This window comes from Rhizobium sp. CB2179 (assembly GCF_057653455.1).
The window spans coordinates 514,597-741,928 of record NZ_JBYGKR010000002.1 but is presented as its reverse complement, the minus strand read 5'-3'; the positions used below and the strand labels follow the sequence as shown (position 1 = coordinate 741,928).

Sequence of the window (227,332 nt, the reverse complement as noted above, 5' to 3'; positions counted from 1 at the left end):
CACCGCCCCACCGGCATCCACGATCTTCAGCATCAATTCCATGCTCGCCCTCCCCAGAGCATGATGCCGAAAAGCGTGAGCGATTTTCGGCATCATGCTCTAACTCTTTAATTCTAGAACAGGATTCAGATTTTTAAGCCGACCCGGCCTGAAATCATCCTGTTCTAGACGATCCGCAATCTCAGCAGCCTGCCGGCAAACGGCAGGCGCAACCGGTAGATTTTCTCGGGCCAGGCCGATCTCAGCCGGGCGTCCTCCACGACGATCTCGTCGATTTCGATCTCGCCGGCGCCCTCGACGAAAATGCTGCCGAGATCGGCGAGATCGATCCTGTCCGGGCCGACGGTCGGCGCCAGGCATGTCATCAGCGACAGGACCGCCGGCTTGCCGCCGTCATAGGTGTCGACGATCTCGACATGGCGGCCGCGCAGCAGGGAAACGACGCGCCGATAGCTGTGCAACTGCGCTTCGGGGGGATAGGCGTCTGAAATATCGAGCGCTATGCGCGCGCTCCCTTCGTCAAACCCGACCTCGACATCGCGCGCGCCAAAAGCTTCGCCGGCCGACTGCATGACGCCTGCAAATGTCGGCAGGTTGTGGAACGCCGACTGCATCGTCCATATCTCGTAGCGCCGCGCCGAAAAGGTTTTTGCGGTATAGGTCTCGACGCCGACATCGATCAGGAACGGACGTCCCCTCTTGTAGAGCGTCACGCTCCCGACATCGTTGTGATTGTGGCCCTCGCCATTGTTACCGCCCTTGACGGCAAGCGAAAACTGCTCGTCGCGGGCGATGAACAGGCCGATGCCGGGATAGAAGATATCGCGCTGAGATGCAGGATGCGGCGGGGCGGCAGCGGGAAGCGTCGGGCCGGCCAGCAGTTCCTGCACGCGATACCAGAGGTTCCATTCCCCGGGCATATGCGAATTGTTGGAAGCGGCTCTGTCGGCTGCGGCGAACTCAGCCAGCATCTCAGAGCCGACCGCCTGTCCGAACAGGTATTCCCGCGCGCTGCAGGGTTCGACCACCGCGGAGGAATCCGCGAAATTGAAATAGTAGCGGCCGGCCACATGCATATGGGCAATATATTCGGCTATGTTGCGGATCTTCGGCTGCTGCCAGACCCCGGCGAACGGGCCGGGCGCCACGGCGTCCAGGATGGTCAACGCACCATGCAGGCAGAGCGCGGCGTGGCGGTAATAGAGCACGCCCTCCTCGCAGGCGCCGTCCTCGGCATAGTCCTTCAGGAAGGCGTCGAGGCTGCCGAGCGCCTTTTTGACGACGGCGTGACGCGTGGGCTGATCTGTTTTCAGCGAGAAAACCGTCAACAGGACGTTCTGGCTTATCCATGCCGTCCAGTTGTTCATCCGCTCTTCGCCGCGGCCCATCCACCAGAAATGCCGGCCGAGATAGGGCGAGAGGATTCGGATCTCGATCTCGCGCTCCACGCGTGCCGTAATCTCGGGGCTGATGCCGTCGAGTTCGTCGCGAAACAATGCGACGACGGTGGCAAGCAGGGCGGCTGTTTCGGCGGCGAAGAGATCGACGACAGGCTGCGAATTGTCGGGAAGCGGCAGGCGCGCGCCGCTTCGTTCATAGGCGTTATGCGCCGGCAGCTGCCAGCCGCTCTCCTCCGCGATCAGGAAGATACCGTCGACGATCTTCGGCAGGAACCGCGCCTTGCCTTCAATGAGTTCACCGAGCACCAGATTGTTCAGCATCCGCCGCCGCGTGAAATAAAGCTCCTCGAAGCGCGCGCGGTTGCCGGTTTCGGTGAACTCCCGGTAATCCGAGGCCGCAATCAGCGGCCAGGCGCGCGCAACCGTCTCTTCGGCCTCGCCAATGACCAGTTCCCGTAGCGCTTGCGGCACAGTGCTCCATCTGAGGCGATCGGAGCCGACCGCCCCGGGCGTGAAATCGCCCAGCACATCCGGCAGCTCCCCTGAAATCTCGCTGAACATGTCCCTCCCCGTACCGGAAAAGCATCGATGGCCGTTTGGTCTGCATGCTCACCTATCATATGTATTTTTCACTTTCCATAGAATTCGTATGATCTATTCAGAACTTGTTTGACCAATACCGGATATGTGCTATGTCGTTGCGGGAGGAAGAGGAGGCATCGGTGTCCCTATCGAATTCGGTCATCGCGACGGATGGCGCTCTGGCAACCTCCGGCCGGAAGGTCGCGGTTTTGTCCAAGCGCCAGCGCAGGATCCGCAGCGCGCTCGTCGCCTATTCCTTCATTGCGCCGAATTTCCTCGGCTTTGCCGTCTTCACGCTCGGCCCGATCCTGTTCGCCTTCGTGCTCGCCTTCATGCATTGGGACGGCTCGAATGCGATCACATTCGCCGGGCTGGATAATTTCTGGCGGCTCTTCGACGACAAGGCCTTTATCGCGGCGTTCTGGAACACGGTGATCTATACGGTCGCTTCCGTGCCGGCGACGCTCATCTGCGCGCTCGGCCTCGCCGTTCTCCTCAATCAAAAGATCGCGGGGCGCGATTTCTTCCGCACGGCAATGTTCTTCCCCTATGTCGCCTCGCTGGTGGCCGTCGCGGTCGTCTGGAACATGATCTTCAATCCCGAGATGGGACCGGTGAACATGATCCTCTACACGCTCGGCCTCGATCCCAAGAACATGCCGGGATGGGCTGCCGATCGCCACTGGGCGATGGTGACGGTGATCCTCTTCGGCATCTGGAAGAACATGGGCTATTACATGGTCATCTATCTGGCCGGCCTGCAGGGCATCAATTCGGAGCTCTATGAGGCCGCCGATCTTGATGGCGCCAATTCCTGGCAGAAGTTCATCCATGTCACCGTGCCGCAGCTCGGGCCGACGACCTTCTTCGTCACAGTGATGCTGACGATCCAGTCCTTCAAGGTGTTCGACCAGATCTACATGATCACCCAGGGCGGGCCTGGCACCTCGACGCTCGTCCTCGTTTACCACATCTACAACGAGGCCTTCATTTCCTGGGATCTCGGCTATTCCAGCATGGTCGCGCTGGTGCTGTTCTTCCTCGTGCTCGCGGTCACCGTCTTTCAGTTCCGGCGCCAGAGGGAGGACGGCGAATGAAGATCGCAGGACGCAAGGTGACCGTCAGATCCGTCGCGATCTACGCCATCGTCATCGCCGTCACGCTCATCATGCTGATGCCGTTTGCCTGGATGCTTTCGGCATCGCTGAAGCTCAGCCGCGACGTGTTCGCCTTCCCGATCGAGTGGATACCGTCCGAGCCGCAATGGCATAACTACGTCGATATCTGGACGAAGATCCCGCTCGCGCTCTTCATCTACAACACGTCGAAGCTGACGATCATCGTCACGCTGCTGCAGCTTTTGACCTCCAGCTTTGCGGCTTACGCCTTCGCCAAGCTGAATTTCCCCTACAAGAACACCCTGTTTCTCGGTTACATCGCCACCATCGCCATGCCCTGGCAGGTCTATATGGTGCCGCAATTCCTGCTGATGCGTGAATTCGGCCTCAACAACACCCATCTGGCGCTGATCTGCCTGCAGGCCTTCACCGCCTTCGGTGTCTTCCTGATGCGGCAGTTCTACATGTCGATCCCGACCGAGCTCTGCGAGGCGGCTCGCATCGACGGCATGAACGAGTACCAGATCTGGGCGCGTATCATGCTGCCGCTGTCGAAGCCCGCACTCTCGACGCTGACGATCTTCACTTTCGTCACCACCTGGAACGATTTTCTCGGGCCGATGATCTACCTGACCAAGACCGAGCTGAAGACCGTCCAGATCGGCCTGCGCATGTTCATCTCGCAATATTCGGCCGAATACGGGCTCATCATGGCAGCCTCCGTTGTCGCCCTCATTCCGGTTCTCGTCGTATTCCTCTCTCTCCAGCGTTTCTTCGTCGAGGGCATAGCCTCGACGGGACTGAAGGGTTAAATCCATGAACGCCGTCTCGTCCGTCGCCCCACAGCCGATCACCGATCCGGAGGTCAAAGCCGCGCTCGATCTTGCAGTCGAGCAGATCGGGCGCAACCTCCCCCAATTCACCCATGCCTCGCAGAACCATTCGAGCATCGGAAATTTCTATCCCGCGGTGGCGAACGACCAATGGACCGCCGGTTTCTGGCCCGGCGAGCTGTGGCTCGCTTTCGAGCATAGCGGCGAGGCGGTTTTCCGCGATGCCGCGCAGATCCAGGTCCAGTCGTTCCTGCATCGGATCGTGAACCGCATCGAGACCGATCATCACGACATGGGCTTTCTCTATTCGCCCTCCTGCATCGCCGCCTGGAAGCTCGTCGGAGATGAAGACGGCCGCAGGGCCGCCATCCTGGCCGCCGACCAGCTGATCGAGCGTTTCCAGCCCATCGGCCAGTTCATCCAGGCCTGGGGCCGCAAGGGGGTGGCGGAAGAATACCGCTACATCATCGACTGCCTCTTGAACCTGCCGCTTCTCTACTGGGCAAGCCGCGAGACCGGCGATCCGAAATACCGCGAGATCGCGCTCATTCACGCCCGCACAACGCTTGCCAACTCGGTGCGGCCGGATGACTCTACCTATCACACCTTCTACATGGACCCGATCACCGGAGCGCCGGTGCGCGGCGCCACCAAACAGGGTTACAAAGACGATAGCGCCTGGGCGCGCGGACAGGCCTGGGCAATCGCTGGAATGGCCTTGTCCTATCGCTATGAACGGCTCGAGGAATATCGCCAAACCTTCGACCGGCTGCTCGCCTTCTATCTCAAACGGCTCCCGGCCGACATGGTGCCTTATTGGGACCTCGTCTTTTCGGACGGCGACGGCGAGCCGCGCGACAGTTCGTCGGCATCGATCACCGCTTGCGGCCTTCTGGAAATGGCCGATCTCGTCGAGCCGGAACCGGCAACACGCTATCGCACGCTGGCGCGGCGCATGATGAAGAGCCTTGCGGAACACTATGCGGTCAAGGACCCCACGATCTCGAACGGCCTGGTGCTGCACGCCACCTATTCGAAGAAATCGCCGTTCAACACCTGCCGCGGCGAGGGCGTCGATGAATGCGTCTCCTGGGGAGATTATTATTACATGGAAGCTTTGACGCGCCTTTCGCGCAACTGGTCTTCCTATTGGTGAATTCAGGAGAACTCGATGGCCAGCATTTCGCTTAAAGAGCTGAACAAGAGCTACGGTGCGCTCACCGTCGTCCACGACATCGACCTTGAGATCGCAGACAAGGAATTCATCATTCTGGTCGGCCCGTCGGGCTGCGGCAAATCGACGACGCTACGGATGATCGCCGGCCTCGAGGAAATATCGGGAGGAGAGCTCAAGATCGGCGGCGACGTCATGAACGACGTCCCTTCCAAGGATCGGGATATCGCGATGGTGTTCCAGAATTATGCGCTCTATCCGCATATGACCGTCTACAAGAACATGGCTTTCGGGTTGCAGCTCAGGAAGGTGTCGCGCGACTTCATCGATGCCCAGGTGCAGGACGCCGCCAGGATCCTCGACATCAGCCATCTCCTGAACCGCAAGCCGAAGGCGCTTTCGGGCGGGCAGCGCCAGCGCGTCGCGCTCGGCCGCGCCATGGTGCGCAATCCGGCCGTCTTCCTTCTCGACGAGCCGCTTTCCAATCTCGACGCCAAGCTGCGCGGCACGATGCGCTCGGAAATCACCAAGCTGCACAAGCGCCTCAACGCCACCTTCATCTACGTCACCCATGACCAGGTCGAGGCTATGACCATGGCGGACCGGATCGTCGTCATGAAGGACGGGCACATCCAGCAGGTGGATACGCCGCAGAACCTCTATGACCGCCCCGTCAACATGTTCGTTGCCGGCTTCATCGGCGCGCCGCAGATGAACATGCTGCCCTCGACCATTCTGCGCCGGGGCGACAGCTACGTCGCCGTCTTCGACGGCCGGGAACTGCCGCTGCCTGCCCATTTCGACAAAAGCAGGATCGCCCCCTACGAGGGCCGCGAACTGGTGCTTGGCATCCGTCCGGAGAATTTCCACGAGCTGCCGCCGGCCGACATCGCGCCCGAGAACCTGGCGCCTCTCAAGGCGGTCGTCGAACTTGCCGAACCGATGGGATCGGAAGTGCACCTGAACATGGTAGCAGGCGGTCGCAATCTGATCGCCCGCGTCTCGCCGCGCTACCGGCCTGATATCGGCGAGGAGGCGGTGCTGGTCGCCGATATGACCAATGCGCAGTTGTTCGACAATGAAACGGAACGCTCGATTCTATACTGAGACGCCTGCGGGAGACGGCTATGCAGTGGTTGCGGGACATGTGGACGAGGGAGGGACCGGGCATTCCGAAGGATGCGCCGAAGAGGACCGGCCTTGCCCTGTTCGCCGAGATCCTCGTCCGTGAATGGTGGGAGATGGTCAAGCTGAACATCCTCTTCATCCTGGCTGGCCTCTTCGTCGTGACGCTGCCGGCAGCGCTCGCCGCCATGGCCCGGGTCTCGGTGGCCCTCGTGGAAGATCGCAACACCTATCTGCTGCGCGACTTCACGGAAGCCTTTCTGCGCTACTTCTGGCGCGCCACCGGCTGGGGCCTGGCGCTGGCGGGCGCTCTCGCAGTCTGCCTCTATGCGATCGCCACCTATGGCGCCGGCGCACGCGACAATCTGTTGCTGAGCGCACCGCTGACGATCGCCCTCGTCGCCACCGCCTTCGTTGCGGTCCTCGCCTGCCATCTCTTCGTTTTGATGGTGATGCGCGATCTGCCGGCTCTGAGGCTGCTGCGCCTCGCCGCCCTCGCCTCCATTGTCCGTCCTTTCCCGGCGCTCGCCGCACTCGCCTTTGCCGCCAGCCTCTGGCTGGCGCACATCCTCTTCTATCCGGTTTCGGTGTTCATGCCGGCAACCTTCAATTTTTCACTCGGAATGTTCGCCGTCGCATTCGGCGTCCATCGGGCGGCGGTGACGGTTCTAGACCTGCCAAACGAAACACGGCCGCACCGCGAACCGCATAGACGAGACGCTTCATAAAATAACTGATCCAGAGATGATCCAGGGAAGGAGAACGGGAATGTATTTGGATAAATTCGGGGGGACGGTGAAACTTGCCGTGGCAGGATTCACCTTGGCGGCGATGACGACCGGGGCAGCGTTTGCCCAGGACGCCGTGACGCTCAAATGGGCTTTGTGGGATTGGGACAAGACCGCCTATTACAAGCCTCTGATCGAGGCCTATCAGGCCAAACACCCCAACGTGAAGTTCGAGCCGATGGACCTCGGCTCGCAAGACTATCAGCAGATGATCTCGACGCAGCTGACCGGCGGCTCCAAGGACATCGACATCGTCACCATCAAGGATGTGCCGGGCTACACCAATCTGGTGCGCGCCGGTAACATCGCCGATCTCAGCGGCTTCGTTAAGGATCAGAAGATCGACTCGGCTCCCTTTGGCGGCCTGATCGAGGAACTGACCATCGATGGCAAGATCTACTCCCTGCCGTTCCGCTCCGACTTCTGGGTCGTCTATTACAACAAGGATATATTCGACAAAGCAGGCGTCCCCTACCCCACCAATGACATGACCTGGGCGCAGTTCGACGAGACCGCCGAGAAGCTTTCGGGCGGCATGGGCACCAACAAGACCTATGGCGCGCTTCTGCATACCTGGCGGTCAACCGTTCAATTGCCTGCCATCCTCGACGGAAAACACACGCTTGTCGACGGCGACTACGGCTTCCTGAAGCCCTGGTACGAGAGGGCGCTGACCCTGCAGAAGGATGGCGCGATTCCCTCCTATGCCTTCCTGAAGACGTCGAACACACATTATTCGGCGCTCTTCTTCAATGGCACGATCGGCATGCTGCCGATGGGAACCTGGTTCGTCGGCACCCAGATCACCAAGGTGAAATCGGGTGAATCGAAGAGCAGGAACTGGGGCATCGTCAAGTTCCCGCATCCCGACGGTGTGGCAACCGGCACGACCGCTGCGCAGATTTCCGGCCTGGCGGTCAACGCCAATTCCGACCACAAGGATGCCGCGCTCGATTTCATCAAGTTTGTCACCGGTCCTGAGGGCGCAGCAGTTATCGCGTCGACGGGCACCTTCCCTGCGCTCAAGACGGATGATGTCAGCGCCAAGATCGCGGCAACACCCGGATTTCCTGAGGATGCGGCCAGCAAGGAGGCGCTGAAGCCGTCGAAAACCTATCTGGAGATGGCGGTCAACCCGAACGCCGCCAAGATCGAGGTCGTGCTCAACCGGGTGCATGACGCGATCATGACTGACAGCACCTCCGTCGATGACGGGCTGAAGGAAATGACCGAAGGCGTGAAGGCGATCAAGTAGGCGTCCAGAAATGTCGACGGCCGCGGGCAATATCTGCCCGCGGCCGATCCTGTTTTCCGTGAATTTCGAGCCTGACAATGATATATCATCCCGCCCGGGCCAATCCGCTTTTCGGCAATCCCCTGAAGACACGCGACGACCTCGCCAAGGCCGTCACCGATCTCTTCGAGCCGCTGCTGCCGTATTTTTCCGAAGGCGGCGCCCGTGTGCGCCTCGGCGCAGCCGGCGCGATCTTCGATCGGGCGGCGGCGGATCTGGAGGGATTTGCGCGGCCGCTCTGGGGGATCGTTCCGCTCGTTGCCGGCGGCGGCGCGTTCCCGCATTGGGATCTCTATCGCCGCGGGCTGGCAAACGGCACCAATCCTGCTCATCCCGAATATTGGGGCGATCTTGCCGATCGCAATCAGCGGCTGGTCGAGCTCGCCGCGGTCGGCTTCGCCCTGGCGCTTGTGCCCGAGCACATCTGGGAACCGCTCAACGACAGCGAGAAGAAGACGGTCGCTGCCTATCTTCTTCGAGCGCGCGAGTTGGAATTCATCGACAATAACTGGAAATTCTTCCGTGTGCTCATCGATCTCGGGTTGGAACGCGTGGGCGTGGCGTTCGATCACTGGAAAACCCTCGCCTATCTCGACGAACTGGAGGCCTTCGACCTCGGAGAAGGCTGGTATCGCGACGGGCCGGTTCGGCGGGTCGATCATTACATTCCCTTTGCCATGCATTTCTACGGAATGATCTATGCCGTCCTGGCCAAGGGCGACGAGGCGCGCAAGGATCGCTTCCGCGATCGCGCCGAGATCTTCGCCAGCGATATCCGCCACTGGTTCGGCCCGGATGGGGCAGCCCTTGCCTTCGGCCGCAGCCAGACCTACCGCTTCGCGGCGGGAGGTTTCTGGGGCGCGCTTGCCTTTGCCGGTGTCGAAGCCCTGCCCTGGGCCGAGATCAAGGGCTATTACATGCGCCATATCCGCTGGTGGGCGGCGATGCCGATTGCCGATCGCGACGGCGTTCTTTCGGTCGGCTATGGCTATCCGAACCTCTTCATGAGCGAGAGCTACAACTCTCCCGGCTCGCCCTATTGGGCGCTGAAATTCTTCCTGCCGCTCGCCCTTCCGGGGGATCATCCCTTCTGGGCGGCCGAGGAGGCGTCGCAGCCGGAATTTCCGGAGCCGGTTGCGTTGAAGCCGGCGGGAATGGTCGCCATGCACACGCCGGGAAACGTGGTCGTGCTCTCCTCAGGGCAGCAGCACGACAAGATGCTCGGTGCAAACGAGAAATATTCGAAATTCGTCTATTCCACCCGCTACGCCTTCAACGTCGAAGCCGACGACCGGAATTTCTCCGCCGCAAGCTTCGACGGCATGCTCGGCCTCTCCGACGACGGCGTCCATTTCCGCATGCGCGAAACCCTCGAAGAGGCGTTGATCGCAGGCGACCTGCTCTATTCGCGCTGGCGCCCCTGGAGCGATGTCACTATCGAAACCTGGCTGCTTCCTGAAAATCCGTGGCACATCCGCATTCACCGCATCGCCACGCCACGCACACTCAGCACCATCGAGGGCGGTTTTGCGATCGAGCGCGCGGATTTCAATGCCGACCGCTCCGATGCAAGGGATGGCCGGGCTGTCTGGTACGGGCAGACCGACGTCAGCGCCATCGTCGATCTATCGCCCAATCCAAGGGCCGGCCATGCGATGAGCCCGATCCCGAACACCAATCTCATCCACGCCAAGACCCTACTGCCGCAGCTGCGCGGCAACATCGGCGCAGGCACCATCGTGCTGGTGACCGCCGCGATGGCCCTGCCCAGCCGTGAGAACTGGGCAAAAGCGCTCGATAATCCGCCAGCCCGTCCCCGCCTCGACGAGGTAGAGCGGCTCTTCCGCGAGAAAGGCGTACAGGTGCCGGCATTCGCCCTCGGGATGTAGCTTGGAGGCACCGGCTTCCGGGTTTCGACCGCGGGCCAGACGGTTGATTATCGTGCGGTGAACTCGAACCGGTATGCTTCACCAATGCGCTGCGCCAGCTGGGCCATTTGATCGTCAGGGATCTGCAGAACCCCGTGCTCCGCCATCAGTGCATGGTATTGCTGCTTTTCAAGAGGCACACCTGAGGGCAAGGGAACGACATGAAAATGCAGGTGGCTGTTGGCTTGTTGGCTGCCGAGCGAAAGCACATAAATTCGCTCGGCGTCGAACACACTTTTGAGGGCGCGCGACAAGACATGCACCTTCTCCTGAAGTCGAAGATATTCATCCGTCGACATGTCCCGCGCCAGATCCTCACGGTGCTCCTTCGGACAGACGAGGCAATAGCCCGGTAGAGTGGGATATTTGCTCAGGAAAATGATCGTCTCGTGGTCTTCAAAAACGCGATGATGATAGAAGGCCGGGTCGTTCCTGACCAAGCTGCAGATAAAGCATGGTGTTGTTCCGATGTCGTGCACATAGGCCTCGAGATCAAATGGTTGGCGTTCGATGATTCTGAACCTCTCCAATGGCGGTCGCAAACTTCCGGAATTTTGGCGCGGCAACCCGGCTGAAGAACATAATATTTTCGGATTACTCAATAGTTATATTTACATCTTCAACTAATGAATAAGAAAAACCCACTCTTCACAACATTGCTGTAATGAAATCCGGCAAAGCGCAGCAGCATACTCAGCTTTCAGTTTCCGAAATCTTGGGAGGAGGACGCAATGCCTACCATAATGATCTGTCACGACGTTAACGACACGAAACACTGGCTCGCTTCACCAATCCGCAAACAAGTATTGGAACCCAACGGCGTCACGAACATTCGCACGTTTACGGACCCTCAAAACTCCAACCGCGTCGGCTTGGTCATGGACGTTGCAGACATGGAAAAGTTGATGGCCTTCATGCAGACCAAGGCAGCGGCAGATGCGATGGCGAGTGATGGCGTCTTGCCCGAAACCATGATGTTCCTCGTTCAATCGTAACACACGTCTTAACGAGTCTTGGAAATGCAACGCGGGAGGATGACATGACGACATTATTCGTGCGGCACGAGGTCTCCGACTACGCCGCTTGGCGCAAGATATATGATACCTTTTCGCCGGTGCAGAAGGCCAATGGGGTGACGGCGCAGGCCGTTTATCGAGCAATCGACAACCCGAACGATATTACCGTCACCCACGAGTTCGCCACGCTTGAAGCGGCGCAAGCATTCAGCAAGCTGGACGAATTGAAGACGGCGATGCGCACGGGAGGCGTGCTCGGCGCGCCGACGGTGTGGTTTACCAACAAGGCGTGACCGCTCTCAGTGCATGACATGCAGGCGGGTAGTGTGCGCTCGGCCGATTGCCGACCTTGATGGCAATGGCTAGCGACTGCAAATTTGTCCGAGTTCCTATTATCCGCTCCTGATGTCGCGCAAGAGATCCAGGCCGCGCTGGTATTTTTCCGTTTTCTTGCCGCTCTGTTCGGCCTGCCGGAGATTGTCTTCAAGATCGGCCTGTTTGACGGACAGGGCCAGCGGGTTTGATGCCGCACGTCTGACGAAGTCGTCATCCGGCTCATCTGGCCGCCGTGTCAAAGCATTCACCGCGGAGATGATCGCCGGCGGAAAGCCTTCTTCTCTCAGCCTGTCGAGCGTCCACCCGCTGCCCTTCTCGACCACATCATGAATGTAGGCGACCGTTCGTGTCTCGTCGCCGGAAACCAGAAGCGCTACCCGCTGGCAGTGCTCGAAGAATGGCCGGCCGGTCTTGTCCGCCTGGCCTTTATGGGCCGTAAGAGCGATCTGGATGGCATGGTCGAGATGCTGCATGGCGATCACGGCCCTTCGGTCTTCTTCACTTTCCGCCGGAAAGGCTTTTCGCCCGTCGTCATCTCGACGTCAGGGACCGGAGCCACGGCTGTTTGAACCGGCCTCGCTCGTGGCCGATCGAAGTCGCCGCTCTCACCGGCGCCTTGAAGCAGCGCCGCATCGTCCCTGTCGTCTTCATCGAGCAGGTCCTGCAGCGTCTCATGCTCATCCTCGCCGGCCAGTTCGTCGCAGGCTTGCAGCCAATGGCGCTCGTCAGCGCCATCGGGGTGGCCCTCGGCCTCCCAGATTTCGTAGGCGCGCTGGCGTATCTGCTCGTGCTTGTCTATGGCCATGATCTCCTCCAAGCGCATTAGGATGAGCCCTCCGAAGAGCGGCCCGGCCGCCTTTCAGGGCGTGTTGATGGTTGGAAGAAAATCCTCCACCTGTTTGCGTTGATCCTTTGGAAGCGTCTCCACCCGTTCCTTCCAGAACCGTTCGGCCTCCGGCGGGTCCTCATCCCATTGGCGGACATCGGTGATATTGTCGTCGATCTTGGAGCGGCGGTGGCCGCCGAGCCTGAGATATTCCCTTGCAAGCTTCAGGCTTGGGGTTTCCGTGCCGCTATTGCGATCTAATGCCGTCCTCGCGTTGCGCCGGGCAGTTTCCAATGCCCTTTTGCGATCGGTCTCGGCCCGTTCTGTATCGGCGGACCGCGCGTCGTCTGTGCCGCTCTCAGGCGGCACGCTGGATTTGAAAGTCGTCATGGATCACCTTTCGATATTGTGATCCAATAACCTTCGCAGGCAGTGAGAGTTCCGCGTGAGTGGTGATTGATTTGAGCGGGCGATCCAGGCGGGGCCACGCCGCCGGCAGTCAATGGACAGCCATGCTCACCATCCGATAGGGGTGCACGGCTTCGAATTGCGAGATCATCGCCGCTGCCTGCTGCAATACCAACTCGGCATTCTCAGGATCGTCACGGGCGAGTTCATCGGCATTGACGCGGATCGCTTCAGCCATGTTGTTGGAGAGTGCCGCAAAATGCGTATTTCCTTCGACAAAGGCCTCGCGCGCCGTGTCCTCCAGCGTACGAGCGATATCGACGAGGATTTCCTCGCGTTCCTCGATACTGAGGTCTTTGATGATATTGGTCTTCTCTTCCATGTCACTCACTCCAAAAAGACGTGGGACGATGACCGAGCTTAAGAAAGCCTCGATCACCAAAGATTTGGGAATGCCGAAATCCGGATTCAAGCCTCAATCCTGCTCGAACTCGCCTCCGGCACCACGCCGTCGCCTTCATTATTCGAACGCGGGCGCCGATTTTCTGTTCCCTGCCGAGCGTTGGCACTCACCGGCAGAGAGTGCCAATTTTTCTTCCATCACCTCTTGAATTGTAGAATCATCGAACCAAATCATTCTCGCAAGGCGCGCGCGCGAGCACCCGCCCGCATTGGTCAGTCGGTCCGGTTAGAACAGGATGACTTTAGGCCTGCTCGGCCTAAAATCTGAATCCTGTTCTAATCTAAGAGTTAGAGCTTGATGTCGTCCGAAAACCGCGCACACTTTTCGGCATCATTCTCCAAGGGAACAACGTCATCACTGTTTGTCGATGGAGGAAAGACATGTCGTTCCGACCGCTTCATGACCGCATTCTCGTCCACCGGGTCGATTCAGAGGAAAAGACCAAGGGCGGCATCATCATTCCCGACACCGCCAAGGAAAAACCGCAGGAAGGCGAGGTCATCGCCGTTGGCCCTGGCGCGCGCAACGACGCCGGCCAGATCCAGGCGCTCGACGTCAAGCCCGGCGATCGCATCCTGTTCGGCAAATGGTCGGGCACCGAGATCAAGATCAATGGCGAAGACCTGCTGATCATGAAGGAAAGCGACGTGATGGGCATCATCGAACCGCAAGGTGAAAAGAAGCAGGCCGCCTGAGATCTGCGGACATCAGTCAAGGCCGGAGCGCTTCAGCTTTTCATGGAAACGCAGAATCGCTCCAACCTTTAATTTCTGACGCAATCCGAAAGGAATCCGCGTCGTACTTTTCCTGGAACTCTGGCCGCCTATGAAGGAGTGAGGACATGGCTGCTAAAGAAATCAAATTCAGCACCGAAGCCCGCGAGAAGATGCTGCGTGGCGTCGACATCCTGGCCAACGCCGTGAAGGCGACCCTCGGCCCGAAAGGCCGCAACGTCGTGATCGAACGATCTTTCGGCGCCCCGCGCATCACCAAGGACGGCGTTTCGGTTGCCAAGGAAATCGAACTCGAAGACAAGTTCGAGAACATGGGCGCCCAGATGGTCCGCGAAGTCGCCTCGAAGACCAGCGACATCGCCGGCGACGGCACCACGACGGCAACGGTACTGGCCCAGGCGATCGTCAAGGAGGGCGCCAAGGCGGTTACCTCAGGCATGAACCCGATGGACCTGAAACGCGGCATCGATCTTGCGGTCGGCGCCATCGTCGCGGAACTGAAGGCCAATGCCCGAAAGATCTCCAACAATTCCGAAATCGCCCAGGTCGGCACGATCTCCGCCAATGGCGATGCCGAAATCGGCCGCTTTTTGGCGGAAGCCATGGAAAGGGTCGGCAATGATGGCGTCATCACCGTTGAAGAAGCCAAGACCGCCGAAACGGAACTCGAAGTCGTCGAAGGCATGCAGTTCGACCGCGGCTATCTCAGCCCCTACTTCGTCACCAATGCCGACAAGATGCGGGTCGAGTTTGAAGACCCTTATATCCTCATCCATGAGAAGAAGCTCTCGAACCTGCAGCCGATGCTGCCGGTTCTCGAAGCTGTCGTCCAATCCAGCAAGCCGCTGCTCATCATCGCTGAAGACGTCGAAGGCGAAGCCCTGGCAACGCTCGTCGTCAACAAGCTGCGCGGCGGCCTGAAGATCGCCGCCGTCAAGGCTCCTGGCTTCGGTGACCGCCGCAAGGCAATGCTCGAAGACATCGCCATCCTGACCGCCGGCACCGTCATCTCCGAAGATCTCGGCATCAAGCTCGAATCCGTCACGCTCGATATGCTCGGCCGGGCCAAGAAGGTTTCGATCGAGAAGGAAAACACCACGATCGTCGATGGGTCAGGCGCCAAGTCCGACATCGAAGGCCGCGTTGCCCAGATCAGGGCCCAGATCGAAGAAACCACGTCGGACTATGACCGCGAGAAGCTGCAGGAACGTCTTGCCAAGCTCGCCGGCGGCGTTGCCGTCATCCGTGTCGGCGGCTCGACGGAAGTCGAAGTGAAGGAAAAGAAGGACCGCGTCGACGACGCGCTTCATGCAACCCGCGCTGCCGTTCAGGAAGGCATTCTGCCTGGTGGCGGCGTGGCGCTGCTGCGCGCCGTCAAGGCGCTCGACAATGTCAAAACCGCCAATGGCGACCAGCGCGTCGGCGTCGACATCGTTCGCCGCGCAGTCGAGGCACCGGCTCGCCAGATCGCCGAAAACGCCGGAGCGGAAGGCTCGGTCATCGTCGGCAAGCTGCGCGAGAAAAGCGAGTTCTCCTACGGCTGGAACGCTCAGACGGGCGAATATGGCGACCTCTATGCGCAGGGCGTCATCGATCCGGCCAAGGTGGTTCGCACCGCGCTGCAGGATGCGGCCTCCATCGCCGGTCTTCTCGTCACGACGGAAGCTATGATCGCCGAGAAACCCAAGAAGGACGCGCCACCGCCAATGCCCGCCGGCCCCGGTATGGACTTCTAAGGCGCTTGCCGGCCCGCCGGCCTCGCTGGGCGGGCCTTATCTGAGGGAATAGAGATGGTTCAAACGATCAAAACCCGATCGCAGGCACCGCTGGACTCCCGCGATCTCGAAATCTGCCAGCGGGTCTTCGACAAGATCAGATCCGAGTACCAGCTGGAAAAGGACAGCGACGAAGCCGAACGAACGGCGAGCATCATCATCGAGCTTTACCGGCAGGGCGTGCGTGACCCCGATCACCTGCAGTCGATGGTCGAGGCGGCCCGCGGCCTCTTCGAAACGAGCGAACGGTAGGAAATGCCGCGCCTGCGTAGTAAGCCGCGCGGAACAGAGATGTGATGGTGTTAGCGCGGATGCCCTCCGGAGGATTTACCCCGAAGAACGGTCATCTGCTCCTGCTGCACTTCATTTTCATCGTTCAAAATGGCTCGCCAAAGCCTGTTGCCGAGGCGAAGCGACACCCGTTTCGTCCCCTCGTGTTCAGCCGTGCCGATTTCCACGGAGCTGACGACGGAGCCATGGCGAATGTGGCGGCGAAGATCGGCGAGCGACAGCCCAAACCGCTGCGCCAGTTCGGATGATTCCAGGATGAAATCACCATTTGAATCGCGCTCGATCAGCACCGACTTTTTCTCCAGCTTCGTCCCACGCCGACCGCTCAGGCCACCGCCGGAATTGCATTGTCTTCCTTTGGCAGCAGCCGCGCTACTGCGCTCAGCAGATCCGTTTGCGATATCAGGCCGAGGATGCGGTAATCGTCGTCGACGATGATGACGGCATGCGTGCGGCCGTCCGTCAGAACGGGCAATAGCGACAGAGCGGCATCGGAAGGTCTGGCCACCGCCGGCCTCGAGATCGCATGCGCGATGGTCTCGGTGCTCATCGACAATTCCCGCAAGCCGACAGCGCCGACGAGGCGGCCTTCGGGGTCCTTAACCGGCAGCGTGCGGATATTATGCTTCAAGAGCAGATGCCGTGCGGCATCCGGTTCCGAAGCTTCGCCAATGGCGATCACGTCACGCGACATGATATCGGCACAGCTGATCTTGTCGGTTGAGCGGATCGCCGCTTGCAACTCAACCTGCTGCAGCAGCCGGCCGAGGTCTGCCCGGTCGATATCGAAGGTTTCGTCAAGCGCTTCGAGGGCCGCGTCGACATCCTCCTCGCGAAAACCCACCCGCACCGCCGATGGCAGGTCGATCGTCTGATGGGTGTTCTCCACGGGTTTCGGAACGACGTGCGGATAATTCCGCTTGGAAAGCTTGTGGAACAGCAGGCCAAGGCCGACGAGAATGCAGGAGTTCAAGGCGACGGGCACGAAGGGAAAGAGAAATCCCCAACCGGCAACGACAGGGCCGCCGAGCACGGCGGTCAGTGCGGCGGCGCCTCCTGGCGGATGAAGGCACCGCGTGAAGGACATCGCGCCGATGGCAAGCGAAACGCCGACACCGGTCGCGATGATCGGATCACGAATGAAATAGGCGGCAATGATCCCCATCAGAGCGGAAATCGTATTGCCGCCGATGATCGACCATGGCTGCGCCAGCGGGCTTGCAGGCACCGCGAAAAGAAGCACTGCGGACGCCCCCATCGGCGCGACGATCAAGGGAAGATGCGGCCCCTGCCCGAACAGATAGCCGCTGATGACGCCGGTGAAACCAATGGCCAGCAAAGCGCCGAGACATGCAATCAATCGCTCTCGTAGAGTCGCTCCCGCCAATATGGGTGAGAACAAACGGAAGCGGCGGAGGCGGCTCGATCCCACCTTCGGGGAAACGGGATACTGCATGACAAGACCAATTTTAAGCGAGGATTATCTGGCGGCGAAGGAGAGGGGCGTGCGAACTAGTTTGTTGTCAGCCTGACATCTCTGCCCTTTGTCGCGCTGAGAACTTCGTGGAACGCGTTGAACGCGCTGGGGCGATCATTCTTGCGATAGACGAGCAGCGTCTCGACAGCACCGAGCTGATGGGTCTGGACCGGTGTCGGCCAGTGCATGAGGTCAAGGACCGATCGGGGCATGACACCCGCCGTGTTCCCGGTCGCAACGCTCGCCAGGATCGCGTGGTATGAACCGAGTTCGCTCGTCGGCAGCGCGCTCGATTTACGCGCCCAGTTTTCGGCGATCCTGCGATAGGTGCAGCCAGGCTCCAAAGCGGCGAGCGACCCGACACGCAGGTCGGCGGCGGATTTGATGGAGGGATGCCCGGATGGCAACACGATCAACAGGTCTTCGACGAAGGTCAGCTCCATTTCGAGCGCCTTGAGTTCGGCATCGAAGCTCGAGTCTTCCTCGCGCATCGTCTTCGGCAGGCGGGCAATCAGCGCACAATCCAGCGCATCAGAGAGAACATCGCGGGTCAGATCGCGGGACGCCCCCATCGTCAGCTGAAGCGACACATCGGGCCACATCTGATTGAATTGCATCAGCGCCGCCGGCAGCCTGCTTGCCGCCGTGCTCTCCATAGTGCCGACCCGCAACGTCCCCGATGGGGCGAGAGGCCGCACGGCCTGGCGCGCTTCGAGCGCAAGCGCCATAAGCCGGTTGGCATAGGCGAAAAACGTCTCCCCCTCCCGCGTCAACGTCATCTTCTTGCCATCACGGCTGAAGAGGGAAACGCCGAGGTCCTCCTCCAGTTGCTGGATGCGCGTCGTCACATTCGATGGCACCCGCCCTACGGCCTTGGCAGCCTTCGTCACGCTGCGGTCGCTGACAACGGCGAGGAATATCTCGATCGATGAAAGGTCCAATGAAAAGATCTCGTTTCCGGAATTAAGACGACAGATAATTCTCTATATAAAAATCATTGCTCCAGCTCAAGCCGGTTTCGGCATTGGACGAGAAACATGAGCCCAAGCAGACGAGCGATTGCCGAAAAAAGGGTCGCGACGCCGAGGAAATAGCCATGCAAGCCGCGACATTGCCTCTATCGGACGACGTTTTGAGGGTTTGAGGCTGGCATGAGGTTTGCATGCATAGGGCTATCTGCGGATCGATCGGCGACGTCCTATGTTGCAACTTGTCTTGACCTGTCTTCTTCTGAGCGTCGCTTCAGGCTTGAGCATGCGCCGTTTTTTAATGCCGTACTTCCCAGGCGGCGATCTCGCCCAGAAATCCGCCCCCGTGACCATCGTCGCCAACGCCGTCTTTCTGGCAGCAATCGCTTTCACCGTCTCCGATCAGGAGCTTTGGGCAAAATCCGTCATCCTGATGCTCGGCCTTGCGCTGGCGGCGATGTTCGACGATGCGAGACCCAGGCTGACAATCGCCCTCTCCGCCGTCAGTTTGGCGGCCTATCTCGGGCTACGTGCGATCACCTGAGGCATCCCGCTTTCACGGGATAATGCAGTCCTGTTGGCGGTACCGAAGCCCTTATCGAGACGCTGCATCCAGAGACGAAAGTCATTCGTCAGCAGCACCACATCGTACAGCCATTCCGTGCGCAAAAGCTCCCAACGACTTGCTTCCGCATTCTCGAGCAAGGCGTGAACTCTTTGCCGCAGTTTTTCGAAAGCCTCATCACGAGGGAAGGGCGTGGGGCAGCGCGTTGCGGGATGAAGTCGGTTTTCCATAAAGCTCGCTCCTCGACAATCGGGCGATCTTGATAATATCGTATTACGACCTATTATCAAGATAACCTGAGTGAGAGCGTCACGGCTTGGCGCAGAGAGAGCAATATTCCTGGATTTCCGCCACGGCGGCTGAAGCCCTCCCTCTGGCGAGAGAGATTTCAGGCCACGCGAAAAACAATCTCTATTGAAGAATAGTACCGCACTGTTATTCTCTAACGTTGAACACGGATTGAGGGGCGACGAACAGAAAAGAAACGCTCCATGAGTGACGATGCCATGAAAAACAATGCCGATGGCTTTTCCTCACCGGCCTGCTTCATTCATGAGGTTGATCCGGCTTACATGGGGCTCGAACCGGAGCCCGAAGTCGTCCGGGAGTGGCGGAAGGAACAACGCCGTCGCCTGATAGACTGCCGGACGCTGCTCGGCGCGAATGAGCGCGAGCAACGAACATCTCTTATCCGTCATCATCTGGATCGGCTGCTGCCGAAGATCGCCGGCCGCAGTGTAAGCCTCTACTGGCCGTCTCTGGGCGAGCCGGACCTCCGCGGCTGGATGCAGTCTGCGGCAGCTTGCGGCGCCACTTGCCTGTTGCCGGTGGTGACGGAAAAAAGGAAGCCCCTCAGCTTCCGCTCGTGGTGCGTCGGCGAAGAACTGACACGGGGCATCCTGAACATCCCGGTTCCGCTTCAAGGCGAAGAGCGCCGGCCCGATATCGTCATCGCCCCGGTCGTCGGATTCGATGCGCAATGTTACCGGCTCGGTTTCGGAGGCGGTTATTTCGATCGAACGCTGGCCGCTCTCCATCCCCGGCCTTTCGCGATCGGCGTTGGTTTCGACTTCCAGGAGATCGAGACCATCCGTCCTCAGGACCATGACATCCCGATGGATGCGATCGTAACCGACGTCGAAATCCGCTTTCGCAAAGGCAACGGCTCCGTTGCCGCGCGGATGTTCCAGGATTAGCCGATGATGAGGAGATGAGCGATGATCATGGACGGGAAACCGGCACGAAAGATCTGGTCGCAGTGGTATGCGTGGCATCCTGTCTTGCCGATCGATGACTCGGTGTTCTGGCTCGAGACAGTGTATCGGCGGGAAAGCCCGGAGGGTTTCTGGCAATACCGCTCGTTCCGGCCCGAACTCGAACGCCAGCAGGCTCTGACCTGCCTCCCCGTCTGTCCCGGCGCCTAATCCACGCGAAGGCCGGTTTGCGTCGGGCGCCCGTGCGGGTTTGCGTCAACCGAGTGCCTGGCTGACGAGTGCATAGGTCTTCGGCTCGGGCGCAGTTGCGCGTCCGGCAACCGGAAGCCAAGCGCCACCGAGCGACATGGTCGTCACGATATCGTAGACAGGAAGACCGCAGCGGGAGAGGAAATCGGAAAAGGCTCCGCCCTGCTCGCGTGTATCGAGGCGCAGGAACGCACCTGCGCGTTCGGCCGCATGCGGGCGGACGACGGCGATCGCGTCGGCGTCACTGCGCGCCACAACAGGACCGATGACATGGCCACGCCCGAACCGCCGGCAAAGCGAGAAAGCCTCGATCCGGCCCGCGCGGGTCAACACGATGCCCTTGGAATTCGCCATGAGCCGGGCCAACAGCAGTTTGCGATCCGTGCCGAAAGCCACACAATCCAATTCGGCGATCGCTTCCAGATCGCCAGCCTCCACTGCCCGTATTGCGGCACCGGACGGCAGCTCTACATCCGGCGGCGACATCGCTTCGCCTTGGCATTGAAAGACCAGCGCCTCCCGAACAAAGTTCAAGGACCGATAAAGGCGGCGCGCTGCGCGCGTCGCATTCAGCCCGAGGTTCCGCCCGGCGACCTGAGTAAGCGCGTGTCCCATCAGCCATTGCCCGGCGCCATTGGTTTGAAGACGCGGCGAGGTGATGACCATACCGACCGTGGCAAATTGCGCGTCATAGGGAAACCACATGGCAGAGCCCAGGATACGGCCGATTTCATCGATCGCCACGATGCCCTGGCCGAACTCCCGCAGGAACTGCCAATCCTCGCCGCGATGCGGCCAGGCGACGGTCATCGAAAGTGCGTGCAACTGGTCGAGAGCAACGCTGTCGATCCCGGCGATATGCGTCTCGAAACTATCGACGAACCTGGATTCGGATATCAGTTCACTCACTCCCGCCCTCCTGCCGCATTGGCCAAGTCTGCGCCCGGAAACTTCTCCGTCCAGACTAGAACAGATCGTTCGATACAATTCACTGGTGAAGCCTGCGCAAACACAACAATCGACCAAATCCCGATGCGCTTTCGGCAAGTAACGCCTGCGTCTCCCGCTAGACTCATTGACAGATCCAGCGGCCGGAGTCGCTGTTCACTGTGAGAGCCCGGAAATGTCACCCCCCTCAGTCCAGTTGCAAACACCTCTAACATCTCGCTGGGCCGAATTGTCGTTTCCGCCGGCGGCATGGCCGCCGTCTCGGCAAGCGACATGTTTGTGAGGTCGCCGATGCAGGCCATTGAAATTCTCGAAAGGCTCGTCGGCTTCCCCTCCGTCGTCGGCACGCCGAACGGCGAGATCGTGGCGTGGATCCGGCACTACCTGCAAAGCCACGGCGCCGTCGTCACCGAGCTTCCCGGCCCGGAGGGCGACCGGTCGAACCTCTTCGCCACGATCGGCCCGAAGGAAACGCCGGGCTATATTCTCTCCGGCCATATGGACGTGGTTCCCGCCGCTGGAGGCGGCTGGACCAGCGATCCGTTCCGATTGCGGGCTGAAGCAGACATCCTCTACGGTCGCGGCGCTACCGACATGAAAGGCTTCCTTGCCGCCGTTCTCGCGGCCGTTCCGGCGCTGGTGGCCTCACCGCTTCGCCAGCCCGTCCACCTTGCCTTTTCCTATGACGAGGAGGCCGGCTGCCGCGGCGTGCCGCACATGATCGCGCGCCTGCCGGAGCTCTGTGCAACCCCGCTTGGCGCGATCATCGGCGAGCCGAGCGGCATGCGGGCAATCCGCGCCCACAAGGGCAAGGCCGCCGCCCGACTGACGGTCAGGGGCCGGTCCGGCCATTCCTCGCGTCCGGACCAGGGACTGAACGCAATCCATGCCATCACCGATATTCTGGCTTGCGCTCGCGCCGAAGCCGAACGGCTCACGCGCGGCCCGTATGAGCCTGTCTTCGAACCGCCCTACTCCTCGCTTCAGGTCGGCACGCTGAAGGGCGGCCAGGCGGTCAACATCATTCCCGACAGCTGCGAGGCCGAGTTCGAAGCGCGGGCTATTTCCGGCGTCGATCCGATTACGTTGCTGGCGCCACTGCGGGCATCGGCCGAGGGACTATCGCAGCTTGGCTTCCAGATAGACTGGCGCGAACTCAGCGCCTATCCGGCGCTTTCGCTTGCCGCCGATGCGCCGCTTGCGGCCCTGCTTAGCGAACTGACCGGCATCGAGCCGCTCGCCGCCGTCAGCTACGGCACCGAGGCCGGACTTTTCCAGCGCGCTGGTATCGATGCGATCATCTGCGGACCGGGCGACATCGGCCGCGCCCACAAGCCGGACGAATTCATCCTCACCGGCGAACTGCTCGCCTGCCAGGCGATGGTCGAGGCGCTTGGCCGCCGCTGCGCCTGATGACATCGGATCAAGGAGCCGACGCCATGACCTTCCTCTTCAATTCCGATGCGAAGCGCGGCGCGATATTCGCCGAAGCCTTCGCGCGCGAACTGCCCGACATTGCCTTCTCCATGGATCCCAAGTCGGTCAAACCCGACGCCGTACGCTTCCTCATCACCTGGAACGTACCGGAGGATCTCGCCCGCTATCGCAATCTCGAAATCCTGTTTTCGATCGGCGCCGGCATCGACCAGTTCCATATCGATGCGGTGCCGGCGTCGGTGAAGGTGGTGCGCATGGTCGAAGACGGCATCGTCAGGATGATGCAGGAATATGTGACGCTGGCGGTGCTTGCGCTCCATCGCGACTTGCCGGCCTATCTCGACCAGCAGCGGCGCCGGACCTGGCAGACGATCGCTTCCAGGCAGGCCTCGGAACGCCGCATCGGCGTGCTTGGCCTCGGCATGCTTGGGAGCGCCGTGCTCGAACGGTTGCAGCCCTTCGGCTTTCCGCTTTCGGGATGGAGCCGCAGCCCCCGCGAGATCGACGGCATCCGATGCCTGAGCGGCCGCGACGGTCTCGATATTCTGCTTGCAACCACCGACATTCTCGTCTGCCTGCTGCCGCTGACGGTTGAGACGCGGGGCTTCCTGAATGCCGAACTCTTCGCCGGACTGCCGGCCGGCGCCGCACTCGTCCATGTCGGCCGCGGCCCTCAGCTCGACCATCAGGCGCTCATTGACGCGCTCGATGCTGGGCATCTCTTCGGCGCCGTCGTCGACGTCACCGATCCGGAACCGCTTCCCGCGGATCACGCCTTCTGGAACCATCCGAAGATCCTGCTGACGCCGCACATTGCGAGCGTCACCCAGCCTGAAACCGCGGCAGTGGCCGTCATCGGCAACATCAAACGGCACCAAGCGGGCCTCGATCCGATCGGCCTGGTCGATCGCAACCGCGGCTACTGAGTTCTCAACCTAGGAAAGCAAAATCATGTTCCTCCTCAAGACGATCGACACCGACCCATCCTTCGCGCCGCGCGAATCCGGCCCCCTCCCCGAACGGTTGATCTCGGGCAGTCCTGCCTTCAAGACCTGGGCGCAGGACGCTGCCCGCGGCGAGACCGTTCATAGCGGCGTCTGGGAAGCGACACCCGGCGAGACGCGCTCGATCAAGGGCGAGACCTTCGAGTTCTGCCATATCCTTTCCGGCCTGGTCGAACTCACTCCGGAAGGCGGTGAACCGGTGGTCTACAAGGCCGGCGACAGCTTCGTCATGAAGCCGGGCTTTGTTGGCGTCTGGAAGACGATCGAGACGGTGCGCAAGATCTACGTCACCGTGTCGTGATGCCGACGCCGTAGATTTGACTGCCGCAGCGACGAAAACGCAATTTTTCGCCGCTGCGGCATCCCCGGTCGACGCATGCTGCTCGCCTTCGCCAGTTAGGCTTGTCTCAGCCCACCCCGAGGACATGCGATGACACTCAGCTTCGATCCGAACACGATTTCCCTGCCCGTCGGACATTTCATCGGCGGCCGGCTGGTTCCGGCCGAAGCCGTCATCGATATGCATCGTCCATCCGACGGCAAGGCCTATGCCGGCTGCCCGCTGGCCGACGAGGCCCTTGTCGACCAGGCTGTCGAAACCGCCAGAACCGCATTGAAGACGAGCAATTGGGGTGGCGTACGGCCGCGTGAGCGCACCGTGGCGATGCAGCGCTGGGCGGACCTGATCGAAGCAGAGGCGGAGACCCTCGCCAGGCTCGAGGCGCTCTCCTCGACACGGCCCATCGGTCATCTTGTTGCTGGCGATATCGCCGTCACCGCCGAACAGATCCGTTTCTTTGCCGAATTCGCCGACAAGGAAGGCGGCGACCTCGTCCCGACCGACGACGCAAATTTCGGCATGATCATGACGGAACCCTATGGCGTCGTCGGCGCCATCACACCCTGGAATTTTCCCTTGTCCATGGCCGGCTGGAAGCTCGGCCCGGCGCTGGCGGCGGGCAATGCGGTGGTGCTGAAACCATCGGAAATGACGCCGTTTTCGACGCTCTATCTCGCCGAACTTTCGGTGCGGGCCGGCCTGCCGGCCGGTCTCGTCAACATCGTGCTCGGCGACGGCCCGACCACCGGAAATGCGATCACCGGACATCCAGGCATCTCCAAGGTCAGTTTCACCGGTTCGACCGCGGCCGGCTCGGCGATCATGACCAATATCGCCCGCACCGGTGTCAAGCCGATGACGCTCGAACTCGGCGGCAAGAGCCCGCAGCTGGTTTTCGCCGATGCCGATCTCGAGCTTGCGGCGGGCGCAATCGCCGGCAGCATTCTCTCCAACGCCGGTCAGGCCTGCGTTTGCGGATCCCGCCTCATCGTCGAGGCGAAGGTGGCGGACGCGCTGGCAGCCGCACTTATCGAGAGGCTGGCGGCCATCCGCCCCGGCCCCACCTGGGACGAGGCGACCGATTATTCGCCGGTCATCTCCGAACGACAGATCGCCCGCATGGACGGCATCATCCGTGCCGCTATCGACGACGGCGCCGAATGCCTCACCGGTGGCCGCCGGCTCGACCGCGAAGGTTATTTCTACGCACCGACCCTGATTTCGGGCGTGACCGCAACATCGCCGGCGGTTCTTGAGGAAATTTTTGGACCGGTGCTGACCATTCAGACCTTCGAGGACGAGGAGGAGGCGCTGAGGCTCGCCGACCATCCGGCCTATGGGCTTGCCGCCGGCCTCTTCACCCGCGATCTCTCGCGTGCCATCCGCGTGACCCGCCGCCTTCAGGCCGGCACCATCTGGGTCAATCGCTACGGCCGTTCACGCGACCATATCCTGCCGACCGGCGGCTATAAGCAGTCCGGCATCGGCAAGGATCTCGGCCGCGATGCCTATCTCGCCAACCGCAAGAGCAAGAGTGTGCTCATCAGCCTGTGAGGACCTGCGATGAAAACCTACAAGATCGCCCTTCTGCCCGGAGACGGCATCGGCCGCGACGTGACGGCAGCAGCCTGGGCCGTGCTTGAAAAAACAGCTCGCCTGAACGGATTTTCTCTTGATGCAACCAGCTATCCCTGGTCCTGCGACTACTATCTGGAGAACGGCAGCATGATGCCCGCCGATGGCATCGAGACGCTCCGGTCCTTCGATGCCATCCTGCTCGGCGCCGTCGGCTGGCCTCGTAAAGTGCCGGATTCGGTGTCGCTGCATGGGCTTCTGCTGCCGATCCGCAAGGCTTTCGTGCAATATGCCAATATCCGCCCGCACCGGCTGCTGCCGGGTGTGCAGGGGCCGTTGCGATCCGATGGTTTCGACATCCTCTGCATTCGTGAAAATACCGAAGGCGAATATTCCGGCGCCGGTGGCCGCGTCCACCAGGGCACCGACAATGAAGTGGCGGTCGAGACCTCGATCTTCACCCGCACGGGGGTCGAGCGCATCCTGCGTTTCGGCTTCGAGCAGGCGCGGACGCGACGCGGCAAGCTTGCCTCGGTGACGAAGTCCAACGCACAGAAATATTCGATGGTCTTCTGGGACGAAATCACCCAGAAGCTTTCAGCGGAATATCCCGATATCGAGGTGACCAGCTACCATATCGACGCCATGGCTGCGCGTATGGTCATGGCGCCTGATAGTCTCGACGTCGTGGTCGCCTCCAACCTGTTCGGCGATATCCTGACCGACCTCGGCGCCGCCATCCAGGGCGGGCTTGGCTTTGCCGCCTCCGCCAACATCAATCCCGATCGCTCGGCGCCGTCGATGTTCGAACCCGTCCACGGCTCCGCACCCGATATCGCCGAACTCGGCATCGCCAATCCAATCGCCGCCATCTGGTCGGGCGCGATGATGCTGGAGCACTTGGGAGAAACGGCTGCCGCCGCAAGGGTGATGGCATCAATCGAAGCGACGACGGCACGCGGCATCGGCGCAATTCCCGGCAAGGACAAGACCGACACGATCACGGCATCGGTGCTTTCGGCACTCGGCTGATCAATGGAGAACAGAATGAACGGATTAAGGGATAGCAGTCTGCTTCGTGAGCTGGGGCTGATCGACGGAGAATGGCGCGGGGCGGAAACCGGGCGCACGATCGAGGTGATCGATCCGGCGACGCAACATGTGCTGGGCACGGTGCCTGACATGGACGGAGCCGATACGAGGGCGGCGATCGCGGCGGCGGAAAAGGCCTTCGGTCCATGGCGCGCAAAGACCAATGCCGAGCGCGGCGCATTGCTGGAAGCCTGGCATGATCTGATGCTCGACAATATCGAGGATCTGGCGCTGATCCTCACCCGTGAGCAGGGCAAGCCCCTCACGGAAGCGCGTGGCGAAATCCGCTACGGCGCCTCGTTCATCAAATGGTTTTCCGAGGAGGCGCGCCGTATCGGCGGGACGACCATTCCCTCGCCAACGACGGACCGACGGATCGTCGTTCTGAAGGAGCCCGTCGGCGTATCGGCGATAATCACGCCGTGGAATTTTCCGAATGCGATGATCACCCGCAAGGTCGGGCCGGCGCTCGCAGCAGGCTGCACCGTCGTCGTCAAGCCATCGGACCTCACCCCTTATTCGGCGCTGGCGCTCGGCGTATTGGCGGAGCGCGCCGGCATCCCCAAGGGCGTGATCAATATCGTCACCGGCATGCCGGCCGGCATCGGCGACGAACTGATGGCGAACCAGACCGTTCGCAAGATCTCTTTCACCGGCTCAACCCGAGTCGGCTCGCTGCTGATGCGCGGCGCGGCCGACAACATCAAGCGGCTCAGCCTCGAACTCGGCGGCAACGCGCCCTTCATCGTCTTCGACGATGCCGATCTTGATCTGGCCGTGGAAGGCGCAGTTGCCTCGAAATTCCGCAATGGCGGGCAGACCTGCGTCTGCGCCAACCGGCTTCTCGTCCAGTCCGGCGTCTATGAGGCCTTTGCCGCCAAACTTTCCGCGCGCGTATCGGCCATGAAGGTCGGGGCCGGCACGGATGCAGGCACGGATATCGGGCCGATGATCAACAAGGCGGCGATCGACAAGATCAAGCGTCATGTCGACGATGCGGTGGAAAAGGGAGCAAGCATCCTCGCCACCGCAGATTCCGTGCCTGAAGGCGACCAATATGCGGTGCCGATGGTACTCGGCGGTGCGACGACCGAGATGCAGCTTGCCAGCGAAGAGACCTTCGGACCCGTTGCCCCGCTTTTCCGTTTCGACCACGAGGAAGAGGCGATCCGCATTGCCAACGCCACGCCCTTCGGGCTTGCGGCCTATTTCTACACCGGGAGCCTGAAACGCTCCTGGCGTGTCGCCGAAGCCCTCGAATTCGGGATGGTCGGCCTGAACACAGGGGCGATCTCGACCGAGGTGGCTCCCTTCGGCGGCGTCAAACAATCCGGTCTTGGCCGCGAGGGCGCGCAGTGCGGCATCGAGGAATATCTCGAAATGAAGAGCTTCCACATCGGCGGTCTCGCCTAACTACAGGAAAACAAAAGAGCGCCGGGACATCATCCCGGCGCTGGATGATCGGGAGCCACGGTCGATGCTCCCGCTGGAGCAACACCGACACATCGTTCTAAGTACTCCGCAGCCTTTGGCGGATGCCCGCAAAATTACGGTGCCCAAACAACATTTCTTTGACGCTGCTTTGACGGCAGGATGCTACGGCCGGTTTGCGAAGTTACGCAGAGGGATTTCAACCGGTTATGCTTCAGTTCGATCATCGCCATAGCATAGATTTACATTTCGCAATCCCGGTTTCCCTTCCCGGTTGCTTGCCAGGAGCCGAAGTTGTGGCAGACTGGCCCCTGGATGCCAGGTTTTCCGGCCGCCAAACGAGCGTATCGGAGGCAGCGGGGGCGGGGCCGGTGGATCGCATGAACAAGGAGCAATATCCGTTTCGGATGTTCCTGCTCGGGCCCTTTGCCCTTGTGGACGCCGGGGGGCGGTCGGTTGCTCCGAAATCCAAAAAGGCACAGGCTCTTTTGGCAATGCTTGCATTGTCCACCCGGGGCTCGCGCTCGAGAATCTGGCTTAGGGACAAGTTATGGAGCGATCGCTCCGACGACCAGGCGGCAGCCAGTCTACGCCAGGCGCTTTTGGACATTCATAAGAGTCTGGGGCCGGCACGTGATCTCTTGATTGCGGATAAGAATACCGTTTGGCTGGATATGGACCGACTGGCGCTCGATACCGACCTGGTGGTTCGGACGGAGCGGTCTGCGGATCAAGTCACCGACGAATTGCTCGAAGGTATCGACATCCGCGATCCTGAATTCGAGGACTGGTTGGCGCTGGAAAGGCAAAACTGGTATCGCCGTCTCGATGAAGGACAAGTCCACGACGTCTTCGAGCCGCGACAGCAGCCGAGCCGCGATATCGCCAAACATTCCGCCCTGCTGCCGTTAACTGGCGCCCCGGATACGTCGAGAACAGGCAAACCACCCGTGGATATCGCCAGCAGGGGTCCCTCTGGGCGGCGGGTTGGCGGTGACTGGCGATGGATGATGGCTCTTCTGTCCCCCATCGTGGTGGGTGCCGGCGAGGGCGGGCAAATTGCTGCGACACGGTTCCAAAACCTCATTGCAAAAGCCATCATCGATGGGCTGGGCTTTGGCGTCACCGACCTCTCGTTCACCTCGCCGCATATTGAAGAGAGTGAACAGCAAATCAGCCTTCCCCTATGCCTTCAGCTTCGCCTGACGTTTGATGGTGACATGGTGCTGATCGAACTGGTGATGAAGCACCTGATCAACAACCGCATTCATTGGCTGGGAAGTCAGGCAATCAACCGCACGCAGTTCGAGCGCGGCGAGTTCGGCATCGCCGCTGCGCTGATCAGCCAGGCAGTCGATCAACTGGCCTATTTCGAGGAGATCCAGGCAACCGACAGCAGATTGTCGCAAGACGGTCTCCTGATCGACGCCGTCAATGCGATCTTTCGGCTGTCGCGCGACGACCTCGACAACGCGGAACGGCGCCTGGAAGAACAGATCCAGTATCAGCCGCGATCATCGACTTTTGCCTGGCTGTCATTCATTCGGACTTTCCAGGTCGGCCAGCGTTTCAACGCGCTGGATGCCCATCTGATCGAGGAAGCCCAGGCCTATGCACGCAAGGCGCTGGAACTCGATCCGCAGAATTCCGTGTCGCTCGCGCTCGTCGGCCACGTCCATTCGTTCCTGTTCGGCGAATACGACTATGCGGCCAACCTGTTCGAAAAATCGATCTGCCTGAATCCGGCCCTGCCGCTCGGTTGGGACCTCTACGCGATGCTGCACTGCTATGCAGGCCAGCCCGACAAGGCGGTGGCGATGGCGCGTTGGGTACAAGAGCTCGGCGTCTACAGCCCGCATAAATATTACTTCGATACGACCAAATGCATTGCGGCAGCGCTTGCAGGCGATCATGCCGCAGCCATATCTGCAGGCGAAGAAGCCCTGCGGGCACGGCCGAACTTCAACAGCCTGCTGCGCTATCTTGCCTCCAGTCATGCCCATTCCAACGATCTCGGCGGCGCGCGGCATTACCTGCAGCGTCTTGAGGCAGTCGAGGGCGGTTTCTCCATCGACGCCTTCCGCGGCAGCGGCTATCCGCTGCTTGACACAGGCGGCGGGCAGATCCTGATCGACGGCCTGCTCAAGGCCGGCGCCAAGCTGCGCTGAACCCCGGACAATTCTTCACATCATCGCGCAAGGAGGCTGCCATGGAAGCGGACACTGCCCACGAATCGCAATCAAAATTAGTTTTATTTCTAAACAGTTATAAATTCAGGATTGAGCCGGATACGGTCCTTCCATGCGAACCCAGGGACGATACCGGTGCTGATCCTCTCGCCGGTGCGTCGCCGGCTGCACCGGATGCAGCCTCCGAACCTGCGCTGCTCCCCGGCACCGGTGAAGATGCAGCGCTTCTGGCCGGGCCGATGATGGCGACGATGGCCGTAGCCTCGGTTCTCAACAAGAGCGTGGCGAACAAGTCGGTGCTCAACAAGGCGTCGCTGAACAAAAACAAGAACAAAAATAAGAACAAGAACAAGAACAAGTCGACGATGGACGGCGGCAGCCTCGGCGTGTCGCAGCTTATCCCCTCCTTCGAGCTGCGCAGGCTGCACCAGCAGCCGTCACGCAACGCCTATACCGCGGCGCGGCGCTTCACCTGGGAAATGCTGGATATACTTCCGCCACCCGGCCCGGATTATACCCGCCTCGAAACGACGGTACTGCTCTCTATGCAACGCCGCGACCGCGAACGCATGCGGCGCCTGCCCGATATTCAAATCGAGTCGACCATCTCCGTGGGGGAATTCACCCGCGCATTGTATATCGAGGATCTCGGCGGTTTTGAGCAGACGGAAGGCCTTTTTCAGGCGATCCTGACGGCCTGCGAATATGTCGGACTGATCTACAAGAGCCAGTTCAACCGGCAGCGGCCAAACCAGTTCGAGCCCCTGCTGCGGCCGTTGCTGGCCGTGCCCGTCCACGAGTCCTATCCCAGCAACCATTCGTTCCAGTGCTTTTCGATCGCCTTCGCGTTCTCAACAATCCTGCCGGAACATCCGGCCACCGACGAGCTTGCCCGCATCGCCCAGAACGTCGCCGAAAATCGCGAATGGGCCGGCCTGCACTATCCGAGCGACACGCAGGCGGGGCGAGATCTCGCCCGACGCTTCGCTCCCTACCTCCACGACGCGTTCGGTCCTTTGTTCGCGGCCGTACACGACGAATGGGTCTGAATTCTCCAGCTGCTGCTCAACAGGGTGACAACCATGACGGATCAAACACAAATGCCTGAGCCCTCGCCGATCAACTACTATTACCTCTGGCACCTGACTGCTCTTGGCGTAGTCGACGCGGAATACGGATCGGCTCCACCGGCGCCTCCAGCGCCCGATGCGAGCTCCGCACGCGCGCTCTCCGATCCCCTCATCACCGGCACGGTCTGGGATGCCATCGCTTCCGCCGGCCCGCTGCGACCCGCGCGGGTCGCGCTGATCGATGTCGGCGTATCTCCGGATCATCCCAATCTGGCAACCCGGCTTGACCGGGAGGCGTCAATCGATTTGACGACCCATCGTTACGGCGCACGCGTGCTCGAAATTCTCGAGACGACCACATCCTTCGACCGCGAGGAAAGGCATGCCTTCTTTGCCGGGCTCGACATCGCTCCGCTCGGCAATATCGGCCTTTCGAACGACGACCGGGACTATCTCGGTGATCTGGTTGCCGAATACGCCGCGTCGGAGGGTGTTCTCCGGCGGCTCTACAATCCGGAATCGCTGTTTGCGTCGCATGGTACTTGTTGCGCTGGGCTGATCGTCGGCGAACCCGCCGTTGTTGCGGAAGAAGGCACGCCAAGCCTTCCGCCGGAAGGAGCCTTCTACGGGAATGGCGACGAGCTGCGCACGAGCGGCAATCGCAACGTCATCCCCTATTTCGGCGTTGATCCTTTCTCAAGGCTCATCTCGATCAGAACCTCCTTCGAAGACGATGTCAGGCAGTTCATTGCTGCCTTCCTTTATGCCTATCTTCAGAAAGCAGACGTGATCGTCTTGCCGCGCGGTCTGCCTGACCCGAAACACAGTATCGTTGACCCGAAGAACGAACTGAAGGCCGACCTGGAATTATGGAAAAACCAGGATGCCGCCAATCTGTTCACGCGCATTGCCGTTGCGGATCAGGGTGGGCCTGAACTGGAGCCGAAGGCAGCGCAGAAAGGCTCTAATCCCGATCGCCCATGGCATGTCCTCAAACAACTCATCCTCGCCATCAGCCGGCACATCCCGATCGTCTGCGCCGCAGGAAACAGTGGCGAGAGCCAGCTGATCTATCCGGCTAGTCTTGCCGCCGACAACAACGGCATCATTGCAGTTGGAGCCGTTACCGTCGAAGGTTTCCGTTCGGGCTACAGCAATTACGGCGAAGGATTGACGGTTGTCTCCCCCTCTGACGACGGGGAGGTCTTCAACAGGCATCAGTTGCGCCTCGACCGGCTTTCTCCATTTGCCGCGCAGCACGACTACAGCGCTTTTCGAACGCGGGAATACTACTATTCGCACTTCTCGCTGCTGACGACGGACCTGCCGGGGATTTTCGGTTATAATCATGGCTCCGATCCGTGGTCGGCCATCGTGCCGTTCGGTACCAATCCGGGCATCGGGGGCGGATACTACACCCCCTTCGGGGGCACATCAGGCGCGTCGGCGCAGGTGGGCGGGTTATGCGCTCTGATACAGCGGGCCCACAAAAGCCGCCACAATCCCGGTGACCGCCTCTCGGGGCCTCAAGTCAAGTCAATTCTGAAAGCCGCCTCTCGCCTGGACGCCATTGTCGCACCCGGAACGAGACAACTGACGGCAGATTGCATGAACGCCGAAAGCGAGGACGCTCTCGACGCGGTCTATTTCTTCGGGTCGGGCCTGCCGAATGCGCGGGCGGCGGTTGAGGCCGCTCTGGCGATCTGACTGCTGCGGCTGCGTTATCCAGAATTCTAAGCCTCCTCGATCTTGGAGGCTTTTTCTTTGTTTACGTCATTTTTACGGATTTTTAACGCCAAACTGGCGGGCCAATGACGCCCTTGGGGAATAGTGCCTCTCAACCGACGACGCGCAACGTTCCGATGCCGGGCAAAGCCGTCCCGAACTCCGGCATTTTTGCCCGAGATGCAACCTTGATCCGCCCGAAGAAAAACTCTCGGAGGCTGCCGATGTCCGCGTCCCGCATACAACAGTTGGCAGATGAGGCGCGCCTCCTGCTCAAGCGCAATCCCCTGATGGCAAGTTCCGTCTCCCTCCAGCGCGTGGCAACACGCAACCTTTTGAAGCGACGCTTCCAATATGGCCGCACGCTTGCGGCGGCTTCGAAGCTCGCCGGTTGTTCGGCTGGGGTAGAGGCACTGTCAGGCTATTTCCCCGACCTTGCAGATGGCCGATACACTCGCCTGCCGGAGCTTCCGCCAGCGGTTGCCGGACCGGTCCGCGCCGACCCTTACCGTTCATCCGTACTTGCGGCCTGGATGGATGCGCTCGCGCGCAGTCTGGAATGGCAGGCAGCCCGCCCCGATGTGCAGGTTGTCGGCCGCTATCTGCAGCCGGATCTGATCGCATCGGATCTTGAACTCGAACGCCAGACAGCGTGCCGGCTCTCTTGCGGCATCGGCCTCATGCACATCGAAAGTCCGGCGCGTAGCCGTATCATGCAAGCCCTCCTGCGCCGATGCATGCCGGACTATCCCCGGCCCGGCTTTCCGATCTCCGACGATGCGCAATTGGATCGAATCGCCGACCATCTGGAGAAGGCCTTCGCATTGATCGCGGACTTGGACGAGTATGGCCATCAGCGTCTGATCGCCGGCCTGCACACGCTTTACGTTGGCGTGCGGCGCGAACCGCAGTGCTCCTTTTCGAGTTCGAACGAATTGCCGGGCAGCGCGCTCATCGTCCTTTCCAGCGAGAGATTACGCGCCGGCGATCATGCCGCGACAGCGGCCCAACTGCTTCATGAGGCGGGGAATATCCTGCTCGGGTTCTATACGACCTCGGCGGCGGCATCCCTGCCCGCCGAGTTCCAATATGTTTCCCCATACAAGAAGGACCTACAGACGCTCGAGAGCATCCTGCATACGGCCTACACCATTCCCTGGGAGTGCGCCTTGCGCATGGCATGCCTATCCACCGAGGCGGATCCTAAGCGCCGCTCCCGGAAAGCGGCATTCATAATCGCCTATGCCGCGCGGCAAGTCCCGCTTATCGACATCGCTCGGAAAGGGATCGAACGTCTCGGCGGCGATGTCCTCCTCGACCTCCCAGACATCGCCGCCATTCCTTCCTGGAGTAGTCGGATCTTGTTCCTCGTCAGCCAGTTGCTTGCCGAAGAACCCATTGCGCACCGGCAGGCGCATCTTGCCGAGCGCCAGCGAGTTCTCGATCGCCAAGCCTGGGATATCGGACAGATGCTGCTGCGCGGCAAGGAGCCGATCGATCCTCGGATGGGCCGGCGAGAGATCGATGACAGCGGCGACAATGTCAGCCTGTGGTACGACGGCAAATTCCACGTGATTGTGAAGACACCCGATTATGCGATGGGCGAGGATTACGGTCACTACGCCGCGACGATCCGCGGAGTTGCGCCCCGCGAGATGGAGGCGATGTGATGGTCAATTATCGGTCCAAACGATTATCGGCGGCTGCCAGCGTATCCGTCGACTTCCCGAACCTTGTCACCCACAGCCTGGGGCGGGGCGGCCGGGGGGCTCTGTTCACCGGCAATAGTGCCGATTCTGTCGAGGAACAGAGCCCCCATGTTACCAGGCCTGCATTCGTCGTCTCGTTGGAGGCTCCAGATATGCCGGCGACGGACGAATATGATCCCGCCGCAGTCGATCATCACGACCCCTTCCTGGCGCCTCTTTGCCATCGGCAACGCGACATCGCACTGTTTGGCGACATCGACTTCGTCATCATCGGATGCGGCGGCTTGGGCTCGCAGATCGCCATCCAGCTCGCGGCCCTCGGCGCGCGTCGTTTCCTTCTCGTGGATGCGGATCGTATCGATGAGAACGACTTGAACCATCTCCCATGGGCATGCGAGGCTGATCTCGGCCGGCTGAAGACGGACAGGCTGGCGACCCATCTGGCCGCGGGTTTCTCGGCCACTGTCTTCGCGCTGCCGGAATTTGCGGAAGGCGCCTCGGCGCTGCGGTTAATCGCAAACTACGCCAATAACCCGTTCCTCATCCTCGCCGGCGGCGATTCTCGTCCAACCCAAGATCTCCTGTCAGCCTGCCTGGCATTGGAAGCCGGCCTGCCGCCTCATCTGCATCTGGGCCGCTCTGCAAACTATTGCATGGCAGGGCCTTTGGCCTTGGTGCATGAGGACGCATGTTCCGTCTGCCATTGCGCTACCCAAGTCACGGCCGACGACGGCTTACGCGCGCCGCAGGCTACCGTCGACAGCCCATTGGTCGCCGGCCTTGCCGTGTCGCAGATTGTCCAAAAATGCCTTTCGAGACACTCGCTCGCCCGGGGACGCCAATGGATATTGGACCTCAAAGGCGACCAGGCCAAGCTGCGCTCTCTCCAAAGAACCCGAATGTAAGGTATGTCCATGATCGCGCTATTTTCCTCGGAATATCATTGCTCCGTTGGGGCAACTGCCGGAAAGAACGATGAGCTGACGATAACCGAAGCTCTTGGTGATCCACTGATCGCCATGGTGATGCGCGCGGATGGCGTAACCTCCGAAGAATTCAAGCGACTTCTTGAGGCGGCAGCCCGCGAGCTAAAAGCCAAGCTTGCTTCCCACCAAAGGGAAGAAAGGCGACGTGATTGTCGAAACGACACCGAAGATGGTTGACGAGCATGTGTGGCCAATCCCGGTCCGAAACCATGGCCCGGCATTGGCACTGGCCGTCCCGCGGAGTTCAGGGGGCAATGAGATTCGATATGTTCAAAAGTTTCCCAACGATAATTCTGGTTTTTGCGGAAGGGAAAGATCGCAAGGTGATCCATACCGCTCGCGAGGCTGCCCAACTGTTGCTGAAGGAATGGCCCACCGACGACGGTGAGGAATTTCTCACGGCGGTGAGCATCTGTTTGGAGGTCCTTACCGGAGAGAGCGAGCCTGAGAAATTGCATGAGGCAATCGTCCGCGCCGCATATGAGGCGGGTATTGCAGCGATCACGACTGATAACCGCCTTGGGATTTTCAGGATTTATCCCGTCAGCGAGGCCAGGTAGTTAACCGCCGCGCGGGCGCTCATCGCAATCCTAGAACAGTGGCAATCGGACTGATCCGGCCCGTTACTGGAAGCGATCGAGCGTCTTGTAATAGAGCCCGACGAGCGGCAGGAACCACGGCTTGCCGAAATGGCCGGGGACGGCGGGCCAGTCGAGCCCCTTGATCGGATTAAGGTCGGCCTTGCCGAGGATGGCGTCGGCCATGATCATGCCGAGATGGGTGGAGAGCTGGGCGCCGTGGCCGGAATAGCCCATGGCATACCAGACACCGTCGACATAGCCGGCGCGCGGATAGCGGTCCTTCGTCATGTCGACGAGCCCGCCCCAGCAATAGTCGATTTCGACGCCGGCAAGCTGCGGGAAGATTTCAGCAAGGCTGGCGCGCAGAATATCGCCGCTCCTTGCGTCCGAGCGCTGATCCGACGTGGCGGAAAATCGCGCACGGCCGCCGAAGATCAGCCGTTTGTCCGGCGATAGCCGGAAATAATTACCGATGTTCATCGACGTCACGCAGGTCCGGTTGCCCGGCATCGTAGCGGCGATTTCGGCGTCGGTCAGCGGACGGGTGGCGATCAGAAAGCTGCCGACGGAAATAATCCGGCGGCGGAAATAATTAAAAAGCGACGGCGTATAGGCGCCTGTCGCGACCAGCACGTGGTCTGCGGTGACGGTACCGCGTGCCGTCGTCAGGCTGTGGCGGCCGTTGCCCTGCCGGTGGGCGGTCACGGCCGCCTTTTCGAAGATGGTCGCGCCGTGACGCGCGGCCGCCGTGGCGAGCCCCACGACATAGCAGCCCATATGCATCATCGCGCTTTTCTTCGAGAGCATGGCGCCATGGAAGGGCGACCCAACCTCGCTTTTCAGGTCACTCGCCGTCAGAAGTGCCGTGTCGGGATCGACTTCTCTGTGAACAGCCTCGAAATTGCGGGCAATGGCGTCGAAATGCTGCGGCTTGGAGGCAAGCTTCAGCTTGCCGGCGCGGCGGAAACTGCAATCGATCTCCTCTTCGGCGATAATCGCCTCGATCGTGTCGATGGAATCGTCGAACGCCTTGTAGAGGGCGACGGCCCGCTCCACGCCGAGTGCTGATTTGGCAGACAGGAAACTGTGGGCGAGCCCGTTGTTGAGATGGCCGCCATTGCGCCCCGATGCCCCCCAGCCGACCCGTTCAGCCTCCAGCACGACGACCTTGACGCCGGCCTTTGCAAGCTGGCGCGCCGCGGCAAGCCCGGTGAAGCCGGCGCCGATGATGGCGACGTCATAATGTCCTTCGACGGGGCCCTGAGCGCCGCCGGCAAAGGCTGGTGCCGTGTCGTGCCAGTAGGATTCGAACCACATCCGCGTCTCTCCGTCAGAGCCCGACGACGCCAGGCAGGCCCGAGATATCGGGAATTTCGACATAGCCGTAATAGGGATTGGCCGGCTCGTGGCCACGATTGACCCAAACCTTGTTCTTGATGCCGAGGTCGTGGGCCGACATCAGGTCATAGCGGAAGGAGGACGAGCAATGCAGCACGTCTTCCGGCCCGCAGCCCAGCATATCGAGCATATATTCGAAGCCCTTGAAGCGTGGCTTGTAGGACTGCGCCTGCTCGGCGGTATAGACCGCGTGGAAGGGCGCGCCCAGTTTTTCAACGTTCGACATGATCTGCGAATTCATGGCGTTGGAGAGGATGACCAAGGGGATTTCCTTGGCGACCTTGGCGAGACCGGCCGGGACGTCTGAATGTGGCCCCCAGGTCGGAACCCGCTCATAGACCATCCGGGCGGCTTCGTCGCGAAATGTCACGCCGTTGCGCTTGCATGTCCGCTCGAGCGAATTGTGCACCACCTCGGCATAGGGTTTCCAGTCGCCCATGATCTCGTCGAGGCGATAGGCAGCGAAATTCTTGATGAACTCCGCCATGCGTGGCTCGTCGAGCTCTTCGCCGTAGAGATCGCGTGCCGCCTCCGCCATCTGAAAGTTGGTCAGCGTGCCGTAGCAGTCGAAGGTGATGTATTTCGGACGGAACGTCGTCATTTGAGTATCCTTGAGCGATCGGAACTGGGGACGTGTCACAATCATAGGGACCGCTTCACCCACAGCTCGCCTGAATTGCCGCCATCGGAAGCAGAATCTATCGTATCGAAAGCAGGGTTTGGCAGAAGGTTGTGCGCCTGCCCGCCGTCAACGGCCGGCGGAGTGACGCCTTCAATCGCCGTCGTGATCATCATCGTGATGCGACGGAAGGTCGAGGCCGAAGGTGTTGACGAGATCGGCCACCTGCGCCGGGCTGAGGAAACGGGGATTGAGGTTGCGCAACAGCAGATAGAGCTTCGCCGTTTCCTCCAGTTCCTCGGTCGCAAAGACCGCCGCTTCCAGGCTGTCGCCGGCAACAACAGGTCCGTGATTGGCCAGAAGCACTGACGAATACTTGCCCGCCAGTCCGCGGATCGCGTCGGCCACCGCCGGATCGCCGGGACGATAATAGGGCACCAGCGCGGTTTCGCCGGCGCGCATCAGATAATACGGCGTCATCGGCGGCAGGGCGGCGCGCGGATCGATCTCCGGCAGCATGGTCAGTGCCACCGCGTGGGTGGAGTGAAGATGGACGATGGCGCGGGCACTGCCGCGCGTATCATAGAGGGCAGTGTGTAGCGGGATCTCCTTGGTCGGCTTGTCGCCGGACAGGAGCCTGCCTTCGGCATCGAGCCTGGAGATCCGTGCCGGGTCGAGAAAGCCGAGCGAGGCGTTGGTCGGCGTGACCAGCCAGCCGCCATCCTCCAGCCGCAACGATATGTTGCCCGATGAACCAGGCGTCAGCCCGCGCTCGAACAGCGAGCGGCCGTATCGGCAGATTTCCTCACGCAGGCGCGCGTCGGACATGACAGTTCCTCCAATATTACGCGGTTGCCCCTTCGATCAGTTCAAAGCCGAGATCGACGGCCTGCGGCGGCGCATTCGTGACGACCAACTGCGCGGCCATCTGTCCGGTCGCGACACGCGGCGTTCGGATGGTCGATAAGGGTTGCGGTGTTGCCCGGCCGATATCGAGGCCGTTATAGCCGAAAATGGCGAGCTTCGAGGGGATCGCTATCCCCTCGGCCAGACAATGAAAATAGCCGCCCAGCGCCATGTCGTCGTTGGAGAAATAAACCGCATCGAGATCCCTCGTCCGGGCAAGCAGCCGCTCCAGCCCCAGCCTGCCGTTTTCCACGGATGAAGCGCCGGCGAGAATTTCACGGGCGACGAGCGGGGCGTCATGCGCGCCGAGCGTTTCACAAAAGCTGGAAAAACGCTTGCCGGCACGGGTATCGCGGTTCAGGTCGTGACCGACATAGCCGATCCGGCGATACCCCCGCTTGAGCAGGAAGGCAGCGCTCTCCCGCCCGGCCGCGCGGTTCGAGAAGCCGACGGCGATATCGAGAGCATCACCGTCCAGATCCAGCAGTTCGACGACCCGGCACCCGCTGGCGCGCAGCATCTTCACCGTGCCCTCGCTATGCTCGCACCCCGCCAGCATGACCGCCGCCGGCCGCCAGGCAAGCATCGCAGCGGCGAGCGCTTCTTCCTTGCCCGGATCATAGTCGGTCACCGAGAAAACCGCCTGATACCGGTTTTCCTCCAGAACGGCACTGGCACCGCGCAGCACATCGGGAAAGACGATGTTGGACAAAGAGGGAATGACGAAGGCGACAAGACGCGAACCGGTGGAGGCAAGCGTTCCCGCGATCCGGTTCGGCACATAGCCCAGTTGCTCGACGGCGGCCATCACCCGCTCGCGCGTCTTGTCGGAAAACGAACCATGGTTGCGCAGCACGCGCGACACCGTGCTCTCGCCGACACCGGCGGTTTCCGCGACTTCGGCAAGCGTTACCGTCGGCTGATGTTTGAATTCCATCACTACGTCTGACCCAGCTTGCGGCCTGGTTGCCCGGCCTGTCCGCCGATGGCCACTTCCCCATCACCTGTTTCATCGCTCCCGACAAGAAGCAAGACTTTTTTGGCAGCGCTACCATTTGGAGTTGGCAACGCTGCCAAAATGCTCTAATGAAATTGGCAGCGCTGCCAACGTGCGACTGACGTACCTTCTGCCCTCCCAGACCTGACACCCGGAGGCGCAGACCTTTTCTCACAAGACTGGAGAACCTGCTCATGCCACCGCTTGCTGAAAACTCGGGCTCGGCCGTTCTCGCAGCCGTCATCGGTCTTGGCTCCATGGGGCTTGGAATGGCCCGGTCGATGAAGCGCGCAGGTCTCGACGTCGTTGGATATGACATCATGCCGGCGGCAGTAGACCGCTTCATCGCCGACGGCGGACGTGGGGCGGCGACCCCTGCCGCTGCGGCAAAGGACGCCGACATTGTCGTCTCCGTGGTCGTCAACGGCGCGCAGACCGAGGCCGTGATGTTCGGGCCTCAAGGCGTCGCGAGCACAATGAAGCCCGGCGCCGTCTTCATCTCGTCGGCCACCATGGATCCCGCCGTCGCGCGCGATCTGGCCGGGCGGGTGGAGGCTCTCGGCCTGCATTACCTCGACGCGCCGATTTCAGGCGGCGCGGCCAAGGCGGCGCGGGGCGAACTGACGATCATGGCCTCCGGCTCCAGACAGGCCTTCGACACCGCGCGTCCGGGTCTCGATGCCATGGCCGCCAAGGTCTACGAGCTTGGCGACGAGGCCGGAAAAGGTGCTGCCTTCAAGATGATCAACCAGCTTCTCGCCGGCGTCCACATCGCGGCCGCCTGCGAGGCGATAACCTTTGCCGCCAAGCAGGGCCTCGACCTCGACAAGGTCTATGAGGTGATCACCGCGTCGGCCGGCAATTCCTGGATGTTCGAAAACCGCGTGCCGCATGTGCTGGCCGGAGACTATACTCCGCTCAGCAGCATCGAGATTTTCGTCAAGGATCTCGGTATCGTCCAAGACATGGCCCGCTCCGAGCGTTACCCGGTACCGCTCGCGGCAGCAGCCTTGCAGATGTATCTTGCCGCCTCCGGGGCGGGCATGGGCCGTGACGACGATTCCTCGCTCGCGCGGCTCTACGCCAAGCTTTCGGGCGCTGAATTGCCCGGTTCCACCAAAGGGCTGCAGAGCCTGTAAAAGGAACGCTCGACATGCCGGTTTTCGCCGCCAACCTGACGATGATGTTCAACGAATGGGCGTTCCTCGACCGCTTCGACGCCGCAGCCGATGCAGGCTTTGCCGCCGTCGAATACCTCTTTCCCTATGAAGCCGCGCCCGAGGCGATCGCCGAACGGCTTGACCGCAACAATCTGCAGCAGGCCCTCTTCAATCTGCCGCCAGGCGACTGGGCATCCGGCGAGCGGGGCATCGCGGCCCTTCCCGGACGCTTCGATGCGCTGAAAGCCGATGTCGAGCGGGCATTGGACTATGCGGAGGCGACCGGGGTCAGACGGTTGCACCTGATGGCAGGCATCGCCGACCATCATGACGAAGGCGCCTCCTCCTGTTATCGGCGCTCCGTCACCTATGCTGCAGAGCGGCTTGCGGAAAAGGGCATCGACCTGCTGCTCGAGCCGATCAACGCGCGAAACATGCCGGGATATTTCCTCAACGACTTCGCCGCCGCCGAACGGCTGATTGCCGAATGCGGTCTGCCGAACCTGAAACTGCAGTTCGACATCTATCACCGTCAGATCATCCATGGCGACGTCACCATGGCATTGCGACGCCTGCTGCCGATCACCGGCCATATCCAGATCGCCAGTGTGCCGTCACGCAATGAGCCTGATGGGGAGGAACTGAACTATCCCTATCTGTTCGGCGAAATCGACCGCCTCGGTTATGACGGTTTCGTCGGCTGTGAATACGTCCCGCGCGGCCACACATTGGACGGCCTTGGCTGGTTCAAACCTTTTGCACGGAGCTAGACGATGGCTATTTTCCTTGGATCAATCGCTGACGACTATACGGGCGCCTCCGACCTCGCCAACACGCTGACCAAGAACGGTCTGCGCACGGTGCAGACCGTCGGCATTCCTGATCCGTCGCTGGCACTACCGGATGTCGACGCCGTGGTCGTTTCCCTGAAGATCCGCTCCGTCCCTGCCTCGGACGCCGTGACGGCGGCGGCGAGCGCCGAGCGATGGCTGCGCCAGCGGGGTGCCGGCCATGTGCTCTACAAGATCTGCTCGACCTTCGATTCCACCGATGCCGGCAATATCGGTCCGGTCACCGAAGCCTTGAGGGAGGCGGCGGGCGGCGGCGTCGTGCTGGTAACACCCGCCTTTCCGGAAACGGGACGCACCGTCTATCTTGGCCATCTCTTCGTCGGCGGACAGCCGCTGAACGAAAGCCCGCTCAAGGACCACCCCCTCAATCCGATGCATGACGCCAATCTCGTGCGGGTTCTCACCCGACAATCGCGCAACGCTGTCGGACTGGTCGATCTCACGACCATCGCGGCCGGACCCGGCGCCGTCAAGGCGAGGCTCGATGACCTGCGCATGGCAGGCGTCACCGCTGTTATCGCCGATGCGATTTTCGAACGCGATCTGGAAACGCTCGGCGAGATTGCGTTGGAAATGCCGGTGTCCACCGGTGCGTCCGGCCTCGGCCTCGGCCTTGCCCGCGCGCTCGTCCGCTCCGGTCGGATTTCCTCCGGCGGTGCAACGACGACGGACGCCATTCGCCCGGTGGGCGGGCTTTCCGCGATCGTTGCCGGCAGTTGCTCCAAGGCGACGCTCCGCCAGCTCGACATCGCCGAACGGTCGATGCCCGTCCTGCGGCTCGACCCGGAGCGGCTGCTTGCCGGTCCGGATGAAATCGCCGCGGCGATTTCCTGGGCCGGAGACCGCATCTCCGCCGGCCCCGTCGTCATCGCCGCGAGTGCTGCGCCTGCAACCGTGTCTCGGCTGCAATCGCTCCATGGACGAGAGGCATCCGGCCACGCGATCGAGACCGCGACATCGATCATCACAGCCGAACTGGTGGAGAGAGGCGTGCGGCGCCTTGTGGTCGCCGGCGGCGAAACCTCGGGCGCGGCCGTCGACCGGCTCGCCATTCCGGCTTTTCTGATCGGCCCGGAGATTGCGCCCGGCGTGCCGGTGCTGCGCACGATCGGCAATGCCCAGGGCGACATGCTTCTGGCGTTGAAATCAGGAAACTTCGGAGGCGAGGATTTCTTCACGGCAGCGCTGGCGATGATGCACTGACAGACCCGGGATCCGATGAATATCGGTCGGTTCTAGCATAAGATGCGGCGGCCGATGATAGCAAAGCCATAAGATACTGCTTGAACCACGGCCTTCAGACGATCTGCCCGCCGGCGCTCCGGCAGACTGGCGGGCACGACATGAAGGACGCCCCCATGCAAGCAAGTCAGATCGAAATCGTCCCGTTCGGCCCCGACCATCTGGAAGCCGCCGTCGCGCTCTCAAGACAGGCGGGCTGGCCGCATCGGACGGAAGACTGGCAGCTGGCGCTCGCCTTGAGCGACGGGATGGTTGCGGTCGAGGGTGGAAGGGTCGTCGGCACCGTACTCGTCACGCCTTACAAGGAAGATTGTGCGACGATCAATATGGTCATCGTCGACGAGACGATGCGCGGCGGGGGTCTCGGCCGGAAACTCATGGACGCCGCATTGCTGGCCGCGGGAGACCGGCCGCTGAGGCTGGTGGCGACGACGGCAGGTCTGCCGCTCTACCAGAAGCTTGGTTTCCACGAGACGGGAACCGTGGCGCAACATCAGGGCCTTGCCGGCGACATCGCCGCGCCGGCGCAAACGCAAGCCGCCACCGACGCCGACCTCCCGGCTATCGCGGCACTCGATCGCCGTGCCTTCGGCGCCGACCGCGAAGGGTTGCTCTCTTATTTCGCCAGGATCGGCGAATTCGCCGTCATTCGTCGCGATGGCCGCGTCTCCGGCTTCGCGTGCCTGCGTCCCTTCGGCCGCGGCGAAGTGATCGGACCCGTGGTGGCCGCCGACCTCGACGAGGCCAGGAAACTCATCGAACATTTCATCGCCAGGCGGCCCGGACGGTTCCTCAGGGTCGACACCACGGCCGAGACCGGGCTTTCGCCATGGCTCGCCGAACAGGGGCTCGCCCATGTCGGCGGTGGGATCACGATGAAAAAGCCGTTCGTCCACCACGCCGCCGACCCGGCCATCACCACCTTTGCCCTCGCCAGCCAGGCACTCGGCTGATCCGGAGATCTCCATGTACAGCAACTCCCTCATCGAACTCGATCGCGCCCACCTCATTCATCCGGTTGCCTCCTACCGCGGCCACGAAAAGCTTGGCGTGCGCGTGCTGGCCTCGGCCAAGGGCGCGACGGTCACCGACGCCTCCGGCAAGCAGTTGATCGACGGCTTCGCCGGCCTCTGGTGCGTCAATGCCGGTTACGGCCACGAGAGCATCGTCGAGGCGGCAGCCCGGCAGATGCGCGAGCTTCCCTATGCGACGGCCTATTTCGGCCTCGGCTCCGAGCCTGCGATCCGGCTGGCAGGCGAGCTCGCCGACCGTGCGCCGGGCGATCTCAACCATGTCTATTTCACGCTCGGCGGCTCCGATGCGGTGGACAGCACGATCCGCTTCATCCGCTACTACTGGCATGCCCGTGGGCAACCTCAGCGCGATCAGTTCATCTCCGTCGAACAGGGCTATCACGGCTCCTCGACGGTCGGCGCGGGTTTGACCGCGCTGCCTGCCTTCCATGCCGGTTTCGGTCTACCCTTCGATTGGCAGCATAAAATTCCGTCTCACTACGCCTATCGCAACCCGGCTGGCGACAATCCGCAGGCAATCATCGACGCCTCGCTTGCGGCGCTGAAAAGCAAGGTCGAGGCGATCGGGCCGGAACGCGTCGCCGCCTTCTATGTCGAGCCCATCCAGGGCTCGGGCGGCGTTCTGGTGCCGCCGAAAGGCTGGATAAAAGCCATGCGCGAATTCTGCCGCGCGCACGACATCCTTTTCGTGGCGGACGAGGTGATCACCGGCTTTGGCCGCACCGGCCCGCTTTTTGCCTGCAGCGAGGATGAGATCGTGCCCGATTTCATGACGACCGCCAAGGGCCTCACCTCCGGCTACGTCCCCATGGGCGCCGTCTTGATGGCCGATCACGTCTATGAAACGATTGCCGAGGGCGCGGGTGCCGCCGCCGTCGGCCATGGCTATACCTATTCGGCCCATCCCGTTAGCGCCGCGGTCGGCCTCGAAGTCCTGAAGCTTTATGAAAACGGCCTTCTCGAAAACGGCGTCAGGGCCGGCGCACGGCTGATGCGGGGCCTGGAATCGCTGAGGGATCATCCGCTCGTCGGCGATGTCCGCGGCCGCGGCATGCTGGCCGCCGTCGAACTCGTGGTCGACAAGGTGAACAAGACGCCGTTGCCGGCATCCGCCGAACCCTCCCGCCGCATCTTCGATCGCGCCTGGGAGAACGGCCTCGTCATCCGCGCCTTCGGCAATGGTGTGCTTGGCTATGCTCCGCCGCTCTGCTGCACCGAAACGGAGATCGACGCGATCGTCGAGCGCACCCGCATCACGTTGGATGAGACGCTGGAGGACCCGGATGTGCGTCGGGCGCTGCAGGCCTGAGAATATCGCGAAACGGTCAGATTCGGTATTTTGTGCCGCCTCATGCCGCCTATTCGGCGAATCCGGTGCGGTGCAGGTGACACACTGAAGTCAACGAAAGGCCTGGATCCCGGCAAATGCTGGCCTTCGATACAAGAGCGGGACAATGACCCCGCCAGCGGAACAGAATTTTCTTCTTCGAGAACCGCGCTCCCATCGGGGCCGAACACTGGGGAATTCACGTGAGCAAGAGCCTTCCGGAATTCAAATACATGACCTTCGATGTCGTCGGTACGCTCATCGACTTCGAAGGCGGCCTCAAGGCCTGCCTCGCCGAGATCGCGGCCGAGGCGGGGACTGAAATCGACGGCGAGCAGGCGCTTGGCCTCTACCGCGCAGCCCGCTACTCCAAGGATGCCGACCTTTTCCCCGACGACCTCGTGCGCGTCTACCTCGCGATCGCCCCGAAGCTCGGCCTGCCCGCCGTTCAAAAATATGGCGAACGGCTGCGGGATTCGGCCAAGGGCTGGAAGGGTTTTGCAGACAGCGCCGCAGCGCTGGCCAGTCTTGCTAGGGATTACCGCCTCGTTGCGATGACCAACGCCCGCCGCTGGGCATTCGATTTCTTCGAGAAGGAACTCGGCAATCCCTTTTATGCCGGCTTCACCGCGGATGATACCGGGACCGAGAAACCCGATCCCGCATTCTTCGAGAAGGTATTCGACTACGTCGCCTCGGAAGGACATTCGAAGGACGACATCCTGCATGTCGCCCAGAGCCAGTACCACGACATCGGGATTTCCAGGAAACTCGGGCTGACCAATTGCTGGATCGAGCGGCGACATGCTGAGAAGGGTTACGGCGGCACGATCGAACCGGCCGAGTTCACCAAACCCGATTACCATTTCACCTCCATGGCCGGCCTTGCCGATGCCGTGGCTGCCGCCCGCGCCTGACTTTGAAAGCAGATCGGGGCCGCCCGCAACGGGCTGCCCGCCACACAAGAAAAGGGGAATGAGATGAACGACAAGATCACCAATTGGACCAGATCCGACGACGCCATGGTCGAAAGCGCCATCCGTCGTGGCGCCACTCGTCGCGAGTTGCTGCATATGATGCTTGCGGGCGGCGTGGCCCTGTCTGCCGGCGGGCTCGTGCTTGGCCGCGCTGGCAAGGCGCTCGCCGCCACGCCCGTTTCCGGCGGCTCGCTCAAGGCGGCCGGCTGGTCGTCCTCGACGGCCGATACGCTCGACCCCGCCAAGGCGTCGCTCTCCACCGACTATGTCCGGTGCTGCTCCTTCTATAACCGCCTCACCTTCCTCGACAAATCAGGCACGCCGCAGATGGAGCTTGCCGAAGCGATCGAGTCCAAGGATGCGAAGACCTGGACGGTCAAGCTGAAGAACGGCGTTACTTTCCATGACGGCAAGCCGCTGACCGCCGATGACGTGGTTTTCTCGCTGAAGCGCCATCTCGACCCATCCGTCGGCTCGAAGGTCGCCAAGATCGCCGCCCAGATGACCGGCTTCAAGGCGGTCGACAAACAGACCGTCGAGATCACGCTCGCCAGCCCGAATGCCGACCTGCCGACCATTCTGTCGATGCATCATTTCATGATCGTCGCCGACGGCACGACCGATTTCACCAAAGCCAACGGCACCGGCGCCTTCGTCAAGGAAGTCTTCGAGCCGGGCGTTCGCTCGGTCGGCATCAAGAACAAGAATTACTGGAAATCCGGCCCGAACGTCGATTCCTTCGAATACTTCGCCATCAGCGACGACAATGCCCGCGTCAACGCGCTGCTTTCGGGCGATATCCACCTCGCGGCCTCGATCAATCCGCGCTCGATGCGCCTTGTCGAGACCCAGGGAGACGGCTTCACATTGTCGAAGACCACCTCCGGCAACTACACCAATCTCAACATGCGACTGGATATGGAGCCCGGCAACAAGCGGGATTTCGTCGAGGGCATGAAGTATCTCGTCAACCGCGAACAGATCGTCAAAGCGGCGCTGCGCGGTCTCGGCGAAGTTGGCAACGATCAACCCGTTTCGCCTGCGAACTTCTATCATGACGCAGAGCTGAAAGCGCGGGCCTTCGATCCCGACAAGGCGAAGTTCCACTTCGACAAGGCCGGCGTTCTCGGCCAATCCATCCCGATCATCGCCTCCGATGCGGCGGCTTCCTCGATCGACATGGCCATGATCATCCAGGCCGCCGGCGCCGAAATCGGCATGAAGCTCGACGTCCAGCGGGTACCTTCCGACGGTTACTGGGACAATTACTGGCTCAAGGCGCCGATCCACTTCGGCAATATCAACCCGCGTCCGACCCCTGATATCCTCTTCTCCCTGCTCTACACCTCGGACGCTCCGTGGAACGAAAGCCAGTACAAGTCGGAGAAGTTCGACAAGATGCTGATCGAGGCGCGCGGCTCTCTCGATCAAGACAAGCGCAAGACGATCTATAACGAGATGCAGGGCATGGTCGCTCAGGAAGCTGGTACTATCATTCCCGCCTATATCTCGAACGTCGATGCCACGACGGTCAAGCTCAAGGGTCTCGAAGCCAACCCGCTTGGCGGCCAGATGGGATATGCTTTCGCGGAATATGTCTGGCTTGAAGCCTGATACGGCAAAGGAGACTGGGGCTGCAGCCGCGCCCCAGTTCCTCCATCTTCATTGATGGAACCCAACTCGAACGCAGAGGGAAGACGCCCGTGAACCGCCAGGTCTTATCCCTTGTACTGAGCAGATTGTTCGTCGCCGTGATCACCCTGGTGATCGTCTCCTTCGCCGTCTTCTTCGCGACAACGCTGTTGCCGGGAGATACGGCGACGATCCTGCTCGGCCAAGCCGCCACGCCGGAAGCCGTCGAAGGCCTGCGCAAGGCCATGCATCTAGACGAACCGGCGCTCTTTCGTTTCCTGCGCTGGATCGTCGGATTGCTGCAGGGCGATCTCGGCACGTCCTATGCCAACGAAATGCCGGTCGCCGCTCTCATTGCGGGCCGCTTCGTCAATACGCTGAAACTTGCCGGCGTCACCGCGCTGTTCTCCGTGCCGATTGCGCTGACGCTCGGGATCACGGCGGCGATGATGAGAGGCACCCTTTACGACCGGATCGTCACCGTGATCACCATCGGCGTCATCTCCGTGCCGGAGTTCATGGTCGCGACCTCCGCCGCGCTCATCTTCGCCGTCTATCTGAAATGGCTGCCGGCGCTGTCTTTCGCCAATGAGGTCCACAGTCTGACCGATCTGTTGCGCGTCTATGCCATGCCGGTGATCACCCTCACCTTCGTCGTCTCGGCCCAGATGATCCGCATGACGCGCGCGGCTGTAATCGAGACGCTCAACACACCCTATGTCGAGATGGCATTGCTCAAGGGCGCTTCCCGCCCGCGCATCGTTTTTCGCCATGCACTGCCGAATGCGCTCGGCCCGATCGTCAATGCCGTTGCGCTTTCGCTGTCCTATTTGCTTGGAGGCGTCATCATCGTCGAGACCATTTTCAACTATCCCGGTATCGCCAAGCTGATGCTGGATGCCGTCGCCACCCGCGACCTGCCGCTGATCCAGAGCTGCGCGATGATTTTCTGCCTGGGTTATCTGCTCCTGATCACCATCGCCGATATCATCGCCATCCTTTCCAATCCGAGGCTCCGATGACCATGACCAGTTCCGAAACCACCTCCGGCCGGCTGTCCGGAACCCGGTTTGGCTATCGCTTCAACATCGTCGGCGCGATTGGCTTCACTGTGATCCTCTCATGGGCGCTCGTTGCGATCTTCGCGCCATGGGTCATCCCCTACCCCGTCGGCGAGATTATCGATCTCGACTATTTCGGCCCGATGAGTCGGGAACTCTGGCTCGGCTCCGATTATCTCGGCCGCGACATGCTCTCGCGGATTCTGATGGGCGCGCGCTATACAGTCGGCATCTCGCTCGCTGCGGTAACGATCGCCTGCTTCAGCGGCGTCGTGCTCGGCATGATCGCAGCGGTCGCCGGCGGCTGGCTGGACACGATCCTCAGCCGCTTCCTCGACGCCCTCAACTCCATCCCGAGCAAGTTGTTCGGCCTGGTGGTCGTCGCTGCCGTCGGCTCGTCGGTCCCGGTGCTGATCATGACGCTGTCGGTGATCTACATCCCAGGCGCTTATCGCTTCGCCCGGGCGCTCGCCGTCAACATCAATGCGATGGATTTCATCACGGTCGCGCGCATCCGCGGCGAAAGCACCCTCTATCTCATTCGCTCGGAAATCCTGCCCAACATCGTCGGGCCGGTGCTTGCCGATCTCGGCATCCGCTTCGTCTTCATCGTTCTGCTGCTCTCCGGGCTTTCCTTCCTCGGCCTTGGCGTCCAGCCGCCCTATGCCGATTGGGGTGCGCTCGTACGTGAGAACATCGGCGGCCTGCCATTCGGTGCGCCGGCGGTGATGTTTCCCTCGCTTGCCATCGCCAGCCTGACGATCAGCGTCAACCTGCTGATCGACAACCTGCCGCAGAAAATTCGCGACCGGAGCACGTCATGAGCAATTTCATCGAAATCCGTGACCTGAAGGTCGAAGCCACCACCGATTCCGGCCGGCGTGTCGAAATCATCAAAGGTGTCAGCCTCGATGTTGCCGAGGGCGAGATCGTCGCGCTGATCGGCGAGAGCGGCTCGGGCAAGACTACCATCGCCCTGACCCTGATGGGCCACACCCGTGCGGGCTGTCGTATCTCCGGCGGCAGCGTTTCGGTCGGCGGCAAGGACATGGTCACGCTGAGCGAGAAGCAGCGCGCCAAGGTGCGTGGCACCGAAGTCGCCTATGTCCCGCAATCGGCGGCTGCCGCCTTCAACCCGGCCACATCGATCATGGACCAGGTGATCGAAGTCACGCGTATTCACCACCTGATGTCGCCGGACCAGGCGCGCACCCGGGCCGTCGAGCTCTTCCGGGCGCTGTCCCTGCCGGAACCCGAGACGATCGGCAGCCGTTACCCGCACCAGGTTTCCGGCGGCCAGCTGCAACGTCTGGCGGCCGCCATGGCGCTGATCGGCGACCCGACCCTCGTCATCTTCGACGAGCCGACGACGGCGCTCGACGTCACGACCCAGATCGAAGTGCTGCGCGCTTTCAAATCGGTCATGAAAAAGGGCGGTATCGCTGGCGTTTATGTCTCGCACGACCTTGCCGTCGTCGCGCAGATCGCCGACCGCATCGTGGTGTTGAAAGGCGGAGAGACCCAGGAAACCGGCACCACCGACGAAATCCTCAACAACGCCAAGCACCCCTATACCAGGGAGCTGCTCGCAGCCTTCGAACCGAAACCGCGCGGCGCAACTGGCCTCGCCGAACCCGCGACGGCTCCCCTGCTGAGCATCGAAGATCTTGTCGCGGGCTATGGGCAGCGCCAGGCTGATGGCCTGCCGCTCGTTCGCGCGGTCGAGCATGTGAGCCTGAAGGTGGAAAAAGGCCGTAATCTCGGCATTATCGGCGAATCCGGTTGCGGCAAGTCGACGCTCGCCCGCACAATCGCCGGCATCCTGCCGGCGGCCGTCGGCAAGATCGTCTTCGACGGCACGGAACTGCATCGCAACGCGCGCGAGCGTTCGCGTGATGAGTTGCGCGAGATGCAGATCGTCTTCCAATACGCCGATACCGCACTCAACCCGGCAAAATCGGTAGAGGACATTCTCGACAGACCTTTGGTCTTTTACCACCGCATGGATCGAAAGGCGCGGAACGCCCGGATCGATCAACTGCTCGACATGGTACGCCTGCCCCGCAACCTGCGCCATCGCCGGCCGGGCGAACTCTCGGGCGGCCAGAAGCAACGTGTCAACTTCGCCCGGGCACTCGCCGCCGATCCGAAGCTGATCCTCTGCGACGAGATTACCTCAGCGCTCGACACGGTGGTCGCCGCCGCGGTCATCGACCTGCTCAAAGAATTGCAGCGCGAACTCGGCCTCTCCTACATCTTCATCAGCCATGACCTCTCGGTGGTGGAGGCGATCTGCGACGAGATCGTCGTGATGTATGGCGGCCGCAAGGTCGAGGAAATCACATCCCTGACGGTGAAGGCACCGCAACATCCCTATTCGCAACTGCTGTTCTCATCGGTGCCGACGCTCGATCCGGCCTGGCTCGACGGGCTCCAGCAGGATCCGGAACTGGTGCGGGCCTACTGCCGGCATTGAGCGCCGATTCTACTGCAAAATTTCTCAGGTCGGATTTGCTTCAAGAAATTAGGCAGCAAACTGCTCTGCCCTCCTCGAAACCAAGAGTTGGGCGCTGCCAGATCAAGCGTCCACCGGGTCAGGTCGTGCTGGAAAGCCTCGACTCCGCGGCAGGAGCCCAGCAAGTGGCAGCGAACATGGCTTTGGAAGGTAAGGCCGAAATTTTGTCGCAAGTCCTTCCAACCAGTAGAAGCTTATCCTTATGGGGAGAACAACCTGCGACAGCGAGAACCTGTATCCGCGCAGGACTGATGAGTGACGCAAAAACTGCGCACTTTTGCTGAAAGGCTCTAATGCGGAAATAAGGTGGTGAGCGGCATGTGGGCCTTGATAATCGGCGATTTCAGGACAACGAAGCTGAAATATTTGTCGATGCCGACGTCCAGGTCGGTCAGCCGCTCCATGATCGTCTGGTATTCGTCTATCCCGGCAGTGACGAATTTCAGCATATAATCGTAGCCGCCCGAAACCAGGTGGCATTCGATCACCTGGTCGACCTTCTCGATCGCCGCCAGGAAGCGGGCGAAGTCGATCTGCCGGTGGTTTTTCAGGGTGATCTCGGTGAACACGGTCAGCGTCTGCCCCAGTTTGCTGACGTTGATCTGAGCCGAATAACCTTCGATATATCCCTCCGACTGCAGCTTCTTCACCCGCATCAGGCAGGGGCTTGGCGAAAGATTGACCAGTTCGGCGAGTTCCACATTGGTGACGCGGCCGTTCTTCTGCAGTTCGTAGAGAATTTTTACGTCGATCCGGTCGAGTTTCATCTCACACGCCCTCATTTGCTCGAGATCGCCAATCACGCAGCAGATTATGCTGCTGCTTGCCGGCACCAACCTTAACACATGACGTTGGCCTGTCGATCGCGTTGCAGGACAGGCCGAAGCACAAACGACTGCTGGCATGCTCCCGACACGGAATCTTCTGCTGCCACCAACCGATCTCCGGCAAAGCCGTGGCGTCGGATCCGCTACACTACGCTTAAAACGGAGACTCTCCCATGCCCGCACCGCTCAATCGCGTCGACACCACGCCGGAACTGCCTTCCACCGCTGATGTCGTGGTCATCGGCGGCGGCATCGTCGGCGTTTTCACGGCCTATTATCTCGCCCGGCGCGGATTGAAGGTGGCCCTCGTCGAGAAGGGTCTGATCGGCGCCGAACAATCGAGCCGCAACTGGGGCTGGTGCCGCCAGCAGAACCGCGACGCCCGCGAACTGCCGATGTCGACGAAGAGCCTCGACCTTTGGGAGCGCTTCGCCACTGAGACCGGGGAGGATACCGGGTTCCGTCGTTGCGGTCTTTTCTATCTCAGCAACAGCGACGAGGAACTGTCCGGTTGGGCCCGCTGGCGCGATTTCGCCCGCTCGGTCGGCGTCACGACGCATATGCTGAACAGCGCCGAGGCAACCGAACGCGGGCATGCCACCGGCACTTCATGGAAAGGCGGGGTGTTTTCGCCGACCGACGGCACCGCCGATCCGGCGAGCGCTGCACCGGCCGTCGCGCGTGCGATCCTGAAACTCGGCGGCACGGTGCATCAGTCCTGCGCGGCCAGAGGCCTCGACGTCGAAGGCGGCCGGCTCTCGGGCGTCGTCACCGAGCATGGCACGATCCGGACAAAGATCGCCGTCCTCGCCGGTGGTGCCTGGGCCTCCTCCTTCTGTCGTCAGCTCGGCATTCGATTTCCGCAAGCCTCGATACGCTCCTCGATCCTCGCCGTATCTCCAGGCGCGAGCGGCCTGCCGGATGCGCTGCATACATCAGCCGTTTCGGTAACGCGGCGCCGCGATGGTGGTCACACGCTCGCGATCAGCGGCCGCGCCCGTGTCGATCCGACGCCACAGCAGTTCCGCTTCGCGCGGCAATTCCTGCCGATGTTCGCCCGGCGCTGGCGCAGTCTCGCACCAGGCGGGCTGGAGGGCTTTCGCTCCGGCCACGAATCTCTGGCCCGCTGGCGGCTCGACAGACCGACGCCAATGGAGCGCATGCGAATCCTCGACCCGACGGTCGACGAGGCCACCATCGCGCTTACGCGTGCGCGGGCGCTCGAGCTTCTCCCTGCCTTGAAGAAAACCGCCATCAGCGCGACTTGGGCCGGCTATGTCGACAGCACGCCCGACGGCGTACCAGGGATCGGCGAGATCGCCACCTTGCCCGGTTTCATCCTCGCTGCCGGCTTCAGCGGCCACGGCTTCGGCATCGGGCCTGGCGCCGGTCATCTGATTGCCGATATCGTCACCGGCGATGAGCCGATCGTTGATCCGAGACCCTACCACCCCGACCGCTTCGGTGGATCCGCCTGGGGCAAAGTGGCCGATTTTTAGGACACGGTCGGCCTTTGCGCGGCGTTCGACGACGCGGATCGGCACGACTTTGGTACCGGCCATAGGAGCCGATGCGTCGCGCTTCGATCGCCACGATCACGAAAAACCGGCGGTCAAGGGAAGGTGTGTCGCTTCGGTTCCTCACTGGCATTATTAGCAATCAAGGCGCGCAATGCTGCCGCCACAGGCGTGCCGAGGACAGCGAGATCGCGCACCGTGCTCATGTGATTGCCGTCTGCGACCTGCGATGCCCGCACGTCAAGCCCTTGGGCGGCAAGAATGCCCCTGAAGGCATTTGCCTGAATTTTGAACGGACCAGTTTCCTGTTCGCCGGTCATGATGGCGACACGCGTTGCAGGATCGTGCTCATGACGCATGGGCGTAAACCGTCGCACCTCCTCGTCGCTCAGGGCGATCTCGTCCCGCAGGAAAGACGTCTGCAGGGGTTCCAGATCGTATAGCCCGCCAAGCAGGAAAGCAGCGAAGACCCCCGAAGGCGCTGAGCGATGAAAGAGAAAGGTTGCAAGATGTGCACCGGCGGAGTGGCCGCTGACGGAAAACCGCTTTGACGTGGCGCCAAAACGATCGGCATGCGCCAGCAGAAAAGCCTTGGCCTTCAGGACCTGACCAACCAGGGCGTCCATTCTCGCCGTGGGCATCAACGAATAATCGACGATGGCTGCGACCGCGCCGGCGCCGGTGATCGTTTCAGCGACGCAGGAATAGTCCTCCTTGGAAAACATCCGCCAATAGCCGCCATGGATGAACATGTGGATCGGCATGTCCGAGCCGGCGCTGTTTGGCAGGAAGATATCGAGCGTCTCGCCAGGCCTATCCCCGTAGGCGATGTTGGCCTCCATGGCGACAGTGCGCCGCGTTGCAAGGCTGCGAGCTCGGATATCGTCAACGATCGCGTCGAAATCTGCGACATGGTCACGAATGCGGAACGGATCGGCGGCCACAGGTTCCTCCCTCAGAAACTTGTCGCAATGTACTTGGCTTCCATGAACTCGGCGATACCGTGATGCTGCCCTCCTTCACGTCCAAGGCCGCTCTGTTTCACACCGCCAAAGGGGGCAGCGGGATCGGAGACCAGTCCACGATTGAGCGCGATCATGCCGGCCTCGACCTTGGAGGCGACGCGCATGCCGCGGCCAATGTCGCGGGTATAGATGTAGGCGGCGAGGCCATATTCGGTATCGTTGGCGGCAGCGATGACCTCTGCCTCAGTCTCGAAACGGTAGAGCGGCGCGACGGGACCGAAAATCTCCTCACAGCCCATTTCCGCGGCCGAGGAAACATCGACAAGCACCGTCGGCGGATAAAAGAAGCCGCGTCCTGCCACTGTTCGTCCGCCGCAGAGGGCGCGCGCGCCGCGCGAAATGGCGTCCTCAACAAGGCGCTCGATCTTGCCCACCGCCTTGCGCGTGATCATCGGACCGCATTCCGTATCCGCATCCACGCCCGGGCCCACATTGAGGGCGGCCATGCGTCGGGTAAATTTTTCCGCGAAGGCGTCGTGGATACCTGACTGAACATAAATGCGGTTTGCAGCCGTGCACGCCTCACCCGCATTGCGCATTTTCGCGACCATCAGACCCTCGATCGCCGCGTCGATGTCCGCATCGTCGAAAACGATGAACGGCGCGTTGCCGCCAAGTTCCATGGAGCAGGAGATGACATTTTTCGCCGCTTCCGCCAGAAGGGTACGGCCGACACCCGTCGAGCCTGTGAAGGAAAGTTTTCGCACGCGCGGGTCGGCCAGCATGGCGGCGATGACGGGGCCTGGCGTCGATGTTGTCATCACGTTCACGACGCCCGGCGGCACGCCAGCCTCCTCGTAGAGAGCCGCAAGCGCATAGGCCGTCAGCGGCGTCTCGCTCGCCGGCTTCAAGATGACGGTGCAACCTGCGGCAAGGGCAGGCGCGATCTTGCGGGTCGCCATCGCGGCCGGGAAGTTCCACGGTGTGATGAGAACGCAGATGCCGATAGGCTGGTAATCGACGACGATGCGGTTTCCACCGGCCGGGGCAATGCCGAACTCACCAGAAATGCGCACCGCCTCCTCGGCGTTCCACCGAAAGAACTCCGCCGCATAGGCCACCTCGCCGCGCGCGTCGCGCAACGCCTTCCCGTTCTCGAGCGAAATGAGCCTGGCAAGCGTTTCGGAGCGCTCCACCATAAGTTCGAAGCAGCGGCGCAGGATCTCGGAACGCTTTCTCGGCGGCGTCTCGCGCCAGCTTTCCGCGGCGCTTGCGGCGGCCTCCACGGCCGCTGTCGCATCCGCAAGGGTCGCATCCGGCACGGCGGCAATGACGGCCTCGGTCGAGGGGTCGATCACCTCGATCCGACCCTCGCCCGCCGCAGGCCGCCAGGCGCCGCCAATATAGAGGCCGCGGGAGAACGAGTGGAGCCCGAAGGGATCGTGGTCTGGATGCGCAGAATGCTGGTTGACGTTCATGATGGTTTCCCAGGTCAGAGGGCGGAAGCGGCCAGGTCGCCGTCATAGGCGGCCCGCACGAGGCCGCGCATGGCGGCCGCATCGAAGGAGCGTGGATTATTCTTGATCAGCCGGCCGATGCCGAGCGCCTGCTCTGCGGCCCAGTCGATCCGGTCTTCCGGCAGTCCGAGCCCAGCAAGCGTCGGCGCGATGCCGATCGCGGCGAAGAGGCGGCTCACCTCGCCGATCGCGGCATCGGCGAGCGTCTCGTCGTCCTCCACTCCGGTCGGATCGAGGCCGAGCGCCCTACCGACAATGGCGATGTCCGCGCCCGCGACGCGGCGATTATATGTCATCACATAGGGCAGCATGGTCGCAACCCCGAGGCCGTGCGGCGTATGGGTCAAGGCGCCGACCGGATATTGCACGGCATGGGCCGCAGCAGTACCCGCCGTTCCGAAGGCGCAGCCGGCTGCGAGCGCGCCCATCATCACATCGGCGCGCGCATCGATGTCGGCGCCGTCGACGAAGGCCTTTTCCAGGCTCCGGCTGAGGAGCCGGATGGCATGCAGCGCGAACTGGTCGGAGAGATCGCTCTTGCCGATGAAGACATGCTGTTGCGCGAGTTCTGGATCGCCGGGGCGGCGCATGGCGGTGAAGGCTTCGATGGCATGCGTCAACGCATCCGCACCGGCAATCGCCGTAAGCCCGGGCGGGCAGGATAAGGTCAGTTCCGGGTCGCAGATCGCCGCTGCGGCGATGAGATATGGGCTGGAAATGCCAACCTTCAGGGTACGGTCAGGATCGGAAACAACCGCGACCGGCGTCACTTCGGAGCCTGTGCCTGCCGTCGTCGGCACGGCGATGACCGGCAGGATGGGCGCCGGCACCTTGAACTCACCGTAGTAATCGGCGAGCGCGCCGCCGTGAGCGAGCAGGAGCGAAGCGCATTTCGCCATGTCGAGGCAGCTGCCGCCACCGATGCCGATCACCATATCGGGCTCAAAGCCGCGCGCGGCCTCAACGCAAACCGCGACAGTTTTTTGCGGCACGTCCGGCAGCGTCTGGTCATGAACCAGCACGACAATGCCGGCTGCTTCAAGCGCGGCGATCATTTCCGCGAAGACCGGTGTTGCGGAAAAACGCGCATCCGTGCAGACGAGTGCGCGCCGGCCGGTTCTGCTGGCGACGCTCGCGAGCGCATGGCGCTGGCCGACGCCAAACAGAATTTCCCGCGGCAGCCTCAAGGCGGCAAACAGGCTCATGATCTTTGTCCCTCGAAGGCCAGAATGCGGGGGTGCGAAAGCGCGTTGAGGTCTTCCCACAGGCGCTGGTCGATCTCGAACCCGTTGCGGCTTGCCGCCGCTCGCCGCCGGCGGGCACGGTCGCCCGGGACGAGAACCGGTTTGCCGGCGCTGGCGGGTGGTGAAGCGCGCACGGCATCGAGATAGGTCGACAGTCGCGCCGGCAATCCCGGCGCCAGACTGGGCTCGATCAAGATGAAGACGTCGCCCTTGTTGCATGGCGACTGGCTGTCGAGCGTGCCGCGCGCATCCGGCGCGAGCGCCGAGCCGGCAAGAGCTGCCACCAGCAGCTCCATGGCGATGCCGAGCCCGTAACCCTTGGCGTCGCCGAAGGGCGCAATCGCGCCGGCCTTCGCACGCCCCGGATCGGTCGTCGGGTTACCGGCCGCATCGCGCGCCCATCCCTCGGGAATGGGCCTGCCGGTCGCCGCGTGATGATGGATGCTGCCCATCGGCACGAGGCTGGTGGCCAGGTCAAGCACGAGCGGTTCCTCGGCCGTCGGCACGGCGATAGCGATGGGATTGGTGCCGAGCATGGCCCGGGTACCGCCGAAGGGATGGACCAGCGCCTCGCTCGACGAGAGCGCGATGCCGACGAAACCCATTGCGGCGATGGCCTCCACATAATGCGCGAGCATGCCGAGATGGTTGGCGTTGCGCACGGCGACAAGGCCGATGCCAAGATCCGCAATGTGAGGCGATAGCCGCTCGATCGCGGCCATGGCGACGACGGGGCCAAGTCCCGACGCCCCTTCAACCTCCAGCACCGCATCCGCGCGCCAGCGCTGTGTGCCTTTCGTCTGCGGGTCAATGACCCCGGCCTCGATCCGTTCGACCAGCCGCGGAAGCCGGTACAGGCCATGCGACGGGTGCCCCTTCATCTCCGCCGTCACCAGGACGCGAGCCTGCAGGGCCGCATGGTCACGCGGTGCGCCATGCTCTTCGAGCAGTCGGGTGGCAAGCGCAAGCGCTGCCGCTTCGGATAGACGCATGATTTTTCCTCCCTATATTAAATCGTATAGGATATAGGATTGTCTTGGCCGCAGCATCGTGCTAGCGATTGGACCTGTCAAGAGGCAAGGCAGCGGATGATTTCGACGAGACCGAAGGAACCCTCAACGGGCACAACCCAGATACCGCGCGCCAACAGCCTGGCGGGCGACGTCTACGAGGCAATTTTCAACCAGCTCATGTCGTTGAAGATTGCGCCGGGGACGCGCATCACGGTCGACAACCTGGTCAAGGAGTTCAACGTCTCCCATACGCCGATCCGCGAAGCCCTCGGCCGGCTTGAAGGCGAAGGCCTCGTCGTCAAGCAGCATCTCGTTGGCTATCGTGCCGCGCCGCAGATCACGCGCCACCGTTTCGACGAGCTCTATGAACTGCGTCTGCTGTTGGAACCTGCCGGCGCTGCGAAGGCAGCCGAGACGATGAACGACGAAAAGCTGGCCATTCTCACCGAGGCCGCGGGCGTGATGACACGCAGCGACAACAGGGACGAACGAGCGAACTATTCGGCCTTCGCGCGCCAGGACGCCATCTTTCACGACCGGATCATGGAATTTGCCGGCAACGAGTTGATCCGCGAGATGCTGACATTCCAGCACACGCATTTCCACATCTTCCGCCTGATGTTTCATCGCCGCGTCACCGAGGAGGCGCTCGCCGAGCATCAGACGCTGCTCGATGCCTTTGCGGCGCGCGACCCGGGCGCGGCTGCGAACGCAATGCGCATTCATATCGAACATTCGCGCGACCGGCTGTTGCCGGCATTCGACGAAGTCTGAGCAACCGCGCCGGGCAAGGACGAGCCTGCCCGACCTGACAACGAGGAGGAGAACCCATGCCAGGCAAGAAAATCCTGATGCTCACCGGCGATTTCACCGAGGAGTACGAAATCTTCGTCTATCAGCAGGCGATGGAGGCGGTCGGCCACACGGTGCACGTCGTGTGCCCGGACAAGAAGGCCGGCGACATCCTCAGGACGTCGCTGCACGATTTCGAGGGAGACCAGACCTACACCGAAAAACTCGGGCACAACGTCACCATCAACAAGACGTTTTCCGAGGCCGAGAACCAGCTCGACCAGTATCATGCCGTCTACTGCGCCGGCGGGCGCGGACCGGAATATATCCGCACCGACAAGCGGGTGCAGGCAATGGTGCGTCATTTCCACGAGCAGAAGAAGCCGATCTTCACCATCTGCCACGGGGTTCAGATCCTGATCGCGGTCGACGGTGTCGTTCGCGGCAAGAAGGTGGGTGCACTTGGGGCCTGCGAACCCGAAGTCACCCTGGCGGGCGGGACCTATATCGACCTCTCGCCAACCGAAGCCTATGTCGATGGCACGATGGTTTCGGCCAAGGGCTGGACGGCGCTCGCCGCCTTTATCCGCGAATGCCTGAAGGTGCTGGGAACGGAGATTCACCACACCTGAGACGACGGACCAAATAACAGAAGGCCCGGCAGGTGACATCTGCCGGGCCTTGTTTGCGGTTGGGCCAGCAATCACGCTCCGCCGCGGTTCCAGCCGCGGCCACGCTCGCCGAACATTTCATAGCCGCCATCGGTGATGGCGAGCGTATCCTCCAACTTGATGAATCCGCGCTTTGGGTGAAGCATCGTCGTCTCGACCGAGATCACGCTCCCGGCTTCCAGCGGCTTGTCGGCATCGATGCCATCATAGGTGACGGGGTGGTTCGTCATGAGGAATGGCGCTTCGTGGGCGATGAGGCCCATGCCATGGCAGAAAAAGTCGGTGAAGGCCGCTGACGGCGAGGCCTTGAGCTCGGCCTCCGCTGCCACGATCATCTCCCTGCCCGCAGCCCCTGCCCTGACCTTGGCGAAGGCCGCTTGCTGGATGCATTCGACTTCGGCCAGAAGATCCTCCAGCTCCGCATCCGGCTCGCCGAGCACACCCATGCGGCACAGGTCACCGATATATCCGTGATAGTTGCCGCCGGAATCGATCGACAGGATCTCACCCTCGACCCAGGCTTGCGGCGAGCCCGCGCGGTTGTGGCTGGAGCCGAGCGTCAGCAGGCAATATTCGAAGTGCAGGCCGCGGTTCGTTTCCTCCCGGCGCAGCTGCTCGATGATCTCCATCTTCGTCGAACCGGCGCGGGCCGCCGCGACCGTCGCCAGCATCGAGTCGGTGATCAGTTCGGAGGCGCGTCTCAGCTTTGCCAGTTCATCCGGCGTCTTGACCGCCCTTAACCGCTCCAACACATGCGTGGCATCGACAAATCGGGCGCCATCCAGCCGATCGGCAAGCAGGTCGCGGGCGTCGGATGGCAGGAAGGCTGGCTCGATGCCAATGCGCCCACCGGTCTTGCCGATTTTCTTCAGGTGCTCGACGGCGAGCCCGGCGGCATCCTGCGTGCCCCAGGTCGCCGTATGCACGGCGGGCGTCCAGAACGGATTATTCTGGTGTTCTGCGCCCTCCATGCGGTTGCCCACATAGGCGGAGTGATCGGGCGCGCCTTTCTCATAAATCACCATCGGCAGATACCGGCTATGCCCGATCGCATCCATGGCCGCGAAGAAGATGAACTTGTAGCCGCCCATGAGATATTGCGTGTTGTGTTTGGAGGTGGCGACAATGACGTCGATACCGGCTTCCTCCATGAGACGGTCGAGCTTGGCCGTATCGAACGGCGTCACGGCGGCCTGCCTTGTTTGCCCTGCATTGTCGTTCATTGTCTTTCCTCCCAGAAAATGGATGCGACGCCTCAAAAGCCCGGCGGCAGCAGGCGGAAGTCCGGCAAGTCGCGAAGCGCAAGCTCCGGCCCCGCCGGTGAGTAGACCACGAAGAGGAGCATTGGCCCGCCGCCAGTGTTCTTCGTCGAATGGAAGCGACTTTCGGGAACATAGATCGTGCAGCCGCTGGCGACCTTCCTCGTGATCGGATTACCCGTCTCGTCCTCGACCATTTGCTCGCCCTCGCCGGAAATCACAAAAATGATTTCCTCCGCGCCAGGATGATTGTGGCGGGAATGGCCTTCGCCGCTTGGCAGTTCGACGACACCGCCCGAAAAGCGACTGGCGCCGTTGACCTCGGGCGCCACGGTCAGCGACAGCTTGCCCCAGTCGAAGCCGAAGGCGCTCACATCCTTAGGATAGATGAAGTACTTGTCCTTTACCATGAAACGGCCTCCTCCACGTCCTTGCTCAGACGACCGCGCCGATGGCGAGCGCCTTGAAATCTTCCGTCTGCTTACGAATTGCCGCCTCTGCCGGCAGACGCTCCATCGAGCTTGCGCCATAAAAGCCGTGGCAGCCAGGGCAACGCTCGAGAACGTAGCGCGCATCCTCCGGCATGGAGATCGGCCCGCCATGGCAGAGCACAATGACATCGTCGCGCACGGAACGCGCTGCCTTGGCGATCGCGGTGATCTCATCGATGCAGTCATCGAGCGACTTGCCGGAGGTGGCGCCGATCGTGCCGCCGGTTGTCACGCCCATATGCGCCACAATGATGTCGGCGCCGGCGACCGTCATGGCGACAGCCTCGCTCTCGTTGAAGACATAGGGCGTCGTCAGCAGGTCGAGCCCGTGGGCGGTGGCGATCATCTCGACCTCCAGATTGTAGCTCATGCCTGTCTCCTCGAAACTCTGCCGCATCCGGCCGTCGAAGAGGCCGATTGTGGGGAAGTTCTGTACGCCGGAAAAGCCCATTGCCTTGAGGTCGGCGAGGAAGCGCGGCATCAGCACGAAGGGGTCCGTGCCATTGACGCCGGCGAGTACCGGCGTCTTTTTCACGACCGGCAACATTTCGAGCGCCATGTCCTTGACGATCTCGTTGGCATTGCCATAGGCGAGCAGTCCGGCCGCCGAACCGCGCCCCGCCATGCGGTAGCGCCCGGAATTGTAGATAATGATGAGATCGATGCCGCCTGCCTCCTCGGCCTTGGCGGAGATGCCCGTGCCGGCCCCGCCCCCGACGATCGGCACGCCGGCTGCGATCATGCCGTGAAATTTTTCGAGGATGGTGTTGCGCGGTATGACTGGCATCGATTTGTCTCTCAGGGGTTGGCGATGTCACGATAGGCCGCGACGGCGGCCTCGGCGAAATCTGGGTCGTTGATATGGAGCGGCAGGCGAATAATACGTCGCGACGCCGTCGGCTTCACCGTCGCCTCGAGCGCGGCGAAAAGCGCGGCGTCGGCTTGCGGATCGAAGAACGCACCGCCTTCGATGTCGAGGGCCGAAACACCCTTTTCGGGAATGAGGAAGCGTAGGGGGCCGTGGCAGAGATTGAGCTTGTCGCCGATCCAGCGACCAATCTGCGCGCATTCGGCCAGCGTCGTGCGCATCAAGGTGACGTTCGGGTTGTGCTGGTAAAACAGCCGACCGGAATAACGCTCCGGAACGGTCTCCGGCGCCCAGAAGTTCACCATGTCGAGCGCACCAACCGAACCGATATAGGGCAAGCCTTTGCGAGCAATGGCGCCGAAACGGTCCGAGGTGGCCGGCAGGACGCCGCCGAAAAGCAGGTCGCAGACCTCGGTCGTCGTGATGTCGAGCACGCCAGAGATGAGCTCGCTGTCGGCAAGCTTCTCCATCGCCCGCCCGCCCGTGCCTGTGGCGTGGAAGACCAGGCAATCATAATCTGCTCGGAGGCGCTCGACCATGGCCGATACGGCAGGTGTGGTAACGCCGAACATGGTAAGCCCGAGGGCCGGCTTGGATGCAGTCACCTCAGCCGGGCGGTGGGTCATGGCGGTGATCGCCTGAGCGGCGTTGTGAAGGATGACGCGGCTCAGCCGGTTCAGGCCCGCCATGTCCGTGACCGAAGGCATCATCACGATGTCTGAAACATCGACAAAGGGAGCCACATCGCCGGATGCGAGCGTCGATACCATGATCTTTGGCAGACCGAGCGGCAATTGGCGCATGCCTGCGGTAATGATCGAAGTGCCTCCGCCTCCACCTATACCGATGACGCCGGCGATGTCCTGGCGCTCCACAAGGAAGCGCGCGAAAGCAATGCCCATCGCCGCGACCGCACTTCCGCGGTCCCCGCTGGCAAGAACGGCTCCAGCCCCGTCCGGATGGCACGCCGCCACTGCGTCGGCCTTCACATCGACGGCGGTCGCAGGCTCGCCTATGCCGACGTCAACGCGGACAACACCGCCGCCCGCCGCTTCGATGCAAGCGGCAAGATAGGCAAGCTCCTCGCCCTTCGTGTCGGCCGTGCCGACCACGTAGATCTGCTTCATTTCCCCTCCGAGACCGGGTGGATTTCCTCCCGGCATATCTCACGTTGGGACAAAGCGACGGGCCCTTGCAAATTTGTGAGACGTGCGTATCATAAAGACATGGATGTCTCACGTCAACAGAACGAAACAGCCAGGACCGAGCGAGGCCCGCGTGCCCGAACGCGAAAACTGATGCTTGAAACGGCTACGCGGCTCATGCAGTCCGGCATCACGCCGTCGGTAAGTGAAGTCGCCGAGGCAGCCGAAGTCTCGCGTGCGACGGCCTACCGTTACTTTCCGAGCCAGGCCGTGCTCGTGCATGCCGTGGTGGATGAGGCTCTGGGGCCGATACTCAGTTGGTCATCGGATAGTCCGGACGCACGCACTCGCGTTGCCGACCTCTTGGCGACTGCAATGCCGCGCATCGACGAGTTCGAGGCCACCTTCAAGGCGGCGCTGAAACTTTCGCTGGACCAGTGGGCGCAGCGCCAGGCGGGCACGCTCGGCAACGAGCCGCTGTTCAAGCGCGGCCACCGGGTCGACCTGCTGAAGAGCGTCACGGCCCCCCTGCAGGGCACTGTGCCGCCCGAATCCCGGGAACGCCTTGCACAGGCGCTTTCGCTTGTCTTCGGCGTCGAGGTGCTGATCGTATTGAAGGATATATGGGGCCTGACCTCGGAAGGCGCGCAGTCTGTTGCCGAGTGGGCCGCCAGGGCTCTTGTCGATACCGCATTACGGCAGGCAGAGAGCGGGGCGTAACGTGGCGCGCCCAGACTTGGCGCACAAACTGGTTAGACCAGTGGCAGTAATATGTTCTTGTATTGTGGTCCGGATCGGCGATGATGAATGTGAGGCGGCCCGCCACGACTGCGTCGGCAGGCCAGGAATTACAGGGGAATGACAGCGAAAGCCTGAAGACGAGCCTTTGACGAGAGGTCTCCCAGGTTGCGCTTGACGATAATGGCATTTGGTAATACCAGATCAAGTTAATGACATTCAGGCTTGAGATCTGAAACGAGCTAGGGGTCGAGGAGGACCCCCAGCACGAACACCACCCAGGAGGATCGGGAAGCCAGATCGGGAGGCCCGCGATGAAGCGGGAGGCGTGCATAAATGGGAGGAAACGTTATGCGCAAAACTATGACCGGTCTGTTGGCCGGTGTCGGATTGATGTGGGCGTGCGGAACATCCGCACAGGCCCAGGAACTGACCATCTTCTGGGCCGAGTGGGATCCGGCAAACTACCTTCAGGAACTCGTCAACGAATACGAGGCTCAAACCGGCGTCAAGGTCACGGTCGAGACCACACCGTGGGCCGACTTCCAGACCAAGGCCTTCACCGAGTTCAACGCCAAGGGTTCAGCCTATGACATGGTCGTCGGCGACAGTCAGTGGATCGGGGCAGCGTCAGAAGCCGGCCATTACGTCGATCTGACCGACTTCTTCACCAAGCACAATCTGACCCAGGTGATGGCCCCGGCAACGGTGAAATACTACGCCGAATATCCGTCGAACTCGAAAAAGTACTGGTCGGTTCCGGCCGAAGGCGACGCCGTCGGCTGGTCCTACCGCAAGGACTGGTTCGAAGACCCCAAGGAGATGGAGGCGTTCAAGGCCAAATACGGCTACGATCTCGCACCGCCGAAGACATGGGCCGAGATGCGTGACATCGCCGAGTTCTTCCACCGTCCAGACCAGAAGCGATACGGAATCGCCATCTACACCGACAACTCTTATGACGGTCTCGTCATGGGTGTCGAGAACGCGATCTTCTCGTTTGGAGGCGAACTCGGCGACTACCAGAGCTACAAGGTCGACGGCATCATCAATTCCGAGAAGAACGTCAAGGCGCTCGAGCTTTATCGCGAGCTCTACGGCTTTACGCCACCGGGCTGGGCCAAGTCCTTCTTCGTCGAGAACAACCAGGCGATCACTGAGAACCTGGCGGCGATGAGCATGAACTACTTCGCCTTCTTCCCGGCCCTGGTGAACGAGGCGTCCAACCCGAACGCCAAGGTTACCGGCTTCTTTGCCAATCCGGCGGGCCCGAACGGCGAGCAATTCGCAGCGCTCGGCGGCCAAGGCATATCGGTCATCTCCTACTCAAAAAACCAGGAAGAGGCGATGAAATTCCTCGAATGGTTCATCAAGGACGAGACCCAGAAGCGCTGGGCCGAACTCGGCGGCTATACGGCAAGCGCCAAGGTGCTTGAATCGCCGGAGTTTCAGAACGCGACACCCTATAACAAGGCCTTCTACGAGACGATGTTCAAGGTGAAGGACTTCTGGGCAACGCCTGAATATGCCGAACTGCTGATCCAGATGAACCAGCGCATTTATCCCTTCGTCACTGCCGGCCAAGGCACGGCGAAGGAAGCGCTCGAATCCCTGGCAGCGGACTGGAACGCGACGTTCGCGAAATACGGACGCCACAAGTAGCAAGCGCGCTCAGCGGAGGGGCCGCGGCCCCTCCCATTTCATTCTGCATCTCCGCGTTGAAGGCGCGGCTCAAGAGGGCGCGGCGCCCGGAATTCACTTCGCGCATCGTGATGCCGTTCCGGCATCCGGCGCCGAACTCTCGGAGGAGGAGAGGATTGGCCACCGCAGTCATGACATCGCTGGACACGAAATCGCGTGCCGCATCCCGCGGCATGAGCGACATCCGGATTCGCAATCTCTTCATCATTCCGACGATCCTGTTCCTGATCGTCTTCAACATCTTTCCGCTGATCTATTCGCTCGGCTATTCCTTCACCGACTTTCGCGCTTCGTCGAACGCGCCGGCCAACTTCGTCGGCCTGCAGAACTACCGCGAGTTGCTGAACGATCCTTTCATCTGGTCGAATTTCGCCATCACCGCGAAATATGTGATCGTCTCTGTGACGGGGCAGGTGATCGTCGGCTTCGGCACCGCGATGCTGCTCAACCGCGATATCCCGCTGAAGGGTCTTTTGACGACGCTGCTGTTGCTGCCGATGATGCTCTCGATGGCAGTGGTCGGCCTCTTCTGGAAGCTGCTCTACGACCCGTCCTTCGGCATCATCAACTACGCACTCGGCCTCGGCTCCTTCGAGTGGCTGTCGAATCCGGACATGGCGCTCTATGCGGTCGCAATCACGGACATCTGGATGTGGTCGCCCTTCGTGATGCTGCTGTCGCTTGCCGGCCTTTCGGCCGTGCCAAAGCATCTCTACGAGGCAGCGGCGATCGACCGGGCGGGGCCGTTTTATACATTCTTCCGCATCACGCTGCCGCTGGTGGCGCCGATCCTGATGATCGCAATCATCTTCCGCACGATGGAGGCCTTCAAGACCTTCGACCTCGCGTACATCCTGACCAGCCAACCGACGACCGAGGTGATCTCCATCCGGCTCTACAAGATGGCCTTCCAGGAATGGCAGACTGGGCGCTCCTGCGCACTCGCCTACATCGTCCTGATCATGGTTCTCGCCATCACCAACATCTACGTCAAGTACCTCAACAAAGTGAAGGAGCGCTGAGATGGCTGCCGTCCAAACCCGCTCCGAACGCGCGCTGAACCGGGTGGCGATCGCCGCCGTACTGGTCATCACGCTGATCTTCCTGGCGCCGATCTATTGGATCACCTCGACGGCCTTCAAGCCGCGCAACCTTGCCACCACCATTCCGCCGACGGTGCTCTTCGAGCCGGAACTCTCGCCCTTCGTGAAGCTCTTCACCAAGCGCTCGCAACTGCGCGGGGCGCCGAGCCCTGAAGAATATGCCGCCGCCCCCTGGTGGGAGCGGATGGTGTTCGACGGCGGCGAGAAGATCGTTCGCTCCGGCCGCGGCGAGGTGCAGCCCTCCGGCTATCCGAACCGCTTCATGAACTCGCTGATCGTCGCCATCACGTCCACGGTGCTGGCCGTCGGCATGGGAACCTTCACAGCCTACGGCTTCTCGCGCTTCAAAGTGAAGGGGGAGGCAGACCTTCTCTTCTTCATCCTGTCGACGCGCATGCTGCCGCCCGTCGTCGTGGCAATCCCGATGTTCCTCATGTACCGCGTCGTCGGCCTCAACGACACGCATTGGGGCCTCATCATCCTCTACACCGCCTTCAACCTTTCCTTTTCCGTCTGGCTGATGAAGGGCTTCATCGACGAGATCCCGAAGGAATACGAGGAGGCCGCGCTCGTCGACGGCTACACGCGGATGGAGGCCTTTTTCAAGATCGTCATCCCGGAAGCAGCGACCGGAATCGCCGCGACCGCGGTCTTCTGCTTCATCACGGCCTGGAACGAATATGCATTTGCGCTAATTATGACCAACCGACGCGCGCAAACGGCTCCACCCTTCATCCCGAGCCAGGTCGGCTCAGGCCTGCCGGATTGGACGGTCATTGCGGCCGGCACGTTCCTGTTCCTGCTACCGGTCGCCATCTTCACCTTCCTGCTCAGGAACCATCTCCTGCGCGGCATGAGCTTCGGAGCGATCCGCAAATGACTTTCCGCGCCTTGAACCAGAAATATCTCGAACCCGCTTCACAGTATCTGATGATCCTCGGCATTATCGCGCTCTGCCAGCCCTGGAACCTGTTTCTGCATCGCTACGGCATGACGATGACGCTCGTCGGACTGATCGCCTTCATGGTGACGACCAAAATCCCGCGGGACGCGCAACCAGACGAAGGCAACCATTCATGACGCAGATCGAACTTCGCGGAATTCAGAAATATTTCGGTGCCGTCCAGGTCATCAAAGACCTTAATCTCGCCATCGCCGACAATGAATTCATCGTGCTCCTTGGACAATCGGGCTGCGGAAAGACGACGACATTGCGCGCCGTCGCGGGGCTGGAAACGATCGACGAAGGCGACATTCTGATCGACGGGCAGCCGGTGCAGCATATCAAGGCGTCCGGCAGGGACATCGCCATGGTGTTCCAATCCTTCTCGCTCTATCCGCACATGACGGTCTACGAGAACATCGCCTTCCCGCTCCGCGCTACCCGGATGAGCCGTGCCGATGTCGATGCGTCGGTCCGCGAGATCGCCGGTGTGCTGCGCATCGCCGGTCTGCTGGCCCGCAAGCCTTCGGCGCTGTCAGGCGGCGACATGCAGCGGGTCGCAATCGGCCGTGCGCTGGTGCGGCGGCCAAAGGCCATGCTGATGGACGAGCCGATCGGTGCGCTCGACGCGAAGCTGCGCGAGGAGATGCGGGCGGAAATCAAGCGTTTGCATATCAAGCAGGGTTCAACCACCATCTACGTGACGCATGACCAGGTGGAGGCCATGTCGCTCGCCGACCGCATCGTCATCATGCACGAGGGCATCCTTCAGCAGGTCGGCACGCCGGAAGAGGTTTACGCGCAACCCGCCAACACGTTCGTCGCCCAGTTCGTCGGAAGCCCGGTCATGAACATGGCGCCGGCGACTATAAGCGAAACGGGCAGCCATACCAGCGTGCAGATTGGCGACGGGACGACTGGCTTCGAGTTCCCCGCCGTGCTGGCCAACCGCCTCTCTGACGCAAGAGCCGAGAACGGCAAGCTGACACTCGGGGTCCGGCCCGAGGGCGTGCTTGTTTCACGGGAGGCCCGCGAGGGCTTCATGCCGGTCGAGGCGCATATCATCGAGCCTCTCGGCTCGCACGACATCGTGGACCTGAAGGTCGGTCGCCAGATGATCAGGGCACGCACCAAGAGCGGTTTCGTGCCTGGTCCCGGCGAAGCCGTCTGGGCGCGCATCGACCCCGCCCAGGCACATTTCTTCAACACCGCGACCGGCTCGTCGCTGGGGATCAGACTCTGATGGCGCATATCGAACTCAAGGGCATCACCAAGACCTTCGGCAACCACACGGCGCTGAAAAACCTGAACATCGACATTGCTGACGGCGAGTTCTTCGTGCTGCTCGGGCAGACCGGCGCCGGCAAGACGACGACGCTGCGCCTGATCGCCGGTCTCGAAAAGCCGACCGCAGGCCAGGTCTTCATCGACGGGCAGGACGTTGCCGACTGGGGTGCCGCGGAGCGCGATGTGGCCCTTGTGCTCCAGCAATATTCACTTTACCCGCGCTATACGGTACGGGAGAACCTGGAATTTCCATTGAAATCCCGTATCCGTCGCGTTGAGCCCGGAGAAATCAAGGAGCGCGTCGACCGCGTTGCAAAGACCCTGCGCATCGAGCATCTGCTCGACCGCAAGACGGACCGGCTGTCGGGAGGCGAGATGCAGCGCGTATCGATCGGCCGGGCCATCGTGCGCAAACCGCGGGTCTTCTTGATGGACGAACCGCTTTCGGCGCTCGACGCGAAGCTTCGCGAAGCACTTCGCACCGAGCTGAAAAACCTGCAGATGAACCTCGGCGCGACCTTCCTCTTCGTCACTCACGACCAGATAGAGGCCATGTCGATGGGCGACAAGATCGGCGTCCTGAACAATGGTCAACTGGTGCAGACGGGTACGCCGCAGGAGATCTACGGAAACCCGGTCAACACCTTCGTCGCGCGCGCGGTCGGCTCGCCGCCGATGAACCTGATCGCCGGCACGCTTGCCGGCGGCGAAGCAGTGGCGAGCGAGGGCTACCGGCTGCCCCTCGGGAAAGGACACGGGATCGCGACAGACGGTCGCCCGCTCACCTTCGGCATCCGTCCCGAGGACATTTTTCTCGACAGCGGCGCGCCCGGCGAAGCACGGGTCCACGACGTGGAAAATCACGGTGTCGAAAAGATCGTGACGCTGCGCACCGGCGAGAGGTTCATCCACGCGACCGTGCCGACACAGACGGCGCTTCGGATCGAGGATGAGGTTCGCTTTTCGTGGAATCCGGAAAAGGTCGTGCTGTTTGACGCCGGAAGCGGTGTAAGCCTGCGGCACGCGGGCTGACCTGATCGGTCCGAAGGATGCCAGCGGCCTCGGCGGCACGGCAGGGGCAGCGAGCGTTTCGAGTTGTCGCGACGAGGCGCTATGCGGGAAAGCGCCGGCGGTAGTGTTCTACCACTTCGGGATTGCACAAATTGACGGGCAAGTCGCCCTTGATGACGCGCAGGGCTTCGCTCGCCGCGCCTGTTCCCATGCGCATCATGCTCTCTTCCGTCAGACCAGCCAGATGCGGCGTGACGATGACGTTGTCAAAGCCGAAATAGGGATGGTCGAGCGGCAGCGGCTGCGTTGCGAAGACGTCGAGCGCGGCTCCGCCGACGCGACCATCGCGCAGCGCCTCGACCAACGCCGCATCATCGATCACCGGGCCGCGCGAGACGTTGACCAGAATGGCCGCGGGCTTCATGCGCCGGATGCGACCGGCGTTGAGCAAGCCGGTCGTCTCCGGCGTCAGCGGGCAGCAGAGCACCACGATGTCGGCCGTCGCTACAAGCTCATCGATCGTCAGGAAACGCACGCCGTCCGGCACGCTTTCCGGCGACCGGCTCGTGACCACCACCTCCAAGCCGAAGCCGAACTTCGCGATCTTGAAGATCGCCTTGCCGACATTGCCCATGCCGACGATGCCGATGGTGCGGCCGGCGAGGTCGACGGCCGCGTCCGATCGGGCGCGGCCCGCCACCCAGCCGTTCTGACGCAGTTCGCGGTCCATCAGGCGGAAGCGCCGAAGCAGGGCCAGTGTCACAAGGAAGACGTGCTCGGCGACAGTCGAGGCATTGGCGCCCGGGACATTGGCGACAAGCACGCCGGCGCGGGTCGCTGCATCCATCGGCACCATGTCGAGCCCGGCACCATGGCGGATCGCCGCGCGAAGCGCCGGCGCATCCTCGAAGAAGGCCGGCGGGATCGGCGCTCGTATGACGAGGATGCCCGCGCCGCGGCCTTCTCGCAGCAATGTTTCGGGATCGGGCGCGGAAGCGACGCGCAGATCACCCGCAGCCTCGAGCATGGACCTGGCCGCAGGGTGCAGGGGATGTGTGGAAAAGATGAAGCTCATCGGCCCTCCCCGCCGGTTACGCCTATCAAGCTGCCGTCGCTGGACCGCCGATAAGGCCCTTCCAATAGCTTTCCGCACCTTGAAGATGCGCGCTCATCAGCGCCTGGGCGAGATTGCCGTCTCGGGCAAGCAGCGCCTCGTAGATGCGGATATGCTCCTCATGCGAGCGCCGGCTGCGGGCGGCGTCGGCAAAATAGATCGGCAGGCGGTGCTCGCCCATGACGTAATAGACGCTGCACACCCGATGGAAGACGCTATTTTTGGTGGCCCGGACGATCTCCAAATGAAAATCCCGGTCCTCGCGCGCCAGCCCCTCGCCGGCGGCAAGCTTCGCCTCCGACGCGGCGAGGATATCGCGCAAGTGCTGGTAATTCTCCTCCGTCGCCCGATTGCATGCGAGTTCCGCGGCCTTGATCTCATGGATCTTGCGAAGCTCCACGGTCTCGTAGATCAGGATAGGGTCAAGTGGCACGCCGGCGCGGGCAAAGAGTGCCATTGCCTCCACGCTCGCCTCCGTGGTCGTCAGATAAATACCCGACTTGGCCCGGCGCTCGACGATGCGCATTGCCTCAAGAATGGCCAGTGCCTCGCGAACCTGGCCCCGGCTGACGCCGAAATGCTCCGCAAGCTCTCGCTCCGAAGGCGTACGGCCGTTGCCGCTCGAGTTCGAGAACAGGTGGGCTGCGAGATCGGAGAGGAGGGAGTTTTCTTTCATCGTCACTGTCTTTGCGCGTGAGTCTCCAGGACCCGCTGATTGATCGTGAAGCCCAGGCCAGGCCTGTCCGGGATCTCTACCATACCGTCCTTCACCGACACAGTGTCCTCGACAAGATCGTGGATCATCGGATTGGCGCCGAGCGAATATTCGATGATGAAGCTTGCCGGAGAGGCCGCGCACAAGTGCAGGCCGGAGAAGAAGCAGGGCGCGCCGGCCCATAGATGCGGCGCGAAACGGAGGTTGAAGGCGCTGGCGAGCGAACTGATGCGCATCGCCTCCGTAATGCCGCCGCAGAAGGCGGGATCCGGCTGGAATATGTCGGCGGCCCGAAGCATGGCAAGATCTCGGAAAGCGAAACGCGTCGCCTCGCTCTCGCCCGCAGCGATCGGCACGTTCCCAGCCGCGCGCACCTCCGCCATGCCCGGCTTGTCATCCGCTATCACCGGCTCCTCGAACCAGGCGAGGTCGCAATCGGCGACCATCTGGATGAAGCGCTTTGCCTCCGCAACAGTATAAGTGCCGTGCGCATCGACCATCAGGTCGACGTCGGGGCCGATTGCCTTGCGAGCCGCCCGCACGCGCGATGCCGAGACATGCAGCGCACGATCCATCGCACCGACACGCATCTTGACCGACTTGAAACCACCGGCCGCGACATAGGACCGGAGCTGTTCGCCGATCCGGTCCACGCTCTCCCAACCGCCCGAGGCATAGGCGGGCAACCTGTCCGCCTTGCGCCCACCCAGCAGCTTCCAGACGGGGACGCCGAGCGACTTGCCGAGAATGTCCCAGAGCGCTATGTCGACCGCGCTGATCGCCGCGACGGAAAGGCCGCGCCGCGCGATCTCGGGCATGGCGTGACCCGAACTCGCCGCCGTCTCGTGGCGTACGCCGTTATAGAGCATCTCCCAAATGGTGGAGATGTCGGCGGGATCGCGGTCGATGAGCTTCGGCCCAATCTCGTGATTGAGCATGTGGACCAGCGTGCCATAGGTGCCCGAACTGCCCGCGGCATTCTTGCCCTCTCCCCAGCCAACGATGCCGTCGTCCGTTTCGATCCGCAGGATCGCACTATCGAAGGTCGTCAGACGGCCGAAGTCGCTGCGGTGCTGACGGCTCGCCTCGATGGGAATTTTAATCCACCAGGCCTCTACGGTCTTGATGCGCATGTCTCGGATCCCCTGCCCCTCACGGCCCGCGAGCCGCAGGGCATTTGTCTTTCCGTTCGTTACTTGATCAGCGGCAGGATCGTCTCGGCGGTGATCCGCATCTGATCGTCGTAGAACTTCTCAGTGAGAAGACTCGAGCCGTGGTCCTGGATAAATTTCAGTTGCTCCGGGGGAATATCGACGGGGTTGCGCTCGACCATGTCCGGATATTTTGAGGCCGGCGTGCGGTCGACCGGAGCGACGAATTCGTTGGTGACGGCGCCGTCGTACCCGATCTCCTTCAGCGTGCCGATGATCTTCGGCCAGTCGAGCTGTCCGAGGCCGGCGGCAAAACGATTGTTATCGGCGACGTGGAAATCGAACAGGCGCTTTCCAGCGAGCCGGATCGCTTCATACATGTCTTCCTCCTCGATGTTCAGGTGGAAGGCATCAAGGCAAACCCCGCATTCGGGGCTGACGGCATCGGCGAGCGCCAGCGCTTGGGCGGCACGGTTGAAGAAATAGGTCTCGAAACGGTTGAGTGGCTCGACGGCAATGCGCACGCCCCTCTTCTGAGCATGGGCAAAACACTCCTTGGTAGCGTCCACCACCCATGTCCACTCTTCCTCCTCGGTGCCATCCGGCACCACCTTGCCGACGGTCGCCGGCACTAGGGTGACGATCTCGCCCTCGAGTTCGCTGACCATGGTGATGACGCTCTTGACATAGTCCACCGACCTGGCGCGCTGGCCTTCATCCCTGGCGGCAAGATTGCGCTCGCCGAGCGTCAGCGTAACGGCGCCCCAGCAGCGGATGCCATGCTCTTTCAGCAGCGCCCGCGTCTCGTTGACGTCGTACTGCGCCGGCTCGCCGGATATCTCGATGCTTTCGTAGCCATATTTCTTGATGCGCTTCAGCGTGACGGCGAGCGGCTCGGCCCGCATCCAGTTATGTGTCGAAAGATGCATGAGGTCCTCCCAGATAGTTGCAGCACGGTCCACCGCCAATCGGGCGGCCAAATGTTGTGTTATCGTTGGCCGCTCTCGCCATCCTCGGCAATCTGGTTTGGCCAATTCTCGTTATTTTAAAGCTCTAGCTCAATTCTTGAACCTCTGCAAGACGGAGCCAGAAGGTCGATATTTCTTTAGCCGGTCGGTATTTAATCTCGAATTTCTCGCTTACGTACGAATCCGGCACCCCAAGCGCGTAATAAACTGGCTTGACCAGATTCGAAGATTTGGTATGACCAGATCTGGAAAAGTGATAGGACGTTGAAAGCATCTCGGAGTGGCCGCAGGCCAAGTGGAGGGGAGATGAAGATCGGCATGTGCATGTTCCTCTGGACGACAAGTGTCGGCCGGAAACACGAGGCACTGTTACGCGATATCAAGGACACGGGGTTTGACGGTGTCGAGATCCCGATCTTTTCGGGCACACCCGACGACTACCATCGGCTGGCGGACATACTTGACCGGATCGGCCTGGAACGGACCGCCGTTTCCGCCATGGGCGATCCGCAGATGAACCTGATCGCCGCCGACAACGCGACCCGCAGGCGCGGCATCGACTACATGAAATGGGCCATCGACTGCAGCGATGCGCTCGGCGCGACGATGCTGAGCGGCCCGCTACATTCGACGCTCGGCAAATTTTCCGGCAGCGGGCCGAGCGCCGCGGAACTCAAGCGCTCGGTTTACTCGCAACGCGCGATCGGCGATCATGCAGCAAAGCATGGCATCACGATCGGGCTTGAGGCGCTGAACCGCTTCGAATGCTACCTGTTCAACACGATGGACGATCTTGCGGCCCATATCGACGCGGTCGGACATCCGCATATCCGCGCCATGTACGACACGTTCCACAGCAATATCGAAGAAGCCGATCCCATTGGCGCGTTCATGCGAAACAGTGACCGCATCGTGCATGTCCACATTTCGGAGAACGACCGCGGCGTACCCGGGCGCGGCAACATTCCCTGGGCGGAGACGTTCCGGGCGCTACGCGCGAGCGGCTATGATGGGTGGCTGACAATCGAGGCCTTCGGTCGGGCACTCAAGGAACTCGCCGCCGCGACAAAGGTCTGGCGCGACTTTTCCGAGACACCGGAAGCGGTCTATCGCGAAGGCTACCGCCATATCCGCGATGGATGGCACGCGGCGGCATGAATACCAACCGATTCTCGCCGCGGTCGATCAGGGAACCATCGGGCTGAACGCTGCACTGGCAGGCCACGCCTTACGCCTGAGCAATCACCTTCTGCCTGCTCTCATCGAGCGGCCCGATTCCCTTGCAAATCGAAGAGATTTCCGAAGGCGTCCGCTCAGGAGACATCCCGTCAGGAAACCAGGGACATCGGCGGGCGGGCGGCGGGCGATGCCTTGCGGATATCGGTGGTCTGAAAGTGGGAGATTCTTTCGTTCAACACTTCCACCTGATGCCGGAGCCGATGAATCTCCGAGGTGTTTTCCTCCACCATGGCGGCATTGTGCTGGGTGATGTGTTCGACATCACGAACGGCATTGTTGACCTCGTCGATCCCCTTGTATTGCGTGGTCGTCGAAGACGAGATGACTTGCACCAGCCCATTGATCGAGGTGAAGTGTTCCATGATGGATGAAAGCGCCTGGCCGGTCTCCTCGACGAGTTGGACGCCTATGCCGACCTGCGATGCGTCTTGTTACTCAGCTGATGGCAATAAGGCTTGCATTGCCGCCGGCAGCCGCCGTGTTAATCGACATCGACACCTCCTCCAGCAGCCAATTCAAGCAATAGGCTTCGGGATCGCCCGCAATTCCTCGGTCGTCGCGGTGTGGACCAGCAGAAGCGCTCTGGCAGGGGAGCGATGAAGCTCAAACCCCAACGCTGAGGATGCAAGCCCAGAGTCTCTGAGAGGTAGCTTGAGCCTCCTCGAAATCCCTGGTCCGACCCAAACATCTACATCCCAAGCCCCAAGGACTTGCCCCGCTTCAGCGACCGCTTCAACTCCATCTGCCGGGTGAGCTCCGCACGATGACTGCGGTCGGCAAGGCGAGCAACCTCGCGGATACGCTCGACGTCACCATCCCGATCGGGTCCCACTCGCTTCAGCTGATCCGCGAGATCTGCGGGATCGGCGCGACCGAAGCGCGTTTCGATCGCAGTAGCGATGTCCTTCGCCTCGGCAAGCGCTTGACGGCCCTCCGGTGTCCCGGCCAGTCGTTCGACGAACTTTGCCTTGTCGCTATAGGGGAGATCGTCGAGCTGGCGCAGCAGCGCTTCGCTCCGGCGGCTCGGCCCCAGAACCTCGACGACGTCCTGCTTTTCCCGCTTCCAGCGCTCCGAGCCGCATTCGGCCTCAAGGCGACGCTGCCAGCTGTTGGCGGATTGGCGAACATGTGAAGCCAGCGCATCGATCCGCGAAAGCGCGTGTTTGCGTTCAGCGTTGTCTCCGAACAGGCCTGTCTTGCCGGCGAGCGCACCGATCGTCTCGGGCGAAGTGCTGAGTTGACTGGCGAGCGCGACCGGATCTGCATTCTCATCCAGGATGCGGCCGCGCAACACGTCCATTGCCGCTGGCGCGTCGTTGAACACCTGCGGCGCAAGCTGCTTTGCCGCGGCCCAATCTCGTTCGAATGCCGGCATTGCCCTTGACCGTCCGACCGCTTCGACGCTCATCGCATAGGTCTTAACCGCCGCAACGAGCACGCGGCGTTCATCGCGACGTCCATCGACATTGGGGTCCTGGTGCGAAGAGCCGCCATCGGCGATGCTGCGGGCTGCGTGCGGCCGCGGTTCTTGCATTGGCTTGGGAACCGCCGTGTCCGGAATGGGCTGTATCCCTTTGCTGATTTCGTGAGATGCGACATCACTCTCGCCCTGCCCCCGGCGATCCTCCATGCCGCGCCGATTGGCGAAGTCATGGGTATAGTCAAGCGTCGTCTCCTTGACGCCTGAGCGGCTCAGTGTCTCTGTCAGGGATCGCTCCGTCTTGAACGCATCGAGCCCCGCATAAAGCTGCACCTCCTCACGATGACGGGTCATCGCCACATAGGTCAGATGCCGGTCCATCGTCGTCGAAGCGAGAACAAAACTCCGGTCGACGGTAGCGCCTTGCGTCTTGTGGATCGTCGTCGCGTAGCCGTGATCAAAGGATTGGTAACGATTGACCGGTACGGTCACCTGGCGTTGCCCATCTTGCGTCTGCGCCTTGCCGTCAAGCCGAACCTGTATTGCGTCCGGTTGGACGGCGATCACCTCGCCCAGCATGCCATTCTTGACGCCGAGATCACGATCGTTCTCCAGGAAGACGATGCGATCGCCGCGTGCGAAGGATCGCTTCCCATTGTTGGTCTGGTAGGTGAGTTCCTCACCACGATCATCCGAGGTGCCGGTGCTTCTTGAGAGCTCACCGCGCTCCTGCAACCGAGCACGAATGCCGGCATTGATCGCAGCCACATCTATCCGCCGATGGGCCATCGCAATGCGCGTGTCGTTGGGATTGGCCGATCGGTCAGCGACGTAATCGGCAATGATCGCCTTCAGGGTTTCAGCGCGATCCGTCTTCAGATGAAGGTTGCCATGTGCCTCGTAGGCAGCAAGCCCGTCGGCAGTCCGATGCGAGGCGAAGTCGATCGAAGCCTGCTTTTGCCAATCAGTTCTTTGCCGTCGGACTTCCGACAGTTGCGCATGGCCGACGGCTTCGGCGATTGCCCGAAACGGCGCGCCCGCTCCGATCGCCTGAAGCTGTTCATGGTCACCGACCAGGACGAGCTTGGCGCCGGCCCGTTTGACCTCGTCGACGAAGCGGGCAAGCTGACGACTGCCGACCATGCCGCCCTCGTCGATGACGAACACGTCACGAGCATTCAGCCGACCGCGATCGGCCTGCCAGGAGTATTCCCACGACGCCAAGGTGCGGCTCGATATGCCGGACGATTGCTCCAGGCCTTCCGCGGCCTTGCCGGCCAACGCCGCACCATGAACGCGATAACCTTGCGCTTCCCAGGCGTGCCGGGCAGCCGCCAGCATCGTGCTCTTGCCGGCACCGGCAAAGCCGATCACCACGGCGATCTGACCGGGACCCGTGACATGCTCGATCGCCTGGCGCTGTTCCGCCGACAGCCCCTGCCCCGGTGAAGGATTTCCCGCCTGGATCGATCTGTCCTGATCGGCGATTGCAGCATCGACATAGCGCTTCGCCACAGCGTGGTTTTGGCGCGTCTTCATCGCAACAGTGGCTGTTGCCATCGCACCCTCGATCGCCACCATCTCGACCGTCGAATAGCGTGCCTCGCCGTCACGACCGCGAAGGCTTGAACTGTCGGGTCTCAGCTCGACGAGGGCTTTTGACGCCATCACCGATGCAAAGGCGTTCTGGAAGGTCTGCGGATCGTCATTGATAGTGCGATGCAGAGCCCTGGCAATGTCATAACGGCTGAAGACGCTCTTCTCGTTGGTAATCAGCTTCAATATCTCTTCGGGTCGCCGGCGAATGATCTCGGCATTGCGATCGGCCGATTGCGGTGAGATGCGCACGCGCGACACTGCCCCACCCTGGCGATTGATCTGAGTGGCATGCACACCGACATGTTCGCTCGGCTCGATCGTGATCCCGGCTTCCAGATGCGAACGGTTGTCGATACGGATATCGAGGCCTGCCCTCTCAAGGTGCGTGTTGGCAAGATGCTCCCAGGCCTGTCTGAGATCCTTCAGCTGCAGCTGCGATGGCGGCAGGTGATTGGCGAGAAGCCATCTGTTCTCCCGCTCAAGCAACGTCTTGTCGCCAAGACCGGTTTCCCTCACCTCACGCGTCGTCATCATCAGATGCGCATGGCTGTTTCTGATATCGCTTCCCTCACCCGGCCGATGGATCGCGAAGTCGACGGCAGCGCCATAACGATTGGCGAGATCTTCGGCAAAGGCCCGCGTCAGCACCAGTCGCTGGTCGGAACTCAATTCGTGCGGCAGCGCGATTTCGAATTCCCGGGCAATCCGGGCGTCACTGCGTTTCTCGGCACGCTCGGCAGCATTCCACAAGGCCGATCGCTTCATCGCCCAATAGGAGGAAGACCCAGTCGGCAAGACGATCTCGGCATGCTCGACACCTTTCCTGTTGCTAAAATCATGGGTCAGCCCATCACGCTCGTTCGTCAGCCGCTCAGCCGCACGATAGGCGGCGGACGCCACGGCACTGCGGCCACCGCTGCGGGCGATCGGCTTCATGCTGAGATGATAGATCGCCATCGCTTGTCCCCTTGGTTAGCGGGCTGCCGGCCCGCGCTTTGAGTTGCCCGGCAACTCGTAAGTGCGCCCTTGTGCCGTCGTCGCTTGGCTCCTTCGGGCACTGGTGGGAGCACGCGGCAATCTCCCGATGACCTCGTAAGCCGTTCAGCCGGTTGCTTCCACGCGCAGATTTGCGGGTTTCGAAGCGCCGCTCTTCGAGACAACTTCGATCTAGGCACGCCGGCGGCTCTGATCATCCGTTCATCGCCGCGGCCAATGGCTGAACAGGAACACGGGAGAAGATCATCGTGGCACGCAAAACCATCGGCGAGCGGCTGGCGCAGCTCGAAGCCCAGCGCAAGACATTGCAGATCCGTCTCGGCAAGCAGGAGCGCGCCATCGACACCCGCCGCAAGGTGTTGATCGGCGCACTGGTGCTGCATCGGCTGGAGAATGATCGCGATGTGCAGATCGGCGCAGGACTGGCAGCCTGGCTCAGATCGGAACTGCCAAAGTTCCTCACCCGCGATGGCGACCGGGATCTGTTCGACGATCTGCTCGAACCACGGCCGCACGACCCGTCTATCAGCAATATCGGCAACGGGAGCGCGGCATCATGATCCATGCCAACCAGATTAAAATCGCTCTCCGGAACATGATGCGCATGGCGGCCCGCGATCCGCTCTGGGCGATCGTCGCGTTCATCAGCTTTCCGCTTCGATATGCCAAGTCGTTCCTGAAGGGTGCGGTCGGCTATGTCATCGTCATCGTCACCGGCTACTTCGGGATCGACTACCTCAGACGCGTGATCCTTGGCAGCAGCAGAGGTGACGTCATCTGGCATGTCGGCGATTGGGTGGTGATGGCCTTTGCCATCGTGCTGCTTATCCGGTTTTTGTCGGTACCGTTGATCACCCAGCGACGACACGCATGGGTCGGCGCGCTTTGCCGGCCGCAGAGAGATTGCGCCGCTCACCAAGGCAGAAGGCGGACTGCTGATCGGCCGTGCGAACAACTCCGGCCGGCTTCTTCGCTATAGCGGACCGGCTCATCTTCTGACCATGGCGCCGACGCGCAGCGGCAAGGGTGTCGGCACCATCATCCCCAACCTTCTGACCGCCGACCGCTCGATCATCTGCATCGATCCGAAAGGCGAGAATGCGATCATCGCCGGTGATGCACGAGAGAACTTCGGGCCGGTTCATATTCTCGATCCGTTCGGCATCACCGGCAGACCTTCGGCTGCCTTCAATCCGATGGGCGGCGTTGATCCAGACAGCGTCGATGTCGCCGATGATGCAACGACACTAGCCGACGCACTGGTGTTCGACGAACCTGGTCTTTCAGGTGACGCCCATTGGAACGAGGAAGCCAAGGCACTGATCGCGGGATTGCTGCTGCACGTGATCGCCAGCCAGCCAGACGACAGGCGCACGCTGACCACGCTCAGGCATTTGCTGACGCTGGCGCCGGCGGCATTCCAGAATCTGCTTCATGAGATGCAGGGGAATGATGCGGTCAATGGATTGATTGCGCGTGCCGCCAATCGTCATCTCGGCAAGTCGGACCGTGAAGCCAGCGGCGTGCTGTCGGCAGCCCAACGACACACGCATTTCCTCGACAGCCCGCGCATGACCGGGGTGCTGGGGCGATCGGATTTTCGGTTCAGTGACCTCAAGGCAGACAAGGCGACCGTGTTCCTGGTCTTGCCGCCGGACAGGCTTGCCGCCTACTCGCGTTGGCTGCGTCTGCTGGTGGCCCAGAGCCTGACCGAGATGGCGCGAACGCCACCCTCGCCGCATCCATCCACGCTGCCGGTTCTCTATCTGCTCGACGAGTTTGCCGCCCTTGGTCATCTGGCGCCGATCGAACGGGCCATGGGATTGATGGCAGGTTACGGTGTGCAACTCTGGCCGATCATCCAGGACATTCATCAGCTGCGCGCCACCTATGGCCAGCGTGCCGGCACGTTTTTATCCAACGCCGGCGTGCTGCAGGTGTTCGGCGTCAACGATCACGACAGCGCCCGTCTGGTCTCCGATCTGCTTGGCCAGGAGACGGTCGTCTTCAACACGGCGGCACGCGCGCTCGATTCGGAAAAGACCGGCCTCTCCTTTGCCGAGCAGCATGTCGGCCGGCCGCTGCTGACGCCCGACGAAGTGCGCAACATGCATGCCAACACCGAGCTGTTGTTCATCGCAGGCCAGCGGCCGATCGTTGCGACAAAGTTGCGCTATTATGCCGATCCGGAATTCGCCGGATTGTTCGGCAAGCAGGACAGATAAGCCAGGAGAGATAAGGCCGGAGCGACATGCGGTTCACATCACCCCGATGAATCGATCGGGCCCAACCGATTCACAAATGTCGTTGGACGCCGCCGCCTGGTCTTTGCGATTCTGCCGGCATGACAGTTCAGCCCTATCGTCTCTACATCGAACGCATCGATCCATCGAAGAACATGGCCCGCTTTTATGCGCTGTCGATCGAGCCGAACCTCTTCGGCGGGACATCGCTGGTGCGCAGCTGGGGACGCATCGGCAGTCGCGGGCAGCAGAAGATCCATGTCTTCGACAGCGAGGCAAAAGCCGTCGATCTCCTGCTCAGCCTTTTGCGCAGGAAGCGATCGAGAGGCTACCTTCCGCTGCAGTGATCGACATCCGCATCTCTCATGCCTGAGTGAAGGAAGGGACGGTTGAGTGAAGGAAGAGACGGCTTACGCCGCCTCCTCCTCATCGAGTTCCGGCTGCAGGGAATGCAGATAGTCGACGGCGCGCTGCGCATGTGCTGCCGCCGAGAAGATGGCGCGCTTGTCGTTGGCCAGAACCTTCAGCCAGCTATCGAGATAGCTGGCGTGGTCGGGACGCGGTTCAAGCTCTGGAACGATGCCGAGATCGGCGCAGAGAAACGCGCTGCCGAGTTCGGCAATCAGCTCCTCGCGGGCGCGTTCGCTCCGGTCTTTCGCGTAGCGGCTGAGATCGCGATCAAGCCGTCGCGGTGCGGCGGTCCAGTGCGTCATCTCGTGGCTGAGGATGGCGACGTAAGACGCATCGTCCCTGAAGGCATCCAGGCATGGCATCTGGATGTAGTCACGCTGAGCGGCATAATAGGCAGCCGACCCTCCATGCCGGATCAGCGCGCCGGTATTGGCAAAGAAGCGGCCGGCATCGCCAATGCGGCTCATCGGATCCTGGTGAGGTGCGATGTCGTCAAAGCGCCCGTTAAGACCGGCGATCTGATCGGTGTTGAACACCGTGTAGGCCTTGAGGAATGGAACATCCTGTTCGATCTCGCTGCCCGTGTCTGTCGCCTCGGTGCGGATGAACGAACTGGCAAAGACCACGGTCGTGCCGGTTTCGCCCTTGCGCACCGCGCCACCGAGTTCGATGGCCTGGCGAAACGTCATCCAGCGTGATGAGGCAAAGCCACGGGCGATGGCTTGCGACCACAGCAGCAGGACGTTGATCCCGGAATAGGGCTGGCCGTTGTGGCGCAGTGGCCGGCCGACCTCACTTGCCGCATGTCCCGTCGTCCAGGGTTTGGTCCATGGCCGCACGCCGCCTTCGAGATCGGCGATGATCGTGTTGGTGATGCGGCTGTGGATATCGGATCGTTGATTGGATTGCTGCCTGCTCATGTTGGAACCTCCGTCTCGAGGTCGCGGCCATCGCGACCTGCTACGGCGGTCCGAAAGCCGGGCTGCAAGCGCTGCCTGCACCCCGCGGGGCCGAAACGCAGTGGAGGACGGCAAAGCCGTTGCCGGCGGCGCGAGCCTGGCAGGACCAAAAGCCGGGGCAGGACGCGATGGCCGCAATCTAAGTGGAAGGTTTTGACGGAGGCAGACGTGGCAGATCCCGCGAGGCGGCATCACGTCGCTCGCGTCACCGCTGAACCGCGGCGCAGATCGCTTACTTGCCCGGCCGCGCCAGTGAGCGGGCGATATCGACGATGTCGTCGCGCGAGGCGGTTGGATCGTCCTTGCTCCAGGCAACACCAAGCCCGATCCTGAAGTCGATGCCTCTGACCGCCTTCAGCTCGAACGCCCGGTTCGGCAGGCCCTCGGTCCATTCCGGCGCAAAGCCGATGCCAAGGCCTGCCGAGACCAGCGACACCAGCGAATAGGTGTCGTCGCAGCTATAGGCGATGTTGCGGGTCAGATCGTATTCCTCGAACTTCTCGTTGAAGTACCGCTCTGTGTAGGAGAGGTTCTTGCGATTGAAGGCGATGATCTTCTCCCCGCGCAGGTCGTCGATGACGATCTCCGCCTGTTCCGCCAGCCGGTTGGTACGGGAAACCGCCAGCAGATACCGCTCATGGGCGATCGAGGAGAAGCGCAGCGAGCCGATGTTTTCCACCGGCCGGATGAAGCCGAGATTGATCTGGCCGTTTTCCAGGCCGCGGATGATGTCGCCGGTATTGCCGCTGGAAATATGGATACGGATATCCGGGTACTTGCGGGCGATCTTTCCAAGGAACGCCGGCAGCACGCCGGTGGTCGCCGGATAGACGGTGCCGATCCTGATCTGCCTTATCGTCTTGCCGGCCACCGCCCTGGTGATCTCGGCGGACAGATCGACCTCGCTGAGGATGCCGACGCAGCGCTCGTGGAAGATCTCCCCTGCCCGCGTCAGTTCCACCCGTCTGGTCGAGCGGATGAACAGCGCGCAGCCGAGCTCCCGTTCAAGCGCCTGCACATGGTTGGACAACGCAGGCTGGGCGATGCGCACCTTGGCGGCCGCCCGGCCGAAATGCAGTTCCTCGGCCACCGCGACGAAGTAGGAGAGCTGGCGTAATTCCATGCAGATTTTCTTTCGATCTTCGCGCCGTCGTCCACCCAGAATATCTTTTTTCGTATAGAATAGCCAGTTATTTAATTTTCATCGTAATGATCAGGTGGGCAGATGACGCCCCGTGATCTGCTAGCTTGGAATGTAAAGAAACTTCGAGTTAATCGCGGGTTGTCTCAAGAGCGCCTGGCGCTCGAAGCAGGACTAGAGCGCGTCTCAATTTCTCAAATTGAGCGGAAGCGGGTAAATCTCGGGATCGATTCTCTCGGAAAGATCGCGAGCGTCCTCGGATGCGACATTCTTGAACTGTTCGTCAAACCGGCGATGGGCGAGCAACAACCGCAGAATTTACGGCGTGGCCGCCGCTCGCTTTAAAATCCAGTGGCGCGGCAGATGCTATCCTTTAGCTCCCCAGATTCAAATTTGAGCGTCTTGAGAAACGAACCGGCGACCTTCACCCTACCCTGTGCGACCGCCATCCTATGCTGCTCCCACGCCTAGTTTTTGAGGTGTAAGCAGATTTATGGAACTGCCACGAAACGTCTATCGATTCTGGCCCGACAACGAGGACGGCATCGTCATGCCATTCCATGCTGTCGAAGATCCGAGCGTTCTTTATTCAGTTTTGAACTGATCGGGTTTCCGTAACCTTCTTCAGGTTTGCGGGTGCATCCGGATTGTGACCTCGCGAACGTGACCAGGCTTCGACGAACACGTAAAATGGCAGAATCAGCACCAGTGCATCGGTGATTGCGTGGCCGGTCTCGACGAAGGGGAGCGGCTTTGCCTTTGTCCCAAGTGTCGACGTGATGTGGACGAAAGCGCCTTTGGCAACCAGTTCGTCAGCCACGGCTGCTATGGAACCCTCCGCAGCATCGCGAGCAGCAAGCGCCAGTATCGGGAAACGCGTGCCGACGATTGCGAGCGGTCCGTGCAGGACTTCGGCCGCGGAAAAGGCTTCGGCATGAATCCCGGTCGTTTCCTTGAACTTCAATGCCGCTTCGTTGGCGATCGCCAACCCCGGGCCGCGACCCAGCACGTAGATGGATTCGGCTTCATCGGCGTCGGCGGCAAATTCCCGCCAATCAAGTTTCGCAGCGGCGGCAAAGTGCCTCGGTAAATCCGCCACCGCCCGCTTAAGCGCAGAATCCCCGGTCCACTCAGCCAGCACCGCAAGGCCTGCGACGACGGAGTTCACATAAGACTTGGTGGCGGCGACCGCATTTTCCGGACCGGCTAGAATGTTGAGGGAATGTTTGCAGGCGTTCGCAAGCGGTGAGGGGAGCGTGTTCGTCAGAGCGATCGATGTGGCGCCCGCGCGCGTGGCTGTTTCCGCCAGGGCGACAATGTCGGGGCTTTTTCCAGATTGCGAGATCGCGATGGCTGCGCCGCGACCAAGTTTGAGCTCGGTGCCGGTGCCGGTGGCGAAGTTGCCGCGCTGCTACGACAAGGTTGAGAACTACACCGACCTGCCGGAAATCTTTGTGAAGCAGATCGAGCACTTCTTTTCGCACTACAAAGATCTGGAGCCCGGCAAGTGGGTGAAGATAGCCAGCTGGCAGGACGTCAATGTCGCAAAGAAGATGATTAGCGATGCGGTCGGCCGCTACAATTCGCAAACGTAATCGCCAATCGAAAGAGCCAAATAAGGTGGCGCCCAGTCTTTGCGCGGCCTTGGACCGGAGGCAACCTCATTATGGTTCCATAAGTATGCTTACGCCACATTCGCATGTAAGGGTGTGGGTTCAAGGATGAAGTGCGACTTGCAATAGAGAACAACGGTTTATCCTTGCAAGGAACGAGACATGAAGCGCACCTACTCCCAGATTGATATCGATGAACGCCGCAAGATTGCCCGCTGGCGCACGGCTGGGATCAGCGTTGACGTGATCGCCGAGAAGCTGCACCGACATCCTCAACCATTTTCCGTGAGCTGCGCCGCAATACGTTTGAGGATCGTGAGATGCCGGACCTCCACGGTTACTACTGCGTGATGGCCAATGACATGGCGCGAGAACGGCGTGCCAAGCTGCGCAAACTTGCCCGGTTCGCGCAGCTCCGCCAGTCGGTGATCGAGCGCATCATGCATGGCTGGTCGCCGCAACAGATCGCCGGCCGATTGCAGCTTGAGCGCCATCCGATCTCCGTCAGCCATGAGACGATCTATAAGTTCGCCTATTCCTCGGACGGTCACGCCATCAAACTGTGGCGACACCTGCAGGAGCATCGTGCCAGACGCCGGCCGCGGCACGCCAGACGCCGCCATGGCAAGCGGTTCACCCCGGATGTCAACATTCTCTACCGGCCAGACGCCGTCGCCGAGCGAAAACAGTTCGGGCACTGGGAGTGCGATCTCATCCAGTTTCGCAAGAAGTTCGGCAAGGCCAACGTGACGTCACTGGTCGAGCGGGTCAGTCGCTTTGCCATTTTCCTGCGCAACAATGACCGGCAATCGAGGCCGGTGATGGACGGCCTGATCCAGGTGCTACAATCCCTGCCCCACCTCGCCCGTCGCTCGATCACCTTCGATCGTGGCACGGAGTTCACCGACTGGCCTTACCTGCAGGCCAGCATCGGAGCGCAGACATGGTTTTGCGATCCGCAATCCCCGTGGCAGAAGGGCACTGTCGAGAACACCAATAGACGGGGCCAGGAAATGGCTTTCGAGAGAGGTCGATCCACTGTCTCTCGGCGACCGCGATCTCACCGAGATCTGCAACCGCCTGAACGCAACGCAAATGCCTCGGCTACAAAACGCCGGCAGAAGTCTTTCGCCAGAAACTTCTCGCCCAAATCAGGCGCACCGGTTAGCCTCTCAAAACCCGCAAGTCACGGTCCGCCATTAACTCACAACGGCAGAAAGTCGCGCTCGTCGAAGCTGTATGTCATGGCTCAAATTGGATTTGGCATCACGGACACGTCGCTGCCTATTTTGCGACACCGTCCTATCAAAGCATCAGCAGCGTCAGCTTGTCGATCTAGCGCACCAACTCAATCTACAGGCTCTTAAATCTGTGTGACTTAGCGCGCGGGCTAAAAGTCTTCGTTATCCACATGCTCGTAAGTTCTCGATCCCCTACCCCGACACAGCGATAATTCACTTCTATTGTGTTATCCATGTCCATTGATTTTCTACAAGGAATTCACTTGCGTGGCCATGCGTTCCTAGGTGAGGAACTAATCGATCCACCTAAAATGTTGGGATTGTCTAGCAAGACGGAGAACCCATCCGACTGCTTGGGCGGTTGATAAGGGAACATGACCATTAAGGCTTTACGAACCGCCAACTGCCGAATCTTGTTGCTAAACATTTACCGCTGTCTGACTAATACATAAAAAATTTCAATGTTACTAAGTAATTCGGCGGCAGCTAAAATACAAAATCAGACGCTAGTGCGGCAATCCAGAATATCAAAAAATATATTATCCTCATATATTGATCTGTGGCGAGCCGCCGTCTAGATCTGGTCAACACGCGGCGCGGGGGCCTACCCCGGTCAGCGAAGGGAGGCTTAGATGAACCGACGTGACAACATGCACACCGACAAAGCCAGAATCGATCGGCCAGAGATGAAGGACGGCCTTCTCGTTGGAGAACGTGACCGCGACCTCTTGCCCGTGGCATTGAACTCAGCGGCCAGAGAATACGATAAAAGCCAACTGGGGCTGTAATACAGGCCGCCCATTTTCGCTCGAGCCAAAATTCGTGCCGGCATAGGGGCCAAATAGTTCAGCCTTGAATTCGGAACGACGCCCGATATGAACGAATAAGCTCCTGTAGGGTCCTTAAAGGACATCGACAGAGGAAAACTATCAAATGCGGTGTTGCAAGAACGAGCCCCCACGTCGCGGGGTCGATTCAAATTTTGACATTGAACCAGAACCTGCAAAGGCCGATATTGCCTACGATGCTATTCGACGATTGCTCCACAGTTACGGTCGTGTGCCGGAGCAACATCTCAGGGAACAGGATCTGGCGTCTAAGCTCGATATTGGTCGAACCCCAGTTCGCGAAGCACTTCAACGGCTAGCAGCGGAAGGAAAGATCCAATACATCCCTCAAAGAGGTTTTTTCACGAGACCGATGTCAGAAAATACACTGTTGGATTTTTACGTTGTTGGACGCGAGACCCTCATTTCGGCCTTAAATCGAATGCGGCCGCAGGTACCAGAGAGCTGGAGCGTGTCGGACAAATTGTCCCCTGACGAACTCGCCTTAAGGGCAGAAGCGATCTTCTCTAAAATCGCCGAGGAAGCGGCCAATTGTGAGGCCTGCAAAATCGTCCACCGATTCTGTTTTTGTACTCACCCTCTACGAATGGAAATAACCGCGTCCGATCTTCGGCCCGCGTTTGTCAAAAGTCTCGGAAGACTAAGTGCCGCAATGTCTGAACTAGGCATGGCAACGGACCGGGCGCAGTCCGCGTTGATGAACCACCTTGATCTAGAACAGGGTGCCGTCTCAAGGATCGTACAAGAGGTGAACGAACGTGGACTAACAGGATTTTCTCGCCCCGCGTGAGTCTTGTGATCGCATACCGAAGCCCCAAGCCGAGAATTCAATCGACGCCGCTCTGTGGTTTCGAAAGCCCCTCGTAAAGACGATCTCGCAGTTGAGGCGATTTTGGGTGATCGTACTCCGGCAAGCCGGAGGAGCGGGGAGAAAACCTCACTGCTGCAATGCTGCCAGAAGAGTAAAGCGGTCAGATCCTGCGACGGTTCGAGAACATCTTGGCGGACCTTCACTGCCCCTGTGGTCCCCAATCTTACTCCCGTTCGATGCAGAGCTCCGCATAGCCTTCGACGATGACCTGTTCGCCTCACAACTAAGCTGCAGCCACGCCGATGCGGGTTTTCGTGGCCGCGGTCTTCACAAGATCAGCCATCATCTCCTCGCCGGGCTGAAGGCGAACATGATCACAGCCCCTCCCCGACGTTGAAGGTCACGCCCCTCGGCTTAAGCAAAGTCAAAGATGGCCCCGCATAGCCCCGTTGGCGACGGCTCGGCGGTGTACTTCGCGAATGTCCTCTTCCGCAAGCCACGAAATCATCTGGGCGCTCGACTGCGGCCTGCGGTTCCTGCGAAAAGTGTTGATCTGCATCTTCGTGTTTGTCGTTTCAGTGTAGCCATCAGACTGGCGTCCAAGCCCCTTCACGAATGAAACAACCTCGCACATAGTGGGAAAACGCTGGCCTAGTTTGACTTGGATCAAGAGGCCAGCACCGGCTTCATGACAGTCCTGGCGCAAGTACCAGAAAGCCGGCCGGAAAACGGCCGTCTGTGCACTGAGGACGATATCATGAATTACACAACGGAAACGATGGTGATCACGGTCGCGGCGTTTCTGGCGCTGCTAGGAGCTGCATTCGGGCATGACCACCTCTTTGCAGTCCACATGGGTATTCTTTGCTTCTGCCTGTTCGCGGGTGCTGCGCTGCTGATCAGCAAGGTTGATTTTTCACCTGCAGCCCACAGGCGGAAAGTCGATGTCTCGGGCTATTTCGACGAGGTGATCCGATACGGCTTGATCGCCACCGTGTTTTGGGGCGTGGTCGGCTTTCTGGTTGGCGTGATCATCGCGCTGCAATTGGCTTTCCCGGACCTCAATGTAGCGCCTTACCTTAATTTCGGCCGTCTTCGACCGGTGCACACCTCCGCCGTAATCTTCGCCTTCGGCGGCAATGCGCTCATCATGACCTCATTCTACGTGGTTCAGCGAACGTGCCATGCACGCCTTTTCGGAGGCAGCTTGGCCTGGTTCGTCTTCTGGGGCTACCAGCTCTTCATCGTGATGGCTGCGACCGGCTACGTGCTCGGCATCACCCAAGCCCGTGAGTACGCTGAACCTGAGTGGTACGTCGATCTGTGGCTGACGATCGTCTGGGTCGCCTACCTCGCCGTGTATCTTGGTACGATCCTGAAGCGCAAAGAGCCGCATATCTACGTAGCAAACTGGTTCTACCTCGCCTTCATCGTCACCATCGCGATGCTGCACGTAGTGAACAACCTTGCGGTTCCCGCCTCGTTCCTGGGGTCCAAGAGCTATTCTGCCTTCTCAGGCGTCCAAGACGCGCTGACCCAATGGTGGTACGGCCACAACGCCGTCGGCTTTTTCCTGACCGCCGGCTTCCTGGGCATGATGTACTACTTCGTGCCGAAGCAGGCCAACCGACCCGTTTATTCATACCGGCTCTCGATCATCCACTTCTGGGCGCTGATATTCATGTACATCTGGGCCGGCCCGCATCATCTGCATTACACGGCACTGCCCGACTGGGCCCAGACGCTTGGAATGGTTTTCTCGATCATGCTCTGGATGCCCTCCTGGGGCGGCATGATCAACGGTCTCATGACCCTTTCAGGTGCCTGGGACAAGATCCGCACCGATCCGATCATCCGTATGATGATCGTCGCCATCGCCTTTTACGGCATGTCAACCTTCGAAGGCCCGATGATGTCGGTGAAGACAGTCAATTCGCTCAGCCACTATACCGAATGGACGATCGGTCACGTGCATTCCGGCGCACTCGGCTGGGTTGGAATGATCACCTTCGGGGCGATCTACTTCCTGACGCCGAAGCTATGGGGACGCGAGCGTCTCTATAGCCTGCGGATGGTCAACTGGCACTTCTGGCTCGCAACTCTCGGGATCGTCGTCTACGCAGCCGTGCTTTGGGTTGCGGGGATCCAGCAGGGGCTGATGTGGCGCGAGTACAATTCCCAAGGCTTCCTCGTCTTTTCCTTCGCGGAGACGGTCGCGGCGATGATTCCCTATTACGTGCTGCGCGCTGTGGGCGGGACACTCTATCTGGCGGGCGGTCTCGTCATGGCCTGGAACGTGTTCATGACGATCCGCGGCCGCGTGCGCAACGAGGCTGCAATCCCAACCACTTTCGTGCCCCAAGCACAGCCCGCCGAGTGAGGTGAGACATGGCATCGATATTGGATAAACATAAGGTCCTGGAGAAGAACGCGACCCTTCTTCTCGTCGGCTCGCTGCTCGTCGCGAGCATCGGCGGCATCGTCGAAATCGCACCGCTGTTCTACCTGCAGAACACGATTGAAAAAGTGGAAGGCATGCGGCCGTATACGCCGCTCGAGCTGGCCGGACGAAACATATACATCCGCGAAGGCTGCTATCTCTGCCACAGCCAGATGATCAGGCCGTTCCGCGACGAGGTCGAACGTTACGGCCATTACTCGCTCGCCGCCGAGTCCATGTACGATCATCCTTTCCAGTGGGGATCCAAGCGAACCGGACCGGATCTGGCCCGTGTCGGCGCACGCTACTCCAACGAATGGCATGTCCAGCATCTCGCGGATCCACGGGCAGTCGTGCCGGAGTCGATCATGCCAAGTTACGCCTTCCTCAAAGAACAGAGGGTGACGGTCAAGGACGTGGGAATGGACCTGAAGGCCAACGAGGATGTGGGCGTGCCTTATAACGACGACATGCTGGCGAACGCAGAGGCCGACATTAAGGCCCAGGCCGATCCGAACGCAGATACGACGGCGCTGCTCGCCCGCTATCCGAAGGCGAAGACCGGCGATTTCGACGGCGATCCTGCTGCGCTGACCGAAATGGATGCCTTGGTGTCCTACCTGCAGATGCTCGGAACATTGGTCGATTTCTCGACCTACGACGATGCGACCGGCTACCGATGAGGTGATCCATGGAAACCTACACTGCAATGAGACACTTCGCCGACAGCTGGGGCCTCCTGGCAATGGCGGCATTCTTCGTCGGCGTCGTTGTGTTCACCCTTCGCCCAGGCAGCAAGCAGACGGCGAAAGAGGCCGCCGATATTCCCCTAAAGGAAGATTGAGATGTCGGAAAAAGATATCGACGAATTTAGCGGCGTCGAAACGACCGGACATGAATGGGACGGCATCCGCGAACTCAACAATCCGATGCCCCGCTGGTGGGTATGGACCTTCTACGCCACAATTGTCTGGGCGTTGGGCTATGCAATCGCATATCCCGCGATCCCGATGATTACCGACGCCACGAAGGGCATGCTGGGCTTTTCCAGCCGCGCCGAGCTGCAGCAGAACCTGGATCATGCCAAGGCATCGCAGACGACGCTTCATGATCTGATCGCCGCCAAGACGGTACACGAGATCGATTCCGATTCTGCCCTTCGCGAATTTGCGATCGCCGGCGGCGCATCTGCATTCAAGGTGAACTGCGCGACATGCCATGGCTCGGGAGCAAGCGGCGGCCCGGGATTTCCGAACCTCAACGACGACGACTGGCTATGGGGCGGAGACCTGGATGCCATCCAGGCGACGATCGCGCAGGGGATTCGTTTCGACGGGGATACGGACACTCATGCGTCCGAGATGCCGCCGTTTGCCGATGTTCTGGATCCCCTCCAAACAAGGCAGGTCGCGGCTTACGTCTGGGGACTGACCAATACACCGTCGGACCCCGGTCTCGCAGAGGCCGGAAAACAGGTCTTCGTCGATAACTGTGCCGCATGTCACGGTGACGACGCCAAAGGAAAAGCCGAAATGGGCGCGCCGGATCTCGCCGATGCGATCTGGCTGAAGGCACGCGGCGAGGATGCGATCATCCGTCAGGTGGCCGCTCCCAAGCATGGCGTCATGCCTGCCTGGGCAGGGCGTCTCGGCGATACGACGGTCAAGGAACTTACCATTTTCGTGCATTCGCTTGGCGGCGGGACGTGAGGAGAAAAGCCATGGCAGTTCACGGCCACAACCCGATCCTCGATCTCTATTGCACGCCGCGCGCCACCATACGATCGCGTGTGTCGGCGCATGCCAAGACGATGCCCCGTCACTCCGAGCAGGACGATCCGACAAAGATCGGCAATTCGACGGTAAGTTTGACCTGTGTCAAGGACCACAAGCAGACGCGCCGTTAGTCCTTAGCTCGTCGAGGATGTCCCAACCGTACCTCTCCTCGGCAGCTCCTGCAGGCCACGCCCTCTGTCCAGGGCGTGGCCTGTTCCTTTTTCAGGAAGATCACTTTCCCACGCCATCGCATTTGGGCATTTCTTGATCTGCATCAAGGAACTGATGTCCCGCAGGTGGGAAAAGGGGAGGTCAAAATCGGACAGAGCCATGAATCTCTCTAGTGCCCCATATCCCAACGACATAAAGCGCGTCGGCGTCGAGCCCGTCAATGCACGCCGTAACAGGCAGCCCCGCTATGCCCCCCGGAAGAAGATTTTTCCCAAGCGCGCCGAGGGGAGGTTTCGCCGGTTCAAGTGGATCGTCATGCTGATTACGCTCGGCATCTACTATCTCGCGCCATGGGTTCGCTGGGATCGCGGTCCGTACGCGCCTGACCAGGCAATCCTCATCGACCTGTGTTCACGGCGCTTCTTCTTTTTCTTCATCGAAATCTGGCCCCAGGAATTTTATTATGTAGCGGGCCTCCTCGTCATGGCGGGGTTCGGCCTGTTTCTCGTCACTTCCGCGGTTGGCCGCGCATGGTGCGGCTACGCTTGTCCGCAAACCGTCTGGGTTGATCTTTTTCTCGTCGTCGAACGTGCGATCGAAGGCGATCGAAACGCGCGAATGAAGCTTGATGCTGGTCCCATGAGCTTTGCCAAGCTGAGGAAGCGTGTCGTCAAACACTCGATCTGGTTGCTGATCGGCGTCGTCACGGGCGGAGCGTGGATCTTTTATTTTGCCGACGCGCCGAGCCTGTTTGTTTCGCTGTTCACCGGCCCCGCTCCTGCAGCCGCCTACACCACCGTCGCCATCCTTACCGCGACGACCTATGTGCTCGGCGGTCTCATGCGAGAGCAGGTGTGCACCTATATGTGCCCATGGCCACGCATCCAGGGTGCGATGCTCGACGAAAATTCTCTCGTCGTCACATACAATGACTGGCGGGGCGAGCAGCGGTCGCGTCACGCCAAGAAGGCTTTGGTCAATGGCCTATCGGTCGGGGATTGCGTGGATTGCAATGCCTGCGTGGCGGTGTGTCCGATGGGAATCGACATTCGCGACGGACAGCAGATGGAGTGCATCACATGCGCGCTCTGCATCGACGCCTGCGACGGTGTCATGGACAAGCTCGGAAAGCCCCGCGGCCTGATCGCCTACGCCACGCTGAGCGAATACTCGAGCAACATGTCGGTTGCCACGGATGAAGGACGAACGGCCGTCCAGCCGTCCAGGGTTCGAAACGAGGATGGGACCTTCGTTCCGGCGATCCGGCACTTCGACTGGCGTATTATCTATCGTCCGAGAACCGTGTTTTACGCAGTCGCCTGGGCGTCGGTCGGCGTGGCCATGCTCGTCCATCTCACCTTTCGGGAGCGCCTTGAACTCAACGTCGTTCACGACCGAAACCCCCAATATGTTCTGGAAAGCGACGGCTCTCTCAGGAATGGCTACACGCTTCGTGTCCTGAACATGGTGCCGACGCCGAGGGATGTGAACATAAGCCTGGTCGGGCTGGAGGGGGCGACGATGCGCATCCCCGAGTTCGGCAAGGAAGACGCTCGCAGCTTTACAGTCCATGCCGAACCCGACGCGGCCACGACGCTCAAGGTCTTCGTTACACGCAAGCCTACCGGAGCCGCGATCAATGAATTTCTGTTCGTTATCGAAGATACCGATCATGCCGATCGGGCAACCTACCGCGCGGCGTTCAATGCACCGGGAGACATCAAATGAAGACCTCCGCTCAAGGTTTTACAGGCCTGCACATGCTGCTTGCGACCTCGGCATTCTTTGGCGTGGTGATCGCGGTGAACGTCACCATGGCCTTCTATGCCTCCTCCAGCTGGAGCGGTCTGGTCGTGGAAAACACCTATGTCGCCAGTCAGGAGTTCAACCGCAAAGCGGCGGCGATGAAGGCAATGGCCGCTTCCGGCATCGAGGGCAACCTCTCCATAAAGGGGCACGAGATCCGCTACGACATTCACGACAAGAGAGGATCGCCTGCGATCGTCGACGACGTCGTTCTGAATTTCAAACGGCCCGTCGGAGACCACGAGGACTTCCTCCTTACGCTCAAGAAGGCAGCCGCGGGGCGGTTCGAAGCGGAACATGATCTAGCCGAAGGTGACTGGATCGTCGAGGCCATCTCGCGCAACGGCGGCGTGGTCGTCATGCATGAGGCAAAACGCATCGATAGCGCGGAGTTGGACCAATGACCTGCTGTACCATGGACGCGGAAAGCGTGCTTGCCCTCAGCACGACATCATTCAGTGCCGAAGAGGTCCGTCTTGCCAGTCAGCCGCTCGGCGAGGGATTGCGTCAGCTGGACCTGAGTGTTCCCGACGTTCACTGCGGTGGCTGCATTTCGGCCATAGAAAGGGCGCTGCTGACACTTCCCTTCGTCAAGACGGCGCGCGTCAATCTCACGGCTCGAAGGGTGACCTGCGTCTACCAGGAGGAGATCGAGACGCATGCCGCCGATCCGTCCGAGATCCTCGCAGCGATCAACTCGGCCGGATATCGCGCGCATCTCTTCACGCCTTCAGCTCCCGAGAACGACAAGACCAGAAATCAGCTTCTCCTCGCGATCGGCGTTTCCGGTTTTGCGGCCGCCAACATCATGTTGCTCTCCGTATCGGTCTGGTCGGGTGCAGATGCCGCGACGCGCGATATGTTTCATTGGATCTCGGCGATGATAGCAGCGCCCGCGCTGGTTTATGCGGGGCGCTTCTTCTTCAAATCGGCCTGGAATGCGCTGCGGCACGGGCGCACCAACATGGACGTTCCGATCTCACTCGCCGTGTCGCTCTCCTATGCCGTTTCCTTGTGGGAGACCGTCCATCACGGCGAGCATGCGTGGTTCGACGCTTCGGTCTCGCTGCTCTTCTTCCTGCTGATCGGCAGAACCCTCGATCATATCATGCGGGAAAAGGCTCGGGCAGCGATCAACGGACTCGCACGGCTGGCCCCGCGCGGAGCATTGCTGATCAATCCGGACGGGTCGCGACGCTACATTGCGGTAGAAGAGATCGCGGCGGGGGATGAAATCTCGATAGCCGCAGGCGAATGGGTTCCCGTCGATGGCATAGTCGTCAGCGGAGAAAGCGACCTGGACCTCTCCATCGTCACCGGCGAGAGCAGCCCCGTCGCCGTCGCCAGCGACAGCGAAGTGAGTTCCGGGGCGATGAATCTGACCGGCTCGCTCGTGTTGCGGGCGACGAGAATTGCCAAGAATTCACTTCTCTCGGAGATCATCGGCCTCATGGAAGCCGCTGAGGGCGGAAGAGCTCGCTATCGCAGGATCGCCGATCGCGCTGCGACACTCTATTCGCCGGTCGTGCATCTGCTGGCGTTGGTCTCCTTCCTTGCCTGGGGCTTCCTGGGCGGAGACTGGAAACAGGCCATGCTGGTCGCCGTAGCGGTCCTGATCATCACCTGCCCATGCGCATTGGGTCTTGCCGTGCCCGTGGTCCAGGTCGTCGCCGCGGGGGAGCTTTTCCGTAAGGGCATCATGGTGAAGGACGGCTCAGCACTCGAAAGACTGGCTGAGACCGACACCGTGGCCTTTGACAAGACGGGCACTTTGACGATGGGCAGTTCGCGCCTTGTCAGAGTGGATGCCATGGACGAGAGCGCCACTGCAATCGCCGGTGGATTGGCAGCGCATTCACGGCATCCTCTTTCTCGGGCTCTGGTGCGGGACACCGAAACTGCCCCCATCTCCTTCGACAGGGTCACGGAAATCCCCGGCGGGGGACTGGAAGCCAGGAACGGAGCGGATATCTATCGCTTGGGCAACGCGGCGTTTGCCTGCGGAACCAGCTTCGTGCCCCGCACCGCCGACAGTCCGTTCTCGGAAGTGGTCCTGTCGAAGAATGGCGTCGATCTTGCCCGCTTCTTCTTCGATGACACGCTTCATCCGGGTGCGTGCGAGGCCATCGACCGGCTCGATGCAGCCGGCCTTGAAACGCTGATCTTGTCGGGCGACAGGCAGACCGTCGTCGACAATACGGCGCATGCCCTGGGTATCGACAGGGCTTTGGGCTCTCTGACGCCGAAACAGAAGGTCGAGGAATGCCAGAGGCTGAATGGCGAAGGTCGTCGCGTGCTCATGGTTGGCGACGGGATCAACGACGCCCCGGCGCTTGCTGCCGCGCATGTCTCGATGGCGCCCGCCACGGCCTCCGATATCGGCAGACAGGCGGCCGACCTCGTCTTCTTCAACGATCGCCTTGACGCTGTTCCGGAAGCGATCGCCGTTGCGCGACGATCCGCCAGCCTCATCCGGCAGAACTTCGCTCTCGCCATTGGCTACAACGTTCTGGCGGTGCCGATCGCCATCGCCGGATTGGCGACGCCGCTGATAGCGGCGGTGGCAATGTCGACATCTTCGATCATCGTCGTGACCAACGCACTGCGGCTGAACGCCCTCAGCAAGCGTCCGGGTATGCACACTCGAGGAGGGATCGGCAGGAGTGCGGAGGTCAAAGCCGCATGAACATGTTGATCTATCTCATACCGATCGCGCTACTGATGGGAGGAATAGGACTCCTGGCATTCCTTTGGTCGCTGAAGAGCGGCCAGTATGACGACCTTCAAGGCGCCGCCTGGCGAATCCTCGCCGAGGACGAAACCGATCAACGAGAACCCTGACCGCACACTGGGTCCAAACACGAAAGGAAGATGGATGCTTGCGAAAAATTCTGTACTTCTGCAGTCTGAACTGTTCGCTGGTTTGGATCAGGCGACTGCGGAGCAATTCACCGCAACGGCTGAGCTTCGAACCTTCGCCGCTGACGAGAAGATCATAACCGAGGGTCAGCAGGCATCGTTCGTCTACTGCGTCATGAACGGGTTTGTCCGACTTTCAAAATCGGAATCCGCCGGGCGCGAGGCGGATATCTGCGTGTGCGAGCCGGGCGACACCTTTGGGGAATATCTCCTCGTGGGGGGCGACTCCTATGCCTATAGCGCGCGGTCCGCCGACGGGGCCGAGGTCGCGCTGTTTGCGGTTACGGACTTGCAGGCGTTCGCCGCGCAATATCCGGTCGTACATCGGAACGTCATGCGCATCATGGTCAGGCACCTGCTCGGCGCGATGGATTGTATTGCGGGAGATCGGTTGTTGACGGCCGCGCAACGGGTGGCAAGCTATCTCATAAGCCGCTGCTCCGCATCGACGACCACCACACGGATCACGTTCCGTATTCCTTATCGGAAGAGAATCCTAGCCGGCAAACTGGGATTGGCACCGGAAGCCCTTTCCCGCGCATTTGCGGCGCTTGCGGCGTCGGGCGTCAAAGTCAGAGGCAAGGCCGTCCTAATCGACAGCGTCGATCTGCTTCGCGAGGCGTGCTAACCTTAACTAACCGGCACAAGATATCCGAGATGAGGCTCAAGCAGAAACGCCTCATGAAAATCGGAAGGCTGCTTGATTTCGATCGATCCCGCCTCTGACACATCTCAGCGATCATAGATCCAGCGTCCGATCACACCCATGCACCCCGCATGACACATTGCCGCCCTCGCAATATGATGCGGGCATTGGGTCTGTGAGGGGTGCCGACTATTGATGGTCACGCAATCCGTCCACTCAGCTGCCTGGAGACGGCTCTGTTTGTTTGTCACGATCAATTTCTCGCGCAGCTTTCCCCGCTAACCGTCGTCCCTGGAACTGGTTCCGTCTAACTGCCGTCGGAACAGAATGAGAGTCACTGGCGTTCGATTTTGTTGCTGATCTCATTTTGAGCCACCGAATTAACATTGGACGGAGGATTGCCAGGACGAGCCGTACCACAAGGGGTTTTGATTTCACCCGAAAGGTACTGGCCGCTATTGCACGGCAGCATGTCGACATCGAGAAAATCGCTCGACTTCAGGGAGTTCTGATACGCTATTACTTCTTTCATGGACAACGGCGTCGAAAAGATCGTCACTCCCTCAAAGCCCGGCAGTGCCTCTACTGGCTCGATCATGGGCGAGCTCTGCCCGGGCACCGCGGCCGCGCCAATAACCCATGGCCCAACCGAGCCGAAAGTGACGGATTTCGGCCGGCCGGTTGGCGTACCAGAGCTGTAGGCAGAATGCGGGAAACCGCTGTCGAGCACTGCCTCATCCCATTGGTAAGCTGTAAACACCAAAAGATAGGTATATGGCGCGAAACGGTCGATGCGAAGTTTGCCGTCTGGAGTGAAGGTGTAGTAAATCCACTCTGTGCCGGAGAATGCGCCTGTTGGCCCCACAACGTTCATATCCCACGGCTTTTGCCACCACGCAGTATCCGCCCTTCCACTTTGAAGCGGCTTTTTGCAAAAGACCACTTTTGACCATTGGCGTTAGGCGTGGCACCTAACGCGAAGGATAGGTAGGCGCCGTTCGAAGTTGAACTGAGTAGCGACAGCGCGCTACCGCCGTTAGGAACGGGATTATCTCGGGTTTTTTCCACCAAAAGGACTGTGAATCCTCGGTCCGGTCTGATCGATGCGGGTTGACTGGTCTCGACTGATCCGTGCGGTGGAAAGTTGAAAGAAGTCTTGTTGGTATAAAAGTCAAATGCCTGCCTCGTATTTTCAGGCACTGGATAATCCAATCCTGCCGCCGAGTCGTGTATGTACACCTTTGGATATTGCCCGAAAATCGGCACGACCTTCGGTGTGAGGGTCTGAGATACTTTGCCGGATGCGCTTCTAAGACAATTGGCTTCATCGATGCATGATGCTGATTGGCCCACGCCAGCAGCAAGACAACCCACCGCAGAAAACAGTAGGAAGATTCTTTTGCCATAATTCATAAAACAATCCTTTGTGGACGCGTTGGTCTCGCCTTAGCGGCTGAGTTTGGTTGTGTTGCGGCGCCCCATCTGGCGCAGCATGTCGCCGATTACGTCGGGTAAATCGGTGGTGATGAGATTCGTACGATTGACGATCGCCATCTCCGGATCACCTCGGTAATCGGGAACGATACCTCCTTGCGCGGTCGACCTAGGATCGGTGTTATGCTCGAAGCAGCATTTGCCAGCGCTGTTGGCAACCCCCTCTGGATAGTAGTTACTTTCATGATAGGTGGCGAAGCCCTGCTTCTGGTCGGTATAGTCGAAATACGCCTGAAGACCGTCGCCCTTGTAGAATTGGTTCATCTCGAATTGAATGAAAAACGGCGCCACATTCCATTGATCGTAGATTGAGTCCTCGTGCGGATCATAGTTGGAATCCTTCACGTTCTGGTCATCCGGGTTCTCGACAATAATCAGCCCACCAATGAGGTCGGGGTCGTAGGTCGTCCGATTCAAGACCGTGCCGACATCCACTGCATCCTTCGCTTTGAGTTTGAATACGACGGCTTTGCTGAGTTTCAGCGTTCGCCTTGGTCGCGAGAATTGTCAAGGCAATGTTGCATGAGCTCGATGGGATTGACCTTGCCCCGTTGAAATAATCCATTTTGAAGTAAGCTCTGGCCCATTTGAGAGGACCAGAGGATGAAGCGCAATCGTTTCACAGACGAACAGATCATCGGCATATTGAAGGAGCACGAGGCAGGCACGCCGGTCTCGGAGCTTTGCCGCAAGCATGGCGTCAGCGATGCCAGCATCTATAAATGGAAGGCCAAGTTCGGCGGCATGGAGGTGTCCGAGGCCAAGCGGCTGAAGACGCTTGAGGACGAGAACACGAAGCTGAAGCGGCTTCTGGCGGATGCGATGCTCGACAATGCTGCCTTGAAAGACCTTTTGGGAAAGAAGTGGTGACGCCCGCGGCCAAGCGGAAAGCTGTCGCGCATCTGATGAGCCATCATGAGATGAGCGAACGGCGGGCGTGTAAAGCCATTGGTTTTTGCCGAATGACGGTCCGTTACGAGACCAGGCGCGACGATGATCATGAGCTTCGCGAGCGAATGAAGGCGTTGGCGCATGAACGTCGCCGCTTCGGATATCGACGCATTCATGTGCTGCTCCGGCGGGAGGGTCACCTCGTGAACCACAAGCGGCTCTTCCGGCTCTATCGGGAGGAGAAACTGACGGTGCGCAAGCGCGGCGGTCGCAAGCGAGCGATAGGCACGCGAGCGCCGATGCTGGTGCCGATGGTGGCCAATGATCGTTGGTCGCTAGACTTCGTGTCGGATCAGTTCACCGATGGGCGCAGGTTGCGGATTCTGACCGTCGTCGATGATTGCACGAGGGAGTGCCTGGCGCTCGTCGCCGATACATCGCTTTCCGGTCTTCGCGTCGCACGGGAGCTTGACCGGATTATCGAGGAGCGCGGCAAGCCGAGGATGATCGTCAGCGACAACGGCAGCGAGTCACCAGCAACGCGATCCTGCAATGGGCGGACCGGACCAAAGTTGACTGGCATTACATTGCGCCTGGCAAGCCTATCCAGAACGCTTTTATCGAAAGCTTCAACGGGCGGCTGCGACACGAGTTCTTGAATGAAACTCTGTTCTCGTCGCTTGCTCACGCCCGGTCCGCGCTTTCAAACTGGCGTAGCGATTACAACAATCAACGCCCGCATTCAGGCCTTGGTTGGCTGACACCGGCCGAATTCGCTCAGACACTCAACCCGCGACGTGATGCGGTGCTGCGCAGCCGAAATGGCTCCGCACCGCAACCCGCCGCTACCGAACCAACAACAGCAACCAAAAACCGCTGGAGCGAACTCAAGACTGGATAAAACTTGGGGGCAAGGTCAGGATCGGTCGGGTCCTGATCATCGACCGCCGCCTTGACATCCACGATCATCACGTAACCACGACCATCGTCGGAAACAAATTGGGCGAGTAGATCGAGCGCGGCAGAGAACGTCAGGAACTTAGCCTTGTGCCCCTGCGAATCCGTAAAAACGCGACCATGCCGGTCCCTTAGATCCGTCCGGCTCAATTGAGAAAAGTTTTGGTTATATAAAAAACCGCTTCCAGTTGACACGCGGTCAATCCTGTAGTCGTGAGATAGAACGACTTCTTTGTCCGCAGTGAAGCGGGCGTCGACTTCCACGCTCTCGATTTGCGAATTCCAGGCGTCTTGCAAGGCGTAGGCAGAATTCTCTGGATAGATCTCCCAGGATCCGCGGTGTGCAGATAAGATGACCAGGTCATCGTCGGGTTCCGGCACCTTAAACATGTTTCTCGTAATCGCACTTACAAGATATGGTGAAGGCTTTACCGGCAGCAGAGCCGCTGCTTCGGCACTAGATGAAACGCCGAAGGCAAAAAAAGAAGTCAATATGAGCGATGCTCGCAGACACGACCGGCCGCAGAGGTGGCCAAAACGCCAGGAGCTAGAATGAAGAGTCGCTGACGCTGCTACGTTGTTGCTGGATTGCATAAAGACTCAGAACCTTTCGATGATAATGTTCGTCAGCTCGCTACGTCGTACCTCTTACACCTGCGGCTTTTTTGCAGCACAAGCATCTCAGCAATGGCTAAGCTGGTGGGAACGGAAGCAGGGTGAATGCCATGGCAGCGACAAGGGACAGTGAGCCAGCGCCTCGGTCGCCGCTGGCGTTTATGGCTGCAACAGCAACATCAAGATGGTCCATAAAATTGGATCACACCAAAGGGGTCGCAATATCGCGTTATCAACGCTGTGGCGTAGGGGTTTTTCAGTCAAGTGGACTCTCCGGCAGAACCTTCGTCATCAAATCTGCTGCGCCGAACGGTGTTTGGACGTAGTTAATTGCCTGCCAGCCACTCTTTTCGTAAAGAACGCGCGCGTCCTCTGTTACCAAGTAGAGGCTTTTGCAACCGAGACGCGATGCCTCCTGCTCCAGCCGCTTAATCAACAACGCGGCTATTCCTTTATTGCGGTGGAATGGATGGACATACAGCGACTTAAGCCATGGAGATAGATTGGATTTTCCGTCGAAGTCACGATCAGCTAACGTGATCATTCCTACGGGCACCGCGTTTTCAATGGCAATAAGTGTTAGCGGCATTGAACCGCTCGTTGCGGCTTCAAACTCACGTCGCGTTTGTTCATATGAGCCATACGATTGACAACCCCATTGTCCGAAGGCCCAGCTTGTGCAAACGGAAAGGAAATTCGGAAATCCTTCTAGGTAATCTATCGTCACCGGAGTTTCAGCTGTCATAGTGTCTCCATGTCTTTAGCGGTCCGAGCAAACAAGCGCGGATAGTCAAATGACGAGCCCGTGCACTACCCTAGTGCTATCGCACGCACCATGAATCTGGACAGTGATACCGGGGCTCAAACGGATCGCTTGCGCGCAATTGGTGATCACAAACGAGCCAAGATTTGTGGCAGTGCCGCCATGTCATTAAACAGCTTTATCGCACCTGCTTCTGCCAGTTTTTCTCCATGCCCAGGTAGGCAATGGGAGCCACCAACAAAGCCAATCACCGTCATCCCCGCAGCCACCGCCGCCTGGGTTCCCGCAACGCTATCTTCAATAACAAGACAACTGCCAGCTGGTTTCTTCATATTCTGTGCAGCAAACAAAAAGAGATCCGGAGCCGGCTTCCCACGAGCAACTTGCGAAGCGCTGAAGACATGGGGCCAAAAAAACTTGTGTAGGTCTGTGACTATGAGTGCCAAGCAGAGCTTTGTAGTGTCACTGTTCGACGCGACGCACTTCTTCAAATTGATAGCTTGCAACGCTTGCCGAACGCCGCTGGTCGCGCGCAGATCACGCGCGTAACGATTTGCGATTTCGGCCATAACGCTTTCATGGTGATCCTCTGGTAGGCGGAGGCCCCGCTCGGATTCTATGACTGAATAACTCTGCTGGTCAGTCATTCCCACGAAACGATCATTATACTCTTCAGCGGATATGATATAGCCACACTTCGCCAACGCTTCGATGTGCACCGCGGTTGCGATAAGCTCGCTATCGACGAGGACCCCGTCGCAGTCGAAGATCAATAATTCCGGTTTTTTTGAGAAAGACATACAAGGGGCCTCGTCGTAGAAATGGCTTTGAGTTTTGTCCCAGTGCTGCTTAGATGTTTGCCCATTGAGCAGAGTGTGCTTAAAACCTGTGGGGTAGACTATTGCGGCCCGGGGAATTGTCGCGACGCGTGGTGCTCAGCTGGGAATTGCTCCAGCTGCGATCTCCGGCCCCTGCTTATGAAGAGCACTCCAAACCTTGTGAAAAGCATCTGCGTAAAGATGCATCAACTCGCCACCATTTGGCGGTGCGATCTCGGAGACGTAGAACATCGTATCCAATATTTTCACGGTGTGTGGAAAATCGGCGGCGTTCCACTTGTTGCGAATTTCCGGGAGATATTCAAAAACGGGCTTCGTGAGCCAAACGCAGATAGGCACACCTTCGGCCTGCAGCGATTTGACGACGAAATCCCTTGCAGCCGGACCTGGCGGAAAGCCAAGCACCTCAGGTTCAATCCGCAAAGGAAAGTTGAGCATCGAATGGTCGCGGTCTGACGGGTCGAAAAGCGGAAGTATACCCGCAAGGTCGCTGATCATCTCCCATAACAGATTGCTATTGTCTCTTCGAATTTCGAGTTGCGCATCCATCTCTGTGACCCGCAGCTTCGCAATAGATGAAGAGAATACGTTGGGCCGGTAATTGTACCCTTGGGAAAGAGGTGAAAATATTCGCGCTCCGCTGCGAGACGAGCTTGACAGCGATACGCGATCAACATGTGCAATTAGGTCGTCGTCCTCCGTTATCACAAATCCCAACTCGCCGGCCCCAAGGTGTTTAGCGCCGTTTCCGGAAAGAGCGAGTGCGTCTGCATCAAGATGAGAGCCGCCGACGATTGCTTTCGCGGCTGCGATCGACTGGCAGATGTCGTCGATCACTGCAATTCCTTGATCACGCGCAGCATGCCTTCCATCGGGGACGAGAACATTGTTCCCGAAAAGGTGGGTGATCAGAACCGCAGCGACGTTGGGGTTGAACCTCTCAGCGGCCGCCTGCTGATCAATCCCGGCTACGCTCATGTCGACATCGACGAAGACGGGTTCAAGTCCATTGATTGTAATTGGTCCTACCGCTCCCGGCCAATTCAGTGCCGCGGTAACAACTTGCTCCCCGCGCTCCTTGAAGTAGTCGAGTTCAATGTGAATGGCCGCCGTTCCGCTGCCGACAGCCCGCACTTGCCACTTTCCAATCCACCTTGCAAGATTTTGCTCCAGATCGCTGACAATTGGATGATTGACGCGGTGATATTTCCCACTATCCACAACTCCGCGAAGCGCATCCAAGTGCTTTTTCTCTGCCGCGGGCCAAGGTATGACGCGTCCCAGAGGGATCACGGGCTTCCCACCGAAAATGGCGAGCTTCTCGACTGCGCAAGCACCTTGCGCGGTGCGCGTTTTGCGCTCTGGTGCACCAAATCCGCTCATTGCATTGTCCAATCATCGTTCATTGAAATGCTGATCAGCCCTCGCAATCGCTATCACCGTTTTCGGAGATGCAAAAGTTAAAAGTGAGTATAAAATCAAGTATATATGAATATATATGTGGGGGCATCAATATAGACAAGTACAGACTGCATCTCGTATATGGCTGCGTGGAATAATTGGCGCAGCCATTGGAGCCCCGCTCCGCTTCGGCTCGTCACTTCAATATTTCAATTGTTTTTTAACGATTGCTCGGACATCTGAGGTCATTGAGGAAAGCCTTGTGAGGGGATCTTTCAGGGTTTTCCAGGCGGCACGTGCGGTCATAAGACGCGTTGAAGGAGCCCCAGATGGCCCTAAAAACACGATCCGGTCCGAACGGGGAGCTCCAGTTATCCGGCTGATAGTGCTCACCGCTTAGGCTCAGTTGGATTCGTAAAACAGGATCGGATGAAATGGACTCGTTGATAAGAAGACTTCAAGCTTTCCGGCTTGGAGAGAATGAGAGCAGCCCTGACGATAGCCAAAAAAGCGAAAGCGGTAAGGGCATTATGCTGGCTCAAAAACTAATCTCGACGGGAACTTTAGGGGCCGCAAATCGAGGACGATTGCTACAAGCCTTGTACGACATAGGAGCATCTAGCAGGGCGGATCTGGCCCGCGTTACCGGTGTGACTCGAGGAACTATCGGTGGGATAGTGCAGCCTTTACTCGATCAGGGGGTGCTCGCGGAAGGAGAGGTGATCCCTCCCAATGAAACAGGCGGCAAGCCGGCTACCAAATTGTGGTTTTCCAAGGACGCAAGGCCAATTTGCGCGGTGCTCCTGCTGCACGACCGAGTGAGTGCGTGTTTGGTCTCTTTGGAGGGCGAGGTCTATGCGCAAAATGTCGTCTACTTCCCGAAGAACGTAACAAATGCGGCCGACGCATTCCGTATTATAAGCACCTGTATCGAAAAAGCCGTCGCATTTGGAAAGCCGATCTTGGGGATCGGTGTAGCCGTCGCAGGAATGATCAATACGGAGACTGGCACGATCGTGACCGTCGGCCTTGCGCCTTTCCTCGATGGATTTCCGCTCGAAACCGAATTGAACAAGCGTTTCGGAGTCACAGTCTGCGTCGATCAGGATACGAGGGCGTTACTCGTTGGGGATCGCTGGTTTGGACAGGGCCGCGGTCGGAGAAACTTCGCCTCGGTCTATATCGGAGAGACTTTGGGCGGAGCGCTTTACCTTGATGGACATCTCTATCGCGGACCCGCAGGTGCAGGTGGTGAAATCGGTCATACGACCGTAGACATCAAAGGTCGGATGTGTCAGTGCGGCAGACGCGGATGCTGGGAAACGATCGCCAGCTCGAAGTGGCTAAGGACCGAAGCTAAGGTCAGGCGGTTGCCACGACCTCTCTCCCTGGATGTGAGCCGATTGTCGACGCTGGCCGACAAGGACGTGCCGGGCGCGAGAGATCTCATTCGCGACTACGCGTTCAATATCGCGGTTGGCCTGGCGAACCTCCAGCAGTTTATGGCGCCGAATTTCATTGTTATTCACGGGGACATTGTACGGGGGGGAGGCCCCATTCTTCGTCTGATTCAGGAAAGCTTCCACGATCTGGTATTCCATCGCCCAGGTGATGACATCGCCCTTGTTTTCGGAGATGGCGAATGCCTGGCTGCTCTACGCGGTGCCGCCAGTCTGCTTCTTTCTGAATTGCTGAATTTCGTCATCTAACTGCCTCCGCATGCGATCCTCGGGTATGTATTTTACGGCGCCAAATGGCGCTGCCGAGCTATCTCAATGTTCCGACTGGGTGCGCACCCTTTCCCAGCCTAAGTCGCGGTGGTGAAGACATTGACGCTGTACCGGCGTTTGTCTGATCGCTTAGCTGCTCAGAGATCCCATTGCCGATGTCAATCTGAAACCCGGCGACGATCGACCGCAGCCGCTTTGCCTCTGCGGCAAGTGCAGTGCTTGCAGCCGTGGACTCCTCGGCCATGGCAGCATTTTGCTGCGTAACTTGATCCAGTTGATTGATGGTCCGATTGATCTCGGAAAGAGTTGCCGACTGCTCATTGGAAGCAACCGTGACTGCATCAAGCTGGGTGTTGATCAACACGATTTGTTCCTCGATTATCTTGAGCGTCTCACCGGTATCGCAAACCAGCGTGACGCCACTGCTGACCTCGTCAACGGAATTGAGGATCAGGTCCTTTATCTCCTTTGCTGCGTGCGCTGAGCGTTGAGCAAGCTCCCGCACCTCCTGTGCAACGACTGCAAAGCCCTTTCCGGCCTCGCCGGACCGTGCCGCTTCAACGCCTGCATTGAGGGCCAGGAGATTGGTCTGAAACGCGATTTCGTCGATCACGCCGACAATAGCCGATATCTGCGAGGAAGAATGTTCGATCCGCTGCATTGCTGCGACAGCGCTGGAAACAACTTTCCCGGAATGACGGGCGGATTTGTTCGCCTCGACCGCAACGTGTCGGGCTTCCGCCGTGCGCGTGCTAGAGCTGGCGATATTCTGGGTGATCTGATCGAGGGAGGCGGCAGTTTCCTCCAGAGAAGCGGCCTGATGCTCAGTCCGCCGGGACAGGTCCTGCGCGCTCAAAGCGATCTCCTGCGCGCCATCATTTATCGATCTGGTAGTGTGCGACACGGCTCTCAGGCTTTCAGCGAGTTGAACAACAGCGGCGTTGAAATTTGCGCGCAATGGTTCGAAATCCTCAGCGAAACTGACGTCGAGACTGAACACGAGGTTGCCGCCCGCAAGCTGCTTCAGGCCCTCAGCCAGCCCGGCCGTGGCCTCCGCCATATCACGTGCCCGCTGGCGCTCGGTGTCGGCGAGGCGGGTACGTTCGATCTCGCTTGCCCCACGACTGGCCTCTACATCCTTTTCGAGATCGCGTGTCCGTAACTCGTTGTCCTTAAAGATTTGCACTGCGCGGGCCATGGATCCGATCTCGTCACGGCGGATCGTTCCCTCAACGGACAACGTCAGATCGCCCTCGGCAATGACCTTCATCGTCGAAACCATCTGCTTGATAGGTTTGACCAACCAGGAGCGAATTGTGATGAAACCAAAGCATGAGACGGCGAGCAGTGCGGCAATCGCTGCTCCCAAACTCACTACTGACGTGTCACCGACAACGCGTAAAACATCAGCACGCTTTTGCTCCGCGTCTGAAGCGAGTTCTTCCGTCACGGACGTAAACCTCGGTGAAATGGCAGCGAAGGCGGGTTGACATAAAGTCAGATAGAGTTGCTGTACCATGGCAAGCTCGGCTTCACTGGTCGCGCCGCGGGCCACAGCGATCGCTGCACCACACGTGTCGGTCAGGACAGAGAATCCATCCGCCTTCAACTTCGGCAGTTCACCCTGCTCGGGAACTGCCTGGATGGCCAGACCCATGAACCTGACGAAGTTCTCTCGCGCGTCATTCAGACCTGCTTCTGCCCGCGCCCTCGCTTCTTTCGACCGCGTCATCACCATGTCGCTGATGCTGGCACGCGCCGTTTCGAGACTTCTGTTTGACTGTGTCAATCGAAGCGCTGCAGATGCATCCCGGTCGAGAAGCCCTTGGTAACCGTCGTTTACCGCAAGCATCTGGCGGCTCTGATAGAATGTCAGTCCCAGCGCCGTGACACCAAAAATGGCCATGATGACAAAGAACTTCCCGACAATGGAAACATGTTTCACAAGCCACTCCTCTAAGCTCTGTCGCGGTGCATGAATGTTCAGGTTCTGCATTTCAAAATTCGGAATCCGAAGAAAAAAATGGCTGCCGCCGACCTCGTATTCGACGACAGCTAAGTTGCCTGGGAGGGCAGGAGAAAAGACTTGAATTCCTAGTGTGGCGATAATTTGCGGATGTCCTGTCAGTCTCGGATCGCAGTTCCGGTTACCGGATCGAACCAGTGCAATTTCTCCAGATCGACAGTGAGCGGCAAATGTTGGTTGGGACGCGGTGTGAGCGCCGGTGGGATCCGCGCGACAAGTCGGTTCTTACCTTTGTTTGGAAAGTCTTCGGTATCTTCGGCATCGTTTACGTTGACCGGCGGTGACGCGATGTCGAAAAAGACGAAGGTGTCGGCTCCCAGCGCTTCGGCAACCGGGACCTGCTCGTTGAAGAGGGCTTCAGACGCGGGGCAAACCAGAAACATCTCCGGGCGAATTCCAACGATGACCTGCCGGCCTATATATTCCGAAAGTGCCGGCTTGGCGGCGACGGAGAAGGATATCTGCGTTCCAGTTACCGCAGCTTTGAGTGACCCGGCTTCCGCAGTCAGCTCGACGCGCACAAAATTCATCGCGGGCGATCCGATGAAGCCCGCGACAAAGAGGTTGGCGGGCTTGTCGTAGAGCATTTGCGGGGTGTCGATCTGCTGAAGATTGCTCTCCTCTCCATTGAATACTGGCTTCAGCACAGCGACACGATCGCCCATGGTCATGGCTTCGACCTGGTCGTGGGTTACGTAGAGCGTCGTTACGCCGAGCCGCTGGTTGAGCAGCTTCAGTTCGCCGCGCATCTGTACGCGGAGCTTGGCATCAAGGTTTGAAAGCGGCTCGTCCATCAGGAAGGCCATGGGATGGCGAACGATCGCGCGACCCATTGCCACACGTTGGCGCTGACCACCGGACAACGCCCCTGGTTTGCGTTCGAGATAGCGGGTAAGGTCGAGCATTTCCGCCGCGTCACGCACCAGCTTATCGATCTTGTCCTTGGGCATTTTGCGCTGCTGCAGACCGAAGGCCATATTGTCGTAGACAGTCATATGGGGGTAAAGCGCGTAGTTCTGAAAAACCATCGCGATATCCCGGTCCTGGGGCTCAGTCTCGGTGACATCAGCGTCATCCATGAGCAACCGGCCGCTGTTGAGCGTTTCAAGACCCGCTGCTATCCGCAATAATGTCGACTTGCCACAACCGGACGGGCCGACCAACACGACGAATTCTCCGTTGGCCACCGAAAAACTTACATTCGCAACGGCAACGGTTCCGTCCGGAAAGGTCTTGCCGATCCCGTCGAAGGTCATGGACGCCATTTTTATTTACTCCCCGTATTTTCAAGCGAGGCAAGCCGCACTGTTCGTGCGGACATGCCCCGCGCTTTTGGTTCCGGCTCTAGCCGATGTTCACAGCCTTGCCGGTCGCGACGGATTCCTCGATGGCTGCCAGGGTCTTGGTGTTCGCCAGGCCGTCCTGTGCATCTGCCAGTAGCGGAGCGTCGCGCACGACGCTATCGACAAAACGAGCGATGGATTCCAGGACAAAGCCGCCGATGCGCGTCGCGCCGGTTGGTGTTATGCCGATATAGTCATTGTATTTTAGTCCGCCGTCGACGATCTTTCGCAGGCCGCCATTGTGGGTGGGGTCCGCCTGGACCTGGCCCTTTTCGCCGACAAACTCGATCTTGAAATCGACAAGCGAAGGATTGTCACGCGACAGGATCCAGCTGTTCTCCATGGTCACGACCGTGCCCTTGGAAAATTCAAGCACCGAGACATGGAAATCCTTTGTATCCACGCCGCCGGCCGACAGGGTCCCCGAGCGGGCGACGGAATAAACCCGTACGACCTCGTCCGCCAGGATGAAGCGCAGGACATCCACCAGATGACTGCCCAGGAACCAGAGTGCAGAAGACTTCGCGGCCCAGCTCAGCATTTCAAACGGAACGAATGTCGTGTTCGAAAGACGCGCAGTACCGTGCTTTGCCAAGCCGATCTGACCGTCTTGAATCATGTCACGAACCTGGGCGAGGATTGGATTCACACGATTATGGAAATCAATCATCAGCTTGCCCTTGGACTTTGCGGCGGCCGCAGCAATTTCCTCGGCTTCGCGCACTGTCGTCGCAAGCGGTTTTTCGCTCAATACGTGTTTGTCGGCTTTCAGCGCGGCCAGAATGATCGGCGTGTGGGTAAAGTCAGGTGTCGCAACCGAGATGGCGTCGATCTGATCGCTTGAGATCAGCTTCTGATAGTCGGTAAAGGCCTGCGTTGCGCGGTAGGCTTCCTTCATCTTCAGCGCCCTGCCCTCATCGAGGTCACAGACGCCGACCAGTTCGGTCTCCGGCAAGACATTAAAGGTATGGGCATGATTGCCGCCCCAAAGACCGGCGCCGATGACGCCCATTCGCAGTTTGTTCATTGCATTACTCCATTCATAAGGGAAAGCTCAGCCCTTCACCGAACCGAAGGTGAGGCCTCGAACGACGTATCGATCGAAAACAAGGAAGATGATCATCGGCGGTATCATCGCGAGCACTGCGGCGGCGGCGATGTAGTTCCACGTCACGCCGCTGGTAGCGAAATATCCAAGTGTTCCGATCGGGAGGGTGGCGGTGGAGCGCGAACTCAGCACCAGCGGAAAAGCCGCGTTATTCCATGCGAACACGAAGGCAAACATCGAGGTTACGATGATGCCGGGACGAACGATCGGTAGCGTGATCCGCAACATAATCGTGTACCATCGCGCGCCGTCGACCCGGGCAGCCTCCTCCAGTTCCACCGGCACCTCGTCGATGAAACTCTTCATCAACCAGACGGAAAACGGGATCGTCAGCGTCTGCAGGACGAGGACCATCGAGAAGTAGGAACCCTGGAGACCGATGCGCGTGATGAGGATGAAATAAGGGATCAGGAACGCGACTGGCGGGGCCATCAGCAAGCCGAGGTACCACAACATGATGTTTTTCTTGCCGCGCAGCTTGAAGCGGGACAACGCGTAGGCAGCAGGAACGGAAAAGGGCAGATTGAGCAACACGGCACCGATTGCGACGATCAGGCTGTTGACCAGTTGCGGTGAGTTAGTGCCAGGATCGATGAGGATGTGCCGGAATGCGTCGAGATTGGGCTCGAAGGTAATTTGCGGCGGCATGGTGAAGGCCGTCTCGGCCGGGCGTACGGCAAGAGCGATAAACCATAGGATCGGCCCAACGAAGATTGCCAGGAAGAGGAGGCCGGCGGCGTAGGTGAGTGCCGTGTTGAAGCTTGTGCGACGACGGGACATTTTACCACTCCTCGTTTCTGAACGCGAAGAAGACGTAGAGGGCAACGATGACATTGACGATCAGCACGGTGATCCAGGTCATTGCGCTGACAAGGCCAATGTTGAAGTTGACGAGGCCCTGCTCGTAGAGCGAGTATCCAAGGGTGCGCGTCGAGGTGCCCGGTCCTCCGCGGGTGAGCACAAGCACCGTGTCGAAGGTGTTGAAGATCTGCATGAAGCGAAGCATGACGATGATAATCGCGGTGCGCTTGATCAGCGGCAGCTTGATACGCATCAGGATCGTCCACGCGGATGCCCGATCCAGTCGCGCGGCCTCCAAGATTTCGTCAGGAACGGCTAAGAGGCTTGCGTAGAGGACGATTGCAAAGAACGGCGTCCATTGCCAAATGTCGACGAAGAGGATTGCCGTAAGTGCGGTTGAAGGCGAGCCAAGAATTCCCTCTGCCGGCACAGGTAGCCAAAGCGACTGCAACACCCAGCTCAACAGTCCACCGCCTGGATCATAGAGATAGCGGAACAAAAATCCGACGACGATAGGGGCAATCGTGGTGGGGAGGATCAGCAGGGCACGCACGACGTTCATGCCAGGCAGTGCCTTGAGCAGGATGAGGGCGATCGCAAGGCCAAACGTGAACTCAAGTGTCGTGCCAAGGATCGACAGGATCAAGGTGTTGGTCAGTGCGGCGCGAAAGTCAAAGGCGTTAAAGGCCTGCACATAATTCTCGAAGCCAACGAACTGAAGCGGCTCCGGACCGATTTGCAGGTTCCAGAAGTAGAAGCTCGATCGTAGGGCAAACAGTAAGGGGTAGGCGATCAGAGCGAGCAGCATCACGACCGAAGGCGCGATCAGCAAGTATGGCAGGTTTCGTCGGATAAAGCTCTTCCAGGCGGGCCTGAAGGCTCGCGGTGAGCGAACAGTTGTCGTGTGCATTGGCAGATCCAGTTCTTCTTCAAGTAGCTGCCGGCGCGATCGCTGTCGCGCCGGCCCGAGGAGAACTCTATTACCTCTTGGCGATCTGGGCTTTGGCCCCGTCAAGAGTGTCTGCGTAGCTGGCTTTTTGATAAGGGATCATGAGATTACCCTTCAGGATGCTCTCGAACAGGCTGTTGGCACGTTCAAGGCCGGTCTTCGGCTCTTCGCTACCGGTCAAAAGCTGGTTCAATGTGAGGCCCAGCACGCTTTCAATGGCCGTGTAACCAGGTACAGGCGGGCGTGTGACCTTGCCGTTACCCTGCTTCATCATCGCATACTGCACATCGAGGTACGGGTAGAGCGCTTTGACTTCCTCGTCTTCGTAGAGTGAAACGCGCGCAAAGTCGGAGAATTGGTAGTTAAGGTCCGGCCAAAGAGCCATTTTCTTCTGCGTGGTTTTCGAGGTCGCCCATTTGATGAAGGCGTAGCCTGCTTCTTGCCTTTCGGAACTGGATGGGATGCCAAGGCTCCATCCGCCGAGACTGACCGTCTGAGGCACGCCCTCAGCCTTTGGCAAGGCCGCCGTCGCGTACTTGTCCATCACGTCCGACTTCTTGCCGGTCATGTAGCCCGAGTTTTTGATCAGGTAGAAGTACGGCGTCCACCAGTAGAACATCCCGATGTCACCTTTGGCAAAACGGGTGCCGGCGTCGAACCAGACATAGTTGATCGCTTCAGGCGGAGACAGCTTGTAGAGCTGCCTATAGACTTCAACAGATTTGACCCAGGCGGGGCTTGTCAACTGCGGAGAGAAATCCCACGGGTCGGCAGGGAATGATTTGAACCAGTTGGCACCGTGGCTTGCCGACACCTGCGTAAACATGTGGACGATCGGCGACGGTTGGGAGCCGCAGACAACCGTGGGAAACAACGGTTTGCCGCCAAATGACTTGCCTTCCATCAACTTCAGTGTGTCGACATATTTGGTCCAGGTCCAGTCTTCCGAGGTCTTGGTCGGCGGCGCTTCAATGGCGAGTTTGTCAAACACGTCCTTGCGGTACATAACCCCTTGGGCATAGGCGGCGACCGGCAATGTCCCGATCTGGCCGCGCCACATGTTCGAGGAGTAAAGGACCTCCGGGATGAAGTCTGAGAGGTCGAATTCGCTGTCCTTGGCAATAAAATCGTTCAGCGAGATGATCCAGCCATTGTCGAGGTACTGCCCGAGCCACATCTGATCGACAACGATGACGTCGGCGTCTGAGGTCTTGGCGACAAAGGCAGACACGAGGCGCGATTGAAGGGCGTCATAGGAGAGACTCTCCAGTTCGACCTTGATACCGGTTTCTTTCTCGTATTCCGGCACCAACTCCTTCATTGAGAAGAAGAATGGGTCTTCAACGGACAGGACGCGAACCGTGTTCGCATCCTGCGCGGCTCCTCGCCGTGGAATGGCCAGTGATCCCGCGCCAGCCACAAGAGCTGCGACGGAAGCGCTTTTCAGCAGGTCACGTCGCGACATATTTCCGATATCGATTGTCATAAACAGCCTCCTCAGTTGCTTCGTATCCCAACCTCGGCCCTTCAGCGGAGCCACCGGGCTTCCGCTTGTCGATCTGAGATTGTTACCCCTAATTCGCCTTTTGTAGGCGGTTAGTTTGTACCTCGCACAAACTTATGTTAGTGTCAAGACGTGGTCACCAAAATTTCCGCTGCACCGCGCTTGTCATCGACATCCTGCTTGCGCCACCGGAAAGGGCCCTTTGCTGTATGGCCGTTCGATAATGTACGGGCTAAAAGGATCCGGTAGATTGGAGAAGAGAAGTGAAGTTTGAGAGCCAGCCGTCCTATTCGTTGGGCCAGCGCACCCCTGCCACCAGAGAAGTCGCCGCCGGCGAGAACAGCGGCAACGTTACGCTTGTCTCCCAATCGGCACTCGGCGCCATAAATCGCGGTCGCGTACTTCAAGCTTTGTATGATAACGGACCCAAAAGCCGGGCGGATCTCGCTCGACTTGCGGGCGTCAACCGGACCACGATCACCGGTATTGTGCAGCCGATGATCGAAGACCAGCTTCTTATCGAGGGAGATGCGTCTCCTTCCGACGTCAAAGGCGGCAAGCCGGCTCGTCCCCTTTATTTTAACCCCGATGCACCGATGCTTGGCGCAGTCCTCCTTCTGCCCGGCACGGTACAATCATGCCTCGTGGCTCTAACTGGCGAGATCAAGGCCGTTACGAAAGCTGAGTTTGATCCGCATGGCGACACAGAAGCATTCATCGCTGTCATGACGAAGACGCTTACTGCCACACTGTCTCAGGCCCAGCGGGCACCGTTTGGCATTGGCGTGGCTTCTGCTGGAATGATCGACAGTGACAAAGGAACAATTCTTACCGTCAACCTTGCTCCCGTTCTAACGGGACTACCTCTTGTAGCGATACTACAAGAACGCTTCTCTCTTCCCGTTGTTATCGATCATCACCCTCGTGCCTTGCTTGTTGGGGACAGATGGTTCGGGCCCGGCCGCGGCCAACAAAATTTTGCCGCGGTCTATACCGGCGAGGTGCTTGGCGGCGCCTTCTTCATCGACGGCAAGGTTTATCGTGGACTCGCCGGATCCGGCGGTGAGCTCGGGCACAGCGTGGTTCAGATCGACGGTGCCCTTTGCAATTGTGGAAAGCACGGTTGCTGGGAGACGGTAGCTGCCCTTCCGTGGCTACGAAAAGAAGCCGTCCGAATGGGCTTACCACATCCCCGAAGCGTCACCTGTGCCAGACTTGTCAAGGAAACAGACGAAGGCTCGAATGCGGCAGAGGAACTTCTCGACCGTTATACACGCAACGTGGCGTTCGGCATCGTCAACCTGCAGCAAACACTGTCCCTCAACTCCTACGTCCTTCACGGAGACGTCGCCGGAGGCGGAATGAAGGCTGCGGAGCTGATCAGACGGCATGTCAAGCAACTAGTGGTAAAGAGACCTGGTCAGGAGATATCAATCACAGTGAATGGTATCGGCGAAGGCCATACGGCTCTACGTGGCGCCGCGGGTCTGGTTTTATCCAGCCACCTAAAGCTAGTCATTTGAGGTTTTATAGGGAGCCGACCCTGCAAGGAAGGGAGGTTCCCGTCTGGGTCTGCCCGGTAGACTCGCGAAGACACTCAGGCGCGCCGTCGAATTTATCTAGGGTCGGGATTTGGGCTTGGGACCGTTAAGGTAGGGACTGCCATCGTCTGCGACGGCGGCTGAAAAGAGAGAGGCAAAGAACGGAAGGTGATGGTTGGCGTCGTATTGGATCGCTCCACACCTGAGAGCTTTGGCGCATTTGAGGGCGCGTCATGGAGCTGAAGGAAGTGCTGGACTGCAGTCTGGTCCCCGGAGATTTCGATTACCTACTGAAAATCCGCGTCCGCGACATAGCCGATTTCAACAAGCTGCATGGCCAGAAGCTGATCGCCCTGCCTGGCGTGCGCCAGACGCGCACTTTTTTCGTGATGAAGGAAGCCAAGGAAAACGCCAGGCTGCCATTCTAGAGTCGTCGGCAGCCATCCGTCTGCCGCGCGTTTTGTGGCTGACCTGGATGCCTTCGGCCGCGAGCATTTCCTCCGCGACTCGGAGACCGGAGTCAGCGCTTCATATCGTGCAGCTGATTTGCTTCAGCCGTAGAGCGGTCGCGGATAAATTCGCGATGAGGATTGGAGCTAAAGCAACGAACGCAATATATACAATAATATATGCAGATTTATATTCTTATAGCCCACTGTTTTCCTACATTATAAACTATAATATTGGATGGCGCACGTTACAACGAAAAATATATCCAACAAGTGCGTTGCTTTATCTACCGCTTTCATCAAATGTCCTGCTGCGGCTAACGATATCGCGACAGGGCAATCCTTTTACTATGAATGCTGATCCCTTGCAGGCGACATCATTGCCGGTAGGTTTACACAAGGAGCACGATGACATGGAGCGCAAAAAGAAATCAGACAAGTACCTTGCCGACCCGCGCCTGCGAGCAGCGACCGTCGATCACCGGCAAAAGGACTTTGTGTCGAAGAGGAAGACCATCTTTCAACAATTGCTCTTGGATTGGGCTTACGGTTGCGACCTATCTTATCCGATTCAGGGTCATGAACATTTCGCAAAGTATGAGGAGGACGACAAAGGCGCTAAAACCCGTAGGTGAGGTGTCGTCAAGGATCGGAGCAATGATTTCGCATAGGCTGCAGCCGGCAGCCCGGAAAATGAGGAGAAGAGGTACCGAAGATTGTAGAACCTCCGACCTGAAGTTCTTTTGATCGATTTTTGGAAAGCTTATGGGTTTCGCCTTCAAGAATGAGCTCTGGAACAATGTGTTTGTACGGCGTCAGTTCGAAAGGGGTGTTTTGTCACGTCTCTTCATTGGCGATTAGACCGAGCAGTACGATCACAAACTCATCAGATGTGCGTTTGCCTCTCAATGTAAGACCTCCTTTTTCTTCAGTTCCGCGCTGCAGTCGATCAAATCATCACGGCTCGGCGATACTCGAGATGAGGAGGAGTTCGTGACGGATGAAGGTACCGCTGACCTTGTCCTACGGGTCCGCTGGTGCGCGAGCGGGCGGCAGACCTTGGCTCGCCTGAATTATATTGGCAACTTCGAAGATCATGTCGCGCGTTCCTCGATAAAGGATTTTCAATTTATGCTGGCCTCCAATGCGGTCGAAAACAGGGAAACCGACTCGCATCAGTGGAACGCTGAGGCGTTCTGCGGCCTGTCGGCCATGGGAGTGCGTGACGAGCAGATCAGCATCCGCTGCGAGCTGTTCCAGGTCACCAAGATCACCCACCTGGACAGTATCCGCTGATACTGTCTGCAGCACCTTTGGGTGCCCGGTAGTGGTGACCGCGGCTGTAATGACCGCCCCCATGCCGATAAAGAATTGGGCGAACTGCAAGAGCTGGTCCGGCTCGCACGCAATGGCGACCTTCTTTCCTGCAAAATGAAAATGCCCGCTGAGCATCGCCTCCTGCAACTGCATGCGGCCACGACGGACAGCTGCCGGCGCGCTGTCCCGCGAAATCGCTGCAAGGAGCCAGGCGAAACGGTCGGCGTTAATCAGGCCCGTGAGTGATCTGAACATCACGTATGGCAATCCAGTCAGACCCTGCAAAGCTTCAGCCGGTCGGCGCATCTGTTCGCCGACCGCGATGCACTGTGTTGCCGCCCCGAGATCACGGATATGCTCCACCTTCGCGCCACCGCGTGAGATTTGAATCCATCGATCGCGGACAGCTTCGTCAGACCCGCCGGACACGTCAGGCAAAATGAGGGGTATTAAGCCGAAGCTCTCAACCATTTCCCGCAGATGCTCTACATCGGCAACTGTCATATTCGAGCCGGGCAGAATCACGACCCTCCCCGCATCGCGGTCCTGAGTCCCTGGCCGCGTGATTGCCTCGATAATAGCCGTAACAGCCTTCGACCATCCCTCCTCGACCGCCCCTGCGAAGTCGGGAGTGCGTGCGAGTACCACTTCCGTATCAATGCGTCCTCTCAGGCCCGCCCCTGTGGCGTTAAAGATATCAGGTGCGATATCTTCGTCGCGAGTTTCTGCCACAGCGGTGGTGCAGATCCCGATCAGCCGGGGCCACGTGCGAGCTTTTAGTTTGACGAGAGCTTTCTCGAGAAATTCGGCGCCGCCCACCACAGTCGCGATCTGGTCCATTGCAGTAGTCTGCAACGGGACCATATGCTTGAAATGCCTCACGAGCAGCACCAGTGCAAAACTGCTACATCCCTGGCTGCCATGCAGTATTGGCAGCGCACCATCGACGCCCAGGAACGCCAAGGCAGCGCCCAATGGTTGAGACGACTTTAGAGGGTTGATCGCTGCCGTTTTTGTTTGGGTCAGGATGCGAGCCATAATTTTCACCTCAATGGAAACCACCTGTCGCCTCGTCGGCAGATCTCATTATTGCTTGGTTCCGCCGATCTTACGGTCGTAACGAACTGCTTCCACGGCGCCGGTTCGCGCAACTGCGCCCAAACCGGGTTGCGGATTGCCAAATCAATCTGGCGTGCTAGTTCCACCATGCCGTCATAGCCAGCGTAAGCATGCTGGCGTTCCTGGTTGACGTCGAGCCAAGGAATTTTCGCCTCAAGCGCGACGAACTGAGTGCGTCCGCCCGACAGCATGATATCAGGCTTGTGTTCACGTAACATTGCATAGAGCTCGCTCGCTGCCATCGATTGGTGAAGGTGGTTCTCGTCCTTCAGCATCTGCTTGATTCTCTCCTTATCCCTGGCAGTCGATTTCCTGACGGATGTACCGACAATCTCCATGCCGATTTCGATCAGTGCGTGTACGATGGACCAGGATTTCACCCCGCCGGTGTTCAGATGAACGCGCTTCCCCTCAAGCCGACGCCGATACACTTCCAGCTTCCTCCAGGCCCCCTCCTCCTCTTCTGCTAAGAGAGTCTCGACATGATGGAGCAAAGCGAAACCAGCGCCCTTCTTTACGAGCAGTTGGGCGATCCGCCGCAGGGATTCAGAAGTGCTGGAAATGCCGTAGAAGGAGCCTTCGAAAAATGGAATGTTCCAGCGTTCTTCCATCTTGCGAGCAACATTAATGAGAGCAGTGGAGCACACCATCATAGCTGCACGTGAGCGATGGGCAGCAGCCACCTGCGCGTAGCGCGCGTCGCCGGGAATGCAGGCGCGGACACGGATCCCAAGTCGGTCCAAAAGCGGCTTCACCAACCAGAATTCCCCTGAGAGGTTGAATTCGCCGAGTATATTGATGTCGTATAAACCTGGATCATCGGCCTCCACCGTGCCTATGACGTGCTCGAGCAGAGCCTCGCCTGCGAGCCGGTTACCGAGGTTCTTCGAACCGCCGAAGCCTGGCGACTTCACCGGCACCACTGGTATTGAGAACTTCTGCGCTGCGTGCCTGCAGACCGCATCGATGTCGTCACCGATCAGCTCCGTGACACAGGTTCCGTAGACGAAGATTGCGGCCGGCGCATACCCCTCCTTGATCTCCCGGATAGCCTTGAGAAGCTTTCGCTCACTATCTCCCGTCACTATGTCGAGTTCGGTAAGATCAGTGGTGAAACTTGTGCGCCAAAGAACTGGACCTGAAGATGCGGCGCCTCGGTTGTCCCAGGAATTGCCTTCGCATGCGAGCGGCGCGTGGACGAGATGTGCGACATCGGTGATTGGCTGCAGCACGACCTTAGCTCCGTCGAAGGCGCAGCCACCGCCCGCTGCTGATCCCTGTGATGCGTTGTGACATGTCTCCTTGGTTTCCGTGGTGCGGAATACCTCGCCGGAGGCATCTCGCATTTGTGTCTCGATCGATGACATCGCGCAACCTTCCAATGCAGTGGCGGGATGGCCGGCCGACGCCGGCCAAGCATTTAGCGCGTGAGGTCGTACGAAACGCCCTCCCACATGGTCTCCTGATCAAGCTCGTCGAAGATCTTGTCGAGAATGACCGTCAGAAGACGCAATCCGCCTTGGTAGCCCATGAGAGGAAAGCGATGATGATGATGGCGGTCGAAAATCGGAAACGTAAGCCGAACCAGTGGCGTGTCGGTGTCACGCTCGAGATACTTGCCGTAGGAATTGCCGATCAGCAGATCCACTGGTTCCGTCAAAAGAAGCGAGCGCATTGCCCACAGGTCTTTGCCAGCCCACACCTGCGCACCTCCTCCGAAGGGAGAGGACGCGAGCAATTCCTTCATCTCCGCTTCCCAGGCTGCGGTGCCGTTGGTGGCAAGGCAATGTGTAGGCTGACCACCGGTTTCCATGACAAAGCGCGCCATTGAGTATACGAAGTCCGGGTCGCCGTAGATTCCGTATTTCTTGCCATGCAACCAAGATTGACTGTCGGCCATGGCATCTATCAATCGACCTCGATCACGATCGATAGATTCGGGAATTTCCCTCTTGGAAAGCTCGGATATCTTCATCAGGAATTCGTCCGTGCCCGCAATGCCCAGCGGGTAGTGGAACGAGGCAGTCGTCTGACCAAGCTCGCGACAATAGTCCAACGTCTTGCGCGTATTGTAGTGCTGCAGCGATATTGTCGCCTCCGCATGTTTGGCTGCCTTCACGTCCTCGATCTTTGTCCCTCCGTCATACATGCGGTACTCGCCGTCGGAAGGTGTGTCGAACTGGTCCGAGGCGTCTTGAAGGAAAACGTAGGCGACTCCCATCGTGTCGAGCAGGCGCTTGATTTCTCGGTTGTTGCCGACGCAGAAGCCATCGAAGCCTGGAATAATGTTGACGAGTGCTGGCGTCGGCACACGTTCAGTGCTCTTCCAGAAATTTTCGAGAATGCCTTTGACCATGCTGTCGTAACCATCGACATGGCTGCCGACGAAGGCTGGGGTATGGGCGAAGGGCACGTCGAAATCGACCGGAACGGAGCCTTCATTTTTGGCGTTTTCAATGAAGCCGTGAAGATCATCCCCAATGACCTCGGCCATGCAAGTCGTCGAGACCGCAATCATCTTGGGATCGTAAAGCTTATAGGTGTTGGCGAGCCCGTCGATCATATTTTTCAAGCCGCCAAACACGGCCGCATCCTCTGTCATCGAAGATGAAACTGCCGACGAGGGTTCCTTGAAATGGCGTGACAGGTGCGAGCGGTAGTACGCGACGCAGCCTTGACTGCCGTGGACAAATGACATCGTCCGCTCGAAACCAGCGGCTGCGAAAACGGCGCCCAGCGGCTGGCAGGCCTTCGCCGGGTTTACGACAAGGGCCTCGCGGGCCAGGTTCTTTTCTCGATATTCCCATGTCTCGGTGAATTTGCTTTGAGCAGAGACGACCTTATCCGGATGTGGACATTCGAACGTCAACTTCTTACGGGCGAACATTTTCCTGTATTCCGGCTCGCAGAACAGAGGAGCATGATCGAGAACAGTCTCGGCCGATTGCGGCATAGTTTTCATCCTTTTTTGCCGCGAATGCGGCTGCGTGGCCCTTGGGAGACCTGTTACATCTTGTCGCTCGGCAGAGACTATTCGTCTTGTCCGCCGCAACTGCAGGCATGGCTGCAGTGCGCTTCTTTCCATGGCGCGTCGTAGAGGCCCCAGATCGGATTGTTGATGGCAAGATCCATGTCTCTGGCAAAGATGGCGAAGCCGTCATAACCATGATACGGACCCGAATAGTCCCAAGAATGCATCTGGCGAAACGGTATGCCCATTTTTTGAACCGGATATTTTTCCTTGATGCCCGAGCCTACTAGGTCCGGGCGAATGGCCTCGACGAAGTTCTCGAGCTCGTAGCCGGTCACATCATCGTAGATAAGCGTACCTTTTTTGACATAGTGGCTGGTGCGCTCGTAATCGTCGCCATGGCCAAATTCGTAGCCCGTGCCAACGATCTCCATTCCGAGATCCTCATAGGCGGTGATGACATGGCGGGGACGCAATCCGCCAACGTAGAGCATCACAGTTTTGCCGTCGAGGCGCGGACGGTATTTCTCCGTCACCGCCTGGACGAGGGGTTGGTATCTGGTGATGAGTGCTTCGGCCCTATCTTGGGTCTCCGGCCCGAAAAATGCGGCGATATTGCGCAAAGAAACTTCGATCTGGGAAGGACCGAAAAAGTTGTACTCCATCCAGGGAATGCCGTACTTTTCCTCCATATGCCGAGCGATGTAGTTCATGGACCGGTAGCAGTGAATAAGGTTGAGCGTCGCTTTTGGCGCACGCTCCACCTCCGCGAGTGTGGCATCTCCCGACCAGTTGCCGACCACCCGCAACCCCATGTCCTCCAGCAGAATGCGGGAAGCCCACGCATCGCCGCCGATATTGTAGTCACCTATTACGTTAACGTCGAAAAAGCTGGCCTCGTAGTGGGTGTCTTTCTTATCGAAAACCCAGTCGCGTATCGCGTCATTGGCGATATGATGGCCAAGCGATTGCGACACTCCACGAAACCCTTCGCATCGCACCGGCACGATCGTTTTGTTGTGCTCCTTGGCCTTCTTGCGCGCCACAGCTTCAATATCGTCGCCGATCAATCCGATTGGACACTCTGACTGCAAGCTGACACCGTTGTTCAGTGGAAACAGTTGCTCAACTTCATCGATGAGCTTCTCGAGCTTTTTGTCGCCACCAAAAACAATATCCTTTTCTTGAAAGTCAGACGTGAATTGCATGGTGACAAAGGCTTCGACACCCGTCAGACCGACGTAATAGTTGCGGCGTTGCGACCAGGAATAGTGCCCACAACCGACAGGCCCATGTGATATATGGACCATATCCTTGATCGGGCCCCACACGACACCCTTCGAGCCGGCATAAGCGCAGCCGCGAACAGTCATCACGCCCGGAATGGACTTGATGTTGGATTTCACCCCGGTCTCGCAAAGCGCATCGGAGCCCTGCTCGGCTGCCTCTCGGCCCTTCGCGACGCCAAGGTGCTTTTTGCGGCGCTTAGCCGTCTTATCCGGATACTGGGAGAGTACCGCATCTATAAGCCTGGAGTTGAAATCACCGTCGTTCTCGTAGTCGAGGCTCATAGGGCCTTTCCTCTCTCGAAGGTTCGCATGGAGCCTCGGCAAGGAGGCATGGTTTGTCGATCAACGCGGTGCGTCATCCGTTCCGACTATCTCTAGGATGTCGCCTGCATCTCTTTCGTGAGAAGTTCTTCAAGCATCTGCTCGTCTGACTTCATGATGCCGAAGTCGAGCAGCATGTCCTCCAGCTCCTCCATTGTTATCGGAGTAGGGATAGTGCCCTTTCCCGAGTTGGAGTGGATCTTCTCGGCCAGCCATCGATATTCCGCCGCCTGTTTGGAGCGTGGCGCGTATTGGATCACGGTCATCTTTCTAAGCTCCGCGTGCTGGACAATGTTGTCGCGTGGCACGAAGTGAATGAGCTTGGAATTGAGCTTGGCGGCCAGCGCTTCCGCGAGGTCTAATTCTCGATCGGTCTGCCGCTCATTACAGATCAGACCGCCAAGCCGCACGCTTCCGGCGCTGGCATATTTGAGGATGCCCCTTGCAATGTTGTTTGCAGCATACAAGGCCATCATCTCACCGGACATGACGATGTAAATTTCCTGAGCCTTGTTCTCGCGAATGGGCATAGCAAAGCCCCCGCACACCACGTCTCCGAGCACGTCATAGGAGACGTAGTCGACGTCGTCGTAGGCGCCGTTTTCTTCCAGGAAGTTGATCGATGTGATGACGCCCCGTCCGGCGCAGCCGACGCCAGGTTCAGGGCCGCCCGACTCCACACACTTGATGCCGCCGTAGCCAGTTTTGAGCACGTCGCCGAGTTCCAGATCTTCGACTGAACCCTTCGTTGCGGCTAGATCCAGAACAGTGCCCTGCGCTTTGGAGTTCAGGATCAATCGCGTCGAATCAGCCTTTGGGTCGCAGCCGACGATGAGGATTTTCTGCCCAAGTTCGACAAGGGCAGCGAGCGTATTCTGGGATGTAGTGGATTTGCCAATGCCTCCCTTTCCGTAAAACGCGATCTGACGCAGAGCAGCCATTATTGCTTCCTTTTCGTGTTCCAACCGACCGAGGTGATGCCGCGACATCGGACGCGGCTGGTTCCGTCGCGGCCCGAGGACAATTTTCAAGCGTCGTGCCAGACTGGGTGGATTGATGTGGCAGAACGGAATTTGGTGCTGCCGCAAACACTTACAGGGTTAAAATACCAGACCGAAGAATCCTAAGACGTGTCACTATGTCGACAAAGGAGACGACAATGTCGCACACATGTCATGTTGCTCCTGAAGAGAAAGCAGTGGGTCGGCTTCAATGCGCTACAATTCTCGGTCGAGTGAGCTGCGCTTGCTGTAAATGCTGGCAATGGAAAGCGGCGCGGTGCTCTAGCGAAGTCGGTTGCGGTTAAAAATCTTGCCAAGCGCATGCAGCGACCTGTGTCGCAAACCTGACAAAGCTGTCGCATTGCGACTACCAGCCAAGCCGAATCCCCCCGAAATCCGCCAGCCAAACTCCGCGCAGTCGGCTTGGCACGACGAGTGCTAGGACCGACCGAGACACAAAAGCTACATTCGGTTGGAGCCAAAGACAGCATGAATATCGTGGTCTGCATAAAGCAAGTGCCTGACTCCGCACAGATCCGGGTTCATCCGGTTACGAACACGATCATGCGCCAAGGCGTGCCGACAATCATCAATCCTTACGATCTTTTCGCCTTGGAAGAAGCTCTTGAACTACGTGACCGGTATGGGGGTAAAGTCACTGTGCTTACCATGGGCCCGCCCATGGCAAAACAAGCGCTGGAGAAAGCTCTGGCATACGGGGCAGATGAAGCGATCCTCCTTAGCGACCGTCACTTCGCCGGGTCAGACACCCTGGCAACTTCATTTGCTATCTCCCGAGCTATTACGAACCTTGGTCTCCGCCACGCGCCTGAAATCGTGTTTACTGGCAAGCAGACGATCGACGGCGATACAGCGCAGGTGGGGCCGGGGATTGCCAGGCGTCTCGAACTGCAACAACTGACCTACGTAACGAAAATTGTTTCAGTCGATCTTCATGCCCGAGAGATCACGGTGGAGCGCCGTTCGGAAGGCGGCACACAAATGCTGAAGACCCGACTGCCGTGCTTGATCAGTGTCCTTGAAGGCGTCAACGCCATCCGTCGCGGCTCCGTCGCTGACGCATTGCATGCCGCACGCGCGCAAATACCGACCTGGCGTGCCGCCGACGCCGGTATTGTGGAGATAGCTAACTGCGGCTTGAGAGGATCGCCGACTGTCGTCAAGCGCGTATTCGCCCCGACCCCACGAGCCGAGAAAGCAATCCAAATCGAGATAAACGATGACGAGTGCGGTGCGCTGTCTGACGAAATAATCGCATCGATCTTCGAGCACCAGCCAGCATTGGAAGCGAGCTTTCAACCGAATGGGCTCACGTGAGAAACAAGGAGCATAAATGGAAGCCCGCGAAGCTGAAAGTCAATCTCCAATCGTCAGTCGTGCCAGCGCGAAGAAGCAATTGCCCAGACACTTCCGCGACAATCGGCACGTCTGGGTTTTCGTCGAGCTGGAGCGAGGTCAAGTGCACCCCGTGTCTATTGAACTGCTTGGTGAAGGGCGCAAGCTTGCCGATAAGCTGAGCGTTCAACTGGCGGGAGTGGTCATTGGAACCGCGGAAGGCCTGGGGAATCGGTCTGCCATTGCAGAGGCGTTCGCTTACGGGGCCGATCTCACATATCTCGTCGAATCACCGCTGCTATCGGACTACCGAAACGAGCCCTTCACTAAAGCTCTCTCAGACCTGGTCATCCTTCATAAGCCGGAAATTCTGCTGCTCGGCGCCACCTCGCTTGGACGAGACCTCGCCGGTTCTGTGGCAACTACCTTGGAAACAGGGCTTACGGCTGACTGCACCGAATTGGATGTCGATGCAGACGGCTCGCTCGCAGCCACCAGGCCCACATTTGGCGGTTCGCTGCTGTGCACGATCTACACTCTCAACTCTCGCCCGCAGATGGCGACAGTGCGGCCCCGGGTCATGGCGACTCCCAATCGCGTGACCAATGGGATTGGACCTATCATTCGACATGACCTGATGATGATTGAGGAAGAGATTGTCACAAAGGTTCTCGGCTTCCTTCCGGATGGGCGATTAGAAAAAATCAACCTCGCCTATGCCGACATCGTGGTCGCCGGTGGGCTTGGTATTGGCACCGCCGAGAATCTGGAGCGTGTAATGGTGCTAGCGAGGACGATTGGCGGTGAATACGGTTGCTCCCGACCTTTGGTTCAAAAAGGTTGGATGGAGGTTGATCGGCAGATTGGCCAAACGGGCCAGACGATCCGGCCCAAACTTTATCTTGCCGCTGGAATATCAGGGGCGATCCAACATCGGGTTGGCGTCGAAGGGGCTGATATGATCGTTGCTATCAACACCGACGGCAACGCCCCGATCTTCGATTTCGCCCATGTCGCGGTTGTGGCTGATGCGGTTGGGCTTCTGCCGGCACTGACCACGGCGTTCACCAGGCGACTAGCGCCGCATAACCAATCGATGCAAGTAAACTGAGGTGCCGCTGATGAAGAACGAGAAATTCGATGCGATCGTGGTCGGGGCGGGTATGTCAGGTAACGCGGCCGCTTATGCGATGGCCATGCGTGGTTTGAAAGTGCTGCAGTTGGAGCGGGGCGAATACCCCGGTTCGAAAAACGTTCAAGGAGCGATACTGTACGCAGACGCGCTGGAGAGAATCATTCCAGACTTCCGCGATGACGCGCCTCTTGAACGGCATCTGGTCGAGCAGCGCTTCTGGATCATGGACGGCACGTCGCACACCGGAATTCACTATCGGTCGGATGACTTCAACGAACGGCGGCCAAACCGATACACGATCATCCGTGCCCAATTCGATAGATGGTTCTCGGCCAAGGTGCGCGAGGCCGGATGCACCGTCCTCTGCGAGACATTGGCCACAAGACTTAACCAGGATTCGAGCGGCAACGTGACAGGCGTATACACCGACCGACCAGGCGAGGCCATTTTTGCCGACGTCGTGGTGCTTGCTGAGGGGGTGAACGGCTTCCTAGGAACACGAGGACGTTTGCGTGAAATTCCCAAACCGGACAGCGTGGCACTTGCCGTGAAAGAGATGCATTTCCTACCGGAGGACGTTATCGCGGAACGCTTCGCCCTGACTGCAGACGAAGGCTGTGTGATCGAGGCAGGCGGGACAATTTCACGGGGAGTGCCGGGGCTTGGCTTTCTATATACGAACAAGGAGTCCATCTCGATCGGAATAGGATGCCTCGTTTCCGGTTTGGTCGCGGCCATGGAAAGGCCATACGATATGCTTGAAGCCTTCAAGCACCATCCTTCGATCCGGCCATTGATCGCCGGTTCTGAGGTGAAAGAGTATGCTGCTCATCTCATTCCGGAAGGCGGTTATACGGCTATCCCACAGCTGTTCGGCGATGGGTGGGTCGCGGTTGGAGACGCTGCCCAGTTGAACAATACCGCACATCGCGAGGGCTCGAACCTTGCGATGACATCAGGTTACCTGGCGGGCAAAGCGATCGCAGAAATACAGGATCGTGGCGGCTCGATGGTGAAAAGCAACTTGGCTCTTTACAAGAGCATGCTCGACTCATCTTTTGTCATCAAAGATCTGATCAAGCATAAAGAGATGCCAAGGTTTCTCCACGCGAACAGCCAGAGTTTGTTTGTTTTATACCCAAAGTTAATATCTAAAGCTGCGCAAAGTTTCGTCCGCGTCGATGGAACTTCGAAAATCGACAAGGAAAAGGCCAGGTCTGCCGCCTTTTCGAAAGCACGATCCCGGTGGGGATTAATTTCAGATGCAGTCCGGCTCGCCCGCGCGTGGCGCTAAAAGGAGATCCAGATGAAGGCCATCGTTAAACGGCGAGTCGAGGACAAGCTTTACCAGAACCGATATCTGGTTGACCCGGGCCGCCCACACATATCGGTCAGGAAGCACCTGTTTCCAACCCCAAACCTGATCGCCTTGACGCAAGTGTGTCCGGCGAAATGCTACCAGCTGAACGACAGACGTCAGGTGATCATCGTTTCCGATGGCTGCTTGGAATGCGGGACATGCAACGTGTTATGCGGACCCGACGGCGACATTGAGTGGACGTATCCACGAGGTGGGTTCGGCGTTCTCTTCAAGTTTGGATGAACAGCTTCTTCTGTAGTCGATACAGCCATTCGGTGGCAAACGCAGGGTAAGCAAACAATGACGAACCGGCTGGTGGAACGCCCTACCAATTTGTAATTTTTGTTGACCTTCGAAGTCCAATATGTAGCGCGGAGGACGTTCCATGTCCTGAGTGCCCAAAGCACTCTCAACCATGTGCTGAGTGGAGTAGTCCCGTGGCTGGATCAGATGATGAGACGATGCCCAAATCTGCAGTGCGGCCGGCTGAAATTGTGGGCGAGAGTGCCGCACTCAAGGAGGTTCTTGAAATCGCCCAGATTGTCGCAAGGAGCAACGCGCCTGTCCTGTTGCGAGGCGAGAGCGGCACGGGCAAGGAATTCTTTGCAAAGCTGATACACGATTCCTCGTCGCGCCGCGAAAAGCCCTTCGTAAAGTTGAATTGCGCTGCGCTGTCGGCAGGCGTTCTGGAATCGGAACTGTTCGGGCACGAGAAAGGCGCCTTCACCGGCGCTACCTCTCAGAAAGAAGGTCGGTTCGAGCTGGCGCACGGTGGAACTTTGCTGCTCGACGAAATAGGAGAAATCTCGGCCGAGTTTCAGGCCAAGTTGCTGCGCGTCTTGCAGGAAGGCGAACTCGAGCGTGTCGGTGGGACGAGAACATTGAAAGTAAATGTCAGATTGGTATGCGCGACCAATAAGAATCTTGAAACGGCCGTGGCGGCGGGAGAATTCAGAGCCGACCTATATTACCGGATCAATGTCGTACCGATCACTTTGCCACCACTCAGGCAGCGCGATGGTGACATCCCGCGTTTGGCCCAAAAATTCCTCCAGCGTTTCAACAGGGAGAACGGCCGTTCGTTAAGCTTCGCACCCTCGGCGCTTGATATCCTGTCAAAATGCGAGTTCCCGGGCAATATTCGTGAGCTGCAAAACTGCACACAGAGGACCGCAACTCTCGCCCGTTCGGACGTCATCGTTCCTCAAGATCTCGCCTGTGAACAGGGTCGATGCTATTCCCCGCTCCTCAAAAAGGCCGTTGCCGAGCGAATTGGCAAGGGCGCAGTGCATGGGCACGCTCGAGATGAAACGGTGTCAATGGGACAGCCGGGTGGTGCCGCCTCCTTCGCGCCTGAAACCATAATGGGGCAGTCCGGCCTGATCGGCAAAGAGAGGTTGGAACACGCAATGGCGACGGCCGGATGGGTTCAGGCTAAAGCTGCGCGGCTCCTTGGCCGAACGCCGCGACAGGTCGGTTACTCTCTGCGCCGACACGGGATCGAACGAAAAGTCTTCTAACAACGGAGATCATTGGCGCAGACCTGGTTCGCCAGGTCGCGCCCAACAGACGCCTGGCGATTCTAGCTTCCCCCCCCACCAGACAAGGTCTGCCAAGTGGCCCTGTCGTGTCTCCAACGAAACCCTGTAGCAAAATGGTCTAAAGCGGACATCGAAGAGCGTATCGGCCTTGCAGGGTGACGTTTCTCAGACTGGCATCGCTCTTGCTCGCGGAATTGAGATTTCAAATGTCATTGGAGTTCCGGAATGTCCAGAGGGATGAGTAAGTGTAGGATCACCAACGCAGCACCTGCCGCACGCGTGTCGGAGGCAACAACGTTCGGTGACTATGCACCTTCGTCCCGTGGCAGTTCAGAGCCGGATGCTATGGATCCAGCGATCCGTGAAAAGATTAAAGACCACCCGTGCTTCTCGCGGGAAGCGCATCTTTATTTCGCACGGATGCACCTCGCGGTCGCACCAGCCTGCAACATTCAATGCAACTACTGCAATCGAAAATACGACTGCGCAAACGAAAGCAGACCAGGAGTAGCATCACATAGGCTGACTCCCGACCAGGCGCTGCGCAGGGCCATTGCGGTGGCAAACGAAGTGCCGCAGCTTTCAGTGGTCGGCATCGCCGGGCCAGGCGATGCCTGCTACGATTGGAGGAAGACAAAAGCGACGCTCATACCGATCGCCCGCGAAATCCCCGACGTCAAGCTTTGCATCTCGACCAATGGCCTCGCACTTCCTGAACATGTCGACGAGCTTGTCGACATGAATGTCGGGCACGTAACGATCACCATCAACATGGTAGATCCAAGGATCGGGACCAAGATCTACCCCTGGATATTCTATGATGGTCGCCGCTACAACGGCATCGACGCGTCCAGGATCCTTCATGAGAGGCAAATGTTGGGGCTCGAAATGCTGACAGAACGCGGAATTCTCGCCAAGGTCAATTCGGTGATGATTCCGGGCGTCAACGACGAGCATCTCATCGAGGTTAACAAGTGGGTCAAGGACAGGGGCGCGTTCATGCACAACGTGATGCCCCTGATCTCAGAGCGTTCACATGGTACTTTCTATGGTCTGAACGGTCAGCGTTGCCCTGCCCCTTCTGAACTAATCGCGCTTCGGGACCGGCTTGAAGGTAATACGAAGGTGATGCGCCATTGCCGCCAGTGCCGTGCCGATGCAGTCGGTCTGCTCAGTGATGATCGCGCACACGAATTCACACTGGGCCAGCTCCCAGCTGACGAGACCTACGACAGTGGCAAGCGAAATGCCTATCGCCAGTTGATCGAGCGCGAGCGACGCGGCCAAACATTGGAAGAAAGTGACGCGGCCACACCGGTCTCAGCTCCATCTGACGAACTTTTCCTTATAGCTGTAACCACCAAAGGTGGAGGCCGGGTCAATGAACATTTCGGTCATCCGCAGGAAATGCAGATTTTCTCAGTCTGTCAAAAAGGCATCGGATTGATAGGTCACCTAAAGATCGACCCGTACTGCCTTGGTGGATGGGGGGAGGAGGCTACCCTCAACACTATCATCGATGCGTTCAAAGGCTTAGATGTGCTGATTTGTTCTGAGATCGGCAAGAGCCCCAAGAATAAGCTTGCGCGCCGAGGTGTTCGAGCAACGGGCGCTTATGACGGCTCTTATATCGAGCAGGCAATCGGCGCTCTTTATCGCGCGGTGCTTCACATCGAAGCTTTAGCAACTGCGATTTAACCCACACTTTAATTAAACCAGAGGAGCTGAATCATGGCCTTCAAAATCATCGCCTCGCAGTGCACCCAATGTGGCGCATGCGAATTTGAGTGCCCCTCAGGCGCAATCAGTTTCAAAATTGACAGGTTCGTGGTCGATCCCAAAATATGCACGGAGTGCAGGATTGAGTTCGACGCGCCCAAATGCAGGGCCATTTGTCCGATGCCGAACACCTGCGTCCCCGCCTAAGCAGCCGCACTAAACGCGAGGAAAAGAGCGACAAAAAGACTCGCCTGCGGAGCATTTTCACGCAGGCGGGCACCCTCCTCATCAGCAGTTCTCACTAAGGGAGGTATTCGAGCGTAGCAGCATCGTCGCCTCGCGCGGGTTGAAACAGAGCAAATCTCATGCGTGTAAAAGGAGGTACAGCCCATGAAAGCAATGATCCGGAGGAATGGGGTCGGCTTGTCGATCTATATGTCCAAAAAGGATGTCGAGGAGCCGGTTGTTGCGGTGGAGAATGAAGACTTGTGGGGCGGGTTGATATTGGTGAGGAATGGATGGCTGCTCGCCCTCCCTGACCTACCGCAGGGCACCCGGTTACCCATCACAGTCGAGGCAATGAAGCAACCCGATCAGGACTGACGCGGCACGCCCAACTTGCGGATTTCGCGCGACTGACTTGGTGACGAATAGGCAACGCGGAACGTTTGCGTCTCCGCCCCGGCCGGTCGTCGCTAACTCTGAAGTCAAATATTATGCAATCGCAGGGACACTTATAAGCCTGCCTTTGCCACAGGGTCGTATCCACTCCCGATCGCAATATTGAGTACAACATATACTTTTGCCCATTCCTGTACGGCTCTGGCGAGACTGGCTTGTGTAACCGAGAGGGACCTCTGGGCTTCCAGCAAATCGAGAAGCGAAGACGCGCCGTCCTTATAAGACAAGGTTGACAGTCTCAGAGTTTCTTGCGCGATCTCAACCTCTCTCTTCAAAGCTCGCACGGTACGCCCCTCACGATGCATAGCTACTAAAGCATTTTCAACCTGTTCGATGGCATTGAGCACACTGGATTTCCACTTCAAGTAAGAAACCGTCGCTTTGGATTTTGCTACGTCCACATTTGCTCGCAGACCTCCGCCGTCGAGAATAGGAAGCTTCAAGCTTGGCCCAAATGACCATGGTGTGAGATTCCCATAGACCCCGCGTTCGTTGATGCCGCCAGATGGCGAAATAGAGCCGGAAAGCGTAATAGATGGAAATAGTTTCGCTTCCGCCACCCCGATCTGCGCAGTGCTGTCAGCAAGATCGCGCTCGGCTTTTCGAATGTCCGGTCGATTTCGAATGATATCTGCAGGGATGCCAACATTTACATCCGCGCGAAACGCGGGCTGATTTGAACCTTTTGCAATCTCCTCGACCATGGAACCGGCGGGTTTACCAAGCAACGTCGCTATCGGATTGGCTGAGATGCGAAAGCTGCCTCAAGGCTAGGAATTTCAGCCAGCGTCGATTGCACCAGCCCCTCTGCCCGCACAACATCCATGCGAGCCACGGCCCCTGCGTCAAACTTAGACTTCGTGAGCTCAAAAGTCTCCCTTCTTGATTTAAGGTTAGCCTGCGAAAGCGCTAAGCGCCGCTGGTAATAACGAGCGTCAACATAGCTTGATATAATATCGTTTATGAAGGCGAGTTTCGCCATAGTTACTGACGCGTACGCCGAATCGAGGGCGGCCTCCGCGCTCTCAGTATTGCGCTTGTAGGCGCCAAAGAGGTCGAGAATCCATGATAGCGACAACTCACCAGTGGAGGTATTGCTAGTGTAAGTCTGTTTGCGGAGTTCACCCTTTTGCCCGCTTACCGTATGAGACCCGCTCAACGTGAGACTTGGAAGTGCGCCGGCTCTAGCTATCGTGACATTAGCAGCCGCCGAATTAATCCTTTCGATCGCCTGCTGGACATCCAAATTTTGGCTTATGCCTTGTTCCACGTAAGAGGTGAGCATTGGATCGTTGAATGCTGTCCACCAAGCAGCCACAGTAACGTCGCCGTTTGAGGTGACTCCACCCTCGCTGAATCTCGAAGGAAATGCATTTCAGGCGGAACATGATTCGGGCCCACTACGCATCCCGAGAGCAGCAGCAAAAACTATCCTGCTGTGTAGCTGATAAATCGCATCACAAGCCCTTACGGAAATTTATCAACCATTGCCCGAACTACCGCGCCGATGAGGCCAAAGGCTTCTCTAACCAAAGAGTTGATAGGCGGTTCGGATGTGCGCTGATCGTCAGCGCAATAGTCGGCGCCGCAGCAAGGCTGTCGATAAAAAGAATGGGATGACGATGTAGATGCAAAGTGCGCCGACATGCAGGCAGACATCCACCACGGGGTGACCGAGCATTATCGGACGTATGAGGTCGATGGAATGCGACAGAGGAAGAAATCGCGCAGCCGTCTGAAAGACAATGGGCAGTTGATCGACTGGAAAGACGGCACCCGAGAGGAACAATATAGGTGTGATAACAAGCGTCTGATAGAAGATGAAATAATCATAGCTCGGAGCAAGGGCGGTGACGACCATCCCAAGGCTTGCAAAGGCCAAACCCGTCAGCGCGATGACCGGAAGCGCATATAGCAGCGACAGCCACTGCGTGTACCCTAGAGCGGCGGCGACCACGCCTATGCCGGCACCCGCCAGAGCGGCCTTCGTGGCCGCCCAGGCCATCTCACCGAGAACGATATCGCCTAGCCTCAGCTGTGTGTAGAGCATCGCCTCCCAAGTGCGCTGACCCTCCATCCGGCCGAAAGCTGCGTAAATCGTCTCAAACGTTGCAGCCGTCATCGCACTTGTCGCGACCATTCCAGCTGCCAAGAAAGCAGTATAGGAAACGCCATCAACGCGGCCCACCATCACGCCCAAACCAGCGCCAAGGCCAAACAGGTAGATCAAGGGTTCGGCCAAATGACCCAGAAGCGACGCCAGCGCCGCCTTCTTCCATGCAAGATAATTTCGACGCCAGACAGCAATCCAGTTCAAGCTGCCGCCCGGCAATGCCGTTACGCTATCTCCACTCATTGGTACTTCCCCATCTCGCGTCCGGTTAACCGCAAGAAGACGTCCTCTAGGTTTGGCGGCCGCTCCAGGAGGCGCAGACCCCAGTGTCCGCGGAGTTGCGCCCGAACTTGTTCTGGGTCGGGGGTGTAACAGAACAGTGTCTCGCCGCTGATTTCGCTGCGCCGTGCGTATGGCTTGATCAAAAGGCTAAGCTCCTGGGGGTCTCCGCCATAGATCTCGATGACGGGGCAGCCGATCTGCTCCTTTATCAGGTCAAAGGGGCGGCCTTCGGCTATCTTAACTCCATCTTCGAGCACGCACAGCCGGTCACATAGGCGTTCTGCCTCTTCCATGATGTGGGTCGTCAAAAGGATCGTCTTGCCTTGCGCCAACAGCGATCGCAAACGCTCCCAGATCAGGTGGCGTGCGTGCGGGTCGAGGCCGGTGGTCGGTTCATCTAGTATGAGGATCTGCGGGTCATTGATCAGCGCGCGCGCCAATGATAGGCGCCGCTTCATGCCTCCAGAAAGATCGGCCACCCGCGTATCTGCCTTGTTTTCAAGCCGCGCAAATTCCAGCAGCGAGGGCACGATCGCTTCGATCTCCGTGGTCTTCATGCGGAAGTACCGGCCGTAGACAAACAGGTTTTCCCGTACTGTGAACTCCATGTCGAGATTGTCGAACTGAGAGACGACACCGATACGGGCGCGCGCCGAACGAGCCTGCCGGGGTACCTGCACTCCGAGCACCGAGATGTTGCCCGCATCAGGCGACGTCATTCCTAGAATCATACGGCTGATCGTGCTTTTTCCGGCGCCGTTTGGGCCTAATAGGCCAAAGCATTCTCCTGACCCAATGTTGAAAGACAATCCGTCAACTACGGCCTTCCCACGATATGATTTGGTAACGCCGACGAGCTCGATCGCAATAGAAGATATCGCTCCTACTTGGGGAGCGATTGCTTCTGAAATCGAAATGCACGGTAGGTTGCTTTGGCGGCGGAGCGTCTCAGCCACAGCTGCCTGTAGATCCGATTGACCGTTCATGTGGTTCCTAAGGTTTACAAGATGCGGCGACACAGCGATTATTCGCCGCTGAAAGTAGCTTCGGGGGCCGCAAGCATTGGAGTTTCGGAGGCCTTCTGCTTCCGAACGGCACCTGATGCGTTGACTCCGGAGCCGCGCGACAGCCAATCACTGTTGGACAACGTACAGAGCGCATAAGCCTTCACCGGAAGTAATAGAAAGACGTTCACGAGCGTGTGCAGCGAGAAACCAAGAAATCTAAGCTGCCTGGCACGATAAGCAGCTACGCCGCATCGTATCAGCGTCAATGATCCAATCGTTCCTATCGTCCACCAGGGCACTGAACCCGTCAGGGCGAACTGTGCAAGACCCGCCAGTACGGACAATGCAAGCAGAAGAGGGCCGGCATTCTGCCCGACGACGTCCAAAGTCAGATACCAATTCATGCCACGGAGGAGGTGAAGCCCAAGCAGGGTATCTCGGAATGTACTCCGTGCCCAACGCAGTTGCTGGCGCAGATAGGCAGCCAAACCGTCAGGAACGACGGTTGCGGCGATAGCGCTTGGGACATATTCGGTACGGAAGCCGGCGCTAAGCATTAGGATGGTCAGATGACGGTCCTCGCCAAAGTCACTCGGCTTTCCCCGATAAAGCTGCGTCTCGTATTGATCAAGAAGCAAGACGAAGGCGGACCGGCGGTACATGGCACAGGGTCCACAGCAACACATCACGGCACCGAACCGGCCCTGCGCGGCGCGCTCCTCATTGCAGGCCAGCCAGTACTCCATGTCGATCAATCGGGTCAGCCACGAGTCGCTCTGATTGCTTGCTACAAGCTGCCCCATCACCGCACCGACCGCCGGATCGCGCATTTTCTGACTGAGTTTGGAAACCACGTCGGAGGCGAGAGTGGTGTCTGAATCCACGTTCAGGATCAGGTCCCCGGACGATCGGGAAATGGCAGCGATTTGCGCTTTGCGCTTTCCGACATTCCTGGGAAGCATGATGAATTCGAATCTCGAGTCGTCCGCATAGACGATCTGCTCGGAGACCACGGCGTCGCGATTTCTGGAACCGTCGTCAACCACATAAACGCGCAACACCCCCGGATAGTCCTGATTGGCTAGGGACGCCAGGCAATCGGACAGGATGCGCGGGCTCTCGTTAAACGAAGGCACAATGATGTCCACGCTTGGCAAAGAGCTCTCTTCGACGGTGTTTTCCGCTATTTCCGACTTGAGAGTTCGCCGAGCATGAAGGACCTGCACACTCCTATAGGCGGAGGAAAGCAGTCCATAAAGCGAGACGGCGGCGATGCTGGTTGTTTCAAGCAAGGTCATGATTTCTCGTCGATTTGGTTTTACTGGGGAAGTGAACGAAGGGAGAATCCACGGCTATGCAGTGCCGGGATAATTGCCAAGAGCGCCGAAAGTGTTTGATCACGCAGTCCGGTAAGCTTGCAGTTCCCGACCTCATCGGGTGGGCAACCGTCGTGCAAAAGCACGATTGCACCTGGCCGAGCAGCAGCGAGTACCGCCTCCACGATAGTATTGGCTCCAGGACGGGACCAGTCTCTCGGGTCTATCGACCAGTGAACAGGTCGAAGTCCGGCGTTCATCGATCTTGAAAGGACATCCGCGTTCCAAGCGCCGTATGGCGCTCGTAAATGTTGAACCGCAGCTTGGGGACACGCCGAGACGATGGCTTTGTTTGCCTCATTTATCTCTCGTTCGATCGCCTCCGGGTCACAGGCCGTAAGATCGGGGTGGGTCATCGTGTGATTGGCAACCAAGTGACCTTCTGCCGCAACACGGCGGACAAGATCCGGATGGTCTTTGACATACGCGCCGAGGACGAAAAAGGTGGCTGGTACGCGGTGTTCGGCGAGCACATCCAGGATCTGGCCAGTACAGTGCGGATTGGGACCGTCGTCGAACGTCAAGTAGATGCTTCGATCGTCGCTCCACGGCACTTCGCTGATATAAGCGCGCCGCTTCATAGCTCGCAGCCGTTTCGTTCGATCAATGATCCGGAAGGCCACTCGCTCATCGGTCGCCCTATCGGAAATACCAGGACGAGCACGTCTTCGGTGCGCGTGGAGGGCATATCCGGCAGCGCATCTGGAAGGGTCGAGCGTACACGAACCCCCGTGACGATATTGGAGATACCGTCTCGGCAGAATCTCTCCACGTGGTTCCGCATGGCATGTCGGACGGTGCCGAAGGCGAACGGCACCGCCAGCTCCTGCAAAGCCGGTGCCAAAGCGCGGATCGAGTGAGGGATGCCAAGCCCCTCGAGATCCGGCCGCACACCATACAAGCCAAGTTCGGCGACCAGCAAATCGGTGTCACCAACTTTTATGAAACGACGCAGCAACCCCATGTGACTTGCTATGCCTTTTGAATCGTAAGCAATTGCCCGGCGTTCCGGCCTCGCACCTGCCCAACTGCGGCCAGTCTCAAAAGGTTTGGCATTGAATTCGCCAGTCGGACCATACGTTGCTCGGAAAAATTCAGACAGTTCCGCATGATCCGACGGTTCGAGATCATTTTCCCAAGTTATTTTCCACCGCACTCCAGCAGACATGCAAAGCTCCAATTCGTTTCTCAGCCACAAGTCCAAAGCAGCAAAGATTGGTGCAAGCGCACACGCTGATGGGACAGATGGGACCGCTCGTCGTCAATTTGCGACAGATACGATCCGCCTCCGCTCGCTAGTTTGCTTTGGCGCCTTGATAAGTTCCGGCCTTTCTAATAAGCACTCCGAAAGATTGGTAAAATTGATTGTTTGGATCACAATCATCTACATCATGGATCGAATATGCGTTTTAAGGGCCTGGATCTAAACCTTCTCGTGGCGCTCGATGCTTTGATGACCGAGCGGAAGCTCACTGCGGCAGCGCGCAGCATCAATCTCAGTCAGCCAGCCATGAGCGCAGCCATCGGTAGGTTGCGCGCCTACTTCAATGACGAGCTGTTTGTGATGCAGCAGCGCAGACTTGTCCCGACACCGCGAGCCGAGGCGCTTGCCCCTGCCGTTCGCGAAGCTCTACTGCAGATTCAGCTCTCCGTGATTGCGTGGGATCCACTAGTCCCCGCGGAATCTGACCGGCGCTTCAGGATCGTACTGTCGGATTTCATGACGCTGGTATTCTTCGAAAAGGTCATAAAGCGCGTAGCGCGCGAGGCACCCGGCGTCAGTTTTGAATTGCTCCACGTCAACGATGATCCGGAGGAGCGCCTGCGGAGTGGAGACTTGGATTTTTTGATCCTTCCGGATCAGTTCATGTCAGCCACTCATCCGAGTGCCAAGCTGTTTGAAGACAAGCTCGTATGTGTCGGCTGCCCTAACAATCAGCAGCTGCGCGGGAAGCTTTCCCTCGAGCGATTCATGTCGCTGGGACACGTCGCGGCCATGTTTGGACGTACGTTGAAACCTTCCATTGAACAATGGCTATTGCTGGAGCACGGTTTTAAGCGGCGTATTGAAATAGTGGTCCCGGGTTTCAACTCGATCCCGATGTTACTACAGGGGACTAATCGGATAGCAACCCTTCCCTTGCTACTTGTCAGACATTTCGAACCGACGGTTCCCCTGCAGATCGTAGATCATCCCCTGCCTCCGCTTTCGTTCACAGAAGCACTACAGTGGCCCTTGCTTCACAATTCAGACCCCGGCAACATCTGGATGCGCAACATAATACTGGAGGAGGCTTCGCGCATTGAGTCATCCGCCGAAGGATGCTCCCAAGAGGCCAGAGCGACCTAATCCTCGTCGAGCTACCGTCGCTTAAAGTACTACAATTCAAACGGGACTCGCCTACCTCACGCGTTGACCAGCCGCACGGTTTCTAGGATCGCGATGGATTTGATGAGCAGGTGACGTCGCGAGAGCTGCCATCGGTCCATTTTGGCCGGCAGCCATGCTCGGCTCCATCAGCGTTTGTGCTATGTTGAAAGTCGCGACCCCACGCCAACCTCTCCTCGTCCTGGATCTCGCGCTTCATCTGAGCGCCACATGAACAACGGCGGAAGCGAATGATGCGCGTGGCTCATTGCATTATCCATACTGCGGATGCTTCCGATCCAATCAATCAATTTTACCGATCCTTCAGCATGCTCCATAGCACAGACCAGACGGGGGCCAACCCCTCCCGCAGGAGCATCGAACGCGCTCAAGCCTTGCTCTGCCCGGCTGTGCGCCGCGTTCAGGACTCGCTGGAATGATGGAAAGGAACACGATGGCCGATCAGCTCACAGTAGAAATTATTGCTGCAATCAAAAATCTCGCCCAATCAGAAAATGGCGGGAGGATTCCTGTAGCAATCGGAGAAATCACCGCTGATAGCGAATTGACCTCCCTTGGCATCGATTCACTGGCTTTGGCCGATGTGCTCTGGGACCTGGAGCAGGCCTACGGTATCAGGATCGAGATGAACACGGCCGATGCTTGGTCTAATCTGAAAAATATCGGCGATGTCGTCGAAGCCGTTCGCGGTTTGATCGCGAAGGAGGCGTGATGGACAGGCGCGTCGTAATCACGGGGATAGGCGGAATATGCGGATTAGGAACGAACGCTTCATCAATTTGGAAGGAAATGCGCGACGGCCGCTCTGCAATCAGCCCGATCATCACGACTGATCTTTATGATATGGAAGGCACGGTCGGTGCCGAGATCAAGGCGATTCCAACACACGACATCCCGCGCAAACAGCTTGTCTCTATGGACCGCTTCAGCCTGCTCGCAGTGATTGCTGCAACCGAAGCCATGCGACAGGCCGGGCTTTCCTCCAATGAACAGAATGCCCACCGCTACGGCGCCGCGATGGGCGTCGGCGGGCCTGGCTGGGGAACGATTGAAGAAACCTACCGCAGTATCCTTCTAGACGGAGTGACCCGCGCGCGCATTTTCACAGCACCGAAGGGAATGCCAAGCGCGGCTGCCGGTCAGGTCAGCATTTATCTCGGCCTGCGCGGCCCCGTCTTCGGCGTCACCTCCGCCTGCGCGGCGGGGAATCATGCCATCGCTTCCGCGGTAGATCAGATCAGGCTGGGCCGTGCAGACGTCATGCTTGCCGGGGGAAGCGATGCGCCGCTCACTTGGGGAGTCCTGAAATCATGGGAAGCACTGCGCGTGCTTGCCCCTGATACCTGTCGCCCGTTCTCCGCCGACAGAAAAGGTGTTGTCCTTGGCGAGGGTGCCGGAATGGCTGTCCTGGAAAGCTACGAGCACGCCGCTGCCCGCGGTGCGACTATGCTTGCCGAGGTTGCCGGAATAGGACTCTCCGGCGATGCCTACGACATCGTCATGCCGTCCATCGAGGGACCCGAGGCCGCAATGCGCAGCTGCCTCGCTGATGCCGAGCTGAACCCGGACGATGTAGACTACCTCAACGCGCACGGGACCGGCACCGTTGCGAATGACGAGATGGAGACGGCCGCGATCAAGCGCGTCTTCGGAGACCACGCTTTTAAGATGTCCGTCTCCTCCACCAAGTCCATGCACGCCCATTGCCTGGGTGCCGCCAGCGCACTTGAAATGATTGCCTGCGTCATGGCGATCCAAGAAGGTGTCATACCGCCCACCGCCAACTATCGTGAGCCTGACCCCCAGTGCGATCTCGACGTCACGCCCAATGTCCCTCGTGAGCGCAAGGTGCGTGTGGCGATGAGCAATGCGTTCGCCATGGGAGGCACCAACGCCGTCCTGGCATTCAGACAAGTGTGAAGAGGCGGACGGTGTGGCCGGAATGGTTCCAGGTGCAACCGCGAGGGTGGTGCCGCTGGAGAGAAGCTAACTGGGGTGCCGTTACTAATGTGGGTCAATTCGCACCAACGGTTAGCCCACAACCGCTCGCTGAGGATTGCTCGCAAGGCGGGGTGAGGAAAATATGGTTGCGTTCCGTAGTTATGATCATTGAAGCAACCGGCTGGAAAGAGCGCCCGCTCCGGGTTTGGCACTCGGAGCGGCTCTTCAACTCCACTTGCTATCGATTCCGCTTGCCGGCCGGGCTAGTCACTGCCACTTTCAATCCACTGCTGTCGAACGAGCCTCTGGACCACGCAAACGCTGCGTAGTCGAGCGTTTTCCCGCCGGGACTTCTCTTCTGCGCCATGCGATGTAGAGCGTCGAGAAGAGGAGCTATCTGAAACTCGTTCAAGCCGGGCGTCAGAGGACTAACAACTTCATCGATGAACGCGAACTGAGAACAGACAATGACACGCACTCAAAAAGAAAAGATGCTGGCGGGCGACATGTACAACCCGGCGGACGAGGAGATTCAGACGGACCTGTTGGCCACAGGAGCTTGGCTGAAGAGATACAATGATACTCTGGGAAGTACGGCCGAGCATTGGAACGCACTTCTTCTGGAGCGACTAGGAGAGGTCGGAACTGGAGCCGTCATCCGTCCGTCATTTCATTGCGACTACGGCTTCAACATCAGGCTTGGTGCCTACGTTTACATCAATTTCAACTGCGTAATCCTTGACGTAGCAGAAGTGACGATCGGTGCTGGGACAGCAATCGGACCCGCTGTGCAGATTTACACCGCCGACCATCCGCATGATCCCGAGCAGCGGCAGGCTGGTCTGCAGCTCGGTCGGCCTGTCCGGATTGGTAAAGACGTCTGGATTGGTGGTGGAGCAATTATCCTCCCAGGGGTGACGATCGGCGACAACGCCGTCATCGGCGCCGGAAGCGTAGTCACCCGCGATATACCCGCAGGGGAAAAGGCCATGGGAAATCCGGCTCGGTTGAAGCGCTGACGCAAGCCTGAGGACGCCATTTCCCAGGCTCTGCATGTCAACCCCACAGTCGGGCTCACATTTGCCACCAAGTCGATGCGCGGCTGGGGTTCGGTAGATTTCTGGTATTAACGTCAACGCGGCAACCTAAAAGTGTCCCGACAAATGCACAGGGTGTGGCCGTTGCACGTCTCGCCGGACCGGTGAAAGCTGGTCGGCTGAGAAGACGCAGGTCTCACCACCAATGAAGGGTTGGTGTGAGGACTCGTGATATTCCCGCGAATACAAATTGCCTAACGGCCTTACGGGCATCGCATCCATGGTTTGGATGACAGCGATCACAACAATCGATTTTAAATATCTCTGAGAATGAGATTAGAAGGTCCTCAAATGGGTCACGATGGAAGCATCGTAACTGCGTCCTTTGGCACACCGAACGGAGACAAATCAATGTGTGGGATTGTGGGCATCGTCGGGCGGCACCCGGTGTCGCAGCGACTGCTCGACGCGCTAAAGCGTCTGGAGTACCGCGGATATGACTCCGCTGGCGTTGCCACGATCTCTGAGGGCAATTTGGAGCGCTGCCGTGCGCAGGGCAAGCTCGTCAATCTCGAAATGAGGCTGAAGCAACAGCCCCTAGACGGGATCATTGGCATCGGCCACACCCGCTGGGCTACTCATGGGGCGCCGACAGAACGAAACGCTCACCCCCATATTGTCGACGGTATTGCTGTTGTTCACAATGGTATCATCGAAAACTTCGCGGAGCTGAAGGCCGAACTGGAGGCGACTGGTGCGGATTTCGAGACGAGCACCGATAGCGAGGTCGTCGCGCATCTCCTCGCAAAATCCTGTCGCGAGGGTATGAGTAGCCAAGAGGCTATGCATGCGATGCTGAAGCGTCTGAAGGGGGCCTTCAGCCTTGCAATAATTTTCCAAGATGACCCATCCACTATCATGGCGGCGCGCAATGGACCTCCGCTGGTGATTGGTCATGGCGACGGGGAAATGTTTCTAGGCTCCGACCCTATCACGCTTGCTCCCTTGACCAACGAAGTTACCTACCTGGTCGACGGCGACTGGGCCGTGATCGAGAAAACAGACTTCAGGATCTTCGACAGTGAGGGCAAGGTCGTCACACGCGCTCGACACACCTCGATGGCTTCAGCCGACCGAGTGAGCAAGGGTGACTATGACCACTTCATGGAGAAGGAGATCTACGAACAGCCCGAGGTCATAGCCGGAGCTCTTGCCCGCTACATCGATATTGCCAGCCACCGGGCGGTCCAAGTATCAACGGAAGTGGATTTCGCAAACGTGAGTAGCCTTGTGATCTCCGCATGCGGCACTGCCTATTTGGCAGGCCTGATCGGCAAGTACTGGTTCGAACGCTACGCACGCCTTTCAGTGGAAATCGATGTCGCTTCAGAGTTCCGCTATCGCGATATCCCCCTGTCGCCACATGCGGCGGCGCTTTTCATCTCGCAGTCCGGTGAAACCGCCGACACGCTAGCATCAATGCGATATTGCAAGGCACACGGGCTGAAGGTCGGCGCCGTCGTCAATATAAGCGAGTCGACCATTGCCCGAGAAGCCGATGTCATCTTCCCGATCCTTGCAGGTCCTGAAATCGGGGTCGCCTCGACCAAGGCGTTCACTTGCCAGCTCGCAGTTCTTGCTGCTCTGGCGATCAGTGCAGGCAAGGCGCGCGGTACTATCACCGAGGACGAGGAGCGGCAACTGGTCATGAGCTTGATTGAAATGCCGCGCATCATGAGGCGGGTGCTGCGGAACGTTCGGCCAAAGATCGAACTCCTGTCGAAGGAACTTTCGGGATACACTCACGCGCTCTTTCTTGGCCGCGGCACCAGTTTCCCTTTGGCGATGGAAGGCGCGCTAAAGCTCAAGGAAATTTCTTATATCCACGCTGAAGGCTATGCCGCCGGCGAACTGAAGCACGGCCCGATCGCGCTTGTCGATAAGAACATGCCCGTCATCATTATCGCGCCACATGATCGATTCTTCGACAAGACCGTCTCCAACATGCAGGAGGTCGCCGCACGCGGCGGCCGCGTCATTTTTCTCACCGATGAGAGCGGAGCTGCGCGTTCGAAGCTCGATACCATTCACACACTCGTGCTGCCGGATGTCGAGGAAATAATCGCCCCCATCATCTTTTCTCTACCTCTACAGCTGCTTGCCTACTACGTGGCGGTCACCAAAGGAACCGATGTCGACCAGCCGCGCAATCTCGCAAAATCGGTCACTGTCGAATAATTGCGTAGCTCCTGGAGCTAGCACGATTTCGGGCAAATACCGAAACCTTTCCATTGAAATTTAGAATAAGTGAGGTCGTATGAATGAAATTTCGCTCGCGGATGTGTCTGGGCGAGTTGGCCAGGAAGTTGGAAGATCCGAGTGGATCATGATCGATCAATCAACAGTCGATCTCTTCGCGGATGCAACGCATGACCATCAGTTCATTCATGTGAACCCCGAACGCGCTGCGGCGGAAAGCCCGTTCGGCGGAACGATCGCTCATGGTTTCCTGACACTCTCACTGTTGTCGGTGATGAATTTCAGCGGAATGCCAAAAATTCGCGAGCAGTCAATGGGCCTCAACTACGGCTTCGACAACGTGCGCTTCATGTCGCCCGTTAAGACTGGCAGCCGCGTACGCGGCCGCTTCGTATTGTCTGACTGCCGTTTTCGGGGCTCAAGCATGCTGGTGACGACCTACGAGGTGACTGTCGAGATCGAAAACGAGAACCGGCCCGCACTCACTGCCAATTGGATCACGATTGTTCAGTTTGATCCAAAAGATCGGCCAAAGACGTCTCATAGTTGATCCAAGCTATAGGTACTACCCATTGATGTTGTTGACCAACGAGGGCAAACGATCTGACGGGGGATGCCAATGCCGCTCGGGTTTTTATCCGCAGGCGGCATTGGGGCGAAATCAGTCACCACGGCGCAAACGGCTCTCTCCCTCGACGACAGGCCATCTGGTCCTCCAGAAGCGGCAATTACACCGTCTTGGCTGCAGACGATTAAGCCGTCCACCGCCACACCTGAGCTCTGTTCTCAATACAACGCCGAAAGGTTGCGCGGCATCTGCCGGCTAATGACATCATGGGACCATCCAATGAACACTCATCCGGCCACCGGAACAACTTTGACCTGTTAAGGCTCTTTGCCGCCTGCCAAGTGATGTTCAGCCACGCGTGGAATTGGCTTCACCTGGGCGATCCTTTGAACGGCACAGCGGCCTTCAATCTGTTGTTTTCGACACCGGGTGTTGCGATCTTCTTTGTAATAAGCGGCTTTCTAGTAACAGATTCTTATATTCGCTCATCTTCTGCGGCCTCTTTTTTTGTTAAGCGGTCGCTCCGGATCTTTCCTGCACTGTTCGTCAACATCGCCCTGATGGAATTTGCCCTGCTGGTAACTGGGGGATTAAATGTCACTGGCACCTTGCAGTATCTGTCTTACTTCACGGTATACATCCTGACCGCTGCACGAATCTGGGCCGTCTACTTCACCTACGAGCCCTACACGATGAGCGGCTTTTACGGCGTCTCGGACCCAAGTGGGGTGCTGTGGACGCTGACGGTGGAACTGACATTCTACCTCACCCTGCCAACGCTGCTGGAATTTTGGCGGCAGTGGAAACGAGCAGGGGCGCTAGTCGTTGCCGTCGCCGCTCTCGGGTCTTGGGTCATGGCGCAGCACTTCAACATAACTGATAGGTACAATCCGTTCCTATCGGTGACAGTGGGCCCGACTTTCTGGATTTTTTCGATGGGAGTCCTTGCTCGGCTTTACTGGCATCGCGTAAGCAGGATCTTTGAGGGGAAGCTCTTGTGGTGGCTGGCAACTCATCTCGCAATCACGTGGTGGGTAGCAGGGACGTCCGCTGCATTCATCTCTATCAACAATGCGGCGCCTGTCGATGCATTCCGAATCGCTATTCTTGCCGGTCTAGTCCTGTCAGCAGCGTACTCAATTCCGCGCCCTAACCTTTTGCGCGGGCAGGATCTGTCTTACGGGATCTACCTCTACCATATGCTCGTCATGCACACGCTGATCGGCATCGGATGGGTCGGCCACTGGTGGCTTTGGATCGTCGAGCCGGTCGGGACCGTGGCATTAGCCGCTCTATCATGGGCGCTGATTGAAAAGCCGGCCATGAAGCTTCGCACATCGTTAGTCGCCACAAGGCTTTCGGTCGCTTAAACGGAAAGCTCCTGTAAAAGATCGGAACTCAATCGAAGCTGCTACATTGGACGCGCCCAGATCGGGAAAATCGTCGTTCGTCCATGTGAATGGGTTTTTGACTGTCATTCGGCTGTTCCTTCGTACCTATTTCCGGGTCGGGCCTATTCCCGCTGAGTTGGCCATAAGGGAATATTGGCCCCTCCGTGAGGGCCGACCAATATAAGGAGGCCACTCAAGTGGCTGGTGGTCGTCTTGGACGTGTTTTTTGTTCCGCCCTCAACGAGGCAGATTGTGTACGCAACGACATCCATAAGACACAGTATACAAAATTGTCACGACATCCCGCGGCGTCAGCCACTTGGTTTCTTTTTTAGTCTCTTATTTTTTGGCGTCTAAGTAGATGAAATAGCAGCGTGTTGGACTTCGCAGCCATTTTTGGGCGACTTGGCACGACGATTGAGAATTCTTCTCACGCAAGGACGACAGCTCTTGTCGCTGGAGCATCAGTTCAGAAAAAGCTCAAACGGCTGAAGGAGGTACCATGGCAACGCTCAATGAGACCTGTTTACAGGAAAAGCATCCGTGTCGCACCGTCGATCCCAACGTTTCCGAAACGACTCTCAAGAGCAACGCCATATCCGGCGTTGCCGGAGCAGAACTCACTGCATCGGAGAACACGATGGTGGTTTCATTCGTAAGCCGCGACGGGTCTAGGTGGTTACCCGAATATTTGAGCCGGATAAACGCAAGCTGCATTGGCTGCGGCCGCTGTTTCAAAGTCTGCTCGCGTGACGTCATGCACCTTGGCGGCATCACCGACTCCGGCGATATTGTAGACGCCGGGGATGGCGCAGACGATGAGGTGGAGCGATTGCTGATGATTGTCGATCATCCGGGCCGTTGTATCGGCTGCGGCGCATGCGCCCGCGTCTGCCCCAAGAACTGTCAGAGCCATATCACGTCATCCGACTGAAGAACCTAAACAGCTTGTGTTTTGGCACCCGTTCGCTCGCGTTTTGAAAGCGCCTAGCGGGCAGTGAGGGGTTGCAGGCGGAGAAGACACAGCGCGAAGCTATTCCATTCCAGATCAGGTTCCCTCCGAGTTGCTGAGGAACCGCGATCTGTTCACAGCTTTCGGCAGGGTGCCAACGGCGAACGGAGATACACACGCAACCGTTACTCGCGTCAATGGAGAGCCTGACATTGTTCAATCCTCCTGTAACACAGCAGCCGATTGGCATCCCGGCTGATTTCAGGCGCGCGTGCGACCGCCCCCGAGGCTGTGACGGAACCGGAGCGGGCTGTCCGTGACTGGACGCTTCAGCGCTCAAACCGCTGCAGCATCCTCTTTAATTGTGTATTCTGTATCTGAAGCTTGCGCGCCAGCTGATCCCGGAGAAGCCGGATTTCTTCATCGAGATTGATTGCATCGTCAGAAGCGGCGGCGCCTCGAGACGGTGCAAGAACAACCGCGATCTCTTCCACTTTCGTGCGCCGCATGCTGCGCTTTAGCGTTTGACCCCCGCCAACTCGAAAGATCTTCGGTGCGGCACGCGCGGCTGTATTGGCCACATCGGGCAAAGCCGGATCAGCCGCTTCCGCCGACTTTGCGGCTTCGATATCTGCGTGATCGTCAACAGTGCTGCCCGCTTTGTCGGCATGATCCGGGTCGACTGACGCCGCCGTGGAACGACTGTCAAGGAGTGGCCTTTCGTCCGCTGGACGGTCTGTGGCGCCAAGCTCGTTTTTGGCTGCTGGTTCAATCGGCTGAGCGATGGCCATGACGTCAGGCTTCACTTCATCGGTCGAGCCGTATTCTTGCCTCTGCTTCCGTTTCGGGGACACCAGCCGGGCAAGAAGTTTCCATGGAGACGCCATTGTAGTCGACCTCGGATTCTACTGCGCATGCAAACAGCGAGCGAAACGCTGGAGGCAGAACGAACCGCCGCCAAAATCCACTTCAATAAGCATGAGAATGCGGCCAGCGCTTGACCGTCTGCTGCCGATCAACCGAGGTTGAGGCGCTTTCGCAGATCGGCATTTTCAGCGCGGAGCTTTTCCGCCAGCAGCTTTCGCAGTCTCTGGTTTTCCTCTTCGAGTTGCAGAAGATCCGCGATCTCATCAACTGCAGCCACCGCCGATGCAGCCGCTGCCTGCACCGCCCTCGGAGCACGATTGACAGGCGCACGTCTGGCGCTTGTCGCACCTTCGTCAGACTTTGCTTTGCGTCCTCTCTTCTGCTTGCCGGGGGTAGCATTCGAAGCCGCAGCCGGTTCCAGAGAAACGGCGGCTGAGGCGGTTTCAGGCACCACCTTCTTGGCGCGAGGTTTGCGGATTTTTTTCGGCACATCGGGCGCCGTGGCGGCCGGCGTGTCAGCATTGATCATCGTAGCGTTTTCGTCGGCCATTGTGGTCTCCTGTAAAGCCGATGCATTTGTCTCGTGCTCAATCGGCACTGTCAATAACGGCCGGGCCTGTTCTTCTCCAGATACAAGCATCTCGCTGCTTATTGCCTGAGGAGTTGATGACATAAACGGCATTGCCTCGTCCTCCAGATCTTGAGCAACGGATTTTAGATCCATGTTTCCCCAGATGGAGTTCGGCTTGGAATTGAGTTTTCGCCCACCTGATTTGTACTCGATGGCAAAGCTGCGCTGCACTTTTTTCACTATGAGAAGCCTTGTATCTGCGATGATGTCTCGGCGAGTTTTAGCCAATGCTGCTTACGTTTGCAAATACCGACTCCCGCGTCACCGGACTAGCCCCTTGGCAACGCTCACCCCAACGCCTCATCATCGAGACGCTGAACCTTGAGATGCAACAGGACGTCATTCACCGAATGTAGTTCTGAAACGGCCCACTCATGCGCTCGCGAACCACTGCTGGTGATCTCATAATCCGCAAAATCGGTTTCGGTGGCGTAGATCGACGTCGGCAGCGTCAGGGCGTTGAAGAAACCGAACAGCGGGCGCGCCTGATGTTCAGTCATCAAACCGTGCAACGGTGTGCCGCCTGTGGCAGCGAGAATGACGCGCTTTCCGGTAAGTGCGCGGTGGTCGACAAGATCGAAAAGATGCTTGAGGGCGCCTGTATACGACGCCCGGTAGACCGGCGATCCGCAACCAGCACATCAGCCGCCTCGACCGCGTCGATGACCGCTCGCCCCTCCGCATCCAGGTGATCGGATCGAAGCGCCTTGAAGAGAATGGGGGCAGCGTCAACCAGTTCTATGGTGCGCCCGTCCAGACCCAGCTTTACTGCACTTATCATAACGACATGATGCCAATATTTCTTTCAATCGTGGAATCTGAAATGGCGCCAACTGGACGAATAAAAACTTCGGCATGCGTTCTATGTGGCGCAACAAGCTTAAGGCCATGTCGAGAGCGAAGAACTGTCAATGCCGAATGGGATGCGCTGGTGCTGGAGCGATAACGGAGCTCTCCCAACGATCGGGAGGCATATTTTCGTCCCGCCTCCCGCCCTTTGGACGGAATAATCCGAAAGTCAAAAAGGCCGGAATGCCATAGCAGTTACTTGGCGACCGGCCACCATTCCTAGACTAAAGAGGAGCATGCTCGATGGTATGCCCGAAATGCCTATCTATATGTAGCGCTATCCCGAATAAACGCATAAGCGACACAAGCAGCAAACAATCAGGTCAACCATGACACCTTACTTCACGAGACAAAAGCATGCTGAGGAAAGACTCCGTACAGCGCTTCAACAAATGAATGACGCAATCCGCGACGTACACAAATCCGGCATTGACGTCGATATCAGCACCCTCACCATGCACACGCGGCGTGGCCCGATGGTTCAAGTCGACCTCAAGACGTTCAGCACATATGGCGCGCCGCCAGTGTTGCGATTGGTGGAAAAATAATTTCGGTTAGATCGCTCATTGATCACCGTGCTGCGATGATCGCGTGGCTGATTTCCACAATTGCGGTCGGCAAGCTGGCGCGCACGCGTCTCTTCAGAGCCAGAGTGGGACGAATGACTTCAGGCGCTAGCCAATTTATTCGCGCCACCCGAGTAGGCGGAAGCGTCCAACCCGGCTGAGTCTGAAGCTTGGATGGCCTATAAGCTATAGGAGCGTTCAAGGGTTTCCCATTAAGAGCGGCCGTACCCCGGCGAGCTACTGCAGGCACCCCTTATCGCAGTTGCGTAACGACTTCAGCGCGACGCGTGCTTCTAATCTTGTCTAAAACACCTAGAGCGGCTGCGGTCCTTCGGATCCTTGACGCGTCAAAATCCTCGTCGCTCTCAAGAGCTGTCACCTCGGCCACAGTCAGACCAGTGGTTTCTGCGAGGTCGTCCAAAGAATAGCCGCGAGCCTGACGAGCCTCTGCAAGCAGTGCACCAATGGATGGGAAAACAGGGGATTTCGCAATCTTCGAGGCCAAATTCATTTCTTTGAGGTTCCTTCTGGCGGCCGGAAAACAAACGGGTTTCTAGTTCCACCGCTACCGTCCGCCTCCGGTAGCGGACGATTTCTCCAATTTCCGCGGGCGCTCTTTCTAGCAGTTTGTGCGATGGAGTACAGGTCCTAGGTGGTGAAGGAGTGGACGACCCTTGCGTCCCTTCCCTGCGATCGCCATTGGCGTCCGCTAGCAAGTTGACGAGAGGGCCACCCAATTGAGAGCTAACAACTAACCCAGCATCCTGAGAGACATGCGCTCCGGGCGGTTGGGGGAAAAAGCCGGCGCAAGCCGGTTTTTGCAAGGAGTGCCAGCGTTCGAACACGCGTCTATATCGGCGGCTACGATCTCTACTATGGTTGCTTGCGCAAGACCGCCTTTAAATGGGACGTTCTCACCTTGTTCGAACACAAATTCTGCCGTCGATCCTTTACCGGCCAACGCCGGACGCCACGCCTGCAACGATGACGCTCCATCCGGACTGCGCGATCAAATATCTCACCACAAAGATCATCGAAAGTGCGGCGAAGGGTGAGGATTCCGTATCGTCGCAGGCCCAGATCACTATGCCTTGACGACGCATCGCGGCGGTCGGCTCTCTTTCGTGATGGGCCATTATTCGCTCTCCAAGGCCAACCAGCATATCGTTCCCGCAGACGATCCGAGGCGCTGGCCGCGCGACTGCTACAAGATCCAGGTCTGGAAGCTCGAGGAAAAGCCGTCGGATGTGAATCTGGCGCTTGACCTCTACGACGACGCCTAAGCGGCGACGTCGACCAGGTGGTGCTCGTCACCAACGATACTGACCTTGTGCCGGCGCTGGAGATATTGCAGGCGCGTTCGTTTTGTTCGCTGAGATATTTGAATGGCGATGCTATAGTTCCGTCATAGGACCTGAAGGGCCTGACGCAGATCGCCGATCAGATCGCCAACATCCTCAAGGCCGACAGAGAGACGGAGGAGGTCTTCCCCGACGCCTTCGACCAAGTGTGCGTCTTTCCTGATCGACTGGCGCGCCCGGGATATGCTGGCTGGATGATAGATGAGACTGTCGGTGTCACCCAGGCTCACAGCGCCATCCTCAAGCAGCCTGAGCTCAAGGGTCCTTCATCTTTGAGGATTTGTGGAAATTCGAGCGCCCGAGAACAGGATGCGGACAAAGCCCGCATCCTCTTAGCGTTCGCCTCAGTTCTTGGTGACGAAGTCCTTGACGTTGGCAGGCGTGACGAGCTGGAAGGGAATGTAGACCTTCTTCTCGATCTTTTCGCCCTTGGCGAGCTTGAGCGCCGCATCGAGCGAGCCTTTGCCCTGGCCGGCGGCATCCTGAAACACCGTGACGTCGAGATCGCCCGCCTGCATGGCGGCAAGTGCATCCTGCGTGGCGTCGACGCCGCCGACGACGACCTTGGTCATATCCTTGCCGGCCGCCTTCAGCGCCTGAATGGCGCCGATCGCCATTTCGTCGTTGTTGGCGATCACGGCGTCGAATTCGATGCCGCTCGAGAGCCAGTTGGTCATCAGGTCGGCGCCCTGGGTGCGGTCCCAGTTGGCCGTCTGCTCTTCGACGATCTCCAGGCCCTTGCATTCATCCGTCTTGATGACGTCGTGGATGTCTTGGGTGCGCATGCGCGCAGCCTGGTTGGAAAGCTCGCCCATGATGACGACGGCCTTGCCCTTGCCGCCGAGAATGCGGCAGACTTCCTTGGTTTCCAGCGTGCCGGATTCCTGCTCGTTGGATGCGACGAAGGCCTGCTTGTCCGGCAGCGTGTCGACGTTGACCGGCTGGCGGTTGACGTAAACCAGCGGGATGCCGGCATCGGCAGCGAGCTTCGACATTGCCGTAGTCGCATCGGTATCGACAGGGTTGACGATGATTGCATCGACCTTGGAGGCGATGAAATTCTGGATCTGGCTCTGCTGCTTGGAAACGTCGTTCTGTGCGTCTTCGACCTGCAGCGTCACACCGCTCAGTGTCTTTGCATAATCGGTCATGCCGTTGCGCAGAACCGTCAGGAAATTGTCGTCGAATTTCGCCATCGAGACGCCGACAGTTTCCGCGTGAGCGGCCGTCGACATGACGAGCGCCAACGCAGTGCCCAGGATAAACTTTTTCATTTTACTTCCTCCACAAAGCGGTGCCCGGCTGCACCCTCCTCACGCCGGGTTTCCAGCACGCTGGCCGAAAACATTTATCAGGGCTGCCAGAAAAAAACGCCGAACATCACCATAAGATATCAAGACAATCTCGATGCTCGCGATTAGCCCCTCTTTCGCCGCTACGCTGACTCGCGCGAACCTCAAATTTTTGTGCCTGATTTGATGATTTAAGTGCCCAGTCTCCAACAACGCCCATGTCGAGGGTCTTTCTTCGAAGACCCCAAAATGATGCAAAACCGACACATGCCATATTGTCCAATCTCTCCGTCAGTTTCGCGTGATCGCGAGTCAACGCGACGAAGTTTGGGAAGCTTCTATCTATTTCGTTTTGAGGTCCATTCATCGTTGTGTGTGAAGTCTCTCATTCTTGAAAGAATCGTCGCCGTGAATGAGAGAACCCCATCAGTCCCGCGAGATTTTCAGGAATATCGAATGCGATGGCAGGAGAGATTAACAAGAGCGGCGCTGCCGCAATGGAGCGGGCAGTCGCTGAATTGGGCCGGTCGAGGCGGCAAGTCTACACTCTCGCAGAGCTCTTGGCTCCGGCGCAGACCTCTCTGGATATGTCGTTGGCATTGACATGTCATCTGCATTTGTCGATGCAGTTTTATTTCATGACCACGTCCAATCACTGGCGATAGATTGTACAAATACACAAGGCGTAAAATTGATCGTGGTCCGAATTCTCGACCCAAAGCTGATGGCCGTGCACCTGCCACGACGACTCTTTCAGCGTCAGCCTCGGACTTCCTGAATGACGGTTGAATTCCGCGCGTTCCTCTCCCCGGCCGCATTAAGCTCCGAAAAGAAGTGATGCATTGAGACAGCAAACTCTACGAAGGCGATCGGCGACGACCGGATTCAAGCCGTCCCGGGCGTTGGTGCACGGATCTGGAGTTGAACAGATGGGGGATCATTGAAACGGCTGATCATGCCGCGGTGCCTTGCGGCGGAGGGATTTCGGGCGTGCATAGTCAAGCATGCGATTGAGAACGGCAGCCGATACGCCTTCGGTCTCCCGACCAGGCCGCGACTGCCCCTAATCGCCGCCCGATGATGGACTTTTATCGCCCGATTGCCGTTCGATCAGCGAGCGTTTGCCATAGCCGTTAGAGAGCTGCCATTTCATGCGACCGCCAAAGACATGGAGTGTGATATACATAGAAATATATACAATAATATATTTATAACTCACGGCTTCCCGCAAGTTAGCGTACCACTGGCCAATCTTGAGACGATATACTTTAAAATATACCCGCCACACCTGTTGCGTTGTTTGTCTTTTTCATCAAGCGTCCTGTTATGAGGAGTTACGATAGTGTAACAGGCAAGCTATTTTCCTATGAATGCTGAAATCTTGCCGGCGACGCCATCGTCGGGAGGCTTGCACAAGGAGCACGACGACATGGGTCACCAAAAGAAATCAGAGAAGCGTCTTGGCTACCCGCATCTGCGGTTGGCAGCCATCGACGCCGTGTCGCTGCCTGGTCTACCATTGTCACTCGCCCGGAAGGAGAGCTCTGCGTTGTCGAAGAAACCCTTTTTCCAACAATTGCTCCTCGATTTTGCTGTCGGTTGCGAGCTATTTTATCCGATCCAGCTATATGAACATTCCGCAACGAGGGCGACAAAGGCGCTAAACCGTTAAGCGAGAGTTACGATATTTGATGAGGAGGATTCGGAACGGCCGCCATGTTCCTCATTTGAAATCCACGTCTATCGGGTATCCATATTCCAGGATGGAAGCGCCGGCTCAGTTGCCAACGGTTGCAAACTCCAACAACAGGTCGGCGAGCGGATGGAGGATATTATGGACGACCTTGATGCGACGCAAGCAAAGGACGGCTCGGGCACACGGGCTTCAACAGGTGTGAACCAGCACGGCAGCACATCGGAAGTTGGTAAGAAAGTCTATCGGGAACCCGACCGTTAAACGGTATCGCAAGGCGCAGTTCAAATCTTGCTGCTGGCATCAAATACGCTGACAAACGCACGCGCGCCTGCCAAAATCAAGAATTTGACGCGCAGAAGTCAAATTTACTGCAGAAAGGATTCGTTCTCCGTGTCATTTTGTTCTTCGAAACGCATTCGCATCGCCGCACTTGCAGCGACTGCCATTGTGCTGGGCACCCAGATCGCAATTGCGCAAGATCCGTCTATAGGGTCTCAGTGGCTGAACTCGCCGACATCTCGAGTGGAAGCGCTTGCGGTCCTTCAGACCTTGCATGCCAATCTCCTGAGTAACGCCAGTGCTACATTGACCCTTGATCGCTGGTGCGCCGCGCACAAGCTCGCACCGGAAGGTTCTAAGATCGTAGCTCAGCGTGTGGGCGGGCAAGACAAGCCGGCCGATGAGCACATCCGTGAACTTCTGACCGTCGGACCCGGTGAGCTGATCGCTTATCGCCGCGTCCGCCTGGTCTGCGGCGAACGCGTCTTATCGGAAGCCGACAATTGGTATGTACCCGCAAAATTAACTGCAGAGATGAATCAGGCTTTGAAGACCAGCGATATCGCGTTTGGGAGAGCCGTTCAGGCTCTTAATTTCACTCGCACAAACCTGTCTGCCACGTTGCTCTGGTCCCCTCTATCCGAAGGCTGGGACATGGACGGCTTAACAGCTCATGAAACAAGTTCCCTTAGCCTGCCGCCGTTCCTGCTCGAACATCGTGCCGTACTGAAACTTCGAGACGGCACGCCGTTTAGCGCCTTGGTCGAAAGCTACACGGACAAAGTATTAGACTTTCCAGTTCCTTCTCAATAGCGCTTCGGTATTTCGGTAAACTTGCTGAACTGCTCGGAATAAAAAATCGACAGCCACTGCATGCGACAGAGGCGTCTGTCATGCGGAAGAGTGTCGGTCGGGCGATTGCCCTTGTGGATTCGTTGAGCGCGGCGACCACGACGATAGCCTAAGTGTAACCCGGATCCCAAGCCGTGGCAGATTGTCGCTTGATAGTGGCGAGAATAGTGCGTCGGCGGCTCCTCTTCTCTCGTTCCGTCGCTCATCCCGCGCCACCCTCGCCGTCATCGTTCCAATTCATATCTCTACACCACGCGAAGCGCTTGCGCATTTCAGCGGTGCGTAACCACGTGTCACCGGGCAAGCGTTCGATGAATGCCGCAAAAACGCTAGTAAATTACTGGAGGGTCGTTTGGTCGGTCAGCGCTTCGGCCTGCTGTGTCGGAAGCAATGGCTGCATGTCGGTCAGAAAGCGCGGCCGGGCAAGCTTCGCGAACATCCGTTGCTCAGCCTGTGCCCGCGTGATGATCTGGCCCGAAAGTGCGACGTAGCGGCCAAAATAATCAGCCACTTTCTCCACATTCAGGCCCTCAAACGTCTCCAGGCCATGCGCCAGGTCATAGAGATCGCGACCCTTCTCCCGCTGCAGCAGCGCGCGCAACTTGGTGGCCAACATTTCCTCACGGGAGAATGTCGGGACGGACGCATTCCCGGTGAACCATGGATTGGCCACGCCAAACGGCAAGTCGATCGGCGGATCATACGCTTCGATCTCGCTGATGTTGGTTTCGACCTTGAGGCGGATGGGGACGCCGCCGCCGTCCTCGGCCTCAATCCGGAATTTCAACTTCGGTGCGACCGGACTTGACTCGTACTGACCGTGTCCAAGCCACGGCTCGAGAACGACACGCAAGGCGTCCAGGACCGGACCGATCGGCCCGACCTCTGTGCGCATGAGATCAATGTCTTCCGAGTAGCGCAGCGGAGCCGGGAAGTGCAGTTTGTTGAGGGCTGTGCCGCCGCGAAACCTCAAGGCTTCGCGCAAGAAGGGGTCGGTGAATATCGCGACCACCGCCCGGCTGATAATCAGATCCTGTTCGATCTGACGTTGATCGGCCCAAGGCGCGACATTGCCCCACGCGACAAAATTCTGAGCTGGTATCATTCATCGGCCTCCGGATAGCGGCGGACGATGACCCGCCAACGCGGGTCGCGCTCGAGCACTTCAGTAGAAAAGTCGGGATCGCCGGCTTCTTTGCGGTCCAGCTCCGTCCAGGGCAGGTTGCCGCGGTCTTCCAAGGCGGTACGCATCGACGCCAGGCGTGGGCCGTGACCCAGCCTGTCGAGAAGGTAGCCGAGGCGCTGCACGACCGGCCGTTCGGTGACGCGCGACAGGTTGGTCAGGCTTTCGAAATCAATCTGCGGCGCGATATCCCTGAGGACAGTGAAGATGTTATCAAGACCGCCGGCGCCACGAGAATACCGCAGAATGTCGAGCGCTGTGAGAGCTGGTGACGACACTCTCATCGAACCCGTCTCGGTTTTCTTGTCAACAACGCCCGCGGCGACGGTCTCCATATCCTTTCGGTAGTAGAAGACGAAGCGGTTGCGACCGGCCTTGATCTTGGGGAGCCGTTTGGCCGCCACGACTTGAAACTCCATCACGGCCTGATGCGTGGCACCGTGCAGTTCGGCAGCCTTAAGCAGACCGACGTAATAGGAATTCCCCTCATGGCGCATCAGCGCGTCAATGTACCAGGTTGGTGGCGGAGCGCCCAATGACATGAATTGTGGAGGGACCACGATATAGAAGTCGTGGCGCGGGTTGAGGAGTAGTTTTCGACGCTGCAAACGCTCGGCTGAGTCCAGGAACGCGCCACGATTGATGCCCAGCGCTTCGATCGCCTCTCGGCCATCAAAAACCACCCTCCCCTGGGAGAGCAAGTTTGATGTATAGGCGGAAGCACGGCCCGTTTATCGTAAATCATGTCCAATTACCCGCTTTCTGTGCAGAGATTGCAACATGCTTTGTTTTCCCTGGTAATTCATGTTCAAATATCCGCGTCATATGCGGATTTTCCGACATGATTTCTCTCCATAGCTTGCAAATCCAGCCGTTGCGCGGACCTTCGCTTTGCGCGCCGGAAGGGGACTCCTCGCCAAAGCGAAGGCGTCGCTGCACATGCCGAATTTCAGTTCCCTAACGCGGGCTATTTCCTAAGCCGTCAGACGCTCGTTCCCACCCGCCACGATATTCCATCCACCACCATCGAGAATTGCGAGCAACTGCCATCCAAGCATGGCGCCAAATCGCCCGCCTTCGCGCCGAACGAACCAAAGCCTCACTCCCAGATCTTGTTTTCACAGAGTTAAGTTTACGCTGCCGCATCATCAGGACGGCTCGGAGAAAGAGCTGGCTGATCTTGAAGCTGAAAATCGCCATCTGAAACGGCTCATGCTCGTGAAGTTCCGTGAGGAGAACGATAGGCTCAATTCCATGCTTCGCCGTTTTGGCGGCGCATAAGCGCCAAATCCAGAGGTCATGTTATGAGACGTCTTCACGGACGCGCGACGCGTTTTGCTTAGAAGACACGCGGCGATGCGACCTGCGGTAGCTCTGGAAGTCTGCGGAATACCCGCAGCGAAAGCGTGATCCAAAAAGCCTGATCGTGTTCTGAATCGGACGGTAGCAGACCCGAGTTCGATCAAGTTCCGATACTGAACGGACGACACCGGCGGCCGTTTTGGTGATCTGCCCAAAGTGGGATACCTGGTTTTCATTTTGGCGGCGATCGAATTGAATTAGCAATGATCCCAGCTCTTTTCGACCAACAGACGAGGTCTTCACGGAAGGGGTGCAACGGATGCAAATCAGAATGTGTGCGGCGTAGGCGGATTTTCGCTTACGGTTCGCCGGAGATGTCGGCCACGTTTTCTTTTGCCGAATTGGATATTAGCAAAGGTTATGAAGAGCGAACAACGACGCCTTGCCGCGCAAAAAGCCTTTGATCGTCTCCGTCGCGCGGGATTGCCGACGGAGGAGGATCCGCGTTTCCTCGTATGGATCGAACAATGGATTGCCGGCGATATTGAAATGCAAGAGGTTCGGGAACGGTATCTTGCGTTCCTGCGAGAACAAGCTTCCGAACTCAAACGGCGTGCGCTTGCCAGGGGCGCCAAGTTACCTTCCGATCCCGGACCGCAGCCGATCGACGAAATTGACAATTTCTTAAGCGACTTCACCAAAGGTTAGCCAGTTCGTTATACTCCCTGAACGTACTTTGCTGTGCGCAGCTGCTTGATTGTGGCCCGATGTCCTCGGACGTGAAGTGCGCCGGCTTAGACTTCGGCGACAGAATCGTCCCGCCGGGAAGGCGCAGCAACGATCTCGGCAGCTTCTCGACGGCACGGACGGTCTCACCTGAAGGCACGATGACCGTTTCGCGCCTGATGGCGCGGGCGCAGGCGTGTGCTGTTCCGACCGATTTAAAGAGCCAAGCAACCGGAGGGATGGGAATATTATCCTGAACATTAGAAATCGGCAGAATACCGAAGGGAATGAGCCCAATAGCTGCCTTTGGATTTTTTTCCGAGCGTTTGCGAGCGCTAATCCCTTTGTGTGAATTGCGGGGACAAGTCGGTATCGTCACAGGCAAGCGCAATCCAGCCCAACCACAGCTGCTGTTCGATCCCATGCCCGAGCGCGTCGAGCCCGCGCTGGCGCAATTGAAGTCCCATCCCGCAAGGGGAAGCGAGTGGAGCTGGGAACTGAAATGGGATGGCTATCGCCTTGCCGTTCATATCGAGCCGCAAGGGATCCGGATCCTCACGCGTGGCGGCTTGACTGGACGCATCGGTTTCCGGCGATAGAGCAGGCCGCCCGAGCCCGGCGACGATGATCATGGACGGCGAGGCGGTCGTGCTCGACGAAGAGGGGCAGCCGGATTTTGGGCTGCTGCAGCAATCGCTGGGCGCATCCGGCAAACAAGCTGGCAACCGCGCCTCTAACGCCATCCTTTATGCTTTCGATCTTATCTATCTGGACGGGCACGATCTGCGCGGTGTCGAATACCGTTCGCGCCGACACCTTCTCGAGGACACGTTAAACGCCCCAGGGAATGACCAGGTCGGCGCCGTCAGGCTATCGGAAACACTCGATGCCGGACCAGCCGTCCTGCTGGAGCATATCTGCCGTCTCGGCCTGGAAGGCATCGTCGGCAAGCACCTCGACCGGCCTTATCGTTCCGGCCGGGGGTGAAAGTCAAATGCGTCCAGAGCGAGGCATTCTTCATTGTCGGTTATGAGAAGTCGTCAGCGTCCCCTGCCGGCTTCGGCTCGTTGGTGCTTGCCGCCTACCGCGGTGCCGACCTCGTCCACGTCGGAAGCGTCGGCACGGGCTTCAGGCAAGCCGAAATCATCAGGTTGCGGAAGATGCTGGACACGCTGCGATGAAAGCGAAAGCAGCCGCCCCTGCCCTATTCCGGAAGTGCCGACGTCATCTGGGTCCAGCCGACGCTGATCGCCGAGATCGAGTTTGGCGCCTGGACAACGGACGGGAAACTTCGCCATCCATCCTACAAGGGCTTGCGCGAACGGCAGGACAATGCCGACGTCTTCCGGCTCGACTAGCGAAATCAGCGCCATCCGCTAGATTGTCCGCCATTCGAGCTCAAGCGGAGCAGATGGCCTGCTATGTGCAACCTATATCGCATGGAAGACAAGGACTGGGTCGCCAAATGGGCCCAGGACGCCGAAAGCCTGATCAACCTGATGCCCGCCTACCAGATGAACCCCGATCAGATGGGGCCGATCGTCCGCAACACCGCCGACGGAAAGAAGCAACTGGTCCATGCGCGCTGGGGACTGCCCTCGCCGCGCTTCGCACTTGAGAGGGCGGCCAAAGCCAAGGCCGAGAAACTTTTGGCGAAAGGCAAGGCATTCGATCTCGAAGAACTGGTCCGCATGGAGGCTGATCGCGGCACGACCAATGTGCGCAAGCTCAGTTTTCCGCACTGGAAGCGATGGTTCGGCGTCGAAAACAGATGCCTCGTCCCGGTCACCAGTTTCGCCGAGCCGGATCCGGCCAGCCAGCAGCAAGGCGGCAATGTGCCGAACGCCTGGTTCGCTCGCGATGAAAGTAAGCCGCTGATGTTCTTTGCTGGCATCCATGTGCCGCAATGGCAGAGTGTCCGAAAGGTCAGGGACGGCCTGAGCAATCGACGATCTTTATGGGTTTTTGACCACGGATCCCAACGACCTGGTGAAGCCAATCCATGAAAAGGCCATGCCGGTCCTATTACTGACGGAAGAAGAGACCGACACCTGGATGCGGGCGCCATGGGAAGAAGCCAAGGAGCTGGCCCGTCCGTTACCGAATGATGCGCTCATCATCTCGTCCCGCGAACCATACGGGTCCACAATCGTGTCCAAATCCGGCGAACCGGTGGAACAGGGCAGTCTGCTTTGACGCCTGAATTCCGGACTTGTTTCGGAAAATGAAAAAGCCCGCCGCGGGAGGAGGTGCGGCAGGCTTTTCCAAAAGATTGGACAACGGCTGGGAGGAGGAGCGCCGCTGTTCCGTCAGGCTCCCCTTGGGAGGAGGAGTGGGTCGCCTGAAACCACGAAGCTCTGCGGGAGGAGGTGCATCGCCTCGTTGCTCCGACCGCCAGCGCTCAGATCGCAGTGCAGCCATGCACTTGCTGCAATGCAATATAGATCCTGCGGTCATTTTTCGGGCCATTATGGTGGAGACGCAGCCTTCTCTATCCTGGGCTCAAAGCCGAGAACGAATTCGATCACCTTGGCGGAGGACATTTCGCACGGCTTCAGCATCGACCCCGGTCCAGCCAGTCGATAGAGGTTGAAGCTGACGATATCGGTTCCGCTAAGCTCCTCGCCATAGAGCCAGGTCCGTTTACCATCCTCCGACCGCCTGACGGTCACTCCCCACGATCGATTACCAAAATATCCGTCGACATAGCCGCTCGGCAATTTCGCAAGCGCGGATTCGAATGACGCAGGAACAGAAGGAGGTGCTTCTCGACTGGAAGTCACGGCGCCAGGCATTCGTCGCAGATCCCGCAGCCGTCCTCGTCCATGCTGGATGCCGGGCGCAACTCTCGACAACACGGACAGGTGGTTGCATCCGAAGCGCACGGCTCTTCGCGGTCCGGCGGAAGAATTTCGATGCAGACTTTCGGCAGCAGATCGGCCGCGCTTTGATCCACGGCGATGCTCCTGTTCAGGGTCGTATCAGAGATAGTAAGCGTCAAAGGCTGCACAAGCCGGCAGATCGCTATCACTGAAGGCCAATGCGAATACGACTACAATCGAGCCTTCTTGACGACCCTCCTCCGACCTTGTTCATTTGTGCCATGTTCAAACGCGTGAATGCTGTGCAGATCAGAGTTTCCATCGACGAGATCGACCCGGGCGTCTGGCGCCGGTTGGTCCTGCCTACCCATTGGAACCTGGAGCATCTGCATCTCGGAATTCAGGCAGCATTCAATTGGTGGAACTATCATCTCTATGAATTCCGCATCGGTGGTCTGCGGTATGGCGACGTCGAGACCCTAGTGGAGGATGCGGCCGATGACGATCCTCGTGTTTTCGATCAGGAAGAGGTTCGTTTACTGGACTTCGAACAATGTTCTATTTTCAGCTACCATTATGATTTCGGGGACGGCTGGCGGCACACCGTCGTGGTCGAGGAATTCCTGACGCTTTCTGCGACGCCTAAACATGGTACCTGCGTCGCCGGCGCGAGGGCGCGACCGCCCGAGGATGTTGGTGGCGTGTCCGGATACGAGCGGTTCCTGGAGATCATCGCCGATCGGGAAGATCCTGAATATGCCGAAACCATTCACTGGTGCGGTGGCTATTTTGATCCCGAATGGTTCGACCTGTCGGTGGTAGACAAGGATGTGCGCAATGCTCTGCGCTCGAACGTCAAACGGCGTCTCTATCAACCGAAACCGAAAACCGCCCCAAAGAAATGAGTTGGGTGAGGGTTCGAAGTGGAACGTCTCGAAAAAACCCGAGCGTACATCCATCCTGACCAGCAGCAACGGCTTCAAGCCGCGTTGGCTCCCGCTTGTCTTTCGCGCCACAGAGAAGGCGACAGGCCGGTCGCCCGCTTGAAGGCATTGCTGAACGCTCCTTGCGAGGAATAGCCTATCAGGGCGGCAACCGATGCCACCGGCAAATCGTCGTCCCGCAGCGCCTTGCAAGCAATGTGAATACGCCACCGAGCAAGATAGCCGAGCGGCCCGATACCTGCCGTCGCGGTAAAGCGCGCGGCGAAGCTCGACCGCGACATCGCGCAGGCCCGGGCCAGTTCGTCTAAATGCCACGAGCGCGCCGGATCCTCATGCATGAGCTGCACGGCCGGCGCGAGGCGTGGATCGCCTAGTGCGCGCAACCAACCCCGGGGAATGCGGCTGTTGGCATTCATCTGTGCCCGCAAAATCTGAACGAACAGCAATTGCGCCAGCTGCGATGCGACAAGGGCGTTTCCCGGAAGGCGCTGCGTGCGCTCGGTCACTAGTTCGTCGAGCAACCACCGAAACCGCCCGGCCTGCTCGGTCCTACCGTCGATGCGCAGCCACGGCGGCAGGGCTTCCGACAGAAGCGTTCCGCTGGTCGGATCGAGCAAGACATGCCCTCCCAGATAACTGCAATCCGCTCCATCGCCTAGGGTGACGAACGAGCGGCCGCGCCAGGAAAACAGCGCCATCGCGTCGAGCGGCGTCACCGACGATCGCTCGATACTGTGTAGGGGCGCTGCGCCGTCAGAAGACCGACATCCCCTTCTTCGAAGCGCACAGGCGCTTCGCCATCGATCTGCGTCCAGCATGCGCCCTGAGTCAGGGCGAAAAACTTGATCGACTTCGGGGCCGGAAACCGGAGGGCCCATTGCCCCCCTGCGTCAAAGCCACCGGTTACCATCGATTCCACGGTTGTGAGATGGAGAATTTCGGAGAGTGCGTCAGAAGTCATCGTTGGACTATCGCGTATGTATCTTAGACGTTCAAGCATTCTCAATCCGACTTGACCGGCTATTTTACGGTTGAAGACATTAACCGCTTTCGGAGCATTTATGGCAGACGACACAGTCCTAATCACCGGGGGAACCGGATTTATCGGGCAGCACACGATCATCGCGGCGCTTGCCGCCGGTTTCCGGGTACGGGCCGCGATTCGATCGCTCGACCGGGAAGAAGAGGTCCGTGCCTATCTGGCCCATGGCGGCGCCGAGCCGGGGGACCGGCTAAGCTTCGTCGAGACCGACCTGCTCAAGGACGAGGGATGGGCCGACGCCGCGCAAGGTTGCGTCTATGCCATTCATAGCGCGTCCTCCACGCCCTCAGGAAACTATGCGAGCGAAGAAGACTGGATCCGGCCCGCCGTCGACGGCAACCTTCGGCTGCTCCGTGCGGCCCGCGACGCTGGGGTGAAACGAGTGGTGCTGACCTCCGCCTTCGGGGCTATTGGCGCTGGCAAGGCCAGTCCCGGCCGCCCCTTCACCGAGGAAGATTGGAGTGATCTCGACGGTCCTATCGCGCCTTATCAGAAATCGAAGACGTTGGCGGAGCGCGCCGCCTGGGAGTTCATCTCCAATGGACGCGGTCAGATGGAACTGGCAACGATAAATCCGACCGCCGTCATGGGCCGGGCTCTTGGCCCGGACACCTCGCATTCGCTGATGATGCTGAAGGGCATGATCGAGGGCCAGCCCGGGCAGCCTAGGATCCAGTCCTGTTTTGTTGACGTTCGCGATGTGGCTGACCTTCACTTGCTGGCAATGACTGATCCGGCCGCCGCGGGCCAACGCTTTCTCGCGACCTCTGGTGACGCGCTATGGCTCGTCGATGTAGCCAGGATTCTCAAGGAACGCCTCGGCGAGCAGGCGCGAAAGGTATCCACCAAAGAGGTGTCGGACGCAGACATGAAGGCCGCAGCCGAGACCGATGCCAAGGTGAGAGCGCTTCTTCCGCTTCTTGGTGTTGATCTGTCGGCGAGCGGCGCCAAAGCCAGGCGTCTTTTGGGATGGCAACCGCGACCGCCCGCCGAGGCGATCGAGGCGGCCGCGCGGAGCATGATCGAAGTCGGCATAATCAACGTCTGAGAGCGCCCCTATGGCCCGAGACGGGGGGACGGGATCGGACCCATCCTGCCGTCTCGCCAGCCTCGAGCGCTTATCGTCGCCAGGTCCTCCCAATTTCTGGAAAGACTGAATCAGAACTTCCCACCGACAGCAACGCCGACTTTTCAACGCAATCCGCCGTTGGGGGCTCTGTCTGCTCGCCATAGCGAACGGTAGCTTAACGCCCCGTTCCGAAATGCCTGAACGATCCACATGACGGGCGCCAAGCCAACGTTCATTCACCTAATCTTCATTTCCAATTTGGCGCTTGCGAAAGCGAGCCAGCCTTGCGCGCCTTGACTAGATTTGAACCGCCGACCCGGTATCTCAGATCTGTGCGATAACAACAATTTGTGGAACTGAAACTCTGTGCCGATCAACGTTCAAATCGTTGTCAGGTGCAGGCTTAACCGGCTATCCTCCACATCAGTTCGCTGCTTCAAAGGCCGCCTCATGCCGTTGCACCCGAAACTTCGGCAAGCACAATCGTTTCTATTCACTGCCTCCTCAAAAGGTGATGCCGCGCATTTTTATGACGTCGATAGCTATTATAGCTATATCGCCTACCCATCTCTGTCAGCGCTGACTGATCTCGTCAATCGAGACAGGCTCTGGCGTCCCCCGGCAACTGCCGAAGCGGCGGTTTCGATTCTACCGGTTAGCGATCCGATGCCCAGGCGACCAATATTGCCCGCCCGTCATCAGTAGACAGCGCCGTTGCTCTATTGGAGGGGACATCAAGTACAGCTGCTCGAAGGATTTCGGACACGGGATCACACAGTCTCATGCGGCCGGGGTCGAAATGTCCGGATTGAAGACTCCTAGTTCAAGAGGCACTAGGTGACCTTAAATTCCGGAGGATCAACGTCGATCTCCGCTGACCAATAGTGTTTGGCAATGTTCTGACTGTTGCGAATGACGTGGTAGGCCATTTCAGGATCCCCTCCGGCGAACGTGTCGGGATCAGCGCCGCACATAACGCAATACATGCGCTGATGGACGACCGCAGCGAAGTATTCCGGGGCCGGCGTCGCGTCCTCTTGTCCGATAGCCGCCATGTCTTCTGCGGCTTGATTTCTCGCATCCTGCAGAGCGGCGAAGATCGCTGTGGCCAACCTTTTGTCGGCACGCTCAATGACGTCGGCGATTTCCTTATCGGCGGAACTGCCAGCAGGATTGTCTCTCGTCATGCCTCTTTCCTTCGGCGGTAGGGACGGTCGTCAGCCGGTTGATTTGGTGAAGAGCGCTAGGTAGTTTCGCGCGGTTTCGATGAAAGCTCGCTCTGCTTCGGAGCCGTCGGCGAGTTCTGCCGCACGGGCGTCCACCGTCGCTTGTAGCCGAGCGTCGATCTGCGGATCGGTGGCACGCGCTTTCTCCATCAAGGCACGAAGGACGGTTCTGAAGGCAAAGGATTCCGCCGATCTAGCCAACTGTTGTCGTTCGCTTTGATTCTTCGCGATATCTTCTGCGCGTTCATTCTTCTGTCGCATCGACGCTGGCCTGCCTTGCTGCCTTTCCCACCTCCGAGCGACGTTGCGCCCGGCATAGAGAATCTTCCAGACGACGTCGGGATCGCCATTTTCGAATGTTCGGGCATCGGCGCCGCAAAGGCGCATGAAGAGGTGGCGAAGCGCTCCATCGCTGAAGTAGTCGTGTGGCGCAGCGGAAACGCCGAGGGACTGGAGCTTGGCGCCGGCGGCTCGAACGGCTTGATCGATCGCTTCATCAACAGCTCGGAACAACTCTTCGTCTGCCTGATGCACCTCGTCTATTGTCGTCGGCATGAGCCTCTCCCACGAATTAGCTCTCTTCGTTACATGACATCGGGTCAAGCCCTCGCGTCCAGGCTTACATGAGGCATCAATCGGGCAAGGGTATGAACTCACCGCGGTCGTCAGCAGGAAGGTCGAAACGGCCCTCGCCCCACTTTCCGGCTCGCCATTCGGCCTTGGCTTCCTCGATACGTTCCATCGACGAGGCGACGAAGTTCCACCAGATGTATCTTGGCCCGGAGAACGTTGCGCCTCCGAGTATCATAATCCGGGCGCCGCGTTCGCCGGCCGCGACGGTTATCCTGTCTCCGGGACGGAACACCATCATCTGCATCGTGCCGAATTCCTGTCCGGCGACCGAGATCGAACCTTCAACGACGTAGATGGCGCGGTCTTCGTGTTCATCTGGGATCGGAAGACGGGCGAGCTGATCCAGCTTAACGTCGGCATAGAAGGTCTCCGAAAACATCTTAGCGGGAGCGCGCTCGCCATAGGCGTTTCCGAGGATCAGCCGCGCCGAGACGCCTTTGTCTTCGATCATCGGAAGCGCGCTCCGGCCGTGGTGCTCGAAGGAAGGCGCCACGTCCTCGTGGCCGTCAGGCAGGGCGAGCCACGTCTGTATTCCGAACAGGCTGTTCGGTCCCCTCCTTGCCGCGGCACTCGTGCGCTCCGAGTGCGATACGCCTTTGCCCGCGACCATCCAGTTCAACTCTCCTGGCCTGATGATCTGGTCGGCACCGGTGCTGTCCCGGTGATGAAAGTCTCCTTGGTAGAGGTAGGTCACGGTGCCGAGACCGATATGCGGGTGGGGCCGGACGTCGACGCCCTGCCCCGTCAGGAGTTCGGCGGGACCGGCCTGGTCGAAGAATATGAACGGGCCGACCATCTGTCGGTTCGGTGCGGGCAGCGCCCGTCGGACTTCGAAACCGCCAAGATCGCGAGCTCGCGGAACGATCAAGGTCTCAATCGCCTCCACGCCGACCTCATCAGGGCATCCTGGTTCGATCGCAGGGTTCCAGCTCATGTGTTTCGTCCTCTTCTTCGGCCGATGATCATCCATTCATAGCGAGAAGCGGTGACGCGTGACGCACCCGCTCCTCTTTTTAAGCGTACTTATGCTCCAGCACCAGCTTTCGGTGCCTGGGTATTGAGCAACTGCTGCTCCCACAGATATGCGATGCCGCTCCCGCCAGAGTGCTGGACGATGACGTCGGTGATCTTCGCAGCCTGTTCGGCACGGGCCCAGTCGCGCTGCCATTCGGCTGCGAGCGCGAGCCAGGTCATCATGTTGACGCCGGCTGCGATCATGCGCTGAATTGCGATCTGGTGCGCCTCGGACGAGACTGCGCCAGAGGCGTCTGTGATGACCGTGACATCCCAGCCCTCGCCAGCGGCCTGAATTGCTGGCATGGCAACACATACCTCGGTCCAGAGGCCCGCGATTACCAGTTGCTTGCGGCCTGTCGCCTTCACCACGTCGACAACCTTCGAATCCTGCCAGGTGTTGATGAGCGTTCGGTCGATGATTTCCTGGCCGGGAAAGACGTCGGCGATCTGCGGGAACAGGTTGCCGCCGCGTTCCGCGATCACCGTGGTGAGGACAGTCGGAACGTCGAAAGCCTTGGCCGCTTTGGCCAGGCCTACCGTGTTGCTGACCACCATCGTCGGTTCGTGGCTGTTTACGTTCGCGAGCTGATACGGCTGATGGTCGATGAGGACGAGAACCGAATCTTCAGGGCGGAGAAGCGAGGCGAGGCCGTTACGAAAGGTCATGAAACATCCTTGTTTGTTGGTTCGTCGACAGATGCGAACGCGTCCGTTGGACGTCGATCCACGAAAACCTTGTCAGTGCCAGCCCTGATGCGGTAGCCCTCGGAAACGCGAGCTGTGTTGCAGAAAGGGGAACGCAAAATGGAAATCGACGATCTCAGGACCTTTGTGGAAGTCGCCGACGCAGGAGGGGTGACACCCGCCGCGCAGCGACTTGGCGTCTCCAAGTCGATGGTTAGCCGGCGTATCGCTCGTCTTGAGGCGGAGTTGGGCGTTCAGCTCATCGCGCGAACGACCCGCGGCATCGCACTGACTGAGGAAGGCGCGACTTTCCGAGATTATGCGGCGAGGGTTTCGGCGGAGATCGATGCGGCCCGCGAGACGATATTGCCGGCGGGCGAGCTTCGCGGGCGCATCAGGGTCGCGGCCCCTCTGTCGTTCGGGCCGACCCACCTCGCTCCTGTCCTGTCTCAGATGGCGCGCCGACACTCGCACCTCCAGGTTACCTCGTGCTACACCGACCGCTTCGTCGATCTCATTACGGAAGGTTTCGACTGTGCGATCCGGATCGGATACCTGCCGGATTCCAATCTCGTGGCCAGGCGCGTTGGACCACTCTACGCGAAGTTCGTTGCGAGCCCCGACTACGTCACCCGGAACGGCTCGCCCGAGACGCCGGACGAACTTCTCAAGCATGAGGCGCTCATGCAGGGAACTGAGAGTTGGCAAGTCACAGATGGCGACCAAGTACTCAACACCCGGCCGCAAGGACGGTTCAAGGCCGACAACGGAGTAGCATTGCTCGCTGCCGCGCTGGAAGGACTAGGCATCGCCAGACTTCCGAACGGTCTTACGGACCAACACATCGCCTCCGGTGCCCTCGTCGAAGTGATGCCGAAGTATCCGCCTCCCACCGCTGGCATCTTCGTGGTCAGGCCTCCTGGACAGCATCCTGCCAAGAAGGTGCGTGTGCTGACAGAGATGCTGATCGAGTGCTACGACTCCGGCTCGTCCTAGCAGCCCGCCGAATCCTACGGCGCAAGATGTTCTGAAAAGAACTCGGCCAGCCGTGCGACCGCCGGGCCGACATATTCCGGCTTGTAGTACATGTCGTAGTGTCCCGCGCCTTCGACTTCGAAGAAGTGCTTCGCCCTCGACGGAGAAAGGTCGAACAGACGCCTCCCCGCCTCGTACTGTCCGGTCGGACCCCGGCGCCCGCCGACGATCACCTGCAGCGGCTGGGTCAGCAGCTCGGGCACAAGGCTGAACGCGTCGAAAACCAGCAAGGCGCCATAGCTGACGAACAGCAGGCGATTCGTCGAATTCGGATGCCAATACGCCGACTCCCGATAGAACGTGACGGCCTCCAGCAATTCAGGATCGGTTATTCCTGCGGCCTTGGCGTCGGCTATGCTATCAGGAATCCATGGATCTCTCCGTGCCGCGGCACCGCGCGCCTGCGCAGTGCGCTCCGCCGCGACGTCCAGGAGCGTCTGACGGGCGTCGGGAAGCAGGCGGCGCATCGCTTCGCCGATGTCATTGGCAACGACCGTGCCCACCGCCTTGAAGCGCCTTTCGGTCAGTGCTGCCTTGATCGCGTAGCCGCCACCTGCGCAGATCCCAAGGAGTCCGATTCGCGCCTCATCGACGTAGGGTAGCGTGGTCAGAAGATCGACCGCGCAATGAATGTCTTCCACACGAACGGCCGGATCTTCGAGATCACGTGGTTCACCGCCGCTCTCGCCCTGATAAGACGGGTCGAACGTGAGGGCTATGAAGCCGTATGCGGAGAGCCTTTCGGCGTAGACGGCGCCGATCTGTTCCTTCACGCTGCTGCCCGGTGTCGCAAGGATGATCGCAGGATATGTGCCAGTCTCGTCGAAGTCCGTCGGCAAGTGGATATTGCCGACGACTTCGATCCCTCTGTTTCTGAACGAAACCCGCTTGATCATAAGGTGGTCCTCTTTCCATCGTTCATGGGGTCATCACGATCCGCCCGAGAGGCTTGGCGGTCTCGGCGTAGTTGTGCGCGTGCGCAGCGTCTTCGAGCGCGAAAGATCGGTCGATCACGACGTCGATCTTTCCGGCTGCGGCGGTGGCAAGGAGATCGTCGACGGTGCCGTGCACCGAAGGCCGTTCGAAGATGGATCCCATGAATACCCCCTGCAGCGTCTGATTGTTCTGCATCGGCTGCCATAGATTGACATCGAGCTTTCCGCCGCCGGCATTGCCAAGGAAGACGAGACGCCCGCCCAGTGCGAGTGCGGAGAGCGAAGCTTGCAATGTGGAGCGACCGGGTCGATAAGCAGATCGACGCCCTTCCCATCGGTCAGTCGGCGCGCTTCTTCCACGACGTCGTGCTGGAGTCGGTCGATGACGAAGGTGGCGCCGAGTTCGATTAGACGGGCCTGCCTTTCGCTCCCGCTCGCCGCCGCGATCACGGTCGCCCCTGCCCGCTTGGCAAGCTGTACCGCCGCGAGCCCTACGCCACCGGCCGCAGCGTGAATTAGGATCGTTTCGCCTACACCGACAGCCGGGTTAGGCAGAGCCGAAGGAGATGGGCAGCGCGGCGGCCCTTGCCATGTCCAGTCCTGCGGGAACCGGCCACGTTCGCGAAGCAGCGACAGCCCAGAGTTCAGCATGCGATCCCTGCATGCTGAAGGCAGCGACCTTGTCGCCAACGGTACGGGTGGTCACGTCCTTGCCCACACTCACGACCGTGCCGGCCGCTGATACCCGACCACCCACCGAGGTGGCTGTGACGTCGATCTGCGATTGATCAGATCTCCGCCTTCGATGGAGATCGCTTCCACCCTAATGACGACTTCGTCCGCCCTGCAGACCGGATCAGGCACGTCGACGTATTTGAGCACAGACGGTGGTCCCGGATTGTCGTAGACGGCGGCCTTCATCATCACTCCATTCTTCAAGCAACTTGTAGAGACATGTAGGTTGTCCGTGTTCGCGAGAAAGGGTTCGCCATGGGGAACGTCGTGTTGCGCGACCTGCAACGACCGGGATCGGACGCGGTCGCCGTTCCCCACAGTGCAACAAGCTGTCGCATTCATGGTCACTTCAACCGCTGCCCCAGGGTCACGAAATAGGCGGGACACCCTGTCGGGCGCATCCGCAAAGCTGCGGCTCTCCCGACTTCAAGACCGACGACGAAGAAAGGAATCGACGCAAATGATCGATTTGAATGGAAAGCGCGCTTTGGTCACGGGCGGCTCGCGCGGCATCGGCGCGGCCATCGTGGAAGCGTTTGCGGAGAATGGTGCGGATGTGGCGTTCACCTATCAAAGTTCGAGCGAGAAGGCCGCGGCGGTTGCCCGGTCCGTCGAAAGCCGCGGCCGCCGAGCCACCGCCATCCAGGCCGACAGTGCCGATCCACAGGCGATCGCGCGGGCTGTCGAGGACGCCGTGGCCGCGCTAGGCGGGCTGGACATCCTCGTCAACAGCGCAGCGATCGGCCATTCAGGAAACATCGCCGATCTGAACCTGGACGAATATCAAACACTCATGGACGTTAACGTAAGAGCGCCGGTGCTGTTCGCAAAAGCGGTCATCCCGCATTTGCGCGACGGCGGGCGCATAATCACGATCGGTTCTGCGCTCGGCGAGCGGGTGCCCTTTCCCGGTATAACGCCTTACGCAATGTCGAAGGCGGCACTGACATCCTTCACGCGCGGCCTCTCGCGTGAGCTTGGGCCGTTCGGCATCACCGTGAACCTGGTCCAGCCTGGAGCGACGGACACGGATGCCAATCCGGCCGACGGCGCGTCAGCAGACTTCCAGCGAAGCCTGACGTCGCTGGGACGCTATGGCGAGCCGAAGGAGATCGCAAACGCCGTTGTATTCCTGGCAAGCTCCGCCGCGAGCGTCATCACAGGCGCGACGCTCACCGCGGATGGCGGCGCGATCGCCTGAGGCACCTTCATCCTACGGACGGCCCTTACGGAAGAGGGGCCGTCCCGCTTCGCCGTGCTCGGAGGGTCTAGGGAATGTATTCGACAAGACTCGAACCTGCGGCGTCGTCCACCAAGAAGGGATTCAGCCTTTGGAAATAGAAGACCTGAGGATTTTCCTGGAGGTTGCAGACTCCGGCCGCGTCTCCGCGGCCGCGCTCCGTCTGGGTACCTCAAAGACGATAATCAGTCGGCGGATCACCCAACTTGAAGCAGACCTCGGCGCGCAATTGCTCTCGAGAACAACGCGCGGCATGGTCGTCACCGAAACCGGTTCGACGTTCAAGGCGTACGCCGCCCGCATCTGCGCCGAAGTTGACATGGCTCGGGAGGCGGTTTCGCAGGCGGGCGAGTTGCAGGGACGCATGAGGATCGCCGCTCCGCTGTCCTTCGGGCCAACACATTTCGCTCCGGATCTCGCCAGGCTAGCGCGACGATATCCGAAGCTCCAGGTGCTTTCATCATATACTGATCGCTTCGTGGACCTCGTGGGAGAAGGCTTCGACTGTGCAATCCGGGTAGGACATCTTCCAGATTCCAATCTCGTTGCAAAGCGGGTCGGCCCCATGTTCGGTAAGCTCGTCGCGAGTCCGAGCTACATCGATGCTGAACGGGCGCCCGAGACGCCCCAGGAGATCGTGAACCATCGGGTTGTGATGCGGGAGGCGGAGGTTTGGAAATTCATGGACGGGGACGACGTCACTGCCGTGCGCCCCAACGGACGCTTCATCGCCGACAATGCACTCTCACTTGTCGCAGCCGCTGTGGAGGGGGTGGGACTCGCTTATCTTCCGGAACCACTTGTTGCAGATCACATCGCTTCAGGTGCGCTGGTCGCAGTCATGAACCGATACCCGGTGCCCCCGGCAGGTATCCTCGTCGTGCGGGCCCCCAGTCCCTATCCGTCGGAAAAAGTGAAGACGCTAACGGACATGCTTATCGAATGTTTTGATCGCCCGCACCACGACAAGCAGCCTTTGGGCGAGAGCGGCACTTTTTGATGCCGCTCTCCCAGGTTCAAGGTGGCATTCTTGCCGCCACTTCAGAGGTTGATGGCGCAGCTTGAAGTCAATGCGGCAGCGGATTGTTTGTCGCAAAGGAATAGCGGGCTATTTTCCACTGAATGCTAGCGTCCCTCTGGAAAATGAACAGCTCGTGGTTGGCGTCTGGAACGCGTTGTTCGATGGCCTTGACGGTGACGAACCCTTTCGAGTTGGTGCGTACGAAGGCCCACTCAGGTGCGGTCTGCACAACTTCCTCCACAGCCAATTCCGTGTCGAAGGTAATTGTCTGAAATATGCCGTCATACGCCTTTCGGATCGCATCTAGGCCGATAGCGGAAGGATTGTTCGGCGCCATGAACACAGCGTCGGCCACGAACATTTTAGCGACAGCGGCGGTGTCCGAGCCATTCAAGGCGGCCTCGTATTGCGCGAGCGCTTTTTCGATTTCCAGCCGGGCCGACGTGGCGGCTGCGTCTTCATCGGAAGGCCTGATAGAGGGTTTCATGTAATCGATCTCCGTGGGTTGAGGATGTTTGGTTTCGTGCCGACGGGGAAGCTTTCCGGGGAGACACTCGAGGTTTGATTTTCCGATTTCATTTCTCGCCGTAGTATGTTCCGAAATACTTGACCGGCGACCACGCAGGCAAAATCGGCGGGAGGGTCGGCGAAAGGGCGGCGTAGTCCTGCGCACCAAAGACGACCCTGCCGTCCATGACGGTGAGCACTGACGAGACTGACTTGATCTGATCGTCCGGAACCGAGAAGTAATCCCGGTCCAGGATGGCGAAATCTGCGAGACTGCCGGGAGCAATCAATCCCATCTCGGATTCCGTGTTCATGAACCAGGCGGGCCCCTTGGTGAAGAGTTTGAGCGCTTCGTCGCGGGTGAGCCTGTTTTCAGGAGCAAGCACTTCGGATCCCGACAGAGACCTGCCGGTGACCATCCAGCTCAGACCCACCCAGGGATTGAACGTGGCGGCACGAAAAGCACCGGTGCTCATTGCAAGCGGAATGCCGCTATCGACAAGCTGGCGTAGATGCGGCGTCCGCGGGGCCTGCTCGCGCCCATGGCTCTTGATGAAAGCGTCGCCATGAAGTGCCATCTTGTGATCCAGCGCGATGCCTCCGCCCAGTTTCTTCACCCGTTCGATATTTTCCGGGCTGATTGTCTCGGCATGCTCGAGGCTCCACCGCAGTCCATTGAAAGGGATCTCCTTGTTGAGAGCTTCCAACGCGTCGAGGAACGGCGTTATATTCTCGTTGTAGCTGATATGCTCGCGGAACGGCATCCGCCTCTGGACGAGCTTCCTGATTTCCCGGTCAACCAGCCGATGCATATGCTCGGGAGGAATGATGACGGCCGGACGCTCGAAGTTCTCATGATCGTGCACCTCCGCCTCGAGGACTTCGCCTGCGCCTCGATACTCGTGCCCGTGCGCCAGCGATGGATCCAGATTCTGTCCAGGACTGATCGGCGCCGTCTTCGTGATCGCCGCGAGCTGCAAGTCCGTCATGCTGACGCCGGGTCCGCCGCCGAGCTGTAGGACAATGAAGAGCATGCGAACGTTCACTCGCTTTTCCCGTGAGAGAACTTCAACCATCGACTGGGCTTTTGGATATCCCCACCTGCTGCCGGCATCAATGACGGAGGTGACACCGAAGCGGTTCAAACCGTGGATGCTCGAGGTCAGCGAGCTTACTTCCTCGTCGAAGGAGAGTTGCGGCACCATGGTTTCAAGAGCAACGAACGTCCAGGTGTTGCCGAAGACGACGCCGGTGTATCTGCCATCGCCGTCCCGTTCGAATTCCGTGTCGGGAAGCTTTGGAAACCGATCGGTCCCGACGCCAAGCGTTCCCATCGCCTGCTTGTTCAAGAAGGCCCGATTGTACGCGTATTGAACGATCAACGAGCGCGTCTCAATTTCTCAAATTGAGCGGAAGCGGGTAAATCTCGGGATCGATTCTCTCGGAAAGATCGCGAGCGTCCTCGGATGCGACATTCTTGAACTGTTCGTCAAACCGGCGATGGGCGAGCAACAACCACAGAATTTACGGCGTGGCCGCCGCTCGCTTTAAAATCCAGTGGTGCGGCAGATGATATCCTTTAGCTCCCCAGATTCAAATTTGAACGTCTTGAGAAACGAACCGGCGACCTTCACCCTACCCTGTGCGACCGTCATCCTATGCTGCTCCCACGCCTAGTTGTTGAGGTGTAAGCATATTTATGGAACTCGTTGAGTGACGTGGGACATGACCGCATTCAACCTACCGGTGAACGGGTCTTCGAAGATGAGGTTCTTGCACGCCCGGACTTCGCGATCCTAGCTTGGCTGCGGTCGGTCTCGCTGCACCCCTGGTCGAGGAGACCTCACCTTCTAAACTCATGACGAAATCCTTACGACGGGCCCGCCGAGAACTCCATGAGCGGCAGGGTTTAGTCGAACATCTTTTTGATCGTCGCGATTGGGATGAACATCCGCATCGCATTTCGACCGCCGGAGGTCGATCTGCGAGCGAAGCTGCGTGACCTCGCTAATGAGCGACGGCGTTTCGGCTACCGGCGGCTATTCATCCTGCTTCGGCGAGACGGGGAGTTGTCCGGGGTCAATCGCATATACCGTCTTTATCGCGAGGAAGGTCTTTCCGTTCGTAAGCGAAAGGCCCGTCGGCGTGCTGTCGGCACGCGTGCGCCGATCCTGGTCGAAGCGAAGGCCAATGCCCGCTGGTCGCTGGATTTCGTCCACGACCAGTTTGCCTGCGGTAGACGCTTCCGGGTGCTAAACGTTGTAGATGATGTGACGCGCGAATGCCTGGCGGCAATCCCCGACACGTCGATCTCCGGTCGCCGTGTTGCTCGGGAACTGACGACGCTGATCGAACGACGCGGCAAGCCTGACATGATTGTCTCCGACAACGGCACCGAATTCACCTCGAATGCCATTCTTGCCTGGTCGAAGGATCACAAGGTCGAGTGGCACTACATCGCGCCGGGAAAGCCAATGCAGAACGGCTATGTCGAGAGTTTCAACGGTCGCATGCGCGACGAGTTGCTCAACGAGAGCCTCTTCTTCGGCCTCGATCATGCCCGCAGCGCCATCGCTGAATGGGCTGAGGATTATAACCATTTCCGGCCGCACTCATCGCTCGGATATCAGACCCCGGCAGACTATGCCGGGACAATCGCCGCAACCGGCTCCAACGCTGCGCAGATGAAAGCTTCGCGTTTCCGCCGGTTGCTCACACCGCGCCATTTGGCGTATTCAAAGCCGCCGAGGCTCTAACCGCCGCTGGATGAAAGTTCAGTGGCAGGTCAGCTCTACCCAAAGACATCTGCCGTTCCTTCTCAGATAAAACCATGCACGATGTCACACTGGTCGCGGTTGATAGCGTCGCTGCTTAATAGAAATGAACCCTCGAAAGGTCGATTTCGTATGGATCGGTCACGATTGTGCTGCCGTCCTCTTTGTAAATCTCAAGTTCAGAAAGTCGGCCGTCGGTGACATGCAACGCTAGACGCACGATTTTTGCCACACTTAGAAAGCTGTTTTTGCTGGTTTTGTCGTCATAGAAGCCTTCGACTGGAATTTTGTCGTTCTCTCGCGGCGACGGCGCATCACTGTCTTTTACTTCCGCTACCGGGCCGCTCGTCCGGAGCTTCAAACTTCCTTCAGGGCTAACCCGCATGACCTCCACTGAGTTCATCTGCTCAAGAATTTCTGCTCTGCCCTGAAAATCGTCTCGCAGAAGGTGCATCAAAAGGGCGCGTTCCCCTGGGTCGATCTCTCTCCAATGTTCCCGACTATCGACCATTTCTCACCACGCACCTGCCAAAGTTTCGACCAGTCAGAGAAGTCTGAGGGGAGCTTGTGACGCTGTCAACGTCCGCACACCGGCTATTGGCGTCTCTATCCTATCGGTGGCCTCCGAAAGGGAAAAGGCCGAGTTGTCAGCGTGGCAGGGGAACAGCGCTTACATTGAATTGTTTATGGGATCCCATGAACAATTCTCTCCATCCCTTCATGGGCGAACGCGCGATCAACGCCGTCTGGACCACGAAAGCCCTTATGAAGCCGTAGAGGACATACTTGGATATCTTGCCTTCTATCCAAACGACACTTATTCGATCACGGCATATGTAGCCACAATCGTTCCACCAGTGACGAATGCGGACTTACTGTCAGCGGAGAATGACAGGCCTATCGGCCCCCAACCCGGCTGCCGGATTTTCTGAATCACTTTACCAGATGTCATTGAAATCAATGCAAGTGCGGCTCCTTGCTCGTCCGGGAGCGATATCAAACCCCAGCGGCCATCTGGGCTGACGGCCGGATGCAGACTCCGGGAAAAATACGAAGCAGTGCCAGAAATCGTCCATCTCACGAGACCGGTTGAGAGGTCCCGGAATTCAGCGATCATTCCCGATTGTGGTATGGGCTGGGGGCAACGATCTGAGAGTTCACACACCCAACCCGTCGCGCTCAGGTTGCCCATTATCAAGACGCTCGAGGCATCGCTCGAAAGCACGAACGGCGACCAGCGGGCAGTCGGTGGTAAAGGAACGACTTGCGGGGATTGACCTTGAACCCAGAGCAACCATTTGCTGGGTTCCCATTTCACGAGAACGTGTGCCTTCCCGGATGGGTCGATCTTGGATTTAACAGCTTCCAGGCTTCTTTGATCGGCTAGCCCTGGCACGCTTGCCTTTTCCACTGCTTGTAAAATCGCTCCGGTATGAGCGTCAACGAAAGCGAGCGTTTGTCTATTCTGGTCTTCCTTTTCGTCGCCACGCTCGTCCATCCCAAAGCCCGCAAGTGCTAACCCCGAACCATCGATCCAGTAAATCCTATCGAGTGAGCCATCTGGATGAGTGAGTTCGGGCAGCTTCGTCTGTGAGCCATCCACTCTGAAGATATATGGCCGCAGAGAACTATTCGAGACGCTGCCGGCAACGGTCGTCTCACGCTTCACGCCGATGACTGACGAGGAGTCATTCAGCCAGGTAAAGGGAGCCGTCAGTGTGAAGAGGTCTCCAGGAAGTCTTTCATTCACCGTATGAGCGCGACCACCACGCGTCACATCACCAAGCCACAAACCTTTCCAGGAACCGAACGCGTAGACAAGCTCGCCGTTTGGCGACAGCGCAGGCGGGACCATCCTCGGCCAGCCTTCTGGGATCGGCGTGCACCGCAAGGTCTTGAACTTCATCGGACCGGCGGGCGTCGGCTCAAGCATGGTGAGAGTGGGACGCCAATTGTCGCCGTAGCAGCCAATCCGTTCAGGAGCAGCGATGACCGCATCGACAGCCCCAAATGCCGCGATTGCTGATCCTATGGTAACGGCAATTACTGACGCTGCTTTCAAATTCATCCAATCCCCGCTCCGAGCCGAATCGCAAACATTTCGCCGTTACCGATGGAGTTTCAAGGCTTCCTCGCTCGCCGGTGAGCCATCCGCGCTGTTGTTCCAAATAACCGTTTGCGGGACGTCTTCGCAACGGCAACCTGCAGGCCAGCGATCAAATGCCTGCTCAGCTAGCATTGATAATCCCAGACGGGTCGTTTCCCTGATCTCGGAAAATCGTAACGCAGAGGGACAACGTGGGGACAGAACACCGGTTACCGTTCAGTCATGATCCAAGTCTACCGCTATAAAACTTATAATTCTTGTTTTTGTGCAGCCCCGAGTGAGGCAATAATAGCTACCTTCGGCAGCATCGATCAATTTGAAACTTCTTTGGCGGAGGGGCGAAATTCGGCCCACCTTCCAATCCCGAGTATCTGGCGGTGTGGGGTAGCCGTAATTCATCACGGCTTCGTCGCCTTCTTCGAGAGATGCTGGGACCCTATCGAAATCGTTGACTCAGAACCACCTGCGAGAATGACTACCTCTGGCGTAAACGGTCACAGGCCATCACGCCCAGAGCGTGAGTCTATGATCCATCCAAAGGCTCCGGAAATGATGTTCGGTTTGGGCCGACAGCAGTAAGCGCTGCTTCCTTCGCACCTTGACCACTCGGCGCTGTTCCGTTTCCAAGAACCGCCGCCGGGATGGAGATGCCAATACGCGGGATGCGGACGTTGACAGCCTCACAGGCTCCACTCAGATTTCACTGTAATGGTCGAAACTTTTGCAGGTGAGTTGCGAGGAATGGTCGATAATTCAGAACATTGGAGAGAGATCGATCCAAGGGAACGCGCCCTTTTGATGCACCTTGTGCGAGGCGAATTTCAGGGCAAAGCAGAAATTCTTCAGCAGATGAACTCAGTAGAGGTGATGCGGGTTAGCCCCGAAGGAAGTTTGAGGCTCCGGACGAGCGGCCCTGTAGCGGACGTTAGAGACAATGACGCGCCTTCGCCGCGAGCAAACGACAAAATTCCAGTTGAAGGTTTCTATGACGACGAAGCCGACGACAAAAAAGGCTTTCTAAGTGTCGCAAAACTCGTGCGCCTAGCCCTGCATGTCACCGACGGTCGACTTTCTGAGCTTGAGATTTACAAAGAGGACGGCAGCACAATCGTGACCGGTCCTTACGAAATCGAACTTTCGAGAGTTCATTTCTATTGAAAAGCCACGCTTTTTAACCACCGCCAGCGTGACGCATCGTGCATGGTCTTATCTGGGAGGACCGGCAGAAGTCTTTGGGTACAGCTTATGCAGCCTGGAAGTACCCGGCGCGATGCCGCCTGCAGCGCATCGTCAACATCAACCGCGAGAGCCTGCACGCCTTCATCCGGGATAACACCGCCGTCGGCAGCCTGCTTGTTACCGACGGCAACACCGCGTACAGGCGCATGCCGAATCGCGGCCACCAGGCGATCAACCTGAGCGCGGTGGATGCGCCACCCGCGCATGAAATCCTACCCTGGGTGCATCGGCTGTTCTCGAACTTCAAACGATGGAGCTACGGAACCTACCATGGCGTCCGCGACAAGCACGTCGACATCTACGCCAACGAGTTCGTCTTCCTTTGGAACCGCCGACGGCACTTCCAGACCAACGTTGATACCATCCTCGGTCTCGGCCAGCGGATCGGACGAACGACCTGGCGCGACGTCGTCGGCGACACACTGGAATGGAAGACGGCGCACGAGGACCAGATTCTCGCCATGGTCAGTCCCGACAGGCTCGACCGCGCCAAGGACTACGCCGTGGAACACGGCTGCGACATCTTCGACGCCCTGGATGAAGTCCGACGGAACGAGAAGAGGTGGCGATATGGTCGAAGGATGCCGAGGCGCTCTGCCCTTCCACCAAGGCGGGCAGGCGAGGAACCAAGTACGCGTCGGTACGTCCATCCGCCAAGCATGGCTCCCGAAGAAATCGCTAGAGGCTATCTCCGCCATGTTCCCATCGGCTCGAAGATAACCACAGCCTGATAGAAAACATCTCCGCCCATCACATACGGCCGAGTGCGCCCGACGACCAGGCGTAGCCACGCCTTCCGAGCTGGGTGAAACTGGTGTATCAACTCTCTTACAAGTGGTGTTTCTCGTGCAGGGCGGAGAATATGATCTACATCGCGATAGCTATTGCTCAGACCATCGACCCCTTACGCATCGCACTTGTCATCTTGTGCTTGGGAATGATCTGGAAAACGGTTGCGCCTCAGCGCAGATTGTTTGCGGCCGCAATTTCGCTCGCGACCATCGCCCTATTTTGGAGCGCCTACATCGAAACCGCACGCATCCTTCGGGGTTCGCCACTTCCCCGAGAGTTTGCGTCTGAGACAGTGATATTCATAATGGTCACCCTCGCAGGGCTCGTTGCGAACGTTGTTATTGCAGCCATCGCATTGGGATGCTGCAAACTCTTCCGTCTTGCGCACGGACCGATCTCAGGTGAGTATGGCGGAAGTCCTCGACATTAATTTTCGTTTTTACGGCTGGTCACTCTCACATAGTAACCGTCAGGATCGACAAGGCGAAAGTCACGCAGCCCCCAAGGCTGCAGAGCAAGATCGGAGACTGGCCATCCGCTCTCTTTTGCCGCTCGATAGGCATCCTCGACGTTACCGGCCTTCAAGACGATCTCGACGCCGAGGCCAGCTCTCTGGCCGGATGCGATCCGAAGCGGATGATCGGTCGAGAGGACGCTACGCGAATTGATCGCGACCACCGCGTCACCATTTTTCAACATCGTGTATTCGGTGCCCGCCGAGCCCTGGACTTCAAAGCCCAGAACCCGCCGATAGAATTCAAGCGATTTTTCAGGGCTCTCGACAAATAGCTCCAAGCTCAGTTGCAACTGGTGCCTCCTTTTCTTTTCTTCTGGAACGGCCAGAAGACTCACAGTGATCGCTCGAAAAGTAGCTCACCATCTTTTTCGCCGATATGTTCCCAACCTGCCGCTCTATAGAATTTCTCCGCCCGGGTGTTTGGATCGGTCCTGAGCCATGCGTGTCCGATCCCCGCAGCCTTGAGGCAAGTGCAGGATTCTGCAAGTAGGATCGAGCCGATTCCTTTTCGTTCGAATCCGGGAGCCAAAAAAAAGCGCACAAATGTTTCCGTTGCGTGGGTCGGCCGCAGAAAAACCGACAACATCGCCGTTCTCTTCCCAAACGGCCACTCCCGGATTGGCTACAAACCAGTTGTATTCATCATCGGTAACCCTTGTGGAGTCGCCCACCACGTTTTCGACAACTGACGAACGGACAGATTTCAGCGCTAAGAGGTCACTCGGAACCGCTTTTCGGAGCATGCAATGATCTCTCGATAGCTTGCGAAGACTTGCACAATGGCTCTTTGTGGCCTTTGATTCAATGTCCGCGCTCCGTGCGAAGCGGCGCGATCCCATGAGTGCCGGATATTGGCTGGACCCGCGCGGATCGGGCTAGGCCCGCATAACCAAATGATGCCGCCGAATATCACGACGAGAAAGCATGGATGATTTTCTGGGCGAACTTGATCACCGCAAAAGTTGAAGCTACTGCCTAAAGCAGAGACTTCGGACAACAAGGGGCATTGATGCGACGGTATTTCCTAAGTTTAGTCAAATTCTTGATGAAACAAGAGCAGATATATGGAGTTTCTGCGTTAATTGCCGGGCTTTTTCTGTCGGTGTTGGCTTGGATTCCATTCATGGCTATCGCAGCAACATTGTCGTTCGAGTTTGCGATAGGGGGAGAACTGGCAGTGGTCTGTGTTTTGATGCTGTTTTCTCCTGCGATTATTTTGTTTTATGTTTCGTTTGCTTTGCTCGCTGATGAGGTCTCTGGGAAGCTTACAGGGCGAGCCGTGTTTGGAATGCAAACCGGTTCTCTCAAGGGAAAAATACGGCGAATGGTGGGGTCCACAACCAGCAACCCGCCGCGTTGAAGAGATGTAAGCAGATGGTCGCCGCCAAGTTCAGGTGTCCCGAACCGTCAACGACTGAGCTTTTAAGGTGTTGATGAAATCAGCGACTAGATCGATTGAAGTCGCCTCGACAGCTAGCCTGTCCAAATGGTTCGCAATTTCCTCGCATTCGTTTTGAGAGAGGGAACGGAGAGTCGATCTGACTACGTTGTAGTCGGGGGTCCCGCGAGAAGCGAAGGAGCGGTTGATGACGAAGCACTCCGTTTTTCCGTCAAGTCGTTCAACAGACAGGGCAAGCGAGCCACCGTCAGGTGCGACGGCGTAGTCAACGATCAATGTGAACACGGCGAGTCCGATCCGTTCGAGTCTCTTCTTCCATCAGAACGCATACCTTGGGGAGCGACTATCGCCGAGATTTTTGGGCGGCCCATTCTGCAATTTTGGTCGCTGCTTCCGTCGGGGACAAATCCGTAACATCAAGCCGCAGCAGGTTGGCCTCGTCGATGCCTGCAAGGACTTTGCCGTGGACGTGATTTCTCTTTGCCATTTCAGCAATCGCGTGGCTTCCTTTTCGCAGCTCGCCCGGCTGCCTCGATGCGGCGGATGTTCTCTTCAAGATCATAAGGTGTGATTGGCGCACCGCTTACGGCAGAGTTCAAGTCGCCAGAGTTCATCGAAGCGGTGGCAGCCTAGATAATGCCGCGAGAATTCTTTGAGCATGATTGATCGAGCCGTTATCTCGAATCGGTTTCACGCTTCGACGCGGGGATCGCGAACGCCAGCAGCGAAATCATTGGCAAAGGGCTTTGCTGGGTCCGAACCCAATAGGCGTTACATCCACCAGAGCGGGCAATCAAATCTATTAGTAAATCGCGTTTGACGGCGTGGAACGGCTGAACAATTGATAAATTTAGCCAAAATTAATTCTGAAGGCGATAAAAGAGGATGCTGTGAAAAGATGAACGACCCGATACACCCTGCACGCCAAATCCCGTTTCCCGACCTTATCGCTGGCTTGAAGCGAGCCCAAGGACTTGGCCATGTCCATCGCCGTCCGAACGCAACCAATACTTTGCAGCTCTACATCTATACGCCCCGGTGCGTATATGAGGATGGTTGGGATCAGTTTTCGCTGATCGCTCGCGGTCTCATTGTGGACGAGGGCGCTGGTCGGGTCGTTGCCACGCCGTTTCCGAAGTTCTTCAATGTCGGCGAGCGGCATGGCGAAGTGCCCGATTTGCCGTTTGAGGCGTTCGAAAAGCTCGATGGTAGTCTGATAATCGTGTTCAATGATGCTGGCCGTTGGCACGCAGCCACCAAAGGCGCGTTCGACTCCGAACAGGCCCTATGGGCTCAAGCACGCTTGGATGCCCACGATCTCTCCGGTCTGTCGCCGGATACGACATATCTGTTCGAGGCGGTATATCCGGAAAACAGAATTGTCGTGCGATATGCGGAGCCTGCCATGGTGATGTTGGCGGCCTACCACGCTTCAGGTCTTGAAGTAACCTACGACGAGGTTCGAACGACCAGCCAAGCGTTGGGATGGCGTGCGGCCGAACGCCATGAGTTCGGGAAAATGGCGGACATGATGCTCCATACTGCAACGCTCCCACGCGACAACGAGGGATTTGTGGTTAGATTCACAAATGGCTTGCGCCTCAAACTCAAAGGCTCCGAGTACCGTCGTATCCATGCGTTGATCTCACGCTGCACGCCATTGGCAATGTGGGAAGCAATGGCCGCTGGGGACGACATGGCCGCGATTCGTCGTGATTTGCCGGAAGAGTTTTGGAGCGATTTTGACAACATCGTCCTCCTCCTGACGAAGGAATACGCGGCGATGGAAAGGAGGGTCGCTGAACTGGCAGCATCTGTCGCCCATCTTTCCGATAAAGAGTTGGGATTGTCGCTCAATTCACTGCCTGCTGACGTGGGTCCTTACGTTTTTGGTTTGCGAAAAGCAGGTGCAATCGTAGGTAAGTCCCGAGACGCGTTGATGCGTTCCATCAGACCCACTGGCAATGTGTTGCCAGGTTACCAGCCGTCATATGCCATGGGGCGTGTGATTGATGAGGCAACATCGTAGATTTGCAGCTTAAAGTAGCTCTGGCGTGAATGCGGGATTGGAAAAGGCCTCGGCTGAGAGGCTCCTTCGGCTGTGACATTGAGGCAATATGCGTTAAATAGCGGCATCAACCGTTCTGCCTCGAACAACACGGAGCGGAAACAATGAGCAAATTGACGAGAGCGGAAGTGTTTCAGCGTTTTGAAGCCGCGCTTGCCATATTAGGCGAAGAGGATTGCGAGGACGCGCAGGCCGATCTGAGGATGAAGAACCTGAGGAATTTAGTTCTGTGGGCAAGCCAAGATTCAGCGGTCAATCTCCACGACGTCGCTAATGATGTGGTTGCCAACTGACGTCCGCAATGGGCTGAACCGGGTTGAGCGAAAACGTAGCTTTAACCTGAGATTTTAACGAGTACGAGGTTGCATGTGGCTTCTGGTGGAAAGCTCGGATTGCTTCTCTTGCATGCGCTTCCGCTTGATGGCTCAATGTGGGATCGCCAGATCAATTTGTTGCCTGGTTCCACTTATGCACCAACGCTCTATTCCTTAAGCAACGGTGTCGAGGAGTGGGCCGCCTCGGCTTTGAGACAAGTCAACGAGGAACGCATTGTCGTGGTTGGCTGCTCGGTCGGTGGTTCTTGCGCGTTGGAGGTGGCCGCGATTGCCTCCGATAGGGTTGCGGCGCTGGTTCTCATTGGGACGAAGGCGAGGCACCGACCTGACCCGATCCTTCTTTTGTCCGCACTGGAAACGATGCAAAAGGAAGGGCTGGAAAAGGCTTGGAACGCATTCTGGGCACCGCTGTTTTCAAAGGCTGCTGCTGGCGCGGTGGTAGATGCGGCGAGGCTGACCTTCCTCCGCCAGCCTCCTGGCGATGTGGCGAGAGGAGTTACCGCATTTCATAGCCGTCCGTCCCGCGATGAAATCCTTTCAATGTTTTCCGGACAAGTTGCCGTGATTACCGGCGCGGAAGATACCGCCCCTGGTCCTCAAGTGAGTGCAGCTCAAGCGAACTCTGCGCGGCGAGGGAGGCTGTATGTCATCCCGGAGTGCGGGCATTACGTGCCGCTAGAGCAACCCGAACATCTGAATTCCATTCTGCGCAACGTGATAGCGGCCCAGTGACGCCCTTGAGCAGGCCGAATCCGCTCAAACACAAGTGGGAGGTGGAGAATGATGGTTCAGATCAGCCTAGCACAGCATGATGATGTAGCACCCTGGCTCCGGCTGGCTGAAGACGTTGTCCCGTTGTTTGGCCCTATGCCAGATTTTGATGCTATTCTCGTCCGGAAGATCGCCGAGCAGCGGACCTTCAGCGCAAGAACAGACATAGGGAGCGCAGGATTCATAGGAGGGGTTCTGATAGGTGGCAGCGACTTGAAACACGCGATCCGCTGGCTTGCGGTCTCTTCGGAGTTTCGAAGGCTTGCCGTCGGTAAGATGCTTATCGAGGCTGCCCTTTCCAGCATCCCATCTGACTCCACCGTTCATGTCGATACTTTTATCGCAGGTAGTCCAGGAGCGGAAGCAACTAAGCGACTCTATAAGGGCTGCGGCTTCGTTCCATTGGAAGTCTGGAGAGAGGGCGAGGTGGTTCGCCAACGGTATATGCGACCGCCGTTAAGGCGGCCGTAGTACCGACCGCCAATGGCGCGAGGCTGCCGTCCCCGTCATGGCGGCGGTCCTCGAAACTGCATAATGCATCGTGGTCAAGGTATGAGAGGGACAGCGCTTACTTTTGAGGCTCGAAGGAAAACGGTGCAGGCGCTGATCGATGGAGCAACACATCGACTTGTCGCTTCAAATGACGATTGATCTCGGGAATTTGCTCGCGCTTGATCTGCCAAGGCCCTTTTGTATTTCCTTTGAGCGTCTTTCGCTGCATGTCGAAAGATAGTTTGAACCGGACCAGCGCTACCGCGTTCTCATCATCCGCAAAGAACGAGGCCATCGCGGTTTCCTCGTCCGGATCAAAAGTGTGGACCTGTATTTCGGCGCGACCGAAGGGTGGCAGAGCTTTGAAACCCGCCAATTCCATCCATTTCAGCCCTTCTGCATCGACCGTGCAGCAAAAGGGGATGCCGCCGAAGCCGCCCGACTTTTCAATGCGATGCGCTATCCACCAGTCGTTTTGCCAGTCTTCATAGCCGAAGAGCATTCTCTCAAGGCGCTCAAAGTGCTCGTTCCATCCGCCACCCGCTTTCCAAATCAGGTTCATGGCAGGGATGCGCCATTCCTCCCCGTTCAGGGTGCAATAAACGTCGCGGACTGCTCGGTGATTGGGATCGATGAGATAGGGTATCAACGCTTCTGGAATTGGTTCGACGAAGACCTCCTTGTGAAGGACGCCTTTCTCCACCCACCGATCAAAGGCTTCTTCCGTTCTTGGGAGAATGTCTGTGAATCTCGCGAGTTTCTTCCTGCCCTCCAGCATCAGCGGCAGCTCGAAATTAGTGTGAACGAGATAGGGGACATCCCGTATTGAACGGCCTTTCTGCTGCCGTTCCAACCAAATCTCGACCTCGGGAAGCTTAAGGCGGGCCGGGTCGAACCCGACGTCGAAACGCTGGTTGATGGCATCCATTTCGCCGGGCTCGACAATATAGCACCCAGCAAATTCGGGATCGGCATCAATATCCCGGTCAATGATTGCCTGCAGCGCCGCGAGGTCGTCGACGGTAAACCGAGTTTCGAGGACTGAGCACCAGCGGTCCAAATCAAATGCACTGAGGATGAAGCTAGCCTGGCTCATGGATGATCCTTCAATCGAGCTGTGGCCGCCTGGCCCGTATCTGACCGCCACGCTCTCCGCCATCGTCAATGGCCACAAAGAGGGCTAGATCGAGGAAATGCTGCCATGGAACCGGTCCGCCACGATGTGATTCTCAGGTATGCAGAGGGTCTTTGCCAGTCACATCATTTCTGCTTTTAAGCGCGAGAGGGGCGTCGTAACAGCCGCCAGAGGCCCATTCCATTCAAGATGGCAAGCATGCCAGCAAAAAACATAACGAAACCGGCTGTAATACCTGCGCCAAAACCCACTGGACCGTCATAGACACCGGCATCAATAGCGCCTTGCACCTGATCTCCGTACCAATCGGCCCACACGTACAGAGCACCCACCTCCACACAATACAAGGCAATCGCGCCCGTTGTTCCTGAGAGACGTTTGACGAGAGCGATAAAATGATGAATGGCCCAAGCGAACGGGCTTGCGGAAAGAAAGACAATAAAGAGCACCACCGTTGGTCCAACGATATATCTCGCTATCTCGTTCACAATCGTCTCCAGACCACACCTCAACGCCGCAGATAGCTCTTTGACCCGTCATCGGTAATGCAATAGCGGCCGCCACGCGGACCGGTGCAATACGAGCCGGTCCGACATGAACAGCTCGTCGAGCTGGTCGGCTCCATCTCAGCTGCGCCAGACCCCAGTAGACCGAGACCGCCCACTACTGCTTCGCAGGACTTCTTACTTCCGCTCACCGACCCATCACGGCAGATGAAGGTCGATCCCTGACAATGATCGATGCCACCCTTCTTGCCACTACAGGGCGTGTTGGTTGCGCATGCGGAAGACGACAGCATGCAACTGACGGCAAACGCCACGACCATCAATGTCCGAAAAAGAAATGCCGATAATTCCTGTGGCATGCTGGCCGCCGCAAATTTTGATCAGCCAGTATAATTTGATACACGTGAAAGACGAGTTACCGGAGCCAAGGTCATCCTCCGTGTGAGACCTTAGCGGACCCATTGAAAATCGCGCAGACCTCAAATTGATCGTTCGAAAAGAAGCTCATTATCCTTTGCGCCGACGTGTTCCCAACCAGCCGCGCGATAAAATCTCTCGGCGCGGGTGTTTGGATCGGTGGTGAGCCAAGCGCGTCCGACGCCCGCTGCCTTAAGGCAGGCGCAGGCCTCGGCCAGCAAAGTTGAGCCGATCCCATTCCCTTCAAAATCGGGAACCACAAAAAGCGCCCAGATGTTTCCGTCGCGTGGGTTGGCTGCGGAAAAGCCAACTATTTCGCCGCGCTCTTCCCAAACGGACACGCCCGGGTTTCTGACAAACCATTCGTAGTCCGCATCGGTGACCTTGGACGGGTCGCCCAAGACGTTTTCGACGACCGACGCCCGGATAGCTTTGAGCGCCAGGAGGTCAGTTAGAGCCGCTTTTCGGAGCATGCAAGGAACTCTCGATATCCTGCGATGGCTTGCACAATGCCTCGCTGGGGCGGCCGATTCAATGACCGCTCTCAGTGCGAGGTGGACGCCCACGACTGCTTTTTGCCCAAACCGGTCGTCGCGCATTGGCGCGTTCCCGCCGAGTACATGCTCGACGGGAATATTTGCTCCAAGCGCGGGCTACGCAGAAACGAGAGGCGATAAGCAGATATTTCACGCTTATGAATGCCCCGTTATCAAAGATCAGGGGCGTAGCCGTTTTGGGGTACGGCTGAGCAGAGTTACTTCTCTGATGCTGTCGGTCTTTAATAGTCGCATCAATACGCGGGCCAGCCCGACACCCATTCCTCCATGTGGCGGGCATCCATAACGAAAGAACTCTAGGTAGTCTGAGAGTGCATTAAGCTTGTAGCCGCGCTCAGATGCTTGAGCTACCAGGCGGTCGTACCGATGTTCTCGTTGAGCACCTGTTGTGATCTCCATTCCTCGCCATAATAAATCGAAACCTTTCGTGAGATGAGGCTCGTCATCTCGACGCATATGGTAAAAAGCACGCCCTTTGGCAGGATAGTCGGTGATGAAAAGAAACTCGTGGCCCGTTTTTGCCGCCATCCATCCTGAGAGTAGGCGTTCTCCCTCGGCGTCGAGGTCGTGGGATTTTTGTAGGTCATGGCCCAATGTGCCGAGGGTCTCACGCGCCTGTTCGAAGGTGATTTTCGGGAAGGGAAGTTTCGGCGGTGATATTTCGACATCGAACAGCTCCTTGATGGCCGTGCCGTGAGCCTTGGCTACAGCACTCACGGAATGCGCTAGCCACCGCTCCTCCAAGTCCATTAAGTCGTAGTGGTCATCGATCCACGCAACCTCCATGTCGATTGAGGTGAATTCGGTCTCATGACGAGAGGTGAAAGACGGTTCCGCACGGAATGCGGGCCCAATCTCGAATACCCGTTCCATGCCTCCCGCAATCGCCATCTGCTTATAGAATTGAGGTGATTGGGCTAGAAAAGCTGTGGTGCCGAAATACTTTACGGCGAAAACCTCCGATCCCGATTCACTGAACGTGCCCATGAGCTTCGGTGAATGAAGCTCTCGGAAACCGTTCTTGGTCCAGAACGAGCGCATCGCTTCTTCAAGGGTCGTCTGGATAGAGAAAACGAGTTGCTGTCGTGGATATCTCAGACTGACCTGCCGATGGTCAATCCACTTGTCGAGACTCGACTCCTCGTCAATTGGCGAGCGAGCGTAAGCGAGCCCGCAGATGTCGGCAGTTTCGAGGCTAACTTCCAGGCCACCAAGTTTCACGCCGGGAGCCGAGGTTACCAGACCAGTGATGGCAACCGCGCTTTCCGGAGTGAGGGCATCGAGGACAGCGGTGAGCGAGAGATTGTCTTTGCTTTGGGTAAGCTGAACTTTTCCTGTGTGATCTCGGAGGACGATGAAGCGCAATCGCTTTTGATCGCGGATGGCCTCCGCAAAGCCGCAGAGCCTGACACGTTGGCCTACGAGCATAGGCAGCAGTGCAATTACGGATCGTTTTAAGGGGGATTTCTTAAGCATGACTATCTCCAGAAACGGAAACCGGATCAGAGAAGCCAAAACACAAGCCCTTCCGAAACCGGCAGGGCTGTGGTGATCAATGAGCTACGCTAGAACGCGCACACAATGTCCACGACCCCGAAGGGGCCGTTATTATTGATCGTGTTCTTCGACAACGTGCTCATATGGTCATCTGCACACAGGACGCTACGAAAGTAAACCCGCAAAAATCATGAGAGTGTTTGGTGCCAGAATGACCGGTTTTGGAGTAAGGTGAACTGCGTCACATGAGTGCTGGCGGTGCAGCGCGGTCATCATTGCTCATGGCGCACCAGAACGGTTTTGAATCCGATTAGAAAGCGGTGCTCGTCGCGAGCTTGCATCTGCTCCAACGTTTCGATGGCTGGAAAGCCGATCCCCTTGGATAAATGTAGAACTAAGTGTTGTCCCAGCGAAAGCCCTACATGTGCACCGAAGCTTATGGGCTTATCGTTCACCAGAACCAGATCAAACAGTTTCATCTCCATGGAGACGGCCGTAAGTGCGGTGTCATTCCAGAGGTCGCTGGACCGAAAGTCAGGCAGCTCGAAGCCAAAATTCCTCAAAATTGAATGTATTGCTGACAGTTTGCGCCACCTTCAACGCCGCGAACACCACGAGCGCCGGGAAAATGCGCTCCGTTATATCGTACCCCCCAAAACTGGGGAGGGATTTCGATTGGGGATTGGTTGAGGTTTGGTCATTGCTTTCGATGTCCTCTTCGGCGCGATCGTGTTGCTAGCGGTGTTTCAGATCGCGCTGGATGCGGTCTCACTCGTGATCATCCCATTCAAAGGGGGCTTCCCCTCTGCGCCGGCAGGTTTGAGATATGCCATCGGCTTTTTGGCCATTGGCCTTTCAGCGTACGGTGTCAACCAGGCAATCAGAGTGCCATCGCTAAACGACATAGAAATTGCCATCGCTGGATTGTCTCCCGAATTTGATGGCTATCGGCTGATTCAGCTGACCGACCTTCACATCAGCCGTCTGTTCTCAGCCGCATGGACTAAAGAGGTCGTAGCGAGGACCAATGCGCTCGATGCGGACCTGATCGTCATCACCGGGGACTTCATCGACGGTGACGTGGCTCACCCGCAAAGACGATGTCGCACCGCTTTGGGGATTGAGGGCACGTGACGGCGTCTACGCAATTCCGGGGAACCACGAATATTTCTTCGATTACCAAGAATGGATGCGCCACCTCGAGATGTTGGGCATGCGGATGCTGTCTAACAGCCACGTAGTCCTCAGGAGAGGCAATGCCGAGATCGTACTGGCGGGTGTGACCGACGTGTCCGCCCGCGGACACAGCGCTCCACCGCCGGACCTCGCGGCGGCAATCAAGGGAGCTCCTGCGAACACCCCCATCCTATTGCTCGATCACCAGCCAATGATGGCCGAAAAAGCGGCGGCCGCCTCTGGTGTGGCGATTCAGCTGTCGGGGCATACACATGGTGGCATGGTTCTCGGCCTCGACCGCTTGATCGCGCGCGCCAATGGGGGCTTTGTTTCGGGTCGATACCAAATCGGAGCCATGACGTTGTACGTAAACAACGGAACAGCCCTGTGGCCCGGATTCGCATTAAGGCTCGGCGCTCCATCGGAACTAACCAGAATCACCCTCCGGGCGATAACCAAGTGATTAGCAAGCATACCTGTCTGTAACATCGTTTGTACGGAAAACGACCCGGACCGTGTGGAAACTCAAAACCAAACTCGCTGCATAGAATGCAATTTCATAGAATTCTGACTTTCAATGGTCTGGCCGCCTTGATGGGAATCGAACCCGGAACCAGCGAACCCAAAAACCTATCATATTGATATCCCGACCAGAACGAACTTTTTAGCCGCATCATGTGCGGTCACTAAAAGAGTAGAGCAAGCGGCGCAGAGCTTTCAATGACTCTGCTTTATGGATCGGCTCTCGTCTGGATGGGACAATTTATACTGCTCATTGCGTCGTTGACCACGACCTGCTGTTCAACTTTTTACCCTTATTTATCCCAGTGCCAAAGACCGCCGATGATAGTCCTTTTCTCCAGAGGCGCAGATGTTCTGCACCCGTTCAAAGAGGAAAAGGTCATGAAAAAAGTTCTCCTTACCACTGTCGCACTTCTTATTGCCATCTCTCCCGTTGCGGCCGAAGCCCGCTGCGCGCCGAACAACGCAGTCATTGCCGCGAAGGCTGTTCCCGTCATTCAGTACAAAAACACGATGATCGACGGCGTGAACGTCTTCTATCGCGAAGCCGGCCCAAAGGACGCGCCGGTCCTCCTGCTCCTGCACGGATTTCCGACCTCGTCACACATGTTCCGCAACCTCATCCCTCTGCTCGCGGACCGCTACCGCGTGATTGCGCCTGACTATCCCGGTTACGGCCAGAGTGACGCACCTGATCATTCCAAGTTCTCCTACACATTCGCGAACCTGACCAACATCGTCGACAAGCTGACCGAAAAGGTCGGAGCCGATCGCTACAGCATGTACGTCATGGATTACGGCGCGCCGATCGGATACCGTCTGGCGCTCAAACATCCCGAGCGGGTTGAATCGCTGATCGTGCAGAACGGCAACGCCTATACCGAAGGCCTCGCCGCATTCTGGGATCCGATCAAGGCCTATTGGGCCGAAAAGACGCCGGAACGCCGGGAGGCACTCTCCGGCCTGGTTACGCTCGAGACCACAAAGTTCCAATATACCGACGGTATGGGCGATGTCGCGCATATCAGCCCCGACAACTGGGTCGTTGATCAGGCCTTGCTTGATCGCCCCGGTAACAAGGATATCCAGCTGGATCTCCTGGGTGACTACGGTAGCAATGTGCCGCTTTACCCGCAGTTCCAGGCCTTCTTCCGCGATCGCCAGCCGCCGACGCTGATCGTGTGGGGCAAGAACGACAAGATCTTCCCCGAGTCCGGCGCGCACCCCTATCTCCGCGATCTCCCGAAGGCCGAGGTACACATTCTGGACAGTGGTCATTTCGCCCTTGAGGACAAGCTCGACGTGATGGCGCCGCTGATCCGTGACTTCCTCGATCGCAAGGTTTGTAATTAATTCAGAACTCATCCACTCCGCGGGGCTAACCGCCCCGCGTCCACCCTCCCCCCAAAGGAAAAGATCATGACCAATCCCATCTCGGGCACCCAGGCAGCTGGGGAGCCAGCGCTTTCGATCGTCCTCGTGCACGGCGCTTTTGTCGACGGCTCTGGATGGCGGCAAGTCCATAGCGAACTTGTAAATCGCGGGTTCGAAGTGCTTGTCGCCCAACACCCGACGACCTCACTTGATGGTGACGTTGACACCATCGAGCGTCTTATAGCATCAGCTCGCCATCCGGTGCTGCTGGTGGGCCACAGCTATGGCGGAGCGATCATCACGGAAGCCGGCGCCAATCCCAAGGTCAAGTCGCTGGCCTACATCGCGGCTTTCGTGCCGGATGTCGGCGAATCCGTCGCAGCGCTAAATGAAGCGCCGGAGGAGCCCGGCGAAGTGAAGGCGCCGTTGTTGCCTCCGCAGGACGGCTATCTCATTGTGGACGCGGCCCGTTTTTCGGAAGCGTTTGCTGCCGATGTCGACCCCGCCACCACGCGATTCATGGCTGCTGCACAGCTACCCTGGGGCCTGTCGGCGGTCATTGCCCCCCTCACGCATGCCGCATGGAAGACCAAACCCAGCTTCTATCTTGTCGCATCTGCCGACAGGATGGTACCTCCGAGTGCGCAGCGCCGGATGGCCCGGCGCGCGGCAGCAGCGATCACCGAAATCGATAGCAGTCACGCCGTGATGATGTCGCACCCGCAGGACGTCGCAGGGTTCATCGCAGCAGCAGCCGTGAGCACTATTCAGGGAGCCGGACGATGACCCGGCCCGTCACCTACCACCGAACGACAAGCGTTGACGGAGTGAACATTTTCTACCGCGAGGCGGGAGAGCGCGGGGCTCCTGTCGTGGTGTTGCTGCACGGCTTCCCAAGCTCGTCGCATATGTACCGCAACCTCATTCCAGCGCTCGCCGACCGCTATCATGTGATCGCGCCTGACCTTCCAGGCTTCGGTCTGTCGGAGATGCCTTCATCGAGCGATTTCGAATATGGCTTTGCCGCCTTCTCGAACGTCATCGCCAACCTATTCGAACAGCTGGATGCCGAACGCTACGCTCTCTACGTCATGGATTATGGCGCGCCGACCGGGTTCCGCTTAGCGCTCGCGCACCCCGACCGTGTGACTGCCCTAATCATTCAGAATGGCAACGCCTATGAAGATGGCATGGGGGACTTCTGGCGCCGACCCGCGCTTACTGGGCAGACAATGCCCCGGCGAACCGCGACGCGATGCGGCCATTTCTGTCGCTCGACGGCACCCGCTTCCAGTATCTCGCTGGATCAAAGGACGAGGCGCGGATCGACCCCGCGGTGTGGCTGTACGATCAGCACTTTCTCGACCGTCCGGGCAGCGTCGAAATCCAGCTGGACATCATCTACGACTACCAGACCAACGTCGCGCTCTATCCAGCTTTTCAGGCTTATCTGCGCGAACATCGACCTCCGACGCCCATCTTCCTGCCCGACGGCGCGCGCGCGTACCTCCGCGACGTTCCCGACGCCGAACTTCATTTTTTCGACACCGGACATTTCGCCCTCGAAGACAAGGCCGACGAGATGATCCCCGTAATGCGCGAGTGCCCGAAACCTAACTCGGTAACTGAAACTCAAAGAAGGACACGACCATGTACAACAGCAAATCCAAGCCAAGTGTGCTCCCGACCGGTGGCGGCGCAGCTCTCATAGATCCCTCCGACGCCCTAATCCTGCTGCTCGATCACCAGTCGGGATTGTTTCAAACAGTCAAGGACATACCGGTCGCCGATCTGCGCCGGAATGTGGAGATGATCGCCAGGCTCGCGACACTCCTGAACATACCGGTGATAACGACCGCCTCGGAACCTGCTGGCACCAATGGTCCGCTTATGCCCGAAATCCACGAACTGGCTCCACATGCGGTCTATGTGCCTCGCAAAGGCGAAGTGAACGCATGGGACAATGACGATTTCGTCGCAACGGTTCGCGCGACCGGCCGCAATACCCTCATCATGGCAGGCGTCTGGACGAGTGTCTGCGTGATGTTTCCGGCGCTCGACGCCCGCGCCGCCGGCTACGACGTCTATGCTGTTCTCGATGCATCGGGAGATCCAAGCGAAATGGCATCCCGCATTTCGCTCGCCCGCTTCGTGCAGGGCGGCGTTAAGCCGACCTCGACCAATGCGTTGCTGTCCGAGCTTCACCGGACCTGGGCACGGCCCGAGGCTGCCGAACTCGGCAAGCTCTATGGACTCGTCGCTCCCAACTATGCTGCTGTGGCCGAAAGTTATGCCCGCGCGCAACAGGCCGCGCGAGAGGCGATATAGCCTGGCATTCCCTGCGAACCGACAATACAATGAGGAGACACGATGTGACCTATGGCTTTATGGATATCGCGATCACTCCGTCAGTTCGCAGGGCGCAAGCGGAAATGGGAGCGGATCGTCTGTGGTCGGACTTCAAGGGGCACCGCGAATTCGACCAGTTCTCGGTAAGAGAAACCGCGTTTATCGCACAGCGCGACAGTTTCTACATAGCCTCGGTTTCAGAGACAGGCTGGCCCTATGTCCAGCATCGCGGCGGACCTTCAGGCTTTCTCAAAGTGCTCGATAATCGCACGCTTGCCTTCGTCGATTACCGCGGCAATCGCCAGTATATCAGCACCGGCAATCTGGCTGAGAACGACCGGGCCTGCCTGTTTCTGATGGACTATCCCGCACGCACTCGTCTGAAGATCTATGCCCGCGCCGAGAGGCTGGCACTCGACGCAGATCCAGTGCTCACGGCGAACATTACCGATGGTGATTATGGGGCCAAGGCCGAACGCATTTTCAAGCTCAAGCTCGAGGCGTTCGATTGGAACTGTCCGCAGCACATCGAGCCACGCTACACCGAAGCCGAATTTCTTTCAGCCTCACAGCACCTGATCGACAAGATTGCTCAGCTGGAGCGAGAAAATGCGTCGCTGCGGGAGCGCATCGACACGCGAAGAAAAGATTGAAGTGCCAAGGTCAGCGCACATCCACCGCAGCCATGGCAAGCTGGGTCCGTTTGATCGCGGCGCCAGCCCCCATGGCGAGGGCGCTATCCAAAGACTTCTGGAAATAGCGCATCGCTTTTTTTGGACGGGCGTTCCCGGCTTCAATCATTCCCGCAACGCGCCAGAGATCAGGATGCCACCAGCGTTCCTCACGAATCCCGATTTCGCTAAGCACGGCGCGCAGGCTGTTTTCTGCAAGTTGCATCTCACCCGCAGCAATATAGGCCTCCGCCAATAGGCTGCGGTAGAAAGGAACGCGAGCACGCCAGCTTCCCCGAAGCAATCCAGCGATGCTGTCCTGCATCAAGGTGAAACCTGCTCTTTCACCTCGAGCCGACTGGATAGCACCGGCGAAAAACGTTGCTGTCCCCTCATAAATGCCGACGCTTTCACGGCGGCTGACGTCAGCCAACTGCCGCTGAAGCTGCGAAGCGGTTTCGAGATTGCCGTCCACGAATGCGATCGGAAGGCCCGCCAGCGAGATCGCATTGCCGAGGGATATCATGTGATCGAGGTCGACGGCACGATCGATGGCACGACTGGCCAGAACGGCGGCACGATCAGAGTCACCCTGTAACCAGCACAGAAATGCCTGAGACAAGCGTATGCCAGCCGGCAAGTCGACTTGGAATCGCGAGAGTCCATGGCCTTCTTCCAAGTGACCCCAATCGTTCATCAGTGCCTCCAGATGGGCCGATGCCGAATTGAGCTCACCTGCGTAGATTTCGATATGCGCCAACAGCCGCTTCCCGTCGGGCGCTGTCGTCCAGTCCAAACCCTTTGATGCCGCAAAATCGTTCATGCTGCGTAACGCCGTGCGCGGCCGGCCGGAATAAGCAAGAAAGACGGCCTGTCCGCACACCGAGCGCACTTGAAACCCGGCGTCGCCCGACCCGTTCGCATGAAAGATGCTTTCGCGCCAAGCGTCCTCGGTTTGCGGGTGCATGTGGCGTGCCAGCGTCATAGCCCAAGCCCGCGCCGTGGAGAGCTTTGCTCGTCCCAGAGGCGCGAGCCCTACCAGTGCCGCACTGTTTGAGCTTGCAAGATCGATGGCCTCCAGCATTTCCCTGAACGCCGAAAGCTCTTGCCACAGGGGCAATGCGGCGACCACCAGTTCGACACCCAACGCAGCGTCCCCTGCAGGGTCGAACGCCCAGGCGATCGCGGCACGGACATCGTCGATCTGCCTCCTATATTTCCCCAACCATTCGCGAGACGTCTGTGAGGACCATTCCCGTTCGGCGATCTGCAGCTTGTCCCTTATCCGGATGGCAAATTGTCGCCTGGCTTCCTCTCTGTAGCGTGAACCAAAGAGACGCCGTGCAGCATAGGTGCCGGTGCTCTCGGCCATCCTGTAATGCACAGTCCCGCCGTCGTATTGCGCGGAGAGCAGTGACTTTGCCACCAGCTGCGAAAGGGCATCACGTCCTGCCATCGGCACGAGGGCACCAGCGGAATACATGGCTTCTGCGTCGTCGGCGTTGAAACGCCCCGAAAACACCGAAAGCAAGGCGAGCAAGATAGCCTCGCGGTCGGGAAGAAGCCGATAGCTCCAGTCCAGCGTAGCCTCCAGCGACTGGTGGCGCAAAGGCGCATCCCTTGCTCCACGACCCATCGCGTCAAAACCATTCTTGAACAGGCCTTCAAGCGCTGAGGGAGCAAGTACACTGGCCGTGCCGGCGGCCAATTCGATAGCGAGTGCCAAGCCGTCCAGCCGTGCGCAGATTGAGACGACACTGCGAACGTATTCGTCCGTGGGTTCCGAAACGCCAGCGCCGTGGGCCGTTGAGATGAAGAGCTGGATCGCAGGAAACTGAAGCGCGTCGGTCGTGGAGAGCTCAGCCGTCTGGTCCGGATAAGCGAGCCCGGAGAGAAAATGGATTTGCTCGTGTCTCGTCCGAAGCGGCTCGCGGCTGGTCACGAGGATACGGGCGCCCGGCACCGCTGCTGAGATCCGCTCGACCGTCGTCGCTGCCATTGCAATGACGTGCTCGCAATTGTCGATGATGAGAAGCAGTTTGTTGCTTCGAAGGAGGTCAATCACACCCGCGATCGGATCGTCCAATCCGAGGGAGATGCCGAGAGCGGAAGCTATTGCGGGCACCACAAATCGGGGATCGGTGACCGTAGAGAGATCGACAAAGGCAATGGCTTTGCCTTCGTTGCAGCAATGCTGAGCAACGGTGACCGCAAGTGACGTTTTCCCGGCTCCGCCTGGCCCGACGATGGTGACATAACCCGGGTGATGAAGCTGTTCGGAGATTTGCCGGATCGCGTCATCGCGGCCGAGGAGCTGCCGCACTTCCGGTGGGGCGGTATGATGACTCGTGATTGAAGCAACTTGCCGTGCTACCGCTGGGCGGTCGTTCTCCACCGCGGCGACGAACTTGTAGCCGCGGCCAGCGATCGTTGCGATGTATTCCGCGGTGGGATCGAGTTCGGCCAGCGAGCGTCGAAGGTTGCCCACATTGACCTTCAAGTTATGGTCGTGGACGATATAGTCCGGCCATACGTGCGAGAACAGATCGGCTTTACTCACAACCTCGCCAGCCCGCGCCACGAGCAGGGTCAGTATATCGAACCCTCGCCCACCCAGCGCGACGGACTGCCCCTTGTACAGGAGGGCTTGGGCTTCAGGTAACAGACGGAAGTCGCCGAACTGGTAGGCCTTTTGCTTCGACAAGGCCTGGGAACCGCCATCGTGTGACACTTTGCTCTCACAAACCACAAAAGCTCGACGTTACACTGCCTTAGCCAATTTTCAAGACGTTAAGAGAGATGGTTGCATGCACCACATGCTGCCCGGAGATGATGGATACCACGTCACTTCTCAGATCCTTGAGGGTGCGTTGGGAAATCGTCAAATGTGCAGGAAGTTGGCGCTGTGATTATTCTGTTTTTATTCCAAGAACTCATTTATCCGCTTTCGGCGAAGTTTCTGCCTCAGGAGCACTCCATTGGATTCTTGTTCTTCCGATTACCCCTGCCCTACAAAAGAAGACGCCATTGAGGCCAAAGCTTTCATTGATCTGCATAACGCCGCCCGCGACCAATTGGCGGACGAAGAACGATTCGAATGCATTTCCATGAATGGTGGATGCACGATCTCTCTTCCGAGCGCGCCTGCGATCGGCCTTAATCGCATCCTCGGCCTCACTGATAGTGAAGACCTAGACGAAGCCTACAGCTGGATGAGACAGAGGCTGGGGAAACGGTTTTTGCAGGTCAACACGGACGCTGCATCCGACGAGGTGAGACGTTGGATCCAGTCGAAAGGGTTGATTACCTATGGTCCTGGTTGGGCGAAGCTGAGACGAACCACGGACGCGGTCTCTCTTCCATCGGCAGCCGCTGTGAAAACACGAAAAGTCCGGCCCGATGAAGCCCAGGTATTCGGCGCCATGATGTGTGCCGGTTTTGGCTTTCCGGAAAGCCTAACTGTCCTATGGGCAGCAATCGTTGGACGAGACGGATGGTCGTGTTTCTACGCGCTAGACGGAGACACGCCTGTGGGAACGGGGGCGATGTTTGCTTCAGGATCTTTCGCCTGGCTCGGCGGGGGAACGACCGTGCCGAGCTTTCGAAACCGCGGTGCGCAGAAAGCTTTGATTCAAGCTCGCCTGCAAGAAGGCGCGAAACGTGGCGTTTCGACTTTCGTGGTCGAGACAGAGGTGCCATCGGCCGAAAAGGCTAACATCTCGAACGCCAATTTAGCGAAATTGGGTTTCGTGCATATCTATAACCGCAGCAACTTCATTTTATGAGGGACTTGCTGTTAAGAGAGAGCCAAGTTCTTGCACCGGCTATATAATTTGGTTCGGGAGCTTAAACATACTGAAATCATTTTTGAAACAGCAAATAGATCTAACGGCATGGCCTTCACATTTGGCATCATCCGCATGGAACGCAGGATGGGGTCGCTTTCATCCGGAATGAGATGCACCATGTCCGGCGCACCTCACTTCAGATTTTGCATCAGAATGTAATGCCGGGAACGTTCATGAACGTGCCACGGCTGCCCCCGGGCAAACCACATGCAGCGTCGCCGCATCTATAGCCGCCTCGCCCAACCCGCCCACGGCACAGCATTGCCCCGGATCTTCAACGCGATCCGCCGGATGCTCGAGTCGATCGCATATGGACAGTTGACGAACTGGCGTCTGCCTTTGCCATGTCGAGATAACTCTGAGGCCGCGAGATTGCTCGCCAGCTGCGCGAACGCGCGCCGTCCGATGACGGGCAACGAGCTCTTGCTCGCCGTCAATTTTACCTTTTTTTACCTCCCCACAGCCGGCTCCGGTGCTACTCGATAGGCAACGCGATCAACAAGGACGCAATGACGATGCCGCGCTCCTGCAACACCCTGACGCTGTCTGATGCGAAGCGCATGCTCGACGCTGGCGAAGCCAAGGCCGTCAGCATGGACATCGCCTACAATATCGCGATCGTCGATGCCGGGGGTGCGCTCATCGCATTCACCCGCCAGGACGGCGCCCTGATCGGGAGCGTCGATCTCGCGATCGGCAAGGCAGTGACGGCAAGACTCTTCGATAAGCCGACATCCTTTATGGCTGAGCTCGCCCAGCCCGGTGCACCTCTCTTCGGCATCGAGCAGAGCAATGGCGGCAAGGTGGTGATTTTCGGGGGCGGTCTGCCTGTCCGCATCGGCGGCGTCATCGTCGGCGCTGTCGGAGCAAGTGCCGGAACCTTCGAGCAGGATATCGCCGTGGCGGAATCGGCGGTTGCAGCAGTCCTCGAAGGCTGAAGTCTCGAAAAAGGGAGAAGCAAATGAAAGCCGCACGGATACTAGAATATCACAAGCCGCTGATCCTCGAGGATATACCGGTTCCCGATATCCAGGCCGACGAGGTGCTCGTCAAGGTCAAGGCCTGTGGCATGTGCCGATCCGACGTGCTCCTGGTCGACGGGTTCTTCCAGAACTATGGCGATATCCCGCCGCCGATCATTCCAGGCCACGAGATCACCGGCACGATCGAAAAACTTGGAAGTGTCATTCCAAAAACCGCTGGCCTTGAGGAAGGCGACCATGTGGTGGTCGCGCCCGGCTGGGGCGACGGTACTTGCCGGCATTGCATGGTCGGCAATACGCATATCTGCGCCAATGTCCGCTGGCCGGGCTTCGGCACTTACGGTGGTTTTGCGGAATATATCCCGGTCCCTGCGCGCTACGTGATCAAAGTCGCCAAGCACCTGAAATTTGAAGAACTCGCTCCGCTCACCGATGCAGGGCTGACACCTTATCGCGGCATCAAGAAAATTCGGGATGCCGGTGGGCTTGGCCCCGACCGGGTGATCGGCGTGTTCGGCGTCGGCGGGCTTGGCACCTATGCGATCCAATATGCCAAACTACTCGGCGCCGGCGCGACCGTTATCGCCTTTGGCCGCAACCCGGAGAAACTAGCCATTGCAAAGAAATATGGCGCCGACCATACCATCGATATCAAGGGAAAGTCCGCCGACGATATCGGCAAGGAAGTGAAGACGATCACCGGCCAAAACAAGGTCGATGCGATCATCGACTGCGTCGGCGCGCCGGAGATGGTGCAGCTCGGATTTGCGATCCTGGCGATCGGCGGCCACTACGCAGATGTCGGCTTTGTCGGGGATCGCATCGACGTTCCCCTCTTCCCGAGGGTGTCGGGCGAGCAGACATTCCATGGATCCTTCTGGGGCAACAATGCCGATCTCAGCGAAGTCATGGCGCTCGCAGCCGCCGGCAAGATCCACCACACCATCAAGACCATCGGCTTCGAAGAGGTCAACGAATACCTGGACCTTCAGAGAGATAACAAGGTCGTCGGCCGGGCCGTGCTGACGTTCTGATCCCGTGCAGGCGGCAGGATCGGCCATGCATCCGACCGCCATAAAGGTTGCGATAGATGGAATCGACCAGCAAACATATGGCGCGATGCGCCTGCGGCGCAGTACGATTCGGGTTCGACGTGGATCCGGTCCTTGTCGTGCTATGCCACTGTCTCGACTGCAAGAAGGCCTCGGGTGGCGAAGCGCTCTGCCTGCTTGGTGTGCCCGAAGGTGACTTCACGCTGTCGAGCGGCCAGCCGAAGGCGTTCCGCTATACCTCCGCTTCCGAAAATGGCCCGGACCGGAACTTCTGCGCCGGCTGTGGCTCACGATTGTTCACCAGCAATCTGCCGAGCTTTCCAGGCTTGCTCTTCGTCACGCTCGGCAGCCTCGACAGACCCGAGGGTATAAGGCCGGCCATGGAGATATTCACCAGCCGCCGGCTTGACTGGGCCACGCCGCTGGACGTGCCGCAGTTCGACACCATGCCGGGCTGAGCCTCAGCCAGCCCGACATTGCGGCCCACATCACCCAGGTTCTTTGCCGGTCCATAGAATGAAACCGTATCAAACGAGGAGAATTCCAATGTCCAAGGGAAAAGTGCTTGTCGTCGGTTCGAACGCCACCCGCATCGAAATTCAGGGAGGCGGCACCGGGCCGACGGGCCAATATCTCAACGAGACCGTCGTTCCGGCCATGGCTCTCGTCGATGCGGGCTATGAGGTGGTGCTGGCGACGCCCGACGGCACCAAGCCGCATATCGATCCCGTATCCGATGTGGCGCAGCATTTCGATGGCGACGAAGCCGCCCTTCAGCGCGGGCGCGCCTTCTTCAAGGAGAATCCGGGGATGAAAAACGCCCGGACCTTGCGATCGGTGATCGAAGAAGGGCTCGACAACTATGCCGCCGTCTTCGTGCCAGGTGGTCAGGCGCCGGCCGTCGACCTGATGCAGGATGCCGATCTCGGCGAGATCCTGCGCCATTTTCACGCCAGGGGAAAGCCGACCGCATTCCTGTGCCATGGCCCAATAGCCTCGCTTGCCGCTCTACCTCAGGCCAGGGAATATCGAGCTGCCCTGATCTCCGGAGACGAGAAGAAGGCCTCTCAGTTGGGCAAGGACTGGCAATATGCCGGCTACAAGATGACCGTATACTCCGCGAGCGAGGAGACGCCGATCGAGGACAACATCCTCCACGGCAAGCTTTACTTCAACATGCCGGATGCCTTGCACACCGCGGGCGGTAATGTCTCTACCGGAGCGATCGACTTCGCTCCCAATGTTGTCGTGGACCGCGAGCTGATCACTGGCCAAAACCCACGATCGGATCATCCGCTGGGAGCGAAACTGGTCGAGGCGCTCAACCGGGCAAGTGTTTCGGCATGAGCATGCGGCAACGCCTGCAGTCAGGCGTTGCCGCCATCCGACCCTTGTGCATTGGGAGCCTTTCCATGACCCGAACGCCGGCAAAGACGACCGCCATCCTGACTGCCCGCCCCGGCAAGGCGGCCGAACTACAAGCCCTGCTTGTCGGCATGGCGCCGCATTGCCGCGCCGAGCCCGGCAATCTGCGCTGGGATATCTGGCGCGATCCGGCACAAAGCGACCGCTTCGTGCTCGACGAGCTGTACATAGACGCCGCCGCCATAGAAGCGCATCGCAGTACCCCGCACTATCGAGACTATCAGGCCAGGGTCCCTGATCTGGCTGAGCGATTGGCCTGGGTGTTGGAGCCTGTGGACGTCCGCTGACCGGTCACTGAAACAGCGGACGATATCGGCCGCTACGTCAAAAAGAGATGGGAGAAGAGCATGATCGAGGTCGTACAAGCCTTCGACCGCGCGCATATCGCAAATCTGCCGACTGAAAGACGCATTCCTGGAGCGCTTTGCCGCCCGGATCGAGCAGCTGCGGGTCGGCGATCCGACCCTTGCCGAAACCGAGATCGGCCCCTTGATCACGCCCGCGGAAGCCGAGCGCGTCGAGAGCTGGGTCGACGAAGCGGTCGCCGCGGGCGCGCGCCGGATCGGCGGCGGCCGGCTCAGCCAAACCACGCTCAAGCCCGCAGTTCTGGTCGATCCACCCGCTGGCGCGAAGGTCTCGACGCATGAAATCTTCGGGCCGGTCACCTGCGTCTATGGCTATGACGACATCGACGAAGCGATCGCGAGGGCCAATTCGCTCGAAGTCGCCTTCCAGGCAAGCGTCTTCACGCGCGAACTCGATACGGCCTTCCATGCCGCCGAACGGCTCGATGCTTCGGCCGTGATGGTCAACGATCACAGCGCGTTTCGCACCGACTGGATGCCCTTTGCCGGCCGGCGCGCTGTATGCATCCGGTGAGGGCCGCAGGTTAGGCTGCTTGAGCGTTAAGTCCCTGTGGTTGCCAATTCCACGGGAGTAATTGCTCCAGCTTACTGATTGGCGTGTCGGCGATGCGGGACAGGACGTCAGCAAGCCAAGCCTGGGGATCGATGTCGTTGAGCTTGGCACTCATGATCAGCGTCACTATCAAGGCAGCACGATCAGCGCCGCGATCCGATCCGGCGAAGAGCCATGACTTCCTTCCAAGTGCAAAACCCCTGAGCGCGCGCTCGGCGGCATTGTTCGTGAGACAAATCCGGCCGTCGTCGAGGAACGACACGAAGCCGTTCCAGCGCTTCAGCATGTAGTCGATCGGCTCTGCGACCGGAGAACTGCGCGACAGTTTTGCCCGCTCGGTTTGAAGCCAGCGGTGCAGTTCGCCGACAAGCGGCAGACTGTGCTTGCGACGGCGCTCCAGGCGTTCCGCTGCGGCAAGCCCGTTGATCTCACGCTCGATGTCGAACAGCGCATCGATCCGTTTGACGGCTTCCAGCGCCATAGGCGAGATCGGCGCGGCGCGGCTGCCGCGTTTGGCATTCGGGGCGATGTCGGCCAGCACGAAGAACTTGCGCCTCGCGTGCGACCAGCAGAGCGCCTGCGTCAGCGGCCCCGGATCGCGGTCTACCTTGAACAGCGGATTGTAGCCGCCATAGGCATCAGCCTGCAGAATGCCGGTGAAGGTCTTCAAGTGGCGCTCGGGATGCTCTTGTCGTCGATCTCCGCGAAGCATAGTAGAGAGCCGCCGGCGGCGATTGCCCGCCAAACGGCCGGTCGTCTCGGACATAGGTCCAGATGCGACCCGTATCGGTCTTTCCCTTCGCCAGGATCGGCACTGTGGTGTCGTCGCCATGCAGCCGCTCGGCAGCCAGGACATGCGCTTCCATCAACGAATGGAGTGGCTTCAGCGCCGCGGCGCAAGCGCCGACCTGATCTGCCAGCGTCGACAGGCTGAGGTCGATACCCTCTCGGGCATAGCGCTCGCTCTGGCGGTTCAGCGGTTGATGCTGCGCGAACTTCTCAAACAGGATCATCGCCAGAAGGCTGGGCCCGGCAAAGCCCCGCGGCGTCACATGGAAAGGAGCTGGTGGCTGGGTGATCTTCTCGCATTCGCGGCAGGTGAACTTCTCCCGCACCGTTTGGATCACCTTCCACTGACGCGGGATGACCTCCAGGGTCTCGGTGATGTCTTCGCCCAGCTTCGACAGCTTGCCCGAACCGCAACAAGGGCAGCTCGCCGGGGCCGCGATAACGACACGCTCGCGCGGCAGATGTTCAGGGAATGGTTTCCGTGATGGACGCTTGCGCTCGAAAGCCCTGACCGTCGAGGCTTTGGCCGCAACCTCTGCCGCCAGTTCGTCTTCGCCAGCGTCAGCCTCCAGCTCCTCGAGCTGCAGTTCCATCTGTTCGAGGAGTCGCGCCTTGCGTTCTGACCGGCTGCCGTAAAGTTCGCGGCGAACCTTCTCGATCTCCAGCTTCAACCGCGCGATCAGCGCTTCGGAATGCGACACGAGCGCCTTTGCGCTGGCGGCTTGCGCCTTGGCGGTCGCTGCCTCTGCCTCGGCAGCGATACGCCGGGCACGCTCCTCGGCCAGCAGTGCAAGCGCACTGGCAAGGTCGTCCGGAAGCTCATCAGTCGCGTCGCTCATGGCAGGATGGAATCATATTCGAGTCCGCCATTCCAGTGCTTTTGCTCATCCTGCCGATGTTGGCCGCCAGGTCTTTTGCGGCATCCGCCAGTCTATGCCTTCGAGCAGATAACCGAGCTGGGCCGGTGTGATCACCACCGTGCCGTCAGCGGCTGACGGCCAGATGAAGCGGCCGCGCTCCAGCTTCTTCGTGAATAGACAGGCTCCTTGTCCGTCATGCCAGATCACCTTGATCAGACCTCCACCGCGCCCCCGGAACACGAACAAATGTCCGCACATCGGATCGCGCTTCAGCGTCTCCTGCACCATCAGCGACAGACCGGGGAAGCCTTTGCGCATGTCCGTGTGACCGGTCGCCAGCCAGACCTTCACACCACTCGGAACCGGGATCATCTCCGCCCCAGCACGACATCGAGAATGCGGCCCAGCGCGTCCGTGTCGATGTCGCTGTCTACGCGGATACGACGGTCCCGACCGAGTTCAATCGTCACATCGCTGCGCTTCCGGCGGGACTGCGATGGGGTGGGTGGCCCCGAGGGAATGGGCGAGGCTGGAAGCGCGGCCTCGGACACGACCACCGGCACCAACGTGCTCGCTGTTTCCGTCCTCGGCTCCTCGATTTGACAAAGCTCCTTGCGCCAACGGAAGAGCTGGCTGACATGGATACCGGCCGCACGGGCAATCTCGGAAAGCACTGCACCTGGCTCGAGACAGGCTGCAACGAGCCGCTCTTTATCTTCCTGAGACCAGCGCCGTCGGCGCTCGACAGACGTGATCACTTCAATCTGATGCTTCGTCATAGGACTACTCCTAGTGTTTGCACTAGGACTTCCGATGTTCGTCTCAACCTCGCAAGACGGCCCTCACCGGACGCTTACGGCGCGCTTCCGGCTACGGCATCGGCGGCATTCCCTACACCGCACACGAGATGACCGCAGAGAAGATGATCGTCTTCAAGCAATGAGTTTCGTCATCCACTCTCATTCGCCCAAGGCGGCAATGGGGACGCCTAGAAAGGAACGCAACCAGTGCGGTGGGCCTCCGGTTTCTAAAGCGCGGTAGGCCCTTGCGGAAGAAGCATTAGCCTTCATCCCAAGGATTTCGGTTGTTTTATCCGCTGGCGGGGGCCGCCGTGTCGTAAAGCTCGCGAGTTCCAGCAATCGATGCGCGGTGAAGTATGTCTTGCGCTCGATCCATCCCGGGCAATTGATCCCGATCCTCGAGGCAATCAAGCAATTGAGTGATCAATTCTCCCGCCACGATCGGACGCCCGGTTGCGAGCTCGAGTTCCGCCAGGCCAAGCGTGGCCTCGAACTCGTATAGATATAAGCTCCGGAAACGCGCCACCTCGATCGAGCGCCTGAAATGAACACCCGCCGCGTCGAGATCGCCCGGCTCGTTGCGAGCGACCAAGGTTTGCGCAAGAATCCGTTCATGCTCGCCGATAATGCGCGCGTCTTGGTCGTTCGTGCAGTACGTCATGGCCTCCTGCAACGTCTCCAGGACACCGTCGAAATCACGAAGGAAAAGCCTTGTTTCCGCCAACTCAAACAACAGTATCGGGAAAAGCCCGCCCTGCTTTTTAAGGAATGGCTCAGTTTTGAGCTCTTTGCTCAGGCTGTGCTCTGCCGCTCGCAAATCGCTTTCAGACACAATCTGCTTCTTATATTCCTCCTTCGTCAATATCGCTCTGTAAGAGACAACCAAGGCGTTCCAAGGCTTATAAAAGGCTGCGATTTTTTCCAGCTTTTGCAAGTAACCGCTGGCGATGTCGACGTCACCGGAGTGCAATTCACACAAGAGCGCACCATGGGCGAGGACGAAACACAGGGTCGATGAATTTGCTCGATACTCAGCGCTTTCCACCAGGAAGGCAAGAGCTGTCCGTGCTTGTTCGCAGTAACCAAGCCAGTATCTCATCAACGAAACGGTCACCTCACTATATAGTGTCAGGCTGTTACCAAAATATAGGTAATATTTTCTTGGAAAATACACGCAATTGGCCAGGAACGTCTCAAGCTTATTTACAGATGACACAATCTCGGAATGTTCAACGTCATAATATGCGGAAATCAGCAGAGGGAGTTGCTGAATCGCCGGGTCGTCCGACCTTGCGGCCAAAACACGAAATGCGTCGAGTTCGTATTGAATTGGGCGTCTCGCAATATTGAGGGAGTCAATGAGTGCGTAGAGTGCCCTAAGCTGTAAAAACTCGTCCTTAGCCGTTTGCGCAGCGCGCCACGCTTGCTCGACCAGGGATCCTTCGTCTATCCCGCTGACCAGAATATGTGATTGGGAAGAAACATAAGAGACCAGAACCCGCGCTCTTAAAGCAACATCCGCATCCGGGTCGGCATTTACCTTGCGCATCGCCAGGCCAAGGTAATGGATGCCCTGACTAAGCGACGTGAGTTCGAGCCAAAGCCGTTCCGCAGCGAGGGTCAGCCGCACAGCCAATGGGCCATTGAACTCGAATGCCCAATCAAGCGCCGCACGGACCTCCTCCAGACAGCCCTGCATCTTGGCGCGACCGAGCACAGGCTCGTAGTCATCCCAATTTTGCCGTTCCAGCAAACTCAAAAAGTATTGAGCGTGGTTTTCCCTGGCAAGTTCACGCTCTCCAAACGGACCTTGCGCCTGGGAAGCGTATGCCCTCGTGGTTTCCAGTAACCTGTATTCGTGCGGGTCCGCCTGATGATTGAGGCTCAAGAGGGACTTGTTCACCAATTCCACGATCGCGTTACGCACTGATTGCGCGTTCATCCCCTCCCCGGGGGCGACCGAGATCGCCGCATCGACCGTAAACGGGCCTGCAAAACAAGCAAGACGGCGGATCACGGCCTGCAGTCTGGGTGATAGTTGGTTGTAACTCCAGTCAATCGTCGCGCCCATCGATCGATGGCGGGGAATGACCGCGCGACGGTCCAAGTCGAAAAGCGCAAATCGCTGATCAAGGCCGCGGCGGATTTCTTCGATACCGAGAACATCGACCACCGAGGCGGCAAGTTCAAGCGCCAAGGGAATGCCGTCGAGCCGCCTACAAATCTCAGCGACCGAAACCGCGCTTTCATCGGTTATGAGGAAATCGTCTATCGTTTGGCGGACCGTTCTCATGAATAATTGAACAGACGAGTATCCGTCGATGTCCGACGCCGTACCCTGGAGAGACAATGGCGGGATTTCCAATGGTTCAAGGCGCCATATTACTTCGCCCGCAACGCGCAACGATTCACGGGAGGTAACGAGTATCTGAATGTTGTTAGTTTCGGCCAACAGGCGTTCAGCTAGCAGCGCGACGTTCTCTATGACATGCTCGCAGCAATCCAGAATGAGGAGTAACTGGCGTCCATGAATACCGAGTAGAATCTGTTCAACGCTTGCCTCCTCCCCGTCATGCAAATCAAGGGAGCCCTTGATCGCCGCGATGACTTGGTCCTGGTGCACGATCCGGCCAAGATCAACGAAGCAAATACCATCTGCGTAGGAATCTGCGAGTTTGCGAGCCACGGCGAGCGCCACGGTGGTCTTGCCGATCCCGCCGGTTCCAAGAATCGTGACGAGCCGGTTTTTGTTAAGCAACTCGCAAACACCGCTGGTTACTTCATCCCGGCCAATAGGCGTTGTCAGGTTTTGAGGAGCGCGAAACCGACGTCTCGCAGACGCTTCCCTGTACCGGTGCCCAAAGGCGATGTCCCCAATGAAGCGATACCCAAGCGAGGCTTCGGCACGGATGAAGTTTCCTTCGTCTCCTAAAGCCTTTCTCAGGCCGGAAATCTGCACTTTCAGATTTGCTTCGTCCACGGTAAGGCCGGGCCACGCCTTCTCGAACAGCTCTCCTTTGGTGACAAGCTGTCCCGGTGTCTCGATCAGTGCGCTCAATATAGCAAGGGCGCGGGCGCCAAGTTGGACAGGGACTTCACCCTTTATCAACACGCGGCGAACCCGGTTAAACCGAAAAGGGCCAAATACTGCATCAGGAGTGGACATATGGTGACCTTTGCTCCTGGTACCGGTCTCCCACGACCTCGACGGAAACTTACTATGCCTGAGTTGATGCGTCAGCCGATTGTGCGGAGTATTGCAGGTAATCAGACTATCATACCCGTCGATATATTGAAGGCCCGCGGCGGCTCAACTCGGCTTCAGATGAGCATCGCTGGGAAAACGGCTTGACAGGTTGGTCGAGCCTATGAGCATTCGTCAATACGGGGTCTTGAGCGGAATCGACCTTCGGCTCCTGCGCTTCTGCTGTTAAGTGGCTTGAATTAAAGAGCATTTCCCATGAGACCGATCCTAAACAGCAAACTGTCCCATAGCAGTGGACAGAAATCTTGGGTGCCGACTCAATAAAGCTTTTGGGAAACGCGCTCGGCCATGAAATCAATGAAGGCGCGAACTTTGGGCGCTCGTGCCGACATAGGGGGCCAGACGAGCGAAACGCTGCCACGTTCGTCCGTGTAATCTGCGAGGACAGCTTGAAGCCGTCCCGCCGCAATGTCTTCGCTTACGAGATAGCTCGGCGCCTGAATAATCCCCAAGCCACCCAGTGCGGCGGATGCAAGTGCCTCGCCGTCATTTAAAACGACAGAGGGCTTGATTGGCGTTAGTTGGAGTGAATTTTTGAACGCCCAAACTTCCGGCCGACCGGTGGTTGGAAAACGATAAAAAACACAGCAGTGATTATGGAGATCTGACGGAGTTCGCGGGGTGCCGCGGTGTGCAAGATATTCCGGCGAGGCGCACGTTATGAATGTGTGTGGTCCGATCCTCCGTGCGCGTAACGTCGAATCGTCCAGCTCACCTAGCCGCAGCACCACGTCATACCCACCATTGATAATATCAACCTTGACGTCATCGAGGCTGATCTCGGTCGTCACATCTGGAAAGCGGATGCGAAAATCGAGGAGCGCCGGCATGATGATCTTGCGACCTAAGACTGTGGGCACACTAACCTTAATGCGGCCTCGGGGTGCCTTTTGAACCAAGTGAAGCTCTTGCTCAGCGTCATGCAGTTCTTTCAATATGCGGGCGACGTATCGATATAGAATGTCGCCTTCCCCGGTCACGGCTAGAGATCTGGTCGTACGGTTCAGCAATCGCAGGCCTAGACGCGCCTCAAGTCGCTCCACCGCCTTTCCCACGGCCGATGCAGATAGACCAAGCTTCCTTCCCGCAGCCGCAAAACTTCCGGTTTCGACGGCGACTGAAAACGCGACGAGGCCGCTAAGGGATTCTATTGAGACGATTGAAGACATTATGTCCGGTATGATGCGACGAAGACCCCCATTCCGTCAACAGCCGCGATTCTCCAATATCTACACAGCAACTGTTCGCGCAGACCGCTACTAGAACGTCGAGCTAAGCATTGGGAGGAAGTAATCATGTCTCACACTCATGCACGTGTCCCCCGTCGTTGATCATTCAACGCGCCGGGTAAAGGATCAAGCAAGCAATGACAGGATTGCGGCAGGTAATATTCGAACGCCTGAAAACGACTGCGATGGTGTGGCTCGCCGTCTACCCAAGCGTCCTTCTGATTGTTTGGATTGTAGGCGACTGCATGCAGGATTGGCCAATGCCGCTGCGGGTACTGGGCGCAACGCTCATGGTTGTGCCAATTGTCACCAACGTTAGCCAACCCGCAGTCAGGACAATTGTCGGCAAAATCGAACAGGTAATGGTGCAGTGGCAATTACGTAACCGGCTCTAGCCTCGTCCTTTCCGGACGGATACTCGAAAGTGGAAGGATCCACAGATATGACGATGCCCCTCGACAACATACCGAGCCGCAAAGCCTTCAATTGGATCAGCGGATCTCAATGCCAAGAAGGTCAGTTGAAACAGTCAATAGACCCAGCGACTTATAACGTAATCGGCCACTACCCCGACTACGGCCTTGAGGCAGCGAAATTTGCGGTGGCAGCAGCCTCTAAAGCCTTTCGCGAAACAACGTGGGCGCATGATCATGAATTACGGGCTCGTGTGCTCGACCAACTAGCGTGCGCCTTCGAACGCAATCGCGACAGACTACTCGAAATTCTGTCGTTGGAGAACGGCAAGGTAAAGGCTGAAGCTGCATTCGAGCTGGACATGGTTGCGAGCAAACTCCGCTACTCGGCAGCCACTGCCCTGGTCGAAGGTGGACGGGCATTGACACCAAAGCCCGGGAGCATCTCCGTGATCCTTCGGCAACCGATGGGAGTCGCGGCGGTCATTGCACCTTGGAACTCTCCGGTCATTCTGACGATCCGATCACTCGCCCCAGCGCTCGCTGCTGGTTGCACCACCGTCATCAAACTCCCGGCACAAGTCGCACAGACGGCAAGCGTCATGGCCGAGATTATGGCGGAAGCAGAGGATCTTCCGAATGGCGTGATCAATCTGTTTTTCGAAAGCGGTCCTGAGGGCTCCGCCTATCTCGTGGACTCGCCGGAGGTCCCAGTCGTCAGTTTCACCGGATCTACCCGTACCGGCCGAGCCATTAGCAGCGCCGGCGCGAGGTACCTCAAACGTTTCGGAATGGAGCTCGGCGGCAAGACGCCGATGATCGTCTTTGACGATGCAGACCTTGATGCCGCCTTGCCGGTACTGCAAAAGGCGCTGACTGTCTTCAGCGGTCAGTTCTGCATGACGGGGTCCCGCTTGCTCGTGCAGGATGGAAAATATGAGGCCGTGCGCAACGGATTGGCGGAGAGATTGCGCAAGGTCAAGGTTGGCCCCGCCGCCGACCCCTCCAGCGATATGGGCCCGCTAATCGACCGCGCTAACGTTGCGCGGGTCGATGGTGTGGTCGAGGCCGCTATCGCAGCCGGCGCGAAGGTTGTCGAGCGTGGCGGCCCCATCAATGTGGGTTCCCTTGCAAACGGCGCTTTCTTTCGCCCGGCCCTTCTGGAAGTCTCCGACAACAGTCTTGCTATCGTACAGGAGGAGACTTTTGGTCCGGTGCTGACGATTCAGCGGTTCTCTGACGAGGCGGAAGCGATCCGTCTTGCCAACGACAATGAGTATGGACTGTCGGCCAGCATCTGGACACGCGATGTAGATCGATCCTTGCGCGTCGCGCAGGCGCTCGAAGCGGGCTCGGTGTGGATTAATGACTGGGCGAAGGTCTACGACGGTACCGAGGAGGGCGGATTCAAGCAGTCTGGCGTTGGCCGCTTGAACGGTCTGGCCGCGCTGGACGATTTCATCGAACACAAGCACATCGCGCTCAAGCCGGGCTTGGCGCAACGCTGACACCTCAATTCCCAAAGTCACTTAGAAGGAGGAATATACGATGTCTATCAATGCGCACGCTAAGAAGTTGTCTAAAGCCGAGCCTGCATCCCCCACGTCACCGTTGGGGGTATTGCAGTCGATCCTGTCGAACCCGACTGACCTGGATTTCGTAAAACAATTCACGACGGACGATTTCATTTATGTTTCGCTGAACTATGAGCACGCGGAGCTGAAGCGGATCATGCCTTGGGCCGGTACCAACGAAGGTACCGAAGGGCTGGTTCAGACTTTTATCGATGTCGGCCGTTACTGGACGACAGACAACTTCGAAATTCAGGACAGCTTCGAAAATAAGAACGGAGCAGCGATCTTCGGCACGTTCACCTACACATCAAACGTTTTGGGCAAAACGGTGACGTCGCCCTTTTCGGTTCTGGCGCGCGGTGAGAACGGCAAGCTGTCTTATGTGCAGTTTATGGAAGATACTTTCGCAACGGTCCGCAGTTTCAGAAACGGTGGCGAGTATTCCATCAAAGCGAACCCAGACGGGTCCGAAATCACTGTCTGAATGTAGGTCTGCCTCGCGGCAACGATCACTAACTTGATGTAATAGGTTTCGGGTAGCAAGTAATCGCTAGGCGAACTGAACGAAACTTCGGTCAGTTTTCGGCAAAACAACGCCGAAAAAACAATCCTGATCCTGCATGCGATTGCTCATCTCTCGCAGGAGCGATGGCGCCTATGGCTGGGGCGTGACCGAGGATTCTGCCGATCCGCAAAAGATGGTCGAATGGTTCATGGTCGAGTCCTGGGCGAAGCACCTGCGCCAGCACAAACGGGTTTCGCAGGCCGATGCCGACCTCCAGGCCAAGGTACTTGCCTACCACTCGGGTCCCGACAGGCCTGTTATTCGCCATTTCCCGGCGATCAACCGGCCGGGAAAAGCCTGACACGAAGACGTCTTTGGCAGGAACAGGCAGGATCAAGGTCCTCCCAAGAGCGGGAGGACCGGCAATACGGCAGTGCAACGTAGTGGAGTCCTGCAGAGAACTACAGTGACTGGTTTTTTGACAATTAAATATCGATATCAGGGACCCCGATGCCGCCAGGGTCACGCAGTTCGTCCACGTAACAGGGATATTCCTGCCGCTGTCGGGCAGAAACCTGCGCATCGATGTCCATTAGCATGACGGAAGAACTGGTTTCTGTCCGCCCAGCCAGATCGCCCCCGGGGGTGATGGCGAAGCCGCCTCCGCCGAAGCGTGGACCATCCGTAGAATGCCCGACCCTGTTCGAACTGACGACGTAACTCCCAGAGACGATTGAGGCCATCTTGCCGGCAGTTATCCAGCTTTCGTGGGCAGAACCGGTCGCCCGAGGAACGGCAATCAAATCGGCTCCGCATCGGCCGTATTGTCTGGCGTGTTCGTTGAACATGAGTTCGGTACACAAAAGGACGCCTACACCTAGCCCGCAAATATTCTGGATGTTGAAGCGCCCATCGCCTCGACTGAACCAGGACACCTCGGACCAACCAGGCTCCTGCGGAAGGTAGGTCTTCGTATGCAGGGGGCGAACTTCGCCGTTCTCGATGACGATCGCCTCATTGGCAAGGCGGTCGGCGAGCAGCATTGGACGGCTTGTTATAACGGCCGGAATGTTCAGCGCAGCGAGAGCAGCGGTTCCAGCTTCGTGGATCTCAACACTTTGCTGTGCGTCCTCGACTACGAAATCATTCTTTCGAGCCAGCCACTGACCGAAAGGCATCTCATTCATCAACAGTATATCGGGCCTGCACTTGCCAATAGCTTGGGCAAATTGCTCCCACGCCGGTCCATGCGGCTGCAAGCCATCGGTCATTTCGACGTAAGCACAAACAGGCATTATTATCCTCCACCTCAAGGGATTGAGCTTAGTACTTGGCGTAGGGTCAAAGTTCCAGGGCTGCCATGAGCTTCCCGATGGACGGACGGGTATTCTCAATGCGGTAGCGGATACGGTAACCGGCACGGCTTAGGCGTTATCGGCTAGACAGTGACTTCGCAGCGGCTGCATTTTTAGCTTCTTCGATGGAAAGGCGAACCGCTCGTTTCATGGCATCCTTCTCGCCGAATATCGCAACAAAAGCCGTGGCACCTTCCAAACGGGCTAACGTGTCAGTCGCAATGTCGCGAGCTACATCGACAGGCATGGCGCGGGACAGGATGCTCGACAGATGATCGCGATGCGCTTGAAAAAATGCTCGAACGGCATGCTTCGCAATCGGGGTCTCGTCACTTGTGCCGTAGGCTAGATGCAGACCTACGCATCTGCCGCGATCAGTGAGAGTGGTCGCGATAAATTCGATGACCTCGACGAATTCATCATCCCATTGCCCGGAGGCTGAGTCTCTTCGACCGAATGTCTCTTGCAAAGTGAGATCAAGTACCGCCGGAACGAGAGCTTCCTTATTGGGGAAGCGGACGTACAGCGATGATTTCTTCAGGCCCACGGCATCCGCGAGGTCATTCATCGACGCGCCTGCATAACCTTTTGATCGAAACAACTCCCTCGCAGTCGATACGATCGTTTCTCTCATGACTTTCATACGTCTTCTCCGAGCCAGGGTTCTCCGCATTTGATACAGGAAATCTAAGGGGTTGACAACCGACCGTTCGGTCGTATTTTACCTTCATTCGCGACTGTTGGTTTGTCGAATCCTTTGAGAAGGAGTTCTAAAATGGCCGTAAGCTACAAAACGCAAAAGGTACAAGACGTCGAGGTTTTCTACAGAGAGGCCGGTTCAAAGGAAGCACCAGTCCTTCTTCTGCTCCACGGTTTTCCGTCATCCAGCCACATGTTCCGTGATCTGATCCCGCTGTTGGCAGATCGATACCGCGTCATCGCACCAGACCTTCCCGGGTTCGGTCGAACGAGTTCACCTGCACGTGGAGAATTCCCTTACACATTCGATAAACTCGCCGCTGTCATGACGGGCTTCACAGAGGCACTCGGCCTCAGCCGTTATGCACTTTACGTTTTCGACTATGGTGCACCGATCGGGTTCAGGATGGCGACGGCCAATCCGGACCGAATCTCCGCCATCATCAGCCAGAATGGCAACGCCTATATCGAAGGGTTCAGTGATGCATGGACGGCGTGGGAGGCATATTGGCGTGACCCCTCCACTCAAAACAGAGAGGCATGTCGGGCATCTCTGTCTCCTGAGGTGATCGAGAACTGGCAATACCGCACCGGGACATCAAAGGAGCGTCTTTCACCCGATGGTTATCAACTTGATATCGCGTTCATGTCGCGGCCGGGTGCTGAAGACATTCAACTGGATCTAATCCTCGACTACAGAACAAACATCGACCGGTATCCGGAGTTTCAGGCGTATTTTCGGGATCACCAGCCACCGTTCCTGGCGGTCTGGGGCAGACATGACCCAGCATTCGTACCCGCGGGTGCCGAGGCCTATAAGCGTGACCTGCCCACCGCGGAGGTCCATCTGCTCGATACCGGCCATTTTGCCTTGGAAACACATGCGGATGAGATCGCTCAGTTCATCCGGAGCTTCCTGATCAGACATGTCTAAGCTCGATAAGACTGTCGTCGTCGGGCTTGGCTCAAGTGGCCACTGAAAAGCGGACAATCGCGAAGCTTCACGGGGAGGACAGGTACGGGTTTTACGACCTATTCCAAGTGTTCCTGTTCAAGCAACGGAGTTTTGCACGTCTGGCACCTACAGGGATGCCAGCAATCCCCGCGAAATAGTGTTCGCTTGTTCGGTTGGATCCGACGGTGTCCTTCGCAAATAACTTCAAACACATAAACTTATCCTGGTGGAAAGGAACAGATACATGATCAATCTTGAAGGCAAACGCGCACTGGTAACTGGCGGGTCGCGAGGCATTGGTGCTGCGATCGCATTGGCGCTGGCAGAAAACGGCGCGGATGTCGCATTCACCTACCAACGCTCCGCCGAAAAAGCCTCGAAGGTAACCGAAGCGATCGAAAAGATGGGGCGTCGCGTGGCTGCAATCCAAGCGGACAGCGCCGACCCCGAGGCAATTGCTAGCTCAGTAAGCGAGGCCGTCTCCGCTTTGGGCGGGCTGGACATCCTTGTGAACAGCGCCGCGATTGGCCACAACGGCATGATCGTCGACCTGGATGTCTCAGCGTATCAGACCTTGATGGATGTCAATGTACGAGCTCCGGTCCTGTTCGCGAGAGCCGTCATCCCGCATCTCGGCAAAGGCGGCCGCATCGTCACAATCGGCTCGGCTCTGGGCGAGCGGGTACCGTTTCCCGGCATAACACCCTATGCAATGTCCAAGGCAGCACTCACATCCTTCACACGCGGTCTTTCGCGTGAACTTGGTCCAAGTGGTATCACCGTCAATCTCGTGCAACCCGGAGCAACCGATACTGAAAGCAACCCGGCGGACGGCCCGGCAGCAGACTTGCAGAAAAGCTTGACCTCCTTGGGACGCTACAGCGAACCGCGGGAGATTGCCAACGCTGTGGTATTTCTCGCAAGCCCGGCCGCGAGTGTCATCACGGGCGCTATTCTCACCGCAGACGGCGGTGCAATCGCCTGACTTGCTCGTGCAAGATTCTGATGGAGCGATGGTGCCCACCTTTTCGATCGCCCGGACTAACCGGCAACACACCATTTCGGTGGGCGCCATCTCCATGCTTATACCTTCCTCACAATAGGAGACCTCAATGGCAAAGCCTGAACTTTTCGTCACGGCCGGATACGGGCAGAAATTCCATGAGCTTTTGCACTTTTCACAAGCGCTCAAGATTGGTGATCGCATCGAGATCTCCGGCCAGGGCGGATGGAACGATGAACTCGAAATTCCGGAGTCAATCGTGACCGAGATCGAGAGAGCATTTGAGAATGTCCGGCGAACCTTGGCCACGGCTGGCGCGGACTGGAAGGATGTCGTCCATGTCAACTCTTATCACGTCGGAGGCTTTCCACCGATCGTGAACGAAACGATTGCCGGTCTTTTCCGTGAGTACATGCCCGATCGAGCTCCGATCTGGACGCAGACCGGTGTGGAAGCCCTTGGGCTCCCCGCCATGCGAATTGAGATCCGTGTCACTGCCATCCTGGAATGACTCTGGCGCCTACCACGGCTGCATTACGATGCAAAGGCTAGTCGCGTTTAGCAACGACCGACCCATGGCCAGCCTGTGACCGCCTTAATGCGGTCAGAATCTCAGCCTCCCAAGGAGAATGTAATGAACACCGACAGTTGCCCCATTCCCACACCGCAGGAGGGCTCCTTCCTAGCCATCCAGCAAGCAGCCGAACAGACGATGCTTGAGAAGGTGTTGCGCGCCATCTCCGATGCGACAGCCGAAGTCACGAGGAACGTGCAAGACGCTGGTTTGGAATTTGAACCGACCAGTGAAGGCTACTTCATGTTTGCGGTTCAGCAGGCAACATTCGTGCGCCTTTGCGGAGGCAATCCGGATACGCTGCGGGGAGGAAACCCGGAGGTTGGCGAACATGTCATTCGGAACTGTCGCAACATCATTGACACCTATTGGAAGAGCCACACAGCACAGACCACGGTGCCCTGAAAAGCACTTCCCTGTCCCAGGCAATCGGTCACAGCAATAAACGAGGTCCATCATGAAATGGGAATACCTGACAGTCGACAAGACACTCGATAACCAGCAGATGAACGAACTTGGTGACGCCGGGTGGGAATTAGTTGCGGTCGGTTCACCAGCGCATTTCGTCTTTCATTATTTCTTCAAGCGGGAAGCTCAGCCGCTATAGCAACTATCGAAGGACTGAAGCGTTTACAGGCGTCTTGCCTTTTAGCAATGCAAATGGCGCTCGGCAGGGGCGGGACGACCGCGATCCGGCCCCGCAATCGCTGGGCAATCCCTTATCAGTGGAATTCAGCAGATTGGGCTGAGCGCTGCAAATTGGGTTCATCGGAGAATGACAGTTAGCCCGTGCAGTTACGGAAAAGGAAGAACAGATGAAGGCTGCAGTCTATGGCAACCCTGGTGTTCCGGCCGTTCTTGAATATGCCGGATCCTGCCTGCGGGCCGGGCGATGTGCTCATTGCCGCCGAGGCTATTTCCATTGAGGGAGGCGACCTCTTTGGTGAATTGCACTGAGAGCTGACCCAGGCTCCACCCGCTTCATGTTTCGCACATGGTTCCGCAAGACCATGTGCATGGGCGCTGCCATCCAAGAGACGGGCGGCGCGCGGATGGGAGAGACTCCGGAGATATCCATCAGTGCTCAATCGCTACAACCAAGTTTGGGACGCGCCTAACCTCATCGTCACCGACGCCAGCGCCTTCCCCGGCAGTGGATTTGCCGGCACCACCCTCACCGTCATGGCTCTGACCCTTTGCGCCTGCCGTCATCTCGTTGATGGAGAAGAGTATTCCTCTTAAAAAGGCTCTAACGCAGATGAGCAACTGCCCGATTACACCAGGTCTTGATGAGATACGAACCGGCGACCTATCTGAGTCAGATCGCCAAGTCACTGAAATCCATGATAATCTTTGCCCCGTATAGGAAATAATACCGGTCCCGTAGCCGCGTATTCCGAAGGTCGATGAAGAGCCGCTTGAGAAGCTGCACGAACATCGGCGGGCGAACCCACGCCCGTTATCGCCTTGTGTCGATCAAACGTATACCGAAATTGCAGGATATTACCGCGCTGTAGAGATCGGAGGGGTAGTGGCGATCCGGCACACCCAGGGACATACGCTGCGTTATGATATCGGCGTTGTGGAAGGGCGCGACGAGCGACGTGGGATTGTCGACGTCCAAGGGCGTCACCGACACTATGCTTGCCCGAAGTGACTTCGATAATCCTGGGGAGAGACGCCGTAGGCCTTCAAAAAAGCACGCCGCATACGCTCGTCGTCCCCGAATCCAACCCGGTGTGCTATGCGTTGAATAGAGTCCGAAGCCACTTCAAGCAGCCGTCTCGCAGCTTCGACGCGAAACTGCTCGACAGCACGAGCAGGGCTCTCGCCGGTATCACGATGATAGACGCGGGCAAAATTGCGAGGGCTCATCCTTGCTTCGGCGGCTAGCGCAGGAACTGATAGGTCGTTCCCAATGTTTGCCCGCATCCAAGCATGAAGATCATCGAAACGGCCGCGAGCGTCGTGCATCTGGCGCCGGAGTTCGACGCTGAACTGTGACTGGCCGCCTGGCCGCTTCAGGAAGAGAACCAATCGACGCGCCAGCGCCAGTGCAGTGACATGACCGAGGTCATCTTCGACCATAGCCAAGGCCATATCAATCCCCGCGGATACGCCGGCAGATGTCCAGATTCCATCAGACAAGACAAATATCGAATCGGGTCTGACAATGACCGAAGGGTAATCGCGTTCCAGATTTCTGCATTCTTCCCAGTGCGTCGTTGCCTCACGACCATCGAGTACGCCGAGTTCCGCGAGGATAAACGCTCCGACGCAAATCGAACCGATCCTGCGTGGATGGTCGAGGTACTTCGCCAGGCACGAGCGCAGCGACGCGGTTGCGGCTGTCGATTGCGCTGGCGCGCCACCGGTAATCAGCAACGTGTCGATCGTGCCGGTCATCACGTCATCGATCCGTTCAGAATCCAACATCACGCCCGTGTCCGTAGCGATTGGCCCACCTGTTTCAGATGCCAGGATGACCTCGTAGGCTGGATTACCGTCTTCCAGACGGGCATCGTTGAACACCTGAAGTGGTCCGGTCACATCAAGCATTTTGGAGCGATCGAAAACCACAAGAACGACTTTGCGACGCTCTTTCCAAGTTTGTTTGGTGGACTTCATGGGCATACGGTCATTGGTGCCATTCGTGATGTGAGTGTCAATCGAGCGGAACCCGATCCCTACGTCTGGTCACCGACGCTCTGCGTTTGAGGATGGGCCATCACCTGCAGAGTAAAATCAAGGTGTCGATCGCAACAGCCGCCTACTCGTCGAACGGAGCGCCGTCCAGCCAGGCTTGCGGGTCGGGTATATCGAGTTTCCCGTTTCGCTGATGCTCAATGCAGGTGCACATATGAAAGCGGTGCGGATAAGGCTGTTTGCTGTCGAGTTCTTCGCGATGCATTTCATAGAAGCCCCGCTTGAATCCCAATCGTGGGTATCTCCGCACCACCTCGGCTACATCGTGAAGGTTTATTTCGGGTGGCAAGGCGATGACGTCATAAAGGATGCCGAGCTGCGTTATGCGTGCTTCATCCTCCTTGAAGAGATTGAGATCCCAGGTATGGGCGGCAATCGTGGTCCACACCTGCCAAGTCCGGTCGTCGGCGACGCCGTGCTCCTTGAGGAAGCGGCGTGCTGCATGCGCACCCTCGATCTCAAAGCGATTTGGGCCGCGGCCAACGTCGGTGAATCCAAGATCGTGCAGCGTCGCCGAAAGGAAAATCATCTCGCGGTCCGCTTTCGAGTTTTCTTTCTGAGCGAGAAGCTCGGCGAAATAATAGCAACGCATGAGGTGGTTAAAGAGCATGTCATTGGACACCGATCGAACGAAGTCCACGGCTTTGCGGACAATATCGGTGTCCGGAGCTTTGATTTCCGAGAGCATTGCTTTTCTCCAAGGATATTCGGACCGACGGTGAACCGGCCTAAGTAACTCGTTGCCACATTCACAGCTAAGACATTCCGACCTCTAATCCGGCAGCTATTCCTTGATAGGGTCGGCCGATGCGAGCGAGAGGGCAGTAACGTGCAATCGTCGGCGTTTCACAAATCCCAGTTTTTCATAGAGCGCGATTGCGGATTGGTTTGCCGCGTAGACATGAAGAAACGGAATGCCGCCATCCGACCTGATGCGCGTGCAAAGCTGGACGGTTAGCATTTGTGCCAGCCGCTTTCCCCTGTGGTCGGGGTGGACGCAAACCGCGCTGACTTCCACCAGACCACCAAACCGCATGCGTTCACCGATCATCGCCACCAGCGCGCCTTGCTGGCGAATTCCAAGATAACGCCCAAGCTCAATGGTCCGAGCTGTAAAGGGACCAGGCTTCGTCAGGTCCACCAGTTCCTGCATGTCAGGGACATCTGCGGGGGCTAGGTCGAAACATTGGAGCGTCGTCTCCGGCGCGCGCTCCGGGATGCTTTGGGCTACCATCTGATAGCCTTCGCCCAACATGGACGCATCAAATGAGGTCGGCGGATTGAGAATTTGCGTCGTGAACAAGGCAACCTTGTCAGCGCTGGTCAGCAGCGTGCCGAGTTCCGCATAAGCATCCGGAGTTGCTTGCTCCATCGCGGCGAACACCGAAAGTGCCGGTTCGTAGCGGCGAGCAAATCTGCCACCTTTGGACACCGTCTGCTGGTCCATCGTCAGTGCTGACCAAACCGGATTGTCAAGCATAGCGACCTGAGCGTCCCGCAAGTGACCCTCCTTAGAAACCGAGCGAATGGCCGTGGTGCTCATCGTACCGGAGCCCCCACGGCGGCCATGAGATCGGCTGCTGCACGCTCGACAATTGCCTGGCCGTCCGGCGCCGCGGCAGCTATGCGTGCGAATACCGCATCGCGAATACCTGGCGCCGCGATCTCCGGGCGCCCCGAGCCGAATGGTGGTTCCTGTGCATATTCGAGGTTCAACTGCACTGCCTCAGCCACTTCGCGTCCTGCGAGTTCCGCGATCATGACCAAGGCGAAATCGATGCCCGCCGTGACGCCGCCGCCGGTGATGATCCGGCCGTCACGGACGACCCGAGAGTCATCGGGAACCGCGCCGAACAGAGGAAGCATGTCCCGGAACGCCCAGTGGCAGGCCGCGCGTTTTCCTCGAAGGAGCCCAGCAGCGCCCAGGATCAGCGACCCCGAGCAAACGGAAGTCACATAACGGGAACTGCCGGCCAAGCGCCTGATCTCATCCATGTAACGGCCGTTTTCAATCGCGGCGAAGCAGCCGCTTCCGCCGGGCACGCAGAGAATGTCGCAACGATCAATCGCTTCGAGGTCCTCAAGAGAACTGAACGTTAGGCCGTCAGCGGTCACCGGCTCTGCGTCGATGGAGGCGACCAAAACCTTCGCGTTTGGCATTCTCGAGAGGAACTGGTGCGGGCCAGTAAAATCGAGCTGAGTCATGCGATCAAAGATCGGCATGACGATGGTTAGACGATCGACCATGGAAGCCTTCCTAGGCCAAGGTTGCGGCTGACGCGGGAATGTCACGCGCCACCTCGGTCAATGCGCCCGAATTGATTTCATAGAAGAAGCCATAGAGCTTGACGTTCTTCGGCACTGCCGGGCTGGCGCGAAGCAGTTCGACGTCATGCCTTATCGATTTCTCGAAATCGGTAATGGCAAGGCTGTCGTGATCAAACAGCGTCGAGATGTCCGCGTGATGGTGCTCGTGGAAATCGCCGATGAGGAGCTCCGGCGTGAAAGCAGTCGCGCCACAGAAGGAGCGATGCACCACAGCCACCTTCTGAACTTTGAAGAGATAGTCCATGGTCGCGACAGATTGCAGCGCCGCAAGCGCACGGCCGCCAGCGTTTGACACTGCAAACAAAGTTTGCGTGTGGCCGACCCGGTTTCCGGCTTCATCGAGAATGTTCTCGCCCGGATAGACCTCATCCCCGAAATGATCGGCGACTGCCTTAGGAATTTCAGACGCGCGGGGATCAATGCAGTGGATCACGATCGTCTTCATAGGGATGAACTGGCTAAATCCCTGGAAATTGGCTTGATCGAACCATGACTGGTCGAACCATGGCTGTGTTCTGAACTCGAATTCGCTGTATTTCGTCATATCCAAGTTCCACTTTTTCGGCGGTCGATTTGAGGGCTCGAGCGCTGTTTCCGCGCTTCAATCACCGCCGAATATAGATCGTCGTGTCGCGGCGGAAATGACATAGTGCCCTCGATTTCTGCCAATCATTAGTTGCTCAGCCTCATGCGGGACCAGCGGATCGAGGCCGCCGGAAGATCGACAAACCTTGGTTGGATCCTGGGCCTGATTGTCGCTCAAGGCCGCTGCACGACCCGCTCAACCAACGCTCCTTGACACTACCTCCAGGGGCCGAATTCAAGGCGCCAGCTATACGCGAGGCGCCTTGGTGCGCCGGCTTACGCCTCAGCAAGTAAGAGCCGAGCGACCCCCTCCGGCTTGTCGATGATCAGCCAATGACCGGCCTCGACTGACTTCACCGTGGCATGCGGAAAGTTCGCGGCGATCGCATCCGCAGCTTCCGGCGTCAGATAGGGATCTTCAGTGCCCCAAATGAGAGTCACCTTAGGGGCGAATTTGCGGACGTCCGGCAGTCGGGTCGTATTGTACGCAACGTTTTCCCGTACCTGAGACGTCATCTGTCGAAAAGCCGGCCCCGCACCGCTCGCGAAGTTGTCCCGAACAATCGGCCGTAAAATGCCTGTGAAGCGGTCTTTGAGAGCGGGAGGCATTTTGGCTTGGAAATGATTGTCCTGAAAGGTTAGCAGCCAATTCATCATCTCCGGCGTGTTCAGAAATTCTTGCGCGAGGTCCTTGAGCCCTGGGTCACCAAAGACTTCGATGATTTCGGGAAGCCGCAACGTTGGCGATTCTGCGTAATAGCAGTTCATCAGGCAAAGCCAGGCAACCCGATCTGGATGGTCAATCGAATAGTTGATGGCGCACGGGCCTCCTGCGTCGTGACCCACCGGAACGAACTTGTCGAGCTTCAGCGCGTCGGCCACGGCCGCTAAATCGCCCACCTGTTGTTCGAAGGTGTACGGATAATTCTTCTGCGTGATCTTTTCCGACTGCCCAAATACAAGAAAGTCGAACACGACAACCCGCCGGCCGGCCTTCGCCAGATAGGGAACCACATAATCGTAGATGTGG

Annotated in this window: 210 protein-coding genes and 23 pseudogenes (2 of these 233 running past the window's edge); 132 read left to right on the top strand and 101 right to left on the bottom strand. The window is 58.6% G+C overall.

Features of this window, described 5'->3' with window-relative positions; genetic code table 11:
* Together AC244Q_RS27650 and AC244Q_RS27645 are read right to left on the bottom strand one after the other, a co-directional pair.
* Window positions 1–42: the start of a carbohydrate-binding protein gene (locus AC244Q_RS27650; RefSeq protein ID WP_128406097.1), read on the bottom strand. It extends 744 nt beyond the left edge of the window; only the first 42 of its 786 coding nucleotides appear in the window; it begins with the start codon at window positions 40–42; its stop codon lies off the left edge, out of view.
* A gap of 122 nt (window positions 43–164) precedes the next feature.
* Window positions 165–1,961: a heparinase II/III domain-containing protein gene (locus AC244Q_RS27645; RefSeq protein ID WP_128406098.1), complete on the bottom strand. Its 1,797-nt coding sequence runs from the start codon at window positions 1,959–1,961 to the stop codon at window positions 165–167.
* Window positions 1,962–2,092: 131 nt separating this feature from the next.
* Here AC244Q_RS27645 and AC244Q_RS27640 point away from each other — a divergent pair, with 131 nt between their 5' ends.
* The 7 genes from AC244Q_RS27640 to AC244Q_RS27610 all read left to right on the top strand — a co-directional run bounded on the left by AC244Q_RS27640 (window position 2,093) and on the right by AC244Q_RS27610 (window position 10,203).
* Window positions 2,093–3,079, top strand: coding sequence for a carbohydrate ABC transporter permease (locus AC244Q_RS27640; protein WP_128406099.1), 987 nt, complete (start codon window positions 2,093–2,095; stop codon window positions 3,077–3,079).
* Entirely contained in the window at window positions 3,076–3,912 is an 837-nt protein-coding gene (locus tag AC244Q_RS27635; RefSeq protein ID WP_128406100.1) for a carbohydrate ABC transporter permease, read from the top strand. Before AC244Q_RS27640 ends, AC244Q_RS27635 begins: the two co-directional genes overlap by 4 nt.
* 4 nt (window positions 3,913–3,916) lie before the next feature.
* Window positions 3,917–5,089: a glycoside hydrolase family 88 protein gene (locus AC244Q_RS27630; RefSeq protein ID WP_128406101.1), complete on the top strand. Its 1,173-nt coding sequence runs from the start codon at window positions 3,917–3,919 to the stop codon at window positions 5,087–5,089.
* Between the two features lie 15 nt (window positions 5,090–5,104).
* Complete coding sequence (locus tag AC244Q_RS27625) at window positions 5,105–6,214, top strand: ABC transporter ATP-binding protein (RefSeq protein ID WP_128406102.1); 1,110 nt, start codon at window positions 5,105–5,107, stop codon at window positions 6,212–6,214.
* 20 nt (window positions 6,215–6,234) lie between these two features.
* The gene (locus tag AC244Q_RS27620) at window positions 6,235–6,960 is read left to right on the top strand and encodes a DUF624 domain-containing protein (protein ID WP_128406103.1); all 726 of its coding nucleotides are present in this window, start codon (window positions 6,235–6,237) and stop codon (window positions 6,958–6,960) included.
* Window positions 6,961–7,000: 40 nt separating this feature from the next.
* Entirely contained in the window at window positions 7,001–8,275 is a 1,275-nt protein-coding gene (locus AC244Q_RS27615; protein WP_128406104.1) for an ABC transporter substrate-binding protein, read from the top strand.
* A gap of 77 nt (window positions 8,276–8,352) precedes the next feature.
* Window positions 8,353–10,203 carry a DUF2264 domain-containing protein gene (locus tag AC244Q_RS27610; RefSeq protein WP_128406105.1) on the top strand — a complete coding sequence of 617 codons (1,851 nt, stop codon included), beginning with the start codon at window positions 8,353–8,355 and terminating at the stop codon, window positions 10,201–10,203.
* Between the two features lie 47 nt (window positions 10,204–10,250).
* On the opposite strand, the gene AC244Q_RS27605 is transcribed toward AC244Q_RS27610, so the two are convergent.
* Entirely contained in the window at window positions 10,251–10,757 is a 507-nt protein-coding gene (locus AC244Q_RS27605) for an HIT family protein (protein ID WP_128406129.1), read from the bottom strand.
* A 216-nt stretch (window positions 10,758–10,973) separates the two neighbouring features.
* On the opposite strand from AC244Q_RS27605, the gene AC244Q_RS27600 reads away from it, so the two are divergent.
* On the top strand, window positions 10,974–11,237 hold the full coding sequence (locus tag AC244Q_RS27600; protein WP_003562866.1) for a hypothetical protein: 264 nt from the start codon (window positions 10,974–10,976) through the stop codon (window positions 11,235–11,237).
* Between the two features lie 44 nt (window positions 11,238–11,281).
* Window positions 11,282–11,551: a hypothetical protein gene (locus AC244Q_RS27595; protein ID WP_003562868.1), complete on the top strand. Its 270-nt coding sequence runs from the start codon at window positions 11,282–11,284 to the stop codon at window positions 11,549–11,551.
* Window positions 11,552–11,650: 99 nt separating this feature from the next.
* On the opposite strand, the gene AC244Q_RS27590 is transcribed toward AC244Q_RS27595, so the two are convergent.
* The 4 genes from AC244Q_RS27590 to AC244Q_RS27575 all read right to left on the bottom strand — a co-directional run bounded on the left by AC244Q_RS27590 (window position 11,651) and on the right by AC244Q_RS27575 (window position 13,210).
* Entirely contained in the window at window positions 11,651–12,067 is a 417-nt protein-coding gene (locus AC244Q_RS27590; RefSeq protein WP_003562869.1) for an HD domain-containing protein, read from the bottom strand.
* Between the two features lie 5 nt (window positions 12,068–12,072).
* Window positions 12,073–12,399 (bottom strand): DUF2934 domain-containing protein, encoded by a 327-nt coding sequence (locus tag AC244Q_RS27585; protein WP_026157601.1) that lies wholly within the window; start codon window positions 12,397–12,399, stop codon window positions 12,073–12,075.
* Between the two features lie 54 nt (window positions 12,400–12,453).
* Window positions 12,454–12,810 (bottom strand): hypothetical protein, encoded by a 357-nt coding sequence (locus AC244Q_RS27580; RefSeq protein ID WP_128406106.1) that lies wholly within the window; start codon window positions 12,808–12,810, stop codon window positions 12,454–12,456.
* Window positions 12,811–12,919: 109 nt separating this feature from the next.
* A complete protein-coding gene (locus AC244Q_RS27575) occupies window positions 12,920–13,210 on the bottom strand; it encodes a hypothetical protein (RefSeq protein ID WP_003562874.1) in 291 nt (96 codons plus the stop codon).
* Window positions 13,211–13,238: 28 nt separating this feature from the next.
* On the opposite strand from AC244Q_RS27575, the gene AC244Q_RS27570 reads away from it, so the two are divergent.
* The 4 genes from AC244Q_RS27570 (at window position 13,239) to AC244Q_RS27555 (ending at window position 16,052) form a co-directional block, all read left to right on the top strand.
* The gene (locus tag AC244Q_RS27570) at window positions 13,239–13,439 is read left to right on the top strand and encodes a hypothetical protein (protein WP_128406107.1); all 201 of its coding nucleotides are present in this window, start codon (window positions 13,239–13,241) and stop codon (window positions 13,437–13,439) included.
* Between the two features lie 232 nt (window positions 13,440–13,671).
* Window positions 13,672–13,986 (top strand): co-chaperone GroES, encoded by a 315-nt coding sequence (locus tag AC244Q_RS27565; RefSeq protein WP_003562876.1) that lies wholly within the window; start codon window positions 13,672–13,674, stop codon window positions 13,984–13,986.
* Window positions 13,987–14,132: 146 nt separating this feature from the next.
* The gene (groL, locus tag AC244Q_RS27560; RefSeq protein WP_017996378.1) at window positions 14,133–15,761 is read left to right on the top strand and encodes a chaperonin GroEL; all 1,629 of its coding nucleotides are present in this window, start codon (window positions 14,133–14,135) and stop codon (window positions 15,759–15,761) included.
* Window positions 15,762–15,815: 54 nt separating this feature from the next.
* A complete protein-coding gene (locus tag AC244Q_RS27555) occupies window positions 15,816–16,052 on the top strand; it encodes a hypothetical protein (protein ID WP_128406108.1) in 237 nt (78 codons plus the stop codon).
* Window positions 16,053–16,102: 50 nt separating this feature from the next.
* Here AC244Q_RS27555 and AC244Q_RS27550 read toward each other — a convergent pair whose 3' ends face one another.
* The 3 genes from AC244Q_RS27550 to AC244Q_RS27540 are packed head-to-tail and all read right to left on the bottom strand — an operon-like array spanning window position 16,103 to window position 18,509.
* Window positions 16,103–16,381: a DUF6522 family protein gene (locus AC244Q_RS27550; protein ID WP_017996380.1), complete on the bottom strand. Its 279-nt coding sequence runs from the start codon at window positions 16,379–16,381 to the stop codon at window positions 16,103–16,105.
* A 35-nt stretch (window positions 16,382–16,416) separates the two neighbouring features.
* Window positions 16,417–17,547, bottom strand: a complete 1,131-nt coding sequence (locus tag AC244Q_RS27545) for an HPP family protein (RefSeq protein ID WP_003562881.1) — start codon at window positions 17,545–17,547, stop codon at window positions 16,417–16,419.
* A 56-nt stretch (window positions 17,548–17,603) separates the two neighbouring features.
* Window positions 17,604–18,509: a LysR family transcriptional regulator gene (locus tag AC244Q_RS27540; RefSeq protein ID WP_003562882.1), complete on the bottom strand. Its 906-nt coding sequence runs from the start codon at window positions 18,507–18,509 to the stop codon at window positions 17,604–17,606.
* 259 nt (window positions 18,510–18,768) lie between these two features.
* On the opposite strand from AC244Q_RS27540, the gene AC244Q_RS27535 reads away from it, so the two are divergent.
* Entirely contained in the window at window positions 18,769–19,080 is a 312-nt protein-coding gene (locus tag AC244Q_RS27535; RefSeq protein WP_017996382.1) for a hypothetical protein, read from the top strand.
* On the opposite strand, the gene AC244Q_RS27530 is transcribed toward AC244Q_RS27535, so the two are convergent.
* A complete protein-coding gene (locus AC244Q_RS27530) occupies window positions 19,053–19,331 on the bottom strand; it encodes a hypothetical protein (protein WP_017996383.1) in 279 nt (92 codons plus the stop codon). The genes AC244Q_RS27535 and AC244Q_RS27530 overlap by 28 nt on opposite strands.
* Before the next feature lie 261 nt (window positions 19,332–19,592).
* Between AC244Q_RS27530 and AC244Q_RS27525 the strand changes: the two genes are divergently transcribed.
* Both AC244Q_RS27525 and AC244Q_RS27520 read left to right on the top strand, forming a co-directional pair.
* Complete coding sequence (locus tag AC244Q_RS27525) at window positions 19,593–20,297, top strand: 5-formyltetrahydrofolate cyclo-ligase (RefSeq protein WP_128406109.1); 705 nt, start codon at window positions 19,593–19,595, stop codon at window positions 20,295–20,297.
* 21 nt (window positions 20,298–20,318) lie between these two features.
* Window positions 20,319–20,525, top strand: a complete 207-nt coding sequence (locus tag AC244Q_RS27520; protein WP_003562885.1) for a hypothetical protein — start codon at window positions 20,319–20,321, stop codon at window positions 20,523–20,525.
* Between the two features lie 45 nt (window positions 20,526–20,570).
* On the opposite strand, the gene AC244Q_RS27515 is transcribed toward AC244Q_RS27520, so the two are convergent.
* Window positions 20,571–21,473, bottom strand: a complete 903-nt coding sequence (locus tag AC244Q_RS27515) for a GNAT family N-acetyltransferase (RefSeq protein ID WP_012755406.1) — start codon at window positions 21,471–21,473, stop codon at window positions 20,571–20,573.
* A gap of 330 nt (window positions 21,474–21,803) precedes the next feature.
* Here AC244Q_RS27515 and argE point away from each other — a divergent pair, with 330 nt between their 5' ends.
* From argE to AC244Q_RS27450, 13 genes are all read left to right on the top strand, one after another.
* Window positions 21,804–22,925, top strand: coding sequence for an acetylornithine deacetylase (argE, locus tag AC244Q_RS27510; RefSeq protein ID WP_003562887.1), 1,122 nt, complete (start codon window positions 21,804–21,806; stop codon window positions 22,923–22,925).
* Window positions 22,926–22,951: 26 nt separating this feature from the next.
* On the top strand, window positions 22,952–23,875 hold the full coding sequence (locus tag AC244Q_RS27505; RefSeq protein WP_128406110.1) for a 2-hydroxyacid dehydrogenase: 924 nt from the start codon (window positions 22,952–22,954) through the stop codon (window positions 23,873–23,875).
* A gap of 25 nt (window positions 23,876–23,900) precedes the next feature.
* The gene (locus tag AC244Q_RS27500) at window positions 23,901–24,254 is read left to right on the top strand and encodes a cupin domain-containing protein (RefSeq protein WP_003562889.1); all 354 of its coding nucleotides are present in this window, start codon (window positions 23,901–23,903) and stop codon (window positions 24,252–24,254) included.
* A gap of 129 nt (window positions 24,255–24,383) precedes the next feature.
* Window positions 24,384–25,847 carry an aldehyde dehydrogenase family protein gene (locus tag AC244Q_RS27495; protein WP_128406111.1) on the top strand — a complete coding sequence of 488 codons (1,464 nt, stop codon included), beginning with the start codon at window positions 24,384–24,386 and terminating at the stop codon, window positions 25,845–25,847.
* A gap of 9 nt (window positions 25,848–25,856) precedes the next feature.
* Window positions 25,857–26,900 carry a tartrate dehydrogenase gene (locus AC244Q_RS27490; protein WP_128406112.1) on the top strand — a complete coding sequence of 348 codons (1,044 nt, stop codon included), beginning with the start codon at window positions 25,857–25,859 and terminating at the stop codon, window positions 26,898–26,900.
* 15 nt (window positions 26,901–26,915) lie between these two features.
* On the top strand, window positions 26,916–28,373 hold the full coding sequence (locus AC244Q_RS27485; RefSeq protein ID WP_128406113.1) for an NAD-dependent succinate-semialdehyde dehydrogenase: 1,458 nt from the start codon (window positions 26,916–26,918) through the stop codon (window positions 28,371–28,373).
* 227 nt (window positions 28,374–28,600) lie between these two features.
* Window positions 28,601–30,559 carry an SARP family transcriptional regulator gene (locus AC244Q_RS27480; protein WP_128406114.1) on the top strand — a complete coding sequence of 653 codons (1,959 nt, stop codon included), beginning with the start codon at window positions 28,601–28,603 and terminating at the stop codon, window positions 30,557–30,559.
* A gap of 41 nt (window positions 30,560–30,600) precedes the next feature.
* A complete protein-coding gene (locus AC244Q_RS27475) occupies window positions 30,601–31,629 on the top strand; it encodes a phosphatase PAP2 family protein (protein ID WP_012755400.1) in 1,029 nt (342 codons plus the stop codon).
* Window positions 31,630–31,662: 33 nt separating this feature from the next.
* Window positions 31,663–33,357 carry a S8 family serine peptidase gene (locus AC244Q_RS27470; protein WP_017996392.1) on the top strand — a complete coding sequence of 565 codons (1,695 nt, stop codon included), beginning with the start codon at window positions 31,663–31,665 and terminating at the stop codon, window positions 33,355–33,357.
* A 104-nt stretch (window positions 33,358–33,461) separates the two neighbouring features.
* Window positions 33,462–35,045 carry an aKG-HExxH-type peptide beta-hydroxylase gene (locus tag AC244Q_RS27465; RefSeq protein ID WP_128406115.1) on the top strand — a complete coding sequence of 528 codons (1,584 nt, stop codon included), beginning with the start codon at window positions 33,462–33,464 and terminating at the stop codon, window positions 35,043–35,045.
* A complete protein-coding gene (locus AC244Q_RS27460) occupies window positions 35,042–35,989 on the top strand; it encodes a ThiF family adenylyltransferase (protein WP_017996394.1) in 948 nt (315 codons plus the stop codon). The genes AC244Q_RS27465 and AC244Q_RS27460 overlap by 4 nt, the downstream gene beginning before the upstream one ends.
* Window positions 35,990–35,998: 9 nt before the next feature.
* On the top strand, window positions 35,999–36,247 hold the full coding sequence (locus AC244Q_RS27455; protein WP_003562903.1) for a hypothetical protein: 249 nt from the start codon (window positions 35,999–36,001) through the stop codon (window positions 36,245–36,247).
* Between the two features lie 77 nt (window positions 36,248–36,324).
* Window positions 36,325–36,630, top strand: coding sequence for a DUF982 domain-containing protein (locus tag AC244Q_RS27450; protein WP_003562905.1), 306 nt, complete (start codon window positions 36,325–36,327; stop codon window positions 36,628–36,630).
* 63 nt (window positions 36,631–36,693) lie between these two features.
* On the opposite strand, the gene AC244Q_RS27445 is transcribed toward AC244Q_RS27450, so the two are convergent.
* From AC244Q_RS27445 to AC244Q_RS27430, 4 genes are all read right to left on the bottom strand, one after another.
* A complete protein-coding gene (locus AC244Q_RS27445; RefSeq protein WP_003562907.1) occupies window positions 36,694–37,968 on the bottom strand; it encodes an NAD(P)/FAD-dependent oxidoreductase in 1,275 nt (424 codons plus the stop codon).
* Window positions 37,969–37,981: 13 nt separating this feature from the next.
* Complete coding sequence (locus AC244Q_RS27440) at window positions 37,982–38,650, bottom strand: haloacid dehalogenase type II (RefSeq protein ID WP_003562909.1); 669 nt, start codon at window positions 38,648–38,650, stop codon at window positions 37,982–37,984.
* A 171-nt stretch (window positions 38,651–38,821) separates the two neighbouring features.
* Window positions 38,822–39,496 (bottom strand): 3-oxo-tetronate 4-phosphate decarboxylase, encoded by a 675-nt coding sequence (otnC, locus tag AC244Q_RS27435; RefSeq protein WP_003562910.1) that lies wholly within the window; start codon window positions 39,494–39,496, stop codon window positions 38,822–38,824.
* A 16-nt stretch (window positions 39,497–39,512) separates the two neighbouring features.
* A complete protein-coding gene (locus AC244Q_RS27430) occupies window positions 39,513–40,511 on the bottom strand; it encodes a LacI family DNA-binding transcriptional regulator (RefSeq protein ID WP_012755396.1) in 999 nt (332 codons plus the stop codon).
* Window positions 40,512–40,765: 254 nt separating this feature from the next.
* Here AC244Q_RS27430 and ltnD point away from each other — a divergent pair, with 254 nt between their 5' ends.
* The 10 genes from ltnD (at window position 40,766) to AC244Q_RS27380 (ending at window position 52,331) form a co-directional block, all read left to right on the top strand.
* Window positions 40,766–41,710 (top strand): L-threonate dehydrogenase, encoded by a 945-nt coding sequence (gene ltnD, locus AC244Q_RS27425; protein ID WP_017996396.1) that lies wholly within the window; start codon window positions 40,766–40,768, stop codon window positions 41,708–41,710.
* A gap of 14 nt (window positions 41,711–41,724) precedes the next feature.
* Window positions 41,725–42,501 (top strand): 2-oxo-tetronate isomerase, encoded by a 777-nt coding sequence (gene otnI, locus AC244Q_RS27420; protein WP_128406117.1) that lies wholly within the window; start codon window positions 41,725–41,727, stop codon window positions 42,499–42,501.
* Between the two features lie 3 nt (window positions 42,502–42,504).
* Window positions 42,505–43,785 (top strand): 3-oxo-tetronate kinase, encoded by a 1,281-nt coding sequence (gene otnK / locus AC244Q_RS27415; RefSeq protein ID WP_128406118.1) that lies wholly within the window; start codon window positions 42,505–42,507, stop codon window positions 43,783–43,785.
* Between the two features lie 155 nt (window positions 43,786–43,940).
* Entirely contained in the window at window positions 43,941–44,777 is an 837-nt protein-coding gene (locus tag AC244Q_RS27410; protein WP_128406119.1) for a GNAT family N-acetyltransferase, read from the top strand.
* A 13-nt stretch (window positions 44,778–44,790) separates the two neighbouring features.
* Window positions 44,791–46,167, top strand: a complete 1,377-nt coding sequence (locus AC244Q_RS27405) for an aspartate aminotransferase family protein (RefSeq protein WP_128406120.1) — start codon at window positions 44,791–44,793, stop codon at window positions 46,165–46,167.
* Between the two features lie 221 nt (window positions 46,168–46,388).
* Entirely contained in the window at window positions 46,389–47,102 is a 714-nt protein-coding gene (locus AC244Q_RS27400) for an HAD-IA family hydrolase (protein ID WP_128406121.1), read from the top strand.
* Window positions 47,103–47,165: 63 nt separating this feature from the next.
* Complete coding sequence (locus tag AC244Q_RS27395; protein WP_128406122.1) at window positions 47,166–48,776, top strand: ABC transporter substrate-binding protein; 1,611 nt, start codon at window positions 47,166–47,168, stop codon at window positions 48,774–48,776.
* 89 nt (window positions 48,777–48,865) lie between these two features.
* Window positions 48,866–49,816 carry an ABC transporter permease gene (locus tag AC244Q_RS27390; protein ID WP_128406123.1) on the top strand — a complete coding sequence of 317 codons (951 nt, stop codon included), beginning with the start codon at window positions 48,866–48,868 and terminating at the stop codon, window positions 49,814–49,816.
* The gene (locus AC244Q_RS27385; RefSeq protein WP_003562928.1) at window positions 49,813–50,679 is read left to right on the top strand and encodes an ABC transporter permease; all 867 of its coding nucleotides are present in this window, start codon (window positions 49,813–49,815) and stop codon (window positions 50,677–50,679) included. The genes AC244Q_RS27390 and AC244Q_RS27385 overlap by 4 nt, the downstream gene beginning before the upstream one ends.
* Complete coding sequence (locus tag AC244Q_RS27380; RefSeq protein ID WP_128406124.1) at window positions 50,676–52,331, top strand: ABC transporter ATP-binding protein; 1,656 nt, start codon at window positions 50,676–50,678, stop codon at window positions 52,329–52,331. Before AC244Q_RS27385 ends, AC244Q_RS27380 begins: the two co-directional genes overlap by 4 nt.
* A 329-nt stretch (window positions 52,332–52,660) precedes the next feature.
* Here the strand turns inward: AC244Q_RS27380 and AC244Q_RS27375 are convergent, their stop codons facing one another.
* Window positions 52,661–53,137, bottom strand: a complete 477-nt coding sequence (locus AC244Q_RS27375) for an Lrp/AsnC family transcriptional regulator (RefSeq protein ID WP_003562931.1) — start codon at window positions 53,135–53,137, stop codon at window positions 52,661–52,663.
* Window positions 53,138–53,370: 233 nt separating this feature from the next.
* Here AC244Q_RS27375 and AC244Q_RS27370 point away from each other — a divergent pair, with 233 nt between their 5' ends.
* Entirely contained in the window at window positions 53,371–54,696 is a 1,326-nt protein-coding gene (locus AC244Q_RS27370) for an NAD(P)/FAD-dependent oxidoreductase (RefSeq protein WP_128406125.1), read from the top strand.
* A 113-nt stretch (window positions 54,697–54,809) separates the two neighbouring features.
* Here AC244Q_RS27370 and AC244Q_RS27365 read toward each other — a convergent pair whose 3' ends face one another.
* The 4 genes from AC244Q_RS27365 to AC244Q_RS27350 are packed head-to-tail and all read right to left on the bottom strand — an operon-like array spanning window position 54,810 to window position 59,432.
* Complete coding sequence (locus tag AC244Q_RS27365; RefSeq protein ID WP_128406126.1) at window positions 54,810–55,658, bottom strand: alpha/beta hydrolase; 849 nt, start codon at window positions 55,656–55,658, stop codon at window positions 54,810–54,812.
* An 11-nt stretch (window positions 55,659–55,669) separates the two neighbouring features.
* Window positions 55,670–57,157: an NAD-dependent succinate-semialdehyde dehydrogenase gene (locus AC244Q_RS27360; protein ID WP_128406127.1), complete on the bottom strand. Its 1,488-nt coding sequence runs from the start codon at window positions 57,155–57,157 to the stop codon at window positions 55,670–55,672.
* A 14-nt stretch (window positions 57,158–57,171) separates the two neighbouring features.
* On the bottom strand, window positions 57,172–58,401 hold the full coding sequence (locus AC244Q_RS27355) for an iron-containing alcohol dehydrogenase (RefSeq protein ID WP_487764154.1): 1,230 nt from the start codon (window positions 58,399–58,401) through the stop codon (window positions 57,172–57,174).
* Window positions 58,398–59,432 carry an Ldh family oxidoreductase gene (locus tag AC244Q_RS27350; protein WP_128407345.1) on the bottom strand — a complete coding sequence of 345 codons (1,035 nt, stop codon included), beginning with the start codon at window positions 59,430–59,432 and terminating at the stop codon, window positions 58,398–58,400. Before AC244Q_RS27350 ends, AC244Q_RS27355 begins: the two co-directional genes overlap by 4 nt.
* A 96-nt stretch (window positions 59,433–59,528) precedes the next feature.
* On the opposite strand from AC244Q_RS27350, the gene AC244Q_RS27345 reads away from it, so the two are divergent.
* On the top strand, window positions 59,529–60,227 hold the full coding sequence (locus AC244Q_RS27345; protein ID WP_128407344.1) for a GntR family transcriptional regulator: 699 nt from the start codon (window positions 59,529–59,531) through the stop codon (window positions 60,225–60,227).
* A gap of 56 nt (window positions 60,228–60,283) precedes the next feature.
* Complete coding sequence (locus AC244Q_RS27340) at window positions 60,284–60,877, top strand: DJ-1/PfpI family protein (RefSeq protein WP_003562944.1); 594 nt, start codon at window positions 60,284–60,286, stop codon at window positions 60,875–60,877.
* A gap of 71 nt (window positions 60,878–60,948) precedes the next feature.
* Here the strand turns inward: AC244Q_RS27340 and AC244Q_RS27335 are convergent, their stop codons facing one another.
* From AC244Q_RS27335 to AC244Q_RS27320, 4 genes are read right to left on the bottom strand one after another with little or no spacing between them, the layout of a single operon-like run.
* Entirely contained in the window at window positions 60,949–62,139 is a 1,191-nt protein-coding gene (locus tag AC244Q_RS27335) for a M24 family metallopeptidase (protein WP_128407343.1), read from the bottom strand.
* A gap of 32 nt (window positions 62,140–62,171) precedes the next feature.
* A complete protein-coding gene (locus AC244Q_RS27330; RefSeq protein ID WP_003549741.1) occupies window positions 62,172–62,585 on the bottom strand; it encodes a cupin domain-containing protein in 414 nt (137 codons plus the stop codon).
* 25 nt (window positions 62,586–62,610) lie between these two features.
* Window positions 62,611–63,453: a phosphoenolpyruvate hydrolase family protein gene (locus tag AC244Q_RS27325; protein ID WP_128407342.1), complete on the bottom strand. Its 843-nt coding sequence runs from the start codon at window positions 63,451–63,453 to the stop codon at window positions 62,611–62,613.
* Between the two features lie 11 nt (window positions 63,454–63,464).
* Window positions 63,465–64,661, bottom strand: coding sequence for a Tm-1-like ATP-binding domain-containing protein (locus AC244Q_RS27320; protein ID WP_012755379.1), 1,197 nt, complete (start codon window positions 64,659–64,661; stop codon window positions 63,465–63,467).
* A 99-nt stretch (window positions 64,662–64,760) separates the two neighbouring features.
* Here AC244Q_RS27320 and AC244Q_RS27315 point away from each other — a divergent pair, with 99 nt between their 5' ends.
* The 7 genes from AC244Q_RS27315 (at window position 64,761) to AC244Q_RS27285 (ending at window position 71,483) form a co-directional block, all read left to right on the top strand.
* Window positions 64,761–65,399: a TetR/AcrR family transcriptional regulator gene (locus AC244Q_RS27315; protein ID WP_017996408.1), complete on the top strand. Its 639-nt coding sequence runs from the start codon at window positions 64,761–64,763 to the stop codon at window positions 65,397–65,399.
* A 369-nt stretch (window positions 65,400–65,768) separates the two neighbouring features.
* Window positions 65,769–67,079, top strand: coding sequence for an ABC transporter substrate-binding protein (locus tag AC244Q_RS27310; RefSeq protein ID WP_003562954.1), 1,311 nt, complete (start codon window positions 65,769–65,771; stop codon window positions 67,077–67,079).
* 155 nt (window positions 67,080–67,234) lie between these two features.
* Entirely contained in the window at window positions 67,235–68,140 is a 906-nt protein-coding gene (locus AC244Q_RS27305) for a carbohydrate ABC transporter permease (protein WP_003562956.1), read from the top strand.
* Window position 68,141: 1 nt separating this feature from the next.
* Window positions 68,142–69,101, top strand: a complete 960-nt coding sequence (locus AC244Q_RS27300; RefSeq protein WP_003562958.1) for a carbohydrate ABC transporter permease — start codon at window positions 68,142–68,144, stop codon at window positions 69,099–69,101.
* A complete protein-coding gene (locus tag AC244Q_RS27295) occupies window positions 69,098–69,301 on the top strand; it encodes a hypothetical protein (RefSeq protein ID WP_003562960.1) in 204 nt (67 codons plus the stop codon). The genes AC244Q_RS27300 and AC244Q_RS27295 overlap by 4 nt, the downstream gene beginning before the upstream one ends.
* Complete coding sequence (locus AC244Q_RS27290; protein WP_012755377.1) at window positions 69,298–70,407, top strand: ABC transporter ATP-binding protein; 1,110 nt, start codon at window positions 69,298–69,300, stop codon at window positions 70,405–70,407. The genes AC244Q_RS27295 and AC244Q_RS27290 overlap by 4 nt, the downstream gene beginning before the upstream one ends.
* On the top strand, window positions 70,407–71,483 hold the full coding sequence (locus tag AC244Q_RS27285) for an ABC transporter ATP-binding protein (RefSeq protein ID WP_017996410.1): 1,077 nt from the start codon (window positions 70,407–70,409) through the stop codon (window positions 71,481–71,483). The genes AC244Q_RS27290 and AC244Q_RS27285 overlap by 1 nt, the downstream gene beginning before the upstream one ends.
* A gap of 79 nt (window positions 71,484–71,562) precedes the next feature.
* Here AC244Q_RS27285 and AC244Q_RS27280 read toward each other — a convergent pair whose 3' ends face one another.
* Genes AC244Q_RS27280 through AC244Q_RS27265 form a run of 4 tightly spaced genes read right to left on the bottom strand, consistent with a single transcriptional unit; the run spans window position 71,563 to window position 75,371 of the window.
* Window positions 71,563–72,537, bottom strand: a complete 975-nt coding sequence (locus AC244Q_RS27280) for a hydroxyacid dehydrogenase (RefSeq protein WP_128407341.1) — start codon at window positions 72,535–72,537, stop codon at window positions 71,563–71,565.
* Window positions 72,538–72,562: 25 nt separating this feature from the next.
* On the bottom strand, window positions 72,563–73,252 hold the full coding sequence (locus AC244Q_RS27275) for a FadR/GntR family transcriptional regulator (RefSeq protein WP_003562968.1): 690 nt from the start codon (window positions 73,250–73,252) through the stop codon (window positions 72,563–72,565).
* A gap of 2 nt (window positions 73,253–73,254) precedes the next feature.
* Window positions 73,255–74,424, bottom strand: a complete 1,170-nt coding sequence (locus AC244Q_RS27270; protein ID WP_003562969.1) for a mandelate racemase/muconate lactonizing enzyme family protein — start codon at window positions 74,422–74,424, stop codon at window positions 73,255–73,257.
* Window positions 74,425–74,483: 59 nt separating this feature from the next.
* Window positions 74,484–75,371: a sugar phosphate isomerase/epimerase family protein gene (locus AC244Q_RS27265; RefSeq protein ID WP_012755374.1), complete on the bottom strand. Its 888-nt coding sequence runs from the start codon at window positions 75,369–75,371 to the stop codon at window positions 74,484–74,486.
* A 345-nt stretch (window positions 75,372–75,716) separates the two neighbouring features.
* On the opposite strand from AC244Q_RS27265, the gene AC244Q_RS27260 reads away from it, so the two are divergent.
* On the top strand, window positions 75,717–76,568 hold the full coding sequence (locus tag AC244Q_RS27260) for a sugar phosphate isomerase/epimerase family protein (protein ID WP_017996413.1): 852 nt from the start codon (window positions 75,717–75,719) through the stop codon (window positions 76,566–76,568).
* Between the two features lie 170 nt (window positions 76,569–76,738).
* Here AC244Q_RS27260 and AC244Q_RS27255 read toward each other — a convergent pair.
* Together AC244Q_RS27255 and traA are read right to left on the bottom strand one after the other, a co-directional pair.
* Window positions 76,739–77,074: pseudogene (locus tag AC244Q_RS27255) on the bottom strand (methyl-accepting chemotaxis protein); the annotation flags it as partial.
* Between the two features lie 263 nt (window positions 77,075–77,337).
* A complete protein-coding gene (traA, locus tag AC244Q_RS27250) occupies window positions 77,338–80,625 on the bottom strand; it encodes a Ti-type conjugative transfer relaxase TraA (RefSeq protein ID WP_487764153.1) in 3,288 nt (1,095 codons plus the stop codon).
* Window positions 80,626–80,912: 287 nt separating this feature from the next.
* Here traA and AC244Q_RS27245 point away from each other — a divergent pair, with 287 nt between their 5' ends.
* From AC244Q_RS27245 to AC244Q_RS27235, 3 genes and pseudogenes are all read left to right on the top strand, one after another.
* Complete coding sequence (locus tag AC244Q_RS27245) at window positions 80,913–81,224, top strand: mobilization protein (RefSeq protein ID WP_128408295.1); 312 nt, start codon at window positions 80,913–80,915, stop codon at window positions 81,222–81,224.
* Window positions 81,221–82,889, top strand: a pseudogene (locus AC244Q_RS27240) (type IV secretory system conjugative DNA transfer family protein). The gene AC244Q_RS27245 and the pseudogene AC244Q_RS27240 overlap by 4 nt, the downstream one beginning before the upstream one ends.
* A 119-nt stretch (window positions 82,890–83,008) precedes the next feature.
* A complete protein-coding gene (locus AC244Q_RS27235) occupies window positions 83,009–83,254 on the top strand; it encodes a WGR domain-containing protein (RefSeq protein ID WP_128408310.1) in 246 nt (81 codons plus the stop codon).
* Window positions 83,255–83,317: 63 nt separating this feature from the next.
* Here AC244Q_RS27235 and AC244Q_RS27230 read toward each other — a convergent pair whose 3' ends face one another.
* Together AC244Q_RS27230 and AC244Q_RS27225 are read right to left on the bottom strand one after the other, a co-directional pair.
* Window positions 83,318–84,238, bottom strand: coding sequence for an ArdC family protein (locus tag AC244Q_RS27230; protein ID WP_128408311.1), 921 nt, complete (start codon window positions 84,236–84,238; stop codon window positions 83,318–83,320).
* Between the two features lie 271 nt (window positions 84,239–84,509).
* Window positions 84,510–85,400 (bottom strand): LysR family transcriptional regulator, encoded by an 891-nt coding sequence (locus AC244Q_RS27225; protein WP_128408312.1) that lies wholly within the window; start codon window positions 85,398–85,400, stop codon window positions 84,510–84,512.
* A gap of 102 nt (window positions 85,401–85,502) precedes the next feature.
* On the opposite strand from AC244Q_RS27225, the gene AC244Q_RS27220 reads away from it, so the two are divergent.
* Window positions 85,503–85,763 carry a helix-turn-helix domain-containing protein gene (locus AC244Q_RS27220; RefSeq protein WP_128408009.1) on the top strand — a complete coding sequence of 87 codons (261 nt, stop codon included), beginning with the start codon at window positions 85,503–85,505 and terminating at the stop codon, window positions 85,761–85,763.
* A gap of 244 nt (window positions 85,764–86,007) precedes the next feature.
* Here AC244Q_RS27220 and AC244Q_RS27215 read toward each other — a convergent pair.
* Window positions 86,008–86,799, bottom strand: a pseudogene (locus AC244Q_RS27215) (SIS domain-containing protein); the annotation flags it as partial.
* A 4-nt stretch (window positions 86,800–86,803) separates the two neighbouring features.
* On the opposite strand from AC244Q_RS27215, the pseudogene AC244Q_RS27210 reads away from it, so the two are divergent.
* The 14 genes and pseudogenes from AC244Q_RS27210 to AC244Q_RS27145 all read left to right on the top strand — a co-directional run.
* Window positions 86,804–87,013: pseudogene (locus AC244Q_RS27210) on the top strand (inorganic diphosphatase); the annotation flags it as partial.
* Window positions 87,014–87,193: 180 nt separating this feature from the next.
* Window positions 87,194–88,199 (top strand): annotated as a pseudogene (locus AC244Q_RS27205) (IS30 family transposase).
* A 705-nt stretch (window positions 88,200–88,904) separates the two neighbouring features.
* Complete coding sequence (locus tag AC244Q_RS27200; protein WP_003563084.1) at window positions 88,905–89,060, top strand: hypothetical protein; 156 nt, start codon at window positions 88,905–88,907, stop codon at window positions 89,058–89,060.
* Window positions 89,061–89,205: 145 nt separating this feature from the next.
* Window positions 89,206–89,910 carry a GntR family transcriptional regulator gene (locus tag AC244Q_RS27195; protein ID WP_003563085.1) on the top strand — a complete coding sequence of 235 codons (705 nt, stop codon included), beginning with the start codon at window positions 89,206–89,208 and terminating at the stop codon, window positions 89,908–89,910.
* Between the two features lie 778 nt (window positions 89,911–90,688).
* Complete coding sequence (gene ccoN, locus AC244Q_RS27190; protein WP_128408008.1) at window positions 90,689–92,311, top strand: cytochrome-c oxidase, cbb3-type subunit I; 1,623 nt, start codon at window positions 90,689–90,691, stop codon at window positions 92,309–92,311.
* A gap of 8 nt (window positions 92,312–92,319) precedes the next feature.
* On the top strand, window positions 92,320–93,054 hold the full coding sequence (gene ccoO / locus AC244Q_RS27185; RefSeq protein WP_003563090.1) for a cytochrome-c oxidase, cbb3-type subunit II: 735 nt from the start codon (window positions 92,320–92,322) through the stop codon (window positions 93,052–93,054).
* A gap of 8 nt (window positions 93,055–93,062) precedes the next feature.
* Window positions 93,063–93,215, top strand: a complete 153-nt coding sequence (locus AC244Q_RS27180) for a CcoQ/FixQ family Cbb3-type cytochrome c oxidase assembly chaperone (protein ID WP_003549664.1) — start codon at window positions 93,063–93,065, stop codon at window positions 93,213–93,215.
* Between the two features lies 1 nt (window position 93,216).
* Window positions 93,217–94,080 (top strand): cytochrome-c oxidase, cbb3-type subunit III, encoded by an 864-nt coding sequence (ccoP, locus tag AC244Q_RS27175; RefSeq protein ID WP_128408007.1) that lies wholly within the window; start codon window positions 93,217–93,219, stop codon window positions 94,078–94,080.
* An 11-nt stretch (window positions 94,081–94,091) separates the two neighbouring features.
* Window positions 94,092–94,277: a hypothetical protein gene (locus tag AC244Q_RS27170; protein ID WP_017996961.1), complete on the top strand. Its 186-nt coding sequence runs from the start codon at window positions 94,092–94,094 to the stop codon at window positions 94,275–94,277.
* Window positions 94,278–94,476: 199 nt separating this feature from the next.
* Entirely contained in the window at window positions 94,477–96,045 is a 1,569-nt protein-coding gene (gene ccoG, locus AC244Q_RS27165) for a cytochrome c oxidase accessory protein CcoG (protein WP_128408010.1), read from the top strand.
* Window positions 96,042–96,527: a FixH family protein gene (locus AC244Q_RS27160; RefSeq protein ID WP_003563096.1), complete on the top strand. Its 486-nt coding sequence runs from the start codon at window positions 96,042–96,044 to the stop codon at window positions 96,525–96,527. The genes ccoG and AC244Q_RS27160 overlap by 4 nt, the downstream gene beginning before the upstream one ends.
* Window positions 96,524–98,809: a cation-translocating P-type ATPase gene (locus AC244Q_RS27155; RefSeq protein ID WP_128408006.1), complete on the top strand. Its 2,286-nt coding sequence runs from the start codon at window positions 96,524–96,526 to the stop codon at window positions 98,807–98,809. Before AC244Q_RS27160 ends, AC244Q_RS27155 begins: the two co-directional genes overlap by 4 nt.
* Window positions 98,806–98,964 carry a cbb3-type cytochrome oxidase assembly protein CcoS gene (gene ccoS, locus AC244Q_RS27150; protein WP_003549679.1) on the top strand — a complete coding sequence of 53 codons (159 nt, stop codon included), beginning with the start codon at window positions 98,806–98,808 and terminating at the stop codon, window positions 98,962–98,964. Before AC244Q_RS27155 ends, ccoS begins: the two co-directional genes overlap by 4 nt.
* A 34-nt stretch (window positions 98,965–98,998) precedes the next feature.
* On the top strand, window positions 98,999–99,670 hold the full coding sequence (locus AC244Q_RS27145) for a Crp/Fnr family transcriptional regulator (protein WP_017996964.1): 672 nt from the start codon (window positions 98,999–99,001) through the stop codon (window positions 99,668–99,670).
* Window positions 99,671–100,022: 352 nt separating this feature from the next.
* Here AC244Q_RS27145 and AC244Q_RS27140 read toward each other — a convergent pair.
* Both AC244Q_RS27140 and AC244Q_RS27135 read right to left on the bottom strand, forming a co-directional pair.
* Window positions 100,023–101,101, bottom strand: a pseudogene (locus AC244Q_RS27140) (hypothetical protein).
* Between the two features lie 33 nt (window positions 101,102–101,134).
* Window positions 101,135–101,617 (bottom strand): hypothetical protein, encoded by a 483-nt coding sequence (locus AC244Q_RS27135; RefSeq protein ID WP_012755359.1) that lies wholly within the window; start codon window positions 101,615–101,617, stop codon window positions 101,135–101,137.
* Window positions 101,618–101,785: 168 nt separating this feature from the next.
* Here AC244Q_RS27135 and AC244Q_RS27130 point away from each other — a divergent pair.
* A pseudogene (locus tag AC244Q_RS27130) lies at window positions 101,786–102,974 on the top strand (IS3-like element ISRle4 family transposase).
* 119 nt (window positions 102,975–103,093) lie between these two features.
* Here AC244Q_RS27130 and AC244Q_RS27125 read toward each other — a convergent pair.
* The 4 genes and pseudogenes from AC244Q_RS27125 to AC244Q_RS27110 form a co-directional block, all read right to left on the bottom strand.
* Window positions 103,094–103,420: pseudogene (locus AC244Q_RS27125) on the bottom strand (glycerophosphodiester phosphodiesterase family protein); the annotation flags it as partial.
* Window positions 103,421–103,901: 481 nt separating this feature from the next.
* Complete coding sequence (locus AC244Q_RS27120; RefSeq protein ID WP_012755357.1) at window positions 103,902–104,390, bottom strand: GNAT family N-acetyltransferase; 489 nt, start codon at window positions 104,388–104,390, stop codon at window positions 103,902–103,904.
* A 146-nt stretch (window positions 104,391–104,536) separates the two neighbouring features.
* Complete coding sequence (locus tag AC244Q_RS27115; RefSeq protein WP_012755356.1) at window positions 104,537–105,208, bottom strand: HAD family hydrolase; 672 nt, start codon at window positions 105,206–105,208, stop codon at window positions 104,537–104,539.
* Window positions 105,209–105,343: 135 nt separating this feature from the next.
* Window positions 105,344–106,630 (bottom strand): DegT/DnrJ/EryC1/StrS family aminotransferase, encoded by a 1,287-nt coding sequence (locus tag AC244Q_RS27110; RefSeq protein ID WP_128406350.1) that lies wholly within the window; start codon window positions 106,628–106,630, stop codon window positions 105,344–105,346.
* Between the two features lie 452 nt (window positions 106,631–107,082).
* On the opposite strand from AC244Q_RS27110, the gene AC244Q_RS27105 reads away from it, so the two are divergent.
* Window positions 107,083–108,357: an ROK family protein gene (locus AC244Q_RS27105; RefSeq protein WP_017996968.1), complete on the top strand. Its 1,275-nt coding sequence runs from the start codon at window positions 107,083–107,085 to the stop codon at window positions 108,355–108,357.
* 58 nt (window positions 108,358–108,415) lie between these two features.
* On the opposite strand, the gene AC244Q_RS27100 is transcribed toward AC244Q_RS27105, so the two are convergent.
* The 6 genes from AC244Q_RS27100 to AC244Q_RS27075 form a co-directional block, all read right to left on the bottom strand.
* Complete coding sequence (locus AC244Q_RS27100) at window positions 108,416–110,323, bottom strand: methyl-accepting chemotaxis protein (protein ID WP_128406344.1); 1,908 nt, start codon at window positions 110,321–110,323, stop codon at window positions 108,416–108,418.
* 179 nt (window positions 110,324–110,502) lie between these two features.
* Window positions 110,503–111,669 (bottom strand): ABC transporter ATP-binding protein, encoded by a 1,167-nt coding sequence (locus tag AC244Q_RS27095; RefSeq protein WP_025397870.1) that lies wholly within the window; start codon window positions 111,667–111,669, stop codon window positions 110,503–110,505.
* Window positions 111,670–111,748: 79 nt separating this feature from the next.
* On the bottom strand, window positions 111,749–112,774 hold the full coding sequence (locus AC244Q_RS27090) for a Gfo/Idh/MocA family protein (protein ID WP_128406343.1): 1,026 nt from the start codon (window positions 112,772–112,774) through the stop codon (window positions 111,749–111,751).
* Between the two features lie 27 nt (window positions 112,775–112,801).
* The gene (locus tag AC244Q_RS27085) at window positions 112,802–113,635 is read right to left on the bottom strand and encodes a carbohydrate ABC transporter permease (RefSeq protein WP_017996970.1); all 834 of its coding nucleotides are present in this window, start codon (window positions 113,633–113,635) and stop codon (window positions 112,802–112,804) included.
* Window position 113,636: 1 nt separating this feature from the next.
* Window positions 113,637–114,566: a carbohydrate ABC transporter permease gene (locus AC244Q_RS27080; protein WP_012755349.1), complete on the bottom strand. Its 930-nt coding sequence runs from the start codon at window positions 114,564–114,566 to the stop codon at window positions 113,637–113,639.
* Between the two features lie 70 nt (window positions 114,567–114,636).
* Window positions 114,637–116,091 (bottom strand): ABC transporter substrate-binding protein, encoded by a 1,455-nt coding sequence (locus AC244Q_RS27075; RefSeq protein ID WP_012755348.1) that lies wholly within the window; start codon window positions 116,089–116,091, stop codon window positions 114,637–114,639.
* Window positions 116,092–116,372: 281 nt separating this feature from the next.
* Here AC244Q_RS27075 and AC244Q_RS27070 point away from each other — a divergent pair, with 281 nt between their 5' ends.
* The 3 genes and pseudogenes from AC244Q_RS27070 (at window position 116,373) to AC244Q_RS27060 (ending at window position 118,734) form a co-directional block, all read left to right on the top strand.
* Entirely contained in the window at window positions 116,373–117,632 is a 1,260-nt protein-coding gene (locus AC244Q_RS27070) for an ROK family transcriptional regulator (RefSeq protein ID WP_128406342.1), read from the top strand.
* Window positions 117,633–117,818: 186 nt separating this feature from the next.
* Window positions 117,819–118,078: pseudogene (locus AC244Q_RS27065) on the top strand (Lrp/AsnC ligand binding domain-containing protein); the annotation flags it as partial.
* Window positions 118,079–118,512: 434 nt separating this feature from the next.
* Window positions 118,513–118,734 carry a hypothetical protein gene (locus AC244Q_RS27060; RefSeq protein ID WP_128406341.1) on the top strand — a complete coding sequence of 74 codons (222 nt, stop codon included), beginning with the start codon at window positions 118,513–118,515 and terminating at the stop codon, window positions 118,732–118,734.
* A gap of 388 nt (window positions 118,735–119,122) precedes the next feature.
* Here AC244Q_RS27060 and nifN read toward each other — a convergent pair whose 3' ends face one another.
* The 5 genes from nifN to nifH all read right to left on the bottom strand — a co-directional run bounded on the left by nifN (window position 119,123) and on the right by nifH (window position 126,057).
* Window positions 119,123–120,454: a nitrogenase iron-molybdenum cofactor biosynthesis protein NifN gene (nifN, locus tag AC244Q_RS27055; protein WP_012755344.1), complete on the bottom strand. Its 1,332-nt coding sequence runs from the start codon at window positions 120,452–120,454 to the stop codon at window positions 119,123–119,125.
* Window positions 120,455–120,459: 5 nt separating this feature from the next.
* A complete protein-coding gene (nifE, locus tag AC244Q_RS27050; RefSeq protein WP_017996975.1) occupies window positions 120,460–121,902 on the bottom strand; it encodes a nitrogenase iron-molybdenum cofactor biosynthesis protein NifE in 1,443 nt (480 codons plus the stop codon).
* A 53-nt stretch (window positions 121,903–121,955) separates the two neighbouring features.
* The gene (gene nifK / locus AC244Q_RS27045) at window positions 121,956–123,488 is read right to left on the bottom strand and encodes a nitrogenase molybdenum-iron protein subunit beta (protein ID WP_012755342.1); all 1,533 of its coding nucleotides are present in this window, start codon (window positions 123,486–123,488) and stop codon (window positions 121,956–121,958) included.
* A 77-nt stretch (window positions 123,489–123,565) separates the two neighbouring features.
* Window positions 123,566–125,077, bottom strand: coding sequence for a nitrogenase molybdenum-iron protein alpha chain (gene nifD / locus AC244Q_RS27040; protein WP_017996976.1), 1,512 nt, complete (start codon window positions 125,075–125,077; stop codon window positions 123,566–123,568).
* A 92-nt stretch (window positions 125,078–125,169) separates the two neighbouring features.
* Window positions 125,170–126,057, bottom strand: a complete 888-nt coding sequence (nifH, locus tag AC244Q_RS27035; protein ID WP_012755340.1) for a nitrogenase iron protein — start codon at window positions 126,055–126,057, stop codon at window positions 125,170–125,172.
* Window positions 126,058–126,606: 549 nt separating this feature from the next.
* On the opposite strand from nifH, the gene AC244Q_RS27030 reads away from it, so the two are divergent.
* The 8 genes from AC244Q_RS27030 to nifT all read left to right on the top strand — a co-directional run bounded on the left by AC244Q_RS27030 (window position 126,607) and on the right by nifT (window position 133,831).
* Window positions 126,607–127,455 (top strand): electron transfer flavoprotein subunit beta/FixA family protein, encoded by an 849-nt coding sequence (locus tag AC244Q_RS27030; RefSeq protein WP_017996977.1) that lies wholly within the window; start codon window positions 126,607–126,609, stop codon window positions 127,453–127,455.
* Between the two features lie 16 nt (window positions 127,456–127,471).
* On the top strand, window positions 127,472–128,584 hold the full coding sequence (locus tag AC244Q_RS27025) for an electron transfer flavoprotein subunit alpha/FixB family protein (protein WP_017996978.1): 1,113 nt from the start codon (window positions 127,472–127,474) through the stop codon (window positions 128,582–128,584).
* A 10-nt stretch (window positions 128,585–128,594) separates the two neighbouring features.
* Window positions 128,595–129,902, top strand: coding sequence for an NAD(P)/FAD-dependent oxidoreductase (locus AC244Q_RS27020; RefSeq protein ID WP_128406340.1), 1,308 nt, complete (start codon window positions 128,595–128,597; stop codon window positions 129,900–129,902).
* Between the two features lie 12 nt (window positions 129,903–129,914).
* Window positions 129,915–130,211 (top strand): ferredoxin family protein, encoded by a 297-nt coding sequence (locus tag AC244Q_RS27015; RefSeq protein ID WP_003563205.1) that lies wholly within the window; start codon window positions 129,915–129,917, stop codon window positions 130,209–130,211.
* Window positions 130,212–130,405: 194 nt separating this feature from the next.
* On the top strand, window positions 130,406–131,488 hold the full coding sequence (gene nifA / locus AC244Q_RS27010) for a nif-specific transcriptional activator NifA (protein WP_017996980.1): 1,083 nt from the start codon (window positions 130,406–130,408) through the stop codon (window positions 131,486–131,488).
* A 246-nt stretch (window positions 131,489–131,734) separates the two neighbouring features.
* Complete coding sequence (gene nifB, locus AC244Q_RS27005; RefSeq protein ID WP_026157669.1) at window positions 131,735–133,207, top strand: nitrogenase cofactor biosynthesis protein NifB; 1,473 nt, start codon at window positions 131,735–131,737, stop codon at window positions 133,205–133,207.
* Window positions 133,208–133,240: 33 nt separating this feature from the next.
* Window positions 133,241–133,435, top strand: a complete 195-nt coding sequence (locus AC244Q_RS27000) for a 4Fe-4S binding protein (RefSeq protein ID WP_017996982.1) — start codon at window positions 133,241–133,243, stop codon at window positions 133,433–133,435.
* Between the two features lie 183 nt (window positions 133,436–133,618).
* Window positions 133,619–133,831, top strand: coding sequence for a putative nitrogen fixation protein NifT (nifT, locus tag AC244Q_RS26995; protein ID WP_017996983.1), 213 nt, complete (start codon window positions 133,619–133,621; stop codon window positions 133,829–133,831).
* Window positions 133,832–133,962: 131 nt separating this feature from the next.
* Here the strand turns inward: nifT and AC244Q_RS26990 are convergent.
* The 6 genes and pseudogenes from AC244Q_RS26990 to AC244Q_RS26965 all read right to left on the bottom strand — a co-directional run bounded on the left by AC244Q_RS26990 (window position 133,963) and on the right by AC244Q_RS26965 (window position 139,855).
* A pseudogene (locus AC244Q_RS26990) lies at window positions 133,963–135,334 on the bottom strand (AdeC/AdeK/OprM family multidrug efflux complex outer membrane factor).
* Window positions 135,335–135,476: 142 nt separating this feature from the next.
* Entirely contained in the window at window positions 135,477–136,265 is a 789-nt protein-coding gene (locus AC244Q_RS26985; protein WP_017996984.1) for an ABC transporter permease, read from the bottom strand.
* Window positions 136,262–137,290, bottom strand: coding sequence for a nodulation factor ABC transporter ATP-binding protein NodI (gene nodI / locus AC244Q_RS26980; protein WP_017996985.1), 1,029 nt, complete (start codon window positions 137,288–137,290; stop codon window positions 136,262–136,264). Before nodI ends, AC244Q_RS26985 begins: the two co-directional genes overlap by 4 nt.
* Window positions 137,291–137,328: 38 nt before the next feature.
* Window positions 137,329–138,609 carry a chitooligosaccharide synthase NodC gene (nodC, locus tag AC244Q_RS26975; RefSeq protein ID WP_017996986.1) on the bottom strand — a complete coding sequence of 427 codons (1,281 nt, stop codon included), beginning with the start codon at window positions 138,607–138,609 and terminating at the stop codon, window positions 137,329–137,331.
* A gap of 20 nt (window positions 138,610–138,629) precedes the next feature.
* Window positions 138,630–139,268 (bottom strand): chitooligosaccharide deacetylase NodB, encoded by a 639-nt coding sequence (gene nodB, locus AC244Q_RS26970; RefSeq protein ID WP_012755329.1) that lies wholly within the window; start codon window positions 139,266–139,268, stop codon window positions 138,630–138,632.
* Window positions 139,265–139,855 carry a NodA family N-acyltransferase gene (locus tag AC244Q_RS26965; RefSeq protein WP_012755328.1) on the bottom strand — a complete coding sequence of 197 codons (591 nt, stop codon included), beginning with the start codon at window positions 139,853–139,855 and terminating at the stop codon, window positions 139,265–139,267. Before AC244Q_RS26965 ends, nodB begins: the two co-directional genes overlap by 4 nt.
* Before the next feature lie 234 nt (window positions 139,856–140,089).
* Between AC244Q_RS26965 and AC244Q_RS26960 the strand changes: the two genes are divergently transcribed.
* The 8 genes from AC244Q_RS26960 (at window position 140,090) to fdxB (ending at window position 149,206) form a co-directional block, all read left to right on the top strand.
* Entirely contained in the window at window positions 140,090–141,037 is a 948-nt protein-coding gene (locus AC244Q_RS26960; RefSeq protein WP_012755327.1) for a LysR family transcriptional regulator, read from the top strand.
* 472 nt (window positions 141,038–141,509) lie between these two features.
* Window positions 141,510–141,788: a phosphopantetheine-binding protein gene (locus tag AC244Q_RS26955; RefSeq protein ID WP_012755326.1), complete on the top strand. Its 279-nt coding sequence runs from the start codon at window positions 141,510–141,512 to the stop codon at window positions 141,786–141,788.
* On the top strand, window positions 141,788–142,996 hold the full coding sequence (locus AC244Q_RS26950; RefSeq protein WP_012755325.1) for a beta-ketoacyl-[acyl-carrier-protein] synthase family protein: 1,209 nt from the start codon (window positions 141,788–141,790) through the stop codon (window positions 142,994–142,996). The genes AC244Q_RS26955 and AC244Q_RS26950 overlap by 1 nt, the downstream gene beginning before the upstream one ends.
* 488 nt (window positions 142,997–143,484) lie before the next feature.
* Window positions 143,485–144,036 (top strand): sugar O-acetyltransferase, encoded by a 552-nt coding sequence (locus AC244Q_RS26945; RefSeq protein ID WP_012755323.1) that lies wholly within the window; start codon window positions 143,485–143,487, stop codon window positions 144,034–144,036.
* Between the two features lie 429 nt (window positions 144,037–144,465).
* Complete coding sequence (gene glmS, locus AC244Q_RS26940) at window positions 144,466–146,292, top strand: glutamine--fructose-6-phosphate transaminase (isomerizing) (protein ID WP_128406338.1); 1,827 nt, start codon at window positions 144,466–144,468, stop codon at window positions 146,290–146,292.
* A gap of 79 nt (window positions 146,293–146,371) precedes the next feature.
* A complete protein-coding gene (locus AC244Q_RS26935) occupies window positions 146,372–146,863 on the top strand; it encodes a MaoC family dehydratase (RefSeq protein ID WP_012755321.1) in 492 nt (163 codons plus the stop codon).
* A 284-nt stretch (window positions 146,864–147,147) separates the two neighbouring features.
* Window positions 147,148–148,251, top strand: coding sequence for a nodulation protein NodX (gene nodX / locus AC244Q_RS26930; RefSeq protein WP_128406337.1), 1,104 nt, complete (start codon window positions 147,148–147,150; stop codon window positions 148,249–148,251).
* Window positions 148,252–148,912: 661 nt separating this feature from the next.
* The gene (fdxB, locus tag AC244Q_RS26925; protein ID WP_012755316.1) at window positions 148,913–149,206 is read left to right on the top strand and encodes a ferredoxin III, nif-specific; all 294 of its coding nucleotides are present in this window, start codon (window positions 148,913–148,915) and stop codon (window positions 149,204–149,206) included.
* Window positions 149,207–149,553: 347 nt separating this feature from the next.
* Here fdxB and AC244Q_RS26920 read toward each other — a convergent pair whose 3' ends face one another.
* The 4 genes and pseudogenes from AC244Q_RS26920 to AC244Q_RS26905 form a co-directional block, all read right to left on the bottom strand.
* A complete protein-coding gene (locus AC244Q_RS26920; protein ID WP_012755315.1) occupies window positions 149,554–150,111 on the bottom strand; it encodes a hypothetical protein in 558 nt (185 codons plus the stop codon).
* Window positions 150,112–150,239: 128 nt separating this feature from the next.
* Entirely contained in the window at window positions 150,240–150,902 is a 663-nt protein-coding gene (locus AC244Q_RS26915; RefSeq protein ID WP_128406349.1) for a transcriptional regulator, read from the bottom strand.
* Window positions 150,903–151,009: 107 nt separating this feature from the next.
* A pseudogene (locus AC244Q_RS26910) lies at window positions 151,010–151,476 on the bottom strand (NAD(P)H-dependent oxidoreductase); the annotation flags it as partial.
* A 914-nt stretch (window positions 151,477–152,390) separates the two neighbouring features.
* A complete protein-coding gene (locus AC244Q_RS26905) occupies window positions 152,391–152,648 on the bottom strand; it encodes a helix-turn-helix domain-containing protein (RefSeq protein ID WP_012755312.1) in 258 nt (85 codons plus the stop codon).
* A 580-nt stretch (window positions 152,649–153,228) separates the two neighbouring features.
* On the opposite strand from AC244Q_RS26905, the gene AC244Q_RS26900 reads away from it, so the two are divergent.
* Complete coding sequence (locus AC244Q_RS26900; protein WP_080518582.1) at window positions 153,229–153,420, top strand: hypothetical protein; 192 nt, start codon at window positions 153,229–153,231, stop codon at window positions 153,418–153,420.
* 122 nt (window positions 153,421–153,542) lie between these two features.
* On the opposite strand, the gene AC244Q_RS26895 is transcribed toward AC244Q_RS26900, so the two are convergent.
* From AC244Q_RS26895 to AC244Q_RS26885, 3 genes and pseudogenes are all read right to left on the bottom strand, one after another.
* On the bottom strand, window positions 153,543–153,728 hold the full coding sequence (locus AC244Q_RS26895) for a PLP-dependent transferase (RefSeq protein WP_432431718.1): 186 nt from the start codon (window positions 153,726–153,728) through the stop codon (window positions 153,543–153,545).
* 114 nt (window positions 153,729–153,842) lie between these two features.
* Entirely contained in the window at window positions 153,843–154,772 is a 930-nt protein-coding gene (locus AC244Q_RS26890) for a sugar ABC transporter substrate-binding protein (protein ID WP_128406335.1), read from the bottom strand.
* A gap of 955 nt (window positions 154,773–155,727) precedes the next feature.
* Window positions 155,728–155,949, bottom strand: a pseudogene (locus AC244Q_RS26885) (IS5/IS1182 family transposase); the annotation flags it as partial.
* Between the two features lie 207 nt (window positions 155,950–156,156).
* Between AC244Q_RS26885 and AC244Q_RS26880 the strand changes: the two are divergent.
* Entirely contained in the window at window positions 156,157–156,462 is a 306-nt protein-coding gene (locus AC244Q_RS26880) for a hypothetical protein (protein ID WP_128406334.1), read from the top strand.
* Between the two features lie 414 nt (window positions 156,463–156,876).
* Complete coding sequence (locus AC244Q_RS26875; protein WP_128406348.1) at window positions 156,877–157,578, top strand: hypothetical protein; 702 nt, start codon at window positions 156,877–156,879, stop codon at window positions 157,576–157,578.
* 376 nt (window positions 157,579–157,954) lie between these two features.
* Here the strand turns inward: AC244Q_RS26875 and AC244Q_RS26870 are convergent, their stop codons facing one another.
* Together AC244Q_RS26870 and AC244Q_RS26865 are read right to left on the bottom strand one after the other, a co-directional pair.
* Window positions 157,955–158,722, bottom strand: a complete 768-nt coding sequence (locus tag AC244Q_RS26870; protein WP_245460452.1) for a nucleotidyl transferase AbiEii/AbiGii toxin family protein — start codon at window positions 158,720–158,722, stop codon at window positions 157,955–157,957.
* Window positions 158,719–159,483: a type IV toxin-antitoxin system AbiEi family antitoxin domain-containing protein gene (locus tag AC244Q_RS26865; RefSeq protein WP_245460451.1), complete on the bottom strand. Its 765-nt coding sequence runs from the start codon at window positions 159,481–159,483 to the stop codon at window positions 158,719–158,721. The genes AC244Q_RS26870 and AC244Q_RS26865 overlap by 4 nt, the downstream gene beginning before the upstream one ends.
* A gap of 1,039 nt (window positions 159,484–160,522) precedes the next feature.
* Here AC244Q_RS26865 and AC244Q_RS26860 point away from each other — a divergent pair.
* The 3 genes and pseudogenes from AC244Q_RS26860 to AC244Q_RS26850 all read left to right on the top strand — a co-directional run bounded on the left by AC244Q_RS26860 (window position 160,523) and on the right by AC244Q_RS26850 (window position 163,024).
* Window positions 160,523–160,810, top strand: coding sequence for a hypothetical protein (locus tag AC244Q_RS26860; RefSeq protein ID WP_012755306.1), 288 nt, complete (start codon window positions 160,523–160,525; stop codon window positions 160,808–160,810).
* A 305-nt stretch (window positions 160,811–161,115) separates the two neighbouring features.
* Window positions 161,116–162,186, top strand: a pseudogene (gene ligD, locus AC244Q_RS26855) (non-homologous end-joining DNA ligase).
* 63 nt (window positions 162,187–162,249) lie between these two features.
* Window positions 162,250–163,024 (top strand): annotated as a pseudogene (locus AC244Q_RS26850) (SOS response-associated peptidase).
* 272 nt (window positions 163,025–163,296) lie between these two features.
* Here AC244Q_RS26850 and AC244Q_RS26845 read toward each other — a convergent pair.
* On the bottom strand, window positions 163,297–163,623 hold the full coding sequence (locus AC244Q_RS26845) for a hypothetical protein (protein ID WP_128406331.1): 327 nt from the start codon (window positions 163,621–163,623) through the stop codon (window positions 163,297–163,299).
* Between the two features lie 308 nt (window positions 163,624–163,931).
* Here AC244Q_RS26845 and AC244Q_RS26840 point away from each other — a divergent pair, with 308 nt between their 5' ends.
* Complete coding sequence (locus AC244Q_RS26840; RefSeq protein ID WP_128406330.1) at window positions 163,932–164,555, top strand: plasmid pRiA4b ORF-3 family protein; 624 nt, start codon at window positions 163,932–163,934, stop codon at window positions 164,553–164,555.
* A 74-nt stretch (window positions 164,556–164,629) separates the two neighbouring features.
* Here AC244Q_RS26840 and AC244Q_RS26835 read toward each other — a convergent pair whose 3' ends face one another.
* Window positions 164,630–165,310: an AraC family transcriptional regulator gene (locus AC244Q_RS26835; RefSeq protein WP_281024075.1), complete on the bottom strand. Its 681-nt coding sequence runs from the start codon at window positions 165,308–165,310 to the stop codon at window positions 164,630–164,632.
* On the bottom strand, window positions 165,307–165,504 hold the full coding sequence (locus AC244Q_RS26830) for a cupin domain-containing protein (RefSeq protein ID WP_281024077.1): 198 nt from the start codon (window positions 165,502–165,504) through the stop codon (window positions 165,307–165,309). The genes AC244Q_RS26835 and AC244Q_RS26830 overlap by 4 nt, the downstream gene beginning before the upstream one ends.
* 151 nt (window positions 165,505–165,655) lie before the next feature.
* On the opposite strand from AC244Q_RS26830, the gene AC244Q_RS26825 reads away from it, so the two are divergent.
* Complete coding sequence (locus AC244Q_RS26825) at window positions 165,656–166,684, top strand: NAD-dependent epimerase/dehydratase family protein (RefSeq protein WP_128406329.1); 1,029 nt, start codon at window positions 165,656–165,658, stop codon at window positions 166,682–166,684.
* 854 nt (window positions 166,685–167,538) lie between these two features.
* Here AC244Q_RS26825 and AC244Q_RS26820 read toward each other — a convergent pair.
* The 4 genes from AC244Q_RS26820 to AC244Q_RS26805 form a co-directional block, all read right to left on the bottom strand.
* Window positions 167,539–167,892 carry a hypothetical protein gene (locus AC244Q_RS26820; protein ID WP_128406328.1) on the bottom strand — a complete coding sequence of 118 codons (354 nt, stop codon included), beginning with the start codon at window positions 167,890–167,892 and terminating at the stop codon, window positions 167,539–167,541.
* 30 nt (window positions 167,893–167,922) lie between these two features.
* Window positions 167,923–168,465 (bottom strand): hypothetical protein, encoded by a 543-nt coding sequence (locus tag AC244Q_RS26815; RefSeq protein WP_245460450.1) that lies wholly within the window; start codon window positions 168,463–168,465, stop codon window positions 167,923–167,925.
* Window positions 168,466–168,562: 97 nt separating this feature from the next.
* Window positions 168,563–169,498, bottom strand: a complete 936-nt coding sequence (locus tag AC244Q_RS26810) for a pirin family protein (RefSeq protein WP_128406326.1) — start codon at window positions 169,496–169,498, stop codon at window positions 168,563–168,565.
* An 89-nt stretch (window positions 169,499–169,587) separates the two neighbouring features.
* Window positions 169,588–170,247, bottom strand: coding sequence for a hydrolase (locus AC244Q_RS26805; protein WP_128406325.1), 660 nt, complete (start codon window positions 170,245–170,247; stop codon window positions 169,588–169,590).
* A gap of 138 nt (window positions 170,248–170,385) precedes the next feature.
* Here AC244Q_RS26805 and AC244Q_RS26800 point away from each other — a divergent pair, with 138 nt between their 5' ends.
* Window positions 170,386–171,261, top strand: coding sequence for a LysR family transcriptional regulator (locus AC244Q_RS26800; RefSeq protein ID WP_128406324.1), 876 nt, complete (start codon window positions 170,386–170,388; stop codon window positions 171,259–171,261).
* Between the two features lie 14 nt (window positions 171,262–171,275).
* Here AC244Q_RS26800 and AC244Q_RS26795 read toward each other — a convergent pair whose 3' ends face one another.
* Both AC244Q_RS26795 and AC244Q_RS26790 read right to left on the bottom strand, forming a co-directional pair.
* A complete protein-coding gene (locus AC244Q_RS26795; RefSeq protein ID WP_128406323.1) occupies window positions 171,276–172,196 on the bottom strand; it encodes an alpha/beta hydrolase in 921 nt (306 codons plus the stop codon).
* A 22-nt stretch (window positions 172,197–172,218) separates the two neighbouring features.
* Window positions 172,219–173,156: pseudogene (locus AC244Q_RS26790) on the bottom strand (quinone oxidoreductase family protein).
* A 274-nt stretch (window positions 173,157–173,430) separates the two neighbouring features.
* Here AC244Q_RS26790 and AC244Q_RS26785 point away from each other — a divergent pair.
* Together AC244Q_RS26785 and AC244Q_RS26780 are read left to right on the top strand one after the other, a co-directional pair.
* On the top strand, window positions 173,431–174,171 hold the full coding sequence (locus tag AC244Q_RS26785; protein WP_128406322.1) for an SDR family NAD(P)-dependent oxidoreductase: 741 nt from the start codon (window positions 173,431–173,433) through the stop codon (window positions 174,169–174,171).
* A 130-nt stretch (window positions 174,172–174,301) separates the two neighbouring features.
* The gene (locus AC244Q_RS26780) at window positions 174,302–175,210 is read left to right on the top strand and encodes a LysR family transcriptional regulator (RefSeq protein WP_128406321.1); all 909 of its coding nucleotides are present in this window, start codon (window positions 174,302–174,304) and stop codon (window positions 175,208–175,210) included.
* Window positions 175,211–175,277: 67 nt separating this feature from the next.
* Here the strand turns inward: AC244Q_RS26780 and AC244Q_RS26775 are convergent, their stop codons facing one another.
* Both AC244Q_RS26775 and AC244Q_RS26770 read right to left on the bottom strand, forming a co-directional pair.
* Window positions 175,278–175,718, bottom strand: a complete 441-nt coding sequence (locus tag AC244Q_RS26775) for a YybH family protein (RefSeq protein ID WP_128406320.1) — start codon at window positions 175,716–175,718, stop codon at window positions 175,278–175,280.
* 88 nt (window positions 175,719–175,806) lie between these two features.
* Window positions 175,807–177,126: pseudogene (locus tag AC244Q_RS26770) on the bottom strand (amidohydrolase family protein); the annotation flags it as partial.
* 576 nt (window positions 177,127–177,702) lie between these two features.
* Between AC244Q_RS26770 and AC244Q_RS26765 the strand changes: the two are divergent.
* A pseudogene (locus AC244Q_RS26765) lies at window positions 177,703–178,508 on the top strand (IS3 family transposase); the annotation flags it as partial.
* Between the two features lie 101 nt (window positions 178,509–178,609).
* On the opposite strand, the gene AC244Q_RS26760 reads toward AC244Q_RS26765, so the two are convergent.
* The gene (locus AC244Q_RS26760) at window positions 178,610–179,023 is read right to left on the bottom strand and encodes a DUF6984 family protein (RefSeq protein ID WP_128406319.1); all 414 of its coding nucleotides are present in this window, start codon (window positions 179,021–179,023) and stop codon (window positions 178,610–178,612) included.
* 306 nt (window positions 179,024–179,329) lie between these two features.
* Window positions 179,330–180,580 carry a YncE family protein gene (locus AC244Q_RS26755; protein ID WP_128406318.1) on the bottom strand — a complete coding sequence of 417 codons (1,251 nt, stop codon included), beginning with the start codon at window positions 180,578–180,580 and terminating at the stop codon, window positions 179,330–179,332.
* A 747-nt stretch (window positions 180,581–181,327) separates the two neighbouring features.
* On the opposite strand from AC244Q_RS26755, the gene AC244Q_RS26750 reads away from it, so the two are divergent.
* Both AC244Q_RS26750 and AC244Q_RS26745 read left to right on the top strand, forming a co-directional pair.
* On the top strand, window positions 181,328–181,777 hold the full coding sequence (locus AC244Q_RS26750) for a DUF6984 family protein (protein ID WP_245460446.1): 450 nt from the start codon (window positions 181,328–181,330) through the stop codon (window positions 181,775–181,777).
* A 74-nt stretch (window positions 181,778–181,851) separates the two neighbouring features.
* Complete coding sequence (locus tag AC244Q_RS26745) at window positions 181,852–182,589, top strand: IS1595 family transposase (protein ID WP_164902303.1); 738 nt, start codon at window positions 181,852–181,854, stop codon at window positions 182,587–182,589.
* A 487-nt stretch (window positions 182,590–183,076) separates the two neighbouring features.
* Here AC244Q_RS26745 and AC244Q_RS26740 read toward each other — a convergent pair whose 3' ends face one another.
* Window positions 183,077–183,457, bottom strand: coding sequence for a VOC family protein (locus AC244Q_RS26740; RefSeq protein WP_128406345.1), 381 nt, complete (start codon window positions 183,455–183,457; stop codon window positions 183,077–183,079).
* Between the two features lie 41 nt (window positions 183,458–183,498).
* Window positions 183,499–183,753, bottom strand: a complete 255-nt coding sequence (locus AC244Q_RS26735; RefSeq protein ID WP_245460445.1) for a GNAT family N-acetyltransferase — start codon at window positions 183,751–183,753, stop codon at window positions 183,499–183,501.
* A 459-nt stretch (window positions 183,754–184,212) separates the two neighbouring features.
* Between AC244Q_RS26735 and AC244Q_RS26730 the strand changes: the two genes are divergently transcribed.
* The 5 genes from AC244Q_RS26730 (at window position 184,213) to AC244Q_RS26710 (ending at window position 188,211) form a co-directional block, all read left to right on the top strand.
* Window positions 184,213–184,527, top strand: a complete 315-nt coding sequence (locus AC244Q_RS26730; RefSeq protein ID WP_128406316.1) for a hypothetical protein — start codon at window positions 184,213–184,215, stop codon at window positions 184,525–184,527.
* 937 nt (window positions 184,528–185,464) lie between these two features.
* The gene (locus AC244Q_RS26725) at window positions 185,465–186,595 is read left to right on the top strand and encodes an RNA ligase (RefSeq protein WP_128406314.1); all 1,131 of its coding nucleotides are present in this window, start codon (window positions 185,465–185,467) and stop codon (window positions 186,593–186,595) included.
* Between the two features lie 143 nt (window positions 186,596–186,738).
* A complete protein-coding gene (locus AC244Q_RS26720; RefSeq protein WP_128406313.1) occupies window positions 186,739–186,927 on the top strand; it encodes a hypothetical protein in 189 nt (62 codons plus the stop codon).
* A gap of 99 nt (window positions 186,928–187,026) precedes the next feature.
* A complete protein-coding gene (locus tag AC244Q_RS26715) occupies window positions 187,027–187,701 on the top strand; it encodes an alpha/beta fold hydrolase (RefSeq protein WP_487764152.1) in 675 nt (224 codons plus the stop codon).
* 48 nt (window positions 187,702–187,749) lie between these two features.
* Window positions 187,750–188,211 carry a GNAT family N-acetyltransferase gene (locus AC244Q_RS26710; protein ID WP_128406311.1) on the top strand — a complete coding sequence of 154 codons (462 nt, stop codon included), beginning with the start codon at window positions 187,750–187,752 and terminating at the stop codon, window positions 188,209–188,211.
* Window positions 188,212–188,308: 97 nt separating this feature from the next.
* On the opposite strand, the gene AC244Q_RS26705 is transcribed toward AC244Q_RS26710, so the two are convergent.
* The 6 genes from AC244Q_RS26705 to AC244Q_RS26680 form a co-directional block, all read right to left on the bottom strand.
* Window positions 188,309–189,328 carry a hypothetical protein gene (locus tag AC244Q_RS26705; RefSeq protein WP_128406310.1) on the bottom strand — a complete coding sequence of 340 codons (1,020 nt, stop codon included), beginning with the start codon at window positions 189,326–189,328 and terminating at the stop codon, window positions 188,309–188,311.
* A 176-nt stretch (window positions 189,329–189,504) separates the two neighbouring features.
* Window positions 189,505–189,855 carry a hypothetical protein gene (locus tag AC244Q_RS26700; protein WP_128408319.1) on the bottom strand — a complete coding sequence of 117 codons (351 nt, stop codon included), beginning with the start codon at window positions 189,853–189,855 and terminating at the stop codon, window positions 189,505–189,507.
* A 20-nt stretch (window positions 189,856–189,875) separates the two neighbouring features.
* Window positions 189,876–190,193: a YdcA family protein gene (locus AC244Q_RS26695; RefSeq protein WP_128408116.1), complete on the bottom strand. Its 318-nt coding sequence runs from the start codon at window positions 190,191–190,193 to the stop codon at window positions 189,876–189,878.
* Between the two features lie 159 nt (window positions 190,194–190,352).
* Window positions 190,353–190,763, bottom strand: coding sequence for a GNAT family N-acetyltransferase (locus AC244Q_RS26690; RefSeq protein WP_128408105.1), 411 nt, complete (start codon window positions 190,761–190,763; stop codon window positions 190,353–190,355).
* A 243-nt stretch (window positions 190,764–191,006) separates the two neighbouring features.
* On the bottom strand, window positions 191,007–192,323 hold the full coding sequence (gene aspS, locus AC244Q_RS26685) for an aspartate--tRNA(Asn) ligase (RefSeq protein ID WP_206641139.1): 1,317 nt from the start codon (window positions 192,321–192,323) through the stop codon (window positions 191,007–191,009).
* A gap of 293 nt (window positions 192,324–192,616) precedes the next feature.
* Window positions 192,617–192,829, bottom strand: a complete 213-nt coding sequence (locus AC244Q_RS26680; RefSeq protein ID WP_245460709.1) for a hypothetical protein — start codon at window positions 192,827–192,829, stop codon at window positions 192,617–192,619.
* A 208-nt stretch (window positions 192,830–193,037) separates the two neighbouring features.
* Between AC244Q_RS26680 and AC244Q_RS26675 the strand changes: the two are divergent.
* From AC244Q_RS26675 to AC244Q_RS26650, 6 genes and pseudogenes are all read left to right on the top strand, one after another.
* Window positions 193,038–193,983 (top strand): annotated as a pseudogene (locus tag AC244Q_RS26675) (metallophosphoesterase); the annotation flags it as partial.
* 440 nt (window positions 193,984–194,423) lie between these two features.
* Entirely contained in the window at window positions 194,424–195,395 is a 972-nt protein-coding gene (locus tag AC244Q_RS26670) for an alpha/beta fold hydrolase (RefSeq protein WP_128408106.1), read from the top strand.
* A gap of 66 nt (window positions 195,396–195,461) precedes the next feature.
* Window positions 195,462–196,202, top strand: a complete 741-nt coding sequence (locus tag AC244Q_RS26665; RefSeq protein WP_128408107.1) for an alpha/beta hydrolase — start codon at window positions 195,462–195,464, stop codon at window positions 196,200–196,202.
* Window positions 196,199–197,127: pseudogene (locus AC244Q_RS26660) on the top strand (alpha/beta fold hydrolase). The gene AC244Q_RS26665 and the pseudogene AC244Q_RS26660 overlap by 4 nt, the downstream one beginning before the upstream one ends.
* Window positions 197,067–197,744 (top strand): isochorismatase family protein, encoded by a 678-nt coding sequence (locus AC244Q_RS26655; protein ID WP_128408108.1) that lies wholly within the window; start codon window positions 197,067–197,069, stop codon window positions 197,742–197,744. The pseudogene AC244Q_RS26660 and the gene AC244Q_RS26655 overlap by 61 nt, the downstream one beginning before the upstream one ends.
* Window positions 197,745–197,788: 44 nt before the next feature.
* On the top strand, window positions 197,789–198,418 hold the full coding sequence (locus AC244Q_RS26650; RefSeq protein WP_128408109.1) for a pyridoxamine 5'-phosphate oxidase family protein: 630 nt from the start codon (window positions 197,789–197,791) through the stop codon (window positions 198,416–198,418).
* 10 nt (window positions 198,419–198,428) lie between these two features.
* On the opposite strand, the gene AC244Q_RS26645 is transcribed toward AC244Q_RS26650, so the two are convergent.
* Window positions 198,429–201,167, bottom strand: coding sequence for an ATP-binding protein (locus AC244Q_RS26645; protein ID WP_128408110.1), 2,739 nt, complete (start codon window positions 201,165–201,167; stop codon window positions 198,429–198,431).
* 247 nt (window positions 201,168–201,414) lie between these two features.
* Here AC244Q_RS26645 and AC244Q_RS26640 point away from each other — a divergent pair, with 247 nt between their 5' ends.
* The 7 genes and pseudogenes from AC244Q_RS26640 to AC244Q_RS26610 all read left to right on the top strand — a co-directional run.
* The gene (locus AC244Q_RS26640; protein WP_128408111.1) at window positions 201,415–202,221 is read left to right on the top strand and encodes a GNAT family N-acetyltransferase; all 807 of its coding nucleotides are present in this window, start codon (window positions 201,415–201,417) and stop codon (window positions 202,219–202,221) included.
* 578 nt (window positions 202,222–202,799) lie between these two features.
* A complete protein-coding gene (locus AC244Q_RS26635) occupies window positions 202,800–203,222 on the top strand; it encodes a GlcG/HbpS family heme-binding protein (RefSeq protein ID WP_128408118.1) in 423 nt (140 codons plus the stop codon).
* 23 nt (window positions 203,223–203,245) lie between these two features.
* A complete protein-coding gene (locus tag AC244Q_RS26630; protein WP_128408112.1) occupies window positions 203,246–204,301 on the top strand; it encodes an NAD(P)-dependent alcohol dehydrogenase in 1,056 nt (351 codons plus the stop codon).
* Window positions 204,302–204,357: 56 nt separating this feature from the next.
* Window positions 204,358–204,777 carry a GFA family protein gene (locus tag AC244Q_RS26625; RefSeq protein WP_128408113.1) on the top strand — a complete coding sequence of 140 codons (420 nt, stop codon included), beginning with the start codon at window positions 204,358–204,360 and terminating at the stop codon, window positions 204,775–204,777.
* A gap of 88 nt (window positions 204,778–204,865) precedes the next feature.
* Window positions 204,866–205,666 carry a type 1 glutamine amidotransferase domain-containing protein gene (locus AC244Q_RS26620; RefSeq protein ID WP_128408114.1) on the top strand — a complete coding sequence of 267 codons (801 nt, stop codon included), beginning with the start codon at window positions 204,866–204,868 and terminating at the stop codon, window positions 205,664–205,666.
* Between the two features lie 65 nt (window positions 205,667–205,731).
* Complete coding sequence (locus tag AC244Q_RS26615) at window positions 205,732–206,031, top strand: putative quinol monooxygenase (RefSeq protein WP_128408115.1); 300 nt, start codon at window positions 205,732–205,734, stop codon at window positions 206,029–206,031.
* A 112-nt stretch (window positions 206,032–206,143) separates the two neighbouring features.
* Window positions 206,144–206,605 (top strand): annotated as a pseudogene (locus AC244Q_RS26610) (aldehyde dehydrogenase family protein); the annotation flags it as partial.
* Between the two features lie 28 nt (window positions 206,606–206,633).
* On the opposite strand, the gene tnpC reads toward AC244Q_RS26610, so the two are convergent.
* The 5 genes from tnpC to AC244Q_RS26585 form a co-directional block, all read right to left on the bottom strand.
* Window positions 206,634–208,290, bottom strand: a protein-coding gene (gene tnpC, locus AC244Q_RS26605; protein WP_245460741.1) for an IS66 family transposase whose coding sequence is annotated in 2 segments (ribosomal slippage) — window positions 206,634–207,362 and window positions 207,364–208,290 — 1,656 coding nt in all. Because the reading frame shifts where the segments join, the coding sequence is not laid out codon by codon here.
* A 45-nt stretch (window positions 208,291–208,335) separates the two neighbouring features.
* A complete protein-coding gene (gene tnpB / locus AC244Q_RS26600) occupies window positions 208,336–208,683 on the bottom strand; it encodes an IS66 family insertion sequence element accessory protein TnpB (protein ID WP_003551791.1) in 348 nt (115 codons plus the stop codon).
* On the bottom strand, window positions 208,680–209,090 hold the full coding sequence (tnpA, locus tag AC244Q_RS26595) for an IS66-like element accessory protein TnpA (RefSeq protein ID WP_018244910.1): 411 nt from the start codon (window positions 209,088–209,090) through the stop codon (window positions 208,680–208,682). Before tnpA ends, tnpB begins: the two co-directional genes overlap by 4 nt.
* A 310-nt stretch (window positions 209,091–209,400) precedes the next feature.
* Complete coding sequence (locus AC244Q_RS26590; protein WP_128406147.1) at window positions 209,401–212,277, bottom strand: ATP-binding protein; 2,877 nt, start codon at window positions 212,275–212,277, stop codon at window positions 209,401–209,403.
* A 356-nt stretch (window positions 212,278–212,633) separates the two neighbouring features.
* A complete protein-coding gene (locus AC244Q_RS26585; RefSeq protein WP_128406148.1) occupies window positions 212,634–213,545 on the bottom strand; it encodes a LysR family transcriptional regulator in 912 nt (303 codons plus the stop codon).
* A 197-nt stretch (window positions 213,546–213,742) separates the two neighbouring features.
* On the opposite strand from AC244Q_RS26585, the gene AC244Q_RS26580 reads away from it, so the two are divergent.
* The 4 genes and pseudogenes from AC244Q_RS26580 to AC244Q_RS26565 all read left to right on the top strand — a co-directional run.
* Window positions 213,743–214,000, top strand: coding sequence for a putative antibiotic biosynthesis monooxygenase (locus AC244Q_RS26580; RefSeq protein WP_128406149.1), 258 nt, complete (start codon window positions 213,743–213,745; stop codon window positions 213,998–214,000).
* 47 nt (window positions 214,001–214,047) lie between these two features.
* Window positions 214,048–215,526 (top strand): aldehyde dehydrogenase family protein, encoded by a 1,479-nt coding sequence (locus AC244Q_RS26575; RefSeq protein WP_245460439.1) that lies wholly within the window; start codon window positions 214,048–214,050, stop codon window positions 215,524–215,526.
* Window positions 215,527–215,566: 40 nt separating this feature from the next.
* Window positions 215,567–216,076, top strand: a complete 510-nt coding sequence (locus AC244Q_RS26570; RefSeq protein ID WP_245460440.1) for a nuclear transport factor 2 family protein — start codon at window positions 215,567–215,569, stop codon at window positions 216,074–216,076.
* A 154-nt stretch (window positions 216,077–216,230) separates the two neighbouring features.
* Window positions 216,231–216,458, top strand: a pseudogene (locus AC244Q_RS26565) (MFS transporter); the annotation flags it as partial.
* 124 nt (window positions 216,459–216,582) lie between these two features.
* Here AC244Q_RS26565 and AC244Q_RS26560 read toward each other — a convergent pair.
* On the bottom strand, window positions 216,583–217,392 hold the full coding sequence (locus AC244Q_RS26560) for a carbon-nitrogen hydrolase family protein (RefSeq protein ID WP_128406150.1): 810 nt from the start codon (window positions 217,390–217,392) through the stop codon (window positions 216,583–216,585).
* Between the two features lie 136 nt (window positions 217,393–217,528).
* Window positions 217,529–218,095, bottom strand: coding sequence for a TetR/AcrR family transcriptional regulator (locus AC244Q_RS26555; RefSeq protein ID WP_128406151.1), 567 nt, complete (start codon window positions 218,093–218,095; stop codon window positions 217,529–217,531).
* Window positions 218,096–218,227: 132 nt separating this feature from the next.
* Between AC244Q_RS26555 and AC244Q_RS26550 the strand changes: the two genes are divergently transcribed.
* The 7 genes and pseudogenes from AC244Q_RS26550 to AC244Q_RS26520 form a co-directional block, all read left to right on the top strand.
* Entirely contained in the window at window positions 218,228–219,085 is an 858-nt protein-coding gene (locus AC244Q_RS26550; protein WP_128406152.1) for an alpha/beta fold hydrolase, read from the top strand.
* A gap of 265 nt (window positions 219,086–219,350) precedes the next feature.
* The gene (locus AC244Q_RS26545; RefSeq protein WP_128406153.1) at window positions 219,351–220,091 is read left to right on the top strand and encodes an SDR family NAD(P)-dependent oxidoreductase; all 741 of its coding nucleotides are present in this window, start codon (window positions 219,351–219,353) and stop codon (window positions 220,089–220,091) included.
* Between the two features lie 127 nt (window positions 220,092–220,218).
* Window positions 220,219–220,620: a RidA family protein gene (locus tag AC244Q_RS26540; protein WP_128406154.1), complete on the top strand. Its 402-nt coding sequence runs from the start codon at window positions 220,219–220,221 to the stop codon at window positions 220,618–220,620.
* A gap of 123 nt (window positions 220,621–220,743) precedes the next feature.
* Window positions 220,744–221,088, top strand: coding sequence for a hypothetical protein (locus tag AC244Q_RS26535; RefSeq protein ID WP_128406155.1), 345 nt, complete (start codon window positions 220,744–220,746; stop codon window positions 221,086–221,088).
* Window positions 221,089–221,140: 52 nt separating this feature from the next.
* Window positions 221,141–221,290: a hypothetical protein gene (locus AC244Q_RS26530; RefSeq protein WP_164902285.1), complete on the top strand. Its 150-nt coding sequence runs from the start codon at window positions 221,141–221,143 to the stop codon at window positions 221,288–221,290.
* Window positions 221,291–221,498: 208 nt separating this feature from the next.
* Window positions 221,499–221,622, top strand: a pseudogene (locus tag AC244Q_RS26525) (quinone oxidoreductase family protein); the annotation flags it as partial.
* A gap of 35 nt (window positions 221,623–221,657) precedes the next feature.
* Window positions 221,658–221,925 (top strand): annotated as a pseudogene (locus tag AC244Q_RS26520) (GMC oxidoreductase); the annotation flags it as partial.
* 396 nt (window positions 221,926–222,321) lie between these two features.
* Here AC244Q_RS26520 and AC244Q_RS26515 read toward each other — a convergent pair.
* The 6 genes from AC244Q_RS26515 to AC244Q_RS26490 form a co-directional block, all read right to left on the bottom strand.
* Window positions 222,322–223,311 (bottom strand): GlxA family transcriptional regulator, encoded by a 990-nt coding sequence (locus AC244Q_RS26515; RefSeq protein WP_128406156.1) that lies wholly within the window; start codon window positions 223,309–223,311, stop codon window positions 222,322–222,324.
* Window positions 223,312–223,453: 142 nt separating this feature from the next.
* Window positions 223,454–224,077 carry an HD domain-containing protein gene (locus tag AC244Q_RS26510; protein ID WP_128406157.1) on the bottom strand — a complete coding sequence of 208 codons (624 nt, stop codon included), beginning with the start codon at window positions 224,075–224,077 and terminating at the stop codon, window positions 223,454–223,456.
* 96 nt (window positions 224,078–224,173) lie between these two features.
* A complete protein-coding gene (locus AC244Q_RS26505) occupies window positions 224,174–224,890 on the bottom strand; it encodes a GNAT family N-acetyltransferase (RefSeq protein ID WP_164902286.1) in 717 nt (238 codons plus the stop codon).
* Window positions 224,891–224,928: 38 nt separating this feature from the next.
* Window positions 224,929–225,636 (bottom strand): DJ-1/PfpI family protein, encoded by a 708-nt coding sequence (locus AC244Q_RS26500; protein WP_128406159.1) that lies wholly within the window; start codon window positions 225,634–225,636, stop codon window positions 224,929–224,931.
* A 10-nt stretch (window positions 225,637–225,646) separates the two neighbouring features.
* Window positions 225,647–226,261, bottom strand: coding sequence for a carbonic anhydrase (locus AC244Q_RS26495; protein WP_128406160.1), 615 nt, complete (start codon window positions 226,259–226,261; stop codon window positions 225,647–225,649).
* A 317-nt stretch (window positions 226,262–226,578) separates the two neighbouring features.
* A protein-coding gene (locus AC244Q_RS26490; protein ID WP_164902287.1) for an alpha/beta fold hydrolase crosses the window boundary here: on the bottom strand, window positions 226,579–227,332 show its 3' portion. The gene runs 245 nt beyond the window's last position; the window shows 754 of its 999 coding nt (coding positions 246–999); the start codon falls outside the window, past its right edge; the stop codon is at window positions 226,579–226,581.

Bases quoted from the DNA above. Each gene is read 5' to 3' on its own strand.
- AC244Q_RS27645 (WP_128406098.1), bottom strand. From the start codon at position 1,961: ATGTTCAGCGAGATTTCAGGGGAGCTGCCGGATGTGCTGGGCGATTTC.
- AC244Q_RS27640 (WP_128406099.1), top strand. From the start codon at position 2,093: ATGTCGTTGCGGGAGGAAGAGGAGGCATCGGTGTCCCTATCGAATTCG.
- AC244Q_RS27635 (WP_128406100.1), top strand. From the start codon at position 3,076: ATGAAGATCGCAGGACGCAAGGTGACCGTCAGATCCGTCGCGATCTAC.
- AC244Q_RS27630 (WP_128406101.1), top strand. From the start codon at position 3,917: ATGAACGCCGTCTCGTCCGTCGCCCCACAGCCGATCACCGATCCGGAG.
- AC244Q_RS27625 (WP_128406102.1), top strand. From the start codon at position 5,105: ATGGCCAGCATTTCGCTTAAAGAGCTGAACAAGAGCTACGGTGCGCTC.
- AC244Q_RS27620 (WP_128406103.1), top strand. From the start codon at position 6,235: ATGCAGTGGTTGCGGGACATGTGGACGAGGGAGGGACCGGGCATTCCG.
- AC244Q_RS27615 (WP_128406104.1), top strand. From the start codon at position 7,001: ATGTATTTGGATAAATTCGGGGGGACGGTGAAACTTGCCGTGGCAGGA.
- AC244Q_RS27610 (WP_128406105.1), top strand. From the start codon at position 8,353: ATGATATATCATCCCGCCCGGGCCAATCCGCTTTTCGGCAATCCCCTG.
- AC244Q_RS27600 (WP_003562866.1), top strand. From the start codon at position 10,974: ATGCCTACCATAATGATCTGTCACGACGTTAACGACACGAAACACTGG.
- AC244Q_RS27595 (WP_003562868.1), top strand. From the start codon at position 11,282: ATGACGACATTATTCGTGCGGCACGAGGTCTCCGACTACGCCGCTTGG.
- AC244Q_RS27590 (WP_003562869.1), bottom strand. From the start codon at position 12,067: ATGCAGCATCTCGACCATGCCATCCAGATCGCTCTTACGGCCCATAAA.
- AC244Q_RS27585 (WP_026157601.1), bottom strand. From the start codon at position 12,399: ATGGCCATAGACAAGCACGAGCAGATACGCCAGCGCGCCTACGAAATC.
- AC244Q_RS27580 (WP_128406106.1), bottom strand. From the start codon at position 12,810: ATGACGACTTTCAAATCCAGCGTGCCGCCTGAGAGCGGCACAGACGAC.
- AC244Q_RS27575 (WP_003562874.1), bottom strand. From the start codon at position 13,210: ATGGAAGAGAAGACCAATATCATCAAAGACCTCAGTATCGAGGAACGC.
- AC244Q_RS27570 (WP_128406107.1), top strand. From the start codon at position 13,239: ATGACCGAGCTTAAGAAAGCCTCGATCACCAAAGATTTGGGAATGCCG.
- AC244Q_RS27565 (WP_003562876.1), top strand. From the start codon at position 13,672: ATGTCGTTCCGACCGCTTCATGACCGCATTCTCGTCCACCGGGTCGAT.
- groL (WP_017996378.1), top strand. From the start codon at position 14,133: ATGGCTGCTAAAGAAATCAAATTCAGCACCGAAGCCCGCGAGAAGATG.
- AC244Q_RS27555 (WP_128406108.1), top strand. From the start codon at position 15,816: ATGGTTCAAACGATCAAAACCCGATCGCAGGCACCGCTGGACTCCCGC.
- AC244Q_RS27545 (WP_003562881.1), bottom strand. From the start codon at position 17,547: ATGCAGTATCCCGTTTCCCCGAAGGTGGGATCGAGCCGCCTCCGCCGC.
- AC244Q_RS27535 (WP_017996382.1), top strand. From the start codon at position 18,769: ATGTTGCAACTTGTCTTGACCTGTCTTCTTCTGAGCGTCGCTTCAGGC.
- AC244Q_RS27530 (WP_017996383.1), bottom strand. From the start codon at position 19,331: ATGGAAAACCGACTTCATCCCGCAACGCGCTGCCCCACGCCCTTCCCT.
- AC244Q_RS27525 (WP_128406109.1), top strand. From the start codon at position 19,593: ATGAGTGACGATGCCATGAAAAACAATGCCGATGGCTTTTCCTCACCG.
- AC244Q_RS27520 (WP_003562885.1), top strand. From the start codon at position 20,319: ATGATCATGGACGGGAAACCGGCACGAAAGATCTGGTCGCAGTGGTAT.
- argE (WP_003562887.1), top strand. From the start codon at position 21,804: ATGCAGGCCATTGAAATTCTCGAAAGGCTCGTCGGCTTCCCCTCCGTC.
- AC244Q_RS27505 (WP_128406110.1), top strand. From the start codon at position 22,952: ATGACCTTCCTCTTCAATTCCGATGCGAAGCGCGGCGCGATATTCGCC.
- AC244Q_RS27500 (WP_003562889.1), top strand. From the start codon at position 23,901: ATGTTCCTCCTCAAGACGATCGACACCGACCCATCCTTCGCGCCGCGC.
- AC244Q_RS27495 (WP_128406111.1), top strand. From the start codon at position 24,384: ATGACACTCAGCTTCGATCCGAACACGATTTCCCTGCCCGTCGGACAT.
- AC244Q_RS27490 (WP_128406112.1), top strand. From the start codon at position 25,857: ATGAAAACCTACAAGATCGCCCTTCTGCCCGGAGACGGCATCGGCCGC.
- AC244Q_RS27485 (WP_128406113.1), top strand. From the start codon at position 26,916: ATGAACGGATTAAGGGATAGCAGTCTGCTTCGTGAGCTGGGGCTGATC.
- AC244Q_RS27480 (WP_128406114.1), top strand. From the start codon at position 28,601: ATGCTTCAGTTCGATCATCGCCATAGCATAGATTTACATTTCGCAATC.
- AC244Q_RS27475 (WP_012755400.1), top strand. From the start codon at position 30,601: ATGGAAGCGGACACTGCCCACGAATCGCAATCAAAATTAGTTTTATTT.
- AC244Q_RS27470 (WP_017996392.1), top strand. From the start codon at position 31,663: ATGACGGATCAAACACAAATGCCTGAGCCCTCGCCGATCAACTACTAT.
- AC244Q_RS27465 (WP_128406115.1), top strand. From the start codon at position 33,462: ATGACGCCCTTGGGGAATAGTGCCTCTCAACCGACGACGCGCAACGTT.
- AC244Q_RS27455 (WP_003562903.1), top strand. From the start codon at position 35,999: ATGATCGCGCTATTTTCCTCGGAATATCATTGCTCCGTTGGGGCAACT.
- AC244Q_RS27450 (WP_003562905.1), top strand. From the start codon at position 36,325: ATGAGATTCGATATGTTCAAAAGTTTCCCAACGATAATTCTGGTTTTT.
- AC244Q_RS27445 (WP_003562907.1), bottom strand. From the start codon at position 37,968: ATGTGGTTCGAATCCTACTGGCACGACACGGCACCAGCCTTTGCCGGC.
- AC244Q_RS27440 (WP_003562909.1), bottom strand. From the start codon at position 38,650: ATGACGACGTTCCGTCCGAAATACATCACCTTCGACTGCTACGGCACG.
- otnC (WP_003562910.1), bottom strand. From the start codon at position 39,496: ATGTCCGACGCGCGCCTGCGTGAGGAAATCTGCCGATACGGCCGCTCG.
- AC244Q_RS27430 (WP_012755396.1), bottom strand. From the start codon at position 40,511: ATGGAATTCAAACATCAGCCGACGGTAACGCTTGCCGAAGTCGCGGAA.
- ltnD (WP_017996396.1), top strand. From the start codon at position 40,766: ATGCCACCGCTTGCTGAAAACTCGGGCTCGGCCGTTCTCGCAGCCGTC.
- otnI (WP_128406117.1), top strand. From the start codon at position 41,725: ATGCCGGTTTTCGCCGCCAACCTGACGATGATGTTCAACGAATGGGCG.
- otnK (WP_128406118.1), top strand. From the start codon at position 42,505: ATGGCTATTTTCCTTGGATCAATCGCTGACGACTATACGGGCGCCTCC.
- AC244Q_RS27410 (WP_128406119.1), top strand. From the start codon at position 43,941: ATGCAAGCAAGTCAGATCGAAATCGTCCCGTTCGGCCCCGACCATCTG.
- AC244Q_RS27405 (WP_128406120.1), top strand. From the start codon at position 44,791: ATGTACAGCAACTCCCTCATCGAACTCGATCGCGCCCACCTCATTCAT.
- AC244Q_RS27395 (WP_128406122.1), top strand. From the start codon at position 47,166: ATGAACGACAAGATCACCAATTGGACCAGATCCGACGACGCCATGGTC.
- AC244Q_RS27385 (WP_003562928.1), top strand. From the start codon at position 49,813: ATGACCATGACCAGTTCCGAAACCACCTCCGGCCGGCTGTCCGGAACC.
- AC244Q_RS27380 (WP_128406124.1), top strand. From the start codon at position 50,676: ATGAGCAATTTCATCGAAATCCGTGACCTGAAGGTCGAAGCCACCACC.
- AC244Q_RS27375 (WP_003562931.1), bottom strand. From the start codon at position 53,137: ATGAAACTCGACCGGATCGACGTAAAAATTCTCTACGAACTGCAGAAG.
- AC244Q_RS27370 (WP_128406125.1), top strand. From the start codon at position 53,371: ATGCCCGCACCGCTCAATCGCGTCGACACCACGCCGGAACTGCCTTCC.
- AC244Q_RS27360 (WP_128406127.1), bottom strand. From the start codon at position 57,157: ATGAACGTCAACCAGCATTCTGCGCATCCAGACCACGATCCCTTCGGG.
- AC244Q_RS27355 (WP_487764154.1), bottom strand. From the start codon at position 58,401: ATGAGCCTGTTTGCCGCCTTGAGGCTGCCGCGGGAAATTCTGTTTGGC.
- AC244Q_RS27350 (WP_128407345.1), bottom strand. From the start codon at position 59,432: ATGCGTCTATCCGAAGCGGCAGCGCTTGCGCTTGCCACCCGACTGCTC.
- AC244Q_RS27345 (WP_128407344.1), top strand. From the start codon at position 59,529: ATGATTTCGACGAGACCGAAGGAACCCTCAACGGGCACAACCCAGATA.
- AC244Q_RS27340 (WP_003562944.1), top strand. From the start codon at position 60,284: ATGCCAGGCAAGAAAATCCTGATGCTCACCGGCGATTTCACCGAGGAG.
- AC244Q_RS27335 (WP_128407343.1), bottom strand. From the start codon at position 62,139: ATGAACGACAATGCAGGGCAAACAAGGCAGGCCGCCGTGACGCCGTTC.
- AC244Q_RS27330 (WP_003549741.1), bottom strand. From the start codon at position 62,585: ATGGTAAAGGACAAGTACTTCATCTATCCTAAGGATGTGAGCGCCTTC.
- AC244Q_RS27325 (WP_128407342.1), bottom strand. From the start codon at position 63,453: ATGCCAGTCATACCGCGCAACACCATCCTCGAAAAATTTCACGGCATG.
- AC244Q_RS27320 (WP_012755379.1), bottom strand. From the start codon at position 64,661: ATGAAGCAGATCTACGTGGTCGGCACGGCCGACACGAAGGGCGAGGAG.
- AC244Q_RS27315 (WP_017996408.1), top strand. From the start codon at position 64,761: ATGGATGTCTCACGTCAACAGAACGAAACAGCCAGGACCGAGCGAGGC.
- AC244Q_RS27310 (WP_003562954.1), top strand. From the start codon at position 65,769: ATGCGCAAAACTATGACCGGTCTGTTGGCCGGTGTCGGATTGATGTGG.
- AC244Q_RS27300 (WP_003562958.1), top strand. From the start codon at position 68,142: ATGGCTGCCGTCCAAACCCGCTCCGAACGCGCGCTGAACCGGGTGGCG.
- AC244Q_RS27295 (WP_003562960.1), top strand. From the start codon at position 69,098: ATGACTTTCCGCGCCTTGAACCAGAAATATCTCGAACCCGCTTCACAG.
- AC244Q_RS27290 (WP_012755377.1), top strand. From the start codon at position 69,298: ATGACGCAGATCGAACTTCGCGGAATTCAGAAATATTTCGGTGCCGTC.
- AC244Q_RS27285 (WP_017996410.1), top strand. From the start codon at position 70,407: ATGGCGCATATCGAACTCAAGGGCATCACCAAGACCTTCGGCAACCAC.
- AC244Q_RS27280 (WP_128407341.1), bottom strand. From the start codon at position 72,537: ATGAGCTTCATCTTTTCCACACATCCCCTGCACCCTGCGGCCAGGTCC.
- AC244Q_RS27275 (WP_003562968.1), bottom strand. From the start codon at position 73,252: ATGAAAGAAAACTCCCTCCTCTCCGATCTCGCAGCCCACCTGTTCTCG.
- AC244Q_RS27270 (WP_003562969.1), bottom strand. From the start codon at position 74,424: ATGCGCATCAAGACCGTAGAGGCCTGGTGGATTAAAATTCCCATCGAG.
- AC244Q_RS27265 (WP_012755374.1), bottom strand. From the start codon at position 75,371: ATGCATCTTTCGACACATAACTGGATGCGGGCCGAGCCGCTCGCCGTC.
- AC244Q_RS27260 (WP_017996413.1), top strand. From the start codon at position 75,717: ATGAAGATCGGCATGTGCATGTTCCTCTGGACGACAAGTGTCGGCCGG.
- traA (WP_487764153.1), bottom strand. From the start codon at position 80,625: ATGGCGATCTATCATCTCAGCATGAAGCCGATCGCCCGCAGCGGTGGC.
- AC244Q_RS27235 (WP_128408310.1), top strand. From the start codon at position 83,009: ATGACAGTTCAGCCCTATCGTCTCTACATCGAACGCATCGATCCATCG.
- AC244Q_RS27230 (WP_128408311.1), bottom strand. From the start codon at position 84,238: ATGAGCAGGCAGCAATCCAATCAACGATCCGATATCCACAGCCGCATC.
- AC244Q_RS27225 (WP_128408312.1), bottom strand. From the start codon at position 85,400: ATGGAATTACGCCAGCTCTCCTACTTCGTCGCGGTGGCCGAGGAACTG.
- AC244Q_RS27220 (WP_128408009.1), top strand. From the start codon at position 85,503: ATGACGCCCCGTGATCTGCTAGCTTGGAATGTAAAGAAACTTCGAGTT.
- AC244Q_RS27200 (WP_003563084.1), top strand. From the start codon at position 88,905: ATGAACCGACGTGACAACATGCACACCGACAAAGCCAGAATCGATCGG.
- AC244Q_RS27195 (WP_003563085.1), top strand. From the start codon at position 89,206: ATGCGGTGTTGCAAGAACGAGCCCCCACGTCGCGGGGTCGATTCAAAT.
- ccoN (WP_128408008.1), top strand. From the start codon at position 90,689: ATGAATTACACAACGGAAACGATGGTGATCACGGTCGCGGCGTTTCTG.
- ccoO (WP_003563090.1), top strand. From the start codon at position 92,320: ATGGCATCGATATTGGATAAACATAAGGTCCTGGAGAAGAACGCGACC.
- AC244Q_RS27180 (WP_003549664.1), top strand. From the start codon at position 93,063: ATGGAAACCTACACTGCAATGAGACACTTCGCCGACAGCTGGGGCCTC.
- ccoP (WP_128408007.1), top strand. From the start codon at position 93,217: ATGTCGGAAAAAGATATCGACGAATTTAGCGGCGTCGAAACGACCGGA.
- AC244Q_RS27170 (WP_017996961.1), top strand. From the start codon at position 94,092: ATGGCAGTTCACGGCCACAACCCGATCCTCGATCTCTATTGCACGCCG.
- ccoG (WP_128408010.1), top strand. From the start codon at position 94,477: ATGAATCTCTCTAGTGCCCCATATCCCAACGACATAAAGCGCGTCGGC.
- AC244Q_RS27160 (WP_003563096.1), top strand. From the start codon at position 96,042: ATGAAGACCTCCGCTCAAGGTTTTACAGGCCTGCACATGCTGCTTGCG.
- AC244Q_RS27155 (WP_128408006.1), top strand. From the start codon at position 96,524: ATGACCTGCTGTACCATGGACGCGGAAAGCGTGCTTGCCCTCAGCACG.
- ccoS (WP_003549679.1), top strand. From the start codon at position 98,806: ATGAACATGTTGATCTATCTCATACCGATCGCGCTACTGATGGGAGGA.
- AC244Q_RS27145 (WP_017996964.1), top strand. From the start codon at position 98,999: ATGCTTGCGAAAAATTCTGTACTTCTGCAGTCTGAACTGTTCGCTGGT.
- AC244Q_RS27120 (WP_012755357.1), bottom strand. From the start codon at position 104,390: ATGACAGCTGAAACTCCGGTGACGATAGATTACCTAGAAGGATTTCCG.
- AC244Q_RS27115 (WP_012755356.1), bottom strand. From the start codon at position 105,208: ATGTCTTTCTCAAAAAAACCGGAATTATTGATCTTCGACTGCGACGGG.
- AC244Q_RS27110 (WP_128406350.1), bottom strand. From the start codon at position 106,630: ATGAGCGGATTTGGTGCACCAGAGCGCAAAACGCGCACCGCGCAAGGT.
- AC244Q_RS27105 (WP_017996968.1), top strand. From the start codon at position 107,083: ATGGACTCGTTGATAAGAAGACTTCAAGCTTTCCGGCTTGGAGAGAAT.
- AC244Q_RS27095 (WP_025397870.1), bottom strand. From the start codon at position 111,669: ATGGCGTCCATGACCTTCGACGGGATCGGCAAGACCTTTCCGGACGGA.
- AC244Q_RS27090 (WP_128406343.1), bottom strand. From the start codon at position 112,774: ATGAACAAACTGCGAATGGGCGTCATCGGCGCCGGTCTTTGGGGCGGC.
- AC244Q_RS27085 (WP_017996970.1), bottom strand. From the start codon at position 113,635: ATGTCCCGTCGTCGCACAAGCTTCAACACGGCACTCACCTACGCCGCC.
- AC244Q_RS27080 (WP_012755349.1), bottom strand. From the start codon at position 114,566: ATGCACACGACAACTGTTCGCTCACCGCGAGCCTTCAGGCCCGCCTGG.
- AC244Q_RS27075 (WP_012755348.1), bottom strand. From the start codon at position 116,091: ATGACAATCGATATCGGAAATATGTCGCGACGTGACCTGCTGAAAAGC.
- AC244Q_RS27060 (WP_128406341.1), top strand. From the start codon at position 118,513: ATGGAGCGCAAAAAGAAATCAGACAAGTACCTTGCCGACCCGCGCCTG.
- nifN (WP_012755344.1), bottom strand. From the start codon at position 120,454: ATGGCTCGCATCCTGACCCAAACAAAAACGGCAGCGATCAACCCTCTA.
- nifE (WP_017996975.1), bottom strand. From the start codon at position 121,902: ATGTCATCGATCGAGACACAAATGCGAGATGCCTCCGGCGAGGTATTC.
- nifK (WP_012755342.1), bottom strand. From the start codon at position 123,488: ATGCCGCAATCGGCCGAGACTGTTCTCGATCATGCTCCTCTGTTCTGC.
- nifD (WP_017996976.1), bottom strand. From the start codon at position 125,077: ATGAGCCTCGACTACGAGAACGACGGTGATTTCAACTCCAGGCTTATA.
- nifH (WP_012755340.1), bottom strand. From the start codon at position 126,057: ATGGCTGCTCTGCGTCAGATCGCGTTTTACGGAAAGGGAGGCATTGGC.
- AC244Q_RS27030 (WP_017996977.1), top strand. From the start codon at position 126,607: ATGAATATCGTGGTCTGCATAAAGCAAGTGCCTGACTCCGCACAGATC.
- AC244Q_RS27025 (WP_017996978.1), top strand. From the start codon at position 127,472: ATGGAAGCCCGCGAAGCTGAAAGTCAATCTCCAATCGTCAGTCGTGCC.
- AC244Q_RS27020 (WP_128406340.1), top strand. From the start codon at position 128,595: ATGAAGAACGAGAAATTCGATGCGATCGTGGTCGGGGCGGGTATGTCA.
- AC244Q_RS27015 (WP_003563205.1), top strand. From the start codon at position 129,915: ATGAAGGCCATCGTTAAACGGCGAGTCGAGGACAAGCTTTACCAGAAC.
- nifB (WP_026157669.1), top strand. From the start codon at position 131,735: ATGTCCAGAGGGATGAGTAAGTGTAGGATCACCAACGCAGCACCTGCC.
- AC244Q_RS27000 (WP_017996982.1), top strand. From the start codon at position 133,241: ATGGCCTTCAAAATCATCGCCTCGCAGTGCACCCAATGTGGCGCATGC.
- nifT (WP_017996983.1), top strand. From the start codon at position 133,619: ATGAAAGCAATGATCCGGAGGAATGGGGTCGGCTTGTCGATCTATATG.
- AC244Q_RS26985 (WP_017996984.1), bottom strand. From the start codon at position 136,265: ATGAGTGGAGATAGCGTAACGGCATTGCCGGGCGGCAGCTTGAACTGG.
- nodI (WP_017996985.1), bottom strand. From the start codon at position 137,290: ATGAACGGTCAATCGGATCTACAGGCAGCTGTGGCTGAGACGCTCCGC.
- nodC (WP_017996986.1), bottom strand. From the start codon at position 138,609: ATGACCTTGCTTGAAACAACCAGCATCGCCGCCGTCTCGCTTTATGGA.
- nodB (WP_012755329.1), bottom strand. From the start codon at position 139,268: ATGAAGCGGCGCGCTTATATCAGCGAAGTGCCGTGGAGCGACGATCGA.
- AC244Q_RS26965 (WP_012755328.1), bottom strand. From the start codon at position 139,855: ATGTCTGCTGGAGTGCGGTGGAAAATAACTTGGGAAAATGATCTCGAA.
- AC244Q_RS26960 (WP_012755327.1), top strand. From the start codon at position 140,090: ATGCGTTTTAAGGGCCTGGATCTAAACCTTCTCGTGGCGCTCGATGCT.
- AC244Q_RS26955 (WP_012755326.1), top strand. From the start codon at position 141,510: ATGGCCGATCAGCTCACAGTAGAAATTATTGCTGCAATCAAAAATCTC.
- AC244Q_RS26950 (WP_012755325.1), top strand. From the start codon at position 141,788: ATGGACAGGCGCGTCGTAATCACGGGGATAGGCGGAATATGCGGATTA.
- AC244Q_RS26945 (WP_012755323.1), top strand. From the start codon at position 143,485: ATGACACGCACTCAAAAAGAAAAGATGCTGGCGGGCGACATGTACAAC.
- glmS (WP_128406338.1), top strand. From the start codon at position 144,466: ATGTGTGGGATTGTGGGCATCGTCGGGCGGCACCCGGTGTCGCAGCGA.
- AC244Q_RS26935 (WP_012755321.1), top strand. From the start codon at position 146,372: ATGAATGAAATTTCGCTCGCGGATGTGTCTGGGCGAGTTGGCCAGGAA.
- nodX (WP_128406337.1), top strand. From the start codon at position 147,148: ATGGGACCATCCAATGAACACTCATCCGGCCACCGGAACAACTTTGAC.
- fdxB (WP_012755316.1), top strand. From the start codon at position 148,913: ATGGTGGTTTCATTCGTAAGCCGCGACGGGTCTAGGTGGTTACCCGAA.
- AC244Q_RS26920 (WP_012755315.1), bottom strand. From the start codon at position 150,111: ATGGCGTCTCCATGGAAACTTCTTGCCCGGCTGGTGTCCCCGAAACGG.
- AC244Q_RS26905 (WP_012755312.1), bottom strand. From the start codon at position 152,648: ATGAATTTGGCCTCGAAGATTGCGAAATCCCCTGTTTTCCCATCCATT.
- AC244Q_RS26890 (WP_128406335.1), bottom strand. From the start codon at position 154,772: ATGAAAAAGTTTATCCTGGGCACTGCGTTGGCGCTCGTCATGTCGACG.
- AC244Q_RS26880 (WP_128406334.1), top strand. From the start codon at position 156,157: ATGAATGCTGAAATCTTGCCGGCGACGCCATCGTCGGGAGGCTTGCAC.
- AC244Q_RS26870 (WP_245460452.1), bottom strand. From the start codon at position 158,722: ATGATACCAGCTCAGAATTTTGTCGCGTGGGGCAATGTCGCGCCTTGG.
- AC244Q_RS26860 (WP_012755306.1), top strand. From the start codon at position 160,523: ATGAAGAGCGAACAACGACGCCTTGCCGCGCAAAAAGCCTTTGATCGT.
- AC244Q_RS26845 (WP_128406331.1), bottom strand. From the start codon at position 163,623: ATGCCTGGCGCCGTGACTTCCAGTCGAGAAGCACCTCCTTCTGTTCCT.
- AC244Q_RS26840 (WP_128406330.1), top strand. From the start codon at position 163,932: ATGTTCAAACGCGTGAATGCTGTGCAGATCAGAGTTTCCATCGACGAG.
- AC244Q_RS26830 (WP_281024077.1), bottom strand. From the start codon at position 165,504: ATGGTAACCGGTGGCTTTGACGCAGGGGGGCAATGGGCCCTCCGGTTT.
- AC244Q_RS26825 (WP_128406329.1), top strand. From the start codon at position 165,656: ATGGCAGACGACACAGTCCTAATCACCGGGGGAACCGGATTTATCGGG.
- AC244Q_RS26820 (WP_128406328.1), bottom strand. From the start codon at position 167,892: ATGACGAGAGACAATCCTGCTGGCAGTTCCGCCGATAAGGAAATCGCC.
- AC244Q_RS26810 (WP_128406326.1), bottom strand. From the start codon at position 169,498: ATGAGCTGGAACCCTGCGATCGAACCAGGATGCCCTGATGAGGTCGGC.
- AC244Q_RS26805 (WP_128406325.1), bottom strand. From the start codon at position 170,247: ATGACCTTTCGTAACGGCCTCGCCTCGCTTCTCCGCCCTGAAGATTCG.
- AC244Q_RS26800 (WP_128406324.1), top strand. From the start codon at position 170,386: ATGGAAATCGACGATCTCAGGACCTTTGTGGAAGTCGCCGACGCAGGA.
- AC244Q_RS26795 (WP_128406323.1), bottom strand. From the start codon at position 172,196: ATGATCAAGCGGGTTTCGTTCAGAAACAGAGGGATCGAAGTCGTCGGC.
- AC244Q_RS26785 (WP_128406322.1), top strand. From the start codon at position 173,431: ATGATCGATTTGAATGGAAAGCGCGCTTTGGTCACGGGCGGCTCGCGC.
- AC244Q_RS26775 (WP_128406320.1), bottom strand. From the start codon at position 175,718: ATGAAACCCTCTATCAGGCCTTCCGATGAAGACGCAGCCGCCACGTCG.
- AC244Q_RS26760 (WP_128406319.1), bottom strand. From the start codon at position 179,023: ATGGTCGATAGTCGGGAACATTGGAGAGAGATCGACCCAGGGGAACGC.
- AC244Q_RS26755 (WP_128406318.1), bottom strand. From the start codon at position 180,580: ATGAATTTGAAAGCAGCGTCAGTAATTGCCGTTACCATAGGATCAGCA.
- AC244Q_RS26750 (WP_245460446.1), top strand. From the start codon at position 181,328: ATGGTCGAAACTTTTGCAGGTGAGTTGCGAGGAATGGTCGATAATTCA.
- AC244Q_RS26735 (WP_245460445.1), bottom strand. From the start codon at position 183,753: ATGTTGTCGGTTTTTCTGCGGCCGACCCACGCAACGGAAACATTTGTG.
- AC244Q_RS26730 (WP_128406316.1), top strand. From the start codon at position 184,213: ATGAAACAAGAGCAGATATATGGAGTTTCTGCGTTAATTGCCGGGCTT.
- AC244Q_RS26725 (WP_128406314.1), top strand. From the start codon at position 185,465: ATGAACGACCCGATACACCCTGCACGCCAAATCCCGTTTCCCGACCTT.
- AC244Q_RS26720 (WP_128406313.1), top strand. From the start codon at position 186,739: ATGAGCAAATTGACGAGAGCGGAAGTGTTTCAGCGTTTTGAAGCCGCG.
- AC244Q_RS26710 (WP_128406311.1), top strand. From the start codon at position 187,750: ATGATGGTTCAGATCAGCCTAGCACAGCATGATGATGTAGCACCCTGG.
- AC244Q_RS26705 (WP_128406310.1), bottom strand. From the start codon at position 189,328: ATGAGCCAGGCTAGCTTCATCCTCAGTGCATTTGATTTGGACCGCTGG.
- AC244Q_RS26695 (WP_128408116.1), bottom strand. From the start codon at position 190,193: ATGGTCGTGGCGTTTGCCGTCAGTTGCATGCTGTCGTCTTCCGCATGC.
- AC244Q_RS26690 (WP_128408105.1), bottom strand. From the start codon at position 190,763: ATGCTCCGAAAAGCGGCTCTAACTGACCTCCTGGCGCTCAAAGCTATC.
- aspS (WP_206641139.1), bottom strand. From the start codon at position 192,323: ATGCTTAAGAAATCCCCCTTAAAACGATCCGTAATTGCACTGCTGCCT.
- AC244Q_RS26680 (WP_245460709.1), bottom strand. From the start codon at position 192,829: ATGGAGATGAAACTGTTTGATCTGGTTCTGGTGAACGATAAGCCCATA.
- AC244Q_RS26670 (WP_128408106.1), top strand. From the start codon at position 194,424: ATGAAAAAAGTTCTCCTTACCACTGTCGCACTTCTTATTGCCATCTCT.
- AC244Q_RS26665 (WP_128408107.1), top strand. From the start codon at position 195,462: ATGACCAATCCCATCTCGGGCACCCAGGCAGCTGGGGAGCCAGCGCTT.
- AC244Q_RS26655 (WP_128408108.1), top strand. From the start codon at position 197,067: ATGTACAACAGCAAATCCAAGCCAAGTGTGCTCCCGACCGGTGGCGGC.
- AC244Q_RS26635 (WP_128408118.1), top strand. From the start codon at position 202,800: ATGCCGCGCTCCTGCAACACCCTGACGCTGTCTGATGCGAAGCGCATG.
- AC244Q_RS26630 (WP_128408112.1), top strand. From the start codon at position 203,246: ATGAAAGCCGCACGGATACTAGAATATCACAAGCCGCTGATCCTCGAG.
- AC244Q_RS26625 (WP_128408113.1), top strand. From the start codon at position 204,358: ATGGAATCGACCAGCAAACATATGGCGCGATGCGCCTGCGGCGCAGTA.
- AC244Q_RS26620 (WP_128408114.1), top strand. From the start codon at position 204,866: ATGTCCAAGGGAAAAGTGCTTGTCGTCGGTTCGAACGCCACCCGCATC.
- AC244Q_RS26615 (WP_128408115.1), top strand. From the start codon at position 205,732: ATGACCCGAACGCCGGCAAAGACGACCGCCATCCTGACTGCCCGCCCC.
- tnpB (WP_003551791.1), bottom strand. From the start codon at position 208,683: ATGATCCCGGTTCCGAGTGGTGTGAAGGTCTGGCTGGCGACCGGTCAC.
- tnpA (WP_018244910.1), bottom strand. From the start codon at position 209,090: ATGACGAAGCATCAGATTGAAGTGATCACGTCTGTCGAGCGCCGACGG.
- AC244Q_RS26590 (WP_128406147.1), bottom strand. From the start codon at position 212,277: ATGTCCACTCCTGATGCAGTATTTGGCCCTTTTCGGTTTAACCGGGTT.
- AC244Q_RS26585 (WP_128406148.1), bottom strand. From the start codon at position 213,545: ATGTCTTCAATCGTCTCAATAGAATCCCTTAGCGGCCTCGTCGCGTTT.
- AC244Q_RS26580 (WP_128406149.1), top strand. From the start codon at position 213,743: ATGACAGGATTGCGGCAGGTAATATTCGAACGCCTGAAAACGACTGCG.
- AC244Q_RS26575 (WP_245460439.1), top strand. From the start codon at position 214,048: ATGACGATGCCCCTCGACAACATACCGAGCCGCAAAGCCTTCAATTGG.
- AC244Q_RS26570 (WP_245460440.1), top strand. From the start codon at position 215,567: ATGTCTATCAATGCGCACGCTAAGAAGTTGTCTAAAGCCGAGCCTGCA.
- AC244Q_RS26560 (WP_128406150.1), bottom strand. From the start codon at position 217,392: ATGCCTGTTTGTGCTTACGTCGAAATGACCGATGGCTTGCAGCCGCAT.
- AC244Q_RS26555 (WP_128406151.1), bottom strand. From the start codon at position 218,095: ATGAAAGTCATGAGAGAAACGATCGTATCGACTGCGAGGGAGTTGTTT.
- AC244Q_RS26550 (WP_128406152.1), top strand. From the start codon at position 218,228: ATGGCCGTAAGCTACAAAACGCAAAAGGTACAAGACGTCGAGGTTTTC.
- AC244Q_RS26545 (WP_128406153.1), top strand. From the start codon at position 219,351: ATGATCAATCTTGAAGGCAAACGCGCACTGGTAACTGGCGGGTCGCGA.
- AC244Q_RS26540 (WP_128406154.1), top strand. From the start codon at position 220,219: ATGGCAAAGCCTGAACTTTTCGTCACGGCCGGATACGGGCAGAAATTC.
- AC244Q_RS26535 (WP_128406155.1), top strand. From the start codon at position 220,744: ATGAACACCGACAGTTGCCCCATTCCCACACCGCAGGAGGGCTCCTTC.
- AC244Q_RS26530 (WP_164902285.1), top strand. From the start codon at position 221,141: ATGAAATGGGAATACCTGACAGTCGACAAGACACTCGATAACCAGCAG.
- AC244Q_RS26515 (WP_128406156.1), bottom strand. From the start codon at position 223,311: ATGAAGTCCACCAAACAAACTTGGAAAGAGCGTCGCAAAGTCGTTCTT.
- AC244Q_RS26510 (WP_128406157.1), bottom strand. From the start codon at position 224,077: ATGCTCTCGGAAATCAAAGCTCCGGACACCGATATTGTCCGCAAAGCC.
- AC244Q_RS26500 (WP_128406159.1), bottom strand. From the start codon at position 225,636: ATGGTCGATCGTCTAACCATCGTCATGCCGATCTTTGATCGCATGACT.
- AC244Q_RS26495 (WP_128406160.1), bottom strand. From the start codon at position 226,261: ATGACGAAATACAGCGAATTCGAGTTCAGAACACAGCCATGGTTCGAC.